The organism is Micrococcus sp. 140720015-1 (genome assembly GCF_053627595.1).
In genome coordinates this window covers 504,948-691,308 of the sequence record NZ_JBSEYC010000001.1, presented here as the reverse complement: position 1 = coordinate 691,308, position 186,361 = coordinate 504,948, and the positions used below count along the sequence as shown (strand labels likewise).

Sequence of the window (186,361 nt, the reverse complement as noted above, 5' to 3'; positions counted from 1 at the left end):
CCCGGCCGTCAAACCAGATCATCTTCTTCAGGAATCCCGACCCGCATCACTGCCGGCCGCGCACCCGGTGAGCACCACCCGCCCTGGACCTGCCATTCTCGGCATGAATCCGCGGATTCTGTGTTCTTCACCCCGCCTCCCGGTCACCCGGTCGGCGTCTTGAGCACGAGATGGAACTCTACACACGAATCCCACCGAACACAAAATCAGGGGTGACACCCGACGTCCGGGAACGAAGGAGGGCCCCGTTCTCCGCGGAATCCTGCGGGGAACGGGGCCCTGTGCTCCTTCCGTGGGCGGCTCCTTCGCCGGCGCCGCCCGTCGTGTCCTCGGTCACGTCCAGCGACTCACGGTGGACACCGGTGGTCTGCGGCTGTGGTCAGCCCTCCCCCAGGTCCGCACCCGCCATGTTCTTCTTGCCCCGGCGCACCAGCAGGTGTCGGCCGGCGAAGGCGTCGTCTCGGGTGAACACCTGGTCGGCATCCGTCACCCGCACGTTGTTCACCGAGGCGCCGCCGTCGCGCACCGTCCGACGCGCCTCGGAGCGCGAGGCGACCAGCCCGGTGGAGACCAGCAGCTCGACCGCGGTCACGGTGCCCGGCTCCCCCTCCCACTGGGTCCGGTCGGCCTGCGGCAGCTCGGCCAGCACGGCGGTCAGTGTGTCCGGGTCCACCGTGGTGAGGTCCCCGCCTCCGAACACCGCCTGGGAGGCCTCGATGACCTTCGTCGTCGTCTCCTCTCCATGGGCCAGCGCCGTGACCTCCCACGCCAGACGCTTCTGGGCCTCCCGGCGGAACGGCTCGTCGGCCACCTTCTGCGCGTACTCCTGGATCTCCGCGCGGGTCAGGAACGTGAAGACCTTGAGCCGGTCGACAACGTCCGCGTCCGCCGTGTTGAGCCAGAACTGGTAGAAGGCGTACGGGGAGCACATCTCCGCGTCGAGCCAGACGGCGTTGCCCTCGGACTTGCCGAACTTGGTGCCGTCCGCGTTCGTGATCAGCGGTGTGCCCAGCGCATGGGCGTGGGTCCCCTCCACCTTGCGGATCAGCTCGGTGCCGGCGGTGAGGTTGCCCCACTGGTCGGAGCCGCCGGTCTGGAGGGTCACGCCGTGTCGGCGGTGCAGCTCGAGGAAGTCGTTGCCCTGCAGCACCTGGTAGGAGAACTCGGTGTAGGAGATGCCCTCATCAGAGTTCAGGCGCTTGGCCACGATCTCCTTCTTCACCATCGTGCCGACGCGGAAGTTCTTGCCGACGTCCCGCAGGAAGTCCAGCGCGCTCATGCCCGCGGTCCAGTCCAGGTTGTTGACCATGGTCGCCGCGTTCTCCCCCTCGAAGGAGAGGTACGGCTCGATCTGCGCGCGCAGCGACTCCACCCACGCCGCCACGGTCTCCTGCGAGTTCAGGACGCGCTCCGAGGACTGCCGCGGGTCGCCGATGAGGCCGGTGGCGCCGCCCACGAGGGCGTACGGCCGGTGGCCGGCGAGCTGGAGGCGGCGCAGGGTGAGCAGCTGGACCAGGTGTCCCAGGTGGAGGGACGGAGCCGTCGGGTCGAAGCCGCAGTAATACGAGACGGGCTCCCCGGCCAGCGCCTGCTCCAGCGCGGCCTCGTCCGTCGAGACGTGCACGAGCCCGCGCCAGCGCAGCTCCTGCCAGACGTTCTCGAAACTCGGGTCGTTCGCCTGTGCGCGCAGTCGGGCCGCGCGCTCCTCGTTCTGGGGTGCCATGGCCCCCAGCCTAGCGACGCGCCCGCGCGCCTCCGCGACGCCGCGCACGTGCGACGTCGCCCGCGGGGCTCACTCCGGGACGTCCGCCAGCCCGGCCGGCAACGCGGCCGCGTCCGTCCCGGCGACGACGGACAGGGACTGGGTGGCGCGGGTCATCGCCACGTACAGATCGCCCACCACGCCGCGCGCATCGGCCACGATCCGCTCGGGCGAGACGAGGACGACGGTGTCGAACTCCAGTCCCTTGGTCTCCCACGGGGTGGCGACGACGATCTCGACGCCGGGCAGCGGCGCGGTGTCCACGGCCGCCTCCCCCCACCGCCCCCTGAGGACCGTGAGCAGCTCCCCCGTCCGCCCGGCGGGGGCGATCACGGCGGTCAGGGCCTCGGGCACACGGTCCCGCTCGGCCTCGACCGCCTCGAGGGCCAGGGCCGCGACCTCACCGCCCGGCTCCGTCACCAGACGCGGGCGATGGTCGCCCTCGCGCACGGCGCGCGGATGGGAGACCTCGAGCCCGGCCGCGCGCGCGACCTGCGCGGCCCAGCGCATCACGCGCGCCGGCGAACGGTAGTTCACGGTCAGCTCTGCCAGGCGCCAGCGGTCCCCGAACTCCGGGGCGAGGACGGACGCCCACGAGCCGGCCGCGTCGCGACGGGAGGACTGCGCGATGTCGCCCACGATGGTGAACGACTTCATCGGGCAGCGGCGAGCCAGCAGGCGCCACTGCATCGGAGAGAGCTCCTGGGCCTCGTCCACCACCACGTGCCCGTACGTCCAGGTGCGGTCGTGGGCCGCGGTCTCGGCGGTGGTCCGTCGCACCCCGCGCGACTCATTGGCCGCGGCCAGCTGCTCGGCGTCCACGACGCCGTCGACGCCCAGGTCCGCGAGCGTCTGGTGCATGTTCTCCAGGGACGCCCGGGCGTTCTCGAGGTTGCGCTCGTGCTGGGCCGCGGACTCACCGCCCCGGCCCGGGGTCTCGAGGCGTCCGAGCAGCTCGGCCGCCTCGTCCAGCAGGGGCACGTCGGCCTCGGTCCAGGGGGCGCCGGCCGGCCGCACGAGCGCGCCGACCTCGGCGTCGGACAGCCACGGGGCGGCCGCCCGGAGCAGGTCCTCCCGGGTGAGGAGGTCGCCGATCAGCTTCTCCGGCGTCAGCGGCATCCAGCAGAGGTTGAGCGCGATGCGCACGTCGCGCGAGGTGCGCACGTCCTCCAGCAGGAGGTCACGCTGCACCGGGGCGCCCGAGGACTTCTCCAGCTTCTTGCGCAGCTTCTCCGCGAGCTCGCGGACGAGGATCTTCACGAACGTCACCCGGGCCTCGTTGTGGGGCTTGCGGGTGGCCCGCGCCTTGTCCCGGGCGCGCCGGACCATGGCCGGCTTGAGCTTGACGGCCGTGCCGTCGATCATCAGGCGCCGCGGCTCGACGAGCAGGCGCTGGCGCTGCGCGACCGCGTGGGCGACGGCGTCCACCATGTCCAGCCGGCCCTTCACCGCCGCCGCGTCGAGGTCCCGCTCCGGGACGGCCCGCACACCCGGCATCAGCGTCCCCAGCGAGGACATCACGACACCGGTCTCGCCCAGCGAGGGCAGCACCCGCTCGATGTACCGCATGAACGCGGTCGACGGGCCGACGATCAGCACTCCCGAGCGCGCGAGGCGCTCCCGGTGGGTGTACAGCAGGTAGGCCGCGCGGTGCAGGGCGACGGCGGTCTTCCCCGTGCCCGGCCCGCCCTGGACCACGACCGCCCCGGGCAGGGGCGCGCGGATCACCTCGTCCTGCTCCGCCTGGATCGTGGCGACGATGTCCCCCATCCGTCCCGTGCGTCGGGCGGTGACGGCGGCCAGCAGCGCACCCTGGGCACCGGCGCGCACGCCGCCCTCGCCCAGCAGCGACGGGTCCAGGATGTCGTCCTCGAGGTCGCGCACCTCGCGCCCCCGCAGCATCAGGTGACGACGACGGCGCACGCGGCCCCGGTGGGCCGCCGTCGCCTGGTAGAAGGCCCCGGCCTCGGCCGCGCGCCAGTCGACGAGGAGGCGCTCGTGGTCCTCGGTGGTGAGGCCGATGCGCCCGATGTACCGCTGCTCGTCGGCCCCACCCTCCCGCTCGGCGTCGAGGTCGAGCCGCCCGAAGACGAGGCGGTCGTCCACGGCGTAGAGCTGGGCGAGCCGGTCCTCGTAGAGGCTGGCGAAGGCGTCGCGCTCGGAGTGGTTCTGCAGCGATCCCTGCGGGCCGGTCCGGCGCACGGCCGCGAGCTGGCGCTCCTTCTCCTCACGCAGGGCGTCGAGGCGGGCGTACCGCTCGGCGACCCGACCCCGCTCGAGGTCGAGCTCGGACTGGCGGACGGACACGGTATCGGTCATCGGGGGCCCTCGCGGTGCGGTGAGGGGCGGACCACGCTGCGGCCCGCCCGGCGGAAAAGTGACCACCCATCCTACGCCGACCGCGGTGAACGGCGGGTGACGCGGCGGTGCCCTGGGGGCACCGCCGCGTCCGGTCCGGCCGACGCCGACCCGGCCGGCGACCGCGTCAGCGGGCCTCGACGACGGAGCCCGGCGTGTCGGCCCAGCGACGCAGCGGCTCCAGGGCGTCCTCGAGCGCCCCGATCTGCGCCGCGACGGCCGTCGGCGCGGTCCCGCCCTGGGCGTCGCGAGAGGCGAGCGAGCCCTCCGTGCTGAGCACCTCGCGGACCTGCGGGGTCAGCGCCGGAGAGATGGCGGCGTACTCCTCGTCCGTGAGGTCCCACAGCTCCACGCCCCGGGCCTCGGCCGCCTTCACGGCCTCACCCGACAGCTCGTGGGCCTCGCGGAACGGGACCCCCTGGCGGACGAGCCACTCGGCGACGTCGGTGGCCAGCGCGAAGCCCTGCGGGGCCAGCTCCGCCATGCGCTCCGTCTGGAACTCGAGGGTGGCGATCATCCCGGAGACGGCGGGCAGCAGCAGCTCGAGGGTGTCCGCGGCGTCGAAGACGGGCTCCTTGTCCTCCTGCAGGTCCCGGTTGTAGGCCAGCGGCATGCCCTTGAGCGTGGCCAGCAGCCCCGTGAGGTCGCCGATGAGGCGGCCGGACTTGCCGCGGGCCAGCTCGGCGACGTCCGGGTTCTTCTTCTGCGGCATGATCGAGGACCCCGTGGAGTACGCGTCGTGCAGCTTCACGAAGCCCGCCTCCTTGGTGGCCCAGAAGATGACCTCCTCCGAGATGCGGGACAGGTCGACGCCGACCATCGCGGCGACCCACGCGAACTCCGCGTACACGTCGCGGGCGGCGGTGCCGTCGATCGAGTTCCACACGGCCGACTCGAAGCCGAGCTCGGTGGCCACGGCGTTCGGGTCCAGACCCAGGGAGGAGCCGGCCAGGGCCCCGGAGCCGTACGGCGAGACGGCCGCGCGTGCGTCCCAGTCCATGAGCCGCTGCAGGTCCCGTGCGAACGCCCAGGCGTGCGCGAGCAGGTGATGCGAGAGCAGGACGGGCTGCGCGTGCTGCAGGTGGGTGCGGCCCGGCATCGGCGCGTACGGGTGCGCCCGCGCCTGATCGAGCAGCGCGTCCACCGTGGCGATCACGCCCCGCGCGATGATGCGGGCGTGGTCGCGCAGGAACATCCGGCCGAGGGTGGCGACCTGGTCGTTGCGGGATCGGCCGGCCCGCAGGCGGCCGCCGAGCTCGGGACCGGCCCGCTCGATGAGGCCGCGCTCGAGCGAGCCGTGCACGTCCTCATCGGATGCCGCCGGAGTGTAGGCACCGGAACGCACGTCCGCCTCGAGCCGGTCGAGGGCCGCGATCATCCCGTCCAGGTCGTCCGCACTGAGCAGACCGGCGGTGTGCAGCACCCGGGCGTGGGCACGGGAGCCGGCGATGTCATAGGGCGCCAGGCGCCAGTCGAAGTGCGTGGACTTGCTGAGCGCGGCGAGCGCCTCGGAAGGGCCGCCGGCGAAGCGGCCGCCCCACAGGGCGCCCTCGTTGGTCCCGTGGCGGGCGTCGGTGTTCTCGGTCATCGAAGGTCTCCTCGAGGTCGGTGGCAGGCCGACGGCGGCCGGCCCGGTTGCGGGCGGGCCGCCGTCGTGCACGGGGCGTGCGGGGTCAGTCGTTGGACAGGCGGGCGACGTCCTGGAGGTCGTCACCGCCGCGCAGGCGCTGCTCGCGCTCCGAGGCCGTCTTCGCGGACAAGCCGAAGATGTCGATGAACCCGCGGGCCGAGGACTGGTCGAACGAGTCACCCTCGTCGTACGTGGCGAGGTTGAAGTCGTACAGGCCAGTCTCGGACCGACGGCCCTGCACCGTGGCGCGGCCGCCGTGGAGCTCCAGGCGGATCTCACCGTTGACGTGCTCCTGGGTGGCGTCGATGAACGTGTCCAGATTCCGCTTCAGCGGGGAGTACCACTGGCCGTCGTAGACCAGCTCGGTCCAGCGCTGGTCCACCTGCTTCTTGAAGCGTGCCTGCTCCCGCTCCAAGGTGACGTTCTCGAGCTCACGGTGGGCCGCGATCAGCGCCATGGCGCCCGGTGCCTCGTAGATCTCGCGGGACTTGATGCCCACGAGGCGGTCCTCGACGATGTCGATACGGCCCACGCCCTGGGCACCGGCCCGGCGGTTGAGCTCCTCGATGATCTCCAGCGGGCTCAGCGCGCGGCCGTCGAGCGCCGTGGGGACGCCGCGCTCGAAGGCGATCGTGACCACGTCCGGCGCCGGCGGAAAGGCGGGGTCGTCCGTGTAGTCGTAGACGTCCTTCGTGGGGCCGTTCCAGATGTCCTCGAGGAAGCCGGTCTCGACGGCGCGGCCCCACACGTTCTGGTCGATCGAGAACGGGTTCTTCTTCGTGGTGACGATCGGCAGGTCGTTGCGCTCGGCGTACTCGATGGCCTTCTCGCGGGTCAGGGCGAGGTCGCGCACCGGGGCGATGCACTTCAGGTCGGGGCCGAGGGTCTGGATGGAGACCTCGAAGCGGACCTGGTCGTTGCCCTTGCCGGTGCAGCCGTGCGCCACCGTCGAGGCGCCGAACTGGCGGGCCGCCGCGACCAGGTGGCGGGAGATGACCGGACGCGAGATCGCGGAGACCAGCGGGTAGGCGCCCATGTAGAGGGCGTTGGCCTTGAGCGTGGGCATGCAGTACTGCTCGGCGAACTCCTCACGCGCGTCGGCGACGTAGGCCTCGACGGCGCCGCAGTCCAGGGCGCGCTGGCGGATCGTCTCGAGGGACTCGCCCCCCTGGCCCACGTCGACCGCGACGGCGACGACCTCGGCGCCCGTGGCCTCGGCGATCCAGCCGATGGCCACCGAGGTGTCCAAGCCGCCCGAGTAGGCAAGGATGATGCGTTCCTTCACGATTTCTCCTCTTTATATAGGGGGGCGTCTCCGAGCGCGGCACGTGGCCGTCGGAGGCGTGCTCGGTGGCGATCCTACCCGGGTCTTGAATAAATATGCAACTGACGGAATATTAGCTCCCGGTGGACCCCGCGCAGCCTCTCCGTGCCTACGGCGACGGCCGCCCGCAACCATCGCCCCGCGCTCGAAGCCCGGGTCGAACGCGACTCAGGTCACGGCCTCGACCGTCGATCGTGACCTTCGCCCACGCCCCTGTGACGGAGGTCGTCCACATCATTCAGTCAGACACCATGCCACCACACTCCCCCCGCGGCCCGCATTTCGTCCACACGCCCCCGCCCCAGAGAGCGATTCGTCATCCAATCTCAAATTTGAGACGGACGAGCAAGAATTCGTCGACCCATGATTTGACGCGAGGGGGGCTCCCGTCGTTGACTCTTCCGTAGCCGATTCGTGATCGAACCGTGATCTGACCGAGAGGTCGGGGACGGGGAGGCCACGGCATCGAACCCCCTCCGACGGTCGCCCGCTGCTGGGTCGTCTCGAACCGACGGAGGGCATGACCCGACCAAGGAGAAGGACGACCCCGGTGCGCCTCGGCCGCCGCTCAGCGAGGACTCGCCATGGACACCATGACTCTCTTCACCACTTCCGCCACCCGCTCCCGCCGTGCCACCGCCTCGATCGTCGCGGGCATGACCCTCGCCGGCGCCGCCGCCGTGGGCTTCTCCGCCCCGGCCCAGGCCGCCACCGTGGACACCTGGGACCGCCTCGCCGAGTGCGAGTCCAACGGCACCTGGGACATCAACACCGGCAACGGCTTCTACGGCGGCGTGCAGTTCACCCTGTCCTCCTGGCAGGCCGTCGGCGGCGAGGGCTACCCGCACCAGGCCTCGAAGGCCGAGCAGATCAAGCGCGCCGAGATCCTCCAGGACCTGCAGGGCTGGGGCGCCTGGCCGCTGTGCTCGCAGAAGCTGGGCCTGACCCAGGCTGACGCGGACGCCGGTGACGTGGACGCCACCGAGGCCGCCCCGGTCGCCGTGGAGCGCACCGCCACCGTGCAGCGCCAGTCCGCCGCCGACGAGGCCGCCGCTGAGCAGGCTGCCGCCGACGAGGCCGCCGCTGAGGAGGCTGCTGCCGAGCAGGCCGCCGCTGAGCAGGCTGCTGCCGAGCGCTGGGCCGCTGAGCAGGCTGCCGCCGAGCAGGCTGCCGCTGACAAGGCCGCCGCCCAGCGTGCCGCCGCCGCGGAGAAGGCTGCCGCTCAGAAGGCTGCCGCCGCCGAGCAGACCGCTGCCGCCGAGCAGGCCGTCGTCGCCGAGGCCGAGACCATCGTCGTCAAGTCCGGTGACTCCCTCTGGAAGCTCGCCAACGAGTACGAGGTGGAGGGTGGCTGGACCGCCCTCTACGAGGCCAACAAGGGCGCCGTCTCCGACGCCGCCGTGATCTACGTCGGCCAGGAGCTCGTCCTGCCGCAGGCCTGAGACGCCTGACCGGTCCCCCGGACCGGTACGACACGAGGAAGGCCCCCGCCGTCGGCGGGGGCCTTCCTCGTGTCTGGTGCCCCTCACCCGCGCGGGCGGGGCCGGACGGGTCGGCTAGCCCGCCAGACCCAGCAGGTGGGCCGCGACGGCCGGGGCGGACGTGGTCCCCGTGGTGATGAGGAGGATGGTGTCGTCGCCGGCGATCGTGCCCATCACGTGCTCCACGCGCGCCTGGTCGATCACGCTGGCCAGGAACTGCGCCGCGCCCGGGGGCGTGCGCAGGACCACGAGGTTGGCGGTGGGCTCGGCGGAGACGAGCAGCTCGCGGGCCATGCTCGCCAGCCGGTTCACCTGCGCGTCCGAGCCGCGGCCCGGCACGGCGCCGTCGTCGCCCTCCGCCGGCAGGGCGTAGACCATGCCGGCCGGCCCGCGCGTCCGCACCGCGCCGAGGTCCACCAGGTCCCGCGAGAGCGTGCCCTGGGTGACGGACAGCCCGCGATCGCCCAGGGCGTCCGAGAGTTCTGCCTGGGAGCGGATGCCCCGGGTGGCCAGGATCTCCCGGATCGCGGCCTGGCGGGCGATCTTCGTCGTGGGGGCGGCCATCAGCGCGGCTCCTCGGCCAGACCGGAGCGGTACAGCAGCCAGGCGATGAGAGCCTTCTGCGCGTGCAGGCGGTTCTCGGCCTCGTCGAACACCACGGACCGCGGCCCGTCGATGACCTCAGCCGTGACCTCGTAGCCCCGGTACGCAGGCAGGCAGTGCAGGAAGATCGCGTCGTCGGCCGCCCGCGCCATCGCGTCGGCGTCCACCTGGTAGTCCCGGAACAGCGCCAGGCGGGCCTCCTTCTCCTCCTCCTGGCCCATGGACACCCACGTGTCGGTCACGACGACGTCCGCGCCCGCCAGGGCCTCGGCCGCGTCCGTCGTGACGAGGACGGAACCGCCCGTCTCCGCCGCCCGCTGTCGAGCGGCGGCCACGACGTCCTCGGCAGGCAGGTGCCCCTCGGGGCCGGCGACCCGCACGTGCATGCCGGCCGTCGCGCAGCCGAGCAGATACGAGTGGGCCATGTTGTTCGCCGCGTCCCCCAGATACGTCAGAGTGCGGCCCGCCACGCCGCCGAGGTGCTCGCGCACCGTCAGCAGGTCGGCGAGGATCTGACAGGGGTGGTAGTCGTCGCTGAGCGCATTGACCACTGGCACCGAGGAATGGGCGGCCATCTCCTCGAGGCCGGCCTGCGCGAACGTGCGCCAGACGATGACGCCGACCATCCGCTCCAGCACGCGGGCCGTGTCCGCCACGGACTCCTTATGGCCCAGCTGCGACTCCCCCGGGTTCACGATCAGCGGCGTCCCGCCGAGCTCGGCGATGCCGGCCGCGAACGAGACGCGGGTGCGCGTGGAGGTCTTGTCGAAGAACACGATGCCGGTCCGGGGCCCGGCCAGCGGGCGGTGCCGGAACCGGTCGGCCTTCATCTGCGCGGCGAGGTCGAGCACCTCGGCCTGCTCGGCCGGGGTGAGGTCCGTGTCCACCAGGAAGTGACGGACGGCGGTGGCGGGGGTCATGGGCGGTCTCCTTCGGCGGGGGTCAGGGCGGCGGCCACGAGCCCGGGCAGAGCCGCGGCGAAGCGCTCGAGCTCGGCCACGGGCACGGTGAGCGGCGGGGCCAGGCGCAGGGTGGACGGGCCGGTGGCGTTGAGGATCCAGCCCGCCTCGAGGCCGGCGGCGACGACGGCGGGGGCCAGCCCGCCGGCCGGGGCCGGTCCCGCGGGGTCGGCCAGGTCGACGCCGATCCACAGGCCGTGACCGCGCACCGCGGCCACCTCGGGCAGGTCCTCCAGCAGGGCGGCCACGGCCTCGCCCGCGGCGCGGACGTGGCCGAGCAGGCCCTCGTCCTCGACGGTCTGGAGCACGGCCAGGCCCGCGGCGGTGGCCAGGGGGTTGCCGCCGAACGTGGTGCCGTGCTGGCCGGCGGTGAGCAGCCCGGAGACGGCGGGGCCGACGCACACGAGCGCCCCGATCGGCACGCCGCCGCCCAGTCCCTTCGCCAGGGTGAAGGCGTCGGGCACCACCGGCTCTGCCGCACCGGTGACGGCCGGGTTCTGGAAGCCGAACCACGTGCCGGTGCGGCCCACGCCGGACTGCACCTCGTCGAGGACCATCAGGGCGCCGGCCTCGCGGGTCGCGGCCCGCACCTCGGCCAGGTAGCCGGCCGGCCAGCCGTGCACGCCGGCCTCGCCCTGGACCGGCTCGAGGATGACGGCGGCGACGGTGGCGCCGTCGTCGTCCGGGGCCAGGGCCGCCCGCAGGGCCGCGGCGTCCCCGCCCGGCACGTGCTCCACGCCGCCGGGCAGCGGCTCGAAGGGCGCCCGGTAGGCCTCCTTGTGCGTGAGCGCGAGGGCGCCCATCGTGCGGCCGTGGAAGGCCCGCTCGAGCGCGATCACCCGCGTCCGGCGGCCGGACGGGTCGTCCGCACCGTGGCGGCGGGCGAGCTTGAACGCGGCCTCGTTGGCCTCCGTGCCGGAGTTCGCGAAGAACACGGTGGAGCCCGCGGGCGCGCCGGCCAGCTCCAGCAGGCGCTCGGCCAGGCGGATCTGCGGCTCGGAGGTGAAGAGGTTGGACACGTGGCCGAGCGTGGCGATCTGCTCGGACACCGCCCGCACCAGCGCCGGGTGGCCGTGGCCGAGCGCGTTCACGGCGATGCCGGCCAGCAGGTCCGTGTAGCGCCGGCCGTCGGTGTCCCACACGTGGACCCCCTCGCCGCGCAGGAGCACGCGGGCGGGGCGGCCGAAGACTCCGGTCAGGGCGGCGTGGTAGCGCTCCAGCAGCGCGGACTGGTCGGTGCTCATGCGTCCTCCTCGGGGGTGGTCGGGGCGGTGGGCTCGGCGTCGGGCACCACCTGGGTGCCGACGCCCGCGGAGGTGAAGACCTCCAGCAGCATCGAGTGGGGGCGGCGGCCGTCCACGACGTGGGCGCGCTGCACGCCGGCGTCGACGGCCGCCAGGCACGCGGCCATCTTCGGGATCATCCCGGAGGCCAGGGAGGGCAGCAGCGCACGCAGCTGGGCGGCGGTGAGCGAGCTGATGAGGGAGTCGCGGTCCGGCCAGTCCGCGTAGAGGCCCTCGACGTCGGTGAGCAGCACGAGCTTCGCGGCGCCGAGGGCGGCGGCCAGGGCCGCGGCGGCGGTGTCCGCATTGACGTTGAGGACCTGCCCGGTGGGCTCGCCGTCGTCGTCGATCTCGGGGGCGACCGACGAGACCACGGGGATCCGCCCGGACTCGATCACGTCGAGGATCGCGGTCGGGTCGACGCCGGTGACCTCGCCCACGAGGCCGAGGTCCACCTCCTGCCCGTCCACGACGGCGCCCGTGCGGCGGGCGCGCAGCAGCCCCGCGTCCTCGCCGGAGAAGCCGACGGCGTACGGGCCGTGGGAGTTCACGAGGCCGACCAGCTGGCGGCCCACCTGCCCCGTGAGCACCATGCGGACCACGTCCATGGCCTCCTCGGTGGTCACGCGCAGGCCGCCGCGGAACTCGGACGCGATGCCGAGGCGGTCGAGCATCGCGTTGATCTGCGGGCCACCGCCGTGCACCACCACGGGGTGGACCCCCACGTGGTGCAGGAACACGATGTCCTCGGCGAACGCCCGGCGCAGCTCCTCCGAGACCATGGCGTTGCCGCCGTACTTGACGACCATGACGGTTCCGGCGAACCGCCGGATCCAGGGCAGGGCCTCGACGAGGACCTCCGCCTTGGACTCGGCACGGTCGAGCCGGTCCGCGGTGGACAGGACGGGTGCGGCCGCCGTGGCCGGGTCGGTGTGCGGGCTCATGCTGGGGGTCCTCACGTGGAGTAGGCGGAGTTCTCGTGGACGTAGTCGTGCGTCAGGTCGTTGGTCCAGACCGTGGCCTCGGCGTCGCCGGCGTGCAGGTCGACCTCGACGAGCACCTCGCGGGCCGAGAGGTCCACGCGGGAGCGGTCCTCCCCCACACCGGAGGCGCGGCACACCTGGACGCCGTTGAAGCGCACGTCGAGGGCGTACGGGTCGAAGGCGGCGACCGACTCCGGGACCGTGCCGACGGCGGCGATCACGCGTCCCCAGTTCGGGTCCTGGCCGAAGATCGCGGTCTTGAACAGGTTGGAGCGGCCGACGGCGCGCGCGACGGCCTCGGCCGCCTCCTCGGTCTCGGCGTGGACCACGCGCACGGCGATGTCGTGCCGGGCGCCCTCGGCGTCGGCGACGAGCTGGCGGGACAGGTCCGCGCAGACCTCGTGGAGGGCCGCGGCGAACGCCGCAGGATCGGGCACGGTCCCGGACGCACCCGAGGCCAGCAGGATCACGGTGTCGTTGGTGGACATGCACCCGTCCGAGTCGACCCGGTTGAAGGTGGCGCGCACGGCCTCGCGCAGGGCCGCGTCGAGGGCGGGGGCGGGGACGTCGGCGTCCGTGGTGATGACGCTGAGCATGGTGGCCATGCCGGGTGCCAGCATGCCCGCGCCCTTGGCCATGCCGCCCACGGTGAAGCCCTCGCCGCGAGCCACGGCGGTCTTGGCCACGGTGTCCGTGGTCTTGATCGCGACGGCGGCGTCCTCGCCGCCGTCCGGGCTCAGGGCGGCGACCGCCTCGGACACGCCCGCGGTGAGGGTGTCCATCGGCAGGCGCTCGCCGATGAGGCCGGTCGAGCAGACGAGCACGTCGTCGGCGGCGGTCCCGAGGGCCGCGGCCGCGTGCTCGGCGGTGCGATGGGCGTCCTCGAGGCCCTCGGCGCCGGTGGCCGCGTTGGCCCCGCCGGAGTTCAGGACGACCGCGGTCGCGCGGCCGTCCCGCACGGCGCGGCGGGTCCAGACCACGGGGGCGGCCGCCACCCGGTTCTCGGTGAGGACGGCGGCGGCCGCGTCGCGCGGGCCCTCGTTGACGACGACGGCGACGTCGGGCGCGCCCGAGGCCTTCAGCCCCGCGGTGACGCCGGCCGCCCGGAACCCCTGTGCTGCGGTGACGCTCACGGCGCGACCCCCTGCTGCTCGAGCCCCGCCTGCTCCGGCAGGCCCAGGGCGATGTTCATGGACTGCACGGCGCCGCCGGCCGTGCCCTTGGTGAGGTTGTCGAGCGCCGCGCAGACGATCACGCGGCCGGCCCGCTCGTCCACGGCGAGCTGCAGCTGCACATGGTTGGAGCCGAGGACCGCCTTCGTGGTGGGCCACTGCCCCTCGGGGAGCAGGTGCACGAAGGGTTCACGGCCGTAGGCCGCGGCCCATGCGGCGCGCACGTCCGCGGCGGCGACACCGGGGCGCAGCCGCGCCGTGGCCGTCGCGAGGATGCCGCGCGGCATCGGCGCGAGCGTGGGCGTGAAGGAGACGCGGACCGGTTCGCCGGCCGCCTGGGCCAGGCCCTGCTCGATCTCCGGGGTGTGCCGGTGCCCGCCGCCGACGCCGTACGGGCTCATCCCGCCCATGACCTCGGCGCCGAGCAGGTGCGGCTTGAGCGCCTTGCCCGCCCCGGAGGTGCCCGAGGCGGCGACGATCACCACGTCCTGCGGCTCGAGCAGCCCCGCGGCGAAGCCGGGCGCGAGGGCGAGGATCGAGGTGGTCGGGTAGCACCCGGGGACGGCGATGCGGCGGGTGCCGGCGAGTCGCTCGCGCTGACCGGGCAGCTCGGGCAGGCCGTAGGGCCAGGTCCCGGCGTGCGCGGTGCCGTAGAAGGCCTCCCAGTCCGCGGCGGACTCGAGGCGGTGGTCGGCGCCCGCGTCGATCACCAGGGTGTCCGGGGAGCGCTCGGCGATCTCGGCCGCGAGCGCCCCGGAGGCCCCGTGGGGCAGCGCGAGGATCACGACGTCGTGACCGGCGAGGACGTCCGCGGTGGTCTCGGCGAGGACGCGGTCCGCCAGGGCGTGCAGGTGAGGCTGAAGGGGACCGAGGCGCTCCCCCGCGTTGGAGTGGGCCGTGATGGCTCCGACGGTGACGGACGGGTGGCCGGCGAGCAGGCGCAGGGCCTCTCCCCCGGCGTAGCCGCTGGCTCCGGAGACGGCGACGGTGTGGGTCATGACCCCAGCCTAGCGTAGATATGCGTTGCACGGAATATCTATGCGGCGCCTCGAGTCCCCGAGTCGGGCCGGATGTCCGGGCCCGCTCCTAGAGTGGGGCCATGACCACTGCGAACACCCCCGCCGTCCCCCGCACCCACCACGCCGTCGTCGTGTCCGCCACGGGCGGCCCCGAGGTCCTGCAGTGGACCGAGACGGAGGTGCCCTCCCCCGCACCGGGGCACGTGCTGGTGCGGACCGCCGCGGCGGGCCTGAACTTCATCGAGACGTACCAGCGCTCCGGGGTCTACACGATGGACCTGCCCTTCACCCCCGGCACGGAGGGCTCCGGCGAGGTCGTCGCGCTCGGCGAGGGCGTGGACGCCGCGCTCCTGGGGGCCCGTGTCGCCACCGCGACGGCCACCGGTGCGTACGCCGAGCACTTCACCGCCCCCGCGGATCGTCTCCTCGCCGTCCCGGAGGGCATCGACCTGGCCGAGGCCGCCGCCCTTCCGCTGCAGGGCATGACGGCCCACTACCTCTGCCGGTCCACCTTCCCGGTGGAGGAGGGCCACACGGTGGTCGTGACGGCCGGTGCCGGCGGCGTGGGGCTCATGCTCACCCAGCTCGCGACGGCCCGCGGCGCCCGCGTGGTCACCACGGCGTCTACGGAGGAGAAGCGGGAGCTCTCCCGGGGCGCGGGCGCCGTCGCCGCGGTGGACTATCCGGACCTCGCCGCCGCGGTGGCGGAGCTGACCGACGGCGAGGGCGCGCACGCCGTGTACGACGGCGTCGGGAAGGACACCTTCGACACCTCGCTCGAGGTGCTGCGCGTGCGCGGCACGCTCGTGCTCTTCGGCGGGGCCTCCGGGCAGGTGCCCCCCTTCGACCTGCAGCGGCTCAACGCGGCCGGCGCGCTGTACGTCACCCGGCCCTCGCTGGTGCACTACACGCGCACGGGCGAGGAGACCCGCTGGCGTGGCGGAGAGGTGTTCGGGGCGTGGGCCTCCGGCGAGCTCGACGTCCGGATCGGCGAGCGCTTCCCGCTCGCGGACGCGGCCGCCGCGCACGCCGCCCTCGAGTCCCGGTCGACGACGGGCAAGGTGCTGCTCACCCTCTCCTGAGCCGGACCCGCCCGGTGCCGTCCGGGCGCCCCGCGCGGCCGCGGGCGGGGCATAGAATGTCCCGCTGCGGCCTGGTCCGCGTCCGACCCTCGGTTCGCCGCTCACACCCCCGGAGGCCCCTGTGTCCCTTTCGTCCGCCGCGCCCACCCCGCCCTCCGTCCCCATCGACCCCGCGGGCGCGCCGCATCGGCCGCAGCTGCCCGGCTCCGAGCGCACCCCGCCCGCCCGGACGCTCGTCGAGCTCTTCGACGCCACGGCGCGCGAGCACCCGGACGCGACCGCCCTGGACGACGGCGTCGAGCCCCTGACGTACGCGGAGCTGCGGGAGCGCGTCGACGAGACCGCCCGCCACCTGTGGGACGCCGGCGTGCGGGCGGGAGACCGGGTCGGCGTGCGGATCGCCTCGGGCACGGCCGCGCTGTACGTCTCGATCCTCGGCGTGCTCGCCGCCGGCGCGGCCTACGTCCCCGTGGACGCGGACGATCCGGAGGAGCGCGCCCGTCTCGTGTTCGGCGAGGCGAAGGTGGCCGGCGTCCTCACCGACGAGCGGGTCTACGCCCCGCACCCCGAGCACACCGTGGACCCGGCCGCCGAGGCCCGCGCCCCCGGGCTCGAGGACGACGCGTGGATCATCTTCACCTCGGGCTCGACGGGCACCCCCAAGGGCGTGGCGGTGAGCCACCGCTCGGCCGCGGCCTTCGTGGACGCCGAGGCGCGGATCTTCCTGGCGGACGATCCGCTCGCTCCGGGCGACCGCGTGCTGGCGGGACTGTCCGTCGCGTTCGACGCCTCGTGCGAGGAGATGTGGCTCGCCTGGCGTCACGGTGCGTGCCTGGTCCCGGCCCCCCGCTCGCTCGTGCGCTCCGGCATGGACCTCGGCCCGTGGCTCGCCGAGCGGCGCATCACCGCCGTGTCCACCGTGCCGACCCTCGCCGCGATGTGGCCCACCGAGGCCATGGACAACGTGCGGCTGCTGATCTTCGGCGGCGAGGCCTGCCCGCCTGAGCTCGCCGCGCGCCTGGCGGAGGACGGCCGCGAGGTCTGGAACACCTACGGCCCCACGGAGGCCACCGTCGTCGCGTGCGCAGCCCCGCTCACCGGTCTCGGCCCGGTCCGCATCGGCCTGCCCCTGGATGGCTGGGACCTGGCCGTCGTCGACCCGCAGACCACGCTGCCCGTGGCCGAGGGCGAGACGGGCGAGCTGATCATCGGCGGCGTCGGCCTGGCCCGCTACCTCGACCCGGGCAAGGACGCCGAGAAGTACGCCCCCATGCCCTCCCTCGGCTGGGAGCGCGCCTACCGCTCCGGCGACCTCGTGGTCTTCGAGCCGGAGGGCCTGCTGTTCGTCGGCCGCGCCGACGACCAGGTGAAGCTCGGCGGCCGCCGCATCGAGCTCGGCGAGGTGGACGCGGCCCTCCAGGCCCTGCCCGGCGTCCACGGCGGCGCCGCGGCCGTGCAGACCACCCCGGCGGGCCACCAGATCCTCGTCGGCTACCTCGTGCCCGCGGACCCCGAGGCCGGGCTCGACCTGCACGTGGCCCGCGAACACCTCGCGGCGGAGCTGCCGGCCGCCCTCGTGCCCCGGCTGGCCGTCGTGGGCTCCCTGCCCACGAAGACCTCCGGCAAGGTGGACCGCCATGCGCTGCCGTGGCCCCTGCCCGGCGCCGAGGTGGACGAGGACGCGCCCGAGCCGGACGAGGACACCGCCGACGGCTGGGTGCTGCGCCAGTGGGCGGACGTGCTCGGCGCGCCCCCCAAGGACGCCGACACCGACTTCTTCGAGGCCGGCGGCGGCTCGCTCGCCGCGGCCCAGCTCGTGGCCCGCCTGCGCCTGCGCCACCCGGCCGTGACCGTCCAGGACGTCTACCGCAACCCCACCGCCGGGGCCCTCGTGGCCGCCGTCGTGGGCGAGGACGGCCCCCACGGCATCGAGGTGCACGACCGGCACGTCGACCGCACCCGCCACCGCACCCAGTGGGTCCAGACCCTCGTGGGGCTGCCCGTGTTCGTCCTGCCCGCCCTGCGCCTGGGCGTGTGGACCGGCCTGGCCCTGAACCTGCTGACGCTCTCCGGGCTCGCGCCCGGGCTGCCCACCGTGCCGTGGTGGGTGCTGATCGTGGCCGGCCTGCTGGTGGTGACCGTGCCCGGCCGCATGCTGCTCACCGCCGCGACGGCCCGGCTGCTGCTGCGCGGCGTGAGCCCCGGGTCCTACCCGCGCGGCGGCCGCGTCCACTTGCGCCTGTGGCTCGCCCAGCAGATCAGCGACCTCGTGGACCCCTATTCGCTGGCCGGCGCCACGTGGGTGCCCGCCTACGCGCGGCTGCTGGGCAACCGGATCGGCAAGGACGTGGACATGCACACCGTGCCACCGGTCACCGGAATGCTCACGGTCGAGGAGGGCGCCGCGATCGAGCCCGAGGTGGACCTGTCCGGCTACTGGGTCGACGGCGACGTCGTCCGGCTCGGCGAGGTGCGCATCGGCGCGGACGCCGTCGTGGGCGCCCGCTCTACGCTCCTGCCGGGCGCCCGGGTCGGCGCCGGGGCGCACGTCGAGGCCGGGTCCACCGTCGCCGGGCGGGTGCGCGGCGGCCAGCGCCACGCCGGCTCCCCCGCCGTCAAGGTGGGCAAGGTGAAGTCCCGCGGCCCCGCCGAGGCGCCGCGGGAGACCCCGGGCTGGCGCCTGATGGCGACCGTCCTCTCGACCCTCATCTCCCTCCTGCCGCTCGTCTCCGCCGCCGCGGCGGCGGCGGTGGCCGCGTGGTCGCTGACCTGGTGGCCGCCGGCCCCGGAGGCGGGACCGCTGGCCGCCGTCGGGACCACCGCGGCGCGCCTGCTGGCCGCGAGCCCCCTGGTGGCCGGCGTGTGGTTCCTGACCCAGATGCTGCTCGTGCTCGTCACGGTGCGCCTGCTCGCGCTCGGCATCACGGAGGGGCACCACCCCGTGCGCTCCCGGGTCGGCTGGCAGGTGTGGGCCACCGAGCGCGTCCTCGACGCCGCCCGCGACCAGCTCTTCCCGATCTACGCCTCCCGCTTCACGCCGACGTGGCTGCGCCTGCTGGGCGCCGAGGTGGGCCGCGGCGTCGAGGCCTCCACCGTGGTGCTCGTGCCGTGCATGACCCGCGTGGGCGACGGCGCGTTCCTCGCCGACGACACGATGGTCTCCTCCTACTCCCTCGACGGCGGGTGGATGCACGTGGCCCCCGCGAAGGTCGGCAAGCGCTCGTTCGTGGGCAACTCCGGCATGGTGCCCGGCGGCCGCACCCTGCGCCGCGACTCGCTCGTGGCGGTGCTGTCCACCACCCCGGCCAAGACCAAGGCGGGCACCTCCTGGATGGGCTCCCCGCCCGTGCGGCTGCGGCGCAACGAGGTCACCGCGGACGCCTCCCTCACCTACGACCCGCCGGCCCGGCTCAAGGCCGCCCGCACCGCCTGGGAGCTGCTGCGCGCGATCCCGGTGTGGCTGCACGTGGCCCTGTCCATCGCCGTCGGCGCGACGCTGGCCGCCCTCATCGCGGTCGGCACGTGGGTGCTGGCCTTCGTCCTGGGCGGCGTCGTCCTGCTCGCGGCCGGCGCGGTCGCGGCGGGCCTGACCGTGCTCGCCAAGCGGGTCTTCGTCGGCCGGATCCGCGCGGGCGAGCACCCGCTGTGGTCCTCGTTCATCTGGCGCAACGAGGTCGCGGACACCTTCACCGAGTTCCTCGCCGCCCCGTGGTTCAGCCGGGCCGCGGCCGGCACCCCCGCCCTGGTCTGGTTCCTGCGCGCGATGGGCGCCCGCATCGGCCACGGCGCCTGGGTCGAGTCCTACTGGCTGCCCGAGGCCGACCTCGTGGAGCTCGGCGACGGCGCCACCGTGAACCGCGGCTGCGTCGTCCAGACCCACCTGTTCCACGACCGCGTGATGTCCCTGGACGCCGTCGTCCTGGAGGACGGCGCCACCCTCGGCCCCCACTCCGTGGTGCTGCCCGCCGCTCGCCTGGGCCACGGCACCACCGTCGGCGCCGGGTCCCTCGTGATGCGCGGCGAGGAGCTGCCCGCCGGCACGTGGTGGCTCGGCAACCCGGTCTCCCCGTGGCGTCGTCCCGACGGCGACCCCGCCGCCGCGGCCACCCCCTCCCGAGAGGAAGCATGAGCACCGATCCCTACGTCCCGGGCGTCGGCACCGACGCCGCCACCATCGAGCACATCGTGCTGGACCTCGACGTGCGCCTGGCCGCGAACCGGGTCTCCGGCACCGCCGTCCTGCGCGTGCGCCTGACGAAGCAGAGCCGCCGCATCGAGCTGGACCTGCACCGGCTGCGCGTCTCCCGGGTGGACGCCGTCGTCGACGGCCGCGCCATCGCCTCCTCGTTCACCCAGCCGGGCCGCGCCCCGAGCCGCCTCGTCGTCGACCTGGGCGAGAGCCGGCCGGAGGGCACGCTCGTGGAGCTCACCGTGGTCTACGCGGGCACGCCCACGCTGCGGCGCAGCCCGTGGGGCACCATCGGCTGGGAGGAGCTCACGGACGGCGTGCTCGTGGCGGGGCAGCCCCACGGCGCCTCCACGTGGCTGCCGTGCGTGGACTCCCCCACCTCGCGCTCGACGGCGGAGATCACCCTCACCTGCGATGCGGGCTACCTGCCCGTCGCCAACGGCGTGGGCGCACCCGTGCGCACGCGCGGCTCGCGGGTCACGTGGCGGTGGCGGCTCGACCAGCCCGTGCCCGCCTACCTGCTCAGCGTGCAGATCGGCCGCTACCGGCTCGTGGACGCCGCCCCTCCCGCCGAGGGCCTGCCGCCGCTGCGCCTCGTGGTCTCCCCGCGGACCGAGCAGCGGGCCCGCCGGGCCCTCGCCCCCCAGCCGGCCATGATGGCCACGTTCATCGACGCCTACGGGCCGTACCCGTTCGAGGACTACACCGCGGTCGTGGCCGACGAGGAGCTCGAGATCCCGCTCGAGGCCGCGGGCATGTCCCTGTTCGGCACCAACCACCTGGACGGCTCGTGGGAGTCCGAGCGGCTGATCGCCCACGAGATGTCCCACCAGTGGTTCGGCAACGCCGTGACCCTGGGCCGATGGTCCGACCTGTGGCTGCACGAGGGCTTCGCCTGCTGGTCCGAGTGGCTGTGGGCCGAGGCCTCGGGGCGGTCCAGCATCACCTCGATGGCGCGGCGGGCCTGGCAGAAGCTGGCCGCGCACCCGGTGGAGCAGGCGCTGGCCGAGCCCGGGCCGGAGGAGATGTTCGAGGACTGGGTGTACAAGCGCGGCGCGCTCACCGTGGAGGCGCTGCGGCACCTGCTCGGCGCGGACCTCTTCGGCTCCATGCTGCGCGCCTGGGTGCGGGAGCACCGGTTCGGCACCGTCGACTCCCTGGGGCTGCGCACGCACGTGCACGCGTGGGCCCCGCACGCCGGGGTGAGCCGGGCACAGGTGGACGAGCTCTTCGACGCGTGGACGCTGCGGCCCGCCCTGCCGCCGTTCCCGGGCTGACCCGGCCGCACGGTCGACTCAGCGGCCCCGCCGCGCCAGCGCCCCGACGAGACCGCCCGGCAGCCGGTCGGTGAGGTCCACCAGCAGGACGTCGGCCGGCACGGTCAGCGCGTCGACGGCGGCGGGGTCGCCCGTGAAGCCGGTGCCGGCGGCCTTCACGAGCGCCTCCTTGCGCGTCCACAGCCGGGCCCGCGCGGCGGGCCTCTCGGGGGCGGGAAGGTCCCGCACCCGGGCGCGCTCCGCCGTCGAGAAGCCCACCCCGCCCAGGCCGTCCTCGTCCGCGAAGGCCGCGGCGTCCGCCCGCTCGACGTCCACCCCGAGGCCGAGCCCGTCGGCGGGCCGCGCCGGCGCCCACCACGCCCCGATCCGCGCCCGGCCCTCGACCCCGGGCATCCGGACGCGCGTGAACGAGACGAGGGCGACCCGGCCGGGGGGCAGGCCGGTCAGTGCGGGGATGCCGTGCGCGGCCGAACCGCAGCGCGGGCAGGCGTGCCGGAGCCCGAGCGACCCCACCGGGACGCCCCAGGCCGCCGTCAGGGCGGTGCGCACCTGACCGAGCAGCGCGGAGACGGCGTCGGCCGCCCCCGCCGAGGTGGGGACGGCCGATGTCAGGCCCCACGGGCCGGTCGCGGCGGACACGGTCAGCGCTGGACCGCCCCGTGCCGCTGCGCCGCGAGCGCGGTGGCCGCGGCGCGGGCCTCGGAGGCCTCCTCCGCGGTGAGCGTGCGGTCGGGGGCGCGGAAGCGCAGGGAGAACGCGAGGGACTTCCGCCCCTCCGGCACGCCCGCGCCCCGGTAGACGTCGAACAGCTCGACGGCCTCGAGCAGCTCCCCGGCGCCCTCGGCGAGGGTCGCGCGCACGTCTCCGGCGACGACGGCCTCGTCCACCACGAGCGCCACATCCTGCGTGCTCACGGGGAACGTGGACAGCGGTGCGGCGACCACGGTCTCGGGGGCCGCGGCGCACAGCGCGTCCAGGTCCAGCTCCCACACGCTCGTGCGGGCGGGCAGGTCCTCGGCCTCGAGCCACTGCGGGTGCAGCTCGCCGGCCACGCCCACCACCCGGTCCCCGTGCTCGGTCACGACGACGAGCTCGGCCACCCGGCCCGGGTGGAAGGCGTGGTGCCGGCCCTGCCGGACGGTCAGCTCGACGCCGAGGACGTCGGCCACGTCGAGGGCTCCGGCGACCGCGTCCTGCCAGTCCACCGGGCGGGGGGTGTGGTCCGGCCCGGGCGCCGAGTCGTGCCCGGCGTACAGGCCGGCCACGTGCCACGGCTGGGCGGGGATGCCGGCCTCGAGGTCGGCGAGGACCTCGGCGGAGGGGTGGACCGCGCGCGGGGGGATCGTCGCCGAGCCCAGCTGCGCGCCGGGCAGGAAGACCAGCCCCATCTCGTACAGCGCCAGGTCGCGGAAGCCGCGGCCGAGGTTGCGGCGCGCGGTCTCGACGAGGCCCGGCAGCAGCGACAGGCGCAGGTGCCGGTACTGGGAGGCGATCGGATTGGCCAGGGCCACCATCGCCAGGGCCTGGCCCTGCGCGTCCGAGTCCGCCCCGAAACGCCGGTTCTGCTCTTCGGAGACGAACGGGTAGGCGAGCACCTCGGTGAGACCCGCGGCCGCGAGCGCGGCAGACACGCGGCGACGCTGGGCCTGGCGGCGGGTGAAGCCGCGGCCCGGCGGGGCCACGGGCACCACGGAGGGGATCGCGTCGTAGCCGCGCAGGCGCGCGACCTCCTCGGCGAGGTCCTCGGGGATGCGCAGGTCCGTGCGCCACGACGGGGCGGTCACGGTCAGCCGCGGGGCGGCGCCGTCGGCGGCCTCGGCGACGGTCACCTCGGCGCCCAGGGCGCGCAGCGTCTCCACGACCTCGTCGGTCGTGTACGCCACGCCCACCAGGGCGGAGGGGAAGTCGGCGGCCATCTCGACGACGGCCGGCTGCGGCCGCGTCCCGACGTCGGTGACCCCGGGCTCGGCGGTGCCGCCGGCGAGCTCGACGAGCAGCTGGACGGCCCGCTCGGCCGCCTCGTCGGCGACCTCCCAGTCGACGCCGCGCTCGTTGCGCTTCGACGCCTCCGAGGGCAGGCGGTGCCGGCGTCGCGTGCGGGCGATCGACACGGGGTCGAAGTTCGCGGACTCGACCACGATCGTGGTGGTGGCGTCCGTGACCTCGGTGGCGGCCCCGCCCATGACGCCCGCCAGGCCGATGGGGCCGGAGTCGTCCGCGATGAGCAGGTCCTCGGGGTCGAGCTCGCGCTCCTTGCCGTCGAGGGTGGTCAGGGTCTCTCCGGCCCGCGCGCGGCGCACCACGATCTCGCCGGAGAGCGTGTCCGCGTCGTAGAAGTGCAGGGGCTGGCCCAGCTCCCACATCACGTAGTTGGAGATGTCCACCGGCAGGGAGATGGTGCGGATGCCGGCCAGGCGCAGGCGCGCGGCCAGCCACGGCGGGGTCGGACGGGTCGCGTCCACGCCGGAGACCGTGCGGGCGACGAAGCGGGTGGCCCCGGGCTCGCCGTGGATCGGCGCGTCGTCGTCGATCCGGACGGCCGGGCCGGCGTCGTCGGCCGCGGGCGGGTGGACGGCGGCGGCCGGGTCCGTGAAGGGCACGCCGGTGGCGTGCGCGTACTCGCGCGCGACACCGCGCATCGAGAACGCGTAGCCGCGGTCGGGCGTCACGTTGATCTCGGCGGCCTCGCCGTGCAGGTCCAGGACGTCCCGGGCGTCGGTGCCCGGCTCGGGGTCGAGCCCGAGGTCGCCGAGCACGATGATCCCGTCCGTGCCGTCGTCGCCCATGCCCAGCTCCGTGCTGGAGGCGATCATGCCGGCCGAGACGTGGCCGTAGGTCTTACGGGGGCTGATGCGGAAGTCGCCGGGCAGCACCGCGCCGGGCAGGGTCACGACGACCTTGTCCCCGACCTCGAAGTTGTGGGCGCCGCACACGATGCCCTGCACGCCGGAGGGCTCGATGCCCTCGCCGGTGAGCGGCTGGGCGGCGCCCTCGGGCACCACCCGCACGGAGCACCAGTTGATGGTCTTGCCGTTCTTCTGCGGCTCGGGCTCCTTGGAGAGCACCTGCCCGACGACGATCGGGCCCTGCAGCTCGGCGGCCGGACGGTGGACGTCCTCCTCCTCGAGGCCGACGCGGACGAGGTCGGCCATCACGTCCTCGGCACGGTGCTCCGCGGGCACGGGGACGAACTCCCGCAGCCAGTCCAGGGGGATGCGCATGGATCAGACCTCCATTCCGAAGTGCTGGGAGAAGCGGACGTCGCCCTCGATCATGTCGTGCATGTCCGGGACCTCGTTGCGGAACATGAGCGTGCGCTCCACGCCCATGCCGAACGCGAAACCGGAGTACTCCTCCGGGTCCAGGCCCGCGGCGCGCAGCACGTTCGGGTGCACCATGCCGCAGCCGCCCCACTCGATCCAGCGGGGCCCGCCCTTGGCGCCGGGGTGCCAGATGTCCAGCTCGGCGCTGGGCTCGGTGAACGGGAAGAAGTTCGGGCGCAGGCGGATGGCCGCCTCGGCCCCGAACATCTGGCGGGCGAAGTACTCGAGGGTGCCGCGCAGGTGGGCCATCGTCAGGCCCTTGTCCACGGCCAGACCCTCGAACTGGTGGAACACCGGGGTGTGCGTGGCGTCCAGCTCGTCCGTGCGGAAGGTGCGGCCCGGGCACAGCACGTAGGTGGGGGCGCCCCGCTCGAGCAGGGAGCGCATCTGCACCGGGGAGGTGTGGGTGCGCAGCAGCAGGTGGGCCTCGGCCGGGGCCACGAAGAAGGTGTCCTGCATCTCGCGGGCCGGATGGTCCGGCGCGAAGTTGAGGGAGTCGAAGTTGAACCACTCGGACTCGAGCTCGGGGCCCTCCGCGATCTCCCAGCCCATGCCGACGAAGATCTCCGAGACACGGTCCATCGTCAGCGAGAGCGGGTGACGGGCTCCGACGCGGCGGCGACGGACCGCGGTGGTCACGTCCACCGTCTCCTCGCGCAGGATCCGCGCGGCCTGCTCCGCCTCGAGCACCTCGGTGCGGGCGGCCAGGGCCTTGCCCAGGCGGCCGCGTGCGGCGCCCATGAGCTTGCCGGCCTCCGCCTTGCGCTCCTTGGGCAGGGCGCCGATCGCCTTGTTCGCGAGAGTCAGGGGGGCCCGGTCGCCGGTGTGGGCCAGACGGGCGGCCTTGAGCTCATCGAGGTCGGCCGCGGCCTCATATGCGGCGAGCGCGGCCTGCACGGCGGCCTCCACCGCCTCCGCGTCCACGGGGGAGATCTCCGCCACGGGCGCGACGGGCTCCGCGCCGGTCTCGGGGCTGGGTGTCATCAGGGCAACGACCTTCGCATGGGGGACGGTGGGACGCCCGTCAGTCTAGTGTCCGCCCCGGACGCGCCCGGCCTAGGCTGAGGCGCATGACCGCCCCGGACTCCCTCGACGGCACCGACCCGCTGCTGCGGGGCGTGCGCCTGGACGCGCAGACCCGCTGCGCCCATCACGCCACGGCGCGGGACGTCGTCGCCCTGCGCTTCGCCTGCTGCCCCGCGTACTGGTCCTGCCACCGCTGCCACGCGGAGCTCGCCGACCACCCGGCCGTGCCGGTGCCGGCCGGCGACTTCGATCGGCCGCACGTGCTGTGCGGGGTGTGCCGCACCGAGCTGAGCGTGACCGCCTACCTCGCCCTCGAGGCCGCCGCCGATCCCGCGTGCCCGGCCTGCGGGGCGCCGTTCAACCCGGGCTGCGCCGCCCATGCCCCGCTCTACTTCGACGTCCCCGCGTCCGGGTCCCCCGCCGGTGACGCCGATCCCGCGGCGCAGCCATGACCGCCGCCCCCTCCCGGCCGTCGCCTCCGGCGCACGTGCGGGCGCGCGGGCTGTGGAACCTGCTGAACCTGGCGACGCCGCTGGGGCTGGTGGGCGCCGTCGTCGCCGGCTGCGCGCTGCGGCCCGGACCGCACGGGCTGATCGAGGCCCGCGGCTGGGCGCACCGGTTCCCGGGCGGGGCCGCGTTCACGGTCGGCGACGTCGTGTTCACCCGCCCCGGCCTGCGCATGACGCCCGCGCTGTGGCGGCACGAGGCCGGCCATGCGGACCAGTACGCCCTCCTGCTGGGTCTGCCCTTCCTTCCGGCGTACGCGCTGGCGGCGGCGTGGTCGACGTGGCGGACCGGGGATCCGGCGTCGCGCAACGTCTTCGAACGACGCGCGGGCCTGGCCCTGGGCGGCTACGTCGAGCGGCCCGTGGTCCGCGGCCTGCGGCGCCGCCGCTGACGGGCACGGGCGGTCGCGCCGACACGGACCCGGGGTCCGGAGGTCAGTGCAGGGTGCCGCCGGGGACGTCGAGGTCGCGGCCGCCGGCCAGCGCCGTCAGGGCGGCCTCGGCCACCGCGCGCGCCAGGTCGGCCGCGGGCAGGGCCGGGGTGTCCGGCGTCGGGCGGTGCTCGGTGTCCCACGGCACGTGGATGAAGCCGGCGGCTCGGGCGGTGCCGGGGGCGTCGAGGAGCGAGTACATGACGTGGTTGCACACGAAAGCGCCCGCGGACAGGGACGGCTCCGCGGCGACGCCGGCCGCCCGGATCGCGGCGACGGCACGCTTGGCGGGCAGGGTGGCGAACAGGGCCGCGGGCCCGTCGGCGCGCACGGGCCGGTCCACGGGCTGGTCCCCCGCGTTGTCCGGGATCCGGGCGTCCTGCAGGTTCACGGCCACCCGCTCGACCCGGACGGCCGCCGTGCCGCCGGCCAGCCCGACGGCGATCACCGCCTCCGGCCGGACCCGGTCGAGGGCCGCGGTCAGGGCAGGCCCGGCCGCGCCGAACGCGCACGGCAGCTCGACCGCCTCGGCCGTCACACCCCGGTCCGCCAGGATGCCCACGGCGTCCCGTGCGGCGGCAATCGACGGGTTGTGGACGTCGCCGCCGAAGGGCTCGAAGCCCGTGAGCAGGAGGCGGGCGGCCGGGACGGGTGCACGGGAGCTCATGGCGACCACGGTAGGCGCGTCTCGGCACCCGCGCCACACCCGGACTCGAACACGCTTGCGGGTCGATTCGAACATGTGTTCTACTTCTGGCCATGCGATGGGAAGCGCAGACCCTGCGGTCCGAGGGCGGAGCCCAGCGGGCGACGGCCGGCACACCGGCCGGCTCCGCCGCCCTGCTGCCGCTCTCGGACCTGCAGCGGAGTGTCACCACCCCGGAGTTCGCGGGCGTCACCTTCCATGAGGTGCTCGCCAAGACCGCACTGAACTCGGTGCCGTCCGCCTCGGCCATGCCGTTCCGCTGGACCGTGAACCCGTACCGCGGCTGCACCCACGCCTGCCGGTACTGCTACGCCCGCAGCACCCACACGTTCCTCGAGCTCGACGCCGGGGCCGACTTCGACCGGCAGATCGTCGTGAAGGTCAACGTCGCCGAGGTGCTGCGCGCCGAGCTCGCCCGCCCCACGTGGGGCCGCGAGGCGGTGGCGTTGGGGACGAACACGGACCCGTACCAGCGGGCCGAGGGCCGCTACGCGCTGATGCCCGGGATCATCCGGGCCCTGGCCGATTCCGGCACCCCGTTCTCCGTGCTGACCAAGGGGACCCTGCTCGCGCGGGATGTGCCCCTGCTGCAGGCGGCCTCGCGCCAGGTGCCCGTGCAGGTCTCGCTGTCCCTGGCGATGCTCGACCCCGCCATCGCCGCCGCGGTCGAGCCGGGCACACCGTCGCCGACCGCCCGCCTGCGCCTGATCGAGCGGCTCGCCGCCGCGGGTGCGGACGTCACCGTCATGGCCATGCCCCTGCTGCCGTGGCTCACGGACGGGGACCGCGAGATCGACGCCCTCATGCGCGCGCTGGCGGACGCCGGAGCCGCGCGCGTCATGCCGGGCGCCCTGCACCTGCGGCCGGGCGCGAAGGAGTGGTACCTGGCCTGGATCCGCCGGGAGCACCCGGATCTGCTGGCCGGCTACGAGCAGTTGTACGCCCGGTCCGCCTACGCGCCCGAGTCGTACCGCCGCATGCTCACCCGGGTGGCCGGGGAGGCCGCCGCACGGCACGGCCTGGCCCGCGGCGGCGCCCACGGCATCCGGCGCGAGGACGGTCCCACGGCCCGGCGCCGGCCGGCGTCCCGGCCCTCCGCTCCGGCGGCGCAGCCCGCGCTGTTCTGACCGGTCCGCGGGGCGCGGCCGGCCGCGTGTCGACTCAGCGCCCCGCGGAGAACGCCGTGGCGGCGCCACGGAGCACCTCGGCCACGATCGGCCGGTCCGCCGGGATCCAGTCCAGGTGCCGCACGCCCGGCCCGGCGAGCGGCAGCCACGCCAGCAGGTCGTGGTCCTGGAGGGCTCGGGGTGTCGCTCCCTCCTCCGCCAGGACGCCCCAGAACACCCGCATCCGGGCGCCGTTGGCCAGCTCCCACCCGTCCGGCCCCGGCGCCGCCACCTCGGGGCCGAGCCGCACGGCGACCCCGAGCTCCTCCCGACACTCCCGCAGCAGCGCCTCCTGGGCACCCTCCCCCGGCTCGACCTTGCCCCCGGGGAACTCCCAGAGCCCCCGCAGCGGGGCAGGCGCGCTGCGACGGGCCGCCAGCAGGCGGGTCGGCGCGGCCGCATCGTCGAGCAGCGCGAGCCCCACGACCAGCCGCGGTCGCGCACCGTCCCGGGGCGACGTCGTCGGGCTGGCGGCGGGCGCGGGGCGAGCGGGTGTGGCGGAGGTCATGAGCCCAGGCTAGCGAGGCCCCGCCCCCGGGGACCGGAGTCCGTAGGCTGGGTCGGTGCCCATCCCCACTCCCGCCGCCGACGGCGCCCACGACCGTTCCCCCCGCGCCCCGCGTCCGACGCACCCGGACCCGTCCGTCCCGCCGACCGTGCCCACGGGCCCGGGCGCGCTGCTGGGCGGCCGTCGCGTGCGTCTGCTGCCGGCCATCCTCGCGCTGGCTCTGGGCAGCTTCGCGATCGGCACCACGGAGTTCGCGATGATGGGCCTGCTGCCGCAGGCGGTGGCCGACCTCGGCATCGGTCTCGAGGCCGGCGGCGTGCTCATCTCCATGTACGCGTTGGGCGTCGTGATCGGCGCTCCCCTGCTGGCCGCGTCCTTCGCCCGCGTCGACCGGCGGGTCACGAGCATCGTGCTGATGCTGCTGTTCGTCGTGGGGCACGTGGCCGCGTTCCTCGCCCCGGACATGGGGAGCATGATGGCGGCCCGGTTCGTGTCGGGCCTGCCGCACGGCGCCTACTTCTCCGCGGCCGCCCTGGCCGCGGCGGACCTCGCCGGGCCCGCCCGCCGCGGCCAGGCCGTGGCGTGGGTGATGGCCGGGCTGTCCTTGGCCAACGTGCTGGGCGTGCCGGGCGCGACGGCGCTCGGGCAGGCCGTCGGCTGGCGCTGGATGTTCGTCATCGTGGCGGTCTGCGCGGCCCTGTGCGTCGGGGCGACCGCGTGGCTCGTCCCGTCCGTGCCGGCCCCCGCGGGCGCCTCGGTCGGCCGCGAGCTGCGCGGTCTGGCCTCCGGCCGCCTGTGGGCGACGGTGGCCGTGGGCGTGATCGGCTTCGCCGGCATGTTCGCGCTCTACACCTACATCGCGCCGCTGCTCACGGAGGTCGCGGGCCTCGAGGAACGGTGGGTCCCCGCCGTGCTGGCCCTCTACGGCGTCGGCATGGTGATCGGCACGCTCGTCAGCGGCGCCCTCACGGACCGCGACCCGGTGGGGACCCTGCGCCTGAGCTTCGGGCTCAGCGCGGTCTCGCTGGCCGCCGTGGCGCTGACGGCCTCGTGGGCGCCGGTGATGATCGTGTTCCTCTTCTGCGTGGCCGTCAGCGGCTCCGGGATCGCCCCGTCCCTGCAGGTGCTGCTCGTGGACTCCGCGCCCACCGCGCCCCAGCTGGCCGGTTCGCTCAACCACTCCGCGCTGAACATGGCCAACGCGATGGGCGCGTGGGTCGGGGCGGCCGCGATCGGGGCCGGTGCGTCGCTGCGAACCCCGCCGCTGGTCGGTGCGGGCATCGCCCTGGCGGGCCTGGTGCTGGCGTTCCTGCTCGTGCGCCGCGACGTCGCGGCCCCGCCCGGCGTCCGGGCGGACGACGGCGGCTCGCCCCGCTGAATCTCCCACACGCGGCCGGGGCGAACCTCGTCACGTCGGAGAATCTCGAAAAAGTCGGGGCGCCAGAGGTGGCCCCCCGTGAAAATCCCTTGCTACGTTCCTTCTTGTACGTCAGATTCGCAACCTGAAAGGAATCATCATCATGGGCATCATTGCTTGGATCGTTCTCGGCCTCATCGCGGGCGCCATCGCCCGCCTCATCCTCCCGGGCCACCAGGGTTCCGGCTGGCTGGGCGCCCTGATCACCGGCATCCTCGGCGCCCTCCTGGGCGGCTGGATCGGTCGCCTGATGGGCTTCAGCACCAACGACTCGTTCTTCGACCTCGCCACCTGGATCTTCGCGATCATCGGCGGCGTCATCGTGGCCTTCATCTGGCAGGCCATCACCGCTCGCCGCACCGGCACCCGTGCCTGAGTGAGCTGAGCGGCCCGGTTTCGACCCGGGAACGCGCAGAAGGGGCGGGGATCCGCGTGGATCCCCGCCCCTTCTGCGCGTCCGGACGGCCCGCGCCGCCTCGCCCGCGGCGTCAGCCGGCGCGCCGTGCCCCCGCCATCGCGGACGAGTACAGGCACACCGTGGCGGCGGTCCCCACGTTCAGGGACTCCGCGGCCCCGTACAGCGGCACCGCCACCCGGCGGTCCGCCAGCGCGAGCTCGCCGTCGTCCAGGCCCTGGGCCTCGTTGCCGAACAGCCACGCGGTCGGCGCGGCGACCACGCCGGGGGCGAGGGCGTCGAGCCGGTCCGAGCCGTAGCCGTCGGCGGCCCACACCTGGAGACCTGCGGCCCGGGCTGCGGCCGCGGCCGCCTCTGCGGGGACGGCGGTGACCACGGGCAGGTGGAACAGCGACCCGGCGGTGGACCGGACCACCTTGGGATTGAACGGGTCGACGGAGCCCGGCGTGAGGACCACCGCGTCCGCCCCGGCCGCGTCCGCGGCCCGGATGACGGTGCCGGCGTTCCCCGGGTCCTGCACGCGGCACAGCACGGCGGCCAGACGCGCCTCCCCGAGGGCCGCTTCGACGGCCTGCGGCTGCGGCATCCGCGCCACGGCGACGATGTCCTGCCCCGTCACGGCGTCGGCCATGGCGGTGAGCACTTCGTCGCTGGCCTCCCGCACCAGGACGCGCTCACCACCCGGCGTCGGCCGGTCCCGGGCGCGCGTCACGAGCTCGGCCAGCGCGGGGTCCCGGTCCACGAGTCCGACGGACGCGTACACCTGGGTCAGCACCTGCCCCGCGCGCCACTGCTCCGCGGCGGCCGCCGGCCCCTCCCCCAGGTGGGCGCGCAAGGCCTCGCGGCAGGCCTGCGGCCCCTCGACGAGGAACGTGCCCGTCCGGCGTCGGGCGGAGCGGCCCGCCAGGGCTGCCACCGCGCGCACGCGCTCGGCGCGGGGATGGGTCATCGGCTCGGCGTGCGGGGTCATGGGGTCTTTCTGGTCGGGGCTCGGCTGCGGGTGTGCAGACGCCGACGGGGCGGGCCTCGGTGGAGGACCCGCCCCGTCGGCGGTGGTGTTCACGCCTGGGGCGTGGTGGGGACCCTCAGGGCCCCGGAGCCGGCTCAGCGGGAGGCGGCGGGGGCGTTCACGTCCGCGGGCAGCGCCTCGCGGGCGGTCTTCACCAGCAGGGCGAAGGTCGCGGCGTCGGAGACGGCGATCTCGGCCAGCATGCGGCGGTCCACCTCGACGCCGGCCAGCTTGAGGCCCTGCATGAAGCGGTTGTAGGTCATGCCGTTGGCGCGGGCGGCCGCGTTGATGCGGGTGATCCACAGGCGACGGAAGTCACCCTTGCGCTTGTGGCGGTGCTGGTAGTTGTAGGTGAACGAGTGGAGCATCTGCTCCTTCGCCTTGCGGTACAGGCGAGACCGCTGGCCGCGGTAGCCGGAGGCGCGCTCCAGCATGGTCCGACGCTTCTTGTGGGCGTTCACTGCCCGCTTCACACGTGCCACGTGCGTACTCCAATCTGTGTGGTCCCCGGGGCGCGCACTGGCGCGTCACGGCCGAGGAGGAAGGGGTTCCGGCGAGGCCGGAGGGGGTGTCAGATGCCGAGCATCCGCTTGATCTGCTTGATGCTGCCCTTGGAGACGAGCTGGTCGCCCTTGAGACGGCGAGTCAGGCGCGAGGACTTGTGCTCCAGGTAGTGGCGGCGGTTCGCCTGCTGGCGCATGATCTTGCCGGAGCCGGTCACGCGGAAGCGCTTCTTGGCACCGCTGTGGGTCTTCATCTTCGGCATGGCTGCCGTTCTCCTTCACTCATCGCTGCCGTGCGCGGCGCGCACGGCAGTGCTGGTCACCCCGGTCCGTGCGGACCGGGCTGGTCTGTGGCGACCCCGGGGGGTCAGGCCCGAGGACCGGGCTTGGGGGCACCGCCGCGGGGGGCGGCGGGCTTGGGCGGGGCCGGCATCGGCTTGGCCGCCGGCTTCGGAGCCGACGACGGCGCGGCCGGCTTGGCGGCGGACCGCGGCTTCGGCGTGGCAGCCGGCGCAGCCGAGGACTGCGGCTTCGGCGTCGCGGCCGGCTTCGCGGCCGGGCGGGGAGCCGCCGGGGCCGGGGTCTTCGGCGCCTGCTTCGTCTCGGCCGGGACCGCGGAGGCGTTCTCCTGCGTCCGGGCCGCCATGGCCTTCAGCTGCTCGGGGAACGCGTCCCCGACCGAATTCCGCACCGGGGCGGAGTCGGACGCCGCCTTCTGCGCGGCGCGCTCCTTGGCCTCGCGGGCGGCCTGGTCGCGACGCGAACCGCCGCCCTGACGCTCGCGGTGGCTCTCGGCCGAGTTCTTGCGCTGGTCCGCGCGCGCATCGGCCTTGGTGCGCAGCGGGCCGACCACCATCACCATGTTGCGGCCGTCCTGGCGCGGCTGCGATTCGACGGTGCCCAGCTCGGCGACGTCCTCGGCGAACTGCTGCAGCAGCTTGATGCCGAGCTCGGGACGCTGCTGCTCACGGCCGCGGAACTGGATGATGGCCTTGACCTTGTCGCCCTGGCTCAGGAACTTCTTGGCGTGGCCGGTCTTTGTCTCGTAGTCGTGCTTGTCGATCTTCAGGCGGAAGCGGACCTCCTTGAGGACCGTGTTCACCTGGTTCTTGCGCGACTCGCGGGCCTTCACCGCGGCCTCGTACTTGTACTTGCCGAAATCCATCAGCTTGCACACCGGAGGCTTGGCCGTGGGGGCCACCTCCACGAGATCCAGGTCCGCCTCGGCGGCGAGCCGGAGGGCGTCCTCGACGCGGACGATGCCGACCTGTTCGCCGTTCGGGCCGACCAGGCGGACTTCCGGAACGCGGATACGCTCGTTGATGCGGGGATCGCTGATGGTGGTACTCCTCTGTGCGAGACGACGGGTGATCCCGCGCCCACCGGAGGGGCCCTCGGAAACGAGGAAGGCCTCCCCTGCGCGGACGCAGACGGAGGCCTCGACACGGTCCCGTCGGACGGGACCCTCGGTGCGGGCTGCACGCCACGACGCGGCGGTCCCGACCGGCGACCCGGCAACTCGGCCCGGGGCGAACCGGACATCCTGCTGACGCGGGTGGGAGAGAGGCCTCCACTTTGATGCTCCTGGCCCGTGCACGCCTGCCCCGGGGTCACCGGGTGACGAGGACGTGCGCGGACCACGAGTGGTCTATGGGAAGCTTACCACCATGACAGACGAACGTCAGGCCCAGGACGCCACCCCCATGGACGCCCCCGCCGAGATCCGCGACATCCACGAGGTCCCCGCCGTCGAGGTCATCACGACCACCGCCGTGCACCTGATGACCGCCGCCGCCGTCAAGTGCGGCCTGGCCGACTCCCCCGACGCCCGCGAGCTCATCGATCTCGACGAGGCCCGCAAGCTCATCACCGCCCTCGCCGGGCTGGTCACGGCCGCGGCCCCCGAGATCGGCAGCCAGCACGCCGGCCCGCTGCGCGACGGCCTGCGCTCGCTGCAGCTGGCGTTCCGCGAGGCCTCCCCGTTCCCGGACGCCCCGGGCAAGGGCCCCGGCGAGAAGTTCACCGGCCCGGTGAACTGACCACGCCCCCCGACGACGGCGCGCCCCCGACCGGGGGTGCGCCGTCGTCGTCGGAGCCGGTCTCAGGCGTCCGTCGACGTCTCCGGGGCGGGGGCGAGATGCCGGGTGACCGGCGTCGTGAAGAGGGTGAGCAGCGCGACGCCGGAGACCGCGAGCAGCGGCCCACCCAGAGCAGCGGCGTCCACGCTGAAGAGCCATGAGGACAGGAGCACACCGAAGAGCTGGATCGCGACGGCGGCGCCGCGGCTCCACGCCCGACCGCGCAGCAGGGCGACGGCGGTCGCGAGGATCCACAGGGCGAGCAGCGCGTAGATGACGATCAGCATCACGCGGGCGCCAGCGGGGAGCACCCCGTCCGCCGCATGCACCACCGCGTCCACGGCGAGCCAGAGGAGCGCGCCCGCCTCGAGCCCGAGCGCCGCGGCGACCACGAGGACGGCCGCCGGCAGGCCCCGGCCGGGGCGGGGCGGGACCGTCGTCGCGTCGGCGTCCGACGACTCGGACGGGGCGACGGGGTCGGGGCGGCGGGACTGTGCTGCCATGGGGCCTCTCCTGCGGGACGGCTGCGGGGACGGACGTGTCCCCCACGGTACGCCGGGCAGTGCGTAGGCCACGTCCGCGGCGGCGCCTCGGTCAGGGCATGCTGTGACGAAGGACTCGCGGTGAAGCGCGGTGATGCACCTCATTCACCTCTTGTTCACGCGTGAGGGCCGTGCGAGGATGACACGCGAAAGATTTCCGGGGGCCGCGTTCGCATGAAAGCGGTCCCCGTTGCAATGACCAGGGTCGCCCTCCGTATCGGTCGTGCCGCGCGTCGTCCGCGCCGGCCCCGTGCCCGCCGCCGGCGGAGGCCGTGACCACCGGCGCCCGCGGGCTCCGGCTCTTCCGACAGAAAGTGAGCGGACCGATGGATTGGCGCAGCAAAGCAGCGTGCCTGGACAAGGACCCGGAGCTGTTCTTCCCCGTGGGCAACACCGGCCCCGCCCTCCTGCAGATCGAGGAGGCCAAGGCGGTGTGCCGCTCGTGTGAGGTCGTGGACACGTGCCTGAAGTGGGCCATGGAGTCCGGCCAGGACTCGGGCGTCTGGGGCGGCATGAGCGAGGACGAGCGGCGCGCCATGAAGCGCCGTGCGGCGCGCGCTCGCCGCGCCTCCTGACCCACCCGGACCACCGGCCCCGTCGACCGCGTCGACGGGGCCGTCGTCATGCCCGGCCGGGTTCACGTCAGGGGCAGTCGCAGCACGACGCGCGTGCCGCCGTCGTCGGACCGCTCCCAGCGCAGGGTGCCGCGCAGGTCCCCCTCCACGAGCGAGTGCACGATGCGCAGTCCGAGCCCCGATCCCTCGCCCGCGCGGGGGGACTGCCCCGGCACCCATCCGTCGGGGGCGCCGGGGCCGCCGTCCGTCACGGACACGACCAGCACCGTTCCCGCGGGGGTCGACTCGCGACCGGCGTGCAGACCCACGCAGCCACCGCACGGCGCCGTGCCGTGCTCGACGGCGTTGGCCGCCAGCTCATTGAGCACCAGCGCCAGCGGCGTGGTCACGTGGGAGGGCAGTTCACCGAACTCGCCCGTGACCGCGACCTGCAGCGGCCGCCCGTCCCCGGCTACCTCGACGGCCAGGCGGAACTGCCGCTGCAGCAGACCGTCCACGGGGACCTGGTCCTCGATCTCCTCGCTCAGCGTCTGGTGGACGAGGGCGATCGTGTCCACGCGCTGCATCGCCTGACGCAGCGCACGCTCCGCCTCGGGCGAGGACGTGCGCCGCGCCTGCATGCGCAGCAGCGATCCCACGGTCTGCAGGTTGTTCTTGACGCGGTGGTGGATCTCGCGGATGGTCGCGTCCTTGGTGAGCAGACGCTGCTCCTGGCGGCGCAGCTCGGTCACGTCGCGCAGCAGCAGCAGCGCCCCCTGCCAGCCGTCCGGACCGAGGAGGGGGACGGAGCGCACCGTCAGCGACACCCCGCCGGACTGCACCTCCCGACGTCCGGCACGCCGGCCGGTGAGCACGGCCCACGTCCCCTCGTCGGTGGGCACGCGGGCGGCCTCGGTGCTGGCCAGCACGTCGGTGAGCCGGTGCCCCTCGAGGGTCGAGGCGATGCCCAGCCGGCGCAGGGCGGAGACCGCATTGGGACTGGTGAACTCGGCGACCGAGTCCGGTCCGAGCACGACGAGGCCGTCCCCCACCCGCGGTGTGCCGCCTGCCCAGAGGCCGGAGGGCTCCTCGGGCGCCGGCCAGCGGCCGTGCTGCATCATGTCCAGCAGGGTGCTGGCCGTCCGGCTGTAGTTCTCCTCGATCACCGAGCGCGCCGGCCGGCCGTTCGGGTCCGCGTGCGCGGAGACGACCGCGATGACCCTCCCGGCGCGGACCACCGGCCACAGACGCACCTGCAGCGTGCCGCCCGGGGCCTCGACGGGGCCGGCGCCCTCGGCCCGCTCCCCGCCGTGCCACGTCTGCCCGACGACGGCCCGCAGGTCCGCGCGGGCGCGCGAGCCCACGATGTCGCGGTGGAAGAGGGTGGGAGCGGTGAAGGGCCGGACCTGGGCGAGCGCGACGAACCCTCCGGCCTCGTCGCGGCGGGGCACGGGACACCAGAGCACGAGGTCCGCGAGCGCCAGGTCCGCCACCAGCTGCCAGTCCCCCACGAGCCGCTGCAGCCAGGCGCGGTCCTCGTCTCCGATGTCCGGGTGCGACGTCAGGGGGTCCTGCGCGAGCGAACTGACCATGGGATCAGGGTACGGCGACGTGCCGGGCGGCCCGGGTCCGTGGCGTCGCGGGCGTCGTCGGAGGACGCGGCGGCGATGGTCTGCGAGGGCCGCGTGCGGTGCCGTCCGCGGCGGGCGGGGCGGGCGGGGACACCGGCCAGCGTGGCGAGGGCGCGACGCAGCGGGCTGTTCGGAGCGGCCTCGGCGAGCACCTGGCCGGCGAGCAGCGCGGGGTCCGCGGCGGCCGGGTCCCACGGCAGGAACGCCTCCAGCGGCGTGGCGGGCGAGGCGTAGCGGTTCCAGACGGCCTCGACCTGCCCTCGCGGGGCGACGCCGGCGGCCGCGGGCCGGAGCCGGTTGACCACGACGCGCAGCCGTGCGGCCGGGGCCGCCTCCGCCAGGTCCTCGACCCCGCGGACCAGGCGGGGCAGTGCGACGGCGTCCGGCCCGCCGACCGCGATGACCTCGTCGGCCGCGGCGAGCGCCGCCAGGGTCGCACCGTTGCGCTGTGGGGCGGGCACGTCGAAGGACAGCTCCTCGTCCTGTTCGAGACCGAACCCGACGTCGACGACCACGCGGTCCCACCGTTCCCTGGCGGCCGCGATCAGCGCGGTGACGGCGGCGGGGCGCAGCTCGGGCCACCGGTCCACGCGGGTGAGTCCCGTCAGAACCGTCAGGTCCGCGCCGGCGACGCGGACGCGGACGCCCGCGGCCGTCAGGTCGGCGGCGCCCAGCCGGCCGTGGTCGGCCCGCCGCACGGCCCGCGCCACGCCGGCCGACTCCTCCGTCAGCCCCAGGTGCACACCGACGGCGGGGCCGTACGTGTCCAGGTCGACCAGCAGCGTGTTCCGGCCGGCCACGGCGTGCTCGGCGGCGAGGTTCACGGCGACGGTGGTGCGTCCCGGAGCGCCGGTGGGACCCCACACCACGGTCACCAGGGACTCCCGTGCGGGTCCGGCCGGCTCGCCCTCCTCCGGAGAGGGTGCGGGGTCGGCTCCCTCGTCCGCGGTGGCGGGGCCGGCGTCGGGCGTGACCGTGGCGGGGTCGAGGCCCGGCCCGGCGTCGGCGGGCTCGTCGGCGTTGCGCCAGGGGTCCGTGAGGCCGGGCATCTCGTCCCCGCCGATCGTCTCCAGGGTGATCGGCAGGTCGTCGAGGTCCTCGGCGTGATCCAGGGCGTGGTCGGCGTCCTCCCCGTGCGAGGTCTCCGCCCGGCGGCCCTCCGCCGCCGCGCTCGCGGACTCCACGACGACGGCCGCGATCTGCTCGGGGTCGGCGTCGGCGCGCACGCAGGGCACCCCCATGCCCCGGAGGCGACGCCGCTCGGCACGGACCTCGCTGAGCGCCGCCACGCCCACGGGTCGGGGCAGCCGGGCCGTCTCCTCCAGGAAGGCGGCGGTGAGGGACTCGGTGCCCCCGGCCACGAGGACCGCGTCCACGAGACCGGAGCGGGCGATCGCGAGCAGCTCGGCGAGGTCCTCGGCCCGGCGGAGGACCGTGATGTCCGTCTGGTGCCGCTCGAGCGGGCCGATGTGGTCCAGACCCGGCTGGACGGTGGTGGCCAGGGCGATGCGCACGGTCAGCGCACCCCGTGGGCCGGCACGAGGGTGACCCGCGCGTCCTTGACCTTCGCGTCCACGATGCGCGGCAGGGTCTCCTCCGGCGCCAGCAGCTGCACCCGGGTGGTGCCCGAGCCGCCGAGGCCGTTCTGCTCCGCCGTGACCTCGGAGATCTCGAGCGCCTCGGCCAGCCGGGCCGGGTCCGCATGGCCGCGGCCGCCCTCCGCGGGCATGGCCACCCAGACGTCCACACGGTCTCCCACGCCCACGCCGGACGGCAGCGGCTCGTCCAGGGCCACGCCGACGGGGCGGCGGCCGTCCGGGTCCGCGTCCACCAGCGCCGCCGCCGGCACCAGCTCGCCGGCCCGGACCGTTCCGGAGACCATCCGCCCCTCGGGAGCCGGGGCCTCGGCGCTGAGGTACCGCTCGCCGGCCTCGCTGAGGTTCACCTCCACGGCGCGCAGGTCCCCGGCCGCGATGGGCGTGCCCGGGGGAAGGTCCTCCGCGGCCGCCCAGTACCCGGCGGTCCGCTGGGAGGAGGCGACCAGCGCCACCACGCCGGCGATCGAGGCGAGGACGAGCACGAGACCGACGAGGAGCCGGGGATCCCGCCAGCGGGGCCGGCGCAGACGGCCGCCCTCGGCGGACGCGGACATGGTCGTGGACACCGGATGTTCCCCCCTTCGGACCGGCCTCGCGGGCCGCCGCGGCCCCGGCACCCCGTCGGTGTCGGCCCCTCCGCGCTGCGCCCAGAGTAACCACTGGGTCCGTGGATCGCCGGATCCGCCGCGTACGCTGTGGAAAAGTGTCGCCTCCGGGTGTTCCCGGGGTTGAATGGGTCGACGTCGTGGGCCGCCCGCGACCGTCCTGGACGCCTCGACCGAAGGAGCACCGTGCAGCGCTTTCTCACCCTGACCGACGTCGCGGAGACCCTGAACATCTCCGGTCAGGCCGCCCGCGCCCTGGTCCGCTCGGGTGAGCTGCAGGCCATCCAGGTCGGGGGCCGCGGCCAGTGGCGCATCGAGGTGTCCTGGCTCGAGGACTACGTGGAGCGTCAGAAGGAAGTGACGCGCGCCCGCGTCCGCGAGTGGACCGAGGCGGACGCGAAGGCCCGCTGAGCCCACACGGTCCGCTCAGGCGGGGCGCAGCGCGGTCCGGACCGTCCCCAGCGCCCCGAACGGGATGACGAGCCGCCCGCGGACGGCCGCGGCCCGCCGGGCCTCGTCCCGCGGATGGCGGGCGATGTCGAGGTGGTCGCCGCCGACCCGGTCCACGGTGCCCTCCGCCAGTGCGGCGCCGAGGCGCCCCGTCACCGCCACCGGCCAGCGCGTCCGCGCGATGCCGCGCAGCACCGTCCCCCAGCCGGCCGCGGCGAGCTCGGGCGCGAGCGCGGCCCGGGTCAGGTCGGCCTCCACGGCCGCCACGCAGTCCACCGCGACGATCGCCGATCCCGAGCCGTCGACGTGCACGCCGACCCAGCCCTGGCCCACCGTGTGCACCACACCGTCCACGACCTCGCCCCAGGCCAGGTGGAGCCGGACCTGCCGCCCTCTGGCGCCGCGCAGGCGGTCCGCCAGGGACAGCGCCATCCACTCCGCTCGGGTCAGCTCCGCGGCCTCGGCCACCGTCTCCTGCCAGCCGAGGTCGACCCAGTGCGCCTCCAGGTCGTCGAAGAGCCCGTTCCACCGCATGCGCTCAGCATAGGAGGCTCAGCGCCGGGTGACGGTCATCATCAAACATCATCAAACATCACTCTTGACACCCATCCGGCCGTGCAGTTCACTGTGGTCATCATCACCGGCCTGATCGCGGGATCGCGGCCGGACGGACGCACAGGAGGGGAATCCATGGAGCGCTCGACATCACCGGCCGGCCCGGCCCCGACCCGTCCGGTCGACGCGGCGGACGCCGTCGGCCTCATCGTCCTGCTTCTGGCCGGACCCGGTCTGATCGCCTGTGCCGCGGCGCTGCTGCAGACGGGCACCAGCGCGCCGGCGGCGGAACTGACCCGCGTGCTGGGCCTCGGCGCCGGTCTCGCCGGGCTCGGACTGCTCGCGTGGTGGGCGGTGGGCTTGACCGGGCTGGCGCTCGTCGCGCTGGGGCGCCGTGCGGGTCGGCCGGCCTGGGCCCGCCTGGGCCGGAGCCTCACTCCCGCCCTGCTCGGACGCGTGGTCGGCGCCGTCGTCGGTGTCCAGCTGCTCGCGGCACCGGCCGCGTGGGCGGCGGCTCATCCCGTGCCGGACGCCTCCTGGGCCGTGGCCGCGGTCCCCGCGCACGCCACCGACGTCGAGGCCCCGGCGCCGGATGCCGCGTGGACGCCCCGGCCCCCGGCGCCGGCCCCGCCGGGCGCCGGCACCGGCCGTGCGGATCCGGACCACCCCACCGACACCGTCCGGCGCGGCGACTGCCTGTGGCTCCTCGCCGCCGCCGAGCTCGGCCCGGACGCGACGCCCCGAGAGATCGACGCCCGGTGGCGCCGCTGGTATGAGGCCAACCGGCGGGTGATCGGCGACGACCCGCACCTGCTGCTGCCCGGCACCGTGCTGACCTCCCCCGTGTTCGCCCCGCACGCCGGCGTGGACGGACCACGGCCATGACATCCACGACCCTGCACTCCCCCGCTTCGCCTCGTTCTCAGGAGACCGCCATGACCGCCCTCGCCACCCGCCCCCGCACCGCTGCCGCCCGACGCGCCGCCGACACCCTCCTCCATGGGCCCGCCCACAGCCCCACGGTCCTGCCCCGCGGTGAGGAGATCGCCCGGCGCGCCCGCACCGAACAGGGGCGCGAGGAGCTGCGTCGCGTCCGCTCGCTCGCCGCCGTGATCGCCGTCGCCTGCGTCGAGGTCGAGACGGGCCGCCGTGCCCTGCGGGACCTCTCCGCCTGGCTCTCGCCCGAGGTCCTGGACAAGTTGACCCGTCGCATGGAGCTGCTGGGCGCCGTCGCGCCGACCGGGCCCGGTCGACGACCCGCCGCGGCCGTCCCGCCCCGGGCGCCCGCGTCCGCACCCCGCCCGGTGGGCGCTCGCGTGTGCGAGGTCGCACCCGGCCGGGTGGAGGCCAGCGCGACGGTGCTGTGGGAGGGCCGGGCCCGGGCCTTCGCACTCCGACTCGAGCGGCGTCTCAGCCGCTGGAAGGTGACGTCGGTCGAGATCGGCTGAGCCGGATCGTCCCGTCGGACTGACGATCGAGGGCCCGGAGACCTGGAGGTCTGCGGGCCCTCGTCCTGCGTCGTGGCGGGATGCCGGTCAGCCGCGGCGGCCGCGGCGCTCCGCCTGACGGCGGGAGCGGCGGTTCGTGCCCGCCGCGACCGTGGCGCCGGAGTCCGTGCCGCTGCGGGTGACCGCGCTCTGCCCGTCCTCGGACGGACCGGTGAAACGCAGCTGCGCCGGCTGCTGCGGGGCGTCGATGCCCTCCACCGAGATCTGCGGGGCCATCGTCACGGCGCGGGCGTCCTTGACGCCGGGCAGCGACGTCGACGCGGGGGCCGCACTGATCTGCGCCTGGAACAGCGTGCGCACGGCGTCCTCGCGGATGGCGGCGAGCATGTTCTGGAACATCGTGTAGCCCTCGCGCTGGTACTCCACGAGGGGCTCGCGCTGGGCCATCGCGCGCAGCCCGATGCCCTCCTTGAGGTAGTCCATCTCGTAGAGATGCTCCTGCCAGCGGCGCCCGATGGTGGCGAGCACCACGCGACGCTCCGCCTCCCGGAGCGCCTCGGACCCCACCTGCGCCTCCCGGTCCTCGTACGCCAGGAGCGCATCGGAGACGAGTTCGCGCTTGAGGACCTCGGCCTTGAGCCGGCCCCGGCCGCCGACCTCGTCGAGGACGTCCTCCTGCGAGATGCCCACGGGGTAGAGCTCTGCCAGGTCCCGCCACAGCTGGTCGAGGTCCCAGTCGGTGGCGTGGCCCTCCTCGGTGGCCGCGTCCACGATGTTCCCGACGGCGTCCTCCACGAAGCGGCGCACCCGGTCCTGCAGGTCCTCCCCCTCGAGGATGGAACGGCGGTCCGTGTAGATGGCCTCGCGCTGGCGGTTCATCACGTCGTCGTACCTGAGCACGTTCTTGCGCTGCTCGGCGTTGCGCCCCTCGACCTGCGCCTGCGCGTTCTGGATCGCCTTCGAGACGAAGCCGAACTCGAGCGCCATGTCGTCCGGGATCGACGGGCTGTTCATGATCCGCTGGGCCACGCCCGGGTTGAAGTTGCGCATGAGCTCGTCCGTGAGGGAGAGGTAGAACCGGGACTCGCCCGGGTCGCCCTGACGGCCGGACCGACCGCGCAGCTGGTTGTCGATGCGGCGCGAGTCGTGGCGCTCGGTGCCCACCACGTACAGGCCGCCGGCCTCGATGACCGCGCGGTGCGCGTTCTCCACGGCGGCCTCGGCCTGCGCCAGCACCTCGGGCCAGCGGGCCTCGTACGCCTCCGGGTCCTCGGCGGCGTCGAGGCCCAGCTCCTGCATGCGGGCCACCGCCGTGAACTCGGCGTTGCCGCCGAGCATGATGTCGGTGCCGCGGCCGGCCATGTTGGTGGCCACGGTGACGGCGCCCGGGCGGCCGGCCTGCGCCACGATGGCGGCCTCGCGGGCGTGGTTCTTCGCGTTCAGGACCTCGTGGCGGACGCCGCGCTTGGCCAGCAGCGTGGAGAGGTACTCGGACTTCTCCACCGAGGTGGTGCCCACCAGAACGGGTTGGCCCTTCGCGTGCCGCTCGGCGATGTCGTCGACGACGGCGTCGAACTTGACCTTCTCGTTCTTGTACACGACGTCGTTGCGGTCCACGCGCTGTCGCTCCCGGTTCGGCGGGATCACGACGACGCCGAGGCCGTAGGTCGACGTGAACTCGGCGGCCTCCGTCTCGGCGGTGCCCGTCATGCCGGCGAGCTTCTCGTAGCCGCGGAAGTAGTTCTGCAGGGTCACCGTGGCCAGCGTCTGGTTCTCGGGCTTGACCTCCACGCCCTCCTTGGCCTCGATGGCCTGGTGGAGCCCCTCGTTGTAGCGGCGTCCCTTGAGCACGCGGCCCGTGTGCTCGTCGACGATCTGCACCTCGCCGTCGAGGACCACGTAGTCCTTGTCCCGCTTGAACAGCTCCTTGGCCTTGACCGCGTTGTTCAGGAACTGGATGAGCGTGGTGTTCTGCGTCTCGTACAGGTTCGTGATGCCGAGGTGGTCCTCGACCTTCTCGATGCCGGGGCCGAGGATGCCGACGGTGCGCTTCTTGTGGTCCACCTCGTAGTCCGTGTCCGCCTCGAGGCGGCGCACCAGCCGGGCGAACTCGCCGTACCACCGGTTGGCCTCGCCCTGGGCGGGGCCGGAGATGATCAGCGGGGTGCGGGCCTCGTCGATGAGGATCGAGTCCACCTCGTCGACGATCGCGTAGTGGTGCTCACGCTGCACGAGCTCGTCGAGGGACCACGCCATGTTGTCGCGGAGGAAGTCGAAGCCGAACTCGTTGTTCGTGCCGTAGGTGATGTCCGCGGCGTACTGCTCGCGCCGTACGGCCGGGGTCTGACCCGCCACGATGACGCCCGTCTGCATGCCGAGGAAGCGGAACACGCGGCCCATGAGGTCGGCCTGGTAGGAGGCGAGGAAGTCATTGACCGTCACCACGTGCACGCCCCTGCCGGACAGCGCGTTGAGGTAGGCCGGAGCGGTGGCCACGAGGGTCTTGCCCTCGCCGGTCTTCATCTCCGCGATGTTGCCCTGGTGCAGCGCGATGCCGCCGAGCAGCTGGACGTCGTAGTGCCGCTGGCCGAGCGTGCGTCCCGCGGCCTCTCGGACCGCGGCGAACGCCTCCGGCAGGAGCAGGTCCAACGACTCGCCGTCCGCATGCCGGGCCCGGAGCGTGTCCGTCTCGGCACGCAGCTCCGCGTCGCTGAGCGCCCGGAAGTCGTCCTCGAGGAGGTTCACGGCGTCCACCGTGGCCTGCATGCGCTTGAGGACGCGATTGTCCGAGATCTTCAGGACGCGGTCGATGATCGAAGGCACTGGTTCTCTGCTCCCTTGCGGTGTGGCCGGGGCGGGACGGGGTGCCCCTCGCGCTCGGCCGTGGCGCGGTCTCCGGGACAGTGTACGGGCCGAGTCCGGACGGGCCGCGGCGCCCGTCCCGGAGGGGACGGGCGCCGCGGCGTCAGCAGGTCGTGGTCGACGTCGGCGGGGCGGTCAGTCCTCCCGCGCCTGGTAGGCCCGCTCCCCCTCGGAGGCGGAGACGTGATCCTGCGGGAGGGACTCGTCCAGCCGGATCACGCCGTAGCTCCAGCCCCGGCGGCGGTAGACCACGGAGGGCACGCCGGTCTCGGCGTTCTGGAAGAGGAAGAAGTCATGGCCCACCAGCTCCATCGCGTCCACGGCCTCGTCCACGCTCATGGGGGTCGCGGGGAACGCCTTCTGGCGGATGCGCACCGGGGTGCCCACCTCGGGGGCGTCCTGCTCGGCGGCCTCCTCCGCGGCCAGCGCGGCACCCGACGGCGGCAGCGGCGGCACGAATCCGACCTCGCCCGCGCCGCGGGAGGCGCCGAGCTTGCCGTGACGGCGGTCCTTGCGGCGGTCGCGCATGCGCCGCAGGCGCTCGGCCAGTCGGGTGGCGGCCTGGTCGAAGGCGACCAGCTTGTCGTCCGCGTCGGCCTCGGCCCGCACGACGTCCCGCGGGCCGCGGACCGTCAGTTCCACGCGGACCGTCTCGTCCGAGTGCTTGTGGTGGGAGGACTTCGTCACGCGGACCTCGAGCGTGTCGGCGCCCTCGGCAAGCGGCTGGAGGCGCTCGGTGCGCTCGACGACGTGGTCGCGGAAGCTCTCCGGGAGCCTGAGGTTGCGGGCGATGTAGCTGACATCCATGGTCATGGCGTCCTCCTGGTCCGACTCTCACGGGTCCGGCCTCGGGAGGGGAGGTGCGCCTCGGTGTCGCGTCCGCAGGGCGGCGGCGGGTCCGAGGGGGCGACCTCCTTCCAGCCGTCGGCAGGACGGGAACCGTAGGGGCGATTCCGTGCCGTTCACCCTACCCGGGGGCCTGGCCGGGGGCCAGGCTCGGTGGGGTCCCGCGGCGGGGCCACGGCGGCGAGCACGACGGCCCCGACGGGGCGCCCGCCGGCGCGGCGCACCGCCTCCGCGAGCGCGGCGAGGGTGGCGCCGGTGGTGAGGACGTCGTCCACGAGCAGGACGGGCGCGCCGGCCGGCAGCCGCCCGGCGACGACCCGCCAGTCCCGGGCCCGCCGGCGGCGCTGGCCCGCCCCGGCGCCCGCGTGAGACGGGCCGCCGCCCCGGAGCGTGCTGGCGCGGGGCAGAAGGCGAGCACGGACGGCGTCGGAGACCAGCCACGGCGCCGGCAGCGCCCGGGTGAGCTCGGCGAGCGGGTCGTAGCCGCGCCGTCGGAATCCGACCGCGCCGCCCGGGACCGGGACGAGCAGGGCGTGCGGCGCCCCGGGCAGGTCCGGCTCGAGGCGCGCCGCGGCGACGGCCCGGCAGAGGGCCTCGCCCAGCACGCCGCGCAGGTGCAGCGCGTGATGATCCTTGAACGCGAGCACGGCGGCCGCCAGCGGGTCTGCGTAGCGCCCGGCTGCCATCACCGGCAGCGGAGCGCCGCCGGGGCCCAAGGGCAGGGCCGGGGCATCCTGCTCCGCCCGGAAGGGCCGGGACAGGGCGGCGGTCAGTCCCTCCGCGCAGGCCGGGCAGAGCCGGTGGCCCGGCGCCGCGCACACCGCGCACTCGGCGGGCAGGACCAGGTCGGCCAGGGCCCGGCCGAGGGCGCCGAACGCCGACACCGGGGACGGGGAGGAGGGCGGGGAGCGCATACGACGAGTCCACCGCACGCCGCCGCCGTCCGGGCGCCGGGGCGAGCCGCTGTGCGGGACGGGGCGGCTGTGCAGGAGTGGACGACGGGCGGCGGGCGCCGGCCCGGCTCAGTCCGGGAACGAGAGGTCGCGCACCCCGCGGTCGAGCTCCTGCGCCCGCCACGAGGAGCCCACCAGCAGGAACACGAACTCGTCCGTCTCCGCGTAGTAGGCGCCGTCGTCGCCGACGGAGATCCCCCGCAGACCGCCCAGCGGGTTGAGCTCCCGGACGGTGCCGTCGATCGAGACGATCCGCGGCACCACGCGCTCGTCGGGCTTCTCGGCGTACGCCGAGACGAGCAGGTTCGTGTCTCCGGCCCACTCCACCGAGTCCTCCGACCCGGAGGAGGGCAGCAGGATCGGCTCGGTCAGGGCGTTCGGCACCCCGTCCGAGCCGCGCACGACCCCGGACACGCGCAGGGTGGTCCGCTGGCCGTCGTCGACGAGCATCGCGGCCCGGGCCCCGCTCCGGGACAACCGCAGGTCGACGATCCGCTCGCCGGGCCGCAGCCAGGTGGCCGTCACGATGCGCTCCTGCCCGCCGGGCTGGGCCGGGACGGCACGGATCCGCGAGGTCGTCCCCCTGTCGGCCGCCCACACCCAGCCCAGGAGGTCCAGCGACGGGACGGTGAGCCCGGTGCCGCGCAGCACCTCCCGCAGGGAGCCGTCCGTGCCGGCGACGTGGACCGCCGTCCGGTCACCGGTGACGAACGCGAAGCGGCTGCGGTCGCCGGACATCGTCGGGCGGACCGGATCGAGCGCGGTGACGTCCGGGGCGCCGCCCACCGGCGTGACGCTGGTCCCCTGCACGTAGACGAGTCCGCCCGTCGCCGTGTCGATGCCCACCTGGACCGAGCCGACGGCGGGCTCGGTCTCGACCGGGGCGGGGCCGTCGTCTCCCGACGTGGACAGCTGGGCGCCGGCGACGGTCACCTCGACCTCCTTGACCGACTGGAGGCCCGTCAGGGTCAGCTCCAGCTGCTCCCGCATGCGATGCCGCCGGTCGGCGTCGGCCCCCTCGGCGGCCGCCTGGGTGAGGTCGACGTGGGCCACGCCGTCGTCGTCGACGGGCACCGTGGGCGCGGCCAGGTCGGTGCCGGTGCGCAGCGGGAAGGCCGTCTCCACCGCCCCGGCCAGATACGGTGCCGGCCCGCGCAGCAGCGCTCGCGTCACCGCGGTCACGGTGGTGCCCCGATTGACGAACCACCGCACGTCCGGCACGACGTAGCGCTTCGCGGTGTCGTAGAAGGCGAGCTCGTGCGGGGCGAACAGCTGTCCGAACTGCGCCTGGGAGAGCAGCGTGCCGTTCTCCGTGGACGTGATGCGCATGCCCTGCGGCCGTTCCTGCACCGTGACCGCCCAGGCCCGCGTGGTCCCCGGCGGCGCGATGGTCCGCAGGCCGTACTCGTCGATCTCCGAGTCGACCTCGACCTGGATCTGGTAGTCCCCGACGCCGTCGCCCCGGGTGATGCGCGGCTCCGCCGAGTACACGAGGGTGCGCTGCCCGGGCGTCCACTGGGTGGCCGCGGGCCCGTCGAGGAACTCGCGCGCCACCGCGTAGTCGTCCTGCGGGCTCGTGCCCGCGAGCAGAAAGCCCCGGATGGCCTCCTCCGCCGTGTCCGACTCGGCCGGTCCCGGGGGATGGAACTGCGGCGCGTCGGCGGCCGCGCTGGCCCCGTCGACCGGGTCGGCGCTGCGCACCTCGGAGCTCTTCGGAATCTGGGTGCAGCCGCTGAGGGCGAGCACCAGGGCGACGATCACGCCGACGACGGCGACCCGCGGCGGGCGGGGCGGCTGCGGATCCACGGTGGTCATCGGGCCTCCTCTGCCGGGTCGTCGCCGGTCGGGTCCCCGGCGGCCGACCCGTGGGCGGGATCCTCCGCAGGGACCACGCGCACCGGCCGGGTCGGCGCGGTCAGGGCCTGCTCGGCCTGGCGCGCGGACGGCGCCGCGGCCGCGGCCGCCGCGGCGACGTCCGTGACCGCGCCGGCGGCGTCGGCGTCCGCCTCCTGCGGGACGGGCCGGGACAGGTCATCGGCGTACCGGCGGTCCGCCGTGCTGTAGCGGGGCGGAATGGGCAGCACGGAGCGGCCGATCGGTTCCGGGGCCTCCGCGCCCTGCACGGCCGGGCGCGGCGCCCGCGGCAGGGTCACCATGAAGGTGGACCCCTCCCCCAGCTCGCCCCACGCCTCGAGCCGGCCGCCGTGCAGCCGGGTGTCCTCGGTGGCGATCGCCAGACCCAGTCCGGACCCGCCGGTGGTGCGCTTGCGTGAGGGGTCGGCGCGCCAGAACCGGTCGAACACGCGCTGCACCTGCTCGGGGCTCATGCCGATGCCGTGATCCACGACGGCGAACGTGACGGCCTCCTCGTCGGCCGCCACGAGCACGTCCACCGGCAGGCCCTCGGCGTGCTCGATCGCGTTGTTCACCAGGTTGCGCAGGATCCGTTCGATCCGCCGCGGGTCGACCCAGGCGACGTGGCCGTCGGCGCGGTCCCGGTCCATGGGCACCACGTACACGGGAACGCCGATCTGGTCGGCCAGCGGCTGAGAGGTGAGCACGACGTCGCGGGCCAGCTCGAGCATGTCCGTGGCCTCGAGGGCCGGGGTGGCGGCGCCGGCGTCGAACCGGGTGATCTCCAGCAGGTCCGCGAGCATGGCCTGGAAGCGGTCCACCTGGTGGTAGAGCAGCTCGGTCGAGCGCCGGTTGACCGGGTCGAAGTCCTCGCGCGAGCCGTACAGCACGTCGGCCGCCATCCGCACGGTCGTCAGCGGCGTGCGCAGCTCATGGGAGACGTCCGAGACGAACCGCTGCTGCATCTGGGACAGCTGGGCGAGCTGGCCGATCTGGTCCTGGATGCTGTCCGCCATCCGGTTGAAGGACATGCTCAGGCGGGCCATCTCGTCCTCACCGTCGACCGGCATCCGCACGGCCAGGTTGCCGCTCGAGAGGGACTCGGCCGCCCGGGCCGCCTGCTGCACGGGCCGGGTCACACGCCGCGAGACCCACGATGAGACCAGCACGTTGATCATCAGGAAGCCGGCGCCGAACACCAGCAGCACCCCCAGCACCGAGTCGAGCGAGCTCTGGACGTCCGCGAGGTCGTAGACGAGGTAGAGCCCGTAGGTGGCACCCGGGGGCAGCACCACCTGGGCGCCGAACACGAGGCCGGGCCGGGTGCCGCCGCCCGGGTCCGGCAGCGCCACGCTCGCGTCGTACACGCCCGGCCCGGAGGCGACCGCGTCCTGCAGCTCCTGGGGGATCACCGCGGGATCGAGCCCGGCGGAGGAGATCGTCCCCACGTACGCGGACTCGGAGTCCGGCAGCGGGGCGAGGTGGTAGCGGCGACGGATCGTGGTGCCCGAGTCCCCCTCGAGGGCACGCAGGGTCTGGGTCACCAGCACGTCCGTGCTCTGCGCGTCCGTGGCGGTGGTCTGCGCGAACGTCTCGCGCACCTGGCTCAGGCCACGGCGGGCCTCGGCCTGGACCTGCTCGTAGCGGGCCTCGAAGAGGGCCTGGGTGATCTGCTGCGTCAGGAACGCGGCGACCACGAGGCCCGCGACGATCGAGAGCAGGGCCGCGAGCACCGCCGTGCGCAGCCGCAGGGACCGGCGCCACCGGCGGCGCAGCGCACGCCACGCGGGGCCGGGGACCCACGACCGTGGGCGGCCGGCGGCGGGCTCGACCGGCTCGGCGCCGGCCTCGGCCGCCGGGGCCGCGCTCACACCCGGGCCGGACACGGTCATGCGGTCAGCCCTGGCCGGCCTTGTACCCGACGCCACGGACGGTCAGCACGACGCACGGGTTCTCGGGATCCGGCTCGACCTTGGAGCGCAGGCGCTGGACGTGGACGTTCACGAGCCGGGTGTCGGCCTGGTGCCGGTAGCCCCAGACCTCCTCCAGCAGCATCTCGCGGGTGAAGACGTGGCGCGGCCGCCGGGCGAGGGCCACGAGGAGGTCGAACTCCAGCGGGGTGAGGGCGATGCCGACGCCGGCGCGGGTGACCTGGTGGCCCGCCACGTCGATCTCGAGGTCCCCGATGTGCAGGACCTCCGCCGGCTTGGCCTCCCCCTCACGCAGGCGGGCCCGGACGCGGGCCACGAGCTCGGCCGGCTTGAACGGCTTGGGCACGTAGTCGTCGGCACCCGACTCGAGGCCGCGCACCACGTCCGCCGTGTCCGACTTGGCCGTGAGCATCACGATCGGCACGTCCGACTCGGCTCGGATGAGCCTACAGACCTCGATGCCGTCGATGCCGGGGAGCATGAGGTCCAGAAGCACGAGATCGGGGCGCTCGCGGTGGAACGCGGGCAGTGCGGAGGTGCCGTCCGCGGCGAACGCCGGCTCGAAGCCGTCGTTGCGCAGGACGATGCCGATCATCTCGGCCAGGGCCTCGTCGTCGTCCACCACCAGGATCTTGGCCTTGCCCATCCTGACCTCCTCGTCAGCGCTCCCCCCGGCGCCGCGGGCGGGTTCAGCCCCGGGCACAGGAAATTTTCAGGATCAGCCCGATGATACCCGCCGGGCGGGCCCGTCCACGGCCGACGACGCCGGAGAGTCGTCCCGGTCCGTCGGGGCGCCGGCTCAGCCGCGCAGCTCGGCGAGCCGTGCGGCCAGCTCCTCCGCGTCCCGCCGCAGAGCGCGGAGCACGGCGGGGTCGTGCGACCCCGCCGCCGTGAGGCCGACGTCGCCCACCCGCCCGGGGTCCACCCCCAGCCGTTCCCACGTGCGGACGACGTCGACCGGGCGCACGCCCGGCTCGGGGGCCATCGTCAGCCCGCGCCCGACGTCGGCCCAGCCGGCCGCCGCCTCCCACGCCTCGCGGGTGCCGGGCGAACCGTCCGGGCCGTCGTCGAGGGCGCCCACGCCCACGACGAGCGAAACTGGGGCCGGGGTGGGCGCGTCCGCAGCTGCGTCGGGCCTGGGCAGGGACTCTCCCGTCAGCGTCGCCAGCGCGGCGGGCCCGGGCAGCTCGGCCCCCGGGGAGGCGGCCCGGCAGCCCGGCGCGAGCCACACCCGGGCGACGTCGGGCAGGGCGGTGAGCCCGTCGAGGGCGGCGCGCCACAGCCCGCGGGCCTCCTCGCGCGGCAGCGACCGGACGGTGCGGTACCCGCTCGCGGTGGGCAGGGTCCCGGCGAGGACGGCCGCCGCCCACGGCTCGTCGACGACGACGCCGAGGCGGGCCGCGCCGGTGGCCCTCCGGAGGCGGGGCAGGGCGTCCTGCAGCCCCTCGAGATAGGACTCGGCGACGTCGCGGCGGGCGCCGTGGTCGCCGAGGACGCGCTCTCCCCCGGGCAGCCAGAGGCCGGCGAGCAGGCTGAGCGGGCCGCGCACCCGCACGGCCAGACGTTCGACGACGGCGCCCTCGGCCCCCGCGGTGTCCGCCCAGCGGTGCGCGTCCTCGTGCCAGAGGGAGACGGCGCGGCGTCGGTCGCGGCCGGAGCCGGCGGCCCCGGGCGGGCTGACCCGCCAGCCGTGCGGCTGCAGGTCGACGGCCAGCTCCTGCAGGAGGGCGGCCGAGCGGCCGGTGGCGTCGGCGCCGGGTCCGCGATCGGGCAGCTCGGGGAGCACCGGCCAGTGGTCCGCGCCGAGCTCGCCGAGCGTGACGCGCTGCGCCTCGGCGACGTCGGTGCCGCGCCACGGCGTGCCGCCGAGGGCGACGGGGCCGCTGGCGCCGTCGTCGTGGGCGGCCTCAGTCATCCGCGTCCCCGGAGCCCGCCCCCGGCTCCGCCTCGGCGTCCGGGCGGCCCTCGGCCGCCAGCGCACGGTGGTGGCGGATGACCTCGGCGATGATGAAGTTCAGGAACTTCTCGGCGAACGCGGGCTCGAGGTCCGCCTCGAGCGCGAGCCGGTGCAGCCGCGCGATCTGGGCGGCCTCGCGCCCGGGGTCCGAGGGCGGCAGGTCGTGCCGGGCCTTGAGCGCGCCGACCCGCTGCGTGAACTTGAACCGCTCGGCGAGCAGGTAGACGAGCGAGGCGTCGATGTTGTCGATGCTGCCGCGGATCGCGAAGAGCTCGTCGAGGACCGCCGGGTCCGCGGTGCCGGGCAGCGAGCTGGCGTGGGGATCGTAGTCCGGGCTCATGGCCGAAGCCTACGCATCCGCGGGGGCGGACAGCCGGGCATTGCGGGCGGTGTCGATGGTGGCCTGGCCGAGCACGCGGGTGCCCCGGTACAGGACGGCCGTCTGACCGGGGGCCACCCCGCGCAGGGGGCGCGCCGGCTCGATCTCCCACCCCGGATGCCCCGCCGCGTCGGCGCGCTGGCGGGCGCGGGCCTCGACGATCTCGCCGTGGGCCCGGAACTGCAGCGCGCAGTCGAACCAGGCGCCCGTGCGGGCTTCGGGCACCGGGGCGCCGGCCCACGACGGGCGGATGCCGGTGATGCGGTCGACGTCGAGCAGCTCGCGGCCGCCGACGACCACCGTGTTCTCCTTCGGCCGCACCTCGAGCACGAACCGGGGCTTGCCGTCGGGCGCGGGACGGCCGATGGCCAGGCCCTTGCGCTGGCCGACCGTGAACGCCTGGGCGCCCGCGTGGGTGCCGAGCTCCTGCCCCTCCGGGTCGACGATGGGGCCGGGGGCGAGGTCGATGCGCTCGGCGAGCCAGCCGCGGGTGTCGCCGTCGGGGATGAAGCAGATGTCGTGGGAGTCCGGCTTCGCCGCCACGGACAGGCCGCGCTCAGCCGCCTCGGCGCGCACGAGCTCCTTGGACGGCGTGTCCGCGAGCGGGAAGAGGCAGTGGGCGAGCTGATCCGCGGTCAGCACACCGAGCACGTAGGACTGGTCCTTCGCGTCGTCCGCGGCGCGGTGCAGCTCCAGCGAGCCGTCCGGACCGGGCCGCACGGCGGCGTAGTGGCCGGTGCAGACGGCGTCGAAGCCCAGCTCGAGGGCGCGCTCGAGCAGCGCCGCGAACTTGATGCGCTCGTTGCAGCGCATGCACGGGTTGGGCGTGCGGCCTGCCTCGTACTCGGCCACGAAGTCGTCCACGACGTCCTCCGCGAACCGCTCGGAGAAGTCCCACGTGTAGAAGGGGATGCCGAGCCGCTCGCACGCGCGCCACGCGTCCGAGGCGTCCTCGATGGTGCAGCAGCCGCGCGAGCCGGTGCGCAGGGTGCCGGGCATGCGGGACAGGGCCAGGTGGACGCCGACGACGTCGTGCCCGGCGTCCACGGCACGCGCCGCGGCGACGGCGGAGTCGACTCCCCCGGACATGGCGGCCAGGACCTTCACGGGCGGACTCCTCTCTCGACGACGGACGGGCGGTCCAGTCTAGACGCCCGGCCCCAGCAGCGTCCGCAGCGCGTCGATGAGCGCGGCCGCCTCGGCCGGCGTCGTCGTCCGGCCGAGGGTGAACCGCTGGGTGGCCCGTGCGTCGGCCTCCGTCCGCCCCGGCAGGGCCGTGACCACGTGCGACGGCTCGGACACCCCGGCGGTGCACGCCGACCCGGACGAGGTGTCCAGTCCGGCCATGTCGAAGGAGAACAGCAGCGCGTCCGCCGTCCGGCCCGGCACGGTGATGTGGACGTTGCCGGGCAGTCGGCGCGTCCCCGGCGGCAGCGGCTCCCCCGTCGCCGGGTCGAGGTCCCGCGGCCCGGTCAGGCGCACCCCGTCCAGGGCGTCGACGGCGGCGATCACCTCGTCCCGCAGCCCGCCCAGGCGGGCGGCCTCGGCGGGCTGCTCCGCGACGGCCTCCGCCACGGCGGCCGCCAGCGCGGCGGCCAGGGCCACCGACACCGTGCCCGAGCGCAGGCGGCGTTCCTGGCCGCCGCCGTGCACCACGGCCTCCACCGTGACGTCCCGGCGCACGAGCAGGGCGCCGACACCCACGGGGGCGCCGACCTTGTGCCCCGAGACGGCCAGGGTCGCGGCCCCGGACGCGGCGAAGTGCACGGGCACCGCCCCGAGGGCCTGGACGGCGTCGGTGTGCAACGGGACCCCGTGGTCGGCCGCGAGCCGGGCGGCCTCGGCGACGGGCTGGACCGTGCCGATCTCGTTGTTGGCCCACATCAGCGTGGCCAGGGCGGTCCGCTCGGGCGCGGCCGCCAGCGCGGCCCCCCATGCGGCGAGGTCGACCCGCCCGTCGTCGTCGACCGGGACGAGCACCGGCTCGGCGCCCTCGTGCGCGGCGAGCCAGTCCACCACGTCGAGGACCGCGTGGTGCTCGATGCCGGTCAGCACGATCCGGGTGCGCTCCGGCGCGGCCGCGCGGCGGGCTCGGTACAGCCCCTGGACGGCGAGGTTGTCCGCCTCGGTGCCCCCGGACGTGAGGATCACCTCGGTGGGGTGCGCCCCGAGCGCCGCGGCGATGCGCTCCCGCGCCTCCTCGAGGTGCAGCTTGGCCCGGCGGCCGGAGGCGTGGAGGGAGGCCGGGTTGCCCGGCAGCGCGGCCGCCTCGGTCAGGGCCGCGAGCGCGGTGGGGCGCACCGTCGTGGTGGCGGCGTGGTCCAGGTGCACGCGGTCCGGAGTGGTCACCCGGCCAGTCTAGGAGCCGTGGCGGATGTGCCCCGGCTCAGTCCCGGGCGAGGAACCGCTCGACGTCGCGGGTCGGGCCCACCAGGAGGATCGTGTCCTCGGGCTCGAGCACGTAGTGACTCGGCGGGTAGAGCCACGTGCCGCGGCTGCGGACCGCGACCACGCGCATGCCCCGCTCCCCCGCGAGCCCGGTGGCTCGCAGGTCCCTGCCCAGCAGGCGCGACGGCGGCGTGGCCCGGACCATGGCCAGGCCCGGCTCGACCTCGACGAAGTCCTGGAAGGACGTGCTGACCAGGTGCGCCACGCGGCGGCCCATGTCCCGCTCCGGGTGGACCACGTGCTCCACGCCGAGCTGACGCAGGATCTCGCCGTGGCGGTCGTCGTTGGCCTTGGCCCAGAGCTGGTGCGTCCCGAACCGCCGCATCAGCGAGACGGTGAGGATCGAGTCGGCGAGGTCGCCGCCGATGGCGACGACGACGTGGTCCATCTCGTGGACCGAGAGCTGGCGCATCGCCTCCTCGTCCGTGCTGTCCGCGCGGACGACGTGGGTCAGCCGGCCGTTGAGCGCCTGGACGGCCTCGGCATCGGCGTCGACCCCCAGCACGTGGCAGTCGGACTCCATGAGCTCGAGGGCGACCCCGGAGCCGAACCGGCCGAGCCCGAGGACGGCCACGGTGGGGCGGTCGCCCCGGCGGGGGGCGAACAGGGAACGGGTGAGATCAGCCAATGAGGGGCCTCTCCTTCGGGTACTCGAAGTGGCGGGTGCGGTCCGTCAGGGCCAGGCTGCCGGCGACGGTGGCGGGGCCGATGCGGCCGACGAACATGAGGAGCATGAGGATGCCCTGCGCGGCCGGCGGCAGCTGGGCGGTGATGCCGGTGGACAGCCCCACCGTGCCGAACGCGGACACGCACTCGAACAGGATCTGGTCGGTCGTGAACGAGGACAGGCCCATGAGCGCCATCGTGGCGACGGCGATCGCGATCGCGGAGAGCATGATCACGGTGATCGCCTCGCGGTGCGTGGTCCGGGAGAGCCGGCGGCCGAACGCATGGACGGCGCCCTCCCCCCGGATCTCCGCGAGCACGATGAACAGCAGGACGCTCGCCGTCGTGATCTTCACGCCCGAGGCGGTGCCGGCGGGGCCGCCGCCGATGAACATGAGCACGTCGGTGGCGAAGAGCGTCACGGGGTGCATCTGCCCGTAGTCCAGGGTGTTGAAGCCGGCGGTGCGGGTCGTGACGGACTGGAAGAACGCCGCGAGCACGCGCGAGGCCGGGTCCAGACCGCCCAGGGTCCGCGGGTTGGACCACTCGAGGACGAGGTACATGAGCGTGCCGCCCACCAGCAGCACCGCGGTGCCCACGAGCACGAGCCGGACCGTGAGGTTCCACCGCTCCGGTCGGCGCAGGTGCCGCCGCAGGGTCAGCACGACCGGCAGGCCCAGGCCGCCCAAGATGATCGCCGCCGCGATCGGCAGGCAGATGAACGGGTCCGAGACGAAGCCCATGAGGTTGTCGCCGAACAGCGCGAACCCGGCGTTGTTGAATGCGGAGACCGCGTGGAAGATCCCCTGCCACAGTGCCTGGCCCGGGGACATCCCCGCGCCCAGCCAGAAGCGCAGGCTCAGCAGCAGCGCCACCGAGGCCTCGACGGCCGTGGAGTACAGGGTCAGGGCCCGCAGCACCCGGGGCAGGTCCCCGATCCCCTCGGCCCGGGTGGAGGCCGCGGCGTCGAGGCGCTGGGTGAGGCCGAGCCTCCGGAGGATCACCAGCCCCAGCAGCGACGTGAACGTCATGACGCCCAGGCCACCGAGCTTGATGAGCGCGAGGATCACGACCTGGCCCAGGGGTGTCCAGAACGTCTGGGTGTCCACGACGCCGAGGCCCGTCACCGTGGTGGCGCTGGTCGCCGTGAACGCGGCCTCCAGCGGGGTGGGCGCGCGGCCCTGATACGAGGCGGGCAGCAGCAGTGCGCCGGTGCCCGTCACGATGGCGACGAGGAAGGACCCGACCACGAGCTGGGTCGGCCGGAAGCGGGGCCGGCGCGGGCCGACCCGCGGCGACGAGGTGGTTGCCACGGGAGGGAAACATAGTCCTCCCGGGGCGCACTGTCACCGTGCGGCGCCGGTGGTTGAATGGCCGGGTGCCGACCCCCTCCGTCCCCCTCGTCCACCCGGTGCACCGGTTCGCCCACCACGAGATCGACTTCCGCCGCCGCATCGTCACGATGGCCGTGGTCAACCGCACCCCGGACTCCTTCTACGACGACGGCGCCGGCGCCGTCCTGGAGGACGCCCTCGCCCAGGCCCACGCCGCGGCGGACGCCGGAGCCGAGTGGGTCGACGTCGGCGGCGTGCCGTTCGCGCCCGGGGCGGAGCTCGACCCGGCCGAGGAGGCGGCGCGGGTGGTCCCTCTGATCGCGGCCCTGCGGCGCGGCGACGGGCCCGGTGCCTCCGATGCGTCGCGCCGGCTGATCCTCTCGGCGGACACGTTCCAGCCGGCCGTGGCCGAGGCGGCGCTGGCCGCGGGGGCGGACGTCGTCAACGACACCACGGGACTGTTCCACGCGGACCTGGGCCGGGTGGTGGCCGCCGCGGACGCGCACCTCGTGGTCACCCACTCCCTCGCCCACGTGCGCGGACCCCGGGCCGTGGTCCCCCGGCCGACCTACGGCGACGTCGTCACGGAGGTCCGCGACCACCTGCGGCGCACCGTCGACCGGGCCGTGGCGCTCGGCGTCCCCGAGGAGAGGATCATCGTGGACCCCGGCCACGATCTGAACAAGAACACCCGGCACACCCTCGAGATCACGCGGCGACTGGACGAGATCGCCGCCCTGGGGCTGCCCGTGCTGGCTGCGGTCTCGAACAAGGACTTCATCGGCGAGAGCCTGGACCGGCACCGGCACGAGCGCCTGCCCGGCTCGCTGGCCGCGGCCGCGGCCTGCGTGTACGGCGGCGCCCGGATCCTGCGCATGCACGACGCCGACGCCTCCGTCTCGGCGGCCCGCATGCTCGAGTGCGTGTTCGGGTGGCGTCAGCCGGCGCGCCTGGTCCACAACATGGGCGAGCAGAACACGCCGCCGGACCGCAGCACCCTGGCCGAACACCGCGCCCACCGCGGGGGGCGGGCATGAGACGGCTGACCGAGACCGGCCCCGGCCTGGACGACGACGCCCTCCGCGCCGCCCTCGCAGCCCCGGCGGCCGTGGACACCGGCCCCGGACCCTGGGTCCGCGTCGTGTTCATCGCCTCCGCCGACGGCGCGGCCACCCTGGACGGCCGTGCCGGCGGGCTCGGCTCCCCCGCGGACCAGCGGCTGCTCTCGCTGTCCCGGCACGACGCCGACGTCGTGCTCGTGGGGGCCGGGACCGTCCGGGCCGAGGGCTACGAGGGAGCGCTGCTGTCCGAGGAGGACCGGCGTCGACGCGCGGGGGCCGGCCAGCCCGCGGACCCGCCCGTGGCCGTGGTCAGCGGCAGCCTGGACCTGGACCCGGAGTCCGCGTTCTTCACGGCCGCCCCGGTGCGCCCCTGGATCCTCACGTCCCGGGCCGCCCTCGTGGCCGAGCCGGAGCGGGCGGCGGCGCTGGCCGCGCGCGCGGACGTGCTGGCGGTCGGCGAGGAGCACGTGGACCCCCAGACCGTGGTGGCGACCCTGCACGCGCGCGGCGCCCGCGTCGTCCACTGCGAGGGCGGACCGCGCCTGTTCGGCAGCCTCGCGGCGGCCGGCCTCGTGGACGAGGTGCACCTCACCGTGGCGCCGCTGCTGGCCGGACCCGCCGCCGGCCGCGTCCTGACCGGCGAGGACGGCCCCGGCCTCCCGGCTCGGCTGCAGCTGGTCCAGGTGCTCCACGACGACGGCATGCTGTTCCTGCGCCTGCGCCACGAGCGGCACGCCTCCCCCGGCTCGGACCCCACGCCGTGAGCGCGGCCGAGGAGCACCGCACCGCCTACGAGGTCCTGGGCGTGCCCCGCGACGCGACCGCCGAGGAGGTCCGGCGGGCCTACCGCCGCGCGGCCCGGGCCGCGCACCCCGACGTGGGCGGCGACCCCGCCGCCTTCCGGGCCGTGACGCGGGCTTGGGACCTGCTCGGCGACGCCGAGGCCCGGCGCCGGTACGACCTCTCGCTGCCCGGCCCGGACGCCGGTGCCCGCGGCCCCCGCGCGACGGCCGGATCAGGGCGGGCGCGATCGTCGGGACGGCCCGGACCCGGCGGACCTGCCGCCCGCCCCGTGCGCTACGAACCCCCGCCCGGCGAGGCGGAGGCGGACCCGACCGTGCTGGACCTGCCCCGGTCGAGCCAGCGCGTCCACGGGGCGCCGCGGCCTCGCGGGATCCTGCCGGACGAGCACCGGGTGCTGCGGCAGGCCCGCACCCTCGACGTGCTGCTGCGCCACGTGGCGGACGCGCTCCCGGCCGCGCGGGTCCTGACCGGGCTGCGGCTGGGCGGGCGCTGGGGACGGCACCTCGACGTGGACCACGCGGTGCTGTGCGGCCACCGCCTGGCGTTGATCGGCTCCGTCATGGTCCCGGAGGGGACCTACACCTGGGACGGGGCGGATCTGCGCTCCCGGGGCCGTCCCGTGGCCCCGCCGCTGCTCGGCCCCGCGATGATGGCGTGGCAGCAGGCCCTGCCCCAGGTCACCGTCGGCGGGTTCGTGCACGTGATGACGGACCGCGACGCGCGGCACGCACCCGTGATCCGCCACACGCGCGGCGCCGACGCGCCGGAGGCGCAGGCCGACCTGCTCACCGCCCCGCCCGCGCCCGGGATCGCGTTCGCGCGCGAGGTCGCGCTCTTCCTGGGCACCGGCACGGATCCGGACCTCGTGGACCGGCGCGCGCTCGGCGCGCTGGTCGACCGGCTCCACTGAGGCACGCCCCCGCCCGGCGGCGCCCCACTAGGCTGGGCGCGTGCCCGACTCCCCCACCCCGCCCCGCCCGAACCCGCACGAGGGCGCCGACCGCGCCCCGGCGCCCGGCACCCCCGGCTTCCGGATCCTGCTGCTCACCCCGGAGATCCCCGGCAACACCGGCAACGCGATCCGGCTCGCCGCCCTCACGGGGGCCGAGCTGCACCTCGTGGAGCCGCTGGGCTTCGGGTTCGAGGACGCCCACCTGCGCCGCGCCGGTCTGGACTACCACGACCTCGCGGTGGTGACGGTGCACCCGGACCTCGACGCGGCGCTCGCGGCCCTCGCCCCCGCCCGCGTGCTGGCCTTCACCGCGCGCGGGTCCGTGCGGCACGACCGGGTCGCCTACCGGCCCGGCGACGTGCTGCTCTTCGGCCGCGAGTCCACCGGCCTGCCCGAGGAGGTGCTGGCCGATCCGCGGGTCACCGAGACCGTCTGCCTGCCCATGCAGCCGGCCCGTCGGTCCCTGAACCTGGCGAACGCCGTCTCCATCGCCGTGTACGAGGCCTGGCGCCAGCACGACTTCGCCGGGTCCGCTGCCCGCCCCGATTCCCTAGACTGAGGCCACCATGCAGACTCCTGACGCGTCCGAGCCCCACGCCGACCGCCCCGATGACGCCGGCCAGCCCGCCCTGGACACCCTCCTGCGCCGCAGCGCCGAGGGTGACCGGGCCGCGTTCTCCGCGTTCTACGACGCCACGGTCCCGTGGGTGCACGGCCTGGCCGAAGCGATGTTCGGCCCCGGCGACGACGCCGCCGCGGCCACGGTCCGCACCTACCTGACGGCATGGGAGGAGGCCTCCGAGGCCGGGCTCGACCTGAGCGAGCGTGACGACGCGACCCACCGCGAGCGCCAGGTGTTCACGTGGCTCGAGGTCCTCGCCCACCGCGTGATGACCTCCCTGCGCCGCGCCGGCGGATCCGCGGCGGAACGTGGGCGTCGTCCCGGCCCGGCCGGGCCCGCGCCGCTGCCCGAGGACCTCGTCGACCGCGTGGCCCCGGAAGCCTACGAGGCCGTGCGACTGGCGTGGCTGGGCGGCTGCACCGGCCGGGAGGTCGCCGACCGGCTCGGTCTGCCGGCCGGCCAGGCCCGCACCCTCCTGCGTGACGGCGTGCGGCAGGTCGTGGCGGCCCGCCGCGACCTCACGCAGGACGCCGCCCGGCCGTCCGCGCCGGCCCCGGCGACCGGCCCGGCACTCGGCGCGGACGTGCGCGAGGACGTGGACGCCGGCCGCACACTCGAGCTGGCCGACCTCTCGGCCGTGCACGCCCTCGACACGGCCGGGCACACCGCGGCCTTCTCCGCCGTGCAGCGGCGGGGCGGCGAGCTGGCCCGGTGGCGCTCCCGGGTGGACGGTGCGCGCCAGGCGGTGGCCTGGGCGTTCCGGTCCGTGACGGCCGAGCCGCCGTCGGCCCTGCTCGACGAGATCCTGCGTCGCCTGCCCGCCCAGGACGTGGGCATGGACCTGATCGGCGACGAGTCCGCCCCCGCCGGCCCGCCGCGGGACCGCCTGCGCTGGCTCAAGGTGACCGCCCTCCTGCTGCTCGCGGCCCTCGTGCTCGGCGTCGGCGGGTGGACGGTGTGGAGTCAGTTCACACGGCCGGGCATCGTGCACCGCATCGACCAGTCGAAGGACCTGTTCACGACCTCGGAGTACCCGGCCCAGGACGGCGGCACGGTCCAGGCGTTCCTGTCCCGGGACCAGAACAGCGGCTACCTGACGATCAGCGGGATGCCCCAGCTGCCGGAGGGCCAGTCCTACCAGCTGTGGCTCTACCCCTCGGACGGGACGGCCCCGGCCTCGCTCGGCACGTTCGACGCCAACGGCTTCGGCGAGCCCGTCACCTTCCGGGGGCTGGACCGCTTCGCGGCGATGGGCATCTCCGTGGAGCCCAGCTCGGGCTCGGAGGTGCCGACGTCGGAGCCCGTCGTCGGCGTGGACCTCGACCCCACCGCGCAGACCGGCCCGCGCTACGGCGGGCGACCGAGCACCAACTGAGAGGTCCCGCAGGGGGACGGTTCAGAACCCGGCGATGGTGCCCGGGCCGTTGACCGTGACCAGGTGGAACGCCTCGGCGTGACCCGGCGCGGCGGCCAGGCCGGCGGCGCGCCGGTGGTGTTCGGCCATCTGGTCGAGCACGTGCCGCCGCATCGCGTCGACGTCCGGGTGCTGGGAGAGGTGGGCGTCGAGGGCGCGCAGCTTCTGCTCCGCCAGACCCGTGACGTCCACGACCGTGTTCCGGCGCGCGGCGGGGGCGGCGTACAGCAGCAGGTTCCGGACCTTGAACGCCTCCAGCCCCTCCGCCGCGAGCTCCGGGTACGCGTACGGGTTCTCGACCGCCGGGTACGCGGCGCGCACCACGGCCTCGCCGCAGGCGAGGTGGTCCGGGTGGGCGGCCTGCATCCGCTCCCAGTCCCGTTCCGGGTGGGTGCTGAGCACCACGTCCGGCCGGACGCGGCGCATCAGCGCCACGAGCTTGCGGCGCACGCCGTGGTCCGGCTCGAGGTGTCCGTCGCGCTCGCCGAGGAAGTGGACCTCGGCGGCACCGACGACGGCGGCGGCCGCGCGCTGTTCGGCGTGCCGGCGGGCGGTCATCGCCTCCGGGCCCTCCGAGTCGAAGCCGCCGGCGTCCCCGTCCGTCACGATGCACAGCTCGATGTGCAGCCCGGCGGCGCTGAAGCCGGCCAGGGTGGCGGCGGCCCCGAAGTCGAGGTCGTCCGGGTGGGCGCCGACGGCCAGGACCCGGCGCCAGCCGTGGTGGGCCGCGAGCGCGGCGGGGGTGGTGAGCGTGGTGGTCACGAGCGGGTGTCCTCCGTGAACGTCACCTCGGTCGTCTGCTCCGCGCCGTCGCGGAGGTAGGTGACGTCCACCGAGTCTCCCACGCGGTGCTCGCGGACGACGGCGGTGAGGGACTCGGAGTCGATCACCGCGCGGTCGCCGACAGCGGTGATCACGTCGCCCTCCTTCAGCCCGGCCGCGTCGGCCGCCGACTCTCCCACGACCTGCTGGACGCGGGCGCCGTCGCTGAACACGGTCCGGGCGTTCTCGCTGCCGCCCTGCACCTCGGCGGGCTCCGGGGTGACGCTGACGCCGAGCATGGCGTGCGTGGCCTCGCCGTGGTCGATCAGGTCCTGCGCGATCCGCTGGGCGTAGTCCACGGGGATGGCGAAGCCGACCCCGATGTTGCCCGCCTCGCTCTGGTCCTGGCCGGCCGAGGCGATCGCGACGTTCACACCCACCAGGCGGCCCTCGGCGTCGACGAGCGCGCCTCCGGAGTTGCCGGGGTTGATGGCGGCGTCGGTCTGCAGCACGTTGATGTACACCTCGCCCTGGGTGCCCTGCGGGGTGCCGGGCAGCTCGAACCGGTACTGCTCGGCGCCGGACGACGAGCCGGAGCTCTCGCCCTGGGACTGGGGCGCCTCGGAGGACGCCACCGCGATGGTCCGGTCCAGGGTGGAGATGATCCCGTCGGTCACGGTGTTCGGCAGGCCCAGGGGGGCGCCGATGGCCACGGCCTCGTCCCCGACCTTCAAGTCCCCGGACCGGCCGATCTGGATGGGGGTGAGGTCCGGGGCATCGATCTTGATGACGGCCAGGTCGGACAGCGAGTCGGTGCCCACGACGGTGGCCGCGTAGACCTCCCCGTCCGAGGTGCGCACCGTCAGCTCGGCGTCGTTGGCCTGGCCGCCGAGGGTGACCACGTGGGTGTTCGTGAGGATGTGCCCCTCCGTGTCCAGGATCGACCCGGACCCGGAGCCGGAGGAGGAGCCCGACGTCGCGGAGATGGTCACCACGGAGGGCAGCGCCGTCTTCGCGGCGTTCCCGACGGCGGTGTCCGCCACGGGCTGTCCCCCGGCCTCGGCCGAGGTGTCCGTCGTCTGCGAGGACGAAGAGCTCGCGGCCTCGGACGCGGCCGCGCCGCCGTCCTCGGCGACCGCGCAGCCGGAGAGCCCCACCACGAGCACGGCCGCGGCGAGCAGGCCCGCCCCGGCACGGGCGCGGGTCTGGGGCCGGGGTCGCGCGACGGTGCGGGCCGTCGGCACGGGGGGCTGGGTGGGGGCGGCGGTCTGGTCCACGGGGTCCTCGCTTCGGGTCGGGCCCCGGGCGGTCGACATGGACGCCCGTCGTCTTGCGGACGCGCGCCCCGGGGCGCGTCCATGCTGACGTGGATCGCTGAACGCCGCCTGGACGTCGGCCGGACATCCGCTCCTCCGACGGCCCCGGCCGCGCCGGATCTCTGGTGCCCGATTCCCACGCCGCCCTACACTCAACCCCAGGATCCGGCGGGTCCGCCCGGTGTGGCGGCTCGCCTCAGCCGTCGAAGGAGACCCCGCATGACCGTGTCCGCCCGCCCCGCCGACGTCGGCCGTCTGGCGCGTGCCGTGACCGCCGCGGGTCTGGGAGGCCTGGGCCTCCTGGTGGCGGCGCCCGCCGCGCACGCCGTGACGGTCCCGCCGGGCGTGTACGTGGTGGACGAGGCCGGTGTGCTCTCGACCTCCGATGAGCAGCGGCTGACCCAGGAGATCCAGGACCTGCGCCGGGACACCGGGCAGGGGCTGTACGTCGTCTACGTGGATGAGTTCAGCACGGACGCCCAGACGCTGGCCCAGGACGTGGCGCGCCAGCGCGGGCTCGGGACGAACGACTCGGTCCTGGCGATCGCGGTCGAGGACCGCGCCTATGGGCTGGACAGCGGCGGGGACGCGAACCTGCAGAACCAGGTGACGCGCACCTACGTGGGCCCGGAGCTGTCCAAGATCGGCACGGACCCCGGCTCGGCGGAATGGCTCGCGGCGGGCACCGCCGCGGTGCAGGGGCTCGACGACGCCGCCGACGGCACGCTCGACGGCACGGGGGCCAGCGGGGCCGAGTACGATCCGGCCGGCGCCCTGCCGGCCGGCACCGCGGGCGACGGGAGCACGGCCCAGGGCGCCTCCGACGGCGGCGGGGCCCTGACGGCGGTGCTCGGCGCGGGCGCGGTGGCCGCGGCCGTGGGCGGCGGCGTGCTCGTGGCCCGCAGCCGGAAGCGCACGCAGGGCGGCGCGGTCGAACGGGGCCGCACCGAGGAGGTCCGCCGTGACCCCCTCGACGAGCTCAGCGTGGAGCAGCTGCGCACCCAGGCCGGCTCGAAGCTCGTGGCCGCGGACGACGCCATCCGCTCCTCGGAGCAGGAGCTGGGCTTCGCCGAGGCGTCCTACGGGGAGAAGTCCGTGGCGACGTTCCGCGAGGACATCGACCAGGCCAAGGAGCACATGCGGGCCTCGTTCCAGCTCCAGCACCAGCTCGACGACGAGATCCCGGACACCGAGGCCGAGCAGCGCGCCTGGCTCAAGGAGATCATCCAGCGCAGCGAGGCCGTGGGTGCGGCCCTGGCGGCGCACAAGAAGGAGTTCGACTCCCTGCGCGACCTCGAGAACCAGGTGCCCGAGGCCCTCGAGCGCGTCGACGCCCGCCTGCCCGAGGCCCGGTCCCGGGTGCAGGAGTCCGAGTCGGCGATCGCCGCGCTGCACGGCCAGTACGCGGAGTCCGCCCTCGCCGAGGTCGCGGACAACGCGGCGCAGGCTCGGGAGCGGCTCGAGTTCGTGGAGACCGCCGTCGCGAAGTCGCGGAGCGCGTGGGACGCCCAGGACCGCTCCACGGCGGCGCTGGCCGTGCGTGCCGCCGAGGAGGCGCTCAGCCAGGTGGACACGCTCACGGAGGCGGTGGGCAAGGCCGAGGGGTCCCTGCGGGCCATGCTGGGCAACCTGCAGACGGGCCTCGCCCAGTCCGAGCAGGACGTGGCCGAGGCCGAGGCGCTCGTGGCCAACGGGTCGCACCCCGAGCTGGCCGGCCCGGTGGCCGGGATGAAGACCGCCGTGAACGCGGTGCGCCGGACTCTCACGGCCGGCCGCCCGGACCCCCTGGAGCTGCTGCACCAGCTCGAGGCCGCGCACCGCCAGCTGAACACTCCGCTGGCCGGCGTCCGCGACGCTCGGGAGCAGGCCCGCCAGGCCTCCCAGGTGCTCACCTCCACGATCGCCCAGGCCCAGGCGCAGATCGACGGCACGGCCGACTTCATCGGCGCCCGACGCGGTGCGGTGGGCTCGGAGGCCCGGACCCGGCTCGCGGAGGCCGACCACACGCTGCGTTCGGCGATCAGCCTCGGCCGCACCGACCCCGTGGCCGCCCTCCAGCAGGCGCAGCGCGCCTCCCAGCTGGCCGAGCGCGCGAGCGAGCTGGCCCGCGCGGACGTCGAGGGCTTCGGCTACGGCCCCGGCATGGGCGGCATGTACGGCGCACGCCCGCGCGCCGGAGTGGGCGGCAGCTTCGGCGGCGGCCTCGGCGGCGCACTGCTCGGCGGCATCCTGATGAACTCGATCCTGAACAGCGGCAGCTGGGGCGGCGGTGGCTTCGGCGGCTTCGACGGCGGCGGCCTCGGCGGCGGCGACTTCGGCGGGTTCGGCGACATCTCCGGCGGCGGCTTCTGATCGCCGCCCCCATGAACTCCGGCGCCCCGGGCGCCGGCCCGGCCCGCACGCGCGGGACGGGGTGGACGCAGGCCGACGGTCTGCGCTGACGTGAAAGACCGACGAAAGGCAGACACCATGGTCAAGCAGTCCATCTTCGGCCGCATCAGCACGCTGGCGAAGGCCAACATCAACGCGATGCTGGACAAGGCCGAGGACCCCCAGAAGATGCTGGACCAGATGGTCCGCGACTACACGAACAACATCGCGGAGGCCGAGGCCGCCGTCGCCCAGACGATCGGCAACCTGCGGATGATCGAGGACGACTACCGCGAGGACCAGGACGCGTCCCGCAGCTGGGGCCAGAAGGCGCTGGCCGCCTCCCAGAAGGCCGACGACTTCCGCACCAAGGGCGACACCGCCTCGGCGGACAAGTTCGACAACCTCGCCAAGGTGGCCATCGAGCGCCAGATGGACTTCGAGCGCCAGGCGAAGTCCGCGGAGCCGACCATCGCCTCGCAGCGCGAGATCGTGGAGCGCCTGAAGACCGGTCTGGACCAGATGAAGGCCAAGCGTCAGCAGCTGGTCGCCAAGCGCGACGAGCTGACCGCCCGCGCCAAGTCCGCCCACGCCCAGTCCGCGGTGGCCGACGCCGTGAAGTCGATCGACCTGCTGGACCCGACCTCCGAGGTCTCCCGCTTCGAGGAGAAGGTCCGACGCGAGGAGGCCCGCGTGCGCGGCCAGCAGGAGATCGCCGCGTCCTCCCTCGACGCCCAGTTCGAGTCCCTCGAGGACCTCGGCGAGAAGACCGAGGTGGAGGCCCGCCTCGCCGCCCTCAAGGCCGGCGGCGCCGGCCAGGCCGCCCTCACATCGGGCGACGTCGACGCCGACGAGACCCTCACCCTCGACTACGCCGCCGAGGGGACCGCCGAGGAGACCGGCACCGCGCGCGGCTGACCCCGCCCCGCCCCACGGCCCGTCGCCCGGCCCACGCCGGCGCGGCGGGCCGTCCTCGTGCGCCCCGGCCCGGTGCCCCTCCCGGCCGCGCCCCGGCCCCCGCACTCCTTTGGTACTGTCCCGGGGTCCCTCGGCACGCTCCGTGGGGCTCCCCCGTCCCCGCACAGAGGAAGAACCCCATGCAAGAGCAGTTCACGGCCTGGTCCGTGCTGGTCGACGCCGGCCTCATCGGCGCGCTCCTGGCCGTGGGCACGCTGGCCCGTGCCGTCATCACGCCCCTGCAGACCCTCATGATCCCGGCCTCCGTCATCGCCGGCATCCTGGGCCTGGCCCTCGGCCCGAACGGCCTGGGCTGGCTGCCGTTCAGCTCCCAGCTGGGAACGTACGGCTCGATCCTGATCGTCATCGTGTTCGTGTGCATCGCGCTCACCGACGACTTCGACGTCCGCAAGATCGGCCGCCCCGTGGGCGCGTTCGCGTCCTACGGCGTGCTGATCTACTCCTCCCAGGTGGCCATCGGCGCCCTCGTCACGCTGCTCGTCCTGCAGCCGTTGTTCGACGCGCCCGACTCGTTCGCCGCCCTGCTGTTCGCCGGCTGGGCGGGCGGCTTCGGCTCCGCGGCCGCCGTGGGCCAGGCATACGCGGCCAACGGCGATGCGACCGTCACCTCGCTGGCCTACACCTCCGCCACGGTCGGCATGATCGTCGGCGTGGTGGGCGGCATCATCCAGGCCAAGATCGGCGCGCAGCGCGGCCACGCGCAGGAGTTCGCGGGCCTGACCTCCATCCCGGAGGAGCTGCGCACCGGGGTGCTGAACCAGGTGGAGGAACGCCCGGTCATCGGCCGGCACACCTTCTCGGCGGCCTCGGTGGAGTCACTGGCCTTCCAGATCGGCGTCGTCGCGATGATCGCGGCGGCCGCGCACGGTGTCGTCTCCTGGATCACGGCCGTGTGGCCGAGCATCGTGGGTGAGGACGGACCCCAGCTGATCATCCCCGCGTTCGCGATCGCGTTCCTGCTCGGCCTGATCGCCCGCGTCCTGTTCCAGGCCACGAAGACGGCGAAGTTCCTCGACCCGGGCTCGCTGAACTCGGTGTCCGGCACCGCCACGGACATCCTCATCGTCTGCGGCATCGCCGCGATCGCCCCGACCGTGGTCGTGGACTACTGGCAGCCGCTGCTGCTCCTGTTCGTGATCGGCCTCGCGCTGGCCCTGTTCCTGGGGATCGTCGTGGCGCCGCGCGTCATGACCGACGCGTGGTTCGAGAAGCAGCTGTTCACGTGGGGCTGGGCCACCGGCGCCGTCGCCACGGGCGTGGCCATGCTGCGCATCGTGGACCCGAAGCTGAAGTCCGGGACCATGGAGCAGTTCGGGGTGGCGTACATCCCGGTGGTGCCCGTGGAGATCGCGGCGGTGTCCTTCGTGCCGCTGCTGCTCATCGCGGGCCTGTCCTGGGCCGTCGTCGGCATCTGGGGCGCGATCGCGGTCACCGCGATCATCGCCGCCGTCTGGCTGCGCCGCACCGATCCGGGCCGCCGCACGCCGGCCCAGCAGGCGGTCCGGGCCTCGAGCCGCTGACGCTCCCCCACCGATCGTCCGAGGGCGGTCGCCCCAGCCCGCCGGCACCGTGCCGGCGGGCCGGGGCGACCGGGCCCGGGCATGCGAGAAGGCCCCCAGCAGATGCTGGGGGCCTTCTCCTTCTCGTTGCGGGGGCAGGATTTGAACCTGCGACCTCCGGGTTATGAGCCCGGCGAGCTACCGAACTGCTCCACCCCGCGGCGACTTCTAGAACTATACACACCTGTTCCGTCGAGTTCAAATCGGCGTCAGCACCCCGCCATCCGGCGGCCATGCGGCAGCCACCTGCCCCGAGACGGCGGCGGCCCCGACCACGCGCGGTGCGTGGCCGGGGCCGCCGTCGACGGTCCGGCGGGCCCGGCCCGCCGGCGTCGGCTCAGCCGCTCGGCGTCGGGCTGGGGCTCGACGACGGCGCGGGGCTCGCCTCGGCCGGGGCCTGGTCCCGGGCGGGCGCGTCGCCGCCCAGGGCGTCGTCGGCGGCGGTGGCACGCTTCAGGGCCTCGTTGAGACGCTTCTGCTGCTCGCCGTAGCCGGCCCAGTCACCCTCGGCCAGACGCTCCTGGCCCCGGGTCAGGGCGTCCTGCGCCTCCTCGAGGGCCGCCGAGAGCTCCTCCTCGACCGTGCCCGGAGCCGTCGGCTCCTCGCCCGGCGCGGGCGCCTCCGCCTGGTTCTCCTCTGGGGTGACCGCGCCCGAGTCGCCATCGAACACCTGGTCCAGGGCCTCCTGGAGGGTGTCCGCGAAGCCGACCTTGTCGCCGAAGGAGACGAGCACCTTGCGCAGCGTCGGGTAGGTGGTGCCGCCCGAGGAGCGGACGTACACCGGCTGGACGTAGAGGATGCCGCCGGCCACCGGCAGAGTGATCATGTTGCCGTTGAGCACCTCGGAGGCGCCCTGACGCAGCAGGTTCAGCTCCCGCGAGACGTCCGCGTTGGAGTCGAAGTTCGCCTGCGCCTGGCCGGGGCCGGGCACCGTGGTGGACCGCGGCAGCTCGAGCAGGCGGAGCTTCCCGTAGCCCTCGGCCTTCACGCCGTCCTCCCCCGAGCCGGCGTCGCCGGTGGCGGAGAGGAAGCCGTAGAGCACGTTGCGCTGCTGGGCACCGTCCGTGATCTGCGGGATGTAGCTGCTGGTGAGGGAGAACGCCGGCTCGTCCTGGCCGGGCATCTGCAGCGTCATGTAGTACGGCGGCTGCTTGACATCCTCCTCGCGCGTGGGGTCCGACGGCACGGACCACGCGTCGTTGTTCTCGTAGAAGTCGTCCGCATCGGTCACGTGGTAGCGGCCGAGCAGCTCGCGCTGGACCTTGAACATGTCCTCCGGGTAGCGGACGTGGTCCATGAGTCCGGCGCTCATCTCCGAGTACGGGCGCAGTGAGGACGGGTACACGTTCTGCCAGGCCCGCAGCAGCGGATCCTGGTCGTCCCACGCGTAGAGGGACACCGAGCCGTCGTACGCGTCCACCGTCGCCTTCACCGAGTTGCGGATGTAGTTCACCCGGCCCTGCATCGCCGGGTTCTGGCCCTGGCTCAGGGAGTCCACCGTGACCTCGCCCAGCTGCTGGGCGGTGGAGTACGGGAACTGGTCCGAGGTCGTGTAGGCGTCCACGATCCACTGCACGCGGCCGTCGACGATCGCCGGGTAGGGGGCGGTGTCCACCGTCAGGTAGGGCGCGACCTTGCGGACGCGCTCGGCCGGGTCGCGGTCGTAGAGGATCTGCGAGGCCTCGTTCACGTCCGAGGACAGCACGAGCTCGGGTGAGCCGAACTTCACCGCGTACGCGAGCCGGTTGAACAGGTTGCCCACCGAGGGGCCGCCGTCGCCGGAGAAGGTGTACGCCGTGTCCTCCTGGGAGTCGGCCGTCTGCGGCCGGTCGCGTTCGACGGCCGGCGCGCCCTCGGGCGCACCCACCACCGAGTACGAGGGCGAGTTGTGCCCGAAGTAGATGCGCGGCTCGTAGTCCTGGTCGGAGGCCAGCGGCCCCCGCGTCGGGATCTCGGAGAGCAGCCACTGGGGCCGGCCGCCGGCCGCGACCTCGGAGGCGTCGGCCACGACCATGCCGTAGCCGTGCGTGTAGATGGTGTGGCGGTTCACCCACGACTGCGAGTCGTCCACGTTGACGTCACGGGCCGCCAGGATGGTGTCCCGCGTCTGGCCGTCCACCTCATAGCGGTCCACGTGCAGCGTGGTGGGGAACGAGTAGTACGGACGGAACTGCTGGAGCTGCCCGAAGGTCTGGGAGATCAGGTTCGGGTCCATGAGACGGACGTTGGCCGTGTTGGCCTCCTCGCCCGCCAGGGCCCCGGCCTCGGTGTCCGTGGCGCCCTCATAGTTCGTCACCTCGACGTCGTCCAGGCCGTACGCCTCGCGCGTCATGGCGATGTTCCGTTCGATGTACTCGGACTCGAGCGTGCGCTCGGACGGCTTCACCTGGTACTCCTGCACGATGAAGGGGTACGCCGTGCCCACCACGAGCGCCGTGATGACCAGGACCGCGGTGCCGATCAGCGACAGCCGCCACCGGCCCGAGACCACCGTCCACACGAACAGGCCGGCCACGATCACGGCCGTGACCGCCAGGATCGCCGACGTCGGGATGACCGCGTTCACGTCCGTGTAGAGCGCGCCGGCCCAGTTGCCGGTCTGCGACTGCGTGGTGCGGTAGCGGTTGAGCCAGAAGTTGACGCCCTGCAGCAGCAGGAACACGGCGAGGGTGATGCCCATGTGGGCGCGCGCCGCCGGGGCGATCCGCACACCGCCGCCCTCCTCCACGCGCACCGCGCCGTACAGGTAGTGCACGAGCAGACCGGTGATGCCGGAGATCAGGACCACCGAGATCAGGTAGCCGACCACGAGCGTCAGGAACGGCAGGGTGGCCATGAAGAACATGAGGTCCAGGCCGAACTCCGGGTCCGCCTGGCCGTAGGGCACCTGGTTCAGGAACAGCAGGACCGTGTTCCAGCCGTTCATCGCGGTGGAGCCGGCGAACACGCCGAGCACGAGCGGGACACCCAGGAACACCAGGCGCCGGATGGGCTCGAGCTGGCGCTGGGCCTGGCTGAGCGAGTCCCGCGCGGCCGCGGACGCGTCCGCGGGGCGGTGGCGCCAGGCCGTGCGGATCGCCAGCCACACGGCGAGGGCCATCCCGAGCCCGGCGATCAGGAACAGCGCGGCCTTGGCGACGACCTCGGTCCAGAAGACCTCGGTGAAGCCCAGCTGCGAGAACCACAGCACGTCCGTGTAGACGTTCGTGAACACCACGAACAGCCCCACGAGCACGGCCACCGCGATGATGGTCAGCACGAGCGCGCTCGGCCGGCCCGGCCGGCCCCTGCCGCGCGCGGCGGAGGACCCGCCCCCGCCGAACGGGCCGCCGGGGCCGCGGTCGCCGTCGTCGCCCGGGCCGCGCGGGGCGCCGCCGAAGGGGCCGAACGCCCCGAACGGGCCGGACTGGCCCCCGGCGGTCCCGCCGCCGTCACGGGGCGGGCCGCCGAACGGTCCGCCGCCTCCCTGTCCGAAGCTCACTGCTCTGTCCTCTTCCCTCCCGCATCCGCGGGGCTCTGCTCCGGCCCGGGGCGCTGCGCCCCGGACATGTCATCCGGTCTGGTGGTCTGGTGGTCTGGTGGTCCTGGTGTGCGTCGGCTCAGCCGCACGTCCGGGCGGCGGCCGGGGTCTCCCCCCGGGCCACCGCCTCGACGATGTCGCGGGCCTGGCCCAGCGTATCCACGGGGTACACCGTCAGACCCTCGGGCACACGGCCGGCCAGCTCCTCGCAGTTCGCCGTGGGGGCGAGGAACGTCGTGGCCCCCGCCTCGGCGGCGCCGCGCACCTTCTGCGGGATCCCGCCGATGGGGCCCACGACGCCGTCCCCCGTGATCGTGCCCGTTCCGGCGATCGGGGCGCCCCCCGTCATCGCCCCCGGGGTGAGCCGCTCGATCACGGTGAGCGCGAACATCAGACCCGCCGAGGGTCCGCCGATGTCCGGCACGGTCAGCTCGACGTCCACCGGGACGTCGTAGGCGGTCTCGATCAGGGCCCCCATCTGCCACGGCTGGGGCGCGCCCTCGGGGGCGGCTGCCACGGGCACCTCGAGGTCCTGCTCCACGCCGTTCCGGCGGACCGTCAGCGTGACCGGGTCGGGCCCCGCGGCCCCGACGGCGGCGCGCACGGCCTCCAGGTCGGCCACGGGCCGTCCCTCGGCGGCGATCACCTCGTCCCCGGCCCGCAGGACGCCCTCGGCGGGCCCGCCGGACACGAGCTGCTGCACGACGAGACGCTGGGGCACCTCCCGGCCGAGCTCGTGCAGGGCCGCGGCGGTCGCGGTCTGCTGGGAGTCCGACATGGCCGCCGAATTGGCCTCGCCGACCTCGTCGGAGGTGACGCCGGTGGGGTACATCAGCTCGCGCGGGACCACGTCCACGGCGGGGTCCGTCAGGCCGCGGCCGAGGTCGAGCAGGGAGGTGGTGCCGATGGGCGGGCCCCCGACCATCACGGTGGTCATGTCCAGGGTCCCCTCACCCGGGTCCGCCTCACCGCCCTCGACGCGCAGCACGGGTCGACCCTCGCGTTCGCCCAGCAGGTCCACGGCGGGGCCGGGGCCCTCGAGGATGTAGGGGGTCGGGGCCAGCAGGGCCAGCCCGGCGCTGCCCAGGGCGAGCCACCCGGAGAAGGGCACGCGGGCGGCGCGGATGGTCCTCGAGGGCACTGCGCGCACGCGACACCGTCTTTCCTGGGGGTCCTGATCGGGCCGTCCTCGCCGCCGGGCACGTGCCGCGCGGCGACGGTCACACCAGTCTACGTGGGGCCGCGACCCCCGCCTGCCCCGCCCGACGCCGTGCGCCATGGGCGAACCGCGCCGCCGCGAGGTCGGGAGGGCGGGCGCATCGCGTCGGCGCGGATACGCTGGAGACATGAGCAACGACGCGCGCACGCCCGGATCCGACGACGGCCGCGACCCCCTGGAGGAGATGCTGCGGCAGCTCTTCGGCGGCCAGGGCCCCGACCCGGACGAAGTCCGACGCGCCATGGAGGGCCTGGGCGGCCCCGGCGGGGTGCCCTTCGACCCGTCCCAGCTGGATCCGGCCATGATGCAGCAGGCCATGGCCCAGTTCCAGGCGATGATGAGCTCCGGCTCCGGCTCGGACGGCCCCGTGAACTGGTCCCTGGCGAAGCAGGCCGCCCGCCAGGCCGTGGCCGGCGAGGACCCGGCCGTCGGCTCGTTTGCGCGACGCGAGGTGGACGAGGCGCTGCGGCTGGCCGAGCTGTGGCTCGACGGCGTCACGCAGACCGAGCCCGTCGGCAGCGTCGGCGTGGCCTGGTCCCGTGCCGAGTGGGTCGAGGCGACCATGGACCAGTGGCGCCGGCTCACCGAGCCCGTGGCCGTCTCGATGTCCCGCGCGATGTCCGCGGCCATTGAGCAGCAGCTGCCGGGCCAGCTCCCCGAAGGCATGGACGCCTCCCTGCTCGGCGGGCTGCAGCCCATGCTGAAGAACATGGGCGGCACGATGTTCGGCCTGCAGCTCGGCGGCGCCGTGGGCGCCCTGGGCAAGGAGGTGCTCTCGGGCACGGACATCGGCCTGCCCGTCGCCGGCCACCGCCTCGCCCTCGTCCCCGTGAACATCGAGGAGTTCGGCGACGGGCTCTCGGTGCCGGACGACCAGATCCGCATCTACCTGGCCCTGCGCGAGGCCGCACGCATGCGCCTGTTCCTGCACTCGCCGTGGCTCGAGCGGGACCTGTACGCCGCCGTCGAGCAGTACGCCGCGGGCATCCGTCTGGACACCGAGGGCATCGAGCGGGCCGCGCAGTCGGTGGACCCGATGGACCCCGGTTCCCTGCAGGCCGTGTTCGACGGGGCGTCCTTCATCGCCGCCCCGGACGCCACCCAGCAGGCCGCGCTGGACCAGCTGGAGCTGCTCGTCGCCCTCGTGGAGGGCTGGGTGGACGTGGTGGTCGCCGAGGCCGCGCGCCCGCTCGAGTCGGCGCCCGCCCTGCGCGAGACCATGAACCGCCGCCGCGCCTCGGGCGGCCCGGCCGAACAGGCCTTCGCCGCCCTCGTGGGCCTCGAGCTGCGCCCGCGCCGCCTGCGCGAGGCCGCCGCGTTCTGGGAGCACGTCACGGCCGAGCACGGCACGGAGTACCGCGAGGAGATCTGGCGCCATCCCGAGCGTCAGCCCACCGCGGAGGACCTCGAGGACCCCGCCGGGTACGCCGGGCGCCGCTCCGCCGCGGACGCCAGCACCGAGTCCCTCGACGACGAGCTGCGCAAGCTCCTCGAGGGCGGCTTCGGCGACGCGCCGCGGGAGGGTTGAGCCCCTTCCGGCACGACGGCGGCGGGCGGTCCGGCACCTCAGGGGCGGGCCGCCCGCCGTCGTGTCAGTCCGCGTCCTCGTCCTCCGCCCACCGGTCCGGCGCCGTGCGACCGCGGCCCTCGGCGAAGGTGACCCCCTCGAGGAAGGCCATCGCCTCGGCGTAGCGCGGGTACCGGTCCACGAGGCGTCGGAAAGCCGGGCCGTGTCCGGACTCCAGCAGGTGGGCCAGCTCGTGGACGAGCACCGCCGCCACCACCCAGTCCGGCATGCCGCGCAGCTGCGTCGAGAGCCGGATGGTGCCGCGCGCGGGCGTGCACGAGCCCCAGCGGCGGCGCTGCCGGGCCGACCACGTGACCGAGACCGGACGGGCCCGCCCGCCCAGGTGCGCCGCCGAGAGCCGTCCCGCCCAGGCCAGGAGCGCGTCGTCGGAGCGGGCGTCGGCGGGGCGGCCGTCCGGGTCGGCCGCGGGCTGCCCCGTCCCGCCGCGTGCGCCCACCTTCGCGACCATCCGGCCGATCCACTCGCGCTCCTGCGCGGCCGAGAGCCGGGCCGGGACGTTGACCTGCAGGCGGCCGTCGCGCCACGCCGCCGAGACGGTGCGGGTGCGGGCCGTGGAGCGCACGAGCCGCACGGGCGTGCCCTCCCAGTCCAGGTCGGTGCTCTCGCGGGCGGGGCCGCGGTGGGCGGCCGGGACGGCTCGTGGAGGGCGGCCGGGGGCGGGCGGGACAGGGCGCATCCGGCCATTGTCCGGCATGGGCCGCAGGCTGTGGACAATCCGGCGCGGTCCGGGTGCGCCCTGGCAGGGTGGGAGGCACCGAGCCGAGAGGAGAGCCGTGCGCACCGTCGCCGAGACCGTCACCACCGTCCCTCATGACGCCGCTGCGTCAGCGCTGGAGCCGGGGGCGTGGGCCCCGCCGACCGACGTCCACGTGGCGGGCCTCGACGCGGTGGGCGCGGCGATCGCCCACGCGCTGGCGGGGGCCGGGGCGCTGCGCCTGGCCCTGTGGGATCCGCGGCCCGTGGACGCCGCGGACCTGGGGACCGGCCTGCTGCCCGGGGACCTCGGTCGGCCCCGGGCGGGTGCGCTCGCGCGCCGGTTGGGCGATGTGGCCCCCGGGCTGCGCCTCTACGCGCACCACGGCCCGGTGCCGGTGCTCGTGGGGCAGGCGACGGTGGCGGTGGGGTCCGTGCTCGACGCGGACCTGGCCGCGCAGGCCCTCGCCGCCGACCACCCGCTGCTGCCGGTCACGGTGGGGCCGAGAGCGGTCACGGTCGGACCGTGGTGCGCCCCCGGGGTGCGCGGGTGCCCGCTGTGCCGATGGCCCGCGGACCCGGCGGGCGTCCCCGGTGTCCCGACGGCGCCCGGCCCGTCGGCGCACCGGGGACAGGTGGACGGGCTCGCGGCGCTACGGGCCGCCGTACTGACCGTGGACGCCCTGCGGACCGGACCGGCCCCCGGCGTGCTGCGGGCCGATCGGGTGACGGGACGCACGCGCCGGGTGCGGGTCCGCCCCCGGCCCGGCTGCGCCTGCGACCCGGACGCGCTCGGCTGGGCGTTCTGAGGGGGTCGGCGCCGCCGGCGGAACGGGGCGCGGGTCCGCGGCTCAGGCCGTCGGGGTGCCGTGCAGCAGCTCGAGCAGCTCCGGTCCGTGCTTCTCCAGCTTGGCCTTGCCGAGGCCGGGCACCTTCAGCAGCTCTGCCGGGGTCTTCGGCATGGCCTCGGCGATGGCCACGAGGGTGGCGTCCGTGAACACCACGAACGCGGGCATCCGCATCTCGGCGGCCGTGCGGGTGCGCCAGTCGCGCAGCTCCTCGAGCACCGTCTCGTCGTAGGTGGCGGGGCAGTCCAGGCAGCGGCCGACCTTGCGCTCGGCTCCCGTCTCGAGGGGCTTGCCGCACGTGCGGCACACGGCGACCTTCGCGCCCCGGCGCCGCGGCGCCGTCGGACCGGCCGCGGAACCACGGGCCGGGGCGTGCTCGCGGGTGCCGCCGAGGGTCGGGTCGATGGCCCACAGGAACCGGGAGGGCCGCCGGGTGGAGCGCCCGCCCGTGCCCCGCGAGAGCGTCCACGTCAGCGACAGGTGCTGGCGGGCACGCGTGATGCCCACGTAGAGCAGGCGCCGTTCCTCGTCCACCTCGGCCTGGGTCTCCGCGAAGGAGATCGGCATGAGCCCCTCGGACAGGCCCACGAGGAACACCGCGTCCCACTCGAGGCCCTTGGCCGAGTGCAGCGAGGCCAGGGTGATGCCCTGCACCGTCGGCGCGTGCTGGTGCTGGGCACGCTCGTCGAGCTCGGCCACGAGCTCGGTCAACGTGAACTCGGCCCCGCGCGTCGTGGCAAGCTGGTCGGCGAGGTTGACGAGTGCGTGCAGGGACTCCCACCGTTCACGGGCCGCACCGGAGGCCGCCGGCGGTTCGGCGGAGTAGCCGAGCGAGGAGAGCACGTCCCGCACCCGGTCCGTGACGTCGTCGCCCGTCAGGTCCTGGGCGGCGCGGGCGGCGGCCCGCAGCTGCAGGATGCCGTCGCGCACCTCGCGCCGGGAGAAGAACCGCTCGCCGCCGCGCAGCTGGTAGCCGATGCCCGCCGAGGACAGCGCCGTCTCGAAGGCCTGGGACTGGCCGTTGGTGCGGAACAGGACGGCGATCTCGGAGGCCGGCACGCCCTCATCGATCAGCGCCGCGATCCGGTCCGCGACCCAGCCGGCCTCGGCCTCGTCGTCGGTGCACTCCGCGAACACGAGGTCGGGACCGGCCGGCCGCTGGGAGACGAGCTCGAGGGGGTCGGGCCAGCGCGGCATCGTGCGGTCCCGCTCCCCCGCCTTGGTGCGGTCCGCCAGCAGGCGGTTGGCCGCCTCCACGATCTGCGGGCTGGACCGGTAGTCGCGCACGAGCCGGACCACCGTGGCCGCGGGGTACCGCTCACGGAAGTCGGTGAGGAAGCGGGAGGTCGCGCCCGTGAACGAGTAGATCGTCTGGGAGGCGTCGCCGACCACGCACAGGTCGCCGCGGTCGCCGAGCCAGAGGTCGAGCAGGCGGTGCTGCAGGGGCGAGACGTCCTGGTACTCGTCCACCACGAACACCCGGTACTGGTCCCGGATCGTGGCCGCGATCTGCGGCTCGGTGGACAGGATCCCCACGAGGATCAGCAGCACGTCCTCGAAGTCGATCATGTTCCGCGCCGTCTTGGCCTCCTCGTAGCCCGTGTAGAGACGGGCGACGGTGGTGGCGGTCCAGCCGGCGGGCATCTCCCGCTCCTTGGCGGCCTCCGCGTAGCCCTCGGGGGCGTGCAGGGAGACCTTGGCCCATTCGATCTCGCCGGCGAGGTCGCGCAGACCGGCCCGGTCCACGGACATCCGCATGCGCTGGGCGACCTCGGTGAGCAGGCGCACCTTGTTCTCGATCAGCGAGGGCATGGGGCCGCCCACGGCCTGGGGCCAGAAGTACTGCAGCTGGCGCAGGGCCGCCGAGTGGAAGGTGCGGGCCTGGACGCCGGCCACGCCGAGGTCGCGCAGGCGGGTGCGCATCTCCGCGGCGGCGCGCGCCGTGAAGGTCAGGGCGAGGGTCCGGTGCGGGTCGAAGACGCCGGAGGCGACGCCGTAGGCGATGCGGTGCGTGATGGCGCGGGTCTTGCCGGTGCCGGCACCGGCCAGGATGCAGACGGGCCCGTGCAGGGCCGTGGCAGCCCGGCGCTGCTCCGGGTCGAGGCCGCGGAGGATCTCGTCGGGAGTGCTCATGCGGGACGAGTCCTCCTAGGTGATCAGGGTCTGCGCATCGGGCAGCGTCCCACCGTACCAATCCTCGATGAGCGCCCGCGCGATGGACACGGCCCCGGGCAGGGTGACGTCGCCCGCGCGGGCCAGATGCGCGAGCTCCTCCCGCTCGAACCAGCGCACGGAGAGGATCTCCTCGCCGTCCGGGACCGGCTCGGCGCCGGCCGGGGCCAGCGCGGTGAACCCGAGCATGAGCGAGCGCGGGAAGGGCCACGGCTGGGAGCCGCGGTAGCGCGGCTGCGTCACCGTGACCCCGGACTCCTCCGCGATCTCCCGGACCACCGCGTGCTCCAGGGACTCCCCCGGCTCCACGAACCCGGCCAGGCAGGAGTACAGCCCCTCGGGCCACGCCGCGTTGCGGCCCAGCAGGATCCGCCCGGCCGGGTCGGTGACGGCCACGATCACCGCCGGGTCCGTGCGCGGGAACTGCTCCCGGGAGCACTCGCGGCAGCGGCGCACCCAGCCGGCCGCCTCGACGTCCGTGGCGCCGCCGCAGAACGCGCAGAAGCGGTGGGTGGCGTGCCAGTTGGCGTTCGCGACGGCGGCCACGAACAGCCCGGTGTCCGCGTCGCTGAGGGCGGCGGCCGCGTCGCGGAGGCCGACCCACACGGCGTCCGCGAGCGCGGTGGCCGCGTCCTCGGGCAGGGCCACCGGCGGCTCGACGGCGACGCAGACCACCTCGCGCTCCCGCCCGCGCGGGCCCCGGTCCGCCGCGGTGCCGCGACCCAGATACGCCGCCTCGGCCGGCACGGGGCCGGCGGGCGCGGTGAAGACGAGCCGCCCGTCCGCGACCGGCGCGCGGCCGCCCTGCAGCCACAGGACCTCCGTTCCCTCCCGCGCCCAGGCCGCCGCCAGGTGGCCCGGGTCGAGGCGGGCCACGGCACCGCGGTCCAGCTCCTCGCGGGCCAGCGGCAGGGCCAGGGGTGGTGCGGCGGTGGGGTCGGGCGACGACGGGGGGCAGGAAGCCATGCGTCCAGGCTAGCGACCCGTCTCCGGTGCGCCCGACGACGGGGGAGGGCGTTCCGCGCCTAGGCTGGAGGGGTGGATCGTCAGCCCCTTCGTCTCGCAGCCCTGGCCGCCGCGGCCGTCCCCGGCCTCGCCCCCGTCTCCGTGGAGGCGAGCCCGGACGACCCCGCGGACTTCTCGACCGCCGTCGTCGTGGACGGTGAGGGCCAGCGGTGGCGCGTCCGCTCGCCCCGCACCCCGGAGGCGGGCATCCGTCTCGAGACGGAGCTGCAGGTGCTGGCGGGCCTGACCCCGGCGGTGCGCGCCGGCCTGCCGTTCCGCACGCCCTCCGTGGCGGGCGCGGTGCGGCTCGAGGGGCTGCGCACCTTCGTCTACCAGGACATGCCCGGGCGTCCCGTCACCCTGGACGAACTGGCCCGGCTCGGCGAGCCCGCGGTGCAGGACGTGGGCCGCGTGCTGGCCGCGATCCACACGCTGCCCTCGGACGTCGTGGACCACGCGGACCTGCCCTCCTACACGGCGGAGCAGATCCGGCAGCGTCACCTCCACGCCCTCGACCAGGCGGCCACCTCCGGCCGCGTGCCGCCCCTGCTGCTGCGCCGCTGGGAGGAGGCCATGGAGGAGGAGGCCCTGTGGCGGTTCACCCCGGTGCCCGTGCACGGTGACCTGCACGAGGACAACCTGCTCCTCGAGCGCGGCCGCGTGGTGGGCGTGACGGGCTGGACGGACCTGCACGTGGGCGACCCGGCCGACGACGTCGCCTGGCTGGCCGCCGCCACGGACCCGGACCTGGCCGACCGTGTCCTCGACGCCTACGCGGCCCGGCGCGCCGACGCGGGGGCCGCCGACGACGGCGACGCGCACCTGATGCGCCGTGCGGCGCTGCTCGCCGAGTTCGCCCTCGCCCAGTGGCTCACGCGGGGCCTGGACCGGCACGACGCGGGGATGGTCGCCGAGGCGGAGGCCATGCTGGCCGAGCTCGCGGGCGACGTGCGCGCCGCGCAGGAGGCGGCCGCGCGCCAGGCGGAGGCCGACGCGGCCGCCGAGGACGCCCGGGATGCGGCGGAGGACGCCCGGGAGGCCGCGAGGAGCGCGGACCCGCAGACGGGGCCGGTGCCCGCCGTCGAGGTGGTGCGGCCGATCAACGGCGGGCCAGGGCGTCCGTGATGTGACGCTCGAGCTCCTCCTCCCCCGGCAGGTCCGGGAAGGAGCGCTCCTGCCCGTGGGCCACGTACACGAAGCTGGCCCCGATCCGTTCCAGCGGGATCCCGTGCAGCCGTGACCAGGCGAGCCGGTAGACGGCCAGCTGCAGCGACTTGAGCTCGAGGTCGCGGCCCCGCGGCACGGCGCCGGTCTTCCAGTCGACGAGCTCCCAGTCGGCCTCGGGGTCGAAGGGCAGGCGGGGGTCGCCGCCGGAGCGGTAGATCGCGTCGACCCGGCCGCGCAGCGTGATTCCGCCGACCGTCGTCTCGACCGGGGCCTCGACGAAGGCCGGGGTGCGCTCCGCCCAGCGCGAGGAGCGGAACCACTCCTGCATCGGGCCGAGGTCGAGGGCCTCGTCGACCCACAGGTCCGCGGCGTCCTCGGCCGAGTCGATGTCCAGCATGCCGGTGGCCCCGAAGCGCTCCTCGAGCCACGCGTGGAACGCCGTGCCGCGCCGCGCCGCATGCGCGGGCGGCCGGGGCAGGGGCCGGCGCAGCTGCTCGGCCACGGCCTGCGGGTCGGCGGCGAGCTCGCCGTAGAGGGACACGGAGACGTGCTCGGGCAGGGCGGTCTCCCCGCCCGTCCCGGCGACGTCCCGGCGGCGCAGCAGCACCCAGTCCACCTGGCGGGCCAGCTCCGGGTCGTCCCCGAGCGCCTCCGGGTCCGCGGCGTGCACGGCCGCGGCGGCCGCCTCCACCCCGTGCCGGCGGGCCCGGGAGCGGTGCGGCAGCGGCTGCCAGCGTTCCTCGTCCTCGGGGTCCTCCGGGTCGGCGACGAAGGCCTCCGGGCCGTCGAGCGGGTCGAAGGGCCAGCGGGCGACCAGCGTCCGGCCCGCGGCGGGGTTGGCCTCGGGCAGGTCGTCCTCGGCCGGGGCGGGGCCGAGCGCGACGCCGGGCACCTCCCCCGCCAGACCGGCCACCTCCTCGAGGAAGGCCGAGGCCGGCAGGGGCTCCTTGTTGACGCCCTTGAACAGGGAGGTGCTCAGCCACAGGGCGGATCGCGCGCGCGTGTACGCGACGTAGGCCAGGCGCCGCTCCTCGCGCTCGGCGTGGGCGGCCACGGCCACGGCATAGGGGTCCGGGTTGCCCTCCTGGGCCGCCTTCGAGCTGTATCCGGTGCCGGCCGACTGGACCCAGTCCCGCTGGTCCTGCGCCCACGACCCGTCCCACTGCGGCAGCGACGCTCGGTCCCCGCGCAGGGGCCATGGCAGTGCGCCGGCCCGGGGGCTGGTCCAGCGGTCCGCCCGCGTGGACGGGAACGTGCCCTCCTGCAGGCCGGGGACCGCGACGACGTCCCACTCGAGCCCCTTCGAGGCGTGCGCGGTGAGCACCTGGACCAGGCCGGGGGTGGGTTCGGCGTTCTCGACGCCGAGGCCGTCCTCGTGCTCGAGGACGGACTCCGTCCAGGCCAGGAACGCCGTCAGGTCCGTCGCCGTGGTGCCGGCGCCGAAGTCGCGGGCCGCGTCCTGGAACGCGTTCAGGTGCCGCCGGGCCGCGGCCGCGGAGACGCCGGGCCGCAGGGCCACCTCGACGTCCAGCCCCGTCTCACGGATCACCTCCGCGATGAGGTCGGCCGGGTCCTCCCCGGTGCGCGTGGAGAGCCGGCGCAGCTCCGCGTTGACGGCCCTCAGTCGGGCCAGGCCCTCGGGTGAGAAGCCGCGGCCGCGGGAGCCGACCCAGTCCGTCCCCTCCCCGGGCAGGGAGTCGAGGGCCTCCAGCAGGGCGGCGGCGTCGGCGTCCTCCTCGGGGCTCACGTCCCGGGCCGGGGCCGCGTCCGGGGCGGCCCCGGCGGGGTCCTCCCGCCCACCGGCGGCCCGCCGGGCCCGCAGCCGCGAGACGAACCGGGCGCGCTCCTGGAGCACCTCGAGGTCGGCCACGCCGATGCGCCAGCGCGGGCCGGTGAGCAGGCGGACGAGCTGGTCGCTGCGCGTCGGGTCGGCCAGCACGTGGAGGACGGCGAGCACCTCGGCGACCTCCGGCAGCGCCAGCAGCCCGGAGAGTCCGAGCACCTCGTAGGGCAGGCCGGCGGCGTCGAGCGCGTCCAGCACGGGGCCGAACTGGGCGCGGGTGCGGCACAGGACGGCGCGGCTCGGGGTGGTCCCCCCGGGCCCGGCCCCGGTGAGGGCGCCGAGGCGGGCGACGACGTCGGCGGCTTCCTCCTCCGCGGTGACGAACCGGTCCACCCGGACGACGCCCTCCCCCGCGCCCGGCCGGGGTCGCAGGGTGCGCACCTCCACCGGCGCGCCGCCCGCCGCGGCGGCGTGGGCGTTCAGCGGTGCGGCGACGGCGTTGGCGACCGCCAGGATCGACTCCTCGTTGCGCCACGCGATCGTCAGGTGCGAGACGTCCGCGTTCACACGCCGTGAGGCGCCGCCGGGGCCGGTCTCCAACCGGGGGAAGGCGTGCGGGAAGGCGAAGAGCTGTCCGGCGGAGGCGCCGCGGAAGCCGTAGATCGACTGGTGGGGGTCGCCCACCGCGGTGACGCAGTGCCCCAGCCCGGGCGCGTCGTCCTCGGGGCCGCGCGGGCCGAACAGCCCGGCGAAGATCCGCATCTGGGCGTGGGAGGTGTCCTGGAACTCGTCCAGCAGCACCACGGGGAACCGCGCGCGCTCCTGCTCGCCGGCCGCCGGCACCTCGACGGCGATGCGCGCCGCGTGGCGCAGCAGGTCGCCGAAGTCCATGACGTCCTGCTCGCGCTTGACCTCGTCATAGCGGGCCACGAGGTCCGCCATGAGGGCGCGGTCCGCCAGGCCGGTCAGGAACTCCTGGATCTCCTTCGAGGGGGTCTTGGCGCGCGGGGGCAGCGGCAGGGCGCTCCCCTGCTCGGCCAGCCGGGCGAGGAACCCGCGCACCTCGTCCGCGGTCACCAGGTGCTCGGCCATGTCCCCGGCCAGCCGCAACGCCTGCGTGATGAGCCGGGACGGGGCCACGCCGAGGGTGTCCGCGACCACCGGATGCGAACGCACGACGGCGCCCATGAGCCGGTGGGCGTCCGCGCCCCCCAGCAGCCGCGCCTCCGGTTCCACGCCGATCCGCAGACCGTGGTCCCTGACGAGCGCGCCGGCGTAGGAGTGGTACGTGGACACCGAGGCGCGGCCCAGGTCCTCGGGCTCCCCGTCGAAGCCGGGGATCTCGAGGCCGGAGCGCAGCAGGGCGTCCACGCGCCCGTTGATCCGCTCGGCGAGCTCACCGGCCGCCTTCCGGGTGAACGTGACGCCGAGGACCTCGTCCGGGCGCACGAGCCCGTTGGCCACGAGCCAGACCACGCGGTCGGCCATGGTGGCGGTCTTGCCGGATCCGGCGCCGGCCAGCACCAGGCGCGGAGTGAGCGGGGCGGTGACCACCTCGGTCTGCTCCTGCGTGGGCGGGGGCAGCCGCAGCCGCGCCGCGATGTCCTCCGGGGAGTGGACCGCGTCCTCGACGCGCGGACGATCGGTCGGGGCGGCGGGATCGCCGGTCAGCGGGGCCATTCGGTGACCTGCCTTCCTTCGGAGCAGAGCGGACAGACGGAGGGCAGCGCGCACCGACGGGCGCCGGCCTCGTGGAGGGCGAGGAAGCGCGGCCCCGTGGTGCGACGGGCCGCCGTGAACACCTGCTCGAGCGCCCAGGTGTCCTCGTCCTCGAGGGCCGGCTGGTCCTGCACCTTGGTCTTCTGGGTGCCGGCGCCGAGCTGGACGAGGGCCGCGCCGGCCGGCGTCGCGGGCCGCTCCAGGCCGGCGAGCGCGGCGCGCAGGGCGGGGTCGGTGGCGGGGTCGTCCCGGACCTGCTCCAGACCGCCGGCGCGGACGGCCACCTGATAGGCGGCCAGCTGGGGCTGGCGCGCCATCTCCGCACCGGTGGGCGCGCTGCGGCCGGTCTTGAGGTCGGCGATGAAGGGTCGGCCCTGCGCGTCCGCCTCGAGCCGGTCCACGACGCCGGTGATCCGGACGGTGGTCCCGCCCCAGGTCAGGTCCGCGAGGAGCCGCACCTCCTGGGCCACGGGCCGACGCCCGGCCGCCCGGGCGATGCTCCAGTAGCCGATGTAGGCGTCCACCAGGCCGCGGGCCCGGTCGTGCTCGATCTCCGTGATCCAGCCCTCCGGCAGGCCGAGTTCGGGCAGGCGGCGCTCCAGTTCGGCACGCACGTCCTCGGGCACGCCCTCGGGATGGTGTTCGGCCACCGAGTGCACGAGCGTGCCCACGGACTGGGCGAGGGTCCCGCCCGCGTTCGCGCCGACGTGGTACAGCACCCAGTTCAGCGGATTGCGCAGGGCCGTCTCCACGCGGGAGGGCGAGAGCGCGACGACCTCGTGCTCCGGGTCGACGAGCGCGGCCTCGGTGGACAGCGGCAGCAGGCCCCACCAGCGTCGGGGGTCCGCGACGGTCACGCCGTCCTCGGCGAGGGCCGCCAGGCCGGCGGCCGCCGCCGCCCGGGGTGTCGCCCCGTCGGCCGCGTCCGCCTCATCCCCGGCCTCCAGGACGCGGCGCAGCCGGCCGACGAGCGCGGGTGCCGTGATCGGGTCGGGGACCGCGGTGAGCCGCCGGACGCCGGCGGCGTCGCGCGCCTCGGCGGGCAGCCGTTCGGGCGGGTCCACCAGGTCGAGGAAGTCGGAGGGGCCCTCATCCGGCGAGCGCACGGCCGTGGCGACCACCTGGCGCCGTGCCCGGGAGACGGCGGCCGCGAGCATGCGCAGCTCGTCCTGGCGGACCTCGCGCAGCCGGGTGCGGTGGTCCGTGGGCCACGGGGCGTCCGCGGGCAGGGTCACGAGGTCCACGAGGTCGGTGGCGCCGAGCAGCTGGCCGCGCAGCCGGGTGTTCGGCCACACGCCCTCCTGCAGGCCCACGACGATCACCGTGTCCCACTCCTGGCCGGCCGCCGCGGCGGGGGTGCGCACGTGCACGGCGTCACCGGACTCGGCCCGGCGGGCCAGGGTGTCCACGGGCAGGTCCTGGGACTCCATGTAGACGGCGAACGACTCGGGAGACGCGCCCGGGAACTGGTTCACGAAGCGCTCGGCCACCTTGAACAGGGCGACGACGGCGTCGAGGTCCGCGTCCGCCCGGCGGGACTCGCGGCGGTCGTTCGCGTGCTCGGCGGGCCGCAGCGCGAGCGAACGCCACCGCTCGGCCCGACCGGAGGCGGACCACAGCGCCCACAGCACGGTCTCGGGCGAGGCCGAGGGGGCGCGGGCGGCCTCCAGGCCGTCCCGGAGCATCCAGTGGACGCGGCGCAGGGCGCGGTGCCGCTCGTGCTCGGGGCCGGCCAGGCTCGGGTCCAGGAGGGCCGCGGCGAGCAGCGCGTCCGAGGTGCACCGGCCGCCCCGGTCCCGCTCGGCGGCCAGCAGGTCCTGGCGCAGCCGCCGCACGTGCAGCGCGCTGGCCATCCCGTACCGGCCGGTGAGCAGTCCCACGACCTCGTCCGGGTCGAGCACGTCCTCGACCCGGGCCTCCGGATCCTCCGCGAGCGCCCCCGCCGCGTCCAGCAGCGTGAGCAGGGGCGCGACGGCGGGCTCCTCCTTCAGCACGAGCCCGGCGGCGTCCCGCAGCACGGGGACGCCCTCGGCCTCCAGGTGACGGGCGAGCGCGGCCACACGGGAGCCGGAGCGGGCGACCACGAGGATCCGGTCCAGGGGCACCCCGTCCTCGTGGTGGACCCGCAGCACCCGTTCGAGGACGAGCTGGTCCTCGTGGGCGCGGGTGGGCACGACGTGCGCCCGGACGGCGCCGTCGCCGTCCGCCGGGACGGTCTCGGTGCGGGTCCGTTCGACGCCGGCGGTGCGCTGGCGGACCCGGCGGGCCACGCGCAGGTAGGCGTCCTGGACCTCGGCGCGCATGCGGTGCCCGCGCGTCAGCACCCGGACGCGTCCGTCCGGGGACGCGGGCGGGGCGGCCCCCGGCACGGGATCGGGGTCGAGGACCCCGGGGTACCGGGCGAGGAGGTCGGGCCGGGCGCCGCGGAAGCCCTCCACGGTGGTGTCCGGCGACGCGGTGAGCAGCACGTCCCGCCCGCGGCCGAGCACGCTGAGCAGGTCGTGCACGGCGGGGGTGGCCTCGTGGAGGTCCTCGACCACGAGCACGGCCAGGCGGTCCCGCTCCTCCGCCACGAACGCCTGCGCCGCGGCGTCGCGCTCCGGGTCCTCGGGATGCCGCTCGGTGAGCACGCGGACGGCGGCGGACAGCAGCCCGGCGGCGTCGAACGCCTCGGCCATGCCCAGGTCGATCCGGTCCCGGTAGTCCTGCAGCAGCACGGCAGCGGCCTCCCACTCGGGGCGCCCGTGGGCGGTGCCGAGCTCCTGCAGACGGCCCGGCTCGAGGCCGAGCTCGCTCATGCGGTCCACGAGCTCGCGGACCTCACGGCGGAATCCCCTCGTCTCCACGGCGGGGGCGACGTCGGCCGGCCAGTCCGGCGCGGCGGCGAGGCCGGCGGCGTAGCCGTCGAGCAGCTCGGCGATCACCGTGTCCTGCTCGGCACCGGTGAGCAGCCGGGGGGCGGCCTCCAGATGCCGCAGCGGTCCCGTGACGCGGGCGCGGCGCAGCAGGTCGAACGCGTAGGAGGACCAGGTCCGCACGGGAGTGACGGCGCGGGTGCCCCGCCCGGCGGAGGCGAGCCGGCGGGTCAGGGCGTCGCGCAGCCGCGCCGCCGCGTCCCGGCTCGGGGCCAGCAGCAGGAGGGACTCGGGGTCCAGCCCCGCCTCGATCCGGCGGGCCGCGTACTCGACCGCCACGGTGGTGCGCCCCGTGCCGGGGGCGCCCAGCACGAGCACGGCGCCGTGCCCGGGGGCGAGCGAGGCGATCGCCTCCTGCTCGTCCGTCAGCGTGATCCGGTCCTCGGGCGCGGCGGCCGTGCGCACCAGCCGGGCGGCCGGCTCCGGCGCCGCCGCGTCGTCGTCGACGGGGTCCACCCCGTGTTCCCTGGTCATGGCCTCATCCTCGCACCGGGCCCGGACACGATACGGTCGGCGATCGCACGGATCGCCCGCGCGGCGCCGTCGTCGGGCTCCCAGCGGGCCCGGTGCAGGTCCACGCGCCCGTCCGGGGTGCGGGGCGTGCCCTCCCGCTCGTGCTCGACGGCGGCCCGCGCGGCCAGCTCCGGAGGCAGCGAGCCGTCGGCCCGGACCACGCGCCACCAGGGCGTGCCGGGGCTCGATTCGGCCATCGCCCGGCCGGCCTGCCGCGGGCCGCCGACCCCCAGCAGGCCGGCCAGCCCCCCGTAGCTGACGGCGTGTCCGGGCGGGACCAGACGGGCGAGCGCCTCGAGCCCCTCGCCGAGGGTGAGCGGTCCGTCGTCGCGGTGGCGAACGCCGGGGAGCACAGGGTGATCGGTCACGACCCCATCCTGTCGTGTCTGCCGGTCCGGGTAGCGTGAGGCGCGTGACTTGGCATGAGAGCATCCGCGCCGGCTTCGACCTCGAGACCACCGGACGTGATCCGCGCACCGCGCTGATCGTGACCGCCACCCTGGTGATGGTGGACGAGCACGGCCGCGCCGCGTCGTCGGCCGAGTGGCTCGTGGACCCGGGCGTGCCCATCCCCGCCGAGGCGGCCGAGGTCCACGGCGTCACCACGGAGCGGGCGCAGGCGGAGGGCATGCCCGCCGCGCAGGGCGTCGCGGAGATCACCGAGACCCTGCGGGACCTGTTCGCCGCGGGCATCCCCGTGGTGGCGTTCAACGGCGTGTACGACTTCACGGTGATGGACCGGGAGGCGCGCCGCCACGGGCTGACGCCGCTCGAGGCCCGCCCCGTGATCGACCCGTTCGTGCTGGACAAGCAGGTGGACCGGTTCCGCAAGGGCAAGCGCACGCTCTCGGCGGTGTCCGAGCACTACGGGGTGACCCTGGAGAACGCGCACACCTCCGCGGCGGACGCCCTCGCCGCCGTCCAGGTGGCCGACGCCCTGGCCGCCCAGTACGAGCAGCTGCGCATGGCGCCGGCGGAGCTGCACGAGCGGCAGGTCCGCTGGAAGGCCGAGCAGGCGGAGAGCTTCGAGCAGTACCTGCGGCGCAAGGACCCGCAGGCCACCGTCTCGCGCCACTGGCCGGTCGAGGCCGAGCGCTGAGCACCCGGCCCCGACCCGCACCCGGGTCTCAGCCCTGGGGCGTCGCCGCCGCGGCCGCCTTCGCCGCGGCCGGCAGCGCGTCGAGCACCCGGGTGACCGCCGCGTCGTCGTGGGCGGCGGAGACGAACCAGGCCTCGAACACGGACGGCGGCAAGTACACGCCGGAGGCCAGCATCGACTGGAAGAACGGGGCGTAGCGGAAGACCTCCTGGCCCTGGGCGTCCCGGTAGTCCCGCACGCCGGTTCCGGAGGTGCCGAACGCCAGGGAGAACAGGGTGCCGGCCCGCTGGATCGAGTGGTCCACGCCCTCGGCGTCCAGGGCGGCCACGAGGCCCTCGCGCACGGCGTCCGAGGCGCGTGTCACGGCCGCGTAGACGGCCTCGTCGGCGCGGGAGAGCGTGGCGTGGCCGGCGGCCATGGCCACCGGATTCCCGGAGAGGGTGCCGGCCTGGTACACCGGACCGAGCGGGGCCAGGTGGTCCATGATCTCGGCGGAGCCGCCGAGGGCGGCCGCGGGCATGCCGCCGCCGATCACCTTGCCGAAGCACCAGATGTCCGGGGTCCAGCCCTCGGGCTGCCCGGACAGGCCCCAGCCGCCCGTGGCGGTGGCGCGGAAGCCGGTGAGCACCTCGTCCCAGATCAGCAGCGCGCCGTGGCGGCGGGTGATCTCGCGCAGGAACGCGTTGAAGCCCTCGGCGGGCTCCACGACACCCATGTTGCAGGGCACGGCCTCCGTGATGAGCGCGGCGATGCGCTCGCCGTGCTCGGCGAACACGGCCTCGACGGCGGCGCGGTCGTTGTAGTCCACCACGAGGGTCTCGGAGGCGGCGGCCTCGGTGACGCCCGCGGAGCCGGGCAGGGCGGCGGTCGCCACGCCCGAGCCGGCCGCGGCCAGCAGGCCGTCCGAGTGGCCGTGGTAGCAGCCGGCGAACTTCACGATCAGGTTGCGGCCGGTCACGCCGCGGGCCAGGCGCAGGGCCGTCATGGTGGCCTCGGTGCCGGTGGACACGAAGCGCACGCGCTCGACCGGGACCTTGGAGGCGATCAGCTCGGCCAGCGCGGTCTCCTCCAGCGTGGAGGTGCCGAAGCCGAGGCCGCGGTCCACGGCGGCGTGGACGGCCTCGACGACCTCGGGGTGCTGGTGGCCCAGCAGCATGGGGCCCCACGAGCAGACCAGGTCCACGTACTCGTTGCCCTCGACGTCCGTCAGGTACGGGCCGCGTGCGCCGGCCATGAACCGGGGCGTGCCGCCCACCGAGCCGAAGGCGCGCACGGGCGAGTCGACGCCGCCGGGGATCACGGCCTGGGCCGCGGCGAAGGCGGCGGCGTTGGTGGTCGGCTGGGACGCGGTCACAGGGACCCCTCCTTCATCCAGCGGCCGAGCTCGGCCGCCCAGTAGGTGAGCACGGAGTCGGCGCCGGCGCGCCGGATGGAGAGCACGGACTCGACGATCGAGGCCTTCCGGTCGATCCAGCCGTGCGCGGCGGCGGCCTCGATCATCGCGTATTCCCCCGAGATCTGGTACGCGGAGACGGGCACGTCCGCCATGTCCGCCACGTCGCGCACGATGTCCAGGTAGCTCATCGCGGGCTTGACCATCACCATGTCCGCGCCCTCCTCGAGGTCGAGGGCGACCTCGCGCAGGGCCTCGCTCCGGTTGGCGGCGTCCATCTGGTAGGTCTTGCGGTCGCCCGTGAGCTGGGAGTCGACGGCGTCGCGGAACGGCCCGTAGAACGCCGAGGAGTACTTCGCGGCGTAGGCGAGGATCGCGGTCTCGTGGTGGCCGGCGCCCTCGAGGGCCTCCCGGATCACGCGGACCTGGCCGTCCATCATCCCGGAGGGGCCGAGCACGTCCGCACCGGCCTCGGCCTGCGCGACGCCCATCCGGGCGTAGATCTCCAGCGTCGCGTCGTTGTCCACGGCGCCCTCGGCGGTGAGCACGCCGCAGTGGCCGTGGTCGGTGAACTCGTCCAGGCACAGGTCGGACATCACGACGAGCCCGTCCCCCACCTCCGCCTTCACGTCCCGGATGGCCTGGTTCAGGACGCCGTCCGGGTCCAGGGCGGCGCTGCCGACGGCGTCGCGCGTGGCCGGCACGCCGAACAGCATGATGCCGCCCAGGCCCAGCTCGGCGGCCTCGGCCGCGGCGGCCTTGAGCGAGTCCGCGGTGTGCTGCACGACGCCCGGCATCGAGACGATCGGCACGGGCTCGGCGGCGCCCTCCTTGATGAAGGCCGGCAAGATCAGCTCGGCGGGGTGCAGGCGCGTCTCGGCGACGAGGCGGCGCATCGCGGCGGACCGGCGCAGACGCCGGGGACGGTGCAGCGGGAAGGACATGGCGGGGTCACACGCTCCTGGTTCGGGGACCCGTCCAGTCTAGGCGCGGAGGCTGACCGCTCCCCGGGCGTGGCACCGCCGCCCCACGGGCCGCTCCACGAGCCCGCGCGCCGGGTACAGTCGTGGCGCCCCGTCCGCCGTCGAGAGGCCCGTGATGCCCCCGCGCCTGCGCCCCGGCCAGACCCTGCTGCTGGCCTCGCTCGTGTTCGGCCTGTTCTTCGGCGCCGGCAACCTGATCTTCCCCGCCGGCCTGGGCCGGGACGCGGGCGCCGCGGTCACGCCGGCCACGCTCGGCTTCCTCGTCACGGCGGTGGGGCTGCCGGTCCTGGGCATCGTCGCCTCGGCGGTGACGGGGGCGCGCTCGGTCCGTGAGATGACGGCGCCCGTCTCCCGGCGCTTCGCCGTGGCGTTCACGTGCCTGCTGTACCTGACGATCGGCCCCCTCTTCGCCATCCCCCGCACCGCCACGGTGTCCTATGAGATCGGCGTCGCGCCCCTGGCGGGCGACGGCGGCCTGCGGCTGCTCGGCTTCACCGCGGCGTTCTTCGCGGTCGCCGCGGTCGCGGCGTTCCGTCCGGGCCGGCTCATGGAGTGGGTGGGGCGGTACCTGACCCCGGCGTTCCTGGTCCTGCTCGGCGCCCTGGTGGCGGCCGCCGTCGTCGCCCCGATGAGCACGGGCGCCCTGCCCTCGCCCGCCCCCGCCTACGCCGACGGGGCGCTCGTGCGGGGCCTGCTGGACGGCTACACCACGATGGACGCGCTCGCCTCGCTCGCCTTCGCGGTCGTGATCGTCGACGCCGCCCGGCGCCTGGGCGTGACGGGCCCGCGCCGCATGGCGGTGGAGCTGGGCAAGGCGGGGCTGCTCGGCGGTGCGGCGATGGCGGTGGTCTACGCCTCGCTGGCGTACGTCGGCGCCACGAGCCACGGCGCGTTCGCGCAGGCCGCGAACGGCGGCGACGTCCTCGCCCGCACCGCGAGCCACTTCTTCGGCACGGCGGGCGCGTACCTCATCGCGGCCATCGTCGTCGTCGCGTGCCTGAAGACCTGCATCGGGCTGATCGTGGCGTGCGCCGAGATGTTCGCGGAGATGTTCCCCGGGTCCTACCGGCTGTGGGCGAGCCTCTTCCTCGTGGTGTCCTTCGCGCTCGCCAACCTGGGCCTGGAGGCGATCATCGCCTGGTCCGTCCCGGTGCTGATGTTCCTCTACCCGATCGCCGTCGTCGTCATCCTGCTCGGTCTCGCCTGGGCCTGGGTGCGGGACCGCCCGGCGGTGGCCCGCTGGGCGGTCGCCTGCACGGGGCTCGCCGCCTTCTTCGACCTGCTGGGCGCCCTGCCGGAGGCGCTCGCGACGACGCCGCCCGTCACCGCCCTGACGGGCCTGGCCGGCCGGGTGCTGCCCGGCTACGCGGTCGGCTTCGGCTGGGTGGTCCCGGCGCTCGTCGGGCTGGTCGTCGGCACGGTGGCCGCCGCCTCGCGGCCCCGCCCGCGCCGGGGCGAGCGGGAGGCGACCCCGGTCACCGCCGGCCACGGGCGCACCGCCGCCGACTAGGGTGGGACACATGCCCGAACCCACCCCCGCATCCCTGCGCATCGCCGTCCTGATGGACAGCGACAACGTCTCCCCCAAGTTCGCCCCCCTGATCCTCGAGGAGCTCGCCACCTACGGCACCCCCACGATCAAGCGCGCGTACGGCGACTGGACCACGACCAACCTCAACGGCTGGAAGAAGGCGCTGAACCACCACGCGATCCAGCCGGTCCAGCAGTTCGCCTACACCGTGGGCAAGAACTCCTCGGACTCCGCGCTCATCATCGACGCGATGGACCTGCTCTGGATGGGCAACGTGGACGCGTTCGCCCTCGTCTCCTCCGACTCCGACTTCACGCGCCTGGCCACCCGCCTGCGCGAGGGCGGCAAGCGCGTGATCGGCCTGGGCGCCCGCAAGACCCCCGCCTCGCTGCGCAACGCCGTGGACCAGTTCATCTACCTCGAGCTGCTCGGCACCGCCACGGACCACGACGTCGACGACGACGAGACCGGCGAGGACGCTCCCGCTAAGGAGGAGAACGCCAAGGCGTCCGAGGGCTCCGGCCGCTCGGGCTCCCGCCGCGGCGGTCGAGGCCGCGGTCGCGGGTCCAAGACCACCGACGCCACCGACACCCCCGAGGCCACGGACGCGGACGTCGCGGACGCCGAGGCCCCCACCGCCGACGCGGCACCCGCCGGGGACGCCGCCGGCAAGGACGGGAAGGCCCCGGAGGCGAAGTCCGGAGCCGGCCGTCGAGGCCGCCGTGCGTCGTCGTCGGACGTCACCGAGGACCCGACCCCGCCCGAGGTGCCGGTCGAGGCCGAGCCCGAGCACGACGAGGCCGACGCCGCCCCGCGCATCGACCTGCAGGCCGCGCTCACCAAGGCCGTCAACGCCACGAGCACCGACGACGGCTGGGCCACGCTGTCCCTGATCGGCCAGCACCTGAGCCGCACCCACGTGGACTTCGACCCGCGCGACTTCGGGCACTCCAAGCTCTCCACCCTCGTGGAGGACCAGCCGTACCTGCGCACCCGCACCGAGGGCCGCACCATGGAGGTCTCGCTGGTCCGCCGCCGCAGCCGCCGCGCCGAGGGCTGAGCGGCACGGCCCGTCGTCCCCCGTGGCCGGCGGGCCGGTCCACCGGCCGTTCACCCGCCGGCCACCCGGCCACCACGCCCGCCCGGTAGGCTCCCCGCCATGGGGAACACTCTGGGCTTCCTGCGCGGCGTCGACCGCCTGCACGCCTTCTACACGGAGAACGTGCGCATGCTCGCGCACGCGTACGACCTGACGGACGAGGAGGCCTCGGAGCTGCTCGCCAACACGGGCTTCACCAACGTCTCGGTCGCCATCCTGCGCGGCCCGCGGGTGGACATCATGGCCGCCGCCACCGGCGTGCCGCAGGACGAGAAGCACGACGCCGGCCCGGCGCCGACGGAGGACGACGCGACCGACCCGGACGGCGACCGCCCCGACTGAGCCGGGCCCCGAGTGCGGCCGGGCGGCTCAGGCCGCAGCGCGCAGCACGGCCAACACTCCGGCCGCATCCGGCGTGGGGGCCGTCCCGAGCAGGGGCAGACCCCGCCGCGCGCACGTGTCCCGGGTCGGCGCGCCGATCGCCACGAGCCGCACCTGCTCCCCCACCAGCGGCGTCAGCCCCGCGGCCACGAACTCCTCCGCCGCGGACGAGCTGGTGAGCACCACGGCGGTCCCCGCCGCGACCTCGGCCAGCCGCGCGGGCGTCACGACGTCCCCCCGACCCTCGTCCGCCGCCCCGTCGAGCAGCCGCCTGCCGGCCTGCGCCGGATACGGCACCGTCCGGTAGGCGAGCCCGGTCCGCACGTCCCAGCCCGCCGCGCGCAGGCCGTCGGCGAGGCGGGGCCGGGCCCGATCGGACTGGGGCAGCCACGCGCGGGCGCCGCGGGGATGCAGGGCGGCGAGTCCGGCGATCAGGCCCTCGGCGGAGCGGTCCTCGGGCGGCAGCCACGGCGCCGCGTCGCAGCCCGCCTCGGTCAGCACCCGTGCCGTGCCCGGTCCGGTGACCGCGATCCGCGCGCCCGCCGGGACATGGCCGTCCCAGCTGACGGCCCTGAGTGCGCGCACGGTGTTGGGGCTCGTCAGCACGAGCCAGCGGGACCCGTCCGAGCGCACCGGCCCGGCCGCATCACCGTCGGCCCCCGCCCAGTCCGCGAGCAGCGCGCGCAGGGGGCCGTCGTCGTCGGGCAGCGCGAAGTCGGTCAGCGGCAGGAAGCCGACCCGCAGCCGCCGCCCCGCCACCTCGGCGCCGGCGAGGCCGGTCTCGAGGTCGCCGGTCTGGGCCGGCTGGCGGGTGAGCAGGACGCGCATCTCAGGCCGGGTCGTCGGGCCGCGGGGCGCCGTCGCCCCGGTCCACCCCGCGCACCGTGCCGGGCAGCAGGTCGGCGCCCTCGGCCACGAACTGCTCGGCCACGTGCACGCCGAGTGCCTCCGCGGCCACGAACAGGGTGTCCTCGAGCCACTCGTCGGCGGCCGCCGGGTCGCCGGCCACGTCGGCCGGCACCGGGTCGAGCTGCACGGACGAAGTCCGGCGCAGCACGCGCGAGCCGTCGAGGGCGGCCACCATCGCGGTCATCTCGATGCGCGGCGCGCCGGCCTCGCCCTCGGTCACGCGGGCCACGGCCCCGATCGGCGCGGCGCAGCCGGCCTCGAGGCGGCGCAGCAGGGCCCGCTCGGCGGTGACCGCCACGTGGGTGTCCCGATCGTCGACCAGCTCGAGGGCGGCGTGCAGCCTCCCGACCGGCGCCTCGGGGTCCAGGAGCGCCCGACCGAGGAAGGACTCGTCCTCGGCCCGGATCTCCACGGCCAGGGCGCCCTGCCCGGGGGCGGGCACCATGACCTCCGGGTCGATCCGCTCGGTGATCACGTGGTCCAGGCCGAGCCGGTCGAGCCCGGCACAGGCCAGGATCACGGCGTCGAGGTCACCGCGGGGCGAACCCGCGGCGGCCGGGGCGTGGTCGTCGTGTTGCTCCAGCCCGGGCACGCGGGCCAGGCGGGTCTGCACGTTGCCGCGGATGTCCACCAGCTCCAGATCCGGGCGCAGCGCCTTGAGCTGGGCCACGCGGCGCGGCGAGCCCGTGCCCACCCGGGCGCCCTCGGGCAGGGTCGCCAGGGTGAGGCCGTCGCGGGCGCACAGGGCGTCCCGCAGGTCGGCCCGGGCCGGCACCGCGGCGATCTCGAGGGTCTCCGGCTGGACGGCCGGCAGGTCCTTGAGCGAGTGCACGGCCGCGTCCACGACGCCGTCGAGCACGGCGGCCCGCAGCGCCGAGGCGAACACGCCGGTGCCGCCCAGCGAGGCCAGCGAGCCGGTGGTGACGTCGCCCTCGGTGCGGACCACCACCAGCTCGTGGGCCAGGCCGGAGCGCTCCGTGAGCGCCTCCGCCACGTGGGTGGTCTGCGTGGTCGCCAGGGCGGAGCCCCGGGTGCCGATGCGCAGGGGGGTCACGGTCTCAGGCCTCCTCGGCGGGGGCCGCGGCGCCCGCCTCGTGCTCGGCCAGCCCGCGCACGGCGGCGTCGACCGCGGACGTCGTCGGCCGCGTCGAGCCGTCCCGCATCACCTTGGCGCAGCAGTCCGGCCGGCACACGTCGTACCAGGCCGGGAAGCAGCCGGCCGCGGCGCGGCCCTCGCGCCGGCCCAGCCGCTCCTCGACGATGTCCACGAGCCCGGCCACGAACCGCGGGTCGGTGCCCGGGGTGGGGCTGCGACGGAACCCCACGCCCAGCCCCTCGGCGGTCTCCTTGGCCTCGGTGTCGAGGTCCCAGACCACCTCCATGTGGTCCGAGACGAAGCCCAGCGGCACGACGACGAAGCCCGCCACGGCGCGCCCCTGCGCGTCCGTCTCGGCGCCCTCGCCCGCGAGGTGCTCCATCGCGTCGTTGATGTCCGGCTCGAGCCACGGCACCGAGGGCGGGCCGGAGCGCGACTGGTACACGAGCGACCACGGCACGTCCGCGGCCTCGGGCACGCCGGCGAGGATCTCGCGGGCCACGTCGAGGTGCTGCGCCGAGTACACGTCCGCACCCTCGTCGCCCGGCTCTGCCCCCGCCTGCGCGCGCAGGTCTGCGGCGAGGCCGCGCGGGCCGGCGGCGGCGGCGTCGGAGGTGGGGATCGAGTGGGTCGCGAAGAGCACGTGGATCCGCGCGTCGTCCCCCAGCTCCGCGCGCAGCGAGGCCAGGTCCGCGCGCAGGCCGTCCCGGAACGGCTCGATGAAGCCGGGGTGGTTGAAGTACTGGCGCGTCTTGTCCAGGTCGACCTTCCCGGTCAGGCCGGTCTGCTCCATGGCCATGCCCATGTCCTCGCGGTACTGGCGGCACGAGGAGTAGCAGGAGTACGCGGAGGTGGTGACCGTCAGGATGCGGCGGTGCCCGTCGGCGTGCATCCGCGCGAGGGTGTCCGGGAAGTAGGGCTCCCAGTTGCGGTTGCCCCAGTACACGGGCAGGTCCAGGCCGCGGGCGGCCAGCTCGGCCTCGATGGCCGCCTTCAGCGCGCGGTTCTGCGCGTTGATGGGGCTGACGCCGCCGTTGGCGCGGTAGTGGGTGGCGACCTCCTCGAGGCGCTCGTCCGGGATGCCGCGCCCGCGCGTGACGTTGCGCAGGAACGGGATCACGTCGTCCTGGCCCTCGGGCCCGCCGAAGGAGGCGAGCAGCAGGGCGTCGTAGTCCTTGGGGGCCATCACGCCGCACACGTCGTAGTCGACGCCGGCGGCGGCCTTCTCGGGCGTCCGGAGGGCCGGGGCGACGCCGGCGTCCGGGCCGGTGTGGACGGGCGCGTCGGCGCGGGGCTCGGGGGCGGCGGTCATCAGGCCAGCACCTCCGCGATCTCGGCGGTCTCCAGACGGCGTCCGGTGTAGAACGGCACCTCGCTGCGCACGTGCAGGCGGGTCTCGTTGTTGCGCAGGTGGCGCATCATGTCCACCAGGTCCGTCAGCTCGTCCGCCTCGAGGCCCAGCAGCCACTCCCAGTCGTTCAGGCCGAACGCGCTGGTGGTGTTCGCCCACACCTGCGGGAAGTCCTGGCCGAGCTGGCCGTGCTCGCGGAGCATGCGGGCCCGCTCCTTCGGGTCCAGCAGGTACCAGTCGTACGAGCGCACGAACGGGTAGAAGCACAGCCACTTCAGGGCCTTGCGGCCCATGGCGAAGGCGGGGACGTGGTCCTTGTTGAACTCGGCCATGCGATCGGCGCCCATGGCCGAGAGCACCATCGTGGTGCCCTCGAGCAGACGGGTGCGGCGCAGCTCGCGGATGGCGGCCTGCAGGTCCTCGGGCACCTGGCCGTACATCCACACCATGACGTCGCCGGCCTCGCGCATGCCCGAGACGTCGTAGACGCCGCGCACGGTCACGCCGGTCTGGGCCACCCGCGCGACGGCCTCGTCGAACTCCTTGGCGGCCTTCTTCGCGTCGCGGCCCTCCAGTCCCAGCCAGCCGGGCTCGCCCTGCGGGCGGGCGAACACGGTGTAGGTGGTGAACCAGTCCTTGCCGGCCTCGGCAGGGGTGATGGTGCTGTCCTTGGTCATGGTCCTCTTCCTTGAGATCCGATTGCGTCAGGGGTGGTCTGGGGGCGAGGTCAGCCGGCGGGCGGCGCGGCGGCGCCGAGGGCGCGGTCCGCGCCGGCGACGACGGCGGCCAGCCCGGTGCCGTGCACCCAGCTGCCCACGAGGTCGAGGCCGGGCACGTCCCGTGCCCAGTCGATCAGCGTGTCCGCCTTCGCGCGGTCGGGGCCGGCCTGCGGCGGGATGGAGCGGCGCCAGCGGGTGACGGTGCGGGCGACGACGTCCTCCTCCGCCAGCGGCACCCCGGTGAGGGCCGCCGTGTCCACGAGCGCCTGCGCGAGCAGCTCCTCGTCCGCGCTGCGGTGGCCCAGGGCCTCGGGCCCGCCGCCCTGGCGGCCGTAGGACAGGCGCAGCACGTGGCGGTGGGGGTGGCGGGCGACGCCGTCCTCCTGCGGCCGCGCGACGACCTCGCGCAGCCACGCCCACTTGGCGGTGGCGTGGGTCAGGGCCTTGGCGGCCACGTCCGTCCCGGCGCCGACCAGCACTCCGGTGCCGCGTGGCGCGTCGTCCAGGCCCGCGGCCTCGACGACGAGCGTGGCCAGCGCGATCCCCTCGCCGAGGGCGGGGCCGGCGTCGGGGTCCAGGGCGTCGGCCGAGAGCGGGGCCAGCAGGTCCCAGGCGGTGACGCCGTCCACGGCCAGCACGACCCGGTCCACGTCGAGCCCGCGGACGACCTCGTCGTCCCGGTCCGAGATCTGGGCCCACCAGCCGCCGGTGGCGGGCACGCGGGACAGGGCGGCCACCCGGACGCCGCGCAGGACGGTGGCCCCGTCCTCGCGCAGCGCCTCGACGAGCCGGCCGGTGAGGCGGACCATGCCGCCGTCCAGACCGGCCACGAGCGAGCCGGGGGTCCCGGCGGACCGCAGCGCGGCGACGCCCGCGGCCAGCCCGCCGTGCTCCACGGCGGCGGCGAGCAGGCCGGGGGCCACGCGCTCCACCTCGACGACCGCGGGGTCGGCCGAGTGGACTCCGGCGACGACGGGGGCCACGAGGCGTTCGAGCACCTCGTCGCCGAGGCGGTCGGCCACGACCTGCGCGACGGTCACCGGCTCGCCGGCCGCGAGCGCGGCGGCCCAGCGCTCCATGGGGGCCTCGGCGTCCTGCCGGGCGCGCTCCAGGCCGGCCGGCGTGAGGGCGGCGGCGAGGTCCTCGGCGTCGAGGTCGCCGGGGATGCCGACGATGCCGAGGCGCGGGGCACGCACGGGGCCGGCGGGACCGTGCAGCCACGAGCCGAGGGGCTCGGGCGCGACGATCTTCTCGCCCAGCCCGAGCTCCTCCAGGAGCGCGCGCACGGCGGCGCCGCGGACGGCGAACGACTCGGCGCCGCCGTCGAGTTCGAGGGTCTGGGTCTCGGGGGCCCCGGTCTCGCCGTGCGAGGGGACGTCGAGGAAGCGCGGGGAGACCGCGCCGCCGAGCACGGAGGTGGCCTCGGCGAGGGTCACGTCCCAGCCCGTCGTGGACAGTCGGTGGGCCGCGACGAGGCCGGCGATGCCGCCGCCGACCACGAGCGCCGTGCCGCTCATGCGCGCACCTCCCGCTCGGCGGTCTCGACCCCCGGTGCCGGGTCCTGGCCTTCCCGCTCCGGCACGGGCAGGGAGTGGATCAGCTCGACCACGCGGGTCAGCACGGCCGCGTCCGTCTCCGGCGGCACGCCGTGGGCGAGGTTGACGACGTGGCCGGGCGCGACGGCGCCGGAGGCGACGACGTCGCGCACGTGGGCCTCGAGGACCTCCCACGGGGCGCCGAGCAGGGCCGGGTCGATGTTGCCCTGCAGGGGCACCGCGCCGCGCCCGTCGGGGCCGGGGTTCGCGCTGAGCCGGCGGTGCGCCTCGGCGAGCGTGAGGCGGTGGTCCACGCCGACGGCGGTCGCGCCCGCGTCACGCATGTGGTGCAGGAACTCTCCGGTGCCCGTGCCGAAGTGCAGGAGCGGGGCGCCGTCGGGGACGCCGGGCCCGGCGAGGTCGGCGACGTGGGCGAGGGCCGCCGTCGAGTGCGGCTGCACGTGCGCGAGGTAGTCGTCCGCCGAGAGCGAACCGGCCCACGAGTCGAACAGCTGCGCGGCGGAGGCGCCGGACTCGAGCTGGGCGCGCAGGAACTGGCCGGACACGGTGGCGGCCCAGCCGGCCAGGGCGGCCCAGGTCTCGGGGTCGGCGTGCATCATGCGTCGCGGGCCGAAGTGGTCGCGGGAGGGACGGCCCTCCACCATGTACGCCGCCAGCGTGAAGGGGGCGCCGGCGAAGCCGATCAGGGGGCGCGGTCCCAGCTCGGCGACGGTGGCCGCGACGGCCTCGCGGATCACGTCCAGGGCGGCGTCCTCGAGGACGGGCAGCGCGGCGACGTCGTCGGCGGTGCGGACGGCCTGGCCGAGCACGGGGCCCACACCGGGCTGGATCTCCACGTCCACGCCCGCCAGGCGCAGGGGGACCACGATGTCCGAGAAGAAGATCGCCGCGTCGACGTCATGGCGGCGCACCGGCTGCATCGTGATCTCCCGGACCAGGTCCGGCATGAGGCAGGAGTCGAGCATCCCGATCCCCTCGCGCACCTCGCGGTACTCCGGCAGCGAACGGCCGGCCTGCCGCATGAACCACACGGGGTGGCGGTCGGGTCGCTGGCCGCGCAGCGCCCGGAGGAGCGGGCTGGCCGCGGTCGAGCGTGACGGGTCCTCGGTGCGCAGCGGGTGCTCGGCGGGCAGTGCCGGGACGGCCGCGGGGGTCTCGGGGGTCTGGGACAGGGCGGACATGGCCCCAGTCTCCCACCGGTCGCGTCGCGGTGGCACATCCGCGTCCTGCGTGAGCGCCGTCACAGTCGTCGACGGTGCCCGGGTCAGGTCCGCCTTCCCGGACGGGCGGGGCGGTCGGGGCTAGACTTGGCCCGCTGTGACTGTCTTCTCTCTCGTCGCCTCCCACCATGACCTGGACCTGGACACGGTCGCCCGCCTCAGCGCCGGCGCGACCGGGGTCGGGCCCGCCCTGCCCGGCAGCGGTGCGGCGGGCGCCGTCGTGCTGGCCACGTGCAACCGCGTGGAGATCTACGCCGAGGCCGACGGGGTCGGCGTCGAGGCCGCCCGCGCGGGGCTGCTGTCCGCCGTCGCCGCCTCCACCTCCCTGCCGGACGAGGACGTGCACGCCGCGTTCCGCACGCTCGACGCCGACGCCACGGCCCGTCACCTCTTCGAGGTCGGCGCCGGACTGGACTCCGCCGTGGTGGGCGAGCGCGAGATCGCCGGTCAGGTCCGGCGCGCCCTGACGGCGGCCCAGGAGGCCGGCACCGCCTCGGGCCCGCTCGTCCGCCTCTTCGAGTCCGCCACGCGCACGGCCAAGGACGTCGGCTCCCGCACGGCGCTCGGCGCGGCCGGGCGCTCGGTCGTCTCCGTCGCCCTGGACCTCGCGGAGGAGCTGCGCGGTCTCACCGACGCCGCGGCCCAGCGCGACTTCTGGGCCGGGGCCACCATCCTGCTGATCGGCACGGGCGCCTACGCCGGCACCACGCTCGCGCAGCTGGCGGACCGGGGCGCGACCACCGTCGGCGTGCACTCGGCCTCGGGCCGCGCGGAGCAGTTCGTCGCGGACCGCGGCGGCTGGGCCCTCGCGCTCGGCGGCGAGGCCGTGGCGGGCGCCGTCGCCGAGGCGGACGTGATCATCGGCTCCTCCGGGGGCGAACGCCAGATCAGCCCCGAACGCCTGCAGGAGCTGCGCGAGGGCGGGCGGCGCCCGCTCACGGTGGTCGACCTGGCCCTCTCGCGCGACTTCGACCCGGCGGTCGCGGACCTGCCGGACGTCGACCTCATCACCCTCGAGTCGGTGCGGCTGGCCGCACCCGAGCAGGCCGAGGTCGCCGTCGCCGAAGCCCGCGCGCTCGTGGACGACGCCGTCGAGGAGTACCGCGCGGCGCAACGCGGCCGCAGTGCCGACGCGGCGATCAAGGCCCTGCGCCGCCACACCCTCGGCGTGCTCGACCGGGAGCTCGAGCGCGTGCGCGCCCGCCACGGCTGCACGGCGGCCGCCGAGGAGGTGGAGTTCGCCCTGCGCCGCATGGTGAACCAGCTCCTGCACGAGCCCAGCGTGCGCGCCAAGCGGCTCGCCGCCGAGGGCCGGCTCGACCGCTATGAGGACGCCCTCGAGGCGGTCTTCGGGATCGAGGCCCCCGGCCGCCCCGCCCCCGCCGTGGGCACGGTCGAGGCGGCCTGCCCCGCGCATGAGGACGAGGGCGGCGCCGCGCGCATCGCGTGAGCCCGCCCCGCGCCAGGAGGACCCCGTGACCGACCACCCCGCCACCACCGCGCCCGACGAGCCCGGGCGAGGCCGTCGTCTGCCCCGGCAGGAGCGTCGCCGCCAGCTGCTGGACTGCGCCCGCGCGGTCTTCGCCGCCGAGCGGTACGCGGGGGCCTCCATGGAGCAGATCGCCGAGCGGGCCGAGGTCTCCAAGCCGGTCCTCTACCAGCACTTCCCCAGCAAGCACGAGCTCTTCCTCGAGCTGCTGGACGCCGAGGTCGCGAGCCTGCGCGCGCTCCTCGAGGCGGCGATGGACACCCGCCGGAACAACCGCGAACGGGTGCGCGCCACCGTCGCCGCCGTGTTCGAGTACATGGCCTCTCCCGAACGGGCCCACCGCCTCATCTTCGACTCCGGCATCGACGGGGACCCGGAGGTGCGCACGCGCAGCGAGGCCGTCCACCGGCTGCTCTCCTCCGAGGTCGCACGCACCATCCGCGCGGACACCACCGTGGCCGAGGCCGAGGCCGAGGTGCTCTCCCGCGGACTCGTCGGCTACCTCCTGGGCGCCGCCCGCCACTGGGCGGACCGGCTCGACGCCGACGCCCGCCCCGCCGCGGCCGAGACGGCCCGCACGGTGGACGCGCTCATCTGGCGCGGCCTCGCCTCGCTGCCCTCCGCGGACGACGCCCCGCGCTGACCCGGCCGTCCGGCCCGTTTCGCCCGCGGGTGAACCTCGTGGGCGCCCGTCCACCCCGCCGAGCGGTCCCGTAGGCTGACGGCGGACCGCACAGGACGCGACGAAGAGAAGAGGTTCCCCATGGAGATCCGCATCGGTGTGCAGCACGTCGGCCGCGAGGTCGTCATTGACAGCGAGCAGTCGGCGGACGAGGTCCGCTCCCTCGTGGACGCCGCCGTCGCCGACGGCACCCCGCTGGTCCTGGCGGACGCCAAGGGCCGCCAGGTGGTCGTCCCCGGCGACCGCATCGGCTTCGTGGAGATCGGCGCGAAGAAGTCGGGCCCGCTCGGGTTCGCCGCCTCCTGACCCGCCCGCACGCCCCGGTGATCCGCCGGGGCGTGCGTCGTCTCGGCCCCCTGCCCAGGAGCATCGCCATGTCGCCTCACGCCCTCGGCCTCCGCGGCCCCGCCGACCCGGCCCTGCTCGAGCGCCTCGCCGCCCTGCGGACGGAGCTCGAGCTGCCGCCGGCCTTCCCCGCCCCCGTCCTGGCCGAGGCGGAGGCGGCCGCGCATGAGGTGGACGCGGGCCTGACCGGGAGCCCGGACCACGCGGACCGCACGGCCCTGCCGTTCGTCACCGTGGACCCCGCCGGCGCCACGGACCTGGACCAGGCCCTGCTCCTGACCCCCGCCGACGACGACGGCATCCTCGTCCGCTACGCGATCGCGGACGTGCCCGCCTTCGTGGCCCCGGGCGGCGCCGTGGACGCCGAGGCCCGCCGTCGCGGCCAGACCGTCTACCTGCCGGACGGCCGGGTCCCCCTGCACCCGGAGGTGCTGAGCGAGGACGCCGCCTCCCTGCTGCCCGACCGCGAGCGCCCGGCGTTCGTCTGGACGTTCCTGCTGGACGCCGCGGGCGCCGTCGTCGAGACCGGCCTCGAACGCGCCCGCATCCGCTCCCGGGCGCAGCTGACCTACGGGCAGGTGCAGGCCTTCCTCGACACACAGCCGGGGGCGCAGGCGCCGACGACGCCGCGTCCCGGGGTCACCGACGCGGACCGGGCCGCCGCCGAGGGGTGGCCGGCCGAGGTGCGCGACTCGCTCGCCCTGCTGCCGGAGGTGGGCCGACGGCGGGCCGCGCAGGAGGCCGCCCGCGGCGGTGCCTCCCTGAACCTGCCGGACCAGGAGGTCCGCGTCACCGAGGACGGGGCACACGAGCTCGTGCACCGGGCGCCGCTGCCGGCGGAGGAGCACAACGCCCAGCTCTCCCTGCTGACCGGCATGGCCGCGGCCGAGCTGATGCTGGCCGCCGGGGTCGGGATCCTGCGCACGATGCCGGCGCCGGACGCCGACGCCGTCGCCGCCTTCCGAGAGCGCACGCGCGCCCTGGGCGCCCCGTGGGACGAGGGCCGGGACTACGGCGCCTACCTGCGTTCCCTCGACCCCGCCGACGCGCGGCACCTGGCGGTGCTGCACGCGGCGACCGGGCTGTTCCGCGGCGCCGGGTACACGGCCTTCGACGCGCAGGCCGAGGACCCGGCCCTGCGCACGCCGCCGGACGAACCGGCCCAGGCCGCGCTCGCCGCCCCCTACGCCCACGCCACCGCTCCCCTGCGCCGGCTCGTGGATCGCTTCGTCCTGGCCCTGTGCCACGCCCACGCCGTCGGCGCCCCCGCCCCCGCATGGGCCCGCGACGCCCTGCCCGAGCTGCCCGCCCTCATGGCGGACTCGTCGCGCCGGGCCTCGGCCACGAGCCGGACGGCGGCGGACCTCGTGGAGGCGGCGGCGCTCGAGTCCCGCGTCGGCGCGGAGCTCGAGGGGATCGCGGTGCGCGAGGCGAAGGACGGCACGGAGGTGTGGCTGCTCGACCCGGCCGTGAGCCTGCGGGTGCCGGGCAGCGCCCCGGCGGGCACCCGGGTGCGCGTGCGGATCGAGGGCGTGGACCGCGCCTCGGGTGCGATCACGGCCGCGGGGGTAGACTGGCCGCACAGCTCACGCTGACCCAGGATGACCGGTCGCTCTCTGATCACCCTGACCCGCCGCCCGCGCCCCTGACGCCCGGGACGGCACCATGACCTGCCGGATCCGGCACGGCCCGCCGCGCACGGCGCGCCCGGCCCGGTTCCACGGGGCGCCGCCCGTCGGCCGCTCCGCGTGCTTGCCCTGCGATCGGCTTCCGCTTGAACCGCGCGCACGGCGGAGCCGGGCCTTCCGCCCGCCGTGACGACGCCCGACCAGGAACGCGAGTCGCCATGACCCAGAACTCCGAGCACACCCCCGCCTCCGCCGATCTCGACCCGACGGTCGACGAGATCGCGGAGGACATCGTCACCGAGGACGCCGCCCCCGTGGCCCCCGAGCAGACCTTCGCCGACTTCGGGGTGCACCCCGCGATCGTCGAGGCCCTGGAGGCCAAGGGCATCGTCCACCCCTTCCCCATCCAGGCCATGACCCTGCCGGTCGCCCTCGGCGGCCACGACATCATCGGCCAGGCCAAGACCGGCACCGGCAAGACCCTCGGCTTCGGCATCCCCGCGCTGCAGCGCGCCATCGGCCCGGGCGAGCCCGGCTGGGACGGCCTCGAGGCCAAGGGCACCGCGGGCGCCCCGCAGGCCCTGATCGTCGCCCCGACGCGCGAGCTCGCCGTCCAGGTGGCCGGCGACCTCACGGCCGCCGCGGCCCGGCGCCCCCTGCGCATCGCCACCATCTACGGCGGCCGCGCCTACGAGCCGCAGATCGAGGAGCTGCAGCGCGGCGTCGAGATCGTCGTCGGCACCCCCGGCCGCCTCATCGACCTGATGCGCCAGCGCCACCTGCGCCTGGACCTGGTGAACACCGTGGTGCTGGACGAGGCGGACGAGATGCTGGACCTCGGCTTCCTCCCGGACGTCGAGACCCTGCTCGCCGCCGTCCCGGCCGTGCGCCAGACCATGCTGTTCTCGGCCACCATGCCGGGTCCCGTGGTCGCGATGGCGCGCCGCTACATGACGCAGCCGACCCACATCCGCGCGGCGGACCCGGAGGACGAGGGCCTGACGAAGAAGGACATCCGTCAGCTCGTCTACCGCGCCCACCACATGGACAAGGACGAGCTCGTGGCCCGCGCCCTGCAGGCCGAGGGCCGCGGCCGGACCATCATCTTCACGCGCACCAAGCGCACGGCCGCCCGCGTGGCGGACGAGCTGACGGCGCGCGGCTTCGCGGCCGGCGCGCTGCACGGCGACCTCGGCCAGGGCGCCCGCGAGCAGGCGCTGCGCGCCTTCCGCAACGGCAAGGTGGACATCCTCGTGGCCACCGACGTCGCGGCGCGCGGCATCGACGTCGACGACGTCACCCACGTCTTCAACTTCCAGGCGCCGGAGGACGAGAAGACCTACGTGCACCGTGTGGGCCGCACGGGCCGCGCCGGCAACAAGGGCGTGGCGGTGACCCTCGTGGACTGGGAGGACATGCCGCGCTGGTCCCTGATCGACAAGGCGCTCGGCCTCGGCCAGCCCGAGCCGGTGGAGACCTACTCCTCCTCCCCGCACCTGTTCTCCGACCTCGGCATCCCGAAGGGCACGAAGGGCCGCCTGCCCCAGGCCAAGCGCGTGCTCGAGGGCCTCGAGGGCGAGACGCTCGAGGACCTCGGCGGCCCCGAGGCGAAGCAGCGCGACGGCGGCCGCGGACGGGGTCGCGAGGGCGGCCGGTCCCGCGACGGCGAGCGCGGTGGCCGTGAGGGCGGCCGCGGCGGTCGGGGCCGGGGCGGCCGCTCCGGCGAGGGCCGTGACGCGGCACGCGGCGGGGGACGCGGCGAGCGCTCCCAGCGCTCGGGCCGCGGGCGTGGTGAGGCACCCGCCGAGCAGCGCGCCGAGGGCCGGGGCCGTGGTCGCGGCGAGGGCCGCGAGCGCACCGCCTCGCGCGCCGAGGCCCCCGCGGCCCGCACGCCGGAGCCGGTGGCCGGCGTCGAGCTCACGGAGGCCCGCCGGGCCGAGCGCGCCGAGGCGCGGGCCGAGGCCCGTCGTCGCCGGGGCGGCCGCACCCGCACGCGCCGCCGCAACGGCGAGGTCGTGGACGGCTGACCGTCCCTCCCGGGCCCCGGGAATCTTCTGCGCGAATGACCCTTCCGACCGCCGTGCAGGCGGCCGGAAGGGTCATTCCCGCACCAGATCCTCCGCCGTCGCCCGGGCCGTCTGGGCTCAGCCGCGGATGATCGCCGAGCCGGTGCCCTGCCGCTCGATCTCGGCGAGCACCTCCGCGCCCGTGGTGTGCTCGCCGATCGGATTGGGCTTGCCGGTGCCGTGGTAGTCGGACGAACCGGTGACGAACAGCCCGTGCCGGTCCGCGAACGCGCGCAGCCAGGTGCGCTCCTCCGCCGGGTTGTCCCGGTGCTCGACCTCGACCCCTGCCAGTCCGGCCTCGGCCATCTGCTCGAACACCTCGTCGCCCACCACGCGGCCCCGCATGCGCGCCCGGGGATGCGCGAACACCGGCACCCCGCCGGCGGCCCGGATGAGCGCGACCGCCTCGGCCGGGTCCGGGGCGAAGTGCGGCACGTAGTACTTGGACCGGCCGGCGAGGATCTCCCGGAACGCCGCGGAGCGGTCCGGGACGGCCCCGATCGTCACGAGGGCGTCGGCCAGGTGGGGCCGGCCGATCGTCGCGTTCTCCGCCGCGTGCTCCTGGACCAGCTCCCACGTGATCGGGAAGTCCGCGCCCAGGCGCCGCACCATCTCCTGCGCCCGGATCAGCCGCGCGTCGCGGGCCAGGCCGACCTCCCGCAGCAGGGCGGGGTCCTCGGGGTCGTGCAGGTAGCTGAGCACGTGCACGCTCACGCCGTCGGCGGAGGTGCAGGACATCTCCATGCCGGGCACGAGCGTCAGCCCGGTCTCCCGCGCGGCCTGGGCGGCCTCGGCCCAGCCGGCGGTCGTGTCGTGGTCGGTGAGCGCGAGGCCGTCCAGCCCGGCCCGCGCCGCCGCACGCACCACGTCGGCCGGCGGCTCGGTGCCGTCGGACTCGGTCGAGTGCGTGTGCAGGTCGTAGCGGGCCATGGCGGCCATGGTACCGAGACCCGCGCGCGGCGGCCCCGACCTGGCCCCGCCCACCGGTGCCATGATGGAGGGCATGACCGATGCCGCACAGCACCCCGCCCAGACCACCCCCGACCAGCCCGCCGCCACCCCCGAGGCGGGCGCCGACGGCACCGGCGCGGTGAACCCCCAGCCGCTGACCGAGCGCGTCGACAACCGCTCGCAGCGCCCCGCCTCGAACGCCTTCCGCGACTTCATGGCCTCCGATTGGGCGCCCTCGTCGCAGGCCCTGCCCGACGCCGACGCCTCGGCCCCGCACGCCGCCCGGCGGCGGGCCGCCGTCTCCGCGCGCTTCCCGGGCGAGCGGATCGTGGTGCCGGCCGGCCGCCTCAAGGTCCGCTCGAACGACACCGACTACCGCTTCCGCGCGCACTCCGCGTTCGCCCACCTGACGGGCCTCGGCGTGGACCACGAGCCGGACGCCGTGCTCGTGGTCGAGCCCACGGACCCGGGCACCGGCGACGACGGCACGGACCACACCGCCACCCTGTACTTCCGTCCCCTGGCCGGCCGGGACACCGAGCAGTTCTACGCGGACTCGCGCTCGGGTGAGTTCTGGATCGGCCCCCGTCCGACCCTGGCCGGCCTGGCCGCCCGCACCGGCCTGCGCACGGCGGGGCTCGAGGAGCTCGAGTCCGCCGTCACCAAGAACGTGGCCGCGGACGGCACCGCGGTCCGGCTGCTGGCCGAGACCGACCAGGACGTGGACGCGCTGCTGGCCGCCGTCCGGACCGAGGCCGGCGTGGACCTGGCCGCCGCGGCCGAGGCTGACGCCCAGACCGCCGAGTTCCTCTCCGAGCTGCGCCTGGTCAAGGACGCGTGGGAGGTCGAGCGGATGCGCGCCTCGGTGGCCGCCACGATCGCGGGCTTCGAGGACGCCGTCCGGGCCCTGCCGCGCGCCGTGGGCCACGACCGCGGCGAGCGCGTGGTCGAGGGCGCCTTCTTCGCCCGCGCCCGCCTCGAGGGCAACGACCTGGGCTACGACACGATCGCGGCCTCCGGCAACAACGCCACGATCCTGCACTGGATCCGCAACACGGGCGCCGTGCGCCCGGGTGAGCTTCTGCTGCTCGACGCCGGCGTCGAGGACGACTCCCTCTACACCGCGGACATCACCCGCACCCTGCCCGTGTCCGGCACGTTCACGGACGTGCAGCGCCGCATCTACCAGGCGGTCCTCGACGCCGCGGACGCCGCCTTCGCGATCGTGCGCCCCGGCATCCGGTTCCGCGAGCTCCACGCCGAGGCCATGCGGGTGCTCGTCGAGCGCCTCGACGGCTGGGGCCTGCTGCCGGTCTCGGCCGAGGTCGCGCTCTCGGACGAGGGCCAGCACCACCGGCGCTGGATGCCCCACGGCACCTCGCACCACCTCGGCCTCGACGTGCACGACTGCGCCCAGGCCAAGCGCGAGCTCTACCTGGACGGCGTGCTCGAGCCGGGCATGGTCTTCACGATCGAGCCGGGTCTGTACTTCAAGGAGGAGGACCTGGCCGTCCCCGAGGAGTACCGCGGCATCGGCGTGCGCATCGAGGACGACATCCTCGTGACCGAGGACGGCGCCGAGAACCTCTCCGCGGCCCTGCCCCGCACCCCGGACGAGATCGAGGCCTGGATGGCGCGGCTCCAGGCGTGATCCGGCGCGGAGGGCGCTCCTAGGGTTCGGACCATGGGTATCGACCTGACCACCGAGCTCACCGCCCTCCGCGACCGCCTCCTCTCCGCCGAGGCGGAGCACGCCGACCTCATCTCCCGCGTCCGGGACCGCCACCGGGCCTCGGCCCGGAACCTCGTGCACTACGTCGCCCTGCGCGGCACCGACCTGCGGCCCCTGCAGGAGGCGCTGAGCGACGCCGGCCTGTCCTCGCTGGGCCGCATGGAGGCCGGCGTGCTGGGCCACGTGGACGCGGTGCTGGCCGCCGCCCGCGCGCTCGACGGCGAGCCCGCCCCTGCCCCGGAGGACGACGCCCTGACCTCCGCCGAGGGCCGCGCCATCCTCGCCCGCAACGCGGCGAGCCTGCTCGGTCCGGCCCGCGGCGACCGGGACGCGCGCATCATGGTGACGATGCCCTCCGAGGCCGCCACGGACCCGGAGCTCGTGGCCCGGATCGCCGAGGCCGGCATGGACCTGGCGCGCGTGAACTGCGCCCACGACGACGAGCAGGCGTGGGCCGCCATGATCGCGGCGGTCCGCCGGTGCGCCGGTGCGGGCCGGCCCGCGCCCCTGGTCGCGATGGATCTGGCCGGGCCGAAGGTGCGCACGGGCCCCATCGAGCCGGGCCCGCGCGTCGTGAAGGTGAAGCCCGCCCGGGACCCCTCGGGGACCGTCACCGAGCCCTCCCGCGTGTGGCTCGCCGCCGGGCCCCACGACGCCGTGGCCGCGGCGGACGGGCCGGACGGCGCCGTCGTCGTGCCGCTGGCGGACCCGGAGGGGACGACCCTGGCGGGCCTGCAGCGCGGCGACGAGATCGAGCTGACCGATGCGCGGGGTGCACACCGCAGGCTGGAGGTCGAGCAGGTGGACGGCGAGGGCGTGCTCGTGCGGGCGGTGAAGACGGTCTACTGGGCGACGGGCACGGCACTGACGACGCCGCACGGTCCGCTCGAGGTGGGATCGCTGCCCCCGCTCGAGCAGTCGATGCGCGTGCACGAGGGCGAGCAGATCGTGCTGACCCGCTCGCTCGAGCCGGTCCCCGCGGTCGACGCGCCGCCCTACCGGATCGGCCTCACCTTGGCGCAGGCGTTCGCGGACGCGGAGGTCGGCGACCGGGTCTCCCTCGACGACGGACGGATCGGCACGCGGATCACGGCGGTGTCCGACGACGAGATCACCCTCGAGGTGACCCAGGCCGGCCCGCGCGGGGCGAAGCTCAAGGCGGAGAAGGGCGTGAACTTCCCGGACACGCACCTGGCCATCCCGGCCCTCACGGACGAGGACCTCGCCCACATCCCGTTCGCGGCCCGCCACGCGGACATGGTGAACATGTCCTTCGTCCGCTCGGCCGAGGACGTGGCCCAGCTGATCGACGCGCTCGAGGCCGAGGACGCACCGGACGTGGACATCACGCTGAAGATCGAGACGGTGGAAGCCTTCCGGCAGCTGCCGCGGATGCTGCTCGAGGCGATGCGCTGGCGGGACGTCGGGGTGATGATCGCCCGTGGCGACCTGGCGGTGGAGGCCGGCTTCGCACGGATGGCCGAGCTGCAGGAGGAGATCCTGTGGCTGTGCGAGGCCGCGCACGTGCCCGCGATCTGGGCCACCCAGGTCCTCGAGTCCCTCGCCAAGACCGGCCTGCCCTCACGGGCGGAGATCACGGACGCCGCGATGGCGCAGCGGGCCGAGGCCGCGATGCTGAACAAGGGCCCGTACATCGACCGCGCCGTCACCGTCCTCGGCGACATCCTGGGCCGGATGCACGGTCATGCGAGCAAGAAGCGCGACATGCTCCGGCGACTCGAGTCCTGGTCCCTCTGACGGGGCTCAGCCGCGCGGCTCGTCCTGGGGCCGGGGCGGGTGGCCGCCGCGCGCCTCGATGAGCTTGGCGACCTCCTCCGGGGGCAGGGTCACGCCGTAGGAGCGGTCCAGGCCGGTGGGCGCGGGGTCTGCCTCCGGGGCCGGCCGGGCCGGCGCCTCGGCTCCGCCGGGGGCCGGCGCCGCGTGGGATCCGCCCGACGACGGCGCGGGGGCCGGGGTGGCCTGCACGGAGCCGCCCTCGGCCTCCTCCGCGGCGGGGGCGGGCGCCGGCTGCGGCGCCGCGGGCGGCGTCGGGGCCGCGGCACCGCCCAGGCCCAGCTCCTGGCGGGCTCGGGCGGCGTGGTCGAACGCGACCACGAGGTCGAAGGCCGTGGGCACGACGGCCTGCGAGGACGCGAAGCCGTGCTGGCCCCGGCGCATCGAGAAGCCGATCACGCCGAAGATCAGCCACACCGCCAGGCCGAGCAGCATGGAGGTGAGGATCTGCCCCGGGCCGGCCTCGGGGGCCAACAGGTAGAGGAACACGCCGATCAGTCCGCCGAAGAACACGCCGCGCACACCCGCGGACAACGCCACCTGGGCGTAGTTCAGCCGACCGCGCACCCGCTCCACGACCCGCAGGTCCTTGCCCACGATCGACACGGCGCTCACGGGGAAGTCCGTGGCGGCGAGGCGGTCCACCTGCTCGCGCGCCTGCGCGTAGGTGGCGTAGGTGGCCAGGAGCTCGCCGCGGGGCAGGCCCTGCTCGGCGCCGGGCTGAGGGCTGGGCATCATGAACGACATGGACCCATTGTGCCCGGCCCCGCGCCCGGGCGGGCGGAGGTCCGCCGTACGCGGACACGGAGCCGCGGCCCGGCACGCCGTAGGCTGGGTCGGTGAGCTCCCCCAAGATCTTCGTGGCCCGTCTGCTGGGCCTGGACGTCTTCGACCCCCTCGGTGACCGCCTGGGTCGGCTGCGCGACGTCGTCGTGCTGGACCGCGGCCCCGCCGCGGCCCCGTTCGCCACCGGCCTCGTGATCGAGGTCCCCGGCAAGAAGCGCGTCTTCGTCCCGATGACGCGGGTGACGTCCATGGACTCGGGCCAGATCATCACGACCGGGCTGATCAACCTGCGCCGGTTCTCCCGCCGTGGCGCCGAGCAGACGGTGGCCGCCGACCTCTTCGACCGGAAGGTGCGCCTCTCGGACGGATCGGGCGAGGCCTTCCTGGAGGACATCGGGCTGGAGCAGCAGCGCAACGGCGACTGGCTGGTCTCGGACCTGTACGTGCGCCGCATCGTCGGCCGCGGCCCCTTCGGCCGCACCCAGCGGGGCGAGCACCTCCTGCTGGACTGGGACGAGGCCCGCTGGACGGCGCAGGCCGACCCGCAGGGGGCCACGAGCTTCCTCGCCGCGCACGAGGACCTCAAGCCCGCCGACCTGGCGGACATGCTCCACGACATGTCGGAGAAGCGTCGCGTCGAGGTCGCCCGCGAGCTGCAGGACGAACGCCTCGCGGACGTGCTCCAGGAGCTGCCCGACGACGACCAGGTGCAGATCCTCTCCCAGCTGGACATCGACCGCGCCGCCGACGTCCTGGAGGAGATGGACCCGGACGACGCGGCGGACCTGCTCCACGAGCTGCCCGACTCCCAGCAGGAGCTGCTGCTCGAACGCATGGAGCCGGAGGACGCCGAGGACGTCCGGCGCCTGCTCGAGTACGAGGAGGGCACCGCGGGCTCGCTCATGACCCCCGTGCCGGTCATCCTCCCCCCGGAGGCCACCGTGGCCGAGGCCATGGCGACCATCCGACAGCAGGAGATCTCCCCCGCGCTGGCCTCGCTCGTGATCGTGGCCCGGCCGCCGCTGGAGACGCCGACGGGCCGGTTCCTCGGCGTCGTCCACTTCCAGCGCCTGCTGCGGTACCCGCCGCCGGAGGCGATCGGCAACATCATGGACAAGGACCTCGAGCCCGTCTCGGACCTCGCCCCCATCGCCCACGTGACCCGTGAGCTCGCGACCTACAACCTCACGTGCATCCCCGTGGTGAACGAGCAGGACCGCGTCGTCGGGGCCGTGAGCGTGGACGACCTGCTCGACCACATCCTGCCCGACGACTGGCGGGCCATGGACCTCGACGACGCCGAGACCCGCCCCGCAACCTGACCCCCGCGGCCCGCCGCCGCACGACACCGGAGGTGTGAGCATGACCCAGACCGCGCGAGACCTGCGCCCGGGCCGCGGCACCGGCCTGGACACCCCCCTGAGCGCCAGCGGGCGCCGCGTGCCCCGGCTGGCCCCGAACCCGGACGCCTTCGGCGAGGCCACCGAGGGCATCGCCCGCTTCATGGGCACCCCGCAGTTCCTCGTCTGGATGACGCTGTTCTGCGCCGCCTGGCTGGGCTGGAACACGTTCGGCCCGATGGCGTGGCGGTTCGACTCCGCCGAGCTCGGCTTCACCGCGCTCACGCTCATGCTCTCCCTCCAGGCGTCCTACGCCGCGCCCCTGCTCCTGCTCGCGCAGAACCGCCAGGACGACCGGGACAAGGTCGCGCTGCGTGAGGACCGCGACCGCGCCGAGCGCAACCTCGCCGACACCGAGTTCCTCACCCGCGAGATCTCCGGTCTGCGGCTGGCCGTCCAGGAGGTCGCCACGCGCGACTTCGTGCGCGGCGAGCTGCGCGGCGTCCAGGACGACCTCAAGGACGACCTCCGCGAGGCGCTGCGCGCCGAGCTGCGGGAGGAGATCCGGGAGGAGATCCGCGCCGAGCTGCGCGCCGGCCTCCCGGGCGCCGAGGCCCAGCCCCGCAAGAGCAAGAAGACCAAGGGCCGGGGCAGGGACGCGCGGCGCGGCGACGCCGGCGCCGAGCCCACGACCACCACGCTCGCGACCCTCGCGGCGCAGGAGGCCCGCGAGGCCGGGGGATCCGGTCCGGTGACCGGTCCCGCCGGCGGTGCGGGCCCGGTGGACGGGGGCGGCCGATGAGCGCCCTGGGCCTGCCCGTGCCCGAGGTCCGCACCGACCTCGAGCGCCGAGTGCTGGAGCGGCTCGCCACCGTCCAGGACCCCGAGATCCGCCGTCCGATCACCGACCTCGGCATGGTGGAGTCGGTCGTGGAGACCGCCCCGGGCATCGTCGAGGTCGCGGTGCTGCTCACGATCGCCGCGTGCCCCCTGCGCGGGACGATCCAGACGGACGTGGCCGCCGCCGTCGCCGACGTGCCCGGCTGCGGGTCCGTGGACGTGCGCGTCGGGGTCATGGAGCCCGAGCGCCGCCTGGCGCTGCAGGACGCCCTGCGCGCGGCTCGGCCGACGAACCCGTTCGGGAAGGACACGCTCACGCGCGTCCTCGCGGTGGCCTCGGGCAAGGGCGGCGTGGGCAAGTCCTCGGTCACGGCTAACCTCGCGGTCGCGCTCGCCGCGCGCGGGCTCGCCGTCGGCCTGATCGACGCGGACGTGCACGGCTACTCCATCCCCGGGCTCCTGGGCGTGACCGGCACCCCGACGAAGCTGGACCGGATGATCCTGCCCCCCGTGGTGCGGGATGTGAAGGTCATCTCGATCGGCATGTTCCTCGACGCGGACCGGCCGGTGGCCTGGCGCGGACCGATGCTGCACCGCGCACTGGAGCAGTTCGTCACGGATGTGCACTGGGGCGACCTGGACGTGCTGCTCGTGGACCTGCCCCCGGGCACCGGGGACATCGCGATCTCGACGGCGCAGCTGCTGCCCGCCTCGGAGCTGCTCGTGGTGACCACGCCGCAGCACGCCGCCGCGCAGGTGGCCGCGCGCGCCGGTCAGCTGGCGGAGCAGACGGGCCAGACCGTGGCCGGCGTCGTGGAGAACATGGGGCCGATGACCCTGCCGGACGGCACCGTCCTGGATGTGTTCGGAACCGGCGGCGGCGCCGAGGTGGCGGAGCGGCTGTCCGGGGTGCTGGGCACTCAGGTGCCGCTGCTGGGCACCGTCCCCCTGGACCCGGCGCTGCGCGCGGGCGGCGACGCCGGCGAACCCGTGGTGGTGTCCGCGCCGGAGAGCCCCGCGGGCCGGGCGCTGACGCAGATCGCGCAGCGGGTGGCCGTGCGGCCGCGCGGGCTGGCCGGGCGGCCTCTGCCGTTCACCCCTCGCTGACCTCGGGTGCCAGCGCCCCGGCCGGGGCACCCGACGCGCGCGGCGGCGTCAGGTCGCGTCGACGTCGAAGGGGGCGGGCGCCAGCCCGAGCAGCTCGAGGGGGTCCGGTTCGGTCTCGACGGCGGCAGGACGCTCCTCGGCGAGGGCCTCGGCGCGGCCGGAGGCCATCAGGGCTGCGGCGGCGCCGCCCACGGCGACCGCCCCCGCGGCGGGCGCGGTCGGCCGGGTCTGCGCGGCGGCGGCGCCGGACTCCGCGGCGGCGGTGCTGCCGGCCCCGGCGGGGCGGCGGAAGAGCGTGCGCGGATCCATGTCCGCCAAGTCCTGGCGGGTGAGGCCGCCGTGCACGTCCTCAGCGCTGATGCCCGTCGCCTGCGCCGCCCGGGACGCGGGCGTGGACGAGCCGCCGGCGGGCTCGCGGAGCGCGTCGCGGATGATGCGGCGCGGGTCGTACTGGCGGGGGTCGTACTTGCGCCAGTCCACCTCGTCGAAGTCCGTGCCGGTCTCCTCCTTGAACTGCGCCTTGGCACCCTCGGCCTTGTCGCGCATGACGCGCAGCCAGTCGGTGAAGGCGCGCGTGTACTCGGGGAGCTTCTCCGGCCCGAGGATGACGATCGCGAGCACCGCCAAGATGATGAACTCGCTGCCGTTGATACCAAACACCCTCCGAACTCTACTAGAGCGGCACCGCCCCACAGCCCGGAGCCGCGGGGGCGGAGCGGCTCAGCCGCGGGGGCGCGGCACGGCGTCCGCGATGCGTTCGAGGCCTCGCTCCAGGCGCTCCTCGACGGCGTCCCCGCCGCCCAGCTCGAGCACCCGTGCCCGCTCGGAGACCAGCAGGTGGGTGAGGACCGCGTCGGCGCGCTCGTCCGGCAGGCTGGCCTCCACGCGGTAGGCGGCCTGCGGCGTGGTCAGCTCGGCCGTCCAGCCGCCCTCCTCCCCCGCCGGGACGATCCGGTAGACGCCGCCGCCGGCCAGCCGACGCTCCTGCGCCCCCGTGCTCAGGGGCGCGGTCGAGGCACAGCCCTCCGGGGTGGCTCCCACGATCCGGGGTCGGCACTCGCGGACGGTCACGGTCGGCTCGTCCTGGCCCCAGCCCACGACGACCTCCACGTCCTCGGCCGTCTGGGCGGTGTCCACGGTGAGCGGCTCCAGGCCGGCCCCCACGAGGGAGGGCACCGTCCAGCCCTGACCCCGCAGCTCCGCGACGGTGCCGCGCCGGTCCGTCGACGCGGTCCCGGCCGCCGGCAGGGCGACGGTGTCCGTCGGGGTCGGGGCCGTGCGCACGGCCGTGGTGCGGGGCGCGCCGGCCACCCAGACCGCGGTGAACAGCCCTCCGAGCAGGACGACGAAGGTCAGCAGCCCCACCACGAGGCGGCCGGAGACGCCGCGGGCGCGCAGCACCGGGGCGACGACGGCGCCGGCCGGACGCTGGTGCACCGTGCGGGCGGCGTCGAGCACGCGGGCCCGGGCCTGGACGGTGGCGCGGCACTCGGGGCAGCGGTCCAGGTGGCGGGCGATGCGCGCCCGGGACGCGGCGGGGAGGGAGCCCTCGAGGTAGGCGTCCATGTGGCGCTGGGTGTGTCGACGTCCCATGCGGCCACCTCCTCGGTCCTCGCGTCCTCGGTCCGGCGAACGGCCTCCCGCACGGTGGGAGCCGGTTCGTGCCGTGTCCCATCATCGGCCCGCCTCCTGGGAGAACACTGGGTCGCGGCCGCGTGCCGGCCCGTACACTGGCCCGCGTCGCCCGTGCCGCGGGCGAGGTCCCGCCGTCGTCGTCCCGGAGTCAGCCATGAGCGCCCTGCAGCCCCAGCCCACCGACAAGCACGCGTCCTGGGCCTGGTCGGAGAGCCGGGCCACCGAGGACGACGTCGTCCTGCGCGCCCGCGAGCGCGCCGCCGAGCTGGACGTGCCGCCGGTGAGCGAGGGGACGGCGGCCCTGTTGACGGTGCTCGCGGCCACGCGTGCCCCCGCGGCGGTCGTGGAGGTGGGCACGGGCGCCGGCGTCTCGGGTCTCGCCCTGATGCGGGGTCTGCCCGAGCGCACGGTCCTCACCACCGTCGACCCGGACGCGGAGGCCCAGCGCGCGGCCCGCGAGGCGTTCTCGGAGGCCCGCCTGCCCACGAGCCGCACCCGCATGATCACGGGGCGCTCCCGGCTCGTCCTCCCCCGGCTCACGAGCGGCGCCTACGAGATGGTCCTGGTGGACGGGGACCCGGCCGCGCGTCAGTTCGACGTCGAGCAGGCCGCGCGCATGCTCGCCCCCGGCGGCGTGCTCGTCGTGGTGGACGCCCTCGACGGCGACCGCGTTCCCCGGCCCGCCGTGCGCGACGAGTCCACCGTGTCCGCCCGGGCGGTGGACCGCCTCATCCGGGAGGACGAGCACTGGCTGTCCGCCGTCGTCCCCTCCGGCACGGGCGTGCTGATCGCGGTGCGCCGCTGATCCGCGGCGGCGCCGGGGACGCGGACGCCCCGCGCACCGTGACGGTGCGCGGGGCGTCCGCGTCGAAGGGGTCCGGGCTCAGGCCTGGATGACGCCCTCGAGGCACTCCTTGAGCTCGCGGGCCTCGTCCGCGTTGATCTCCAGCACGAGACGGCCGCCGCCGTCGATCGGCACGCGCATGATCAGGCTGCGCCCCTCCTTGGTCACTTCCATGGGACCGTCCCCGGTGCGGGGCTTCATGGCGGCCATTGCGACTTCCCTTCTGGATGATGTTCCCGTCACAGCGTCCGGCGACCGCGGGAGCGGTCGCTGTCCGGACGCCTCCGGCGCCCCCGCACGCGGGCGTGCGCGAGGCCGGTCACATCACCATTATCGCGGATTCCGCGTCCTCGCGCCAAACGATGGCCCGCACCGAGCCCGGCCCGCGACTCAGGCGCGCCCCGCCGGATCGCCCCGGGAGGGGTCGGCGGCCTCGAGCTCGGCCACCCGGGCCCGCAGTGCGGTCGCCTCGTCCTCGCGTTCCGCGAGGGCGTCCCGCAGCCGCAGCAGGACGGCGTCCACCTGGTCCCGCTGGTAGCCGGGCACCGCGACGGCCAGCCGCAGCAGGTCGACATCCGCCGCACGCGGCCGCTCCGGCAGCAGCACGGGGTGCCCGGGCGTCTGTCCGGCCGGGTCGTCGGCCCGGAGCGTGAGCCGGCCCGCGAGAGCGGCGGCCAGGGCCGCCAGCACGACGACGAGCACGGCCACCAGGACGATCCACTGCGGCCCGCTCACGCGTCGGCCCTCCCCGCCGAGCGGAGCACGCACGCGACGGCCTCCTCGGCCGTGTCCACGAGGTGGAAGAGGTCCGGGTCCTCGGGCGAGATCATGCCGCGCTCCACGAGCGTGCCGCGGATCCAGTCCACGAGCGGGCCCCAGAAGCCGCGGTCCACGAGGACCACGGGGAAGCGGGTGACAGTGCCGGTCTGCACGAGGGTGAGGGCCTCGAAGAGCTCGTCCAGGGTGCCGAGGCCGCCGGGCAGCACGATGAACCCCTGCGCGTACTTGAGGAACATGACCTTGCGGACGAAGAAGTAGCGGAAGTCCACGCCCACGTGCACCCAGGGGTTCAGACCGGTCTCGAACGGCAGCTCGATGCCCAGGCCCACGGACTCTCCACCGGCCTCGTGGGCGCCCCGGTTGGCGGCCGCCATGGTGCCGGGCCCCCCGCCGGTGATGACCGTGTACCCGGCCTGGGCCAAGCGGCTCCCGACCTCGTGGGCCAGGGCGTACTCGGCGCTGCCCTCGGGCGTGCGCGCCGAGCCGAACACGGAGACCGCGGGACCCAGCCCCGCGAGGGTGCCGAAGCCCTCGACGAACTCCGCCTGGATGCGCAGCACACGCCAGGCCTCGGACGTCGTCGAGGCGACGTCGGCCGCGGGGCGTGCGGCGTCGCCGGGCCGCCGGCCGTCGAGGAGGAGCTGGTCGAACGTGGGGGTGTGCGCCGCGTCCCCGCGCAGGACCTGCCCGCCGCGGCGGACGCGCTGGGGCGCGGCGGCGACGTCGCCGCCCGAGGGGTGCTCATGTGGGGCCATGGCGTCAGCCTAACGAGCCGGCGGGCCGCCAGGGCGGGCGTCGCACGGCGCACCGCGCCGGGTGTGGCGTGCGCTATATTCCACTGGCATGACGCAGATCACGCCTGAGCAGCCCCACGGCGCCCACCTCCCCGACGAGGCCGGCACGCGGCGCCGTCGCGGTGCCGCGGGCGATGACCTGATCGTCCTCGAGGGCGTCAACAAGCACTTCGGCGACTTCCACGCCCTCCGCCAGATCGACCTGCGGATCCCGCGCGGCCAGGTGGCGATCGTCCTCGGCCCCTCCGGCTCCGGCAAGTCGACGCTGTGCCGCACGATCAACCGGCTCGAGACCATCGACGACGACGGCGGCCGCATCCTGATCGACGGGCGGCCGCTCCCCAGCGAGGGCAGGCAGCTCGCCCAGCTGCGCGCCGAGATCGGCATGGTCTTCCAGTCCTTCAACCTCTTCGCGCACAAGTCGATCCTGGAGAACGTGACCCTCGGGCCTATCAAGGTGAAGGGCAAGCGCCGGGCGGACGCCGAGCGGCACGCCATGGAGCTGCTCGAGCGCGTGGGCGTGGCCGCCCAGGCCAGGAAGATGCCGGCCCAGCTCTCCGGCGGGCAGCAGCAGCGCGTGGCCATCGCCCGTGCCCTGGCGATGGAGCCGAAGGCCCTGCTCTTCGACGAGCCGACCTCCGCCCTCGACCCCGAGATGGTGCAGGAGGTCCTCGACGTCATGGTCCAGCTCGCCGAGGGTGGCATGACCATGGTCGTGGTCACCCATGAGATGGGCTTCGCCCGCAAGGCCGGGGACCGCGTGGTCTTCATGGCCGACGGCGCCATCCTCGAGGACACCGACCCCGACACCTTCTTCACGAACCCCCGACACGAGCGCGCCCAGGACTTCCTGGGCAAGATCCTCGCGCACTGACCCCGTCCCCCGTCGCACCCCACCGCACCGAACCAGAGGAGAGCACCATGCTCCGCACGAAGCTCCTGACCCTGTCCGCCGTCACCGCCGCGGCCGCCCTGTCCCTCACCGCCTGCGCGCCGTCGTCCTCGCAGGGCGGCGGTGGCGACGCCGCCGGCTCGTCCTCGGCCGGCGAGTCGACGTCGTCCGGCTCCGGCGAGCGCCTGCGCATCGGCATCAAGTTCGACCAGCCGGGCCTGGGCTACCGCGAGGGCTCGGCCCAGCCCACCGGCTTCGACACGGACGTGGCCCGCTACGTGGCGGACAAGCTCGGCGTGGCCGAGAAGGACATCGAGTGGGTCCAGACCCCGTCCGCGAACCGGGAGAACGCCCTGGAGAACGGCGAGGTCGACATGATCTTCGCGACGTACTCCATCACGGACGCCCGCAAGGAGCGCGTCGACTTCGCGGGCCCGTACTTCGTGGCCGGCCAGGACCTGCTGGTCCGCGCGGACGACACCGCGATCACCGGCCCCGAGGCCCTCGACGGGAAGAACCTCTGCTCCGTCACCGGCTCCACCTCGGCCCAGAAGATCAAGGACCAGTTCGCCTCCGGCGTGAACCTGGTGGAGCAGGGCGGCTACGCCGAATGCGTGACCTACCTCGAGTCCGGCCAGGTGGACGCCGTGACCACGGACGACATCATCCTCGCGGGCCTGGCCGCCGCCGACGCCAACAAGGGCAAGTTCAAGGTCGTCGGCAACACCTTCACCACGGAGCGCTACGGCGTCGGTCTGCCGAAGGACTCGGAGCGGTGCGAGGACATCAACGAGGCCATCAAGGAGATGAAGGACTCCGGCGAGTGGAAGAAGGCCCTCGAGTCCAACACCGAGGGCACGGGCTACACCTACGACGAGACGCTGAACTCCGGCGAGGACGCCGAGTTCGAGCCCTGCGCCTGACGACCTGCGCCGCCAGGTGGGCCGGGGACGTGACCTGAACCGTCACCCTCGGCCCGCCCGGCGGCTCCCCTGCCCGTCAGCCCTGTCCCGACCCTCGGAGAAGTCATGGAATCGATCTCCTCGCTCCTCGCGGACTACGGCGCGGACATCCCGCTCGCGTTCTGGACGAACATCAGGCTCGCGTTCCTCGCGACCCTCGGCTCGTTCGTCCTCGGCGTGGTGCTCGCCCTGTTCCGCATCTCGCCCGTCCCCTCGCTGCGCACCCTCGGCACCGGCTACGTCAACGTGGTCCGCAACACCCCGCTGACGATCATCATGCTGCTCGGCGTGCTCGCCGTCTGGGGGCAGCTGAAGATCAGCTTCTCGTCCGACTTCACGCTGAACTTCTTCATCTACGCCGTGATCGCGCTCTCGCTCTACCACGCGGCGTTCATGTGCGAGGCGATCCGCTCCGGCGTCAACACCGTCCCGCTCGGGCAGGCCGAGGCGGCTCGCTCCATCGGCCTGGGTTTCCTGCCCGCGGCCCGCCACGTGATCCTGCCCCAGGCGCTGCGCGGGGCCATCACCCCGCTGGGCAACACCGTGATCGCGCTGACCAAGAACACCACCGTCGCCGCCGCGGCGTCGGTGGCGGAGGCCTCGGGGCTGATGAAGCGCATGATCGAGTTCAGCCCGGACGTGATGGTGGCGATCTTCCTGACCTTCGCGATCGGCTTCTGCCTGATCGTCATCCCCATCGGCCTGCTGACCACGTGGGCCTCGGAGAAATGGGCGGTGGCCCGATGAGCGCCCAGGCCTCCGTCCTCTTCGACGCCCCGGGTCCCCTCGCCCGCCGGCGCATCCTCCTCGCCAACCTCGTCGCCCTCGCCGCGGTCCTGGCCGTGGCGGTGCTCGTCCTGATCCAGATGAACGCCACCGGCCAGCTCTCCGGCCGCCGCTGGCTGGCCGCCGTCGACGGCGACGCGTGGCGGAACTACTACCTGCCGGGCCTGCAGTTCACCCTGCAGTCCGCGGGCATCGCCGTGATCTCCTCCGTGGTGTTCGGCCTGGCGTTCGGCTTCCTGCGGCTGGCCCCGTTCGGCCCGGTGCGCTGGCTGGCCGCCGTCGTCGTGGAGTTCTTCCGGGCCGTGCCGGTGCTCGTGATGATGGTGTTCTTCTACCAGCTGTTCGCACAGGTCGCGCGCACCGGGGCGATCCAGCCCCAGGACGGCCCGTACTACGCGGTGATCGCGGCGCTGACCCTGTACAACGGGTCCGTGATCGCGGAGCTGGTGCGCTCCGGGGTGCGCTCGCTGCCGCGCGGCCAGCGCGAGGCGGCCGCGGCGGTGGGCATGACGAGCACGCAGTCCCTGCGGCTCGTGGAGGTGCCCCAGGCCCTCATCGCCATGCTGCCCTCGCTGCTGAGCCAGTTCGTGGTGATCCTCAAGGACTCGGCGCTGGGCTACCTCATCGGCTTCTTCGAACTCCTGCAGTACGCCCGCCAGCTCGGCTCCGGCAACGGCAACATCCTGCAGTCCCTCGTGGTGGCCGCGGTGATCTTCATCGTGATCAACTTCCTCCTCACCTGGGCGGCCACCCGGCTCTCGCGCCGGCTCTCGTCGCGGACGGCCGGCGACGCCAGCACCCCCGCGACCCCGCTCGTCGGGGCGCCCACGGACACGGCGGCCTGACCGGGCGGCGGGCGAGGCGGGCCCGCGGGTCCGGCGGGTGGCGGCGGCCGACGAGGTCGGCCGACGTCGTGGGGTCAGCCGGCCAGCCAGGCCGCGAGCGCCGCGAGGCACGCGTGGACCGCCTCGCGGGGCACGTGCTCGTCGTCCGTGTGGGCCAGGAGGGCGTCGCCGGGGCCGAAGTTGACCGCGGGCACGCCCAGCTGGGAGAACCGCGCCACGTCCGTCCACCCGTACTTGGGCTGGGGCTCTCCCCCGACGGCGGCGACGAACGCGGCGGCGGCCGGCCGGTCCAGACCGGGGCGGGCGGCGGGCGAGGCGTCGTCGATCCGCACCTGGGCGTCCCAGTCCACGCCGGCCCCCTCCAGCACCGCGCGCACGTGCGCGTGGGCCTGGTCGAGGGTCTTGTCCGGCGCGAACCGGTAGTTCAGGTCCACGGATGCCTCGTCCGGGATGACGTTGCCCGCGACGCCGCCGGTCACGCGGATCGCGTGGAGCCCCTCGCGGTACTCCAGGCCCTCCACCGTGACCGTGGCCGGCTCGTACGCCGCCAGGGCGGTGAGCACGGGGGCCAGCTTGTGGATCGCGTTGTCACCGCGCCACGCACGGCCCGAGTGCGCCGCGACACCGGGGAAGGTGACGCGGTACCGGCACGTGCCGTTGCAGCCGCCCTCCACGACGCCGTCGGTCGGCTCGAGCAGCACCGCGAAGTCGCCCTCCAGCAGCTCGGGGGCCTGGCGGGCCACGCGGGCGAGGCCCGACAGGTCCGAGGAGACCTCCTCATGGTCGTAGAACACCCACGTGACGTCGTGCACGGGGGTCGGGCCGTCCGCGCGGCCGAAGCGACCGGCCAGGGCCAGCTGCACGGCGACGCCGGACTTCATGTCCACGGCTCCGCGGCCGTACAGCACGTCCCCGTCCCACGCCGAGGGCACGGTCCCGCGTGAGCCCGGCACGGTGGGCAGGGGCACCGTGTCCAGGTGCCCGGCCAGGATCACGCGGGTCGGCCGCCCCAGAGCGGTGCGGGCGACGACGGCGTCGCCGAACCGCCGCACCTCGAGGCCGCCGAGGGCGCGCAGGGCCTGCTCGACGGCGTCGGCCAGCGGCCCCTCCTCCCCCGAAACGGAACGCACGTCCAGCAGGGTGGCGGTGAGCGCCGCGACGTCGAGGTCCGGATCGGCGAGGTCGGGCAGGGACACGGGGGTGAGACTCATGCGTCCAGTCTACGGACGCGCCTCTCGCCGCCCTGCAGCGTGCCCCGGCCGCTCATTAGGCTGGGGCGCATGACCCAGACCGCTGCACAGCAGCCCTCCCCCCGTCTCGTCTCCGGCCACGGCCTGGCCACCACGGCCGCCGACGGCGCCGTCCTGGACGTGTGGTTCCCCGCCCCCGTGGCCGGTCCGCTCTCCGCTGCGGACGCCTCGCTGCGCGACACCCTGCGCGCCCTCGCCGAGGACGACGCGGACCGCGGGACCACGCAGGCCGTCGTCGAGCTGGAGGTCGACCTGGACGCCGCGCCGGCCTCCACTGCGGACGCGTGGCTGCGCCTGCACGCCCTCTCGCACCGCCTGGCGCGGCCGAACGAGCTCAACCTCGACGGCGTCTTCGGGCTGCTCACCAACGTGGTGTGGACGAACCACGGCCCCTGCGCGGTCGCCGACTTCGAGCTGACGCGGGCGAAGCTGCGTGCCCGCGGCGCCGTGCAGGTGTACGGCGTGGACAAGTTCCCGCGCATGACGGACTACGTCGTGCCCTCCGGGGTGCGCATCGGCGACGCGGACCGGGTGCGCCTGGGCGCCCACCTGGCCGAGGGGACGACCGTGATGCACGAGGGCTTCGTGAACTTCAACGCGGGCACCCTGGGGCACTCGATGGTCGAGGGCCGGATCTCGGCCGGCGTCGTGGTGGGCGACGGGTCCGACGTCGGAGGCGGCGCGTCCATCATGGGCACGCTCTCCGGCGGCGGCACCCAGCGGATCGTGATCGGCGAGCACGTGCTGCTCGGCGCCAACTCCGGCGTGGGCATCTCCGTCGGCGACGACTGCGTGGTCGAGGCCGGTCTGTACGTCACCGCGGGCACGCGCGTGAGCGTGCTGCAGGACGGCGAGGCGGCGCGGACCGTGAAGGCCGTAAACCTCTCCGGCGTGCCGAACCTGCTGTTCCGCCGCAACTCCACCACGGGCGGGGTCGAGGCCCTCCCCCGCGCCGGCCGGACCGTCGAACTGAACGCGGCGCTGCACGCGAACTGACCCGGCGCACCCGGCCCGCGGCCCCCGGCCCTCCCCTCCCCGCTCCCCGCGGCGTTTGGGGGCGGTTTCCGGTGGTATCCCGCCGGGATAACGCCGACTATCGCCCCCGGAACTCCCCGGCGGTCCGGGGGCGGGAAGACGACGACGGCGGCACGCGGCGCGGGCCATCGGCTCCTGCACAGCAGCGCCCGCCCCGCGCGTCGTCCCCGTGCCGCATCCAACCCGCCCCGGGCGCCCCGCCGGCGTCGTCCGATGGGTGCATGCCGCGCGTCGTGACCCCTCTGCCGCCCGACCAGCCCGCCGTGCTGTTGGCCACGGACCTGGCCCGGCTGGGGCTGCCGCCCGACCGCGCCCGCCGGTCGGACCTGGAGCGGGTCGGGCAGGGCATGCACCGGCAGCGGGCATGCCCTGGCACGGGCTGGGCCGACCTGGGCCTGCCCGAGCCCGGGCACGGCTTCTCCCCCGATCACCTCGCCGCGCTTCTGCGCCGGCGCCCGGATGCCGTCCTCTCCCACGAGACCGCGGCCCACCTGCACGGCCTGCCGATGCCCGCGCGAGCCTGGCGGCGGCGCGACCCGGCGACCGGCGAGCTCGACGCCGACCCGCCGGTGCACCTCACCGTGGCCCGGGGGACGCGACGCGTCCGGCGGGCCGGTCTGATGGACCACCGCAGGCCGCTGGCGCCCGAGTTCGTCACGCACGTGCACGGCCTGCGCGTCACCACCGTCGATCGCACCTGGCTGGACCTGTGCTCCCTGACTCCCCCGTGGACGTTCGAGGACCTCGTGGCCGCCGGCGACCACGCCGTCAGGCACCCGTGGACGCCCGCGGGCCGGACAGATCCGGCCACCACGATCGCCGCGCTGCGGTCCGCGCTGCACGCGTCCGGACGCTTCCATGGCCGCCCGGCCGCCCGGGAGGCGCTGGATTCCGTTCGCGTCGGGGCGGACTCGCCGCCCGAGACCCGCCTGCGCCTCGCCCTCGTGGCCGGCGGGCTGCCGGAGCCGGAGCTGCAGGCCGCGCTCGAACCCGGGGACCCCTTCTCCCCCGTGGCCGACCTCGCCTACCGCCACGTGCGCCTGGCCCTGCAGTACGACGGTGCGGGGCACCGCACGCGGGAGCAGCAGGCGCGCGACGCCCGCCGGGACCGCTACGGGCAGGCGCGCGGCTGGACGACGCTCCGCGTCACCTGGGCGGATGGGCGCGAGGACTTCCGTGGGGTCGTCGCGGCGGTCCGACGTCGCCTCGGCCCCTCCGCCTCGACATGAAGACGCTCCGGCGAACGCATTGGGGGCGGTTTCGGGTGGTATTCCGTCGGAATACCACCCGAAACCGCCCCCCAACGCAGGGTCAGCGCCCCCGGGTCAGCGCTGCGGGTACTGGCGCAGCTGCTCGCCCACGTAGATCTGGCGCGGGCGGCCGATCTTGGCGGCCGGGTCCTCCATGAGCTCGCGCCACTGGGCGATCCAGCCGGGCAGGCGGCCCAGGGCGAAGAGGACGGTGAACATCTTCTCCGGGAAGCCCATGGCCTTGTAGATCACGCCGGTGTAGAAGTCGACGTTCGGGTAGAGCTTGCGCTCCACGAAGTAGTCGTCGGCGAGGGCCTTCTCCTCGAGACGCTGGGCGATCTCGAGCAGCTCGTCGTTGCCGCCCATCTTGCCCAGGATGTCCTCGGCGGTCTTCTTGATGATCTTGGCCCGCGGGTCGTAGTTCTTGTACACGCGGTGGCCGAAGCCCATCAGGCGGACGCCGTCCTCCTTGTTCTTCACCTTCTCCATGAAGTCCTCGGGCGTGATGCCCTCCGACTTGATCTTCCGGAGCATGTTCAGCACGGCCTCGTTGGCGCCGCCGTGCAGCGGGCCGTAGAGGGCGTTGATGCCGGCGGACACCGAGGCGAACAGGTTGGCCTGGGTGGAGCCGACCAGGCGCACCGTGGAGGTGGAGGCGTTCTGCTCGTGGTCGGCGTGCAGCATGAGCAGCAGGTCGAGGGCCTTGACCACGTCCGGGTCGATGTCGTACTCCTCGGCCGGCACGCCGAAGCACAGGCGGAGGAAGTTCTCCACGTAGTTCAGCGAGTTGTGCGGGTACATGAACGGCTGGCCCAGCGACTTCTTGAACGCGTAGGAGGCCAGCACCGGCAGCTTGCCGAGCAGACGCACGGTGGAGATGTGGACCTGCTCCGGGTCGTGCGGGTCCAGGGAGTCCGGGTAGAACGTGGACAGCGCGGACACGGAGGAGGACAGCACCGGCATGGGGTGCGCATCCCGCGGGAAGCCGTTGAAGAACAGCTTGAGGTCCTCGTGCACCATGTTGTGGCGCAGGATGTTGGTCTCCCAGGCCTCCAGGGTCTCCTTGGACTCGGGCAGCTCGCCGTAGATCAGCAGGTAGGCCACCTCCATGAAGGAGGAGTGCTCGGCGAGGTCCTCGATGGCGTAGCCGCGGTAGCGCAGGATGCCCTGGTCGCCGTCGATGAACGTGACGGCCGACTTGGCGTTCGCCGTGTTCATGAATCCCGGGTCGTAGGTGACGTCGCCGGTCTCCTTCAGGAGCGGGGCGATGTTGATGCCGTTGTTGCCCTCTGTGGCGTGCTCGACGCCCAGGTCCAGGCTCTGCTCGCCGACGGTCAGCCGGACGGACTCGTGATGGGTCACGGGTGTGCTCCCTCGTCTTCTCTTCTCGATGGCCCGGGTTCGCGCGCCCGTGTGGGCGCGCCCACACGGGGACGACTCTGCTCCAAACTATCAAGGACCGGCCCGGGGCGCGCGGTCGCTTCCCCCGACGACGGCCCTCGGCCCCGGCTCAGCCGGTCCGCGGCCCGCGGGCGGTGAGTCTCGCCGCGGCCCGGGCGACCGCCTCGTCCGTGGCGGTGATCGCCACGCGGACGTAGCCGTCGCCGCCGGCACCGTAGAACACGCCGGGCCCGGCGATGATGCCCAGGTCCGCCAGCTCGCCCAGCAGGTCCCACGAGTCCTGCGCCGTGGCGTCGGCCGGGTCCAGGTCCGCCCGCCGGGTCCACAGGTACAGCCCCGCTTCGGAGTGGTCCACCGTGTGGCCGGAGGCCTCCAGCGCGCTGCGCAGCGTGTCCCGACGGCGGCGGTAGCGGTCCTTCTGCTCCGCGACGTGCGCGTCGTCGGCCAGGGCCACGGCCATCGCGTGCTGCACCGGGGCGGGCACGATCATGCCCGCGTGCTTGCGGGTGTTGACCAGGGTCGCCACCAGCTCCGGATCCCCCGCGGCGAACGCGGCGCGGTAGCCGGCGAGATTGGACTGCTTGGACAGCGAGTAGACGCTCAGCAGGCCCGTCAGGTCGCCGCCGGAGACCTCGTCGGACAGGATGCAGGGCACGACGGCCCCGTCCCACGCGTCCCAGCCGAGCTCGGCGTAGCACTCGTCCCCGCACACCACGGCGCCCACGGCACGGGCGGCGTCGACCGTGCGGCGCAGCGCCGCCGCGCCCAGCACGGCGCCGGTGGGGTTGGCCGGCGAGTTGGTCCACACGAGGCGCACCCGCTCACGCACCTCGGGCGTCAGGGCGTCGAGGTCGTCCGCGGCCACGGCCTCCGCCCCGGCCAGCAGTGCGCCCACCGCATAGGTGGGGTAGGCGGCCTCGGGGTGGACGACGACGTCGCCTGCGCCCAGCCCGAGCAGCGTGGGCAGCCACGCGATGAACTCCTTGGACCCGACCGTGGGCACCACGGCCGCCGGGTCCAGCCCGGGCACCCCGCGGCGCCGGGCGTACCAGTCGACGACGGCGCGGCGCAGGGCGTCCGTGCCGTGCGTCGTCGGGTAGCCGTGCGCGTCGGCGGCCTCGGTCAGGGCCCGGCGGATCAGCGCCGGTGTCGGATCCACGGGCGTGCCGATGGACAGGTCCGCGACGCCGTCCGGGTGGGCGGCGGCACGCTCGCGGTAGGGGGTGAGCGTGTCCCACGGGTAGTCCGGCAGCGTCAGCATGGGGCTCAGGCGTCGGCGTTCTGCAGGGGCAGGGCGGAGATGATCGGGTGGTCCTTGGCGATCATGCCCAGCTTGGCGGCGCCGCCCGGGGAGCCCAGGTCGTCGAAGAACTCGACGTTGGCCTTGTAGTACTCGGCCCACTCGTCCGGGGTGTCGTCCTCGTAGTAGATGGCCTCGACGGGGCACACCGGCTCGCACGCACCGCAGTCGACGCACTCATCCGGGTGGATGTAGAGCATGCGCTCACCCTCGTAGATGCAGTCCACGGGGCATTCGTCGATGCACGCCTTGTCCTTGACGTCCACACACGGCAACGCGATCACGTAGGTCATGGCTGACCGTCCACCTCTCTCTGGGCACGGGGTTGCGGGGCTGCGGTCCAGGGTACTCGCTCCCCCGGACGCGTTTCGCGGGCGGTCACAGTCGCCCGGCGGGGGCGCGTGGCGCCGTCGGCGGCCTCTGCGGGTCGGCGGTCCAGCCGCCGGCCCGCGGCCAGCAGGACCAGGCCGAGCGCCGGCTGGCCGACGTTCCAGGCCACGGAGGCGACGACGGCGCCCGGCGCCGCCGCCCACAGGCCGGCCGTCCAGGACACCCCCAGGGCGTCGTCCACCGGCAGGCGCTGCAGGGCCAGGACGGCGGTGAACGCGCCGGCGACGACCGCGGCCCCCGCCGGCAGGGCGCGCCCGCCGCGGCCCGCGCGTCGGACCATCCACCAGCGCTGCGTCGAGCCGACGAGCACGAGCGCCAGCACCGCACCCCAGGGCAGGGTCCAGCCGCCCGGCAGGGGGGCCAGGTTCAGATGGACGGCGGTGCCGAGCGCGCCGGCGACGACGCCGAGCAGCGCCCCGCCCACCACGTCCGCGGGCCGGGCGCGTCGGCGGGGGCGGTCAGGCACGGGCGCGGGCGCGCGCGGCCTTCAGGCGCTCGTTGGCGTCCAGGACGACCTTGCGGATGCGGATGTCCTCGGGCGTGATCTCCACGCATTCGTCCTCGCGGGCGAACTCGAGGGACTCCTCGAGGGTGAGTCGGCGCGGGGGCGTCAGGCCCTCGAACGACTCGGAGGAGGCCGCACGCATGTTGGTGAGCTTCTTCTCCTTGGTGATGTTCACGTCCATGTCGTCCGCGCGGGCGTTCTCGCCCACGATCATGCCCTCGTACACCTCGGCGCCGGGCTGCACGAAGAAGGTGCCGCGCTCCTGCAGGTTGATCATGGCGAACGGCGTGGCGGAGCCGGCGCGGTCGGCCACGAGGGAGCCGTTGGTGCGGTACTCGATCTCGCCGGTCCACGGCTCGTAGCCGGCCGCGTAGGAGGAGGCGATGCCCGCGCCGCGGGTCTCGGTGAGGAAGCGGGTGCGGAAGCCGATCAGGCCGCGGGCCGGGACCAGGAACTCCATGCGGATCCAGCCCGTGCCGTGGTTGGACATCTCCTGCATGCGGCCCTTGCGGGCGGCCATGAGCTGCGTGACCGCGCCCATGAACTCATCGGGGATGTCGATGGTCATGCGCTCCATCGGCTCGTGGACCTTGCCGTTCACGGTCCGGGTGACCACCTGCGGCTTGCCCACGGTGAGCTCGAAGCCCTCGCGGCGCATCTGCTCGACGAGGATGGCCAGGGCGAGCTCGCCGCGGCCCTGCACCTCCCACGCATCCGGGCGCTCGGTGGGGAGCACCTTGAGCGAGACGTTGCCGATCAGCTCCTTGTCCAGGCGGTCCTTCACCTGGCGGGCCGTGACCTTGGCGCCCTTGACGCGGCCGGCCAGCGGGGAGGTGTTGATGCCCACGGTCATGGAGATGGCCGGGTCGTCCACCGTGATCAGCGGCAGCGGCTTCGGGTTCTCCGCGTCGGTGAGGGTCTCGCCGATCATGATGTCCTCGATGCCGGCGACGGCGACGATCTCGCCCGGGCCGGCCTCCTCCGCGGGCACGCGCTCGAGGCCCTTGGTGGCCAGCAGCTCGGTGATCTTCACGGTCTTCAGGGCGCCGTCCTGGCGGGCCCACGCGACCTGCTGGCCCTTGCGGAGGGTGCCGTTGAAGATGCGCAGCAGCGCGAGGCGGCCGAGGAACGGGGAGGCGTCCAGGTTGGTGACGTGCGCCTGGAGGACCTCGCCCTCGGTGTAGGACGGGGCCGGGATGTGCTCCATGATCACGTTGAAGAGGGCCTCGAGGTCCTCGGCCTCCGGCAGGGCGCCGTCGGCGGGCTGGGTCAGGGAGGCGCGGCCGGCCTTGCCCGAGGCGTAGACGACGGGGACGTCCAGCACCGAGTCGAGGTCCAGGTCCGGGTCCTCCTCGGCCAGGTCCGAGGCCAGGCCGAGCAGCAGGTCCATGGAGTCGGAGACGACCCCGTCGATGCGCGCGTCCGGGCGGTCCGTCTTGTTGACCACGAGGATCACGGGCAGCTTGGCCGCGAGGGCCTTGCGGAGCACGAAGCGGGTCTGGGGCAGCGGGCCCTCGGAGGAGTCCACGAGCAGCACGACGCCGTCCACCATGGACAGACCGCGCTCCACCTCACCGCCGAAGTCGGCGTGGCCGGGGGTGTCGATCACGTTGATGGTGACGGTCTCGCCCTCGGGGGCGGACGGGCCGGAGTAGAACACCGTGGTGTTCTTGGCGAGGATCGTGATCCCCTTCTCCTTCTCCAGGTCCCCGGAGTCCATGACCCGCTCGGCGACGTCGCCGTGCGTGTTGAAGGCACCGGTCTGGCGCAGCATGGCGTCCACCATCGTGGTCTTGCCATGGTCCACGTGGGCCACGATGGCCACGTTGCGCAGATCGGAGCGGCGGGTTTCGGTCGAGGTCATGGGCGTCCTGTCCGGTTCGACATCAAAGGGGTGGAGGCGCACGACGACGGCGGCCCCCGTGCGATTGTACGCGCAGGGGCCGCCGTGGACGGGCGGGCCGGTGGGCCCGGGGCCGGCGGCGGGACGCGCCCGCCGCCGACCCGCGCGGTCAGTAGACGCCCTCGCCGAGGGAGGCGAGGAACTCGCGGCGCTCCTGGCGACGCTCCGCCTGCTGGTCCGGGTCCGGCACGGGCGCCGCCGCCAGGAGGCGGCGGGTGTACTCCTCCTTCGGGCGGTGGAGCACCTCCTCCGTGGGGCCCTGCTCCACCTGGCGGCCGTCCTTGAGGACGAGCACCTTGTGGGCCAGCATGTCCACCACCGCGAGGTCGTGGGACACGAACAGGCACGCGAACTCGTAGCGCTGCTGCAGCTCCGCGAACATGTCCAGCACGGCGGCCTGGACGGACACGTCCAGGGCCGAGGTCGGCTCGTCCGCGATGAGCACCTGGGGGTCCAGGGTCAGGGCGCGGGCGATGGAGATGCGCTGGCGCTGGCCGCCGGAGAGCTCGTGCGGGTACCGGTTCACCACGGAGCGCGGCAGACGCACCGCGTCCAGCAGCTCCTCGGCGCGGGCCAGGCGTGAGCGCCGGTCCCCCACCTTGTGCACGACCATCGGCTCGGTGATGATGTCGCCGATCGGGAACCGCGGGTCCAGCGAGGCCGCCGGGTCCTGGAAGACCACGCCGATGTTCTTGCGCAGGGCGCGCTGCTCCGACTTGGGCATCGTCGCCAGGTCGTGGCCCTGGATGCGGAGCGAGCCCTCCGCGATGGTGAGCAGGCCGAGCACCGACTTGGCGATGGTGGACTTGCCCGAGCCGGACTCGCCCACCAGGCCCAGGATCTCGCCCGGGGCCACCTGGAAGCTGACGTCGTGGACCACGCGGTTCTTCTTGCCGCGGTGGTCGTACTCGAGGTGGAGGTTCTCCGCCTCGATCGCGTACCGGGCCTGCGTCTGCGTGGCCGTGACCGGCTCCGGCTCCGCCACCTCGAGGGGCTCGCCGAGGCGCGGCACCGCCGAGAGCAGCTTCTGGGTGTACGGGTGCTGGGCGTGCTGGAGCACCTGGTGCACCGAGCCCTGCTCCACGAGCTCGCCGTGGAGCATCACGCACACGCGGTCCGCCATGTCCGCCACCACGCCCATGTTGTGCGTGATGAGCAGGATGCCGGTGTTCATCTTGTTCTTCAGGGAGCGCAGCAGCTCCAGGATCTCGGCCTGGACCGTCACGTCGAGCGCCGTGGTGGGCTCGTCCGCGATGATCACCTTCGGCGAGCAGCTGATCGCCATCGCGATGACGATGCGCTGGCGCTGGCCGCCCGAGAACTGGTGGGGGTACTGCTTGAGCCGGGTGGCGGCGTCGGGAATGCCCACCATGGTGAGCAGCTCGACGGCGCGCTTGTCCGCCTCGGTGCCGTAGGCGATGCCGTGCAGCTCGAGGGCCTCCGTGAGCTGGTCGCCCACGGTGAGGACGGGGTTCAGGGCCGTCATGGGCTCCTGGAACACCATCGCCACCTCGTCGCCGCGGATGTCGCGCAGCTGCCCCGGGGTCATGGTGAGCACGTCGCGGCCGGCCAGCTTCACGGAGCCGGTGATGTCCGCATTGCCCGGGAGCAGGCCCATGGCGGTGGCGCTCGTGACGGACTTGCCGGAGCCGGACTCGCCCACGAGGGCGACGACCTCGCCGGGCTTGACGTCGAACGTCACGCCCTTGACCGCGTGCACCTCGCCGAACTCGGTCGCGAACTTCACGTCCACGTCGCGGAACGCGAGCACCGGCTCGCCGCCCAGGTCGTCGTGGCGGGCCACGACGCCCATCGCGCTCGTCGCGGGGCCCGGGGGCACGCCGCCGTCGCCGGAGGACCCGGGCACGGCGGCGCCGCGCGCCTCGAGGTCGGCCGACGACGCCGCGTGCGAGCCCTGCCCGCCGGCGGTCACGTCGTTCTCGTTCTTCTTGCCGAACATGGATCGGCCTTTCTTGTCGTTCGCGCTCATCGCTGACCGTCCTCGTCCGCGTCGGAGATCCGTGCGGATCCGCCGGCCTCCTCCACGGGGGCCTCGATCCGGCCGGCCGTCGGGGCCGCGGCCAGACCGCCCGCCGTCGTCGCACCGGCCTCGGTGGCGGCCGCGCGGCGGCCGAACAAGCGGGGCCTGCGATGGGCGCCCGCACCCTGGCGCGGGTCGAAGGCGTCGCGCAGGCCGTCGCCGAGGAAATTCACGGACAGGGCGATCGCGAGGATGATCATGCCGGGCCACCAGAACAGCCACGGACGGGTGGTGAACGCGTTCTGGTAGTCGGAGATGAGCAGGCCCAGAGACGAGTCCGGCGCCTTCACGCCGAAGCCGAGGAAGGACAGCGAGGTCTCCAGCAGCACCGCGCCCGCGATGGCGAACGTCGCGTTCACGACGATCACGCCGATCGTGTTGGGCAGCAGGTGCTTGAAGATCAGGCGACCCGGCTTGGCGCCCATGGCGACGGCGGCCGCCACGAACTCCTTCTCGCGCAGGGACAGGACCTCGCCGCGCACGAGGCGGGCCAGGGACGTCCAGGACACGAGGCCGAGCACCACCGCGAGCGGGAGGATGCCCATCTTCATGCCGCTGGCCATCTGACCGAGCACCGCGGCGAGCACGAGCAGCGGGATGACGATGATCAGGTCGGTCAGGCGCATCAGGACGGAGTCGACCCAGCCGCCGAAGTAGCCGGACACGGCGCCGACGATCGCGCCGATCACGGTGGAGAGCAGACCCACGATGGCCGCGATGATCATGGACTGCTGGGTCCCGCGCATCACGAGGGCGAAGTAGTCCTTGCCCGTGGTGTCCTGGCCGAAGGGGTGCTCGCCCCAGCGGAGGCCCTCGCCCCCGAAGGCCTGCGGCACGACCGACAGCGTCGGGCGACCGCCGTTCACCACGGAGGCCGCGGCCGTGTAGGACTTGTCCCACCAGCCGGGGATGCCGGCGAAGCCGATGGAGGAGAACGCCATCAGCGTGATGAAGACCAGCACGATCAGGGAGATCATCGCCGCCTTGTGGCGGAAGAACCGCTTGCGGACCAGGGCGCCCTGGGAGTAGGACTTCCCGGCCTTGGCGCGGAGCTTGGCGTCCTCCGCCTCCGCGAGGTCGAAGATCTGCTTCTCGTCGAGCTGGGCGCCCGTCGTCGAGGAGTTGTTGGTGGTCATCTGGCTCACACTCGAATCCGGGGGTCGAGGACGGCGTAGAGCACGTCCGCCACGAGGTTCATCAGCACGGCGGCGGTGCCCGTCACGAGGAAGAACGCCATCACGGGCATGGGGTCCACGTCGCGCAGGCCGGTGGCGAACAGCTCGCCCATCCCCTTCCAGCCGAACACCTGCTCCGTGATCACGGCGCCGCCGATCAGGCCGGCGAAGTCGAAGGCCATGATCGTGGTGATGGGGATCAGGGAGTTGCGGAACGCGTGCTTCAGGATCACCTGGCGCTCCGGCAGGCCCTTGGCGCGCGCGGTGCGGATGTAGTCCTGGCGCGAGACCTCGAGCATGGAGGAGCGCGTGTACCGCGAGTACGTGGCCACCGAGATGATGGTCAGCAGGATGGTGGGCAGCAGCAGCTGCGCACCGCGGTCCAGGAACACCACCCAGAAGTGGGCGTCCAGGTTCGGGGTGCCCGAGCCGATCGTGGAGATCGGGCGCGGCTTGACCTTCAGGAAGGTCGGCCAGTAGTTCATCAGGTGTTCCGCCACGATCGCCACGCCCATGATCAGGGCGGTCACCAGCGAGGCGGACACGGCGGAGCCCTTGGAGAAGCCGCCGAGCAGGCGGCCCACCAGGATGGCCACGAGCACGAGGATGACGCCGAGGCCGGCCAGTAGCAGCCCGGACGGCGTCCGCCACAGCAGGCCGTAGGTGGCGTAGTAGGCGACGAGGCCGATCGCGGCCGTGACCAGGGCGGCCTTGAGCACCGACCGGTTGCGCAGCCCGGAGATCACCGCGGTGGCGCCGACGGCGGCGGCCAGGCCGATGACCAGCTGCACGACCGGGCCCATCTGCGGATTCCGCCAGAAGTCGACGGCGAACAGCACCCAGCCGGCGAGCAGGATGAACGCGGCGGTGGCGACGAACGTGAAGGCGCGCCGCCTGAGGTCGCCCGCCATGACGGCCTGCAGGACCAGGCCCGCGAGGACCGCGACCCCGATGAGGAGGGGCCAGTTCAGCTCGGGGCTGCGGATCCAGTCGTTGAACCGGATCCCCATGTACTCCTTCAGGAGCACGGCCGCCCAGAATACGGGCAGCGAGAAGAAGAGGAAGATCAGGAACGTGACCACGTAGTCGAGGCCGGAGTACTGGCGGATCGCGGTGACGATGCCGATCGCGATGCCGATGATGATCGCCAGGACGGTCGCGAGCACGACGAGGCGCAGCGTGGAGGCCGCGGCGTTGCTCAGCAGGTCACCGACGGACTGACCGTTCCGGCTGAGGCCGAGGTCGCACTGACCGGTGACGCAGCCGCCGATGCCCTGGAGCCAGTCCCAGTACCGGGCGTACCAGGGCTGGTCCAGCCCCATGAATTCGGTGCGGGCGGCGATGAGGGTCTCGCGGTTGGGGTTCTGGGACTCTCGCAGGTCCTGGAGGGGGTCACCCGAGTGGGCCACGAGGAAGAAGAGCAGGATCGACGCGCCGAACAGCACCAGGAGGGAGCTGCCGAGGCGCTTGAGGATGAATTTCAGCACAACAGGGGGTGACCTTCCGTGCGAGTGCAAGGGAAAGGGAGGGGTGCGGGTTCGCCGCGGTTCACGGCCAGAGCCCGGCCGGTGCCCGGCCGGGCTCTGTCCTCGATCCCGACGCCGGCGGTCCGCGGGAGGCGGACCGCCGGGTCAGAGGTCAGCGGGGTGTCACTCCTGGACGCGGACCCACTGCTCCACGTTCCACAGCGCACCCGACTGGGCGGCGGTGTCGCGCACGTTGGCGACGTCGGCCTTGTGGCCGACCAGACCCGGGTGAGCGTACAGCGGGATGGCCTGGAAGTCCTCCCACAGCAGCTTCTCGATGGTCTTGACCTGCTCGAGCTGCTCGTTCTCGTCCAGCGAGGTGGCGAGCTTGTCCCAGGCCGCGTCCACCTCGGGGTTGTTGTAGCTCTGCTGGTTCTGGGCGCCGTCCGACTGGTAGATGTTCGCGCCGGAGGCCTTCTGGCCCGAGCCGGCCCAGGCGTAGAGGGCGGCGTCGTAGTCACCGGCCGGCATGACCTCCTTGAAGAACACCGGCGAGTTGGCGTCCTGCACGTCGAAGCCGGCCTGGTCGCAGGAGCTCTTGATGAGCGCGACGGTCTCGGTGCGACGCTGGTTGCCGGCCTGGTAGCCGAGGCGGACCGTGGGCTTGGAGACGCCCGACTTCTCGACGAGCTCCTTGGCCTTCTCGATGTTCGGCTGGTCCAGCTCCTTCGGGTAGGCCGCGTCCACGACCTCCTGGTACTTGTCCTGGAAGGGGAACACCTCGCGCAGGTTCATGACCTGGGCATCCGCGTAGATCGGCTTGATCAGGTTGTCCACGATCTGCTGGCGCGGCAGGCAGAGGGCGAAGGCCTCGCGCAGCTCCGGGGAGTCCGCGAAGACCGAGCCCTCGCCGCGGTTGTAGTCCACGTGCTCCCAGGTCAGCTGGTCACCAGTCTGGACGTTGACGGAGTCGCCGAGGCCCTCCAGCTGCTGGAGGGTGTCCACGGTGGCCTGCGGCTCGATGACGTCGAGGTCGCCGTTCTGCAGGGCCTGCACGTGGGTCTTCGGGTCGGCGAAGCGGAGGACGAGCTCCTTGGTGGCCGCCGGAGTGCCCCAGTACTCGGGGTTGGCCTCGAGGGTGATGGACTGGCCGGCCTGCCAGCCGCCGTCCTTGAACTTGTAGGGGCCCATGGAGGGCACCAGCGAGGCGTCCGGCAGCTCGCCGGGGCTGAAGTCCCAGCCGTCGTTCCAGAACTCGGCCGCCGGGGTGAGCGCCTCGACGTCCTTCTCCTTCGCGGCGGTGACGAGCTCCTCGAAGCTCATGCCCGCCTCCTTGGCGACGATGTGCGCCGGCAGCGCGGTGCTGATGAGGATCTCCCAGTCCGCGTAGGGCTCCGGGTAGGTGACGGTGAACTCCTTGCCGTCGGCCTCGCCCTCGGGCGCCTCCGGGATGTACTTGCCCTGCTCGAAGGAGATCGAGTCGAACAGCGGGGTCTCGGAACCCTCCGCCTTGACCGTGTCGTTGTTCGCGGCCCAGTGGACGATGAAGTCGCCGGCGGTGACGGGGGTGCCGTCGGACCACTTGGCGTCGTCGCTGATGGTGTACTTCACGGTCAGCGGGTCGTCCGAGGTCTTCTCGTACGTGCCGAAGTCCTTGTTCGGGATGATCGAGCCGTCGGTGCCGAAGTACCAGAAGGACGAGAACATGCGGTCCACGACGGCCGAGTTGTACGTGGTGTACGTGTTCGACTGCAGGCCGTTGTAGGACAGGAAGTCATCGGCGCCCACCGAGTAGGCGATGGAGCCGTCCTGGGTCTCGACGTCGCCCAGGTCGGCCAGCTCCGGCCCGGAGGCCTCGGCGGTGAGCTTCTGGCCCTTGTCCCCTTCGATGACGTTGCCGGCGCCCGAGTCGCCGCCCTGGCTGGCGCCGGAGCCGTTGCTGCTGGAGTCGCCTGCGTTGCCGCCGCCCGGGGCGCACGCGGAGAGGATGAGGGCCGAGCCGGCGGCCAGGGCCGCGGCAGCGGAGAGCTTCGTGTACTTCATGGAAGGTGCTTCCGTTCATGAGAGGTGCAAGGACGTCGCGCGCCCGCATCCCTGTGGGGACCTGGTGGTGCGAGACGACCCCCGGGCCGTTCCGCCGAGACGGGACGTTCCGTGAGATGGACCACACTGTAGCGGGCACATTCCGATTCGCGAAAGTCCGGATCTGGATCAGTCTCAGCCGTGTCGCGCAGCGGTCGCCGACACCCCGGCAGGCCCCGGCCCGGCGCCGCTGCACCCGGGCGCCGGCGCGGTCAGCGACGACGGTCCAACAGCAGCGTCCGCACGGCCCACGCCCCGCCCATGCCATGGACGCCGGCGCCCGGCGGGGTGGACGCGACGGCCAGATACAGCCCGGCCCGGCCCGCCCGGTGCGGGCGGGGCGACGCGGTGGGGCGCAGGAGCGCGCGTGCTCCCGCGAGCGATCCCCCCGCGATGTCGCCGCCCACGAGGTTCGGGTTCCACGCCTCCAGCTCGGCCGGGCGCATCGCGACCGCGGCCTCGATCCGGTCCCGGAAGCCGGGTGCGTGCCGCTCCACCTCCGCCTCGATCAGCGGACGGACGTCACCGGGGTGGCCGTGGGGCACATGGGCGTAGGACCAGACGACCGTGTGCCCCCGGGCGGGCCCGGTGGCCCGTGAGGGGTCCGCCGCCTGCTGCTGACAGAGCATGACGAAGGGCCGCGCCGGCATCCGGCCGGCCGCGACGTCGTCCTCGGCCCGCCGGATCTCGGCGGCGGTCCCGCCCAGGTGCACCGTCCCCGCGCCCGCGAGCCGGGCGTCGCGCCACGGGATCGGCCCGTCGAGGAGGAAGTCGACCTTGGACACGGACGGCCCGGGGCGCCACCGGCGCAGGGCCGCGGCGTATCGCGGCGGCAGGCCCGTGCCGGCCAGGCGCAGCACCTGGCGCGGGGTCAGGTCCAGCACGACGGCGTCCGCGGCGGGCAGCGCGCGCAGGTCCGTGACCTCGTGACCCAGGTGCAGCCGCCCGCCGCGCGCCCGCAGCACCGCCACGAGCGCGTCGACGATCGCCCCCGACCCGCCGCGCGCCACCGGCCAGCCCGAGCTCATCCCGAGCGCGCCGAAGAGCGCACCGAACGCCGCCGTCAGGGGCCGGCTCGAGGGCAGGATCGCGTGGGCGGCCGAGCCCGTGAACAGGGCGCGGGCGGCCTCGGTGCGGAACATCGCCCGGCCCAGCAGATCGGCCGGCCACGGGGCGCGCAGGCCGAACCGGGCCATCGCCACCGGATGGGGCGGGGGTCGCAGCACCGGGCCGAGCGCGCCCGCCAAGATCTCGTCGACGTGCGCGACCAGGGCCCCGTGCACGGCCCGCCAGGCCCGCGCGTCGACGCCGAGACCCGCGGCGGTGGCCTCGAGGTCCCGGTGCAGGAGGGCGGCCGGCCCGTCCGGCAGCGGATGTCCCATCGGCACGGCCGGGTGCAGCCAGGCGAGCCCGTGGTCCGTCAGCCCCAGCTCCCGGAACACGGGGCTGGCGACGCCGAACGGATGGCCCGCCGCCCCGAGGTCCACCACGGTCCCCTCCCCCAGCACCGGCGCGGACGCGCACGCACCGCCGGGCACCGGGGCCCGCTCGAACACGTCCACCTCCCAGCCCTCGCGGGCCAGCAGGGCGGCGGCGGTCAGGCCGTTGGGGCCGGCGCCCACGACGACGGCGCGGCCCGGCTCGACGCCCCGGGGCAGCGTGAATCCGGGGCCGGCGGCGGTGTCGGTCATGGTCTCCTCCTGTGGTCCCTAGGATGGTCGCACCCCGTCCGCCACCCGTCAGGAGGTCCTCCCCCGTGGACCCGTTCTGGACCGCGCTCGCTCTCACGTCGTTCGCCGGGCTGGCCACGGTGCTGGGCGGCGTCCTGGCGATCGTCGGACGCGAGCCCTCGGGCCGCGGGCTGGGGGCCGCCCTCGGCCTCGCCGCGGGCGTCATGCTCACCGTCTCCTTCCTGGAGATGCTGCCGGCCGCCGTCGAGGGGCTGGGCGGGGCGGTCGGCCCCGCGGCGACCGCCGTCGCGGTGGCCGCCCTGACCCTCGGCGCAGGCGCCTACGTGCTGCTCGAGCGCGCCGTCCCCGACCCCGTCTCGGAGGTGCCGGGCGACGTCGACGACCCGGCCGGCCTGGACCGGCGGCGGATGCTGCGTCTGGGCACGGTGACGGCCCTGGCGATCGGCCTGCACAATCTGCCGGAGGGCTTCGTCACCTTCGCCGGCACCCTGCAGGATCCGTCGGTGGGTCTCGCGCTGGCCGTCGCGATGGCCGTGCACAACGTGCCCGAGGGCGTGGCCGTGGCCGTGCCCGTGCGGCAGGCCACCGGGTCGCGGCGCAAGGCCTTCGCGTGGGCCGCGTTCACGGGGATCGCGGAGCCGCTGGGCGCGCTGATCGGCTGGCTGCTGCTGGCCCCGTTCCTCACGCCCGCGCTCGTGGCCGCCGTCTTCGCGGCCGTGGCGGGCGTGATGGTGACCGTGAGCCTCGACGCACTGCTGCCCGCCGCCCGAGCGGCCGGGGGCCGCGCCGCGGTGCTGGGCGGCGTGCTGCTGGGCGTGGCCGCGATGGCCCTCTCGCTGGACCTGCTCTCCTGAGCGCCGGGGCCGGTCAGTTCACGAGGGCCGGCTGCAGGACCGCCTCGGCCTCGCGCACCTCGCCGTCGGCGGTGCGCCACTGGACGGTGATCCGGTCCCCCACGTTGTGGTCGTTGACCAGGCGGGACATCCGGGAGGCATTGTCGCCGACGGGCCGCCCCTCGATCTCGAGGATGACATCGCCCTCGACCAGGCCGATCTGCTCGGCCGCCGAGCCCGCGTCCACCTGCATGACCACGACGCCGACATCGGGATCCGCGCCGACCATGATGCCCAGGGCGCCGTCCGCGCCGATGCTCACGGTGTCCGTCTCCTCACCCGAGAGGACCTGGTCCACCACGTCGAAGGCCACCTCCAGCGGGATCGCGAAGCCGTCCACCTCGTCTGCGGTGGTCCCGTCGCTGGCCGCCACGGTCACGCCGACCACCTGGCCGGCGTCGTCCACCACCGGGCCGCCGGAGTAGCCGGGCACGACGTCCGCGTCCGTCTGGATCAGGCCGGACAGGCGCGCGTACTGATCGGTTCCCTCGGCCGCGGCCATGATCGAGCGGTCCGTGCCGAGCACGGTGCCGCGCACGGCCGTCAGGTGGCCCTGGCCCCTGCCGTTGCCGACGGCGGCCACCGTCTCCCCGCGGCGCACCGGGTCCAGCGAGACGCTGGCCACCGGCAGGTCTGAGACGCCCTCGACGTCGAGCACCGCGATGTCGTGCTCGGCGTCGCGCCCGAGCACCGTGGCCGTGTGCCGCGCGCCGGTGTCCGCGACCACCACGTGCACCTCCGAGGAGTCCTCGACCACGTGGTAGTTGGTCACCGCCAGCCCGTCCGGGGAGAGCACCATGCCCGTCCCCGTGCCGGTGCGGGCGCCGAGGGCGGTCTCCACGAGGAGGATGCCCGGCGCGTCCGCGACCGGCTGGCCCGGGTCCAGGGACGATCCCTCGTGGGCCGATGCGGACCAGTCCACCGCCACGCCGTCGTGGATGTGGGTCAGGCCCGTCGCGAGCTCGCCCGCCTCCCGGGCGGGGGCCTCGGCGGCGGGCACGGTCGGGGCGGAGTCCGCGGCGACGTCGACCATCCGGCCGGCGAGGAGCGCGGTGAGGCCCCCGGCCAGGACCAGCGCGCCGAGCACGCCGAACAGCGCGATGACGAACGCCAGGGGCGAGCGTCGTGCGCGCGGCGGCCAGCCCGGCGGCGTCACGCTCAGCCCCGGGCGGCCGCCAGGGCGGCCTCGTAGTCCGGCTCCGCGGAGATCTCGGGGACGAGCTGGGCATGACGGACCACGCCGTCGGCATCGACCACGACGACGGCGCGGGCCAGCAGGCCCTCGAGCGGACCGTCGGTCATGCGCACGCCGTAGTCGTCGCCGAAGGACGAGCGGAACACGGAGCCGCTGCGGACGTGGTCGATGCCCTCGACCGAGCAGAAGCGCGCGGCGGCGAACGGCAGGTCCGCGGACACGGCCACGACGGTGGTGTCCCCGAGGTCCGCGACGCGGGAGTCGAACTCGCGGACGGAGGCGGCGCACACGCCGGTGTCCAGGGACGGGAAGATGTTCAGGATCACGCGGCGGCCGCGCAGCTCCTGCAGGGTCACCGGGGACAGGTCCGCCCCGGTGAGGGTGAAGTCGGGGGCGGGGGCGCCCACCTGGGGCAGCTCGCCGACGGTGTGGACGGGGGTGCTCCTCATGTGGGTCGTCGCCATGGGGACAGCCTAGGATGGGCGCGGCCGGACGGGAGCACTCCGCGCCCGGCTCGGCGGACGGCGAACACGGAGGGACCGACCATGACCGAGCCCATGACGTCCAACGTCACCGACACGGCGCTGCTGTTCGAGGGCGGGGGGATGCGCGCCGCGCTCACCTCGGCCGTGGTGGCGGAGCTGCTGCGCGAGCGGATCCACGTGGACTTCGTGGCCGGCATCTCGGCAGGCTCGTCCAACGCCGTGAACTACCTGTCCCGCGACCCGGCCCGTGCGCGGCGCTCGTTCGTGGACTTCGCCGACGATCCTCGGTTCGGCAACTGGCTGAGCTTCCTGCGCGGCAAGGGCCTGTTCAACGCCGAGTACATCTACGAGCACGCCGGCCTGCCCGAGGCGGACCTGCCCTACGACTTCGCCACGTTCCGCGCGAACCCCGCCCGGCTCGTGCTGGGCGGGTTCGACGCCGCGAGCGGCGAGACCCGCTGGTGGGACCGCTCCGACCTGACCACCCTGACCGACCTGATGGTCCGCGTCCGCGCGTCGTCCACGATGCCGGTCCTCATGCCCCCGGTGCACGCCGAGGGCACCGTGTTCGTGGACGGCGCCCTCGGCGCGGACGGCGGGATCCCGCTGACCGCGGCGGAGGACGCGGGGTTCGAGAAGGTCCTCGTGGTCCTGACCCGGGAGCGCGGGTACGTGAAGCGGCCCGAGCGGTTCCCCTCGTTCTACCAGCGCACCTTCCGGCGCTACCCCGCCGTCGCGGACGCCCTCCTCACGCGCTGGCGCCGGTACAACGCGACCCGCGAGCGCCTGTTCGAGATGGAGCGGCAGGGACGGGCCTATCTGTTCGTGCCCGAGACCATGCCCATCTCCAACGGCGAGCGGTCCGTGGCCAAGCTGGCCGCCGCCCACGAGCTCGGCCTGGGCCAGGTGCGCCGCGAGATGCCCGCGATCCGCGCGTTCCTGGGGCTGCCGGCGTCCCGCTGAGCCGCGCCTGCCCCGAGCGACGGGTCAGGCCTCGGCGCGGGCGGCCGAGTCCGGCAGGCCGAACACCGAGTCGAACGCGTAGGCGTACACCGCGGCGTAGACGAGGAAGAACACGAGCAGGCCGGCCTCGATGAGGAACGCCTCCCCCAGCCCGATGCCGAGGATCAGCGCCACCGCGGGCACCAGGAACACGATCAGCCCGCCCTCGAAGCCGACGGCGTGGGCCACGCGCACCCACCAGGGCCGGCCCGTGATCCCGAGGCGGCGTTCGAGGGTCTCGAACACCGAGTTGAACACGATGTTCCACAGCAGGGCCACGGTCGAGGACACCACCGCCACGGCGAGCGAGGGCCCGCCGCCGTTGCCGAGCGCCGCCAGGATCACGGTGGTGAAGAGGATGGCGAGCAGCTCGAAGACCACCGCGTAGACCACGCGGCGCACCAGGGGCGTACGGAACACGCGGCGGCGCACGAGCGCGTCCCGGCCCCCCGGGCCCCGCGGCACGTCGGAGGGCGGCGTCGACGCGGGGTCGACGCCCGGGCGGGCGCGGTGGGTCTCGGACACGGCGCCCAGCCTAGGGCCGGGGCCGCGGGGCGCCGAATCCGGCGGAACCGGCCGCCCGCCGTCGTCGCGCCCCGCCCACGGGGCGGGCGCGCCTTCACCGCGCCCCGGCCGCCTGCCTAGAGTTCGAGGCATGAAGCTCACCGAAGACCTGCTGCAGAAGTTCAACGACCAGATCACCCTCGAGTTCGAGGCGTCCATGGTCTACCGCCAGCTCGCGATCGCCGCCGACGACCTGGACCTGTCCGGGATGGCCGCGTGGCTGCGGCACCAGGCGGACGAGGAGATCGTCCACGCGAACAAGTTCATCGACCACGTCGCCGACCGGGACAGCTTCCCGACGATCGGCGCCATCCCGGCCCCGCCCGTGCAGGCCGGCATGTCGGCCCTGGAGATTTTCCGGGCCGCGCTCGCGCACGAGCAGAAGGTCTCCGAGGCGATCCGCGAGCTGTACCGGGCCACCGAGTCCGCGGGCGACCTCAACTCGCGCCCGCTGCTGAACTGGTTCCTGGACGAGCAGATCGAGGAGGAGGCCACCGTCTCCGAGATCGTGGGCCAGCTCGAGCTCGTCGGCGACGACGGCTCGGGCCTGCTCCGCATCGACGGCCGCCTCGGCTCCCGTCCCGTGGAGACCACCGAGAACGACGCCTGAGCCCACCGGCGGCCTCGTCGGCCGCGCACGCACCGGCCCGGTCCCCCACGGGACCGGGCCGGTGCCGTATCCGTCCTCGCCGCTATGCTCGACCTGCGCCCTGCCCGCGCACCGGCGCGCCCGTCGGCCCCACCCCAGGAGGAACCATGGTCGGACTCGTAGCCCTGCTCGACGACATCGCCGCCCTCGCCCGCCTCGCCGCCGCGAGCGTGGACGACGTGGCCGCCGGAGCGGGACGCGCCGCGGCCAAGGCGGCGGGCGTGGTGGTCGACGACGCCGCAGTGACCCCGCAGTACATGGCCGGCGCGGCCGCGGCCCGCGAGCTGCCGATGATCTGGCGGATCACCAAGGGCTCCCTGCGCAACAAGCTCGTGTTCATCCTGCCCGCGCTGCTGCTGCTCGACTGGCTCGCCCCCTGGATCCTGCCGTGGCTGCTGCTGGCCGGCGGCACCTACCTGTCCTACGAGGGCGCGCACAAGGTGTGGGGCAAACTCACCGGCCACGGGCATGCCGACGACGCGGAGCCCGCCGTCGAGCGGGGTCCGGAGGCCGAGGACACCGTGGTGCGCGGGGCCATCACCACGGACTTCATCCTGTCCCTGGAGATCATGGTCATCTCCATGAACGAGGTGGCCGACCTGGGCTTCTGGATGAAGGCGGCGATCCTGGCGGTGGTGGCCGTCCTCATCACCGTGGGCGTGTACGGGGTGGTGGGGCTGATCGTGAAGATGGACGACGTCGGCCTGCACCTGCACCAGAACGCGTCGACCTCCGGCGGCCGCTCGTTCGGCGCAGGGCTGGTCAAGGCCATGCCGCACGTGCTCCGCGTGGTGACGGTCATCGGCACCGTGGCGATGCTCTGGGTGGGCGGCCACATCGCCCTCGTGGAGCTGGACGCGCTGGGCGTGCCGTGGCCCTACGCCGTGCAGCACGGGATCGTCGAGCCCGTCACGCACGCCGCCGGCACGTTCCTCGGCTGGCTCACGGAGACCGCGACGTCGGCCGTGTGGGGCCTGCTCTGGGGCTCGGTCGCGCTCGGGGTGGTCCTGCTCGTCGGACGCCTGCGCGGGAAGAAGGCCGCGCCCGCCCACTGATGCGGCGGCCGACGGGTCCGCCCCCACCCGCGCCCGACGCCGAGGCCCGCAGACGCGCCGCTACGCACGGAACGTAGCGGCGCGTCTGCGGGCCTCAACGCTGGCTCCGCCTCCCGGCGGGCCCCGTCAGTCGGCGGTGAGGAAGGTGCGCACCGCGGAGACGAAAGCCTCGGGCTGGTCGGCGTGCAGCCAGTGGCCGGCGTCCCGGACGGTCACGCGCATGACGCGCGGGAACAGCTCCTTCATCCGCGGCACGTCCTCGTCCTGGACGTAGTCCGACTCGGCGCCGGCGAGCCACAGGACCGGATGGTCGAACACGCGCTCCGGATCCTCGGGGACCACCGGGTCCGGGAACGAGCCGATCTCCCGCAGGTGCTCGAAGAGCATGGCCACGTTGGGCTGCCACGCGAAGTGCCCGGCCGTGCGCCGCAGGTTCTGCAGCAGGAAGCCGCGCACCCGCTCGTCGTGGACGTGCTCGGCCATGGCGGCGTCGGCCTCGGCCCGCGAGTCGTACGCGTCCAGGTCCATGCGCAGCATGGTGCCCAGCAGGTGGACGAACTCGTCCGTGGCCTGCGGTGAGAGCCGCGGGGAGATGTCCTCCACGATCAGCCGGTCCACGAGGTCCGGGTGGCGCAGGGCGAGCACCATCGCGACCTTGCCGCCCATCGAGTGGCCCAGCAGATGGACCGGCCCGTCGGCGGCTAGGCCGGCGCGCAGGTGGGCGGCCACCCGGTCCGCGATCTCGCGGTAGTCCACCCGGTCCGTCCAGGGCGAGGCGCCGTGGTCTGGCAGATCGATCAGCTCCACCGTGAAGTCGTCGCCCAGCTCCTTGGCCGGGCCGGTGAAGTTCCGGCCGCGGCCCATGAGGCCGTGCAGGAACGCGACGCGGCGCGGTCCCTCCCCGATGCGGGTGGAGGCCAGGGGGGCGTCGGACGGGGCGGAGGCGGCGGTCGTGTTCACCCGACTCAGGCTAGCGCGGGACCGCGCCGGCACCTCCCCCGCCTTACAGTCATCTCGACCCTCTGAGATGGGCGGGAACAGTGTCATACTGACCAGAACAGCCCCGCCAGTCCGCCCCGGGAGGTCCCATGCCCGTCGCTGAGGCCCGCGTCAGCGTCGCCGTGTCCACGGCCGTCTTCGGCGTGCGCCCGGATCCGCACGGCGTGCCCCGCCTCTGCGTCGCCCTCGTCCCGCGGATGCGCGAGCCGTTCCTGGACCGGTGGGCGCTGCCGGGCGCGTGGCTCGGCGCGGACGAGGAGCTGGCCGACGTCGCCGCACGTGTGGCCGCCGAGTGCGTGCCCGGTCCCGTCCGTCGCCTTGAGCAGCTGGCGGCGTTCGGCGCCGTGGACCGCTCCCCCACCGGACGCGTCCTCACGGTGGCCCACTGGGCGCTCAGCCCCGCCCTGGACGACGGCGCCGCCCCGGCGTCCAGCCCGAACCCGGACGTGGCCGGGCTGCCCATCGGGGTCCATGTGCGCTGGCACCGGGCCGACGCGCCGCCCGCGCTGGCCTTCGACCACGCCCGGATCCTGGCGGCGGCCGTGGCGCGCCTGCGCGCGGACCTGCCGCGAGCCGGCGTCGGGCACGCGCTGCTGGGGCCCTCCTTCACCCTCGCCGAGCTGCGCTCCGTGCACGAGGCCGTCCTCGGCCGCGGCCTCGACGCCGCCAACTTCCGCCGCGCCACCCTCGTCGCCGGGACCCTCGAGGAGACCGGCGAGGTCCGCGCCGGCACCCCGCACCGCCCGCCCAAGCTCTACCGCTACCGGCCCGCCGTTGACCACCAGCCCCGACCCAGGAGTCACCCATGACCACCCCGACCGGGACCACCGCCTCGGTGGCCCGCACCCTGACCCTGATCGACAAGGACGGCGCGCGCGGCTCCTCGTGCTCCCCCGACCTGACCCGCGGCCCCTGGGCGTTCGACGCCGGCCTGCCCGCCTACGGCCCCGGCGCATCGCAGGACGACGCCGTCCCGGCCGGCACCCCCGTGCAGGGCCGCATCCCCGAGGAGTACCAGCGGGCCTCGGACGAGGAGCTCCACGCTCGGATCAGCGCCGCGCGGCAGACGCTCGGCGAACGCGTCGTCGTGCTGGGCCACTTCTACCAGCGCGACGAGGTCGTCCAGCACGCCGACGTCGTGGGCGACTCCTTCCAGCTCGCGCGGGCCTCCCAGGGCCGGCCCGAGGCGGAGGCGATCGTGTTCTGCGGCGTGCACTTCATGGCGGAGACCGCGGACCTGCTCTCCACCCCGGACCAGGCCGTCATCCTGCCCAACCTCGCGGCCGGCTGCTCCATGGCGGACATGGCCGACCTGGACTCGGTCGAGGACGCGTGGGAGCAGCTCGAGGCGGTCTACGGCACCGAGCCGGACGACGACGGGCGGGTGCCCCTGCTGCCCGTGACCTACATGAACTCCTCCGCGGCCCTCAAGGGCTTCGTCGGCGCGCGCGGCGGCATCGTGTGCACGTCCTCCAACGCCTCGGCCGTGCTGGACTGGGCGTTCGAGCGTGCCCAGCGCGTCCTGTTCTTCCCGGACCAGCACCTGGGCCGGAACACGGGCCGCGCCAGGGGGATCCCGCTCGAGCAGATGCCGACGTGGAACCCCCGCCTGCCGCTGGGCGGGAACTCCGAGGACGCCCTGCGGGACGCGAAGGTCCTGCTGTGGCACGGCTTCTGCTCGGTGCACCGCCGCTTCACCGTGGCGCAGATCGAGCAGGCCCGCGCCGAGCACCCGGACGTCCAGGTGATCGTGCACCCCGAGTGCCCCCTGCCCGTGGTGGAGGCCGCGGACTCCTCCGGGTCCACGGACTTCATCGTCAAGGCGATCCAGGCGGCGCCGGCCGGCTCGACCTTCGCGATCGGCACCGAGATCAACCTCGTGCAGCGCCTGGCCGCCCAGCACCCCGAGCACACGATCTTCTGCCTCGATCCCGTGATCTGCCCGTGCTCCACGATGTACCGCATCCACCCCGGCTACCTCGCGTGGGTGCTCGAGGAGCTCGTGGCCGGCCGCGTGGTCAACCGGATCACCGTACCCGCGTCCGTGGCCGACCCGGCCCGCACCGCGCTCGAGCGGATGCTGGCCGTCGCGCCGAAGCAGTCGGCCGCGCAGTCCGCCGGGGCCGGGACGTGACCCCGGCCGACCGCGCCCCCGCGACGCCGGCCCCGCAGCCGGACGTGGAGCGGATCGTGGCCGCCGCGCTCGCCGAGGACGCGCCCTGGGGCGACGTCTCCTCGGAGGTCTTCGTCCCGGAGCAGGCCCGGATCACCGCGCGCGTGGTGGCCCGCGAGGCCGGGGTGCTCTCCGGCACGAACGCCCTCGAGGCCGCCTTCCGGCTCGTCGACCCGGCCGTGTCCGTCACCCTGCACCTGGCCGACGGCGCCGACCTGTCCCCCGGCGCCGTCGTCGCCGAGGTCGCGGGCCCCGCCCGCTCGGTGCTGCGCGCCGAGCGCGTGGCGCTGAACCTCGTCCAGCGCCTGTCCGGGATCGCCACGACGACGGCCGCCCACGTGGCCGCCGTGCGCGCCGGCGGCGGGCACGCGCGGGTGGTGGACACCCGCAAGACCACGCCGGGTCTGCGCGTGCTCGAGCGGCAGGCGGTGCGGGACGGCGGCGGGCACAACCACCGCTCCAGCCTCTCGGATGCCGTGATGCTGAAGGACAACCACCTGGCCGCGCTGGGGTTCGGCGGCGGCGGCGACCCGGGCGAGGCCCTCACCGCGGCCCTGCGCGCCGGGAGGGCACGCCTGCCGCACACCACCCACGTGGAGGTGGAGGTCGACCGGCTCGAGCAGATCCCGGCGGTGCTCGCCGCCGGGGTCGACTCGATCATGCTGGACAACTTCTCGCCGGCCGAGCTGCGGGCCGGCGTCGAGCTCGTGGCGGGCCGCGCCGTCGTCGAGGCCTCCGGCGGGGTGAGCCTCGAGACGATCGGGGCGATCGCGGCCACGGGCGTGGACGTGATCTCGGTGGGGGCGCTGACCCATACCGTCCGGTCCCTGGACCTGGGCCTGGACGCCGTGGTCGAGGAGGTCTCGCCGCGCCGATGAGCACCACCCTCGACCTGGACCACGCGGCCACCGCGCCCGTCCGGCGCAGCGCGCTGGAGGCGATGTGGCCCGCACTCACCGGCGTCTATGGCAACCCGTCCTCGGCGCACGAGGCCGGCCGGGCGGCGGCGGCCCTGCTCGAGGACGCCCGCGCGCGGGTGGCCCGCGCGATCGGCGCCCGGGCCGGGCAGGTCGTGTTCACCTCGGGTGGCACGGAGGCCGACGCGCTCGCCGTGCTCGGCACGGTGCGCGCCCGGATCCTCGCCGGCCGCCCGGCGGGCCACGTGCTGACCACGGGGATCGAGCACAGCGCGGTGCGGCAGTCCTGTGACCAGCTGACCCGGCTGCACGGCGTCGAGGTCGAGCACCTCGCGCTGGACCGTGACGGCCTGACCTGTGCGGACGACCTCGCCGCCCGCCTGCGCCCGGACACCGCGCTGGTCAGCGTGCACCTGGCCCACAACGAGGTGGGCACGGTGCAGCCGGTGGCCGAGCTGGCCGCCGTCGCCCGGGAGGCGGGCGTGCCGCTGCACGTGGACGCGGTGCAGGCCGCGGGGCAGATCCCGGTGGACGTGCGCGCCCTCGGGGCGGATCTCGTGGCGCTGTCCGGGCACAAGGTCGGCGGGCCCAAGGGGGTCGGCGCGCTGTGGGTGCGCCCGGGTCACGCCCTGGAACCGCTCGTGCCCGGCGGCGGCCAGGAGCGGGGCCGGCGGTCCGGGACGCAGAACGTGGCCGGCGCGGCCGGGTTCGCGGCGGCCTTCGAGGAGGCCGAGGCGGAGCGCGCCGCGGCCGCGGACGCGTGGTCCGGGCTGCGGGACCGGTTCGCGGCGCGCGTGCTCGACGGCGTCCGGGAGCTCGTGCCCGACGCGAGGCTGACCGGCCATCCCACGCGGCGGCTGCCGCGTCACGCCTCGTTCGTGCTGCCCGGCGTGAACGGCGAGTCGGTGCTGGAGGAGGCGGCCCGCCGGGGCGTGCTGGCCTCGGCGGGGTCCGCGTGCTCGGCCCACGACGCCGAGCCGTCCCCGGCCCTGCTCGCGCTGGGCCTCAGCGAGGACGAGGCCCGCACGGCCCTGCGCTGCACGTTCGGCCCGCACGCTGACGCCCCGCTGCTCGACGCCGCCGCGGACGCGATCGTCGACGCCGTCCGGACGGTCACCGCCCTGCGCTGAGTGGCCCCGGGCCGGTCGACCCCGATGCCGCCGGGGGCCGGCGTCGGAAGTTCACCCGGGGGTCAGCCCGACGCCACATGTCCCTCGCCTGCGTGCCCCACCCTGGCTCCGTGAAGCAGACCACCGCACCCCTGTCCCACTCCGCCTCCCGCCGTTCGGTGCTCGCCGCGGCGTCCGCCGCCGTGCTCGCCCCCGCCGCCCTCGCCGGCCCCGCCGCCGCCCGTCCGGCCCGCCACACCCCCGGGGGCCTGGTCGCGTCCCGCCTGACGCTGCCGTCCGGCGTCGCCACCGGCGACGTCACCTCGAACTCGGCCGTGCTGTGGGCGCGCTCGTCCGGCCGTTCGCGCCTGCACGCCACGCTGCGCGCGGTCGACGAGGACGGGAAGGTGCTGCGCGGCCGCTTCGCTCGCGGGCTGACCCTGCGCTCCGGCTGGGTCGACGGGGCCACCGACCACACCGCGAAGATCCTCGCGGACACGCTGCCCTCCGGCACCCGCTTCGAGGTGACGTACGCGTTCGAGGACGAGGCCGGCCGCCTGGGCGAGTCGGCCGTGGCCCGCTTCACGACGGCGCCCGGCGCGCGGTTCGGACGGAAGACCTCCGCCGCCCAGTCCTTCGTGTGGACCGCGGACACCGCGGGGCAGGGCTACGGCATCAACCCGGAGATCGGCGGCATGCGCGGCTACGCGGCGATGCACGCCACGAAGCCCGACTTCTTCCTGCACTCCGGCGACACGATCTACGCGGACAACCCCATCCCGGAGACCCTCGAGGTGGCCGGCGAGCCCACCTGGCGCAACCTCGTCACGGAGGAGACGTCCAAGGTCGCCGAGACGCTGAACGAGTTCCGCGGCCGCCACCGCTACAACATGATGGACGGCAACCTCCGCGCCCTGTACGCGGACGTCCCCGTCATCGCCCAGTGGGACGACCACGAGACGACCAACAACTGGTGGCCGGGCGAGGTCCTGGAGGACCCGCGCTACACCCAGGTCCGTGACGTGGACACGCTGGCCGCCCGCGCCCGCCGCGCGTGGCAGGAGTACATGCCGATCGCCGACTCCACGGCCCTGCGCCGCGGCTCCGGCTTCGAACCCGCCCGCATCTACCGCAGGATCCCCCGCGGCGCGACGCTCGACGTGTTCGCCCTGGACATGCGCACCCACAAGGGTGAGAACACCCCGGGGCTCGAGACCCACGAGACCCCGATCCTGGGCGAGGAGCAGCTGCAGTGGCTCATCCGCGGGCTGCGCGCGTCGACCGCCACGTGGAAGGTCATCGCCAACGACCTGCCGCTGGGCCTGATCGTCCCCGACGGCACGGGGCAGGAGTCCCTGTCCAACGGCGACGACGGCGCCCCGCTGGGCCGCGAGCTGGAGGTCGCCCGCCTCCTGAAGGCGATCAAGGACCACGGCGTGAAGAACGTCGTGTTCCTCACCGGCGACGTCCACTACTGCGCGGCGCACCACTACTCGCCCGACCGCGCGGCGTTCACCAACTTCGAGCCGTTCTGGGAGTTCGTGGCCGGCCCCATCAACGCCGGATCGTTCGGCCCGAACACGCTGGACGGCACCTTCGGCCCGCGCCTGGACTTCGAGGCGCACGGGCCGGTCATGGGCTCGCCACGCTCCGGTGAGCACCAGTACTTCGGCCACGTCGAGATCCCCGAGGACGGCCGCGAGTTCCGGGTGCGTCTGATCAACGCCGCCGGCCGGACGGTGTACTCGCGCACGCTGACGGCGGCCTGATCCGCCGTGCCACGCGGCGGGTGACGCCCCCAACGGGGCGTCACCCGCGGCGTCGGCGGCGTCGGCGGACCGTCAGTCGGTGATCAGGCCCTCCTCGCGGAGCCAGTCCCACGCGACCTGGGTGGGCTCCTCGCCGTCGACGTCCACCCGGGCGTTCAGGCGCGCGGCCGTCGCGTTGTCCAGGCGTGCGGTCACGGGCGCCAGCAGGTCGGCGATCTCGGGGTGCTCGGCCAGGACCTCCTCGCGCACGATGGGGGCCGCGTTGTACTTCGGGAAGAAGCCCAGCGGGTCCTGCAGGGTCGTCAGGTCCAGCGCGGCGATCCGCCCGTCCGTGGCGTACGCCTCCCCGAAGGTGCACGACCCGTCCGCCACCGCGGCGAACACCGCCCCGAGGTCCATCTGGCGCAGCCGGGATCCGGTGGGCCGTTCGATCCCGTAGGACTCGAGCATGGGCAGGAACCCGTCGTTGCGGGCGGCGAATTCGGCGCTCACGCAGAAGGACTGCTCCTCCGTGGGGAGGTCCTTGATGTCCGCGAGCGTCTCCAGGCCGAGCTCCTCCGCCCGGTCCTGGCGCACGGAGAAGGTGTAGGTGTTGTCGAGACCAGCCGGCGGCAGCCACACCAGGCCCTGCTGCGCGTCCTCGTCCCGGACCGCGGCCCACTGCGCCTGGGCGTCCGGGATCGGATCGGTGTGGCCCAGGTACGTGATCCAGGCCGTCCCCGTGTAGTCCCACTCGACGTCCACGACGCCTGCGACCTGGGCCTGGCGCGCGCTGAGCGAACCCGGCATGTTGGTCAGATCCTCGACGTCGGCCCCCGCGGAGCGCAGCAGGATCGCGGTGATCTTGCCGAGCACGACGCCCTCGTTGAAGTTCTTGGAGCCCACCGCCACGTGGGCGCCCTCGAGGTCGATCCCGGCGACGTCGCCGGCGGGCGTGCCCGAGGGAAGGTAGCCGCCGGCGGTGCTCAGCCCGCACCCGGACAGGACCAGGGAGGTCGCCAGGCCGAGCGCGGCGAGCGCGGCACGGGCGGGGGTCCGGACGCGGGGGCGGGACGGGGTGGTCGCGCGCGGGGTGGTCATGCGAGCCCCCTCGGCGTGGCCAGCGTCTCGACGAGGCGGCCGATCCACTCGATCATCAGGGCGAGGGCGGCCACGAGGATCGCCCCCGAGACGAGCAGCGGGAAACGGAACAGGACGATCCCGGTCTGGATGAGCAGGCCGAGGCCGCCGGCGTCGATGAACGTCGCGAACGCCCCGGTGCCCACCAGCAGCACCAGGGCGGTCCGCAGACCCGCCATGATCACGGGCAGGGCCAAGGGCAGCTCCACCCGGAGCAGGGTCTGCAGCGGCGACATGCCCATGCCGCGGGCCGCCTCGACGACGGTGGGGTCGACGCCCCGCAGCCCGGCCAGCGTGTTGGCCAGCACGGGCAGGAACGCGTAGAGGGACAGGGCCAGGACGGCGACCCGGAAGCCGAACCCCCACGCCATGGCGAGCAGGACGATCACACCGATCACGGGAGCGGCCTGGCCGGCGTTGGCCAGTCCCATGGCGACGGGGGTGAACCGCCGGGCGGTGGGGCGGCTCAGCAGCACGCCGAGCGGGACGGCCGTCCCCACGACCAGAACGGTGGACACGCCGACGAGGGCCAGGTGCTCGGCGGTGAGGCGCAGGACGGTGGGCCAGGTCAGCAGCCGGGCCTCGACGTCGTCGAGGGCGGCTCCGCGCACCCAGACGGTCCACCCGATCAGCAGGGCGGCGACCAGCAGCGGCAGGCCGATCAGGAGCAGGCGGTCCTCGGCGGAGGCCGCACGCAGCCGGGCGATCATGGCCGAGCCTGCTCGTCGCCGGCGCGGGCGTGCGCGCGCAGTGTCGGATAGTCGAGCAGACCGATGACCGTGCCATCACGGACCACGGCGATCTCCTCCGTCGGGGCCGTGACCAGCGCCGCGAGGGCCTCGCTGATCGGGGTGGCCGCGTCGAGCACGGGCCCGCCCGGCAGCGGGCCCGTCGGGTGGTGTGCGATCGGGCGCAGCGGCAGCGAGTCGACCGACCGCAGCGCCAGCCGCTTGAGCCCCGCCCCCGACCCCACGAAGTCGGCCACGAACTCGGTGGCCGGCCGCGCCAGGACCTCTTCAGGGGTGGCGTACTGGGCCACGTGCGCACCGGGTTCGAGCACCAGGATCCGGTCGCCCAGGAGCACGGCCTCGTCCACGTCGTGGGTGACCATCACGATGGTCTTGCCCACCCTGGCCTGGATGTCGAGCATCTCCTGCTGCAGGCGCTGGCGGGTGAGGGGGTCCACGGCGCCGAAGGGCTCGTCCATGAGCAGCACGGGAGGATCCGCCGCGAGGCCCCGGGCCACGCCGACGCGCTGCTGCTGTCCGCCGGACAGCTCGCGCGGGAAACGGTCTCGATAGATCGCCGGGTCCAGGCCGACGAGGTCGAGCAGCTCGTCCACGCGGTCGGCGATGCGCCGGCGGTCCCACTTGAGCAGGCGCGGCACCAGGCCGACGTTCTCGGCGACGGACAGGTGGGGCATCATCCCACCACCCTGCACGACGTAGCCGATCTGACGGCGCAGCCGGGTGGGGTCACGGCGTGTGATGTCCTCCCCACCGATCAGGATCCGCCCGGAGGTGGGCTCGATGAGGCGGTTGATCATCTTCAGCGAGGTGGTCTTGCCGCAGCCGGACGGGCCGACGAACACCACCGTCTCCCCCGCGGGGATGGTGAGGTCCAGGGCGTCCACGGCGGGACGGTCCTGCCCCGGATAGAGCTTCGTGAGGGACTCGAGACGGATCTCGGCCCCGGCGTCACGGTCGGTGCTCATGCGCGCAGTCCCTTCGAGATGGTGAGCCGGCCGAGCAGCACGAGCAGCCCGTCCAGGACGAGGGCGACGACGACGATGCCGAGGGTGCCCACGAGGGCGTAGTTCAACGCGTTGGCGCCGCCCAGGGAGACCAGCCCCGTGAAGATGTACGAGCCCAGTCCGGGCCCCAGGACGTAGGCCGCGACCGCGGCCACGCCCATGCCGAGCTGGCCGGCGACCCGGATGCCGGTGAGGATCACGGGCCAGGCCAGCGGGAGACGTACCCGGGTGAACAGCGCCACCGGCCCCATGCCCATCCCCCGGGCGGCCTCCAGCACCTCCGGGTCCACGCCGCGCAGACCCACGAGCGCGTTGCGGAGGATGGGCAGCAGGGCATAGAAGACCACCACCACGACGGCGGGGACGGTCCCGATGCCCACCAGGGGGATCAGGACGCCGATGAGCGCGAAGGAGGGCAGGGTCAGCCCGACGGCCGTGAAGGCGTTCGCGATCGGGGTCAGGCCCTTGATCCGCGTGGCGATCACGGCCAGCGCGATGGCGAGCACGGTGGCGATGGCCAGCGCCTGCAGCACGAGCCACCCGTGCTGCCAGGCGCGGAAGAGGATGTCCGGCCAGCGTGAGGCGAGGAACTCGCTCATGCGGCCTCCGCGCCGGCAGCGTGTCCCTGGGCGGACCGTGCGTCTGCGGGGCGGGGCAGGACCGTCATCGTCGTCTCCTTCGGTCCGGGTGGGGCGGGCGTGCTCTTGCACGCTACCCGAGACGGTGGCGCTCCCTGTGTTCTGCACCACGACGGGGGCCGCCGACGCCGCCGCGGACGGCCCGACGCCCAGGCGACGGGCAGGACGGCCTGCGCTAGCGTGTCGGCCATGTCTCGCTCCCACTCCGACGCCCTCGACGCGTCCGGCCCCGACTCCGGGGGCGCCGTCGTCGCGCCCCGCTGTCGCTTCGGCCTGCTGCCCCGCATCCTCCTCGCGATCGTGGCCGGCGTCCTCGTCGGCCTGGTCGCGCCGACCTGGCTCGTGCAGGCCTTCGCCACCTTCAACGGGCTGTTCTCGAACTTCCTGGGCTTCATCGTCCCGGTGCTGATCCTGGCGCTGGTCGCCCCCGCCATCGGCGACATCGGCCGGGGCGCGGGCAAGCTGCTGGCCCTGACCGGCGGCATCGCCTACGGCTCCACCCTGTTCGGCGGCTTCGGCGCCCTGCTGGTCTGCCTGCTCGTCTTCCCGCTGATTCTCACGCCCGGGTCCTTCGAGGCGATGGCCAACCCCGAGGACGCGCTGCTCGGCCCGCTGTTCGAGGTGCAGATGGACCCGCCCTTCGGCGTGATGACGGCCCTGCTGCTCGCGTTCGTGCTCGGCATCGGTCTGACGATGCTGCCGCGCGGCGCCCTGCACGAGGGCTTCGACCAGCTGCGATCGATCATCGAGCGGGTCGTCATGGGCCTGATCGTGCCGCTGCTGCCCGTCTACATCTTCGGCGTGTTCCTGAACATGACCGCCGCCGGCGAGGTCTTCAAGGTCATCACCACGTTCCTCGGCGTGATCCTGCTGGTCTTCGGCCTCACCGTGGTGCTGCTGCTCGTCCAGTACGTCGTCGCCGGCGCGATCGCGGGCCGCAACCCGTTCACGGCCCTGAAGACGATGCTGCCGGCCTACGCGACGGCCCTGGGCACCTCGTCCTCGGCGGCGACCATCCCGGTGACCCTGCGCCAGACCCTGCTGCTCGGCGTGCGCCGGCCGATCGCCTCGTTCGTCGTCCCGCTGTGCGCGACGATCCACCTGGCCGGCTCCACGGTGAAGATCGTCTCGTTCTCCATCGCGGTGCTGTTCCTCTCGGGCCAGTCGATCGACATCCCGGTGTTCGTGGGCTTCATCTTCATGCTGGGCGTCACCATGGTCGCGGCGCCCGGCGTGCCCGGCGGCGCGATCGTGGCGGCCTCGGGCCTGCTGTCCTCGATGCTCGGCTTCACCGAGCCGCAGGTCGCGCTCATGGTCGCCACGTACATCGCCATCGACTCCTTCGGCACCGCCACCAACGTGACCGGCGACGCCGCCATCGCGATGGTCGTCGACAGGATCGCCGGAGACCGTCTCATCGAGGACTCCGAGGACGAGGGCCTGGAGCACCGCGACGACGAGGAGGTCGCCACCGGCGCCGACGCCGGCTGACCCGCCCCGCACACACCACGGCCCCCTCCCTGTCCGCAGCGCAGGGAGGGGGCCGTCGTCGGGACGGGCGGTGTCAGCCGCGCAGGTCCCGCTCCGCCTCGGCGCGCACCGCGCGCCGCTGCCCCGGGGAGCGCACGACGACGTCGCTCATCTCCTCGAGCGTCTTGCCCTTGGTCTCGGGGACGAAGGCCGCCACGAAGGCCAGGGACAGCGCCGCCATGACCGCGTACAGACCGTAGGCGAGGGTCAGGCCGATGTCCGCCAACCACGGGAACGTGGTGGAGACGGTGAAGTTCGCCGCCCACTGCGCGGCGGCGGCCACGGCGAGCGCGCCGGCGCGGATGCGGTTCGGGAACATCTCGCCCAGCAGCACCCAGACCAGCGGACCCCAGGTGGCGCCGAAGAACACCACGAAGGCGTTCGCGGCCACCAGCGCCACCGTGGACCACGGCTGCGGCAGGGACACGGACTCGGCGCCGCCGGTCTGCGCGAAGGAGAAGGCCAGTGCCATCAGGCCGAGGCTGACCGTCATGCCCGCGGAGCCGGCGATCAGCATGGGGCGACGGCCGACGCGGTCCACCAGGGCGATCGCGATGAGGGTGACGGCGATGTTCGTCACCGAGGTGATCACGGTGACCGTGAGGGCGTCCGACTCCCCGAAGCCCACCGAACGCCACAGGGTGGTGGAGTAGTAGAAGATCACGTTGATGCCCACGGCCTGCTGGAAGACGGAGAGCAGGATGCCGATCCACACGATCGGCTGCAGGCCCGCCGACGGTCCGCGCAGGTCCGCCAGCGACTCGCGGCGCTCCGAGTCCAGCGAGCGCCGGATGTCCTCGATCATCAGGTTCACCCGGTCCACGCCGGTGAACTCGTGCAGGACCTCGGCCGCCTCGTCCGTGCGACCGCGGGCGACCAGGTAGCGCGGGGACTCCGGCAGCTTCAGGGCGAACAGGCCGTACAGCACCGCCGGGACGGCCTCGGCCAGGAACATCCAGCGCCAGGCATCGACGCCGAGCCAGAACGGCTGCGCCGCTCCCCCGGCCATCGTCGCGAAGAGCGCGTCCGTGAGCAGCGCGGCGAAGATGCCGAGGACGATCGCCAGCTGCTGGAGCGAGCCGAGGCGACCGCGCACATGGGCCGGGCTGACCTCCGCGATGTATGCCGGAGCGATCACGGATGCGGCGCCCACGCCCAGGCCGCCGACCATGCGCCAGACGATCAGGTCGACCACGCCGAACGCCAGGCCCGAGCCGATGGCGGAGACCAGGAACAGGATCGCGGCGATCACCATCACGGGCACGCGGCCGCGGCGGTTGGCGATCGGCCCGGCGAACCAGGCGCCGAGCGCGCAGCCGATCAGCGCCGAGGAGACGGCGAAGCCCGTGAGACCGGCGCCGAGGCCGAACTCCCCGGCGAGGGCGTCCACGGCGCCGTTGATGACGGAGGTGTCGAAGCCGAACAGGAAGCCGCCGAGCGCGGCGGCGACCGAGATGCCGACCACCTTGGCGTTGAGGCGAGACGTCGCGCCGCCGCCGGACCGGGTCGCTGTCATGGTGGGTCCTCTCTGGGTGGCGCCCGACGGCCCGCTGCGCGCCGGTGCGTCCGCACAGTGTGTTCTCCGCTCGGCGAGCGTGCAAGTCGCCCAGCCCTTCGCCCCGCCTCCCGGCGAGGCGGCGGGTGTCAGGGGGAACTGTGCCCGCTGTGCCCGCCGTGGTCGCCGCCACGGCCGTGGCCGGCGTGCAGGGCCAGCAGAGGGGCGGGCAGCACCACGAACGGCCGCATCATCGTGTGGTCCTCGTGGTCCAGGATGTGGCAGTGGTACATGTAGCTGCCGCTGACCTCCGCGAAGCACCCGGCCACCCGGACCCACTCGCCGGACCGGACCACCCAGGTGTCCTTCGGCCCGGCCGCGACGTCGTCGATCGGCCGGCCCGCAGCAGCAGGAGCAGGTGTCCCCTCGGTGCGTCCGATGGCGGGGTCGAAGCCGGCGATCCGGCCGTCCGCACCCCTCGGCAGCGCCAAGCGCTGGACCATCTGGAAGTGCGTGGCATGGATGTGCATCGGATGGTCGGGGCCGCCCAGGTGCACGATGTTCCACACCGCCCAGTCGCCCTCCGCGATGTGCGTGATCACGGCGTCGTCGAAGAGCTTGGCACCGGGGACGAACTCGTGGACCGTCCCATCCGGGGCGGTGACGCGGACCAGCTGCCCGACGGAGACGTCCTCGCCCTCGTGCGGCGGACGCAGCTCCCACATCCCCGGATGCAGGGCGCCGTCGAGGCCCGGAGGGGCCACGGCGATCCAGACCTCCTCACCGGTCTCCACCGGCTCGCCGCCGACCGTGAGCGTCCCGTCCGGGTCCAGCGCGTAGGCGTGGTCGTCGGTCCGGAGCATCTCCGGCAGGTCGAAGCGGTCCCGGCCCTTGCGCTGCCCCACGGTGAACTCCATGATGGAGGACTCGGCCTGGCCGCGGCCGGCGTGCACGGCGCAGCCGACCGTGTTGCGCAGCTCCAGCGTCCGCCCGGCCAGCTCACCGAAGTCCACGAGCACGTCCGCGCGCTCGCCCGGGCCGAGCGTGAGCAGTCCGTCCACCAGGTGGGCAGGGGCGTGGAGCAGGCCGGAGTCCGTGCCGATCACGTGCAGGGCCTCGCGGAGCAGGCCGGCCTCGAGGACGGCTGGGTCGTCCATGGGGCGGGGCACACCGTCCGCCGGCGGGCGCTGCTCGTCGGTGACGTCGTACAGCCCGAGGCGGTAGACGCGGGAGTTGGAGCCGTTGACCAGGCGCAGGCGGTGCCAGCGGGCGGGCACGTCCAGCGTCGGCCAGATCAGGCCGTTGACCGTGTTGTAGGGGCCGGTCACCGGGATCTCGCCGGCGTTGCCGGTGGCAACGTCTGTGAACCCGGCGTGCTTGTACAGCAGGCGGCCGGTGAACTCCGGGGCCGCCGGATCGGACTCGGCGGACTCGAGGTTGCGGTCCGCCAGCAGCATCACGAGCTCGCGGTCTCCGTCCGGCAGCCCCAGGGCCCGCTCGGCCTCGTCTCGGATCAGCCAGACCCCGGCCAGGCCCGCGTGGACGGTCCAGCGCGTGGCCGCCATCGCGTGGTCGTGGTACCACAGCGTGGCCGAGGGCTGGCGGTTCGGGTACCGGCAGCGGGCGGACTGGCCGGGCAGGTTCACGTTGTGCGCCCAGCCGTCCGAGTGGGCGGGGACAACGGCGCCGTGCAGGTGGGTGACCGTGGCGCCGGTGACGTCCGCGGCACCGGCGAGCGGCGGGTGGGCGTCCGTGCCGCCGCCGCGGTCCGTGGACCGGCCGCCCGGTGCCATCGCCTCCACGAAGTTCGCGTCGATGCCGCCGGCCGGGCGCTCGGCCAGCGGCTCGACGCGCACCACGTCGTAGGGCAGGTGCGCGGCATGGCCGCGGCGGTCCACCAGAGCGTTCCCCCAGTCGACGTCCACGACGGTGCCATGCTCCACCTCGATGGTCGGTCCGGGGAACGTGCCCTCGTAGGTCCAGGCGGTGGCGACGGGCAGGTCCGCATGGAACCGGACCTCCGCGACCTCCGCGCGCACCGTCAGCGTGGTGTCCTTCCCGGGGCGGCCGCCCGGTCCGCGACCCCGGCCCTGCCCGGCCCGCACCACGGGAGGCTGGGTCAGACGGTCTCGGAACTTCGCCAAGCCCAGTCCGGACGCCACGCCGGGACGCGGCCGGCCGGGCCACCCCGGGCGTCCGGGTTTCCCGGGCCGGCCGGTGGCGCCGGCCTCTGCCTCGCCTCCGGCACCGCCCAGCGGACGGATCTGCACCTGCGGATCGGCCGGGGCCACGGGCGCACGGCCGGTCTCGGCCAGGTCCTTGTAGGCCTGTGTGCCGAGGGCCGGGGCCTCCGGGGCCGTCGTCGGGGCTCCGGGTGCGGCCGGCGTCCTGGCGCCCTCGTGGCGCTGACCGTGATGCGGATGCTCTGCCTCGGTCATGGTCCCTCCACCACGGCTGCGTGGGCGCGGCGCCGTCGGCGTCCGCCTCCGATCCCGTGCACATTCCGTGGACGCGGCTCACTCTAGGAAGGGGCCGGCGGCGCGGGGAGTGCCGAGGGGAGATCGTCATCGGATCGCAACCTCCTGCGGGCCGCCGGGCCGGGAGGTCTGCCGCACAGGTGTGCGGCGGACGGCGCCTCGGGTCACGGCCCGGCGACGGGGCAGAATGAGGACCATGCTCGTCGTCCTGGGCCCCGCCCCCGCCTCCGCCGGCAGCCCCGGCACCTGGTGGGCCCTGGACGGGGACGACGCCGCTCCCCTGGGCTCCTGCCCCGCCGGGTCCGTGGCCGGGCTCGTGGCCGGTCTGCCCGCCCGCCTGGGCGTGGACCCGAGCACGGTCCGCTGGGTGCTCGCCGACGTCGGGACGGAGTACGCCGCCTGGCTGGCGGCGGGGGTGCGGGTGGATCGGTGCTGGGACGTGGCCCTCGTCCAGCGGATCCTGCGGCACGCGGCGACGGCGCCGGGCAGCGGGGTGCGTTACACGCCCGTGGCGCAGCTCGAGGTCGCCGACCCGACGGAGCCCGAGCGCCCCGCGCGGGTGCCCGCCGGTCAGGAGTCCTTCTTCGACCTGCCGGACGAGTCCGGCCCCGCCCCGGACGTCACCGTGCTCGCGGCCGAGCTGGCCGCGCAGCGGGCGGCCGTCGAGGACTCGGCCCACCCGCACCGGCTGCGGCTGCTCGCGGCGGCGGAGTCGCAGGGCGTACTCGTGGCCGCGGAGATCCGGGCGGCGGGTCTGCCGTGGGACCGGGGCGTGCACGAGGCACTCCTCGCCGAGCAGCTCGGCCCCCGGCCTGCACCGGGCGAGCGTCCCACCCGCCTGCAGGCCCTGGCCGAACGCATCGCCGAGGTCCTGGGCTCCCCCGGGCTGAGCCCCGACTCGCAGCCCAGCCTGCTGCGGGCGCTGCAGACGGCGGGCGTGGCCGTGGAGTCCACGCGGCAGTGGGACCTGAAGCACTGGATCGACGCCGGCGGCGCGGAACGCGAGGCGCGGGCCGCGCTGCTCGCGCCTCTGCTGGAGTACAAGGCCCTGGCCCGGCTGTGGACGGCCAACGGCTGGCACTGGCTGGACCAGTGGATCAGCGACGACGGCCGGTTCCACGCCGCCTACCTGGTCGGCGGCGTGGTGACCGGGCGGTGGGCCGCCCACGGCGGTGGGGCCATGCAGATCCCGGCCGGGGTGCGCGACGCCGTCCGCGCAGACCCCGGGTGGACGCTGACCGTGGCCGACGCCTCCCAGGTGGAGCCGCGCATCCTCGCCGCGATGGCCGCCGACGAGGCGCTGGCCCGTGCCGGGACCACGCCCGACCTGTACCGGGAGGTGGCGGAGCAGGGCCGGGCGGCCGGCACCGCGCTGGCCGACCGGGGGCGCGCGAAGATCGCCCTGCTGGGTGCGATGTACGGCTCGACGACGGGCGACTCCGCGGCGCTCATGCCGCACCTGCGCCGGCTCTACCCCCGGGCGATCGGCCTGCTCGAGCGGGCGGCCTCCGTCGGCGAGGGAGGCGGCCAGGTGTCCACGTGGCTGGGCCGCTGGTCCCCCGCGCCGGGGCGGAAGTGGCAGGAGTCCGTGTCCGACGTCGGCACCCAGGCCGCCGAGTCCGCGGCCCGGCGACGGCGGCGCTCCCAGGGCCGCTTCACCCGGAACTTCGTGGTGCAGGGCACCGCGGCCGAGTGGGCGCTGTGCTGGATGGGCGAGATCCGCCGTCGACTGCGCTCGGCCGGCATGCGCACGGAACTCGTGTTCTTCGTCCACGACGAGGTCGTCCTACACGGCCCGGCCACGGAGGCCGAGGCGGTGCGGACGGTCGTGGCGGAGTCCGCGAGCGCCGCCGGCCGCCTGCTGTTCGGTCCCGCCCCCGTGGACTTCCCGCTCACCGTCTCCAGCATGGGGTCGTACGCCGACGCGAAGTGAGCGACGGGGGGCAGGGCGTCGGTCGCGCTCACGGCCTCCATGCGCCGCACCGGGCCGAGGACCCTGGGACCTGGCACGATGCGGGACGAGGGCCGATCCTGGAGAGCGCCCGAGACACCCTTGTGAAGGAGACCGCATGCCCGTCGCCCCGCGTCCGTCCGACGGCGCCGCGTCCTCGGTCTTCACCCCGCACCAGCAGCGCATCCTCGCGGTGCTCCTCATCCCGATCTTCATGTCCCTGCTGGCCGTGTCCAGCATCAACGTGGCCCTGCCCGCCCTGCAGCGGGGCCTGGACGCCAGCGATGCGGAGCTGCAGTGGGCCATCTCCGGCTACACCCTCGTGTTCGGCATGGTGCTCGTGCCGGCGGGCCGGGCGGGTGACCTCTTCGGACGCCGCCGGCTGTTCATGGTGGGCCTCGGCGTGTTCGCGCTCGGTGCGCTCCTGTCCGGCCTGGCGCCCACGGGCGTCCTGCTCGTGCTCGCGCGCCTGGTCATGGGCGTGGGCGCGGGCCTGCTCAATCCGCAGGTCACCGGCTTCATCCAGGGCGAGTTCTCCGGCGCCGCCCGCGCCCGGGCGTTCGGGGCGCTCGGCGCCGTCGTCGGGGTGTCCGTGGCGGTGGGGCCGCTGCTCAGCGGCGGGCTCATCGCGTGGCTCGGCGGCGACCTCGGCTGGCGCGCGACCTTCCTGGTGAACGTGCCCATCGCCCTCGGCGCCCTGGTCGTGGCCCGCCACTGGCTGCCGCGCACCGTCCCCGAGCGGGCGCGGCGTCCGGACCTGGACCCGGTCGGCGTCGTCCTGCTGGCCGGTGCCCTCGTGGCCGTCATGCTCCCGTTCCTGGACCGTGGGCTCGGGCCGTGGCGGTTCGTGCTCGTGCCCGTCGGCATCGGCCTGGCCGCCCTGTGGGCGCGGTGGGAGGCCCGCTACGCCCGACGGGGCCGCGCCCCGATGGTGGACCTGCGCCTGTTCCAGACCCGCAGCTTCGCGTGCGGCGCCCTGCTGATCGCCATCTACTTCACCGGCTCGACCAGCATGTTCGTGGTGATCGCCATGTTCATGCAGAACGGGCTGGGCTACCCGGCGCTGCACGCCGCGCTCATCGGCCTGCCTTCGGCGGTCATGTCGAGCGTGATGGCCACCGTGGCCGGACGCGTGGTGCTGCGCACGGGCCGGAGGATCGTCGTCCTCGGCATCGCGCTGGCGCTGCTCGCCGTCGTGGGCTCCATCGGGGTGGCGTGGGCCAACCGGGAGTTCGGCCTGAGCCCGTGGTGGCTGCTGCTCACCCTCGCCATCGTGGGTGCCGGGCAGGGGCTGGTGGTCTCCCCCAACCAGACCCTCAGCCTGGCCGAAGTCCCACCGCGGCACTCCGGCACGGCCGGCGGCGTCCTGCAGACCGGCCAGCGCGTCGGCACGGCCGTCGGCACCGCCGTGATCGTGGGGGTGTTCCTGGGCGTCGCCTCCGGTGCCGACTGGGACGGGGCGTTCATGGCCGCCTTCGCGCTGGTGGCCGGGTGCATGGCCCTCGCGCTCCTCGTCGCACTCGCGGACCTGCGCGGGCCACGGACGGCGGCCCCCCGTGGCTGAACCCCGCCCCGGCGACGTGCGCGTCACCCCCGGCCCCGGCGCACCCCGCGGGCTGGTCATTCCCGCGGGCGAACTCGTCGAGCGCTTCTCCCACGCCTCCGGCCCGGGCGGTCAGGGCGTGAACACGGCGGACTCGCGGGTTCAGCTCAGCCTGGACCTGGCGGCCACCTCCGCCCTCGACGACGTCCAGCGCGCCCGCGTCCTCGCGCGGCTGGCGCCCCGGCTGGCCGGCACGGTGCTCACCGTCAGCGTGGCGGAGCACCGGGCCCAGCGGCGCAACCGGGTGGCCGCCCGCGAGCGGCTCGCGGCGTTGCTGCGCGAGGCCCTGGCCCCGCCGACGCCGCGGCGGGCCACGACGCCGACGCGCGGCTCCCGACGGCGCCGGCTGGAGGCCAAACGCCGTCGCTCCGAGGTGAAGCGCACGCGCCGCCGCCCCGGCCTCGACTGAGGACGCTCGCCCACAGGCGGCGGCTCAGCCCCGCCCGGTCACCCCACGGCCCGCGGCCGAGCGGTGGCTCCACGCGTCGCCACGCCGGGCGAGGTAGTCCTCTTCGGGCCAGCTGCTCACCCCGGACACGCGCATCCTCACCACCCGGCCGTCGTCGCCGAGGTCGAACGGGATGCGCTCCCCCGACGCGCCGAAGCCGTCCTCGTCCTCGGGCAGGAACGTGGTGGCGTCCAGCGCTCGCAGCTCGTGCATCCTGTCGCGGGGGCCGGGCGTGCCGGGGTCGATCAGCACGAGGCGCTCACCGGCGCGAACCACGTCCGTCTCACCCCACAGGGAGACGTAGCGGCCGGTCAGCCGGTCGAGGTCGTCGGTCGTGACACCGGCGGGCAGCGCCTGCCCGTCGGCGGCGTCCTGGGCGAGCAGGTCGACGAGCTCGACGAGGCCCACCGCGAGCGCGTCCGCCGGACCGTCCACGGCGTTGGTGAGCACGCTGACGGTCAGACCGGTCACCGGGTCCACCAGGGTCCGGGTGATCTGCCCGGGGAAGCCGCCGGAGTGGCCCACGAGCCGTCGTCCGCCCACGCTGATCCCGATCAGGCCGAGCCCGTAGGTGCCGGTCCCGGTCCCCCGCGGGAAGGAGGCCTCGGCCCGGTGCATCAGGCGCAGCGCGTGCTCGTCCAGCAGCTCACGCCGATCCAGTGCGAGAGCGGAGAAGAAGCGGCTGAGCTCCTCCGCCGTGGACACGAAGCCGGTGGCCGCGGCCAGCGCGCCGGTGGCGGTCGGTGCCACGCTCACCCGACGCCCACGGCCGTGGGCCCGGGTGTGGCCGACGACGGCCCGGCCCGCCGCGTCGTCGTCGATCTCGGAACGGGTGTCGGTGAGGCCGAGCGGGACGAGGATGTCCTCCGTGACGTGCTCGGCGTAGCCGCGGCCCGTGACTGCCTCGATGATCGCCCCGAGCAGGCCGTACCCGATGTTCGAATACTTGAACCGCTCCTGCGGGGCGTAGGTGGCGCCGTGCTCCCGGACGATCGCGCGCAGGGCGTCGGCGTCCGGGAAGGGGCCCTCGAGCTGCCAGTGGTCCGCGTCCACCCCGTCGCGGATGGCGCCGGAGGTGTGCGAGAGCAGCTCGCGGACGGTGACCCGGGCCAGCGGGGTGTCGGCACAGTCGGGCAGTCGCTCGGCCACGGTGTCGTCCAGGCGCAGACGACCGGCGGCGACCAGGCGCAGCACGGCGACGGCCGTGAAGGTCTTGGAATGGCTGGCCACGCGGAACAGGTGGCCGGTGGTGAGCTCCGCCCCGGTGTCCTCGTCGGCCACTCCGAACGCGGCGGAGAGCACCAGCTCGTCGCCGAGCCGGACGGCCACCTGGGCGCCGGGCGCGTGCTGCGTCTCCACCTGGGTGGCCAGCCACCGGGACAGGTACGGGGCCGCCTCCCGGAGGCGGTCGAGGGGCGGAGCGGGCGGCGGGGCGGGGGTGGGCTGGGTCACGAGAGACCACTGTACGATGCCGGCCGCCCAGGCTCAGGCGCGGGTGTTCTGCGATTCCGGGGCCAGGGGCGCGTGGGCGGGGTTGGAGAGGGAGAGCACGACGGCGGCCACGCGCGGGTGCTCGAGGAGGGCGTCCTCCACGCGCTGAAGCAGGACCGCGGCCTCGCTCTCCCGCTCATCCCCGGCCAGGTCCACGGCCCCGACGACGAAGAGCTTCTCCGGGCCGACGTACTCGAGGTGCAGGTAGCTCACGGAGAGCACCTCGGGCCGCTCCAGCAGCCAGCGCAGCACCCGGGTCCGGATCACCGGGTCGGCGACCTCGCCGACGAGGAACGCCATGTTCCGCGAGAGCAGGAAGATCGCGACGCCCCCGAGCAGCACGCCCACGAGGATCGAGCCGGCGGCGTCCCACCGGGGGTCCCCGGTGAGCTGGTGCAGGGCGAGGGCGCCCGCCGCGATGGCCAGGCCGATCAGGGCCGAGGCGTCCTCCACCCACACGGCGCGCAGGGTGGGGTCCGAGGTCTGGCGCAGGAACGTGGCATCGCTGATGTGCCGCCGCTCCGCGTCGCGGCGGACGCGCCGGTGCGCGTTCAGGAACGAGACGCCCTCGAGCACGAACGCGACGGCGAGCACGATGTACGCGATCGTGTACTCCGCCTCCTCCTCGGAGGCGGACCAGGCCGTGATCCCGTGCCAGACCGAGACCGCCGAGCCCACCGCGAACAGGCCGAAGGCCGCGACCATCGACCACACGTAGGCCGCCCGCCCGTAGCCCAGCGGGTGCCGCGCATCGGGGGCTCGGCCGGCCCGACGCTCCGCCAGGAGCAGGAAGACCTCATTGCCGGCGTCGGCCCAGGAGTGCGCGGCCTCCGCCACCATCGCGGCTGAGCCCGTGACCGCGCCCACGATCGACTTGACGACGGCGATCACCGTGTTCACGCCGAGGGCGATCAGGACGGTCAGCAGACTCTCGCCGCCGGTCTCGGCGGCGGGCGAGGCGGAGTGAGCGGGCGGGGCGACGGCGGGCGGGGTACGGGTCATCCTCCGAGTCTGCCCCTGCAGGCGGGTGCCGGACCAGGCTCGCCATGTCCGGGTCCGCCGGCCCATGAGCGCGGCATGGGGTCCACGCGGATCGGCGTCGCCGAGCCCGTGAGGTCTCCGCGTGCGCGGCCTAGCGTGGCACCATGACGGATTCTCCCCTGCACCTCGACCACCCCGACGCCCCCCGCATCATCGTGCTCGGCGCGACGGGCTACGCCGGATCCCTCGTCGTGGACGCCCTCGTGGCCCAGGGCGCACGGCCCGTGCTCGCGGGCCGGAACCGGGACTCGCTCCAGCACGCGGCGAAGCGGCACGACGGGCTGGAGGTCGCCGTCGCCGACGCCGGGGACCCCGCCTCGCTGAGGGCCCTGGTCACGGAGGGCGATGTGCTGGTCTCCACGGTCGGCCCCTTCGAACGCTACGGCCGGCCCGTCGCCCGCGCCGCCGCGGAGCGGGGCGCGCACTACGTGGACTCGACCGGTGAGGTCGGCTTCGTGAAGGACCTCAAGGCGGACCTGGACGCCACCGCCCGACGCACGGGCGCCACCCTGCTGCCTGCCCTCGGCTTCGACTACGCGCCGGGCATGCTGGCGGGCGGGCTCGCGCTGGCGGAGGCCGCCGGACGGGCACGGTCCCTGCAGATCGGCTACTTCGCCGACGGCGAGCTGGACCCGCGCGTCGACCTCAGCCACGGGACGCGGCAGACGATGGTGGACGCCCTCACCGAGCGGACGATCACGTGGCGCGGCGGGCGGCTGGCGACCACGGGCCTGGCCAGCCGATCGGCCGTCTTCGGGGTCGACGGGCAGGACCGCCGCGGCGTGCTGTTCGGCGGCACGGAGTCCCTGTTCCTGCCGCGGATGCAGCCCGGCCTGGATGAGGTCGAGGTCTTCAACGGCTGGTTCCCGGCCCGGCCCACGCAGATCGGCGCGGCCGCCCTCGGCGCGGTGGGGTGGCTCCCCGGCGTCGCCCGCGGCGTGCAGGCCCTGCTGCGGCCCCTGGCCGGGGACCCGGGTGGTCCCGACGCCGCGGACCGGGCCCGCACGGGCTCCCGGGTCGGGGCGATCGCGCGCGACGCGGCCGGCCGCGTCGTGGCGGACGTGCACCTGAGCGGCCCCAACGCCTACACGTTGACCGGGGACCTCATGGCCTGGGGCGCCCGGCAGCTCGCCGCAGGCCGGGCCCGCGAGGCCGGCGTCGTCAGCCCGATCCAGGCGTTCGGCCTCGACGACTTCGAGGCGGCCTGCGCCGCGGCCGGTCTGGTGCGGGCATGATCCCGACGGCTGAACCCGCCCGCGGCCCTCAGCGGGGACGGCGGCGGGGGCGGCTGATCCAGGCCAGATAGGCGCTGCCGCCGGTCAGGGCGGCGCCGCCGGCGGCCACAACCGGCCCGGCGAAGCGGCCCAGCCGGTCCTTGTACGCCACGAGCACGTTCGTGCCGCCGGTGATCATCGCGGCCACCACCATGGCGGCCACCACCCGGTCGCCCGTCCGCTCGAGGCGCGTCACGAGCGGCTCGAGTTCGCTCGCGCGGACGGTGACGTCGATCCCGCCGTCGTCGATGCGTTCCATCACCTTGCGGGCGTACTCGGGCAGGTCGATGCCGAGCTCGGCCGCCGCGATCGTGGCCCGGCCGATCCGGCCCGCCACCCGTCGGGGGTCGAGGTGCTCCCCCACGAGGCGCAGGGCGAAGGGGTCGAGCACGCGGGTGTAGTCGAAGCCGGGGTGCAGGCGGCGGCCGATGCCGTCCACGATGATCAGCATCCGCAGCAGCTGCACGAGCTCGGGCGGAAGAGAAAGCCGGTGGCGCCGCACGAGGGCGAAGATCTCCGAGACCAGCTGCGCCACGCGGATGTCCTCGAGCTCTCGCCCCTCGAGGCGGCCGACGATCCGGGCCACCTCCAGCCGGAGCCGACGGCGGTCCACCGGTCCGCGCGGCGGGGCGATGTCCAGCAGGGCCCGCACCAGCCCGTCGGTGTCCTGCCGGGCCAGCGCCATGGCCAGGCCCGCGAACCGGCGCCGGAGGGACGGGGAGATCCGCCCGACGGAGCCGAAGTCGATGAACCCGACGGTCCCGTCCGGCTCGATGAACAGGTTGCCCGCGTGCGGGTCCGCGTGGAACACGCCGTGCTCGAACACCATGGCCAGCAGCACGTCGGCGGCCCGGTACGCCAGCTCCTCCCGGTCGATGCCGGCGGCGTCGAGTCCGGCCAGATCGTCCACGCGCAGCCCGGAGAGCTCCTCCATGGTCAGCACGCGCGAGGTGGTCAGGTCCCACTCGATCCACGGGAACCGCACGCCCGGGGTGTCCCGGAAGCCGGCGGCGATCTCCTCGCAGGCCCGCGCCTCCACCACGTAGTCCAGCTCGGCGCGCAGGGACCGGTCGAACTCGTCCACCATGGTCGGCACGTCCAGGTCGGCGAAGGTCCGTGAGGCCCGCGACCACGTGGCCGCCAGCGTCCGCAGGATCTCCAGGTCCGCCTGGACCTGCTCCACCACACCGGGCTTGCGGATCTTCACGACGACGGCGCGCCCGTCATGCAGGCGCGCACGGTGGGCCTGACCGATGGAGGCGGTGGCCAGGGGCGCCCGGTCGAACCAGGCGAACAGGGTGTCGACGTCGGCGCCGAGGTCCTCCTCGACCGTCCGGGCGACGGCCTCGAAGGGCACCGCCGTCGTGCTGTCCGTGAGGCGGGCGAACGCCGCGCAGTAGGCCTCGGGGAACAGGTCCGGGCGCGCCGAGATCAGCTGCCCGAGCTTCACGAAGGTGACGCCCAGCTCCTCGAACGTGCGCACGAACAGCTCGGGGCGGGCCTCGGCGTCGATGCCCAGGTGCGGCTCCCCCTCCTCGAGGGGCAGCCACCGGGAGAGCCCGGCCTGCACGGCCGTGGCCCTGAGGCCGTTGCGGGCCATGACGTGGGCGATCTCGCGGTAGCGCTGCAGGTGGAGGGCCATGGCGCCCACGCTACCGACCGCGCGGAGGGGTGAGCCTCGCCGCTCAGTCGGCGTACCGCAGGGCGCCCGGCCGGACCCGGGCGTCGGCCCCGATCCGCACCCCGTCCGCGAGCGCGCCCGCCGCCCGCAGCTCCCGCAGCCGCGCCAGCACCCGGTCCCGCACGTCCCACGGGCTGATCGTGTTGACGTTGATCTTGGTGGCGCCCTCGAAGCCGGCGAGTGTGGAGACGCGCCACTTGAGCATCACGCGCCAGGGCATCGGGCACGCGACGCCGGGCGGGCGGGTGTGCCATTCCTCGTTGGAGGGGACCTCGGGCCCGGTGGCCGCGTGGGCGGTGTGCAGCAGGTCGGACATGGCGCGCAGCTCGGCCGCGGACTGCCGCCACGGCTGCCCCACCGGGCTCGTGGAGTAGACCTCGACCGTCGGATACCGGTGGCCGAAGCCGGCGAACATCACGGCGTGCTCGTGGGCGGCGATCACGAGGCCGTGCGCCACGGCCACGTCCAGCGCGGCGTGGTTGAACACCTGCGGGTCCTCGCGCAGCCGGTCCAGGGCGGCGGCGTTCTGCGCGCCGACCTCGTCGATGGCCACGAGCTGCTTGTGCAGGTGGTCGAAGGAGGCGCCGGCGGGTTTGAGCCAGTTCTGGAACACGGAGACGTACCGCACGGCGGGCGTGGTCGCGTAGAGGTCCCGCATCGCGTCGGCGGTCAGGGCCAGGAACGCGTGGTGCTCGTCCGGGGTGAGGGTGCCTGAGGAGGCCAGCTGGTGGTCGTCCACGGCGCCGTCGACGAAGTGGCGCCGGGCGATCACCACGTCGTGCGTGCCGCCGAAGAACCCGGCCGACGCCGCGATCAGCTCCGCCTCGGACATCGCCGCCGCCTCCTCGGCGGAGCGGCCGGAGGCGCGCAGCTTCGCGGTGGCGACGGCGCGCACGTGGGCGCGGCCGGCCTCGGCGGCCAGGTACTCGTCACGGCGGCGGCGCGCGTCCGGGGGGAGTTCGTAGCCGTGGTTGAGACGCCAGTAGTCGTAGCTGAGGATCTCGAAGAGGTTGGGGACCCGGCGGAAGGCCGGGATCGTCTCCCCGAGCCGCTCCGCGGCCGGGTGCCGCAGGATCTGCCAGGCCGGGGCGCCGTCGTCGGCCCTCGTGGACACGATGCGTGACTTCTCCGGCGGCGTCTCCAGCAGCCGGTGCTCGCAGAAGGCGCAGTGCCGGCCGTGCTGGGCGGGGTCGAGCGGCTGCGGGGCGGGCCGGACGAGGCCGAGCGGGCGGTGGCCGCGGCCGGGCACGGTCCAGACCTCGGTGCCGGTGAAGGGGTTGCGCTGCTTGACGGTGCCGTCCGGCAGTCGGGTGAGGGGCTCGCTCACAGACGGGTGCACGAGGCCAGGATACGAGGCGGTGCCGGCCCGGGCAGGCCGGCGCCGACGCGCCCGCCGGTCAGAACTCGAGCAGCACTTTGCCCTTGGCGTGGTGGGACTCGAGACGCTCGAACGCCTGCTCCCAGTCGGCCAGGGGGTAGCGGCTGTCCACGGTCACGGCCAGCTCGCCGGCGTCCACGAGCCGGACGAGCTCGGCCAGGCCCACCCCGTCCGGATGCATGAGGAAGAACTCGTAGGCCACCCCGGCCTTCTTCGCGGCCCGGCGCACCTTCGCACTGGCCACCCGGGAGACGACGGCGGCCAGGGGTCGACGCGACGGGCGCGCGGTCTCGCGAAGGCTACCGGGGCTCGGCGGGCCCGCGATGGTCACCAGCCGGCCGCCGGGCTCGATCGAGCCGAGCAGCTCGGCCATCTGATCACCGCCGATGAGGTCGAACACCTTGTCGAAGCGCTCGCCCCCCTCTGCGACGGTGCGGGCGCGATAGTCGATCACCGCGTCGGCGCCGGCCTCGCGGACGTACGGCTCACCCGCCGCGGAGGCGGTCACGGTCACGTGCGCGCCGCGCAGGTGTGCCAGGCGTGTGGCGATCAGCCCGACGCCGCCGGCGGCCCCGGTGATCAGCAGCCGCTCCCCGGGCTGCAGGTCCAGGTGCTCCGGGCCGAGCGCCTGCTGGGCGGTCAGGCCGGCGAGCGGCAGGCCGGCCGCGTCCGTCAGGGGCATGCGGGCGGGCGCGGCGGCCACCCAGTCCGCGCGCACCGCGGCCAGCTCGGCGAACGCCCCGTGGCCGGACGGGTCCACGCGGGTGATCACCGCGTCACCCGGGGCGAACGCGGTCACCCCGGCGCCCACGGCCTCGACGATGCCGCTGAGCTCGTTGCCGGCGACCGTGGGGAAGTCGTCGGGGGCGATGGCCTTGAAGTCGCCTTCGCGATGCATCGCGTCGACGGGGTTGAGGCCGACCGCGCGGGTGCGGATCAGCACCTCGCCGGCGGCGGCCGTGGGGGCGGGGACGTCGGTGAGGGCCATGGCCTCAGGGCCGCCGTAGGACTGGAGGACGAGTGCTCGCATGCCGCCGAGCCTAGGCGCGCCGACCCGGAGTGCCGAGCCCTGTTCGCCGTCGTCGATCACGCAGGTCGGGCTCGGCGACCTCCGGCGTGATCATCCCCACGGCCACCCGTGACGCGGGTACGCTGATCGCTGTTCCACGTCACAGCGCTCTCGCTCGACTCGTCTCACCCGCACGGAGGCCTCACCCATGTCGTCCCGCATCCACCACCCCGGCCTCCGGTCGAAGGTGATGTCCGCCGCGGAGGCGGCGGCGTTCATCCAGCACGGCACCACCGTGGGCATGAGCGGGTTCACGGGGTCCGGCTACCCGAAGGCCGTGCCGATGGCGCTGGCCGAGCGGGCCAAGGAGCTGCACGCGCGCGGCGAGGAGTTCCGCATCAACCTCCACACGGGGGCGTCCACCTCCGCGGAGATGGACGGTGCGCTGGCCGAGGCGGACGCCGTCGCGCTGCGCACCCCGTTCCAGTCGGACCCGACGATGCGCGCCAAGATCAACGCGGGCGCGATCGAGTACATCGACACGCACCTGTCCCACCTGGCGCAGACCGTGTGGAACGGCTTCTACGGGCCCATGACCACCGCGGTGATCGAGGTGTCCGGGATCCGCGAGGACGGCCGTCTCGTCCCCAGCTCCTCCGTGGGCAACAACAAGTCCTGGATCGACCTGGCGGATCAGGTGATCCTCGAGGTCAACTCGTGGCAGAGCGAGGACCTCGAGGGTCTGCATGACGTCTATTACGGCACCGCGCTGCCCCCGCACCGCACGCCGATCATGCTCACCCACCCGGCAGACCGCATCGGTGAGACGTACCTGCGGTGCGATCCGGCCAAGGTGGTGGCCGTCGTCGAGACCCACGCCCCGGACCGCAACTCCCCCTTCAAGCCCGCCGACGCGGACTCGATCGCGATCGCCCAGCACCTCGTGGAGTTCTTCGAGCACGAGGTGGCCCAGGGCCGGTACGACGAGCGGCTGCTGCCGCTGCAGTCGGGCGTGGGCAACATCGCGAACGCGGTGATGTCCGAGCTGGTGAAGTCCCGGTTCACGGGCCTGTCCGCGTTCACCGAGGTGGTGCAGGACGGCATGCTCGACGCCCTGGACTCCGGCACGCTGGCGACCGCGTCCGCGACCGCGTTCTCCCTGTCCACCGAGGCCGCCGAACGGTTCAACGACAACGCCGCGAAGTACCGGGACAAGCTGATCCTGCGCACCCAGGAGATCTCCAACCACCCCGAGCTCGTGCGCCGCCTCGGCATCCTCGCCATGAACGGCATGCTCGAGGCCGACCTGTACGGCAACGTGAACTCCACGCACCTAATGGGCACGAAGATGATGAACGGCCTCGGCGGCTCCGGCGACTTCGCCCGCAACGCGTTCACCTCGTTCTTCCTCACCCCCTCCACGGCCAAGGGCGGGGACATCTCCTGCATCGTGCCGATGGTCTCGCACGTGGACCACACCGAGCACGACGTGCACGTGGTGGTCACCGAGCAGGGGCTGGCCGACCTGCGCGGCCTCTCCCCCAAGCAGCGCGCCCGCACGATCATCGACACGTGCGCGCACCCGGACTACAGGGAGCAGCTGCGGGACTACTTCGACCGCGCGATGCGCGAGTCGGGCGGCCTGCACACCCCGCACCTGTTGGGCGAGGCCCTGTCCTGGCACCAGCGCTTCCTCGAGACCGGGACGATGCGTCTCGGCTGACGGCCCGCCGGACGGGACACCGGCGAGACACCGACGGGACACCTGCGGGACACCTGCGGCGAGGCACCCTACAGTGGGCCGTGCCTCGCCCCTGTGGCCGAGGTCTCACCGTCTCTCGCACCTCGGAGGAGTCCCATGACCTCGCCCACCGGTGGGTCCACCGCCGCCGACGCCTCACCCCGGAATCGCGCTCCGGGGGGCCTGCTCAACAGGTTCCTCAACGTGATCGAATGGAGCGGCAACAAGCTCCCGGACCCGATCATCATCTTCGCGGGCCTCTGCGCCCTGACCCTGGTGGCGTCCGCCGTGGCCGGCCTGGGCGGCTGGAGCGCGGTCCACCCGGGCACGGGTGAGACCCTCGTGGCGACCAATCTGCTCAGCACGGAGGGCATGCGCGTCGTCATCGGCGACGCCGCAAAGACCTTCGGCGCCTTCGCCCCGCTGGGGCAGGTGCTCATCATCATGCTCGGCATCGGCGTGGCCGAGCGGTCGGGCTGGTTCGAGGTCGGCCTGACGCAGGCCATGACCAGCGCCCCCAAGGGCCTGATCATCCCCGCGATCGCGCTCATCGGCCTGCTGGGCAACATCGCCGGCGACGCCGCCCCGATCGTGCTGCCCCCGCTGGCCGCCCTGATCTTCCACAAGCTGGGCTGGCACCCGATCGCCGGCATCGCCCTGGCCTACGCGGCCGCGACCGGGGGCTTCGCGGCGAACCTGATGATCGGCATGTCCGACGCCCTGGTCCAGGGCTTCACCCAGGAGGCCGCGGTCATCATCGACCCCGACATCGAGACGACCGTCCCGATGAACTGGTGGTTCATCGCCGCCTCCGTCGTCGTCCTCCTGCCGGTGCTGTGGCTCATCACCACCAAGGTGGCGATCCCCCGCCTGGGCGCCTACCAGGAGGCGGACGACGTCGAGGCCGGGGACATGGAGATCACCGACGTCCAGCGCCGGGCCAACCGCTGGGCCCTGGTGGCGCTGGCGCTGTTCGCCGCGCTCGTGGTGGCCGCCTGCATCCCCCAGGGCTCGTTCCTGCGCAACGCGGAGACCGGCTCCCTGACCACCGACGCGCCCCTGATGAACGGCATCGGGCTGATCCTGGCCCTGGCGTTCTTCATCCCGGGGCTGGTCTACGGAATCCGGGCCAAGACGATCACGGGCTCCTCGGACGTCGCCCGCATGATGGTGGACTCCATGGCCACGATGGCCAGCTTCATCGTCGTCGTGTTCTTCGCCTCGCAGCTGCTGTCCTACGTGAGCGCGTCCAACATGGGCGCCATCCTGGCCATCCGCGGCGCCGAACTGCTCCAGGGCCAGGACGGCATCGTGCTGATCCTCGGGATCATCGCGATCTCCGCCGTCGTGAACCTCTTCGTCGGGTCGGCCTCCGCCAAGTGGGCGATCCTGGCGCCGATCTTCATCCCGATGATGATGCTGCTGGGCTACCACCCGGCGTTCACGCAGATGGTGTACCGCATCGGCGACGCCGTCACGAACCCGATCACGCCGATGTTCCCGTACTTCGCGCTCGTGCTGACCTACGCCCAGCGCTACGACAAGAAGCTCGGCATCGGCACATTCATCTCCACGCTGGTGCCCTACTCGCTCGCGATGGGCCTGGCGTGGACCGCCATGATGGTCGTCTGGTTCCTGCTGGGCTGGCCGATGGGTCCGGACGGTCCCATCCACCTGCCCACCCCGTGACGACCCGCCCCGACCGAGAGGAGACCCCATGTCCACCGACATCGACGCCTACCAGGACCAGCTCGTCGCCTGGCGCCGTCACCTGCACCAGCACCCGGAGGCCTCGTTCGAGGAGCACGAGACCGTCCGCTACATCCGTGCCGAGCTGGAGCCGCGCCTGCCGGGCGCCACGTTCGAGAACCTCACGCCGACGAGCCTCGTGGTGACCCTGGACACCGGCCGCCCCGGCCCCACCCTGGGTCTGCGCGCGGACATCGACGGGCTGGCCATGACCGAGGACCGCCCCGACCTGGACTTCGCCTCGACGACGCCGGGTCGCATGCACGGCTGCGGTCACGACGGGCACACGGCCACCATCATGTCCGCCCTGGTCTGGGCGCACGATCACCTGGACGAGCTGACCGGCACCGTGCTCGGCATCTTCCAGCATGCGGAGGAGACCCCGCCCGGCGGCGCCAAGGAGATGGTGGAGACGGGCCGGTTCGCGGACGTCGACTACTTCTTCGGCTTCCACTACTGGAGCACCCTCCCCACGGGCACGGTGGACATCAAGCCCGGCCCGGCCTCGGCGAACTCGGACCTGTTCGAGGTGCACCTGCGGGGCGAGGGCGCCCACGCGTCCACCCCGGAGGACGCCGTGGACGTGGTCACCGCGGCCAGCTCCCTGATCCAGCAGTTCCTGCTCATCCCGTCCCGCCGGGTGGCCGGCCTGGACCCGTGCGTGGTGTCCACCACCTGGATGGACGCCGGGCGTCAGTCGGCGCTGAACGTGTACCCGCCGGAGGCGCACATCGGTGGAGTGGTCCGCACGCACGACGACGACGTGCGGGACACGGTCGAGGCGGCGATGCGGGACATGGTCCGCGGCCTGCAGACGGCGAACCCCGGTCTGCGCTGCGAGCTGGACTACCTGCGCGGCTACGACATGGTGTGGAACGACCCGGCCCGCACCGCTGTGGTCCATGAGCTGTGCGAGGACCTGTTCCCGGGCTCGGTGATCACCGACCCGCCGATGCTCGGCGGCGAGGACTTCGCGGCCTTCTCCCGGACCGCGCCCGCCACGTACGTGTTCGTGGGGGCCGGCAACGCCGCCAAGGGCTTCGACGCAGGTCACCACAACCCGCGGTTCGGGCTGGATGAGGACGCCTTCCCGATCGCCCTGCGGTTGGTCGTCGAGGTCCTGCGGAACGGGCCGCGCCTCGCGGCGGGGTGAGATCACGCCGGCTCCGGGCACGTGCCCGGAGCCGGCCCAGGGCCGCAGGACCGGCGACGGCGTCAGCGGCGCCCGCCCTGCTTCCGCTCGGGGATTCCCGCGGCCCACAGGGCGGCCGCGATGAGGGCAGGCTGGCCGAACAGCCGCGCCAGGCGGCGGCCGTCCGTGTCCAGCCCGAAGCCGTCCTTGCGCTCGGCGTACTGCCCGATGTTCCCGGGATAGATCGCCGTGTAGAAGGCCGCCAGGGCGGTGCCGGTGAGGCGGCGCTGCCCGGGGAGCGCCAGCAGAGCGGCCCCGAGGCCGATCTCGGCCACGCCGGATCCGAGCACCACGAGGTCCGCCGGGAGCGGGATCCACGAGGGCACCTGGGCGCGGAACTCACGGCGCGCCACGGTGAGGTGGGACAGCCCCGCGGCGGTCATGAACCCGCCGAGGCCGAGGCGGGCGGCGGTCTGGGAGAGGGGGATGGACTGCCGGCGCTTCGTCATCACGCCTCCCCGAGCTCGAGGACGACGTCGATGTTGCCCCGGGTGGCGTTCGAGTAGGGGCACACCTGATGCGCCTGCTCCATGAGGGCGCGGGCCTGGTCCGCGGGGACGTGGGGCAGCACGACCTCGAGGGTGACCTCCAGGCCGAAGCCCTCACCCTGGCGGCCGATGCCCACGCGCGCGCCGACGGAGGAGTCGGTGATGTCGGCACGGGAGGAGCGGGCGACCATCTGCAGGGCCGAGTGGAAGCACGCGGCGTAGCCGGCGGCGAACAGCTGCTCGGGGTTGCTGCCCTGACCGGAGCCGCCCATCTCGGTGGGCACGGCGAGGTCGAGGTCGACCCGCCCGTCGGTGGTGCGGACATGGCCGTCGCGGCCGGCGCCGGTGCTGAGCGCCTCGGCGGTGTAGATGGTCTCCATGGGAGGTCCTTTCATCCGCCCGCCCCGTGCGGGACGAGTCGGCTCCAGCCTGCCACCCGGTTAGGTCGTGCGCAACCAAGTCGCTCCCCAGCGACCACTAGAATCGCTCCCATGGATGCCGCGCCGACCCCCAGCCTCGCCCTCGAGGACCAGCTCTGCTTCGCCCTGCACCGGGCGGCGCGCGCCGTCACGCGCGGCTACGGCCCCCTGCTGTCCCGCCTCGGCCTCACCTACCCGCAGTACCTCGTGATGCTCACCCTGTGGCAGGCGGAGGGTGATGCCTCGGCCGAGACCGATGCGTCGACACCGGACGCCGGGGCGCTGGGGGTCGGCGCGCTGCGGGACCGACTCGGCATGGACAACGGCACCATCACGCCTCTGGTGCGGCGCCTGGCCGGCATGGGGCTCGTCACGCGGGAGCGCGACGTCCGCGACGAGCGGCGCGTGCTGGTGCGGCTGACGGACGAGGGGCGGGCGCTGCGGGCGTCCGCCCGGACGGTACCGGCGGACGCCCTCACCCGGATCCCCCTCGACGTCGCCGAGCGCCAGGTCCTCATGGACCAGCTGAACCGGATCACCAAGGCCGTCGGGCCGCGCTGAGACGGCGGGAGCGGCCCGCGCGCGGAGCGCGGTCAGCGCACCCGGTCCAGGATCGCCCGGGCGACGGCGTCCGCCTCACGCTCGGGCAGCCAGTGGTCCGCGTCGAGCTTCACGAACCGGTACTCCCCCGCCACCTGCCCGGCCGTGAGCTCGGCGGCCCGCGGCCCCAGGGCCGCGTCCCGGGCGCCCCACACGTACGTGGTGGGGACCGACACGGGCGCGCTGCGCGTGGTGGTCACCAGATCCGGGTTCGCCCGATACCAGTTCACCGGACCGCGCAGGCTCTGCGGGGTGGAGAACCGGCGGGCGTAGTGCTCCGCCCCGGGGACCTGCCCCCGCTGCAGCAGGGAGCCCAGCCGTCGCGCGAGGATCCGTTCGGGGAGGGACGGTGCCTGGAAGGCGGCGATGTACCAGCTGCGGCGCAGCTGGTCAGGGCCGCGCAGGGCGCGGGCCAGGGCGGCCGGGTGCGGCGTGGACAGGACGGTCAGGGACGCGACGCGCTCGGGGTGGGCGGTGGCCATCGCCCAGGCGACGGCGCCGCCCCAGTCATGGCCGACGACGTGGACGCGCCGCGCCCCCGCCGCGTCCGCCAGCGCGACGGCGTCCCCCACGAGCGCCGGGAGGCGGTAGGCCGCCGTCGCCCGCGGAGCGGCCCCCGGGGAGTAACCGCGCTGGTCCGGCGCGAGGGTGCGCAGACCCGCGGCGTGCAGCAGCGGCTCGACGTGCTTCCAGGACGTGGCGTCCTGCGGGAAGCCGTGCAGCAACAGGACCACCTCCCCCTCGGCCGGTCCGCCGTCGCGGACGTCGAAGGTCAGGCCCTGATGCCGGAAGGTGACCATGCCGCCCCCGAGTGCGCCGTCGCTCGTCACAGCCGCACGACCATCTTCCCCGTGTTGGCGCCGTCGAGCAGGTCGATGAACGCCTGGGGCGCGTTCTCCAGACCCTCCCGGACGGTCTCGTCCCACTGGATCTTCCCGTCGGCGACCCACGGGCCCACGCGCTCGAGGAACTCGGGGCGGACCTGCGCCGCGTACTTCTGCAGGACGAAGCCGCGCAGGGTCAGCCGCTTGCCGATCGCCAGGGCGAGGTTGCGCGGGGCGGCCGGCGGCTCCGTCGAGTTGTACTGGGCGATCGCACCGCACATCGCCACGCGGCCGTCGACCCGCATCGCGGCGATGGCGGCCTCGAGGTGGTCGCCGCCCACGTTGTCGAAGTAGACGTCAATGCCCTCCGGCGCGGCCTCGGCCAGCAGGTCCGTGGGCGAGCCGTCGTGGTAGTTGAACGCGGCGTCGAAGCCCAGCTCCTTCACCCACGCCACCTTCTCGGCCGTGCCGGCCGAGCCGACGACGCGCGAGGCGCCCAGGAGGCGGGCGATCTGGCCGGCGACCGAGCCGACGGCCCCCGCGGCGCCCGAGATGAACACGGCGTCGCCCTCCTGCATCTCGGCCACGTGCACGAGGCCGGTGTAGGCGGTCAGACCCGTCATGCCCAGCACGCCCAGGTAGGCGCTGTCCGAGAGCTGGGAGGTGTCCACGGCCTGGACGGTGTCGCCGTCGAGGACGGCGTGCTCGCGCCAGCCGAGGCCGTGGAGCACGGACGTGCCCTCCGGCACGTCGGCGTGGCGCGAGGCGATCACGGTGCCCACCGCGCCGCCGTCGAGCGGGGCGTCGAGCTGGAACGGGGGCACGTAGGACTCGACGTCGTTCATGCGGCCGCGCATGTACGGGTCCACGGACATCACGGTGTTGCGCACGAGGACCTGGCCCTCGGCGAGTTCGGGGAGCTCGACCTCGGTGAGGCGGAAGTTCTCTGGTGTCGGGGCGCCGTGGGGGCGGGAGGCGAGGTGGATCTCGCGCGTGCGGTTGGGGGTGCTCATGGTGGTCTCCTCAGGAGTCGGGGGGGCGGGCTCGGCGGGGGGTCAGCGCGCGAGCAGGTCGAGGACGCGGCGGGCGGCGTCGGCGGAGGAGGCCGGGTTCTGGCCGGTCACCAGGGTGCCGTCCGTGACCACGAAGCTCTCCCCGTCCGGGCCCTTGCGGTAGTCCGCGCCGGCGGCGATCAGCGAGTCCTCGACGAGGAACGGGACGACGTCCGTCAGCTGGGCGGCCTCCTCCTCGCCGTTGGTGAACCCGGCGACCTGACGGCCGCGCACGAACGGGGTGCCGTCGGCGGCGGTGATCGGGTGCAGGATCCCGGGCGCGTGGCAGACGAGGCCGAGCGGGCGCCCGGCCGCGTCGCTGTCGAGGATGATCCGCGTGGAGTCGGCGTCGGACACCAGGTCCCACAGCGGGCCGTGACCGCCCGGGTAGAAGACGGCGTCGAACCCGTCCACGTCCACCTGGGCCAGGGGCGTGGTGTGGGCCAGGGCGGCCTTGGCCTCCTCGTCCTGGTCGAACCGGCGGGTGGCGTCGGTCTGCATCTCCGGCTGCGAGCTCGTCGGGTCGATGGGCGGCTGGCCGCCGCGGGGCGAGGCGAGGGTGACCTCGTGGCCGGCGTCCGTGAAAACGTAGTAGGGCGAGGCGAACTCCTCGAGCCAGAACCCGGTCTTGCGGCCGGTGTCACCCAGCTGGTCGTGCGAGGTGAGGATCATCAGGATGCGGGACATGTCTGGGGCCCTTTCGTCGGTGGGGACTGAACTCTCATGGTCGTACACAACCGAATCTCGGGCAAGGGTGACGGCGCCCACCAGCCTCACGCCGCAGCGACGGCGAACCCGCCCCCGGGTGCAGGACTCGGGCCCGTCAAGGGCGGTTCATGTGCGCGCAAGCCGGCCGTCACGACGGCGTCAGGTCCCTGCCCGAGGGTGGCGAGCGTGGTCTCCCCCGACCAGCGGGGCCGACTCCGAGCAGAAGGGACCCGTCATGTCCTCCTCCACCACCGAAGCCCCGAAGCTGCAGCGCACCGGTCTCCTAGGGCCCGACACCACCTGGCACCTCGCCTTCGGCGTGCTCACCGTCGGTGCGCTCGCCCTCTGCATCTCCTGGGCCCTCGGCTACACCGACACCGCCCACACGACGCTGCTGATCACCACGATCGTCGTGGGCATGTTCATGGCCTTCAACATCGGCGGCAACGACGTCGCGAACTCGTTCGGCACCTCGGTGGGCGCCGGCACGCTGACCCTGAAGCAGGCCCTGCTGGTGGCCGCGGTCTTCGAGGTCAGCGGCGCCGTGATCGCCGGCGGTGAGGTCACCGAGACCGTCCGCAGCGGCATCGTGGACCTCGACAGCGTGGCGCTGCCGCCGATGGACTTCGTGTACATCATGCTCGCGGCCCTGATCGGCGCCGCGGTCTGGCTGCTCATCGCCACCAAGATGGGCTGGCCGGTCTCCACGACGCACTCGATCGTCGGCGGCATCGTCGGTGCCGCGGTGACCCTGGGCCTGCAGACCGGCGCGGGCGGCTTCGAGATGGTGCAGTGGAGCGAGATCGGCACGATCGCGCTGTCCTGGGTCCTCTCCCCCGCGCTGGGCGGGCTGGTGGCCTGGGCCCTGTACCGGGCGATCAAGAAGCACATCCTCGTCTACAACGAGGAGGCCGACGCCAAGATGCGCGAGCTGCGGCTGGAGCGCATCGAGCTGCGGACGAAGCACAAGACGGCGTTCGAGCGTCTCTCCGAGGTGCAGCAGATCGCCTACACCAACGCCATGGCCCGTGACGCCGCCACCAAGTCCTCCGGTCACGACTACGACGCGGACGAGCTGGAGTCGGACTACTACCGCGAGCTGGACGCGATCGAGTCCAAGGAGGACGAGGTCAACTCGCAGCACGCGCTGGAGATCTGGGTGCCGCTGCTGGCGGCCGGCGGTTCGATCGTCATCTTCTCGATGCTGCTGTTCAAGGGCCTGAAGAACCTGGACCTGAACATCGACAACGTCGGCAACATCCTCATCATGCTCATGGTGGGCGCCGCGGTGTGGATGGCCGTGTTCATCTTCGCCAAGACCCTGAAGAAGCAGTCCCTGTCCCGGTCGACCTACCTGCTGTTCAGCTGGATGCAGGTGTTCACGGCGTCCGCGTTCGCGTTCAGCCACGGCTCGAACGACATCGCCAACGCGGTGGGTCCGTTCGCGGCCATCGTGGACGTGCTGCGCACCGAGGAGATCAACGCCGAGGCCGCCGTGCCCGGGGCCCTCATGCTGGCCTGCGGCATCGGCCTGGTCTGCGGTCTGTGGTTCATCGGCCGCAACGTGATCAACACCGTCGGCACCGGGCTGACCGAGATGCATCCCGCCTCCGGCTTCACCGCCGAGCTCGCCGCGGCCGGCGTCGTCATGGCCGCGTCCATGCTGGCGCTGCCGGTCTCCTCGACGCACATCCTGATCGGCGCCGTGCTCGGCGTGGGCATCGTGAACCGCGCGGCGAACTGGGGCCTGATGAAGCCGATCGCGCTGGCCTGGGTCATCACCCTCCCGGCCGCCGCGCTCATCGGCGCCCTCGGCGTGACGGCGCTGCGCGCCGTGTTCGGGAGCTGACGCAGCGCCTCGGGCCTCACCCGGACGCAGGCCGACCCGAGAGCAGACCGACGGCGGCCCCCAGGACGGCCTCCAGCTCGGCCTGGCTGACGTCGCCCACCGTCGCCAGCCGGTGCAGCAGCGTGCCGACGACCAGGTCGAAGGCGAGGTCCACCGCGGCGGGGTCCAGGTCGGCGTCCCCGGCGGGATCCGCCAGGGCCTCCCGGAGGAACGGCTCGCGGAACCGCGAGCGCAGCCGCGCCCGCGTCTCGGGGTCGCGCATCGCCTGGGTCAGCAGGCCGCCGAGGAGTGCCCGGACCGGGGTGGTCTGGATCTGCGCGGCCAGACGACGGACGGCGCGACACAGCGTCGCGTCCGGCTCGGGCCCGTCGGGATCGGCGGGCGGCAGGTCCAGCGCGGCGGCGAGGGCGTCCACGGCGAGCGCCTCCTTGGACGGCCACCGCCGGTACACCGTCGTCTTGGCCACTCCCGCCCGGGCGGCGACGGCGTCCACGGTGGCGCCGACGTACCCCTCGTCACCGGCCAGCGCGACGGCGGCCGCCAGCACCGTCTCCTCCACGCCGTGACGGCGGGGCCTGCCCGCGCTTCGGTTCGCGGTCTTCGTCTGCACCGTCCTCCTGCCCTTGCCTCGGATCCTGTGACCGCCCTAGCATCGCTGTTGACGGTTGCGCGACTGATCGTAGCGTAAATGCACCCGTAGAGAGGGAGGCGCAGTACTCATGACTGACCCCGTGCGATTCACACCGGACGTCGAGCACCCCGCCGAACGCGAAGAGACCATCACCCGGGAGATCCTCGAGCAGATGGGCGAGGCCCAGCGCCAGGCCGCCGGCCGGCATCGGCACGCCCATCGAGACGCCCACGCCAAGAGCCACGCCATCCTCAAGGCCACGCTGGAGGTGCACGAGGGCCTGGCTCCCGAGCTGGCGCAGGGCATCTTCGCCCGCCCGGGACGCTACGAGGCGGTCGCGCGGCTGTCCTCGGCCCCCGGAGACATCCACACCGACCGCACCCCCGCCCCGCGGGGCTGGGCCCTGAAGGTGCTCGGCGTGGAGGGCGAGCGCCTGCTGTCCGAGCCGGCCGGCCACAACCAGGACTTCCTGATGGTCAACTT

At 74.5% G+C, this 186,361-nt stretch carries 159 protein-coding genes and 1 tRNA gene (1 of these 160 running past the window's edge); 66 read left to right on the top strand and 94 right to left on the bottom strand.

What is annotated here, in order from left to right:
* Positions 1 to 379 precede the first annotated feature (379 nt).
* The 4 genes from tyrS to ACUXPL_RS03185 all read right to left on the bottom strand — a co-directional run bounded on the left by tyrS (position 380) and on the right by ACUXPL_RS03185 (position 7,035).
* Positions 380 to 1,723 (bottom strand): tyrosine--tRNA ligase, encoded by a 1,344-nt coding sequence (tyrS, locus tag ACUXPL_RS03200; RefSeq protein ID WP_454181894.1) that lies wholly within the window; start codon positions 1,721 to 1,723, stop codon positions 380 to 382.
* A 69-nt stretch (positions 1,724 to 1,792) separates the two neighbouring features.
* On the bottom strand, positions 1,793 to 4,081 hold the full coding sequence (locus ACUXPL_RS03195) for a HelD family protein (RefSeq protein ID WP_454181892.1): 2,289 nt from the start codon (positions 4,079 to 4,081) through the stop codon (positions 1,793 to 1,795).
* 166 nt (positions 4,082 to 4,247) lie between these two features.
* The gene (gene argH, locus ACUXPL_RS03190; protein WP_180535781.1) at positions 4,248 to 5,708 is read right to left on the bottom strand and encodes an argininosuccinate lyase; all 1,461 of its coding nucleotides are present in this window, start codon (positions 5,706 to 5,708) and stop codon (positions 4,248 to 4,250) included.
* Between the two features lie 85 nt (positions 5,709 to 5,793).
* On the bottom strand, positions 5,794 to 7,035 hold the full coding sequence (locus ACUXPL_RS03185) for an argininosuccinate synthase (protein ID WP_020625386.1): 1,242 nt from the start codon (positions 7,033 to 7,035) through the stop codon (positions 5,794 to 5,796).
* Between the two features lie 623 nt (positions 7,036 to 7,658).
* Here ACUXPL_RS03185 and rpf point away from each other — a divergent pair.
* Positions 7,659 to 8,516: a resuscitation-promoting factor Rpf gene (gene rpf, locus ACUXPL_RS03180; RefSeq protein WP_454181889.1), complete on the top strand. Its 858-nt coding sequence runs from the start codon at positions 7,659 to 7,661 to the stop codon at positions 8,514 to 8,516.
* Positions 8,517 to 8,630: 114 nt separating this feature from the next.
* Here the strand turns inward: rpf and argR are convergent, their stop codons facing one another.
* From argR to argC, 6 genes are read right to left on the bottom strand one after another with little or no spacing between them, the layout of a single operon-like run.
* Complete coding sequence (gene argR, locus ACUXPL_RS03175; RefSeq protein WP_454181887.1) at positions 8,631 to 9,119, bottom strand: arginine repressor; 489 nt, start codon at positions 9,117 to 9,119, stop codon at positions 8,631 to 8,633.
* Positions 9,119 to 10,078, bottom strand: coding sequence for an ornithine carbamoyltransferase (gene argF, locus ACUXPL_RS03170; protein ID WP_454181885.1), 960 nt, complete (start codon positions 10,076 to 10,078; stop codon positions 9,119 to 9,121). The genes argR and argF overlap by 1 nt, the downstream gene beginning before the upstream one ends.
* The gene (locus ACUXPL_RS03165) at positions 10,075 to 11,361 is read right to left on the bottom strand and encodes an acetylornithine transaminase (protein WP_454181883.1); all 1,287 of its coding nucleotides are present in this window, start codon (positions 11,359 to 11,361) and stop codon (positions 10,075 to 10,077) included. Before ACUXPL_RS03165 ends, argF begins: the two co-directional genes overlap by 4 nt.
* A complete protein-coding gene (argB, locus tag ACUXPL_RS03160; RefSeq protein WP_454181881.1) occupies positions 11,358 to 12,344 on the bottom strand; it encodes an acetylglutamate kinase in 987 nt (328 codons plus the stop codon). Before argB ends, ACUXPL_RS03165 begins: the two co-directional genes overlap by 4 nt.
* An 11-nt stretch (positions 12,345 to 12,355) precedes the next feature.
* A complete protein-coding gene (argJ, locus tag ACUXPL_RS03155) occupies positions 12,356 to 13,516 on the bottom strand; it encodes a bifunctional glutamate N-acetyltransferase/amino-acid acetyltransferase ArgJ (protein WP_454181879.1) in 1,161 nt (386 codons plus the stop codon).
* On the bottom strand, positions 13,513 to 14,553 hold the full coding sequence (gene argC, locus ACUXPL_RS03150; RefSeq protein ID WP_454181877.1) for an N-acetyl-gamma-glutamyl-phosphate reductase: 1,041 nt from the start codon (positions 14,551 to 14,553) through the stop codon (positions 13,513 to 13,515). Before argC ends, argJ begins: the two co-directional genes overlap by 4 nt.
* 101 nt (positions 14,554 to 14,654) lie before the next feature.
* Here argC and ACUXPL_RS03145 point away from each other — a divergent pair, with 101 nt between their 5' ends.
* The 3 genes from ACUXPL_RS03145 to ACUXPL_RS03135 all read left to right on the top strand — a co-directional run bounded on the left by ACUXPL_RS03145 (position 14,655) and on the right by ACUXPL_RS03135 (position 21,122).
* Positions 14,655 to 15,656: a quinone oxidoreductase family protein gene (locus ACUXPL_RS03145; RefSeq protein WP_454181875.1), complete on the top strand. Its 1,002-nt coding sequence runs from the start codon at positions 14,655 to 14,657 to the stop codon at positions 15,654 to 15,656.
* A gap of 121 nt (positions 15,657 to 15,777) precedes the next feature.
* A complete protein-coding gene (locus ACUXPL_RS03140; RefSeq protein ID WP_454181873.1) occupies positions 15,778 to 19,785 on the top strand; it encodes a Pls/PosA family non-ribosomal peptide synthetase in 4,008 nt (1,335 codons plus the stop codon).
* A complete protein-coding gene (locus ACUXPL_RS03135) occupies positions 19,782 to 21,122 on the top strand; it encodes a M1 family metallopeptidase (RefSeq protein ID WP_454181871.1) in 1,341 nt (446 codons plus the stop codon). Before ACUXPL_RS03140 ends, ACUXPL_RS03135 begins: the two co-directional genes overlap by 4 nt.
* Before the next feature lie 18 nt (positions 21,123 to 21,140).
* Here ACUXPL_RS03135 and ACUXPL_RS03130 read toward each other — a convergent pair whose 3' ends face one another.
* The 3 genes from ACUXPL_RS03130 to pheS are packed head-to-tail and all read right to left on the bottom strand — an operon-like array spanning position 21,141 to position 25,429.
* Complete coding sequence (locus ACUXPL_RS03130; RefSeq protein WP_454181869.1) at positions 21,141 to 21,761, bottom strand: 4'-phosphopantetheinyl transferase family protein; 621 nt, start codon at positions 21,759 to 21,761, stop codon at positions 21,141 to 21,143.
* Between the two features lie 2 nt (positions 21,762 to 21,763).
* On the bottom strand, positions 21,764 to 24,343 hold the full coding sequence (pheT, locus tag ACUXPL_RS03125; RefSeq protein ID WP_454181867.1) for a phenylalanine--tRNA ligase subunit beta: 2,580 nt from the start codon (positions 24,341 to 24,343) through the stop codon (positions 21,764 to 21,766).
* Between the two features lie 3 nt (positions 24,344 to 24,346).
* Positions 24,347 to 25,429, bottom strand: coding sequence for a phenylalanine--tRNA ligase subunit alpha (pheS, locus tag ACUXPL_RS03120; RefSeq protein ID WP_180535793.1), 1,083 nt, complete (start codon positions 25,427 to 25,429; stop codon positions 24,347 to 24,349).
* Positions 25,430 to 25,515: 86 nt separating this feature from the next.
* Here pheS and ACUXPL_RS03115 point away from each other — a divergent pair, with 86 nt between their 5' ends.
* Together ACUXPL_RS03115 and ACUXPL_RS03110 are read left to right on the top strand one after the other, a co-directional pair.
* Entirely contained in the window at positions 25,516 to 25,923 is a 408-nt protein-coding gene (locus ACUXPL_RS03115) for a CHY zinc finger protein (protein WP_454181865.1), read from the top strand.
* Entirely contained in the window at positions 25,920 to 26,369 is a 450-nt protein-coding gene (locus ACUXPL_RS03110) for a hypothetical protein (RefSeq protein WP_454181863.1), read from the top strand. Before ACUXPL_RS03115 ends, ACUXPL_RS03110 begins: the two co-directional genes overlap by 4 nt.
* Positions 26,370 to 26,412: 43 nt before the next feature.
* Here the strand turns inward: ACUXPL_RS03110 and ACUXPL_RS03105 are convergent, their stop codons facing one another.
* Positions 26,413 to 27,084, bottom strand: a complete 672-nt coding sequence (locus tag ACUXPL_RS03105) for a pyroglutamyl-peptidase I family protein (RefSeq protein WP_454181861.1) — start codon at positions 27,082 to 27,084, stop codon at positions 26,413 to 26,415.
* Positions 27,085 to 27,167: 83 nt separating this feature from the next.
* On the opposite strand from ACUXPL_RS03105, the gene ACUXPL_RS03100 reads away from it, so the two are divergent.
* Positions 27,168 to 28,241 carry an Rv2578c family radical SAM protein gene (locus ACUXPL_RS03100; protein ID WP_180535796.1) on the top strand — a complete coding sequence of 358 codons (1,074 nt, stop codon included), beginning with the start codon at positions 27,168 to 27,170 and terminating at the stop codon, positions 28,239 to 28,241.
* Positions 28,242 to 28,275: 34 nt separating this feature from the next.
* Here ACUXPL_RS03100 and ACUXPL_RS03095 read toward each other — a convergent pair whose 3' ends face one another.
* Positions 28,276 to 28,788, bottom strand: coding sequence for a (deoxy)nucleoside triphosphate pyrophosphohydrolase (locus ACUXPL_RS03095; RefSeq protein ID WP_454181858.1), 513 nt, complete (start codon positions 28,786 to 28,788; stop codon positions 28,276 to 28,278).
* Between the two features lie 55 nt (positions 28,789 to 28,843).
* Here ACUXPL_RS03095 and ACUXPL_RS03090 point away from each other — a divergent pair, with 55 nt between their 5' ends.
* Positions 28,844 to 30,166 (top strand): MFS transporter, encoded by a 1,323-nt coding sequence (locus ACUXPL_RS03090; protein ID WP_454181856.1) that lies wholly within the window; start codon positions 28,844 to 28,846, stop codon positions 30,164 to 30,166.
* Positions 30,167 to 30,308: 142 nt separating this feature from the next.
* Positions 30,309 to 30,581: a GlsB/YeaQ/YmgE family stress response membrane protein gene (locus tag ACUXPL_RS03085; RefSeq protein ID WP_180535799.1), complete on the top strand. Its 273-nt coding sequence runs from the start codon at positions 30,309 to 30,311 to the stop codon at positions 30,579 to 30,581.
* Positions 30,582 to 30,693: 112 nt separating this feature from the next.
* Here the strand turns inward: ACUXPL_RS03085 and ACUXPL_RS03080 are convergent, their stop codons facing one another.
* The 4 genes from ACUXPL_RS03080 to infC form a co-directional block, all read right to left on the bottom strand.
* Complete coding sequence (locus tag ACUXPL_RS03080) at positions 30,694 to 31,590, bottom strand: TrmH family RNA methyltransferase (RefSeq protein ID WP_454181854.1); 897 nt, start codon at positions 31,588 to 31,590, stop codon at positions 30,694 to 30,696.
* A 134-nt stretch (positions 31,591 to 31,724) separates the two neighbouring features.
* Positions 31,725 to 32,111, bottom strand: a complete 387-nt coding sequence (gene rplT / locus ACUXPL_RS03075; RefSeq protein WP_255166237.1) for a 50S ribosomal protein L20 — start codon at positions 32,109 to 32,111, stop codon at positions 31,725 to 31,727.
* An 89-nt stretch (positions 32,112 to 32,200) separates the two neighbouring features.
* Entirely contained in the window at positions 32,201 to 32,395 is a 195-nt protein-coding gene (rpmI, locus tag ACUXPL_RS03070) for a 50S ribosomal protein L35 (RefSeq protein ID WP_002853699.1), read from the bottom strand.
* A gap of 104 nt (positions 32,396 to 32,499) precedes the next feature.
* Positions 32,500 to 33,423: a translation initiation factor IF-3 gene (infC, locus tag ACUXPL_RS03065; RefSeq protein WP_454181908.1), complete on the bottom strand. Its 924-nt coding sequence runs from the start codon at positions 33,421 to 33,423 to the stop codon at positions 32,500 to 32,502.
* Positions 33,424 to 33,799: 376 nt separating this feature from the next.
* On the opposite strand from infC, the gene ACUXPL_RS03060 reads away from it, so the two are divergent.
* Positions 33,800 to 34,171, top strand: a complete 372-nt coding sequence (locus tag ACUXPL_RS03060; RefSeq protein ID WP_036313345.1) for a DUF1844 domain-containing protein — start codon at positions 33,800 to 33,802, stop codon at positions 34,169 to 34,171.
* Between the two features lie 62 nt (positions 34,172 to 34,233).
* On the opposite strand, the gene ACUXPL_RS03055 is transcribed toward ACUXPL_RS03060, so the two are convergent.
* Positions 34,234 to 34,713, bottom strand: a complete 480-nt coding sequence (locus ACUXPL_RS03055) for a hypothetical protein (RefSeq protein WP_454181852.1) — start codon at positions 34,711 to 34,713, stop codon at positions 34,234 to 34,236.
* A gap of 365 nt (positions 34,714 to 35,078) precedes the next feature.
* On the opposite strand from ACUXPL_RS03055, the gene ACUXPL_RS03050 reads away from it, so the two are divergent.
* A complete protein-coding gene (locus ACUXPL_RS03050) occupies positions 35,079 to 35,327 on the top strand; it encodes a WhiB family transcriptional regulator (protein WP_002854852.1) in 249 nt (82 codons plus the stop codon).
* A 62-nt stretch (positions 35,328 to 35,389) separates the two neighbouring features.
* Here the strand turns inward: ACUXPL_RS03050 and ACUXPL_RS03045 are convergent, their stop codons facing one another.
* Genes ACUXPL_RS03045 through ACUXPL_RS03035 form a run of 3 tightly spaced genes read right to left on the bottom strand, consistent with a single transcriptional unit; the run spans position 35,390 to position 39,101 of the window.
* Positions 35,390 to 36,898: a sensor histidine kinase gene (locus ACUXPL_RS03045; RefSeq protein ID WP_454181850.1), complete on the bottom strand. Its 1,509-nt coding sequence runs from the start codon at positions 36,896 to 36,898 to the stop codon at positions 35,390 to 35,392.
* Positions 36,868 to 38,451 carry an ATPase gene (locus ACUXPL_RS03040; RefSeq protein WP_454181848.1) on the bottom strand — a complete coding sequence of 528 codons (1,584 nt, stop codon included), beginning with the start codon at positions 38,449 to 38,451 and terminating at the stop codon, positions 36,868 to 36,870. The genes ACUXPL_RS03045 and ACUXPL_RS03040 overlap by 31 nt, the downstream gene beginning before the upstream one ends.
* Before the next feature lie 2 nt (positions 38,452 to 38,453).
* Positions 38,454 to 39,101 (bottom strand): SAF domain-containing protein, encoded by a 648-nt coding sequence (locus ACUXPL_RS03035; RefSeq protein WP_180535804.1) that lies wholly within the window; start codon positions 39,099 to 39,101, stop codon positions 38,454 to 38,456.
* Positions 39,102 to 39,326: 225 nt separating this feature from the next.
* Between ACUXPL_RS03035 and ACUXPL_RS03030 the strand changes: the two genes are divergently transcribed.
* Entirely contained in the window at positions 39,327 to 39,551 is a 225-nt protein-coding gene (locus ACUXPL_RS03030; RefSeq protein ID WP_002854861.1) for a helix-turn-helix domain-containing protein, read from the top strand.
* Positions 39,552 to 39,566: 15 nt separating this feature from the next.
* On the opposite strand, the gene ACUXPL_RS03025 is transcribed toward ACUXPL_RS03030, so the two are convergent.
* Complete coding sequence (locus tag ACUXPL_RS03025) at positions 39,567 to 40,124, bottom strand: hypothetical protein (RefSeq protein WP_180535805.1); 558 nt, start codon at positions 40,122 to 40,124, stop codon at positions 39,567 to 39,569.
* Between the two features lie 156 nt (positions 40,125 to 40,280).
* On the opposite strand from ACUXPL_RS03025, the gene ACUXPL_RS03020 reads away from it, so the two are divergent.
* Positions 40,281 to 41,030 carry a LysM peptidoglycan-binding domain-containing protein gene (locus ACUXPL_RS03020; RefSeq protein WP_454181845.1) on the top strand — a complete coding sequence of 250 codons (750 nt, stop codon included), beginning with the start codon at positions 40,281 to 40,283 and terminating at the stop codon, positions 41,028 to 41,030.
* Positions 41,031 to 41,080: 50 nt separating this feature from the next.
* Complete coding sequence (locus tag ACUXPL_RS03015; RefSeq protein WP_454181843.1) at positions 41,081 to 41,593, top strand: Rv3235 family protein; 513 nt, start codon at positions 41,081 to 41,083, stop codon at positions 41,591 to 41,593.
* 87 nt (positions 41,594 to 41,680) lie between these two features.
* Here the strand turns inward: ACUXPL_RS03015 and secA are convergent, their stop codons facing one another.
* From secA to ACUXPL_RS02955, 12 genes are all read right to left on the bottom strand, one after another.
* The gene (secA, locus tag ACUXPL_RS03010; protein WP_454181841.1) at positions 41,681 to 44,416 is read right to left on the bottom strand and encodes a preprotein translocase subunit SecA; all 2,736 of its coding nucleotides are present in this window, start codon (positions 44,414 to 44,416) and stop codon (positions 41,681 to 41,683) included.
* Positions 44,417 to 44,590: 174 nt separating this feature from the next.
* The gene (gene hpf, locus ACUXPL_RS03005) at positions 44,591 to 45,268 is read right to left on the bottom strand and encodes a ribosome hibernation-promoting factor, HPF/YfiA family (protein WP_060973936.1); all 678 of its coding nucleotides are present in this window, start codon (positions 45,266 to 45,268) and stop codon (positions 44,591 to 44,593) included.
* Between the two features lie 149 nt (positions 45,269 to 45,417).
* Positions 45,418 to 46,215 (bottom strand): ComF family protein, encoded by a 798-nt coding sequence (locus ACUXPL_RS03000; RefSeq protein WP_454181838.1) that lies wholly within the window; start codon positions 46,213 to 46,215, stop codon positions 45,418 to 45,420.
* A 108-nt stretch (positions 46,216 to 46,323) separates the two neighbouring features.
* A complete protein-coding gene (locus ACUXPL_RS02995) occupies positions 46,324 to 48,069 on the bottom strand; it encodes an LpqB family beta-propeller domain-containing protein (RefSeq protein ID WP_454181836.1) in 1,746 nt (581 codons plus the stop codon).
* Positions 48,066 to 50,000, bottom strand: coding sequence for an MtrAB system histidine kinase MtrB (mtrB, locus tag ACUXPL_RS02990; RefSeq protein WP_454181834.1), 1,935 nt, complete (start codon positions 49,998 to 50,000; stop codon positions 48,066 to 48,068). Before mtrB ends, ACUXPL_RS02995 begins: the two co-directional genes overlap by 4 nt.
* Positions 50,001 to 50,004: 4 nt before the next feature.
* Positions 50,005 to 50,685 carry an MtrAB system response regulator MtrA gene (mtrA, locus tag ACUXPL_RS02985; protein ID WP_049158902.1) on the bottom strand — a complete coding sequence of 227 codons (681 nt, stop codon included), beginning with the start codon at positions 50,683 to 50,685 and terminating at the stop codon, positions 50,005 to 50,007.
* Between the two features lie 153 nt (positions 50,686 to 50,838).
* The gene (locus ACUXPL_RS02980; protein ID WP_454181832.1) at positions 50,839 to 51,954 is read right to left on the bottom strand and encodes a hypothetical protein; all 1,116 of its coding nucleotides are present in this window, start codon (positions 51,952 to 51,954) and stop codon (positions 50,839 to 50,841) included.
* A complete protein-coding gene (locus ACUXPL_RS02975) occupies positions 51,947 to 52,336 on the bottom strand; it encodes a chorismate mutase (protein WP_002854878.1) in 390 nt (129 codons plus the stop codon). The genes ACUXPL_RS02980 and ACUXPL_RS02975 overlap by 8 nt, the downstream gene beginning before the upstream one ends.
* A gap of 9 nt (positions 52,337 to 52,345) precedes the next feature.
* On the bottom strand, positions 52,346 to 53,482 hold the full coding sequence (mnmA, locus tag ACUXPL_RS02970) for a tRNA 2-thiouridine(34) synthase MnmA (protein ID WP_036315990.1): 1,137 nt from the start codon (positions 53,480 to 53,482) through the stop codon (positions 52,346 to 52,348).
* A 39-nt stretch (positions 53,483 to 53,521) separates the two neighbouring features.
* The gene (locus ACUXPL_RS02965; protein ID WP_454181830.1) at positions 53,522 to 54,724 is read right to left on the bottom strand and encodes a cysteine desulfurase family protein; all 1,203 of its coding nucleotides are present in this window, start codon (positions 54,722 to 54,724) and stop codon (positions 53,522 to 53,524) included.
* Between the two features lie 37 nt (positions 54,725 to 54,761).
* Positions 54,762 to 55,451, bottom strand: a complete 690-nt coding sequence (locus ACUXPL_RS02960; protein WP_012750984.1) for a potassium channel family protein — start codon at positions 55,449 to 55,451, stop codon at positions 54,762 to 54,764.
* The gene (locus ACUXPL_RS02955) at positions 55,444 to 56,802 is read right to left on the bottom strand and encodes a TrkH family potassium uptake protein (protein ID WP_454181828.1); all 1,359 of its coding nucleotides are present in this window, start codon (positions 56,800 to 56,802) and stop codon (positions 55,444 to 55,446) included. Before ACUXPL_RS02955 ends, ACUXPL_RS02960 begins: the two co-directional genes overlap by 8 nt.
* 65 nt (positions 56,803 to 56,867) lie before the next feature.
* On the opposite strand from ACUXPL_RS02955, the gene folP reads away from it, so the two are divergent.
* Genes folP through ACUXPL_RS02930 form a run of 5 tightly spaced genes read left to right on the top strand, consistent with a single transcriptional unit; the run spans position 56,868 to position 61,637 of the window.
* Complete coding sequence (gene folP, locus ACUXPL_RS02950) at positions 56,868 to 57,860, top strand: dihydropteroate synthase (RefSeq protein ID WP_454181826.1); 993 nt, start codon at positions 56,868 to 56,870, stop codon at positions 57,858 to 57,860.
* On the top strand, positions 57,857 to 58,648 hold the full coding sequence (locus ACUXPL_RS02945) for a pyrimidine reductase family protein (RefSeq protein WP_454181824.1): 792 nt from the start codon (positions 57,857 to 57,859) through the stop codon (positions 58,646 to 58,648). The genes folP and ACUXPL_RS02945 overlap by 4 nt, the downstream gene beginning before the upstream one ends.
* Complete coding sequence (locus ACUXPL_RS02940) at positions 58,645 to 59,598, top strand: J domain-containing protein (RefSeq protein ID WP_454181822.1); 954 nt, start codon at positions 58,645 to 58,647, stop codon at positions 59,596 to 59,598. The genes ACUXPL_RS02945 and ACUXPL_RS02940 overlap by 4 nt, the downstream gene beginning before the upstream one ends.
* A 40-nt stretch (positions 59,599 to 59,638) precedes the next feature.
* Positions 59,639 to 60,199: a tRNA (cytidine(34)-2'-O)-methyltransferase gene (locus tag ACUXPL_RS02935; protein ID WP_098092342.1), complete on the top strand. Its 561-nt coding sequence runs from the start codon at positions 59,639 to 59,641 to the stop codon at positions 60,197 to 60,199.
* A 7-nt stretch (positions 60,200 to 60,206) separates the two neighbouring features.
* Entirely contained in the window at positions 60,207 to 61,637 is a 1,431-nt protein-coding gene (locus ACUXPL_RS02930; protein WP_454181819.1) for an anti-sigma factor, read from the top strand.
* Positions 61,638 to 61,658: 21 nt separating this feature from the next.
* On the opposite strand, the gene ACUXPL_RS02925 is transcribed toward ACUXPL_RS02930, so the two are convergent.
* Together ACUXPL_RS02925 and ACUXPL_RS02920 are read right to left on the bottom strand one after the other, a co-directional pair.
* Complete coding sequence (locus tag ACUXPL_RS02925) at positions 61,659 to 62,438, bottom strand: PIG-L deacetylase family protein (RefSeq protein WP_454181817.1); 780 nt, start codon at positions 62,436 to 62,438, stop codon at positions 61,659 to 61,661.
* Positions 62,435 to 63,715 carry a S1C family serine protease gene (locus ACUXPL_RS02920; RefSeq protein WP_454181815.1) on the bottom strand — a complete coding sequence of 427 codons (1,281 nt, stop codon included), beginning with the start codon at positions 63,713 to 63,715 and terminating at the stop codon, positions 62,435 to 62,437. Before ACUXPL_RS02920 ends, ACUXPL_RS02925 begins: the two co-directional genes overlap by 4 nt.
* Before the next feature lie 258 nt (positions 63,716 to 63,973).
* Here ACUXPL_RS02920 and ACUXPL_RS02915 point away from each other — a divergent pair, with 258 nt between their 5' ends.
* From ACUXPL_RS02915 to ACUXPL_RS02905, 3 genes are all read left to right on the top strand, one after another.
* Positions 63,974 to 66,106, top strand: a complete 2,133-nt coding sequence (locus ACUXPL_RS02915) for a TPM domain-containing protein (protein ID WP_454181813.1) — start codon at positions 63,974 to 63,976, stop codon at positions 66,104 to 66,106.
* Between the two features lie 117 nt (positions 66,107 to 66,223).
* Entirely contained in the window at positions 66,224 to 67,042 is an 819-nt protein-coding gene (locus ACUXPL_RS02910; RefSeq protein ID WP_180535822.1) for a PspA/IM30 family protein, read from the top strand.
* Between the two features lie 179 nt (positions 67,043 to 67,221).
* Positions 67,222 to 68,622 carry a sodium/glutamate symporter gene (locus tag ACUXPL_RS02905; protein WP_406926214.1) on the top strand — a complete coding sequence of 467 codons (1,401 nt, stop codon included), beginning with the start codon at positions 67,222 to 67,224 and terminating at the stop codon, positions 68,620 to 68,622.
* 126 nt (positions 68,623 to 68,748) lie between these two features.
* Here the strand turns inward: ACUXPL_RS02905 and ACUXPL_RS02900 are convergent.
* The 3 genes from ACUXPL_RS02900 to ACUXPL_RS02890 form a co-directional block, all read right to left on the bottom strand.
* Positions 68,749 to 68,822 (bottom strand) — tRNA-Met (locus tag ACUXPL_RS02900).
* Positions 68,823 to 68,998: 176 nt separating this feature from the next.
* Positions 68,999 to 72,142 (bottom strand): UPF0182 family membrane protein, encoded by a 3,144-nt coding sequence (locus ACUXPL_RS02895; protein ID WP_454181811.1) that lies wholly within the window; start codon positions 72,140 to 72,142, stop codon positions 68,999 to 69,001.
* A gap of 118 nt (positions 72,143 to 72,260) precedes the next feature.
* A complete protein-coding gene (locus ACUXPL_RS02890) occupies positions 72,261 to 73,331 on the bottom strand; it encodes a PDZ domain-containing protein (protein ID WP_406926216.1) in 1,071 nt (356 codons plus the stop codon).
* A gap of 196 nt (positions 73,332 to 73,527) precedes the next feature.
* Here ACUXPL_RS02890 and ACUXPL_RS02885 point away from each other — a divergent pair, with 196 nt between their 5' ends.
* A complete protein-coding gene (locus tag ACUXPL_RS02885) occupies positions 73,528 to 74,928 on the top strand; it encodes a zinc-dependent metalloprotease (RefSeq protein ID WP_454181809.1) in 1,401 nt (466 codons plus the stop codon).
* Positions 74,929 to 74,992: 64 nt separating this feature from the next.
* Here the strand turns inward: ACUXPL_RS02885 and ACUXPL_RS02880 are convergent, their stop codons facing one another.
* Entirely contained in the window at positions 74,993 to 75,664 is a 672-nt protein-coding gene (locus ACUXPL_RS02880) for a M48 metallopeptidase family protein (protein ID WP_454181807.1), read from the bottom strand.
* Between the two features lie 97 nt (positions 75,665 to 75,761).
* Here ACUXPL_RS02880 and ACUXPL_RS02875 point away from each other — a divergent pair, with 97 nt between their 5' ends.
* Positions 75,762 to 76,490, top strand: coding sequence for a ThiF family adenylyltransferase (locus tag ACUXPL_RS02875; protein ID WP_454181805.1), 729 nt, complete (start codon positions 75,762 to 75,764; stop codon positions 76,488 to 76,490).
* A gap of 42 nt (positions 76,491 to 76,532) precedes the next feature.
* On the opposite strand, the gene ACUXPL_RS02870 is transcribed toward ACUXPL_RS02875, so the two are convergent.
* A complete protein-coding gene (locus tag ACUXPL_RS02870) occupies positions 76,533 to 78,662 on the bottom strand; it encodes an ATP-dependent DNA helicase UvrD2 (RefSeq protein ID WP_454181803.1) in 2,130 nt (709 codons plus the stop codon).
* A gap of 15 nt (positions 78,663 to 78,677) precedes the next feature.
* A complete protein-coding gene (gene nudC, locus ACUXPL_RS02865; protein WP_454181801.1) occupies positions 78,678 to 79,667 on the bottom strand; it encodes an NAD(+) diphosphatase in 990 nt (329 codons plus the stop codon).
* 72 nt (positions 79,668 to 79,739) lie between these two features.
* Here nudC and ACUXPL_RS02860 point away from each other — a divergent pair, with 72 nt between their 5' ends.
* Positions 79,740 to 80,831, top strand: a complete 1,092-nt coding sequence (locus tag ACUXPL_RS02860; protein WP_454181799.1) for a macrolide 2'-phosphotransferase — start codon at positions 79,740 to 79,742, stop codon at positions 80,829 to 80,831.
* Here ACUXPL_RS02860 and ACUXPL_RS02855 read toward each other — a convergent pair.
* From ACUXPL_RS02855 to ACUXPL_RS02845, 3 genes are read right to left on the bottom strand one after another with little or no spacing between them, the layout of a single operon-like run.
* On the bottom strand, positions 80,806 to 84,336 hold the full coding sequence (locus ACUXPL_RS02855; protein WP_454181796.1) for an ATP-dependent helicase: 3,531 nt from the start codon (positions 84,334 to 84,336) through the stop codon (positions 80,806 to 80,808). The genes ACUXPL_RS02860 and ACUXPL_RS02855 overlap by 26 nt on opposite strands.
* A complete protein-coding gene (locus ACUXPL_RS02850) occupies positions 84,324 to 87,764 on the bottom strand; it encodes an ATP-dependent helicase (RefSeq protein ID WP_454181794.1) in 3,441 nt (1,146 codons plus the stop codon). Before ACUXPL_RS02850 ends, ACUXPL_RS02855 begins: the two co-directional genes overlap by 13 nt.
* Positions 87,761 to 88,171 carry an MGMT family protein gene (locus ACUXPL_RS02845; RefSeq protein ID WP_454181792.1) on the bottom strand — a complete coding sequence of 137 codons (411 nt, stop codon included), beginning with the start codon at positions 88,169 to 88,171 and terminating at the stop codon, positions 87,761 to 87,763. The genes ACUXPL_RS02850 and ACUXPL_RS02845 overlap by 4 nt, the downstream gene beginning before the upstream one ends.
* Before the next feature lie 44 nt (positions 88,172 to 88,215).
* Between ACUXPL_RS02845 and ACUXPL_RS02840 the strand changes: the two genes are divergently transcribed.
* Positions 88,216 to 88,902, top strand: a complete 687-nt coding sequence (locus ACUXPL_RS02840) for an exonuclease domain-containing protein (protein WP_454181790.1) — start codon at positions 88,216 to 88,218, stop codon at positions 88,900 to 88,902.
* A 28-nt stretch (positions 88,903 to 88,930) separates the two neighbouring features.
* Here ACUXPL_RS02840 and hemL read toward each other — a convergent pair whose 3' ends face one another.
* Positions 88,931 to 90,256: a glutamate-1-semialdehyde 2,1-aminomutase gene (gene hemL, locus ACUXPL_RS02835; protein WP_036381097.1), complete on the bottom strand. Its 1,326-nt coding sequence runs from the start codon at positions 90,254 to 90,256 to the stop codon at positions 88,931 to 88,933.
* Positions 90,253 to 91,239 (bottom strand): porphobilinogen synthase, encoded by a 987-nt coding sequence (gene hemB / locus ACUXPL_RS02830; RefSeq protein ID WP_454181788.1) that lies wholly within the window; start codon positions 91,237 to 91,239, stop codon positions 90,253 to 90,255. Before hemB ends, hemL begins: the two co-directional genes overlap by 4 nt.
* Positions 91,240 to 91,393: 154 nt before the next feature.
* On the opposite strand from hemB, the gene brnQ reads away from it, so the two are divergent.
* The 3 genes from brnQ (at position 91,394) to ACUXPL_RS02815 (ending at position 94,250) form a co-directional block, all read left to right on the top strand.
* Positions 91,394 to 92,788: a branched-chain amino acid transport system II carrier protein gene (gene brnQ / locus ACUXPL_RS02825; RefSeq protein WP_454181786.1), complete on the top strand. Its 1,395-nt coding sequence runs from the start codon at positions 91,394 to 91,396 to the stop codon at positions 92,786 to 92,788.
* Between the two features lie 10 nt (positions 92,789 to 92,798).
* Positions 92,799 to 93,869, top strand: a complete 1,071-nt coding sequence (locus tag ACUXPL_RS02820) for an NYN domain-containing protein (protein WP_454181784.1) — start codon at positions 92,799 to 92,801, stop codon at positions 93,867 to 93,869.
* A 99-nt stretch (positions 93,870 to 93,968) separates the two neighbouring features.
* Positions 93,969 to 94,250, top strand: a complete 282-nt coding sequence (locus ACUXPL_RS02815) for a hypothetical protein (RefSeq protein WP_002854949.1) — start codon at positions 93,969 to 93,971, stop codon at positions 94,248 to 94,250.
* A gap of 27 nt (positions 94,251 to 94,277) precedes the next feature.
* Here the strand turns inward: ACUXPL_RS02815 and ACUXPL_RS02810 are convergent, their stop codons facing one another.
* Genes ACUXPL_RS02810 through hemE form a run of 6 tightly spaced genes read right to left on the bottom strand, consistent with a single transcriptional unit; the run spans position 94,278 to position 101,101 of the window.
* Complete coding sequence (locus ACUXPL_RS02810; protein WP_454181782.1) at positions 94,278 to 95,117, bottom strand: uroporphyrinogen-III synthase; 840 nt, start codon at positions 95,115 to 95,117, stop codon at positions 94,278 to 94,280.
* Between the two features lies 1 nt (position 95,118).
* Entirely contained in the window at positions 95,119 to 96,252 is a 1,134-nt protein-coding gene (gene hemC, locus ACUXPL_RS02805) for a hydroxymethylbilane synthase (protein WP_454181780.1), read from the bottom strand.
* Positions 96,253 to 96,256: 4 nt separating this feature from the next.
* A complete protein-coding gene (locus ACUXPL_RS02800) occupies positions 96,257 to 97,606 on the bottom strand; it encodes a ferrochelatase (RefSeq protein WP_061867024.1) in 1,350 nt (449 codons plus the stop codon).
* Positions 97,606 to 98,322 carry a hydrogen peroxide-dependent heme synthase gene (gene hemQ / locus ACUXPL_RS02795; protein ID WP_454181778.1) on the bottom strand — a complete coding sequence of 239 codons (717 nt, stop codon included), beginning with the start codon at positions 98,320 to 98,322 and terminating at the stop codon, positions 97,606 to 97,608. Before hemQ ends, ACUXPL_RS02800 begins: the two co-directional genes overlap by 1 nt.
* A gap of 50 nt (positions 98,323 to 98,372) precedes the next feature.
* Positions 98,373 to 99,881: a protoporphyrinogen/coproporphyrinogen oxidase gene (locus ACUXPL_RS02790; protein ID WP_454181776.1), complete on the bottom strand. Its 1,509-nt coding sequence runs from the start codon at positions 99,879 to 99,881 to the stop codon at positions 98,373 to 98,375.
* Complete coding sequence (hemE, locus tag ACUXPL_RS02785) at positions 99,878 to 101,101, bottom strand: uroporphyrinogen decarboxylase (protein ID WP_454181774.1); 1,224 nt, start codon at positions 101,099 to 101,101, stop codon at positions 99,878 to 99,880. The genes ACUXPL_RS02790 and hemE overlap by 4 nt, the downstream gene beginning before the upstream one ends.
* Positions 101,102 to 101,237: 136 nt before the next feature.
* Here hemE and ACUXPL_RS02780 point away from each other — a divergent pair, with 136 nt between their 5' ends.
* The 5 genes from ACUXPL_RS02780 to ACUXPL_RS02760 all read left to right on the top strand — a co-directional run bounded on the left by ACUXPL_RS02780 (position 101,238) and on the right by ACUXPL_RS02760 (position 107,311).
* Positions 101,238 to 102,590, top strand: a complete 1,353-nt coding sequence (locus tag ACUXPL_RS02780; RefSeq protein WP_200969167.1) for a glutamyl-tRNA reductase — start codon at positions 101,238 to 101,240, stop codon at positions 102,588 to 102,590.
* Positions 102,591 to 102,615: 25 nt separating this feature from the next.
* Positions 102,616 to 103,272, top strand: coding sequence for a TetR/AcrR family transcriptional regulator (locus ACUXPL_RS02775; protein WP_454181772.1), 657 nt, complete (start codon positions 102,616 to 102,618; stop codon positions 103,270 to 103,272).
* A 120-nt stretch (positions 103,273 to 103,392) separates the two neighbouring features.
* A complete protein-coding gene (locus ACUXPL_RS02770) occupies positions 103,393 to 103,617 on the top strand; it encodes a DUF3107 domain-containing protein (protein WP_002854967.1) in 225 nt (74 codons plus the stop codon).
* A 68-nt stretch (positions 103,618 to 103,685) separates the two neighbouring features.
* Positions 103,686 to 105,251 (top strand): RNB domain-containing ribonuclease, encoded by a 1,566-nt coding sequence (locus ACUXPL_RS02765; RefSeq protein ID WP_454181770.1) that lies wholly within the window; start codon positions 103,686 to 103,688, stop codon positions 105,249 to 105,251.
* A gap of 251 nt (positions 105,252 to 105,502) precedes the next feature.
* Entirely contained in the window at positions 105,503 to 107,311 is a 1,809-nt protein-coding gene (locus ACUXPL_RS02760; protein ID WP_454181768.1) for a DEAD/DEAH box helicase, read from the top strand.
* Positions 107,312 to 107,428: 117 nt separating this feature from the next.
* On the opposite strand, the gene ACUXPL_RS02755 is transcribed toward ACUXPL_RS02760, so the two are convergent.
* Entirely contained in the window at positions 107,429 to 108,289 is an 861-nt protein-coding gene (locus ACUXPL_RS02755) for a PHP domain-containing protein (RefSeq protein WP_200969172.1), read from the bottom strand.
* A 64-nt stretch (positions 108,290 to 108,353) separates the two neighbouring features.
* Between ACUXPL_RS02755 and ACUXPL_RS02750 the strand changes: the two genes are divergently transcribed.
* Entirely contained in the window at positions 108,354 to 109,952 is a 1,599-nt protein-coding gene (locus ACUXPL_RS02750) for an aminopeptidase P family protein (RefSeq protein ID WP_454181766.1), read from the top strand.
* Positions 109,953 to 109,985: 33 nt separating this feature from the next.
* Positions 109,986 to 111,791 (top strand): pyruvate kinase, encoded by a 1,806-nt coding sequence (locus tag ACUXPL_RS02745; protein ID WP_454181764.1) that lies wholly within the window; start codon positions 109,986 to 109,988, stop codon positions 111,789 to 111,791.
* 6 nt (positions 111,792 to 111,797) lie between these two features.
* Here ACUXPL_RS02745 and ACUXPL_RS02740 read toward each other — a convergent pair whose 3' ends face one another.
* Positions 111,798 to 112,574 carry a general stress protein gene (locus ACUXPL_RS02740; RefSeq protein WP_200969175.1) on the bottom strand — a complete coding sequence of 259 codons (777 nt, stop codon included), beginning with the start codon at positions 112,572 to 112,574 and terminating at the stop codon, positions 111,798 to 111,800.
* Positions 112,575 to 112,666: 92 nt separating this feature from the next.
* On the opposite strand from ACUXPL_RS02740, the gene ACUXPL_RS02735 reads away from it, so the two are divergent.
* The 3 genes from ACUXPL_RS02735 to ACUXPL_RS02725 are packed head-to-tail and all read left to right on the top strand — an operon-like array spanning position 112,667 to position 115,900.
* Positions 112,667 to 113,935, top strand: coding sequence for a magnesium transporter MgtE N-terminal domain-containing protein (locus tag ACUXPL_RS02735; RefSeq protein ID WP_180535853.1), 1,269 nt, complete (start codon positions 112,667 to 112,669; stop codon positions 113,933 to 113,935).
* A 40-nt stretch (positions 113,936 to 113,975) separates the two neighbouring features.
* A complete protein-coding gene (locus tag ACUXPL_RS02730; protein ID WP_454181761.1) occupies positions 113,976 to 114,755 on the top strand; it encodes a DUF1003 domain-containing protein in 780 nt (259 codons plus the stop codon).
* The gene (locus ACUXPL_RS02725; RefSeq protein WP_454181759.1) at positions 114,752 to 115,900 is read left to right on the top strand and encodes an Mrp/NBP35 family ATP-binding protein; all 1,149 of its coding nucleotides are present in this window, start codon (positions 114,752 to 114,754) and stop codon (positions 115,898 to 115,900) included. The genes ACUXPL_RS02730 and ACUXPL_RS02725 overlap by 4 nt, the downstream gene beginning before the upstream one ends.
* Positions 115,901 to 115,948: 48 nt before the next feature.
* Here the strand turns inward: ACUXPL_RS02725 and ACUXPL_RS02720 are convergent, their stop codons facing one another.
* The gene (locus ACUXPL_RS02720; protein ID WP_454181757.1) at positions 115,949 to 116,560 is read right to left on the bottom strand and encodes a Sec-independent protein translocase TatB; all 612 of its coding nucleotides are present in this window, start codon (positions 116,558 to 116,560) and stop codon (positions 115,949 to 115,951) included.
* A gap of 60 nt (positions 116,561 to 116,620) precedes the next feature.
* On the bottom strand, positions 116,621 to 117,493 hold the full coding sequence (locus ACUXPL_RS02715) for an anti-sigma factor family protein (protein ID WP_454181755.1): 873 nt from the start codon (positions 117,491 to 117,493) through the stop codon (positions 116,621 to 116,623).
* A 196-nt stretch (positions 117,494 to 117,689) separates the two neighbouring features.
* Between ACUXPL_RS02715 and ACUXPL_RS02710 the strand changes: the two genes are divergently transcribed.
* Complete coding sequence (locus tag ACUXPL_RS02710; RefSeq protein ID WP_036316483.1) at positions 117,690 to 118,340, top strand: O-methyltransferase; 651 nt, start codon at positions 117,690 to 117,692, stop codon at positions 118,338 to 118,340.
* A 78-nt stretch (positions 118,341 to 118,418) separates the two neighbouring features.
* Here ACUXPL_RS02710 and ACUXPL_RS02705 read toward each other — a convergent pair whose 3' ends face one another.
* The 3 genes from ACUXPL_RS02705 to ACUXPL_RS02695 form a co-directional block, all read right to left on the bottom strand.
* Complete coding sequence (locus ACUXPL_RS02705) at positions 118,419 to 118,589, bottom strand: DUF3117 domain-containing protein (protein ID WP_002855133.1); 171 nt, start codon at positions 118,587 to 118,589, stop codon at positions 118,419 to 118,421.
* A gap of 180 nt (positions 118,590 to 118,769) precedes the next feature.
* Positions 118,770 to 119,114: a cell division protein DivIVA gene (locus ACUXPL_RS02700; RefSeq protein WP_180535858.1), complete on the bottom strand. Its 345-nt coding sequence runs from the start codon at positions 119,112 to 119,114 to the stop codon at positions 118,770 to 118,772.
* Positions 119,111 to 119,914: an LOG family protein gene (locus tag ACUXPL_RS02695; protein ID WP_454181753.1), complete on the bottom strand. Its 804-nt coding sequence runs from the start codon at positions 119,912 to 119,914 to the stop codon at positions 119,111 to 119,113. The genes ACUXPL_RS02700 and ACUXPL_RS02695 overlap by 4 nt, the downstream gene beginning before the upstream one ends.
* A gap of 178 nt (positions 119,915 to 120,092) precedes the next feature.
* On the opposite strand from ACUXPL_RS02695, the gene ACUXPL_RS02690 reads away from it, so the two are divergent.
* From ACUXPL_RS02690 to ACUXPL_RS02675, 4 genes are all read left to right on the top strand, one after another.
* Positions 120,093 to 120,827, top strand: a complete 735-nt coding sequence (locus ACUXPL_RS02690) for an amino acid ABC transporter ATP-binding protein (RefSeq protein ID WP_129866787.1) — start codon at positions 120,093 to 120,095, stop codon at positions 120,825 to 120,827.
* A gap of 47 nt (positions 120,828 to 120,874) precedes the next feature.
* Positions 120,875 to 121,768: a glutamate ABC transporter substrate-binding protein gene (locus ACUXPL_RS02685; protein ID WP_454181751.1), complete on the top strand. Its 894-nt coding sequence runs from the start codon at positions 120,875 to 120,877 to the stop codon at positions 121,766 to 121,768.
* A 105-nt stretch (positions 121,769 to 121,873) separates the two neighbouring features.
* On the top strand, positions 121,874 to 122,554 hold the full coding sequence (locus ACUXPL_RS02680) for an amino acid ABC transporter permease (protein ID WP_454181749.1): 681 nt from the start codon (positions 121,874 to 121,876) through the stop codon (positions 122,552 to 122,554).
* Entirely contained in the window at positions 122,551 to 123,438 is an 888-nt protein-coding gene (locus ACUXPL_RS02675) for an amino acid ABC transporter permease (RefSeq protein ID WP_454181747.1), read from the top strand. Before ACUXPL_RS02680 ends, ACUXPL_RS02675 begins: the two co-directional genes overlap by 4 nt.
* A gap of 74 nt (positions 123,439 to 123,512) precedes the next feature.
* On the opposite strand, the gene dapE is transcribed toward ACUXPL_RS02675, so the two are convergent.
* Positions 123,513 to 124,649 (bottom strand): succinyl-diaminopimelate desuccinylase, encoded by a 1,137-nt coding sequence (gene dapE, locus ACUXPL_RS02670; RefSeq protein ID WP_454181745.1) that lies wholly within the window; start codon positions 124,647 to 124,649, stop codon positions 123,513 to 123,515.
* Between the two features lie 69 nt (positions 124,650 to 124,718).
* Between dapE and dapD the strand changes: the two genes are divergently transcribed.
* Entirely contained in the window at positions 124,719 to 125,684 is a 966-nt protein-coding gene (gene dapD / locus ACUXPL_RS02665; protein ID WP_454181743.1) for a 2,3,4,5-tetrahydropyridine-2,6-dicarboxylate N-succinyltransferase, read from the top strand.
* Between the two features lie 260 nt (positions 125,685 to 125,944).
* Entirely contained in the window at positions 125,945 to 126,952 is a 1,008-nt protein-coding gene (locus ACUXPL_RS02660; RefSeq protein ID WP_180535864.1) for a DUF559 domain-containing protein, read from the top strand.
* 96 nt (positions 126,953 to 127,048) lie between these two features.
* Here ACUXPL_RS02660 and ACUXPL_RS02655 read toward each other — a convergent pair whose 3' ends face one another.
* From ACUXPL_RS02655 to ACUXPL_RS02610, 10 genes are all read right to left on the bottom strand, one after another.
* Positions 127,049 to 128,335 (bottom strand): citrate synthase, encoded by a 1,287-nt coding sequence (locus ACUXPL_RS02655; protein WP_084776539.1) that lies wholly within the window; start codon positions 128,333 to 128,335, stop codon positions 127,049 to 127,051.
* Between the two features lie 148 nt (positions 128,336 to 128,483).
* Positions 128,484 to 129,635: a succinyldiaminopimelate transaminase gene (gene dapC / locus ACUXPL_RS02650; protein ID WP_454181740.1), complete on the bottom strand. Its 1,152-nt coding sequence runs from the start codon at positions 129,633 to 129,635 to the stop codon at positions 128,484 to 128,486.
* 5 nt (positions 129,636 to 129,640) lie between these two features.
* Positions 129,641 to 129,967, bottom strand: coding sequence for a ferredoxin (fdxA, locus tag ACUXPL_RS02645; RefSeq protein ID WP_002855160.1), 327 nt, complete (start codon positions 129,965 to 129,967; stop codon positions 129,641 to 129,643).
* Complete coding sequence (locus ACUXPL_RS02640; RefSeq protein WP_454181738.1) at positions 129,964 to 130,530, bottom strand: hypothetical protein; 567 nt, start codon at positions 130,528 to 130,530, stop codon at positions 129,964 to 129,966. Before ACUXPL_RS02640 ends, fdxA begins: the two co-directional genes overlap by 4 nt.
* Entirely contained in the window at positions 130,523 to 132,433 is a 1,911-nt protein-coding gene (typA, locus tag ACUXPL_RS02635) for a translational GTPase TypA (RefSeq protein WP_454181736.1), read from the bottom strand. Before typA ends, ACUXPL_RS02640 begins: the two co-directional genes overlap by 8 nt.
* A gap of 148 nt (positions 132,434 to 132,581) precedes the next feature.
* Positions 132,582 to 134,462, bottom strand: a complete 1,881-nt coding sequence (locus ACUXPL_RS02630; protein WP_180535868.1) for an ABC transporter ATP-binding protein — start codon at positions 134,460 to 134,462, stop codon at positions 132,582 to 132,584.
* Positions 134,459 to 135,649, bottom strand: a complete 1,191-nt coding sequence (locus ACUXPL_RS02625; RefSeq protein WP_454181906.1) for an ABC transporter permease — start codon at positions 135,647 to 135,649, stop codon at positions 134,459 to 134,461. The genes ACUXPL_RS02630 and ACUXPL_RS02625 overlap by 4 nt, the downstream gene beginning before the upstream one ends.
* Positions 135,650 to 135,654: 5 nt before the next feature.
* Positions 135,655 to 137,175 carry an ABC transporter permease gene (locus tag ACUXPL_RS02620; protein WP_454181734.1) on the bottom strand — a complete coding sequence of 507 codons (1,521 nt, stop codon included), beginning with the start codon at positions 137,173 to 137,175 and terminating at the stop codon, positions 135,655 to 135,657.
* A 162-nt stretch (positions 137,176 to 137,337) separates the two neighbouring features.
* Positions 137,338 to 139,197, bottom strand: coding sequence for an ABC transporter family substrate-binding protein (locus ACUXPL_RS02615; protein WP_454181732.1), 1,860 nt, complete (start codon positions 139,195 to 139,197; stop codon positions 137,338 to 137,340).
* A gap of 251 nt (positions 139,198 to 139,448) precedes the next feature.
* Positions 139,449 to 140,927, bottom strand: a complete 1,479-nt coding sequence (locus ACUXPL_RS02610) for a phytoene desaturase family protein (RefSeq protein ID WP_454181730.1) — start codon at positions 140,925 to 140,927, stop codon at positions 139,449 to 139,451.
* 65 nt (positions 140,928 to 140,992) lie between these two features.
* On the opposite strand from ACUXPL_RS02610, the gene zupT reads away from it, so the two are divergent.
* Entirely contained in the window at positions 140,993 to 141,781 is a 789-nt protein-coding gene (zupT, locus tag ACUXPL_RS02605; protein ID WP_454181728.1) for a zinc transporter ZupT, read from the top strand.
* Positions 141,782 to 141,794: 13 nt separating this feature from the next.
* Here the strand turns inward: zupT and ACUXPL_RS02600 are convergent, their stop codons facing one another.
* Entirely contained in the window at positions 141,795 to 142,976 is a 1,182-nt protein-coding gene (locus tag ACUXPL_RS02600; protein WP_454181726.1) for a S1C family serine protease, read from the bottom strand.
* Positions 142,977 to 142,978: 2 nt separating this feature from the next.
* Positions 142,979 to 143,479 (bottom strand): thiol peroxidase, encoded by a 501-nt coding sequence (tpx, locus tag ACUXPL_RS02595; RefSeq protein ID WP_454181724.1) that lies wholly within the window; start codon positions 143,477 to 143,479, stop codon positions 142,979 to 142,981.
* Positions 143,480 to 143,560: 81 nt separating this feature from the next.
* On the opposite strand from tpx, the gene ACUXPL_RS02590 reads away from it, so the two are divergent.
* A complete protein-coding gene (locus tag ACUXPL_RS02590) occupies positions 143,561 to 144,463 on the top strand; it encodes a patatin-like phospholipase family protein (protein ID WP_180535876.1) in 903 nt (300 codons plus the stop codon).
* A gap of 24 nt (positions 144,464 to 144,487) precedes the next feature.
* Here ACUXPL_RS02590 and ACUXPL_RS02585 read toward each other — a convergent pair whose 3' ends face one another.
* A complete protein-coding gene (locus tag ACUXPL_RS02585) occupies positions 144,488 to 145,027 on the bottom strand; it encodes a PACE efflux transporter (protein ID WP_454181722.1) in 540 nt (179 codons plus the stop codon).
* A 130-nt stretch (positions 145,028 to 145,157) separates the two neighbouring features.
* On the opposite strand from ACUXPL_RS02585, the gene ACUXPL_RS02580 reads away from it, so the two are divergent.
* Positions 145,158 to 145,676: a ferritin gene (locus tag ACUXPL_RS02580; RefSeq protein ID WP_251649966.1), complete on the top strand. Its 519-nt coding sequence runs from the start codon at positions 145,158 to 145,160 to the stop codon at positions 145,674 to 145,676.
* 146 nt (positions 145,677 to 145,822) lie between these two features.
* The gene (locus ACUXPL_RS02575; protein WP_454181719.1) at positions 145,823 to 146,770 is read left to right on the top strand and encodes a DUF808 domain-containing protein; all 948 of its coding nucleotides are present in this window, start codon (positions 145,823 to 145,825) and stop codon (positions 146,768 to 146,770) included.
* A gap of 126 nt (positions 146,771 to 146,896) precedes the next feature.
* Here the strand turns inward: ACUXPL_RS02575 and ACUXPL_RS02570 are convergent, their stop codons facing one another.
* Entirely contained in the window at positions 146,897 to 147,730 is an 834-nt protein-coding gene (locus ACUXPL_RS02570; RefSeq protein ID WP_454181717.1) for an alpha/beta fold hydrolase, read from the bottom strand.
* Between the two features lie 128 nt (positions 147,731 to 147,858).
* Here ACUXPL_RS02570 and ACUXPL_RS02565 point away from each other — a divergent pair, with 128 nt between their 5' ends.
* The 5 genes from ACUXPL_RS02565 to ACUXPL_RS02545 all read left to right on the top strand — a co-directional run bounded on the left by ACUXPL_RS02565 (position 147,859) and on the right by ACUXPL_RS02545 (position 153,737).
* Positions 147,859 to 148,578: an NUDIX hydrolase gene (locus ACUXPL_RS02565; RefSeq protein ID WP_454181715.1), complete on the top strand. Its 720-nt coding sequence runs from the start codon at positions 147,859 to 147,861 to the stop codon at positions 148,576 to 148,578.
* Positions 148,575 to 149,903: a quinolinate synthase NadA gene (nadA, locus tag ACUXPL_RS02560; RefSeq protein WP_454181713.1), complete on the top strand. Its 1,329-nt coding sequence runs from the start codon at positions 148,575 to 148,577 to the stop codon at positions 149,901 to 149,903. Before ACUXPL_RS02565 ends, nadA begins: the two co-directional genes overlap by 4 nt.
* On the top strand, positions 149,900 to 150,820 hold the full coding sequence (nadC, locus tag ACUXPL_RS02555) for a carboxylating nicotinate-nucleotide diphosphorylase (RefSeq protein WP_454181711.1): 921 nt from the start codon (positions 149,900 to 149,902) through the stop codon (positions 150,818 to 150,820). The genes nadA and nadC overlap by 4 nt, the downstream gene beginning before the upstream one ends.
* On the top strand, positions 150,817 to 151,989 hold the full coding sequence (locus tag ACUXPL_RS02550; RefSeq protein ID WP_454181709.1) for a cysteine desulfurase family protein: 1,173 nt from the start codon (positions 150,817 to 150,819) through the stop codon (positions 151,987 to 151,989). Before nadC ends, ACUXPL_RS02550 begins: the two co-directional genes overlap by 4 nt.
* A 110-nt stretch (positions 151,990 to 152,099) precedes the next feature.
* Positions 152,100 to 153,737, top strand: a complete 1,638-nt coding sequence (locus ACUXPL_RS02545; protein WP_454181707.1) for an alkaline phosphatase D family protein — start codon at positions 152,100 to 152,102, stop codon at positions 153,735 to 153,737.
* A gap of 72 nt (positions 153,738 to 153,809) precedes the next feature.
* On the opposite strand, the gene ACUXPL_RS02540 is transcribed toward ACUXPL_RS02545, so the two are convergent.
* From ACUXPL_RS02540 to ACUXPL_RS02525, 4 genes are read right to left on the bottom strand one after another with little or no spacing between them, the layout of a single operon-like run.
* A complete protein-coding gene (locus ACUXPL_RS02540; protein WP_454181705.1) occupies positions 153,810 to 154,817 on the bottom strand; it encodes a glycine betaine ABC transporter substrate-binding protein in 1,008 nt (335 codons plus the stop codon).
* Positions 154,814 to 155,566 carry an ABC transporter permease gene (locus ACUXPL_RS02535; protein ID WP_454181703.1) on the bottom strand — a complete coding sequence of 251 codons (753 nt, stop codon included), beginning with the start codon at positions 155,564 to 155,566 and terminating at the stop codon, positions 154,814 to 154,816. Before ACUXPL_RS02535 ends, ACUXPL_RS02540 begins: the two co-directional genes overlap by 4 nt.
* On the bottom strand, positions 155,563 to 156,570 hold the full coding sequence (locus ACUXPL_RS02530; RefSeq protein WP_454181701.1) for an ABC transporter ATP-binding protein: 1,008 nt from the start codon (positions 156,568 to 156,570) through the stop codon (positions 155,563 to 155,565). The genes ACUXPL_RS02535 and ACUXPL_RS02530 overlap by 4 nt, the downstream gene beginning before the upstream one ends.
* Positions 156,567 to 157,208, bottom strand: a complete 642-nt coding sequence (locus ACUXPL_RS02525; protein WP_060973551.1) for an ABC transporter permease — start codon at positions 157,206 to 157,208, stop codon at positions 156,567 to 156,569. Before ACUXPL_RS02525 ends, ACUXPL_RS02530 begins: the two co-directional genes overlap by 4 nt.
* A gap of 228 nt (positions 157,209 to 157,436) precedes the next feature.
* On the opposite strand from ACUXPL_RS02525, the gene ACUXPL_RS02520 reads away from it, so the two are divergent.
* Positions 157,437 to 158,738, top strand: a complete 1,302-nt coding sequence (locus ACUXPL_RS02520) for a dicarboxylate/amino acid:cation symporter (protein ID WP_454181699.1) — start codon at positions 157,437 to 157,439, stop codon at positions 158,736 to 158,738.
* A 73-nt stretch (positions 158,739 to 158,811) separates the two neighbouring features.
* Here the strand turns inward: ACUXPL_RS02520 and ACUXPL_RS02515 are convergent, their stop codons facing one another.
* Both ACUXPL_RS02515 and ACUXPL_RS02510 read right to left on the bottom strand, forming a co-directional pair.
* Positions 158,812 to 160,293, bottom strand: a complete 1,482-nt coding sequence (locus tag ACUXPL_RS02515) for a sugar porter family MFS transporter (protein WP_144825073.1) — start codon at positions 160,291 to 160,293, stop codon at positions 158,812 to 158,814.
* A 128-nt stretch (positions 160,294 to 160,421) separates the two neighbouring features.
* Positions 160,422 to 162,710 (bottom strand): multicopper oxidase family protein, encoded by a 2,289-nt coding sequence (locus ACUXPL_RS02510; protein WP_454181697.1) that lies wholly within the window; start codon positions 162,708 to 162,710, stop codon positions 160,422 to 160,424.
* 235 nt (positions 162,711 to 162,945) lie between these two features.
* Between ACUXPL_RS02510 and ACUXPL_RS02505 the strand changes: the two genes are divergently transcribed.
* The 3 genes from ACUXPL_RS02505 (at position 162,946) to arfB (ending at position 166,712) form a co-directional block, all read left to right on the top strand.
* On the top strand, positions 162,946 to 164,682 hold the full coding sequence (locus ACUXPL_RS02505; protein ID WP_454181695.1) for a bifunctional 3'-5' exonuclease/DNA polymerase: 1,737 nt from the start codon (positions 162,946 to 162,948) through the stop codon (positions 164,680 to 164,682).
* A gap of 136 nt (positions 164,683 to 164,818) precedes the next feature.
* On the top strand, positions 164,819 to 166,264 hold the full coding sequence (locus ACUXPL_RS02500) for an MFS transporter (protein WP_454181693.1): 1,446 nt from the start codon (positions 164,819 to 164,821) through the stop codon (positions 166,262 to 166,264).
* Positions 166,257 to 166,712 carry an alternative ribosome rescue aminoacyl-tRNA hydrolase ArfB gene (gene arfB, locus ACUXPL_RS02495; protein ID WP_065573486.1) on the top strand — a complete coding sequence of 152 codons (456 nt, stop codon included), beginning with the start codon at positions 166,257 to 166,259 and terminating at the stop codon, positions 166,710 to 166,712. The genes ACUXPL_RS02500 and arfB overlap by 8 nt, the downstream gene beginning before the upstream one ends.
* A 24-nt stretch (positions 166,713 to 166,736) precedes the next feature.
* Here the strand turns inward: arfB and ACUXPL_RS02490 are convergent, their stop codons facing one another.
* Both ACUXPL_RS02490 and ACUXPL_RS02485 read right to left on the bottom strand, forming a co-directional pair.
* Positions 166,737 to 168,203 (bottom strand): serine hydrolase, encoded by a 1,467-nt coding sequence (locus ACUXPL_RS02490; protein WP_454181691.1) that lies wholly within the window; start codon positions 168,201 to 168,203, stop codon positions 166,737 to 166,739.
* Between the two features lie 33 nt (positions 168,204 to 168,236).
* Positions 168,237 to 169,244 carry a cation diffusion facilitator family transporter gene (locus tag ACUXPL_RS02485; protein WP_454181689.1) on the bottom strand — a complete coding sequence of 336 codons (1,008 nt, stop codon included), beginning with the start codon at positions 169,242 to 169,244 and terminating at the stop codon, positions 168,237 to 168,239.
* A gap of 143 nt (positions 169,245 to 169,387) precedes the next feature.
* On the opposite strand from ACUXPL_RS02485, the gene ACUXPL_RS02480 reads away from it, so the two are divergent.
* Complete coding sequence (locus ACUXPL_RS02480; protein WP_454181687.1) at positions 169,388 to 170,518, top strand: saccharopine dehydrogenase family protein; 1,131 nt, start codon at positions 169,388 to 169,390, stop codon at positions 170,516 to 170,518.
* 28 nt (positions 170,519 to 170,546) lie between these two features.
* Here ACUXPL_RS02480 and ACUXPL_RS02475 read toward each other — a convergent pair whose 3' ends face one another.
* Genes ACUXPL_RS02475 through ACUXPL_RS02465 form a run of 3 tightly spaced genes read right to left on the bottom strand, consistent with a single transcriptional unit; the run spans position 170,547 to position 174,646 of the window.
* Positions 170,547 to 172,199, bottom strand: coding sequence for an ABC1 kinase family protein (locus ACUXPL_RS02475; RefSeq protein WP_454181684.1), 1,653 nt, complete (start codon positions 172,197 to 172,199; stop codon positions 170,547 to 170,549).
* Positions 172,200 to 172,242: 43 nt separating this feature from the next.
* Positions 172,243 to 173,577: a DUF4921 family protein gene (locus tag ACUXPL_RS02470; RefSeq protein WP_454181682.1), complete on the bottom strand. Its 1,335-nt coding sequence runs from the start codon at positions 173,575 to 173,577 to the stop codon at positions 172,243 to 172,245.
* Positions 173,578 to 173,635: 58 nt separating this feature from the next.
* Positions 173,636 to 174,646 (bottom strand): NADP-dependent oxidoreductase, encoded by a 1,011-nt coding sequence (locus tag ACUXPL_RS02465; RefSeq protein ID WP_454181680.1) that lies wholly within the window; start codon positions 174,644 to 174,646, stop codon positions 173,636 to 173,638.
* A gap of 187 nt (positions 174,647 to 174,833) precedes the next feature.
* Here ACUXPL_RS02465 and ACUXPL_RS02460 point away from each other — a divergent pair, with 187 nt between their 5' ends.
* The 3 genes from ACUXPL_RS02460 (at position 174,834) to ACUXPL_RS02450 (ending at position 179,268) form a co-directional block, all read left to right on the top strand.
* On the top strand, positions 174,834 to 176,348 hold the full coding sequence (locus ACUXPL_RS02460) for an acetyl-CoA hydrolase/transferase family protein (RefSeq protein WP_454181678.1): 1,515 nt from the start codon (positions 174,834 to 174,836) through the stop codon (positions 176,346 to 176,348).
* Between the two features lie 135 nt (positions 176,349 to 176,483).
* A complete protein-coding gene (locus ACUXPL_RS02455; RefSeq protein ID WP_454181676.1) occupies positions 176,484 to 178,055 on the top strand; it encodes an AbgT family transporter in 1,572 nt (523 codons plus the stop codon).
* Positions 178,056 to 178,083: 28 nt separating this feature from the next.
* On the top strand, positions 178,084 to 179,268 hold the full coding sequence (locus ACUXPL_RS02450) for a M20 metallopeptidase family protein (RefSeq protein WP_454181674.1): 1,185 nt from the start codon (positions 178,084 to 178,086) through the stop codon (positions 179,266 to 179,268).
* A 62-nt stretch (positions 179,269 to 179,330) separates the two neighbouring features.
* Here the strand turns inward: ACUXPL_RS02450 and ACUXPL_RS02445 are convergent, their stop codons facing one another.
* Positions 179,331 to 179,756 carry a DoxX family protein gene (locus ACUXPL_RS02445; protein ID WP_454181672.1) on the bottom strand — a complete coding sequence of 142 codons (426 nt, stop codon included), beginning with the start codon at positions 179,754 to 179,756 and terminating at the stop codon, positions 179,331 to 179,333.
* Positions 179,756 to 180,175: an organic hydroperoxide resistance protein gene (locus ACUXPL_RS02440; RefSeq protein WP_200969222.1), complete on the bottom strand. Its 420-nt coding sequence runs from the start codon at positions 180,173 to 180,175 to the stop codon at positions 179,756 to 179,758. The genes ACUXPL_RS02445 and ACUXPL_RS02440 overlap by 1 nt, the downstream gene beginning before the upstream one ends.
* A 111-nt stretch (positions 180,176 to 180,286) precedes the next feature.
* Here ACUXPL_RS02440 and ACUXPL_RS02435 point away from each other — a divergent pair, with 111 nt between their 5' ends.
* Positions 180,287 to 180,775, top strand: coding sequence for a MarR family winged helix-turn-helix transcriptional regulator (locus ACUXPL_RS02435; protein ID WP_248073026.1), 489 nt, complete (start codon positions 180,287 to 180,289; stop codon positions 180,773 to 180,775).
* 32 nt (positions 180,776 to 180,807) lie between these two features.
* Here ACUXPL_RS02435 and ACUXPL_RS02430 read toward each other — a convergent pair whose 3' ends face one another.
* Genes ACUXPL_RS02430 through ACUXPL_RS02420 form a run of 3 tightly spaced genes read right to left on the bottom strand, consistent with a single transcriptional unit; the run spans position 180,808 to position 183,377 of the window.
* Positions 180,808 to 181,644: an alpha/beta fold hydrolase gene (locus tag ACUXPL_RS02430; RefSeq protein ID WP_454181669.1), complete on the bottom strand. Its 837-nt coding sequence runs from the start codon at positions 181,642 to 181,644 to the stop codon at positions 180,808 to 180,810.
* Entirely contained in the window at positions 181,641 to 182,651 is a 1,011-nt protein-coding gene (locus ACUXPL_RS02425; RefSeq protein WP_454181667.1) for an NADP-dependent oxidoreductase, read from the bottom strand. The genes ACUXPL_RS02430 and ACUXPL_RS02425 overlap by 4 nt, the downstream gene beginning before the upstream one ends.
* Before the next feature lie 42 nt (positions 182,652 to 182,693).
* On the bottom strand, positions 182,694 to 183,377 hold the full coding sequence (locus ACUXPL_RS02420) for a type 1 glutamine amidotransferase domain-containing protein (RefSeq protein ID WP_041103944.1): 684 nt from the start codon (positions 183,375 to 183,377) through the stop codon (positions 182,694 to 182,696).
* Positions 183,378 to 183,633: 256 nt separating this feature from the next.
* On the opposite strand from ACUXPL_RS02420, the gene ACUXPL_RS02415 reads away from it, so the two are divergent.
* On the top strand, positions 183,634 to 185,247 hold the full coding sequence (locus ACUXPL_RS02415) for an inorganic phosphate transporter (RefSeq protein ID WP_454181665.1): 1,614 nt from the start codon (positions 183,634 to 183,636) through the stop codon (positions 185,245 to 185,247).
* Positions 185,248 to 185,263: 16 nt separating this feature from the next.
* On the opposite strand, the gene ACUXPL_RS02410 is transcribed toward ACUXPL_RS02415, so the two are convergent.
* A complete protein-coding gene (locus ACUXPL_RS02410; protein WP_454181663.1) occupies positions 185,264 to 185,857 on the bottom strand; it encodes a TetR/AcrR family transcriptional regulator in 594 nt (197 codons plus the stop codon).
* A gap of 109 nt (positions 185,858 to 185,966) precedes the next feature.
* Between ACUXPL_RS02410 and ACUXPL_RS02405 the strand changes: the two genes are divergently transcribed.
* Positions 185,967 to 186,361: the beginning of a catalase family protein gene (locus ACUXPL_RS02405; protein WP_454181661.1), read on the top strand. The gene runs 694 nt beyond the window's last position; the window shows 395 of its 1,089 coding nt (coding positions 1-395); it begins with the start codon at positions 185,967 to 185,969; the stop codon falls past the right edge of the window.

Coding starts and splice junctions, on each gene's coding strand:
- tyrS (WP_454181894.1), bottom strand. CDS start 1,723: ATGGCACCCCAGAACGAGGAGCGCGCGGCCCGACTGCGCGCACAGGCG.
- ACUXPL_RS03195 (WP_454181892.1), bottom strand. CDS start 4,081: ATGACCGATACCGTGTCCGTCCGCCAGTCCGAGCTCGACCTCGAGCGG.
- argH (WP_180535781.1), bottom strand. CDS start 5,708: ATGACCGAGAACACCGACGCCCGCCACGGGACCAACGAGGGCGCCCTG.
- rpf (WP_454181889.1), top strand. CDS start 7,659: ATGGACACCATGACTCTCTTCACCACTTCCGCCACCCGCTCCCGCCGT.
- argR (WP_454181887.1), bottom strand. CDS start 9,119: ATGGCCGCCCCCACGACGAAGATCGCCCGCCAGGCCGCGATCCGGGAG.
- argF (WP_454181885.1), bottom strand. CDS start 10,078: ATGACCCCCGCCACCGCCGTCCGTCACTTCCTGGTGGACACGGACCTC.
- ACUXPL_RS03165 (WP_454181883.1), bottom strand. CDS start 11,361: ATGAGCACCGACCAGTCCGCGCTGCTGGAGCGCTACCACGCCGCCCTG.
- argB (WP_454181881.1), bottom strand. CDS start 12,344: ATGAGCCCGCACACCGACCCGGCCACGGCGGCCGCACCCGTCCTGTCC.
- argC (WP_454181877.1), bottom strand. CDS start 14,553: ATGACCCACACCGTCGCCGTCTCCGGAGCCAGCGGCTACGCCGGGGGA.
- ACUXPL_RS03145 (WP_454181875.1), top strand. CDS start 14,655: ATGACCACTGCGAACACCCCCGCCGTCCCCCGCACCCACCACGCCGTC.
- ACUXPL_RS03135 (WP_454181871.1), top strand. CDS start 19,782: ATGAGCACCGATCCCTACGTCCCGGGCGTCGGCACCGACGCCGCCACC.
- pheT (WP_454181867.1), bottom strand. CDS start 24,343: ATGCGCATCCCCCTGGACTGGCTGCGGGAGTTCGTCCCCGTGCCCGCG.
- pheS (WP_180535793.1), bottom strand. CDS start 25,429: ATGACACCCAGCCCCGAGACCGGCGCGGAGCCCGTCGCGCCCGTGGCG.
- ACUXPL_RS03115 (WP_454181865.1), top strand. CDS start 25,516: ATGACCGCCCCGGACTCCCTCGACGGCACCGACCCGCTGCTGCGGGGC.
- ACUXPL_RS03110 (WP_454181863.1), top strand. CDS start 25,920: ATGACCGCCGCCCCCTCCCGGCCGTCGCCTCCGGCGCACGTGCGGGCG.
- ACUXPL_RS03100 (WP_180535796.1), top strand. CDS start 27,168: ATGCGATGGGAAGCGCAGACCCTGCGGTCCGAGGGCGGAGCCCAGCGG.
- ACUXPL_RS03095 (WP_454181858.1), bottom strand. CDS start 28,788: ATGACCTCCGCCACACCCGCTCGCCCCGCGCCCGCCGCCAGCCCGACG.
- ACUXPL_RS03085 (WP_180535799.1), top strand. CDS start 30,309: ATGGGCATCATTGCTTGGATCGTTCTCGGCCTCATCGCGGGCGCCATC.
- ACUXPL_RS03080 (WP_454181854.1), bottom strand. CDS start 31,590: ATGACCCCGCACGCCGAGCCGATGACCCATCCCCGCGCCGAGCGCGTG.
- rpmI (WP_002853699.1), bottom strand. CDS start 32,395: ATGCCGAAGATGAAGACCCACAGCGGTGCCAAGAAGCGCTTCCGCGTG.
- ACUXPL_RS03060 (WP_036313345.1), top strand. CDS start 33,800: ATGACAGACGAACGTCAGGCCCAGGACGCCACCCCCATGGACGCCCCC.
- ACUXPL_RS03055 (WP_454181852.1), bottom strand. CDS start 34,713: ATGGCAGCACAGTCCCGCCGCCCCGACCCCGTCGCCCCGTCCGAGTCG.
- ACUXPL_RS03050 (WP_002854852.1), top strand. CDS start 35,079: ATGGATTGGCGCAGCAAAGCAGCGTGCCTGGACAAGGACCCGGAGCTG.
- ACUXPL_RS03045 (WP_454181850.1), bottom strand. CDS start 36,898: ATGGTCAGTTCGCTCGCGCAGGACCCCCTGACGTCGCACCCGGACATC.
- ACUXPL_RS03025 (WP_180535805.1), bottom strand. CDS start 40,124: ATGCGGTGGAACGGGCTCTTCGACGACCTGGAGGCGCACTGGGTCGAC.
- ACUXPL_RS03020 (WP_454181845.1), top strand. CDS start 40,281: ATGGAGCGCTCGACATCACCGGCCGGCCCGGCCCCGACCCGTCCGGTC.
- ACUXPL_RS03015 (WP_454181843.1), top strand. CDS start 41,081: ATGACCGCCCTCGCCACCCGCCCCCGCACCGCTGCCGCCCGACGCGCC.
- hpf (WP_060973936.1), bottom strand. CDS start 45,268: ATGACCATGGATGTCAGCTACATCGCCCGCAACCTCAGGCTCCCGGAG.
- ACUXPL_RS03000 (WP_454181838.1), bottom strand. CDS start 46,215: ATGCGCTCCCCGCCCTCCTCCCCGTCCCCGGTGTCGGCGTTCGGCGCC.
- ACUXPL_RS02995 (WP_454181836.1), bottom strand. CDS start 48,069: ATGACCACCGTGGATCCGCAGCCGCCCCGCCCGCCGCGGGTCGCCGTC.
- mtrB (WP_454181834.1), bottom strand. CDS start 50,000: ATGACCGTGTCCGGCCCGGGTGTGAGCGCGGCCCCGGCGGCCGAGGCC.
- mtrA (WP_049158902.1), bottom strand. CDS start 50,685: ATGGGCAAGGCCAAGATCCTGGTGGTGGACGACGACGAGGCCCTGGCC.
- ACUXPL_RS02980 (WP_454181832.1), bottom strand. CDS start 51,954: ATGACTGAGGCCGCCCACGACGACGGCGCCAGCGGCCCCGTCGCCCTC.
- ACUXPL_RS02975 (WP_002854878.1), bottom strand. CDS start 52,336: ATGAGCCCGGACTACGATCCCCACGCCAGCTCGCTGCCCGGCACCGCG.
- ACUXPL_RS02945 (WP_454181824.1), top strand. CDS start 57,857: ATGAGACGGCTGACCGAGACCGGCCCCGGCCTGGACGACGACGCCCTC.
- ACUXPL_RS02930 (WP_454181819.1), top strand. CDS start 60,207: ATGCAGACTCCTGACGCGTCCGAGCCCCACGCCGACCGCCCCGATGAC.
- ACUXPL_RS02915 (WP_454181813.1), top strand. CDS start 63,974: ATGACCGTGTCCGCCCGCCCCGCCGACGTCGGCCGTCTGGCGCGTGCC.
- ACUXPL_RS02910 (WP_180535822.1), top strand. CDS start 66,224: ATGGTCAAGCAGTCCATCTTCGGCCGCATCAGCACGCTGGCGAAGGCC.
- ACUXPL_RS02905 (WP_406926214.1), top strand. CDS start 67,222: ATGCAAGAGCAGTTCACGGCCTGGTCCGTGCTGGTCGACGCCGGCCTC.
- ACUXPL_RS02885 (WP_454181809.1), top strand. CDS start 73,528: ATGAGCAACGACGCGCGCACGCCCGGATCCGACGACGGCCGCGACCCC.
- ACUXPL_RS02880 (WP_454181807.1), bottom strand. CDS start 75,664: ATGCGCCCTGTCCCGCCCGCCCCCGGCCGCCCTCCACGAGCCGTCCCG.
- ACUXPL_RS02870 (WP_454181803.1), bottom strand. CDS start 78,662: ATGAGCACTCCCGACGAGATCCTCCGCGGCCTCGACCCGGAGCAGCGC.
- nudC (WP_454181801.1), bottom strand. CDS start 79,667: ATGGCTTCCTGCCCCCCGTCGTCGCCCGACCCCACCGCCGCACCACCC.
- ACUXPL_RS02855 (WP_454181796.1), bottom strand. CDS start 84,336: ATGGCCCCGCTGACCGGCGATCCCGCCGCCCCGACCGATCGTCCGCGC.
- ACUXPL_RS02850 (WP_454181794.1), bottom strand. CDS start 87,764: ATGACCAGGGAACACGGGGTGGACCCCGTCGACGACGACGCGGCGGCG.
- hemB (WP_454181788.1), bottom strand. CDS start 91,239: ATGTCCTTCCCGCTGCACCGTCCCCGGCGTCTGCGCCGGTCCGCCGCG.
- brnQ (WP_454181786.1), top strand. CDS start 91,394: ATGCCCCCGCGCCTGCGCCCCGGCCAGACCCTGCTGCTGGCCTCGCTC.
- ACUXPL_RS02820 (WP_454181784.1), top strand. CDS start 92,799: ATGCCCGAACCCACCCCCGCATCCCTGCGCATCGCCGTCCTGATGGAC.
- ACUXPL_RS02815 (WP_002854949.1), top strand. CDS start 93,969: ATGGGGAACACTCTGGGCTTCCTGCGCGGCGTCGACCGCCTGCACGCC.
- ACUXPL_RS02810 (WP_454181782.1), bottom strand. CDS start 95,117: ATGCGCGTCCTGCTCACCCGCCAGCCGGCCCAGACCGGCGACCTCGAG.
- ACUXPL_RS02800 (WP_061867024.1), bottom strand. CDS start 97,606: ATGACCGCCGCCCCCGAGCCCCGCGCCGACGCGCCCGTCCACACCGGC.
- hemQ (WP_454181778.1), bottom strand. CDS start 98,322: ATGACCAAGGACAGCACCATCACCCCTGCCGAGGCCGGCAAGGACTGG.
- ACUXPL_RS02790 (WP_454181776.1), bottom strand. CDS start 99,881: ATGAGCGGCACGGCGCTCGTGGTCGGCGGCGGCATCGCCGGCCTCGTC.
- hemE (WP_454181774.1), bottom strand. CDS start 101,101: ATGTCCGCCCTGTCCCAGACCCCCGAGACCCCCGCGGCCGTCCCGGCA.
- ACUXPL_RS02770 (WP_002854967.1), top strand. CDS start 103,393: ATGGAGATCCGCATCGGTGTGCAGCACGTCGGCCGCGAGGTCGTCATT.
- ACUXPL_RS02765 (WP_454181770.1), top strand. CDS start 103,686: ATGTCGCCTCACGCCCTCGGCCTCCGCGGCCCCGCCGACCCGGCCCTG.
- ACUXPL_RS02760 (WP_454181768.1), top strand. CDS start 105,503: ATGACCCAGAACTCCGAGCACACCCCCGCCTCCGCCGATCTCGACCCG.
- ACUXPL_RS02755 (WP_200969172.1), bottom strand. CDS start 108,289: ATGGCCGCCATGGCCCGCTACGACCTGCACACGCACTCGACCGAGTCC.
- ACUXPL_RS02750 (WP_454181766.1), top strand. CDS start 108,354: ATGACCGATGCCGCACAGCACCCCGCCCAGACCACCCCCGACCAGCCC.
- ACUXPL_RS02745 (WP_454181764.1), top strand. CDS start 109,986: ATGGGTATCGACCTGACCACCGAGCTCACCGCCCTCCGCGACCGCCTC.
- ACUXPL_RS02740 (WP_200969175.1), bottom strand. CDS start 112,574: ATGTCGTTCATGATGCCCAGCCCTCAGCCCGGCGCCGAGCAGGGCCTG.
- ACUXPL_RS02730 (WP_454181761.1), top strand. CDS start 113,976: ATGACCCAGACCGCGCGAGACCTGCGCCCGGGCCGCGGCACCGGCCTG.
- ACUXPL_RS02725 (WP_454181759.1), top strand. CDS start 114,752: ATGAGCGCCCTGGGCCTGCCCGTGCCCGAGGTCCGCACCGACCTCGAG.
- ACUXPL_RS02715 (WP_454181755.1), bottom strand. CDS start 117,493: ATGGGACGTCGACACACCCAGCGCCACATGGACGCCTACCTCGAGGGC.
- ACUXPL_RS02710 (WP_036316483.1), top strand. CDS start 117,690: ATGAGCGCCCTGCAGCCCCAGCCCACCGACAAGCACGCGTCCTGGGCC.
- ACUXPL_RS02705 (WP_002855133.1), bottom strand. CDS start 118,589: ATGGCCGCCATGAAGCCCCGCACCGGGGACGGTCCCATGGAAGTGACC.
- ACUXPL_RS02695 (WP_454181753.1), bottom strand. CDS start 119,914: ATGGCCCCACATGAGCACCCCTCGGGCGGCGACGTCGCCGCCGCGCCC.
- ACUXPL_RS02685 (WP_454181751.1), top strand. CDS start 120,875: ATGCTCCGCACGAAGCTCCTGACCCTGTCCGCCGTCACCGCCGCGGCC.
- ACUXPL_RS02680 (WP_454181749.1), top strand. CDS start 121,874: ATGGAATCGATCTCCTCGCTCCTCGCGGACTACGGCGCGGACATCCCG.
- ACUXPL_RS02675 (WP_454181747.1), top strand. CDS start 122,551: ATGAGCGCCCAGGCCTCCGTCCTCTTCGACGCCCCGGGTCCCCTCGCC.
- dapE (WP_454181745.1), bottom strand. CDS start 124,649: ATGAGTCTCACCCCCGTGTCCCTGCCCGACCTCGCCGATCCGGACCTC.
- dapD (WP_454181743.1), top strand. CDS start 124,719: ATGACCCAGACCGCTGCACAGCAGCCCTCCCCCCGTCTCGTCTCCGGC.
- ACUXPL_RS02660 (WP_180535864.1), top strand. CDS start 125,945: ATGCCGCGCGTCGTGACCCCTCTGCCGCCCGACCAGCCCGCCGTGCTG.
- dapC (WP_454181740.1), bottom strand. CDS start 129,635: ATGCTGACGCTGCCGGACTACCCGTGGGACACGCTCACCCCCTACCGC.
- fdxA (WP_002855160.1), bottom strand. CDS start 129,967: ATGACCTACGTGATCGCGTTGCCGTGTGTGGACGTCAAGGACAAGGCG.
- typA (WP_454181736.1), bottom strand. CDS start 132,433: ATGACCTCGACCGAAACCCGCCGCTCCGATCTGCGCAACGTGGCCATC.
- ACUXPL_RS02630 (WP_180535868.1), bottom strand. CDS start 134,462: ATGAGCGCGAACGACAAGAAAGGCCGATCCATGTTCGGCAAGAAGAAC.
- ACUXPL_RS02625 (WP_454181906.1), bottom strand. CDS start 135,649: ATGACCACCAACAACTCCTCGACGACGGGCGCCCAGCTCGACGAGAAG.
- ACUXPL_RS02615 (WP_454181732.1), bottom strand. CDS start 139,197: ATGAAGTACACGAAGCTCTCCGCTGCCGCGGCCCTGGCCGCCGGCTCG.
- ACUXPL_RS02610 (WP_454181730.1), bottom strand. CDS start 140,927: ATGACCGACACCGCCGCCGGCCCCGGATTCACGCTGCCCCGGGGCGTC.
- tpx (WP_454181724.1), bottom strand. CDS start 143,479: ATGGCGACGACCCACATGAGGAGCACCCCCGTCCACACCGTCGGCGAG.
- ACUXPL_RS02590 (WP_180535876.1), top strand. CDS start 143,561: ATGACCGAGCCCATGACGTCCAACGTCACCGACACGGCGCTGCTGTTC.
- ACUXPL_RS02580 (WP_251649966.1), top strand. CDS start 145,158: ATGAAGCTCACCGAAGACCTGCTGCAGAAGTTCAACGACCAGATCACC.
- ACUXPL_RS02575 (WP_454181719.1), top strand. CDS start 145,823: ATGGTCGGACTCGTAGCCCTGCTCGACGACATCGCCGCCCTCGCCCGC.
- ACUXPL_RS02565 (WP_454181715.1), top strand. CDS start 147,859: ATGCCCGTCGCTGAGGCCCGCGTCAGCGTCGCCGTGTCCACGGCCGTC.
- nadA (WP_454181713.1), top strand. CDS start 148,575: ATGACCACCCCGACCGGGACCACCGCCTCGGTGGCCCGCACCCTGACC.
- ACUXPL_RS02550 (WP_454181709.1), top strand. CDS start 150,817: ATGAGCACCACCCTCGACCTGGACCACGCGGCCACCGCGCCCGTCCGG.
- ACUXPL_RS02540 (WP_454181705.1), bottom strand. CDS start 154,817: ATGACCACCCCGCGCGCGACCACCCCGTCCCGCCCCCGCGTCCGGACC.
- ACUXPL_RS02535 (WP_454181703.1), bottom strand. CDS start 155,566: ATGATCGCCCGGCTGCGTGCGGCCTCCGCCGAGGACCGCCTGCTCCTG.
- ACUXPL_RS02530 (WP_454181701.1), bottom strand. CDS start 156,570: ATGAGCACCGACCGTGACGCCGGGGCCGAGATCCGTCTCGAGTCCCTC.
- ACUXPL_RS02525 (WP_060973551.1), bottom strand. CDS start 157,208: ATGAGCGAGTTCCTCGCCTCACGCTGGCCGGACATCCTCTTCCGCGCC.
- ACUXPL_RS02520 (WP_454181699.1), top strand. CDS start 157,437: ATGTCTCGCTCCCACTCCGACGCCCTCGACGCGTCCGGCCCCGACTCC.
- ACUXPL_RS02515 (WP_144825073.1), bottom strand. CDS start 160,293: ATGACAGCGACCCGGTCCGGCGGCGGCGCGACGTCTCGCCTCAACGCC.
- ACUXPL_RS02510 (WP_454181697.1), bottom strand. CDS start 162,710: ATGACCGAGGCAGAGCATCCGCATCACGGTCAGCGCCACGAGGGCGCC.
- ACUXPL_RS02505 (WP_454181695.1), top strand. CDS start 162,946: ATGCTCGTCGTCCTGGGCCCCGCCCCCGCCTCCGCCGGCAGCCCCGGC.
- ACUXPL_RS02500 (WP_454181693.1), top strand. CDS start 164,819: ATGCCCGTCGCCCCGCGTCCGTCCGACGGCGCCGCGTCCTCGGTCTTC.
- ACUXPL_RS02485 (WP_454181689.1), bottom strand. CDS start 169,244: ATGACCCGTACCCCGCCCGCCGTCGCCCCGCCCGCTCACTCCGCCTCG.
- ACUXPL_RS02480 (WP_454181687.1), top strand. CDS start 169,388: ATGACGGATTCTCCCCTGCACCTCGACCACCCCGACGCCCCCCGCATC.
- ACUXPL_RS02475 (WP_454181684.1), bottom strand. CDS start 172,199: ATGGCCCTCCACCTGCAGCGCTACCGCGAGATCGCCCACGTCATGGCC.
- ACUXPL_RS02465 (WP_454181680.1), bottom strand. CDS start 174,646: ATGCGAGCACTCGTCCTCCAGTCCTACGGCGGCCCTGAGGCCATGGCC.
- ACUXPL_RS02460 (WP_454181678.1), top strand. CDS start 174,834: ATGTCGTCCCGCATCCACCACCCCGGCCTCCGGTCGAAGGTGATGTCC.
- ACUXPL_RS02455 (WP_454181676.1), top strand. CDS start 176,484: ATGACCTCGCCCACCGGTGGGTCCACCGCCGCCGACGCCTCACCCCGG.
- ACUXPL_RS02450 (WP_454181674.1), top strand. CDS start 178,084: ATGTCCACCGACATCGACGCCTACCAGGACCAGCTCGTCGCCTGGCGC.
- ACUXPL_RS02445 (WP_454181672.1), bottom strand. CDS start 179,756: ATGACGAAGCGCCGGCAGTCCATCCCCCTCTCCCAGACCGCCGCCCGC.
- ACUXPL_RS02440 (WP_200969222.1), bottom strand. CDS start 180,175: ATGGAGACCATCTACACCGCCGAGGCGCTCAGCACCGGCGCCGGCCGC.
- ACUXPL_RS02435 (WP_248073026.1), top strand. CDS start 180,287: ATGGATGCCGCGCCGACCCCCAGCCTCGCCCTCGAGGACCAGCTCTGC.
- ACUXPL_RS02425 (WP_454181667.1), bottom strand. CDS start 182,651: ATGAGCACCCCCAACCGCACGCGCGAGATCCACCTCGCCTCCCGCCCC.
- ACUXPL_RS02420 (WP_041103944.1), bottom strand. CDS start 183,377: ATGTCCCGCATCCTGATGATCCTCACCTCGCACGACCAGCTGGGTGAC.
- ACUXPL_RS02415 (WP_454181665.1), top strand. CDS start 183,634: ATGTCCTCCTCCACCACCGAAGCCCCGAAGCTGCAGCGCACCGGTCTC.